We start from the raw sequence: 228,925 nt of genomic DNA on the forward strand, positions 1-228,925 counted from the left end.
GTAGCCAACGTTCACGCACCACAGGCCGGCCATGCCATCGAGGATCTTGTTGCCCTCGCTGTCCCAGAGGTACACGCCTTCGGCCTTGGTGATGATGCGAGCGCCCTTCTCGTTCAGCTGCTTGTAGTCGGTGAACGGAGCCAGGTGGTGTTCGCGGCTGAGCGCCTGCCAATGCTGGGTCTTGGCGCTGGTCTGGATAGTCATCTTGGTAAAAACCTCTCTCTAAGTAACACAGGGCCCGGACGGGGTTCCGGGCCCCACGCCGATCAGACGGAAAGCAGGAGGAACTCGCGCTCCCAGGAGCTGATCACCCGCTTGAAGTTCTCGTGCTCGGCGCGCTTGACCGCGACGTAACCACGAATGAACTTGTCGCCCAGGTAACTCTCCAGGGTCTTGCTGCCTTCCATACGCTCCAGCGCTGCCTCGATAGTCAGCGGCAGACGCAGGTTACGCCGTTCGTAGCCACGGCCCTTGACCTGGGCACTGGGTTTGAGGCCTTCGACCATGCCGATGTAGCCACACAGCAGGCTGGCAGCCAGGGCCAGGTAGGGGTTGGCATCCGCGCCGGCCAGGCGGTTCTCCACACGACGGTTCTCCGGATTGGAGTCCGGCACGCGCAGGCCGACGGTACGGTTCTCTTCACCCCATTCCACGTTCACCGGCGCCGAGGTGTCGGGCAGGAAGCGGCGGAACGAGTTGACGTTCGGGGCGAACAGCGGCAAAGCCTCCGGAATGAACTTCTGCAGGCCGCCGATATGGTGCAGGAACAGTTCGCTCATGCTGCCGTCGGCATTGGAGAAGATGTTCTTGCCGGTCTTGATGTCGACGATGCTCTGGTGCAGGTGCATGGCACTGCCCGGCTCGCCGGTCATCGGCTTGGCCATGAAGGTCGCGGCCACGTTGTGCTTGAGGGCGGCCTCGCGCATGGTGCGCTTGAACACCACGATCTGGTCGGCCAGGTCGAGGGCATCGCCATGACGGAAGTTGATCTCCATCTGCGCGGTGCCTTCCTCATGGATCAGCGTGTCCAGATCCAGGCCCTGCAGTTCGCACCAGTCGTACATATCTTCGAACAGCGGATCGAATTCGTTCGCCGCGTCGATGGAGAAGGACTGACGGCCGGTTTCCTGGCGGCCGGAGCGGCCCACCGGAGCCTGCAGCGGATAGTCAGGGTCGTCGCTGCGCTTGGTCAGGTAGAACTCCATCTCCGGCGCGACGATCGGCTTCCAGCCCTTGTCGGCATAAAGCTTGAGCACGCGCTTGAGCACGTTGCGCGGCGACAGCTCGATGGGGTTGCCCATCTTGTCGTAGGTGTCGTGGATCACCATCGCGGTTGGCTCGATGGCCCACGGGACGAGGAACACGGCATTCTCGTCCGGGCGGCAGACCATATCGATGTCGGCCGGGTCCAGCAGGTCGTAATAGATGTCGTCCTCGACGTAATCACCGGTCACGGTCTGCAGGAGAACACTCTCCGGCAGGCGCATGCCTTTCTCATTGAGGAATTTGGCAGTCGGCGCGATCTTGCCCCGGGCAATCCCGGTCAGGTCGGCGATCATGCATTCCACTTCGGTGATCTTGCGTTCCTTCAGCCAGCTGCTGAGCTGGTCTAACTTGGTAGTCATAAAGACCTCAGGGGTTGAGAGCCCGGCACCAACGCCAGGCTCAACGGCTCCCCGCCCTCTTGCCGCAGGCTTTGCCGAATGCCTGGAAGATAGCGAGATAGTTGGGGTTCGTTTCGACCTGCCACTCCGGGTGCCACTGCACACCGACGGCAAAGGCCGCACCTTCGACGGAGAAGGCTTCAACCAATCCGTCAGGCGCCAGAGCTTCTACGCGAAGGCCGGGCGCCAGACGTTCAACGCCCTGGCCGTGAATGGAGTTGACCTGGAACTGCGAGGGTAGCCCGATGCCGGCGAATACGCCGCCCGGCTGCACGCTCACCGCGTGCCGCAGTCCATACTGAACCTCGAGCGGCTGGTCGGCCGGCTCGCGGTGATCCATGAGGCCCTCGACCTCGTGCACCTTCTGGTGCAGCGAACCGCCGAAGGCCACGTTCATTTCCTGGAATCCGCGGCAGATGCCCAGTACCGGAATCCCGGCTGCGACGGCACGGCGAATCAGCGGCAGCGTGGTGCTGTCGCGTGCGGGATCATGAAGAGTGCCGGCTTCGCTTGCGGAGCCACTATAATGATGAGGCTCGACGTTCGACGACGAGCCAGTGAACAGCAGGCCGTCGAGTGCGGCCAGCATGGCTTCCTGGTCGATGGCATCGCCCAGGGAGGGAATGATCACCGGAATGCCCGAGGCCCCGGAGATCACAGCTCTGAGGTATTTGTCGCCAGTGACGTGGTAGGGTTTCGAACCGATCTGCTTGATGCAGGCGGACACGCCGATTAACGGCAGGCGAGACATGGGGCACCCGTGTTTGTATGTGTTATGGGCTTGAGGCCGAGCTTAGCCTTGTTCATTTTTTTACACAATAGGAATGTAAAAAATCAAACACGCCCTACTGAACAGCCCGCCAACCAAGGCTTTCCGCTCGCATGAAGCGACCTGAAACGCCCCAAAACCGGCCCATTGCGAATGCAGTGCCCCTTTTTGGTGCGACATTGACAACCTTTGCCAATTCGGATTGACTCACACCTCAGCCTTCGAATGATTGAAATTTTTAACAATAAAGGTGTTGCATCATGTCGGTACCCCAGAGTGCCGTTTCGCTTGAAGAAGCGAGTGAGTTCCTGAAGGAACACCCCGAGGTCCAGTTCGTCGACCTCCTAATCGCAGATATGAACGGTGTGGTTCGCGGTAAGCGCATCGAACGCACCAGCCTGCCCAAAGTCTATGAGAAGGGCATCAACCTCCCCGCCTCTCTCTTCGCTCTCGACATTACCGGCTCCACTGTAGAAAGCACCGGCCTCGGCCTGGACATTGGCGACGCGGACCGCGTCTGCTTCCCTATCCCCAACACCCTGTCCATGGAACCCTGGCAGAAGCGCCCCACCGCGCAGCTGCTGATGACCATGCACGAGATGGAAGAACGCGTGCCGTTCTTCGCCGACCCGCGTGAAGTGCTGCGCCAGGTGGTGCAGAAGTTCACCGACATTGGCCTGACCATCGTTGCGGCCTTCGAGCTCGAGTTCTACCTGATCGACCAGGAGAACGTGAACGGCCGTCCGCAGCCGCCGCGTTCGCCGATCTCCGGCAAGCGTCCGCAATCGGTCCAGGTCTACTCCATCGACGACCTCGACGAGTACGCCGACTGCCTGCAGGACATCATCGACGGCGCCCGCGCCCAGGGCATCCCGGCCGACGCCATCGTCAAGGAAAGCGCCCCGGCACAGTTCGAAGTCAACCTGCACCACGTTGACGACGCCCTGAAGGCCTGCGACTACGCAGTCCTGCTCAAGCGCCTGATCAAGAACGTCGCGTACGACCACGAGATGGACTCGACCTTCATGGCCAAGCCCTACCCGGGCCAGGCTGGCAACGGTCTGCACGTGCACGTCTCGCTGCTCGACAAGGACGGCAAGAACATCTTCACCAGCGAGGATCCCGAGCAGAACGCCGCGTTGCGCCACGCGATCGGCGGTGTGCTCGAGACCCTGCCGGCGTCGATGGCGTTCCTCTGCCCGAACGTCAACTCGTACCGCCGCTTCGGTTCGGCCTTCTTCGTGCCGAACGCACCGAGCTGGGGCCTGGACAACCGTACCGTTGCCCTGCGCGTTCCGACCGGCGCGGCGGAAGCAGTTCGCCTGGAGCACCGTGTCGCCGGCGCCGACGCCAACCCGTATCTGCTGCTGTCCGCCGTACTGGCCGGCATCCACCATGGCCTGACCAACCAGGTCGACCCCGGTGCGCCGATCGAAGGCAACGCCTACGAGCAGCTGGAGCAGAGCCTGCCGAACAACCTGCGCGATGCACTGCGCGAGCTGGACGACAGCGATGTAATGAACAAGTACATCAGCCCCGAGTACATCGACATCTTCGTCGCATGCAAGGAGCACGAGATGCAGGAGTTCGAGTATTCGATCTCCGACCTCGAGTACAACTGGTATCTGCATACCGTATAAGTGGTAAATGAAACGCCGGCCTCGTGCCGGCGTTTCTTTGTGCCTCTGGCACATCCCGGAGACAGCGACATCGCAACGGCGAGGAGGGGCGCCGCGGCGACCCATGTCCGCATCTCCTTTCTGCTCGCGATGCCTCTATCCGCCCGCCCGGGCGCCCATCGCTTTCGTCGTGCTTTGCTGTTGCGCCATCAGCGGCCCCGGCCGCACCCGCTGACATGTGGTCATATCAGGGAGATTGCCAATGCCACGCCTGTACGCCTTGATGCTGTTGCTGCTGTGCCCGTTGTCCGGATGGGCCGACCAGGTCATCCGTGTCTACAACTGGAACGACTACATCGCCCCCGAAGTGCTCAAGGACTTCGAAAAGGACACGGGCGTGCGCGTCGAGTACCACACCTACAGCACCGACGAAGAACTCCTCAAGGCCCTGGACCAGGGCGAGCACATCGACGTCGCGGTGCCCTCCCACAACGACCTGCCGGCACTGATCCGCAAGAAGCTGATCCAGCCGCTGGACTTCGCCAAACTCCCCAACCGCAGTCACCTGGACAGCCAATTGCTGAGCAAACTGGCCGCGGTCGACCTGAACAACCAGCACGCCGTGCCCTACCTGTGGGGCGCGGTGGGCCTGGCGATCAACGAGCCGGCGGCCGAGAAGGCCTACGGCGGCAAACTGCCGGACAGCTGGAGCCTGCTGTTCGACCCGCAGCAGAGCCAGCGCCTGAAAAGTTGCGGCATGAGCATGCTGGACGCACCGGATGAAGCCTTCTCGGTGCTGATGAACTACCAGGGCCGCAACTTCGCCCGCAGCGCACCGTCGCAGATCCGCCGCGCCGGCGAGGTACTCACCCAGCTGCGCCCGAACCTGCGTTACATCGACAGCGAGCGCTACATCCAGGACCTCAACAGCGGCAAGCTGTGCGTCGCCATGGCCTGGGTCGGCGATGCACTGAACGCCGCCAATGCCGGCCAGCCAGTGCGCTTCGTGGTCCCGCAGGAAGGCTCGGTGCTGTTCATCGACAACCTGGTGATCCCTACCTCCGCCGAGCAGCCGGACCTCGCACACAAGTTCATCGACTACCTGATGCAGCCCAAGGTCGCCGCGCAGATCACTGCAGCCACCCTGTACCCCAACGGCAACAAGGACTCCGCGCAGTTCCTCGACGCCGCCCTGCGCGACCAGCCCGGCCTCTACCCCGACCAGGAAACCAAGCGCCGCCTGTTCGCCCTGGAAACCGCACCGGAGAAGACCGCGCCGGTCATCACCGAAGTCTGGGGCAAACTCCGCGCCGGCGGCAGCTGACTTGCCGAGCACCCCGGAGCTGGCGTCCAATAACCGCCCAGCTCCGGAGGTCGACATGCCCGCTCCCACCCGCAAGCCCCGCGCCAGTAGCCAGGCGCGCATCGCCGTGATCCTCGACGCCGCCCGTGCGCAGCTGGCCGAGGGCGGTGCGGCGAGCCTGTCGATCTACGCGGTGGCCGAGCGCGCACAGATTCCGCCCTCCTCCGTCTACCACTTCTTTCCCAGCGTGCCGACCCTGCTCCAGGGACTGACCAGCGACGTCCATGCCGCCTTCCGCGCCTGCCTCGAACAACCCGTGGACCACGCCGCCCTACGCGACTGGCGCGATCTCGCACGACTGGTCGAGCAGCGCACGCTCGCTGTGTATGCGGGCGACGCCGCCGCGCGCCAACTGATCCTCGCCAGCCACGGCCTCGCCGAAGTCACCCAGGCCGACAGCCAGCACGACGTGCAGCTGGGCCAGGCCATGCGCGAGCTGTTCGAGCGTCACTTCGAGCTGCCGCCGCTGCCGCAGGACCTTGAAGTGTTCAGCCTGGCCATCGAACTGGGCGACCGCGTCTACGCCCTCTCCGTGCAGCGCCACGGGCAGATCACCGAACGCCTGGCCGAAGAAGGCATGCGGGTGATCGACGCCTATCTCTCGCTGTACCTGCCGCCCTGCCTGCCGAAACGGCCAGCACCCCAGCAATAATCGATTTTTATCCGATATATATCCGGATATTCGGTCGAAATATTTCTCATACGCCCTTCATAAACCGATTTTTATCGGCTATAAATTCTCTCATCCGGGGAGAAGACCGACGCGGCGCCACGACTGCAGACTTATACTGGCCGCTCGCGACACAAGGCGGCGACGCCCTCCCGAATGACACAACCCACTGCGTAGGATGGGTGGAGCGCAGCGATACCCATCGATAAGTATCAGCATCGCGCCCATCCGTCGAAGCCCTCACCAAGGATCGCCCCATGACCACTCTGACCAGCACTCCCCGCGCCGATGGCTTCCGCATGCCGGCGGAATGGGAACCCCACACCCAGACCTGGATGGTCTGGCCCGAGCGTCCGGACAACTGGCGCCTGGGCGGCAAGCCCGCGCAGGCGGCGTTCAGCGCCGTGGCGCGCGCCATCGCCCGCTTCGAACCGGTGACCATCGGTGTGTCCGCCGGGCAGTACGAAAACGCCCGCGCCCAGCTGGCCGATGCGAGCAACATCCGCGTGGTGGAAATCAGCAACGACGACGCCTGGGTGCGCGACACCGGCCCGACCTTCGTCACCAATAACAGCGGTGAAGTGCGCGGCGTGGACTGGACCTTCAATGCCTGGGGCGGCCTGGAAGGCGGCCTGTACTTCCCCTGGCACCGCGATGACCAGGTGGCGAGCAAGATCCTCGGCACCGAGCGTTGCGATGGCTACCGTACCGAGGGCTTCGTGCTCGAAGGTGGCTCCATCCACGTGGATGGTGAAGGCACCGTGATCACCACCGAGGAGTGCCTGCTCAACCACAACCGCAACCCGCACCTGTCGCGCGAGGAGATTGAAGCCAACCTGCGCGATCACCTGGCAATCGACACCGTTATCTGGCTGCCGGATGGCCTGTTCAACGACGAGACCGACGGCCACGTGGACAACTTCTGCTGCTACGTGCGTCCGGGCGAAGTCCTGCTGGCCTGGACCGATGACGTCAACGACCCGAACTACGCGCGCTGCCAGGCCGCCATGCGCGTGCTGGAAACCGCCCGCGACGCCAAGGGCCGCCAACTGACCGTGCACAAGATCGTCATCCCCGGCCCGATCCACGCCACCGAAGCCGAGTGCGAACACATCGACCTGGTGATCGGCACCCAGCCGCGCGATCCGTCGATCCGCCTGGCCGGCTCCTACGTCAACTTCCTGATCGTCAACGGCGGCATCATCGCCCCGCGCTTCGACGATCCGGCGGATGCCGAGGCCGAGGCCACCTTGAAGCGCATCTTCCCCGAGCACGAAGTGGTGATGGTGCCGGGCCGCGAGATCCTCCTGGGTGGCGGCAACATCCACTGCATCACCCAGCAGCAGCCGGCGCCGCAGAAGCGCTGATTCGCTGAAGGAAGAAGAAAGGCCGTCGCTCCCAGCGGAGCGACGGCCTTTTTCATTGCATGGAAAAACCTGTAGGAGCTGGCCGCGCCCGCGATCCGCGAGCAGGGCTCACGGAGACAGAAGCTCGCGGATGCACGGACTTTGTGCGCGAATCGCGGGCATGGTCCTCTCCTACAGCATCACGCGCACTTACAGCAGCGGAATGCTGTAACTGACGATCAGGCGGTTCTCGTCCTGATCGCGCTGGCTGGCGGAGCCAGGGGTGCTGGCCGCCGGCAGGCCACTGCGCAGGGACGCGTTCTTCCAGGCGAAGCCCAGGCCCTTCAGACCACCGTCCGGTACCACGTAACCCAGGCTGATGTCCCGCTCCCACTCGCTCTGGTTGCCGTAGGCCGTATCAATATTGTCGCCACGCAGGTAAAGGGTCTGGAAGCTCAGGCCCGGCACACCGAGCGCAGCGAAGTCATAGGCATAGCGTGCCTGCCAGGTGCGCTCGCCGGCATGCTGGAACTTGCCGATCTGCACGTCGGTGGTGAGGTAGGTGGACGCGCCGTCGCCATCATTGATGAATGGGAAATCGCTGTCGCCGGACAGCATCTGGTGCCCTGCGCTGAAACTGTGGCCCTTGATGGCGTAGGTGAAAAGACCGCTGACGACCTGGTTGTCCACCTTGCCCTTGGTGATGCCGTTACCGTAGTAGCCGGTGGAGTAGTAGGCGGGGTCATTGCCGTTCTTGCCGTCGCTGCTGCTGTGGAAGTAGCGCAGGTCACTCTTGAGCACGCCCTCACCGAGTTCCCAGTTGTGCTGCAGGCCGAGGAAGTTCTGTTTGTAGAAGTCCTTCAGGTTGCCGTAGTAGTACTGCAGGACGGTGTCCTTGCCGACCTTGTAATCACCCCCGGCGTAGTAGAACTTGTTGGTGAACTCACCGGTTTGTGCGTTGTTGGCGCCGGCGATCGACAGCCCCTGGTCGGAGTTGCTGGAGTTGCGGCCCTTCATGTGTTCGAGCTGGCCGCCGACGAGTGTCAGATCCTTGAACTCGCTGGACGTGACCTGACCACCACTGAAGGTCTGCGGCAGCAGGCGGCCATCGTTGTAGGTCACCACCGGCAGCTTGGGTTGCAGGGTGCCGTAGCGCAGTTCGGTGGCCGACACCTTGGCCTTGCCGGTCAGCCCCAGGCTGGAGAAGTCGTCCACCGCCCGGCCGTCGCTGTCCGTGGGGAACACGGTTCCGCCGAACGCCTTGCCTTGCGGGTTGTAGTGCTTGCCCTTACCACTATCGAGCTTGACGCCAAGCAGGCCGAGGGCGTCGACACCGAACCCGACAGTACCGTCGGTGTAGCCGGAGTTGTAGTTGAGCATGAAGCCCTGCCCCCACTCTTCCTGCTTGCTCGGCGGGGCGCCGCCGTTGCGATTGTCGGTGTTGATATAGAAGTTGCGCAGGCCGAGGTTGGCCTTGCTGTCCTCGATGAAACCCTCGGCGCAAACGGATTGCGCCAGACCGGCAGCGGCGATGGCGACAGCCAGGCTCGAATGCTTGAGCGTTCGGTAGTTCATTGCAGTTCCCCATGACATGTTCGTGCAGTGCGCCATCGGCAGGCAGCCAGCGAAATTCGCGGTGCAATGGATGACGGCATTCCTGATCACGACGGAAGTGGGGAGGAGTGGCAGTCGACGCAGGCAAAGGGCCGTGTGGCGGTCTGCGCTGGATCGTCGGTCCGCCGATGGCCGGCGGTACTCGATCATCGAGGCGCATTGCGGGCGGCATCCGCTTCGTCACCCGTCACCGGAAGGCGTGGTCCATGCCTTTCCCCGGTCCGCGCGAGCGGCGCCACGATAAGAGAAGGCCGGAGGACAAGAGGGAAATCCGCCGGCGATTGGACGCCTGTTGCGGGATATTTGACCCTGCTCACGCTCGGATTTTTCGAAAGGCACGAGCCGGCCCGGGAGTGAATAGGAAGTATCCGAGAATACGCGGCAGAACACCGATCAGATCGAGGAATTCCCCCGCGAAGACCGCCCCGGTATGCCTCGGACCTTCAAAAAAAGCCGCCGCCTCTTGCGAGGCCGGCGGCCCTTGTCAGCCCGCGAACGTTACAGCAGCGGGATGGTGTAGCTGACGATCAGACGGTTCTCGTCCTGGTCACGCTGGGTCGCCGTGCCCTTGCCTTCGACCGGCAGGCCGCTGCGCAGGGCCGCGTTCTTCCAGGTGAAGCCCAGGCCCTTGAAGGTGCCATCCGGGATTACGTAGGCCAGGGAAATGTCACGCTCCCATTCGCTCTTGTCGCCGTACTTGGTGTCGATATTGTCGCCATGCAGGTACAGGGTCTGGAAGGTCAGGCCCGGCAGGCCGGCCTGGGCGAAGTCATAGCCATAGCGGAGCTGCCAAGTGCGCTCACCGGCGCGCAGGAACTTGCCGATCTGCACGTCGGTGATCAGGTAGGCGGTGGCGCCGTCACCGTTGTTGATGAACGGGAAGTCGCTGTCGCCGCTGAGTTGCTGGTAGCCGGCAGCGAAGCTGTGACCGCTCAAGGTATAGGTGAACAGGCCGCTCCAGGCGCGGTTATCGACCTCGCCCTTGGTGACGCCGTTACCGTAGTAGCCGTTGGTGTAGTAGTTCTTGTCGTGGCCATTCTTGCCATCGTCGCTGCTGTGGAAGTAGCGCAGGTCGGATTTCAGCACGCCCGGACCGATGGCCCAGTTGTGCTGCAGGCCAAGGAAGTGCTGTTTGTAGAAGTCCTCCAGGTTGCCGTAGTAGTACTGCAGCGTCAGGTCCTTGGTCAGTTTGTAGTCGGCGCCGCCGTAGTAGAACTTGTTGACGAACTCGCCGGTGCGGGAGTTGTTGGCGCCGGCGATGGACAGCCCTTCGTTGTTGCTGGAGCTACGGCTCTTCATGTGCTCGAGCTGGCCACCGATCAGGGTCAGGTCCTTGAACTCGTTGGAAGTGACCTGGCCGCCCTCGAAGGTCTGCGGCAGCAGGCGACCGTCGTTGTAGGTCACCACCGGCAGCTTCGGCAGCAGGGTGCCGTAGCGAAGTTCGGTGGCAGAAACCTTCGCCTTGCCCGTCAGCCCCAGGCTGGAAAAGTCATCCACCGCGCGGCCATCGCTGTCAGTGGGGAAGACAGTACCGGAAAAGTTCGAGCCGGTCGGGTTGTAATGTGTGCCCTTGCCGCTGTCGAGACGAACCCCGAGCAGACCCAGCGCGTCGGCGCCGAAGCCGACGGTGCCCTGGGTGAAGCCGGAGGTGTAGTTGAGCAGGAAGCCCTGGCCCCACTCTTCCTGCTTGCTCGGCGCCGCGGTGCCGTTGCGGTTGTCGGTGTTGATGTAGAAGTTGCGCAGGGTGAGGCTGGCCTTGCTGTCCTCGACGAACCCGCCGGCAATGGCCGACTGGGCCAGGCCCGCGGCAGCGATGGCGAGCGCCAGGCCCGATTGCGTGAGAGTGCGGCTTTTCATTGGAATTTCCCCATTTATTGATCTTGGAAAACAGGCCATTCAGCGCAACAACTGACTCCCCCGGAGCCCGACCGAACGGCAAGCAGAGGCCACGGCGCGTACGAACACGCGCGGCTGCGATATTGGGTAGTGATGCAACGCGCCCCTAGACAGGGGTGATGCGCCGGCAAGCAGGCGGGAAGGCAACAGCTGAAAGGGACGGCATGGGTCTGTTCTCGTGTCTTGTTGTCGTGGCGATGCGCGGGGCATGCGTCACTGGCTAGGCAATCCCCAGGCCAACCGGCCTTGCCTACCCGATCTCCCCGCCAAATCTGTCCTTCAGACTTGTCGGCGGATCTTTTCCTTCAGACCACTAAGCGGGAAACCGCCATGAACATCGTCCATTCTGGCGGGAAACCGCCACCCCAGCCGCACTTTCCAACCGTCCTCGCGACAGCGCTGGGGCAACGATAAAAGAAGCTTTATAAATCAAAAAAGAATTAATTATTACTATATGATTACTTTTCGGAATATAAGGTAGCACGCCGATACCGCTCAGGGCTGCACCACTGACGAGGTACCTCTGTTGGGCGAGTCGCATGAACAATGGGGTTTCCCGAGGAATTCTCCGCAGACTCAATGCGCGTCGATGACGCCCAATCCGGTACTGCCACACAGGCAGCGTCAGCCATTTCCCAAGAGCCTGCGGGATGCGGCGGAAGCCGCTCCATCTCATGGAATCGAACTCACCACGAAAGATAAAGTAGCGGCATATTTCCGACAGTACACTGCGTATTGCAGGCAATTACCTGCATGATCTTCTTGCGTACACATCACAGAACTTGATCCAGAAGTGCCGAACGGCGTGGATCAGAAAGGAGTTTCAACAGAATCAAAAGACGCGGGCCGGATGGGGTGCAACCCATCCAGCCCGCTAACCACAAGCAGCTAAACAGGAGCTGACCATGGCTGACGCCAATCATACGTCACACCCGTCCACACGTCCCGACGCCCAAGGCTTTACCCCGCTGGCGACACGTCATAACACAGCCATTTCCCGCGTGACGCGACGCTGTACCTGAAAACGGACGCGCCTGCCGAAGCGTTGTATGACGCAGCGGAAGATCGGCTGAGCGCGGTCATCGAGCTGCTGGCCGTGCTGGAGTTGGCCGAGCTGAACTGCTCGCCCTGCCTCAATCTCTTCAGGATCAGCCGTGCGCTGTTGCTGCTGGCGTCCGATGCGCAGTCGTTGTATCAGGCGGACCATGAGCAGAGGCTCAGGCGCTGACAGCGTGAACTGAATCCCCACGGAAATCCCCACACCCTGCCAAGGGGCACCTTGGCAGGGTGTTTTCATTCAAGGAGGTGTAATGCTGCGCAGGGGATGGCAAAGGTTTTGGCACTGGCTGCTCAGGCTCTTTCGGCGCCGCATTCGGGTCAAGCCTTCCGGCTGGCAACGCACCCGGCACGGCGGGGTGATACGGCGGGCACGCAAACCCGCCTGGGTCATCGATGAATTGGTGCGTTTGAAAGCGCTAATGCCTAAGGCGGGATGTCGGCAGCTAACCGATACCTTCAATCGCCTGCATGCCCGACGCCGGCAGATGACGGTGAGTAAATCTTTCGTGGCTTACACCCTGTGTCGCGAGCAGTACGCGATTGAGTGCAGGCGCCGTGCATTGCGCAGGCGCGAACCCTACTCGCCTGAACGGAACGCGGTGTGGGCACTGGACATGACCGGCAAGCAGGATGTCCACGGGGAACAACATGCGATCTTCGGCCTGATCGATCACGGCACGCGGCGGCTACTGCGTTTGGAAAACCTGACCAACAAGAACGCCTGGACATTGCTGGGCCATCTGTTTCTGGCCATTGGGCGTTACGGCAGACCAGCGGCGATTCGCACGGACAACGAGCGTGTGTTTACCGGCAAGGTCTTCAGCGGCGTAGTTCGGCTGGCGGGTATTCGGTATCAACGCACGGACAGGGGCTGTCCCTGGCAGAACGGCAGGATCGAACGGCTGTTTGGCACCCTGAAGGCCAAGCTCGATCAGTGGCGCGTGCTGGACGGCGGGCAATTGCAGGCGGCCTTGCAAACCTTCCACTTCTGGTACAACGCGGTGCGCCCACATCAGAAACTGAACGGGCGAACACCGTTGGAAGTCTGGAACGGGGTCGATCCTTACCGGCGAGCTCTAAAACGGGTGGAATGGTTTGAAGCCTGGGACGGATTGCTTTCGGGGTTTTACCTGAGCGGATAGCTGCCAACGCGGTTTGCCTTGGGAAAAGCCACCCGTCCACGGAGCAGGCGAATCCGGCTGGTCGGGCGCTGAAAAATTCAGGAAAGCGAGGGCTTTACACAGAGAAAGTCAGTCGAAAAACCGACAGGCGGAAGGTGGCGAAGCGGGATTTCGGTAGTCCGTCTACGAAAAATCACCCCGCCAGCAGGCGGGGAAGGTGGTTTGGACGCTTGGACGGGACACCCCTTTTCCGCTTATTGCCTTCCAGGCCCCTTTGTTCAGAAACTACATTTTTCGAATATCAGATAGTAATTCTTGAAATTCTTTTTCTGTCATTTCAAATTCCGGCCCCTCTTCCATTGCCATCAGCGACAACAACGCCACGTCTAGATCACTCGTGAGAGAAAATCCAGTGTCTTGATAAATTTCAAATGCCTCTTTTGATATTTTGAAAATATCAAATCCTTCAGACACCACTCTTTCAAGCCTGTCGGCTACTACGTTACCCAAACTCATTACTGCCCCCAACTCTTTAATTCCGCGCCAGTTGGGGGATAGTGCTGAGCATCAACAGGCTGTCCATTAATACTCTTGGGATGGACACGAATTACCGCCCCTGTATTGTCATAGCTTTCCATCCACTGCCTCGTGCTTCCAGTTTTAGGATCAAATTCCGTGACAAAAGATGCACCCCGAGTATTTCCCTCTGTTCTAGCTGGAACCTCTTGCGTGTAATACCGAACACGACCATCAGGCAACGCTTTAGTAACAGCTGCTGTTTCCTGAGCTTTTTGTAATCCTGACAACTTCGCTCTCAACGCAGCTTGTGCATTTGCGTTTGTGGCTTCATTAGCAACAATCTTTTCTGTTGTCGCAGTCCCTTTTGTAGCTTCCGGCAGTTTAGCCTCAACCTTCCCAGCAATCTCCTCGCCGAACGTCCGGATTTTATCGGCAATGCTGGCTGAGCTGGCTTTTTCTCCACCGCCAAATCCAATCAATCCGGCGGGATTGAAGCTAAACGGGTTAAAGCTTTGTTGATCCAGGTATTGGCCGAGCTGTACCAAGGCTGTGGAATCACCACGCCATGCCGCCTGCCCAACCTGCTCAGCAACCCGAGGCCCTGCACTGGACCATTCGTTGATGTTGTTGCGCATGAATTCGTCGGTGATGCCGCTGGTGTCGCTTTCCCACAGCGTTTTCAAGGCGCGAGAACCGGCATCCAGTTCATCCCGGATTGCCGCACAATCCGTCGTACAGGCGGCGAGCCGCTCGCTATTGGCTGCATCACGGCGCCGGAACTCGTCACGCACCTGATCACAATTGCCTTTGGCTTTACAGTCTCCCAGTGCCTGCTCTAGGTCCTTCACATCCTGGTGATTGAGGAAGTTGTACTGCGTCGAGTTCTTCGCCGCCCAGGCCCCGGTTTCGAGCTGGCTGGAGCTGGCATTACTGTCCTGCGCCACCGCACCGATCAGGCCCACCAGTTGCGAACTCATGGTCAGCAGGGCTTCGCGGTTTTCCGGCGAGTAGCCGCTGACCAGTTTGTCCAGGTCCGCAACCAAGGCTTCGTTGAGCCCGGCACCCGCTGCGCCGGCGGCGAAGCTGTCGCCACGCGCCTCTGCGGCGAGTCCGCCCATCAGGGCGTGCATCACCACCATCTGCGCATCGCCGGCATTCAGGCCGTTCGCCTTGCCAAAGTCGCCAATGGCGTTGAAGCCAGCGGCGGCGAAGGTGTTGTAGACGCTGTCCTTGAGCGCATCGCCGAAACTCCCGCCTTCGCCCATGGCCTTGTTCAGCGCAGTGGCGGTGACGTTCTGCAATGCCTGATTCGCGGCGAAACCACCAATGCCGTTAGCCGTGCTCAAGGGCGAGACAATTTTGTCGGTCGGTACTTGGGTCTTGGTGCCGGTCAAGTCATCGAAGTAGCCTTGGGTCAGGCCGCCAACGAGGCTGGCGATGGCGACCTGCTTGAGGGTGTCGCTGTTGAAGGTCTTACTCAGATCGCCTTGGTTGTTGATCAGGTTGACCGCGGTGCTGCTGGCGAGACTGCCCGCCGCACCGACGCCGGCGCCCATGGCAAAGGTGCCACCCGCTACTCCCGCGCCACTGAGCGCTCCCGCTGCCGCCATGCCGCCAATCGCCGCCGCCGCAATGGCCACGGCCAGTTGTGTAGCCGGACCCATGCCGGATTGGCTGTAGCTGTAGGAATCGTGGAATTCCTTCACCGCCCGCCAATCCACATCGCCCCTTTGCTCGGCGTCCTTGAGCCAAGCGAGGTTGGGATCAGCCTTGACCATCGCATCAATGGCTTCACCCACTGACTTCTGATCGATCTGCTTGTAGTCGATCTTCAGCCCGTCCACCGCCTTGATGGCGAGGTTGCCCTGGGCGATCAGTTCGCTCTGGCGGATGGTTTCATCCGTGTGGCCCTTGCCTTTGGATGACTGCCAAGCCAGGTCACTACTGGACTTGTCGTGCGCCTCTTGATGGGTGTCGGTTACCGCTTCAAAGGTCACTTCACCGCCGCTGACGATGGCGATGTCGTTGCCGCTCTCCAGCTTGGCGGCCTGGTATTTCTGGTCGCCGCCGCTGAGCAAGGTGATGTCGCCGCCGGCGCTGATTTCGCTGCTCACCGCTTTGACGTCGGTGACTTCGTCGTGGCGGGTCTGCTTGCTGCCCCAGGCGCCTTTGTCCTTCTTGTCGTAGAGGCTGTAGTCGCTGTCGTTGGCGGCAAGGATTGCGATCTTGTCGCCGGCCACCAGATAGGCCTCGTTGCCGGCGCTGACCTTGCTGCTGATGAGGGTGAGGTCGTTGCCGGCGGCGATCAGTACGTCGCGGCCGGCGCTCAGTTCGGTGCCACGCTGGGTGACGTGGTCTTCCTGGGTGGTGACCTTCTTGCTCTTGTCGTAGCTGTGCTGCTCGTCGGCGGCGGAGGCCAGGGTGACGTCGCGGCCGGCGCTTATGCCGGCGTCGCGGCCGACGTCGATGCGGCTGCCGACGACGCTGATGTCGCGGCCGGCGTCGAGGGTGAAGTCACGGCCAACGCTGATTTCGCTGCCCAGCTGGGTGGTGCTCTGGTTGTAGTTGCGGCCGCGCGTGGTGCCGTTTTCTAGCTCGACGCTGTGCAGGTTGATGTCGCGTCCGGCCTGCATCGTGAGGTCGCCGCCGCTGCTGATCGCGCCGCCGAGGTTGTTGATGTCGCGCCCGGCGCTGATGTCCAGTTTGCCGGCAGCTTCGATGCGCGCGGTGCTGTCGGCGAAGCTCTGGGTCCAGGTGCGGTTGCCGATGCCGCCTTCGTGCACGGTGACGCTGCGCTGGTTGATCACATCGCCGGTGAGGGCGCTGAGGCTGACATCGCGGCCCTTGATGATGCCGCCCTGGGTGTTGCTGAGGGTGTTCAGGGCGAGCAGGTCGAGGCGCCCGCTGGCTTCGATCAGGCCGCTGTTGTCGAGGTTGGCGGCGCTGGCGGCGAGGTCGCCGCTGGCGCGCAGGGTGCCCTGGTTGAGCAGGTTGCCGCCGCTGATCAGGCTGAGGTTCTGGCCCTGGATCAGCGCGCCGTTGGGCGCCAGGCGGTTGTTGGCCTGGGCCAGGTAGACCACCGGCACCAGGACCTTTTCGCCATTAACGATGGCTTCTTCGAGCCAGACGAGGTCGTGGGTCAGGGCGGCGACCTGTTCCGCCGTCAGGCCGACGCCCAGGCTCAGGTGCAGGCTGTCCTTGTAGGCGATGGCGTTGTCCATCAGGTACTTGAACAGGCCTTCGTCGCTGGTCAGGCCGTCGATGTAGCGCTGGCCGGTCCGGGCGATGACGGCGTCGCGGATCAGGCATTGTTCGTAGAGGCCGTCGCCGAGGCGCTTCTGGGAATGGTCCGGGTCGTAGCCGAGTTGGCCGAGCAGGTAGTCGGAGCCGAGGAAGCTCTTGAGGCTGGTGAGCTCGGGGTTGGTTTCGATGAGGTATTTGTGGCGGTTGTCCGGGCGTGCCGTGCTCGGTACGCCTTGCACCTGGGCAACGTTCAGGGAGGCGCTGGCCGCCGCGCCCTGGGCCGCGGCGGCGCCGTTCAGTTGTACGCTGTCGGTGCTGTCGACGGAGGTCGCGCTGCGTTGAACAGTACCGGTGGTGGTGGCGTCGCTGCGCTGCAGGTCGGCGGTCAGGCTGGTGGTGGCGTCGATGGTACGCTCGCGCTGGGACAGGCTGATGCTCTGGCCGGCGAAGCTGTAGTTACCGTCGCCGGTAACGGTCTGGGCGCTGCTCTGGGTGCCTTCCTGGCCACTCAGGCGGAACAGGCCGTTGCTGCCGGTGGGCAGGCTGAAGCCGGGGAGCGTGACAGGGTTGACCTGCTGCTGGGCGAGGTCGGGGGGCAGTTGGGCGTTGAGGGCGACGACGTTGGCGCTGTTGCCGGCAACCCCCGTATCACCCACGCGCGAGGCGCCGGACGATTGCGGGACGCCTTCGCGGATGACGCTGTTTTTCAGGTCCTGGGTGGCATTGATGGCGACATTGCCGCCGGCCTGGACCACGGCGCTGACGAATGAGCTGCCGGGGCTCTGGATGGTCAGTTCGTCGAAGAAGGTGGCGTTCTTGACCACCGCCGGCGCATCGACCAGGGCGCCCGGCTGGTAGTGCGGCATCTGGAAGTCCGCGAAGGGCGATGTGCCTGGAAAATCAAGACGAATAGAACCGAACTGGGCAAAGCGAGGGGCCTCTCGCCCGCCCTGCCTGATAGTTACCAGACTAAGGGACTCGTCCCAACCCCGGTTCCAGAAGTGAAGGTTCGGCCGTGTCATGTCGCCGGTAGGCGAGCGTAGACCGGCGTCATAATCCGGATCATTCGCGGCGTTGTACTCCATGACCTGGTCCCAGAAACTCACACCGCCCGAGAAGAGACCGCCGTATGCGTCCGAGCCATACGGAATCTCGAAGGAGCGCCGCACGGAGTGGTCGCCAATGGCGACACCGCTGTTGGTGAAGCTGTCCAGCATCATCGAGATGTTGCCGCTGGCGGCGATGGTCGATGCCTGGTTGAGCAGATTCTGGCCTTCGACTTTCAGATTGCCGCCTGCGCTGATGGCGGCCGAGGGAGAGCTTTCGCCCAGCTCACCTCGGTAGTTCTCGACCCAGACCATATGGCTGCTGGGTGTGCGCTCACCGGGCTGCGGGGCTACGGAGCAGTCATAACAACGCACTCCAATGGCGGCGGAAAGCAGCTCGCCGGCCGTCGTATTGAGCACGTCGGTGCGGTTCTCCGTCGTGCGAACCTTCAGGCTCATGTCGCCCAGGCTTTCCACGGTCGCCGAGATATTTTTCAGCGCGCCGGCCAGGGCTTCCGGGGTGGCCCCGGTGATATCCAGGTTGCCCAGGCTGTAGATGTCGGCATAGCGGTTGATCAGGCTGCCGCCCACGCGCAGGGTCATGTCGCCGCCGCTGAAGATCAGCGCGCCATTGCTCTGGCCGTCGTTGAGCAGGTCCCAGGTGTTGATGCGCAGTTTTCCGGCGCTGCCGAGGGTGCCGAGGTTGTTCAGGCTGCCGGTGTTGGCGGTGAGGTCACCCGCGGCGGTGATGCGGCCACGGTTGTTCAGGGTGCCGGCGCCGAGGGTGACGCCCTGGCCGCCGGTCACGCTGGCGCCCTGGCTGATGTCGAGCTGGTTGGCCGCGAGGTTGAGCGCGCCCAGGCTGGTGACGCGGCCGGCGCCGCCGTAGGTGCCGCTCAGCTGGATGTCGAGGCTGCCATCGCTGGCCAGCAGGCCGTCGTTGCTCCAGTGGCCGCCACGCCCGGTCAGGCCCTGGCTGGCGAGCAGCCGGCCGCTGGCGGTCTGGGTGAACTGGCCGATGTTGAGGGTGAGCCAGCCGGCCTGCAGGACGCTGCTGTTGCTCCAGCTGTCGGCAGTGATGTCGAGGTGGCCAGTGGTGACGAAGCTGCCGCCAGCTTCGGCGATCTGCCCGGCGTTGACCCCGAACTGGCCGCTGCCGACGTGCAGGAAGGCGCCGCCGTCGTTGGCGAGCCCGCCGAGGTTGAGGGCGAGGTCGGTGTTGGCGGTTTCCAGGCGGCCACCCCGATTGTCGAGGTAGCCCGCGTTCAGGGTGGTGCTGCCGCTCTGGCCCAGGGCGCGCAGGCGGCCGCCCTGGTTGTCGATGGCGCCGGCGGTGAGGCTGAGACTGCCGGCGCTTTCGATCAGGCCGTTCTGGTTGACCAGGCGGTTGCCCAGGCTGAAGTCGAGGGTGGTGGCGCCGATCTGGCCGCCCTGGTTGAGCAGGGTGTCGCCACCGAGGCTGAGCAGGTTGCCGGCATAGAGGCCGCCGCCCTGGTTGTCGAGGGTGGTGGTGGTGAGGCGGTTGTCACCGCCGACGGCGGAGAGGTGGCCGCCACGGTTGTCGATACCGCCGCGGGCGGTGATGTCGAGGCTGCGCGCCTGGGTGATGCCGGCGGCGTTGTTGAACGAGCCGGTGAGCACGCGCAGCAGCCCGGTGGCGCTATGGAGGATGCCGCCAGCGCTGTTGTCGAGGTTGGCGCTTTGCAACAGGAGCCCACCTGCGCGGCTCTGGATGCGGCCCTGCTGGCTGTTGTCGAGCAGTCCGGAGAGTTGCAACTGGGCGTCGCCCTGGCTGTTGAGCGTGCCGCCCTGGTTGCGCAGCTGGCCGGCCTGGAGGCTGATGGCGCCGCTGGCGCTGTGCAGCAGGCCGTCGGCACTGTTGTCGAGGGTGCCGGCGCCCAGGTTCAGGACCAGGTCCTGCTGGCTGGCGAGGGTGCCGCGCTGGCTGTTGTCCAGGGACCCGGCGTTCAGTTCCAGGCGTTGCTGGCTGGCCAGCTGGCCGCCTCGGTTGTCGAGGCTGGCTGCGCTCAGCAGCAGCTCGCCGGCGCTGGCCAGGCGGGCGTTGTTGGCGTTGATCAGAGCACCGCTCAGGGTGCCGCGCAGGGTGCCGCGCAGGGCGCCCTGGCTAAGCAGCAGGCCGCCGCTGTTGTCGAGGCTGCGAACGCTGAAGTCGAGGCTGCCGGCGCTGATCTGCCCGCCCTGGTTGAGGATGTCGGTCTGCGCCGGGCGCAGCGCCAGGTGCTGCTGGGCGTTGATCAGGCCGCCGGCGCTGTTGTTCAGGGTGCTGGCGATGGTCAGGTCGAGGTTGCCCTGGCCGGAGAGAATGCCGCCCTGGTTGTTCAGGCTGGCGGCGCGGATGTGCTGGTCGCCCAGGCTGACCAGGGCGCCTTCGCCGTGGTTGTCAAGGCGGCCGCTGAGGGTGACGTCGAGCTTGCCCAGCTTGCTGGAGAGGGTGCCGGAGCTGCTGTTGTCGAGGTCGGCGGCGTTGATGGCCAGCCCTTGCCAACCCGAGAGCAGGCCAAGGTTGGCGTTGCGCAGGCTGCCTGCGCTCAGTTGCAGTTGGCCGGCGCTGATGATGCGGCCGGCGTCACCGTTGTCGAGGCTGGCGCTATTGAGCTGGAAGCTGTGCTGGCTGGAAATCTCGCCGCCGCGGTTGTCGAGGTGGCGCAGGTTGTCGATGCGCAGCAGGCCGCCGACGCTGAGCACGGCGCCCTGGTTGTCGAAGTCGCCGCCGGCCAGGTCCAGGCTCAGGTCGCCGCCGGTGATCAGCCGGCCCTGCTGCTGGATCAGTTGCTGTACGCGCAGTTGCAGGGTGCCGCCAGCGGAGAGTTCGCCGCCCAGGCCATTGTCCAGGCGGCTGCCGCCCAGCTCCAGGCGGCCCAGGGTGGTGATCACGCCGGCGCGGTTGTCGATGGCCTGGGCCTGCAGGCGTTGGCCTTGCTGGCCGCTGAGGATGCCGTGGCGGTTATCCAGGTCGCCGGTGGTGGCGTGGAGCTGGCCCTGGGCGGTAATGCGGCCGTGCTGGTTGTCGGTGGTGCCGGTGACGAGGGTCAGGTCCTGCCCCCCGGAGAGGCTGCCGCCCTGGTTGTTCAGGCTGGTGCTGCCGACGCTGAGCGAGCCGCCCGCGGCCATGGCGCCGTCGGCGTGGTTGTCCAGCGCGCCGTTGATGTTCGCCTGGATCGCGCCCTGGCTGGCAACGGTGCCACCCAGGCTGTTGTTCAGGCCTGCGGCGTTCAGCTGGAGCTGGTTGCGCCCGAAGAGGACGCCGGCCTGGCTGTTGTCCACCGCGCCCTGGACCTGCAGGGTGAGCGCGTCGCTGGAGAGGATGCGGCCGCCCTGGTTGTTCAGGTCGGCCAGCGCGAGAAGGAAGCTCTGCTGGCTGGAGATCTCGCCGCCGGTGCTGTTGTTGAGTTGCGCGAGGTTGCGCAGCGACAGTGCTCCCGGGCTGGCGAGCAGGCCGCCGCCACTGTTGTCGAGGCTGCCGCCGGCGAAGTCGAGGTCGATGCCGGTGCTGCCGATCAGGCGTCCGGCGTCGTGCTGGTCCAGCGCCTTGACCTGCCCACTCACCCGGCCGGCCGCTTCGATGCGGCCCTGGCCGCTGTTGTCCACGCGGGTCTGGGTGAGCAGCAGGTCGGCGCCAGCGAGGATGCGCCCGGCCTGGCTGTTGAGCAGGGTTGCGCCGCGCAGGGTGAGGGCGCCCTTGGCGCTGATCACGCCGTTCTGGCGGTTGTCGAGGGTCTGCGCGTCGACGCTCAGCGTGGCGTCGGTCAGCAGCTTGCCGCCCTGGTTGTTCAGGGCGTTGCCGGTGACGCGCAGGGCGCCGCCGCTGGAGAGCACGCCGGCACGGTTGTCGACCTGGGCGGCGCCGAGGTTCAAGGTGCCTTCGCTAAGCAGTTGGCCGCCGGCCTGGTTGTCGAGGCTATCCGCCAGGTTCAGGTCGAGGTCGTGCAGGCTGCTCAACGTCCCGCGCTGGCTGTTGTCCAGGCTGCCGCCATTGAGGCTCAGGCCGCCCTGCCCCACCAGGCTGCCCGCGCGGTTGACCAGGCTGTCGCCACGCAGTGTCAGCCGGTCATCACTGGCGATCAGGCCGGCGCTGTTGTCGAGTTGGCCGACGTCGATGTTCACGCTGGCGCGACTGCTGATCTCGCCTCCCTGGTTGAACAGCTCGCTAGCCTGCACTTCGATGCCGTGCAGCGCGCCGACCCAGCCGCCCTGGCGATTGTCGAGGCGTTGCGCGGAGAGGTTCAAGGCTCCTTCGCTGAGCAGTTGGCCGCCCTGGCTGTTGTCCAGGCTGCGTCCGGTGACGCTCAAGCCGCCCTGCCCGACCAGGCTGCCCGCACGGTTGACCAGGCTGTCGCCGTGCACGTCGAGCAGGCCGTCGCTGGCGATACGGCCGGTGCTGTTGTCGACGCTGGCGGCACGCAGGCTCAACGCGCCGCGACTGGAGATTTCGCCGCTTTGGTTGAACAGCGCGGCGGCTTGCAGGTTGATGCCCTGCATGGCGCCGATCCAGCCACCCTGGTGGTTGTCGATCTGCTGGGCCAGCACCTGCAGGGACGCTTGGCTGAGCAACTCGCCGCCGCTCTGGGTCAGGCTGCCGAGCTGGGCGTTGAGATTGCCCTTGGCGGCGATTTGCCCGCCCGCTGCGTTGCTGACCGTGCGGGCGTTCAGGTGCAGGCTGGCGTCGCTCTGGATCGCCCCGGCATTGTTCAGGCTGTCGAGCGTGAGCTGTAGGTCCTGGCCTGCGCTGACCAGGCCCTGGTCGCGGTTGTCCAGGCTGCCGCCGGCGAGGTTCAACGTAGCGTCGCTGACGAGCTTGCCGCCACGGTTGTCCAGGGAATCGGCCTGGACGTCGAGCGGGCCACGGCTCGATACCCGCCCGCCGTTCTGGTTGCTCAGCTGGCCCGCGCGCAGGTGTTGCGCGCCCTCGCTGATCAGCTTGCCGGCCTGGCTGTTGTCCAGTGTGCCGCTGATGTTGGCAACCAGGGCGCCGCGGCTACTCAGGGTGCCGCCTTGGTTATTCAGGTTGCCCAGTTGCAGGTTCAGGCTCTGCTCGGCGCTGAACAGCCCCAGGCGGTTGTCCAGCGCGCCGCCACGGACCTGGATGAACGGCGCGCCGACCTGGCCGCCGATATTGCTCAGTTGCTGGCCGGAGAGGCTCAGGGCGTTGGCAGCCAGCACGCGGCCCTGGTTGTTGCTCAGGCTACCGGCGCCCAACGTGGTGTTGCTACCGCGCAGGCTGCCGCCCTGGTTGTCGAGGCTGCCGCTGGCATTCACGTCGAGGTTGCGGCTGGCGACCACGCTGCCGCTGTTGCGCAGGGTCTGGCTGTTGATCGCCACGTCGCCCTGGGTGTTGCGGCTGTTGTCCGAGTTGACCCCGGCTTCGACGATGCCGTTGTTGCTGACCTGGGCACCCTGCAATTGCACGCGGGAGCCCGCCGCCAGTTGGCCGCTGTTACTCAATTGTCCGTTGGCCGTCAGTTCGACCGCCCCCGCCGCATAGGCCGGGCCGTTGACGGCAATGTCCTGCGCCTTGGCACGCAGGCTGCCGACAGTGCTGGTCTGGGCCAGGCTCAGTTGGCCGTTGGCATCGAGCTGGATATCGCCGGCGCTGGCGGCCAGGTTGCCGGCCAGCTTCACCCCCACGCCCTGCTCGGTGCCCACCAGGCGGATGGCTCCCGCATACATGCCACCCAGCGCCGAACTGTCGATGGCCAGTTGCGGCTTGGCGCTGCCGTTGTCGGCCTTGGCGGTGGCGGCGAGGGTCTCGGCGTCCACCTGGTTGCGGCCGGTCACCACGGTCAGCTGGTTGGCGTACAGCTCGGCATTGAGTCTGGCGCTGCGGGTGATCAGCTCGAACTGGTCGAGGTTGCCGGCATTGAGGCCGGCGCCCTCGATGGCGATCTCGCCGCCGTCGACGTCATAACCCTGCAGGCGCCCGCCGTTGAGGACCGGCCTGCCGGTGGTGAGGGTGGCGCGCGGGGTGTTGATGAAACCGCAGCCGTTGCAAGTGATGCCGTGCGGGTTGGCGACGATTACATGGGCCGACTGGCCGGCGACCTCGGTGTAGCCGCGCAGCTGCGAGGGGTTGGCCCCGGTGACCTCGTTGAGGATCTTACTGGCGGCGCCGCTGCCCTTCAGATTCGGGTTGCCGATGATGATCCCGCCCAGCTGGGTGGACTGGGTCTTGCCGGTGGCGTTGTTGAGGATCAGGCCGTTCTGGCCGACGCTGTAGTCGGAGAATTTATTGTGAGAGAGACCCGCACCGTCGGGCGTGGCGATATTCACCACCGGCACGCCATTGCCCGCCACACCCAGCTGGGTATTGCCGCCCGCCGCCGCATCCACCGCCAGCTCGGCCGCTGCCGCGACGAGGGGGTTGAGGATCAGCAGGCCAGACAAGACGCTGGCAATCAGTTTGCAGGCGGGCTGGCGAATGTCCATTTTGCGCGTCTCGTCGCAGAAAACCGAAACGCGAACACTAACGGGCAGTCACAAAACAGCCGAGTCGGCTGCTTCCCGACTCTTTGTGTGATCCGTCCGTATTCAATCACCACAACAACACACGCTGATCTTCTGGCAGTACCTTCCAGCCTTAACTTTCCACCCTCGACATTCAGCATGCTCCGTAAGCTCGATCACGCCCTCCCTCGGTACGATCTATCCCGAGAAAATCTCCGACCCGAGAACCCAGCACTTACCACTTACCTGCAGCAACATATTGCGGAGGCAATGTCCAAGGACCCGACACCACCGGCCTGCTTTCACTGCAACAGTTCCAAGGTCATTCTCCGCTATCGCGGTAGCCCGCCAAGGGGCATTCCCTATTTCAATTGCCAACGCTGCGGCAAAGGGTTCAACCGGCGTACCGGCACTGCATTGCAGAGTTTTCTGCGTGCCGAAAAATTGAATGAATTTCTGCCCCTGCTTTCGCAGCAGCGCTCCATTGCCAGTGCAAGCCTGATACTCGATGTCTCTCCAGCCATGGTGCAGCGCTGGGTGAAGGTATTTCGTGTATGGCTGCTCAAGCTCGACAGCACCGGCCATTGGGAGGCGCAAGTCAAGCTGGGAATGCAGCCAGAGCTGCCCCCTCTCACTTGCCCTAAGTGCGGCAACGAGACGTTCTTTTTCCGTCATGGATTCGTCGATGGAAATCAGGATGGCAAGCGCATGTTCCGGTGCAAGCTATGTAACCGCTGCGTGGTGGAGCCCGATGAGCACTTTCGAAATCGACGCCAAGCTATCGCTGAAATCTCGAAGGCAGAAAAAAAGAAACCCGCCAGTGCTGCAACACTGGCGGGTTATGGGCATTGCTAGGGGATGCCCAAGAAAACGCAGATCGTCGGAGCTGGCACCTGCTCATCAAAAAGAGAGTGCACGTCCCTGTGCGTCCCGGTAGATGATCACGAGTCGCGCATCACGCCGTCCATGCGGCGGCTCCGATATCCAAGTACGAAATTTCTTCTCGTTGAATAGGTACGCTGCCGATCACTTGTGTCCCACGGTGGCACTGGTGCCGATGAAGGATGCCGACGGCAGCAGTTGGCTGATGAAGCGATTCCACCGGGTGATGTTGGCCGGGCCGATGAACACCACGTCCTGGGGCCGCATGGCAAAGTCGCGGGCCAGGGCGAAGGCCGTGGGTTTCTTCGCTTCCAGGTGGAAGACCTGTGCCGTGAGGGCATTCTGGGTACCATTGGCGCCCGGCTGCAGGTCGCCAGCGCGGATCACGTAGACGGCGTCGGCATCGGAGGTTTCCTGGCTGAGGCCGCCTGCGTTGCCCAGTACTTCCAGCAGACTCAGGCCGGTGGTGCGGTAGGTCACTACGGTCGGCTGATGCACTTCACCCACGATGTAGACTTTCTTGCGGTCGTTGTAGGGCAGGTGGATCTGGTCGCCGTTCTTCAGATAGACGCCGCTCAGGGAGGAGCCGCTGCGGTTCAGCGCATCGACGTCGATCAGGTACTCACGCCCGTCGCGCTTGAGCGTCAGCCCCGACAGGTCCGCCTCGCCGGCCACCACGCCGGCCTTGCTCACCGCCTGCACCAGTGTCGTTGGCGTGTTGTTCAGTTCGACCTGCCCGCCGTTCTGGAAGGCCCCGGACATCACGATGTGCTGGCTGGCGTAGCGCAGCACCGTCACGTCCACCTGCGGGTCAACGATGCCCTTCTTGGCCAGCCGGCGGGTCAATTCGCCGCGCAGCATGGTCGGTGTCCTGCCCGCCGCCGCCACGGTGCCGGCGTAGGGGAAGAACATATTGCCGTCAGCACCGACCACGCGACCGTTGGCTTCCATCTGCTGCGTCGAGCCGGGACTGGTCAGTTCCGGGTGGTCCCAGACGGTGACCAGCAGCACGTCCCCTGCGCCGATCACGTATTCACCCTGCTGCGGCTTGTAGTTGAGCAGCTCCGCCGGCAGTTGTTGATTGGCTCGTTCCATGTCCTGGCTTTGCAACACCTGCGGGGTAATGGGGACGAGGGTAATGCGCATGCCCTGGTCCCGCGCCGCTTTCTCGATATCGGAGTCCGTCATGTGCTGACCGGGGGAAAATACACAGCCTTGTAGTGCCAGACTGCCGACAACAAGACCGATCACGAACAGATTTTTCATGGCGATCATTCCTTGAAGCAGGGTGTTGGTAGGGGGACTGCCTCAGAACGCGTTGCGGTTGACGAACCCTTTGACAAGGGTCAGCGCAACGATCTTCAGGTCCCACCAGACGGACCAGTTCTCGATGTAGTCCAAGTCGAACTCGATGCGTTTCTGCATCTTTTCCAGGGTGTCGGTTTCGCCACGCCAGCCGTTGACCTGGGCCCAGCCGGTTATCCCCGGCTTGACCTTGTGTCTGAGCATGTAATGACTGACCTGACGGCGGTACTGCTCGTTGTGCGCGACCGCATGGGGCCGGGGGCCCACTACCGACATGTCGCCGCGCAGGACGTTGATGAACTGCGGCAGTTCATCCAGCGAGGTGCGTCGCAGGAACGCGCCCAGCCGGGTGACGCGACAGTCATTGCGCGAGGCCTGGATCACCTGCGCGCCGTCCTCCATGACGGTCATGCTCCGGAACTTCCACACGCGAATCGGCCGGCCATCCATCCCGTAGCGGGTCTGGCGGAATAGCACCGGGCCGTGTGAGGTGAGCTTCACCGCCACTGCGATCAGCAGCATCGGCACCGACACCAGCAGCAGGATCAGCGACGCGAGGACCACGTCCTCGATGCGCTTGAGCACCGCGTTGGGCCCGTCCATGGGGGTGTCGAAGATGCTGATGGTTTCCAGGCCGTTGATGCTCTCGCTGCGCGCGTGCAGCAGGTCGAACATGAACAGGTCGGGAATCAGGTACACCGACACCGTGGTGTCGGAGAGTTCGCGAATCAGTTCGTTGAGCAGCGGCTCACGGGTCAGCGGCAGGGTCAAGTAGACCTTGTCGATCTGGCCGCTGCGCGCCGCTTCGATCAGCGCCAGGCGCCCACCCTTGACCGGCACCCGCTCGTCGAGGGCCATCTGCTGCGGCCGGTCGTCGTAGAAGCCGACCAGACGCAGGCCCATCCACGGCGCGTCAAGGATGGTCGACGCCAGGTGCGCACCCACCTCCCCGGTACCGTAGATGGCCACGTTGCGGCTGTTGAAGCCATGCCGGCGCGCCAGGCGCAGGAAGATACGCAGCAGCAGGCGATAGACGCACATCACCAGCAACGCAGTGGCGAACCAGGCGAAGCGGCGCGCATCGATGACAATGTCGTGGCGCAGCGCCGCATCCAGCAGCAGCACGGCGAAGAACGTCAGCGACCAGTAACTGGTCACCAGCATCGACTCACGCAACATCGACTCGCCGCGCCAGGAGCCGTAGAGCCGGTTGAGCTCGCCCAGCCAGTGGAACAGCATCACGCAGAGCAGGACCGTCACCCAGACACGGGCATCCGGCAAACCGCTGCCATCGTTCAGGAGAATCGCCCCGGAAAGGACGATGACCAGCAGATCGAGCAAACGGTGAGCCAGCGCCAGCAGGGACTGGTTGGCCCGCAGTATTCCCTTGGTTCGAATGGACATGGCAAACCTCACCACACTCGGCGCTCATCCTGGCGCCCCTGCCGCAAACGGCAGACGAATCACGAACGCGCTGCCGCGGCCGACCGGCCAGACGGGCAGGAGGCAGTCTCAGCAACGGGCATCGCGCAGCAACTGCTGCAGGTAGCGGCCATAACCGGTCTTGCCCAGGCGCTCGGCCTGCAACTCGAGACCTTCACTGGAAAGCCAGCCCTGCTGGAAGGCGATTTCCTCCAGGCAGGCGACCTTCAGTCCCTGCCGCGCCTCGATGGTCTGGACGAAGTGGCCGGCCTCCATCAGCGACTCGTGAGTGCCGGTATCCAGCCAGGCGAAGCCACGCCCCAGCAGGCTCACGTGCAACTCGCCGCGTTCGAGGTAGAGGTTGTTGATATCGGTGATTTCCAGTTCGCCACGCGCCGAGGGGCGAATCTGCCGGGCCATCTCGACCACCTGGTGATCGTAGAAATACAGTCCCGTCACCGCATAGTTGGAGCGCGGCACCCGGGGCTTTTCCTCGATGGAGAGCACGTGGCCATCGGTAGCGAACTCCACCACCCCGAAGCGCCCGGGATCGGCCACCTGGTAGCCGAACACTGTGGCGCCGTGCTCGCGCGAGGCGGCCTCGCGCAGGGTTTCGGTGAAGCCCTGGCCGTAGAAGATGTTGTCGCCCAGCACCAGGCATACCGAGTCGTCGCCGATGAAGTCCTCGCCGATCAGGAAGGCCTGGGCCAGGCCATCCGGGGAGGGCTGCACGGCATAGTGCAGATGCACGCCGAACTGCTCGCCGTCACCGAGCAGTGCGCGGAAATTGGGCAGGTCGCCAGGGGTGCAGATCAGCAGGATCTCGTCGATGCCGGCGAGCATCAGTACCGACAGCGGGTAGTACACCATCGGCTTGTCGTAGATCGGCAGCAGTTGCTTGGACACCCCCAGGGTGATGGGATGCAAGCGGGTGCCGGAGCCTCCGGCGAGGACGATGCCTTTCATGGGATATGCCTCCTTGGCGAGGTAGCCGGGAACCGGGCTACTCGAGCGGTTTGAAGCGCGGCACGTAGGCCACGCGTTCGGCTAGAAAGGAGTCGATCAGGGTGGAGAGGCGCAGGGCGGAGAGGTCCCAGGAGTACCGCAGGACATTCTCCAGTCCGGCACTGCGCAGGCCGGCACGCAACTTCGCATCGCGCAGTACACGACGCATCGACATGGCCAGGGCCTGGGTATCCTCGGGGTCGAAATACAACGCCGAGGTGCCCAGCGCTTCGGGAATCGAGGCACTGCGTGCGGCGATCACCGGGCAACCGCAGGCCTGGGCCTCCAGAGGCGGTATGCCGAATCCTTCGTAAAGCGACGGGAAGACGAAGGCCACCGCGCCGCGGTATTCCTCGATCAACTGGCGGTCGTCGATCCGCCCCAGCCAGCGCACGCGCTCATGCTGCTCGTTGGACTCGAGCCGGTAGTCGACGAAGCTGCGACCGGCCGAGCCGACGATGTGCAGGTCGATGTCCAGATCGCGCAGGAGGTCGAATGCCGCGATCATCCGCGCAAAGTTCTTGTGCGCGGCCGGCGAGGACACCGCCAGCAGATAGGGTCGCCCACCCGTAGGCACGGGCCCCGGGCAGAACGCGGAGGAAACCGCGTTGGCGATCACGTGGATGCGTTCGCGGGGAAAGTGGTAGTACGAGGCGATCTCCTCGCGGGAGAACTCGCTGACGCTGACCAGTGCCAGTACCCGCCGCAACATCAGCGGCGTCAGCGTCCGGTACAGCGCGCGGAAGCGCCAGGAATAGCTCTCGGGATACCGCACATAGGCAATGTCATGGTGCGTGGCCAGTTGTCGGCCGTAGGCCAGTGGCGCGGTGTTGCACAGCGACACCAGCAGCGGCCGGCCATTGCGCGCCAGCCACAATGGCAGATCGACCTGCTCCCACAGGTGCCCGTTGTTGCGCCCGATGCGCTCGACATGCAGACGCCGGGCGACCTCCTCCCGCAGCAGCGGGCCGGGCGGCGCGACGAAGTGCACGTCGCCGCGCAAGCGCGACAACGACAGCGAGATCTGCTCGGCGAAGCGTTGCACACCGCTGATTTCCTGAGACAGGAAGCGCGCGTTGATGACGATCATGGAAGCCCTCTCGGCGAGTCGTCGCGCTGCACTCAGCGCAAGGACAGCTGGTAGCCCGGAGCGCTGCGCAACAGCGTCGGGGCGTTGTCGATTCGGATGTCGGCCTGACAGGGACCGCCGCCTGCGGGGCAGTCCCAGGGCACCTTCTCGCCCTGGCGGGAGCCCGCGTCATCGAAGTCCCGCAGGCGCCAGAGGGTGTCGGATCTGCCCGGCTGGTTGGTGATCTTCAGGGTCTGCTCGCGTCCCAGGGTCCAGGCCACCAGGACTTCATCGCCGGCCTTGGCGAAACGCAGCAGGTAGACGTTCGGGTCGGCGTTGGGTACGCGACCGACGAAGCGGTAGTAACCGATGATCCCGGCCACGCTGGCCATCGCGTGATAGGCCGGCTTGGGCTGGCCGTCGGCGGTGAGCAGGCCGAAGTTGTGCTCCATTTCGCGGCGGTCGATGCCGTCGTCCACCAGGTCGTACCACCAGGAACCCTTCACATTGGGCAGGCTGCGCAACAGCACGTAGGCACGCGCCAGGTACGCGGCCTGGCGCTCGAGGCTGAGCCCGCAGCCGCCGTCGTTGGATGGCCAGCTGAACTCGGTGAAGTACAACGGTACCGGCTTGCCAGCGGTCCGTTCGAACTGCTGATTGACGCCTTTGAACCATCCCAGCCAGTTCTCCGGTGTCGCCAGCTCACCCTCGCAGTACACCGAGGGGTGCAGCGACAGACCGTCCACCAGGTCCAGCAATCCGCCGGCCAGCAGACGGTCGGCGAAGCCCTGGCGGATGCCACGCAGCGTTACCGCGCCGGCGATGATCCTGGCTTGCGGGTCTTCCTCGCGTATCGCCTGGGCCGTGGCACGGATCAACGTCAGGTAGTCGTCACTGAAGCTCTTGTCGGTGGGGTTCTCCACGTCCCATTCGTTCCAGATTTCGTAGATCGCCACCTGGCCCTTGAAGCTGCGCACCACATAACGCACATAGCGCAGGTAAGCGGCTCGGGAAGCGTCATCGCGCGGTTTGGCGTTGCCGTGGAACTGGTTCTCCACCCCCAGGATCAGCAGGGTGCTGATGCCCAGGCTGCGGGTGCTGCGCAGCTGCGCGCGCCAGGTGTCGTAGATGGACAGCACATTGGCCTCGCGCTCGACACTGGACCAGAAGGCATCGTCGCGGAACGACTGGATGCTGGCCTGCTGCGCGAGGCGATTGATGCCATCGCGGTTGCCCGGGCGCATATTCTGGTGCGTGCTGACGCCGACGATGAACTCCGGCGCGCCCCGCTCCGTCACCGGTGCCTCATTGGCCAGCGCCCGGGGCGCCTGCCCTGCCCCGGCCAGCAGCAAGCCGACCAGCAGCAGGCCCAGCACCCGCCCATTGCCCTGCAGACGCCAGGCCTGTGGTGCCAGCGGCGTGGCCAGTTCTTCCGGCAGGCGCAATGCCCGGCCGATGGCCAGCCCCAGGAACAGGCTCGGCACCTGTGCCTCCAGCACGTCGCTGGTCCAGCCCATCAGCAGGATGCAGTAGGTAATGCCCAGCAGCGCACGCGCCTCGCGTCCCGACTGGAGTTGCAGGCGCATCAGCAGCGGAATCGCCAGTGCATAGAGCCCGACGCCGGCAACGCCGAACAGCAGCCAGAGGTAGAGCAGCGTGTTATCCGACACCGCCAGTTGGTCGATGCCGAACACCGGGAACTGCGCGAAGGCGCTGCCGGTCATGCCCAGCCCGGCGCCGGTGAAGGCCCAGTCGTTGACGACCATCACCTTGATCACGCCCGGCCAGGTATTGACCAGGCGATCCACCATCGAGCCCATCAGATTTTCGCTGCTGGAACTGGCCAGGTACGGCTCGACGTCCCCATACAGGCCATAGAGCGGCAACGCCAGCGCACCGAAGACCACCACCAGCGTGGCCAGCAGGAACAACACGCGGTACCGGGCAATGTTCATCACCAGCAGAACGATGACGAAGGCCACGGCGGAGGTCTTGTTGGTGGTCAGGACTATCCCCACCAGCGCGACCAGGTAGATCAGCCAGCGCACTGGCATCGCCAGGCGGAATGATCCCAGGTACAGGGCATAGATCGACAGCATGATCGCCAGCGCCGATGACATCCGCGAGAAGCCGGCGATGCGGTCCAACCCGTAGGCGCTCCAGGCGCGGTTGGCGCTGATCTGTACACCGCCCATGGCATAGGTGTAACCCTTCCACGGGACGTGGCCGGTCATGTCCAGCGCAATGCCCCCCAGCGAGGCGCCGAGACAGAAGAAGATGGCCCAGCCCAATACCTTGCGGTGCCTCTCCAGGTAGGGGACGCAGAGCAGGCCGAACAGCAGCGGCGCGTAGATGAATATGCTGAAGAACCCCGCCTGATTGGCCGCGCCATGCAGCTGGCCGAGCATCAGCGAGGCCGCCGCCAATATCAGCAGCAACCACAGGCCGCGATGCTGCGGGCGGGTGAGCAGCTCCCAGGCCACCGCGATCACGCAGCCTACCTTCGGTACGTAGATCAGCGCCGAGAGCCCGACCTGGTCGGAGTAGAAGCGCAGGGCCCCGTTGAAGGTCTCCACCAGCAGCACGGACACCACCACCCCCAGCGCCAGCAGCGAGCGGTCGAAGGTGATCCCGCGCGAGCGCTCAAAGCGTGGATACGGCGTTTGCAGGCCCATGGCGAACTCCACAGCTGAACAGGGTGTGGTGCAGTACGGTTTCGTACTCGTCGAGCATGCGCTCGACGCTGAGCATCGATGCCACGCTCTCCCGCGCGCGGGATGCCAGGCGCTGACGCAGCGGCGCATCCTCGCCGAGGCGGCGGATTGCCTCGCCCAGCGAATCGGGGTGCTCCGGCGCGCAGTGCAGGCCGTTGAGCCCGTCCCGGACGATCTCGACGAGACCGCCCCGAGTCGACACGATCACCGGCAGGTGGTGGGCGCAGGCCTCCAGCGCTACCAGGCCGAAGGACTCGGCGCCGATACTGGGCACCACGGCCACGTCGATTTCGGAGAAGAACTCGGAGGAGTTGCGATAGCCGACGAAGTGAACGTGCTGCGGGTCGGCGAGGGATTTCAGTGTGTTCACATAGGCCGCGTCACCGCGCCCGGCGATCAGCAGCGAGGCATCCAGCGACTGCTTCTGGAACTGCTCGATCAGCCACTCCACGCCCTTGTTCGGCGTCAGCGAGCCGATGAAGCCGAAACGCAGCGGACGGCGCTCCGTCACTTGCGCCGGCGCATCCTGCAAGGGCACGAACGGTGAGCTGTTGTAGACGACGTAGCGTTGGCTGTGGGCGAAGTAACCCGCGTCGACCAGGGCGGCAAGCTGGTAGCGGCTGACACCGACCACGGTGTCGACCTGGGCAGATGCCTGGGCATGGGAGTACCGCAGCAAAGCGCAGGAGCCGCATTGCCGCTGGCACTGCTGCCCCTTGTTGAAACGCATCCCGCGCGGGCAGGTGAGGTACTGGTCGTGCAGAACCTGCACGATGGGCAGCCCGGCGTCGTGGATCGCATCCCAGGCGGCGATCGACCAGCCCGCCAGGTTATGGCACACCACCAGGTCAGGCTGACTCTGCGCCAGCACCTGCGCCAGCACATCGCGCATGCCCCGGTTGTAGCGGTCCAGCGCATGCCAGGCGAGCCGCCGCAAGGTGCCGGGACGTTGACCCGCGAACGGCCAGTAGAGGTTGCGCAGACCGGCGCGCAGCACCGGCACGCCATTGTGCGAATCACGGCGCAGGCCGGCGTCGGGCCCCGTGCTCAGGACCTCCACCTCATGGCCGCGCCGCTGCAGGCCCTCGACCATGGACTGCAGCATCACCTCCACGCCACCCACGGTGTGCGGGGCATAGAGGGAATTGACGAAGAGGAGCTTCATAGCGGATAGCTCCGGCTCATGCCCAGCGCGCCGGACTCGCCGTCACGAATGGCGCGCAGCAGCAGCTGCAGGCGGCCCTCGCGGCCGTGCCGATGGGCGAAGAAGTGCAACAGGCGCAGGAAGACCCAGCGGTTGAAGCGGTACATCAGCGGCGAGGTGACCCATAGGTTCTTGTCGAACCAGGCTTGGTTGCGCGCGGCGTAGTAGGCGCGCAGGTCGGAGCTGCCGAGCAGGTAGGTTTCGTAGATGTTGGAGGTGCGCTGCTTGAGGTTCCAGGAGCGCTCCAGGTCGTCCAGCCCGGCGCCGGGTACCAGGTAGAGGTGGCCGCCGCTGGCGTTGATGCGGAAGGTGTACTCGGTGTCGTCGGCATACAGCACCAGCTCGCGGCGCGGCAGGCCGATGCGCTCGATCAGCCGGCGGTGCGCGAGCAGCCCGCCGTAGTAGGCGAAGGGCAGCTCCAGCAGCGGCTCCACCGGACGCGGGTGCGGCCTGCCCCAGGGGGTGCGGCGCCAGAGTTTGTAGGGCAGTTGGCGAACATGGAAGCCGAAGTAGCTGGAGCGCGGCGGCGCGATGAAGCGTCTCGGAACACCGGCGACGACATCCGCCTGGTGCTCCGGGCGAAAGCCCAGCACAGCGGTCTTGTCCGCCCCATGGCGTTGCATGCAGTCGAGCAGGCGTTGCTTGAGCAAGGGGAAGGCGCCCGGCGTCGGCGCGTTGTCGTCGTCCATCAACCAGATGTATTCACAGCTCGTCTTCAGCGCGGCCTCAATGCCCACGCAATAGCCGTTGGCCGAGCCGGTATTGCTGCTGAGTTCAATGACCTGGACGCGGTTGGGCCAGAGCTTGAACAGCTGGTCCAGTTCGGCCACCGAGGCATTGCTGACAACGATCGCGCGAGCGATGTCGGGCTCGCGGAAAGCCCTGGCGAGCAGCTCCTCCAGAAACTCCAGGCGGTCGCCATAAGTCAGCGTCACCAGTACGGTCGATCCACTCATGATGGTGCGTCTCCCTCGTCGATCAGCGGGCACTCAGGCCCGCCATCTTTCCCTCGCCGGCCGCCGAAAGCTGGCTCATGGGTACCCGCACACGCTGTTCGCGTTGCAGCAGGTTGAGCAGGATCAGCGCCCGCTCGGCACCGTCGTCGCAGAGGAATATCGCTTCCACCTCGCAGTCCCCGGCGCAGTGCAGCCGCACCACCTGGCCCTGCTCGAAACGGCTGGCCGAAGGCATGGGCATCGCCCGAGAACGCTGGCGGATGTCCTCCACCAGCTCATCGGCCACCGCCAATGGCTGCGGGCCGAAGCTGACGATGCGCGCCACGCCACGGGTCGAGCGGATCGGGAACCAGTTGTCGTGCTGCTGATCCAGGTGGATGAACAGGTAACCAGGGAACAGCGGTTGCGGCCGCGGCCCCTGCCCGACCACCGGCCGGTAGCAGGTGAAGCCCTGGCGCGAGAGGTTTTCCTCGGCGCGCAGTTCCTGGTGCGGTTTGGTCTGGATCAGGTACCAGCGATGAAGGGGGTCAGCGTTACTCATGATGCGTATGCCTCGACGCCGGGGCCGGCGATGAGTGGGGACGGGGCCGGCCGTTCCTTGGAACGGCGCCCCGAAGGCAGTGGTCGTTACCTGGCGGGTCGAGCCCCGGCCCGTCATGAGCGGCGGGCCAGGCAGGAAAACGCCAGACGCGGGTGACTGAGTGCGTCCTCAGTCGCGGTTGTCGTAGCGGTAGGCGTAGGCACCGTAGTCGTAGGCGGCGGTCGAGGCCTTGCGCCGGACACCATTGAGGATCGCGCCCTGCAGATGGATGCCGTTCTGGCCAAGGCGACGGCGGGCGGTGTCGATCTCGCTGGCCGGGCTCTGGCCGAAGCGGGTTACCAGCAGGTTGATGCCACACAGCCGACCGACCAGCGACGCGTCGGTCACCGCCAGCACCGGCGGGGTGTCGATGATGACCAGGTCGTACATTGCCGAGGCATCGCGCAGCAGCTGGGCGAAGTTTTCGTTCATCAGCAGTTCCGAAGGATTCGGCGCAGCGAAGCCACAGGAGATGAAGTCCAGGTCCGGCACCTCGGTCGGCAGGATCACCTCGCTCAGCGGACGCCGGGAGCTCAGCGCATCGGACAGACCATGCCGCGGAGTCAGGCCGAAGACGCGATGCAGGTAGCCCTTGCGCATGTCAGCGTCGATCAGCAGGGTGCGCAGGCCGGTCTGGGCGATGATCGCCGCCAGGTTGCTGGAGACGAACGACTTGCCGGCGCCAGGTGCGGGGCTGGTGAGCATCACCACGTTGTTGCGCGCTTCGAGCAGGGCGAAATGCAGGTTGGTACGCAGGCTGCGCAGCGACTCGTTGGCCAGGTCGCCCGGATTGGCGGCGGCCAGCAGCTTGGGTGCATGGGCGGTGATATCGCCCTTGCGCTCCCTTTCCAGGCGCTCCTGTTGCCTTGAATACGGCACCGCCGCGAGCACCGAGAGACCGAGCTGTTCGATCGCCTCGGGATTCTCCACGCCCCGGTAGAAGGCCTGGCGCAGGAACAGAATGCCCATGGCAACGCAGAAACCGAGCAGGGTGGAGAGCAGCACGATGACTTTGCGCATCGGCTTGGCCGGTTTCTCGACGTCGGACTGGGCGGTGTCGATCACCCGTACGTTGCCGATGGTGCCGGCGCGCAGGATGTCCTGCTCCTGGGCCTTGTCCAGCACGGTTACGTAGGTCTGCTGGGTTACCCGCATGTCACGGGAGAGACGCAGCAGTTCCTGCTGGGTGGCCGGCAGGTTCTGGATGCGCCCCTGCAAGGCCTGCTTGCGAGCCTCCAGGCTGCTCACCTGCTTGAGCAGCGCCTGGTAGGTCGGGTGGCTGGGGGCGTACAGGCGGTCGTACTCAGCGCGCTTGAGCTTGAGGTCGGACAGCTGGTTGTCGATGCCCACCACCTGGTCCAGTACGCCACGGGTCTCGACGCTGATGTCGGCGGACTTGGCGCTGGTCTGGTAGGCGTTGTAGGCGGCTTCGGCGCGTTCCAGCTCCATGCGCACCATCGGCAGTTGCGAACGCAGGAACTCCAGGCGCTGGGAAGCTTCGGCGGAACTGCGCTCGACGTTCTGCATCACGTAGAAATGGCTGATCTTGTCGAGGATGAGGTCGGCCTGTCCCGCGTTGGGGTCTTCCAGGGTCATGTAGATGATCCCGGAATCCTTGCCAGCCTCGACCACCTTGAGCGCCTTCTGATAGGCGAGGATGGTGGTCAGCAGGCGGTCACGGGTGAGAATGAATTCGGTGCCCGGGTGCGCCTCCAACTGGTCCACTTCGAGGGTGAAGCCCTTGTCGACGACCGTCTTGTTCACCTCGCCGCGCAGCAGTTGCTCACCATCGGCATTGAGCACGACGTAGGCGCCGCCCCCCTCGGCTACCAGGGTCAGCTTCTCGCCGAGATATTCCTCGGGCACTTCCAGCTGGTACACCTTGATGTGCTCGCCACCCCAGGCGTAAGCACCCATGCCGAACAGAGGCGCCGCCAGCGGTTCCGTCGGAGTCGGCTTGAAGCGCCGCGCCAGGTAATCACCTATCAGCGGCATATGCCGAGGCTTGGCGGTGATGTTGAGCTTGAGCAACTCCACAGCCTTGCCGAGCACCGCGCGGGATTTCAACAACTCGATTTCGGTGGCGGCCAGGGAAACCGAGTCGGGGCGGTTGATCACCTCCGGCGTGCCGTTGAGGCCGTTCTTCTTCTGCTCGACTTGGATCATCGCGCCCGCCACGTAGATTGGCGTGGCGAGCAGCGCATAGATCAGGCCCAGGGTCGCGAACAACCCGGTGACGACGATGATCATTCGCTTGTGGTCGAACAGCAGGCGCAGCAGCCCGGCCACATCGATACGGGTGTCCTGGACATTCTCCAGGGACGAGTTGGGCATGATACTCATGGACATCCATCCTCCGGTAACGTGACACGACTCAGCGAGCGTGAATCGGGTTCAGTCGCTTGAGCAGGTTCAGTCCGTGGTTGCCGAGCAGCAGCAGGAACGCCTCAATCTTGCGCGGCACCGGAATCGCGGCCATGGACAGGCGGCAGACCTGGACCAGGAAATACTCGTGGAGCGCCTGGTCGCCAATGCGCTGGTAGTAGCGCGAGAGGCAGTAGTACGTGTGCAGCGTCATCCGCTGCTGCACGCGATCGGCCTGCATGGAATAGATTCCGCCCTCGTGCTGGCGGTAGGCGGCCGGGGCGATCTGTCCGAGATACTTGCCCTTGCCATAGGCCCCCAGCAGCGACCACCAGCACAAGTCGCCCATGCGGATGGTGCGCAGCTCCTCGGGCATCTCGCCCAGGACGTTGCGGAAACAGGCGGTCAGGGTCGGAATCGCGCGCGCCTGTTGCAGCTCGCGGCGGCTGGCGTCACGGCGGAGCCGGCCGGTGAGCTGCCGCGGCTTGACCACCCCGTCCCCGTCGAAGACATAGGCGTCGTGGTAGGTGATCACGTAGTCCGGGTTGCCTTCGAGGAACTCGACCTGGATCTGCAGCTTGTGCGGATCGGTCCAGAAGTCATCGCCCTCGCAGTAGGCGATATAGCGGCCACGCGCCTTGCGAAAGACCAACATGCCCTGGGACACGCCCTTGGAGTACTGGTTTTCCTTGTGGAAGATCGGCTTGATGATGTGCGGGTAGCGCGCGGCGTAGTCAGCGATCAGCTCGGTGGTGCCGTCGGTGGAGGCATCGTCGTTGACCAACACCTCGAAGCGGAAGTCGGTGATCTGCTCAAGGAAACTGTCCAGCGTACGGCCGATGTAGTCCACCTGGTTGTAGGCCAGGCAGACGATGCTCAGCAACGGCTCGGGGGCTGCCGGCCAGTTGGAGAGAATCTGCAGCTCGGAGCGGATGTCCATGGCTAGACACTCGGTTTCTGGGACGGTTTGAACAGACGCAGCAACGCCGGAGCGGAGCCGACGCCAACCAGGGTCAGGGTGATCAGCCCGCAGCTGGCCAATGCCAGCAACAACGACAGGCGCTCGCCGGAACGAGCCAGCAAGGCATAGACAGGCTCGCTGAGCAGCAGCCCGGCGCCGCTCAGCGCGGCGATCTGCAGGGTGTCGCGCAGCCACGGCCAGTGCAGGTCATTGCCAAAGCGCCGGTGCACGATGGGCGGCAGGATCAGGAACAACGCCACGCGCAGGCCGAACCAGCACAGCGCCACACCGAGCACGCCGTACAGGTAGGCGCTGCCCGCCACCAACGGAATGCTCACCAGCGCCGTTATCACCGTGTACCAGACGTGCAACTGCAACTGGCCGTGGGCGTACTGCAGGTAGAACTGGAAACTGCTCACCGCCATCATGCCGGCGCCGAGCACATACCAGACCAGCACCGGCTGGCACCATCTGGCGGCCACGGCATCGCCGCTCCAGGCCAGGATCAGGTCATGACCATGAGCGGCGATCACCGCGACCATCGGGAGCAGCAGCACACAGACGAAACGGTTCGCCTTCAGATAGAGCTGCTGCATGTCTTCGTGACGCCCCTCGGCGATCAGCATGGTCATCCGCGGCAGCAGCGACTGCGCCAACGGATTGACCAGGCTGAGGATGCCGCCGCTGATCAGCGCCACCAGTGAGAAATAGCCGTAGTCCCGCAACGGCATCAGGCTCGACAGCAATACCTTGTCGAGCTGGGTAACGATGATCCACAGTCCGGAGGTGAAGCTCATGCTCAGGGCGAAGGGAATCACCGGCCGCAGCGTGTCCCAGCAGAACCGCGTGAGCAGCCGCACCTCCATCCAGAGGTAGGACTTGGCGCCGAGCATCAGGGTTTCGAACAGCGACACCGCCACCTGGAACTCGAAGAACACCAGCGGGTCCTGGCTGACCTTGGCCACCAGCAGCAGGCCGCCGAAGTAGCGCAGGGTGGTGACGAAGACGTTGATGCCGTTGATCCAGCCATGCAGCTCCAGCCCCTGCAGCGCACTGCGGTACAGCGTGCCGTACAGGCGTAGGGCAACCAGCAGCCCCATGAGGCTGATGCACTGCGCCACCAGCACCGGGCTCAAAGCGTGGACATTCAGCCAGCGCCCGGCGATCCAGGTGCTGCCGGCATACACCGTCAGCGAGCCGAGCAGGGTCAGCGGCAGCAGGATCAGCTCGAAGGAGCGCAGCAGGCTCGCTTGGCCATAGGTCTCGCCCTGGGCCCCGCGAATGTGGGCGACCTGCCGCACCAGGGCCGGCGAGAGGCCGACGTCCAGCAGCAGCAGCCAGGTTTGCAGGACCGCGAAGAAGCCGATCAGGCCGTAGGCCTCGGCGCCCAGATGGCCGAGGTAGAACGGCTGGATCAGGATGCCGATGACGATCGCGTAAGCCTGCCCCGCATAGTTCAGCAGGGTATTGCGGATCATCGACAGCGAGCGTTTAGCCGACATGTCCGACTCCTCACACCGCCACGGCCATCCGGCCGCCTTCCATCTGCAACACCTCTATCACTGCCTGCTGCACGTCCTGCGGCAGCCCCGGGTACAACGGCAGGCAGAGAATGCGCTGGCTCAGCTCGCGCGAGATGGCTTGCGGCTGTTGCGGCGCGAGGTAGTCGAGGGTATCCAGCGAGGGGTAGAAATAACGCCGTGGGTTGACCCCGATGGCATTCAGCCCGCTGCGTACACGCAACACCTGCTCCTCGTCGCGCAGACCTACCGGGTAGTAGCTGTTGTTCTGCCGGCCGCCAGGCTGGACGACCTGCAGATCGTAGTAGTCGCCAAGGGCGGCGGTGTAACGGGCGGCGATCTCCTCGCGCTGGGAGAGAATGCTGTCGATGTCGTCGAGCAGGCACAGTCCCATGGCGGCGGAGAATTCGTTGATCTTGGCGTTGATTCCGGGGCCGACGATCTTGTCCACCCCGGCAATGCCGAAGTTGCACAACAGTCGGATCTGCCGGGCCAGTTCGTCATCTGAGGTGACGATGGCGCCACCCTCGATGGTGTGGAACAGCTTGGTGGCGTGGAAGCTCATGGTGCTCAGGTCACCCCAGGCCAGCACCGAACGGTCGCGGTACCGGGAAGCGAAGGCATGGGCGCCGTCGTAGATGACCTTCAGCCGATTGCGCTGGGCCACCGCCTGAATCTCCTCCACCGCACAGGGATTGCCGAACACATGGGTGGCGACGATGGCCGTGGTGTCTGGCGCCAGGCTCGCCTCGATCAGCTGCGGATCAAGGTTCCAGGTCTTCGCATCGATATCGGCGAAACGCGGCCGGATGTGTTCCCACTCCAGGGTGCTGCTGGTGGCAACGAAGCTGAACGGCGTGGTCACCGCACTCCCGGTCACCCCCAGCGCACGGTAGGCCACCTGCAGGGCAATGGTGCCGTTGCAGGTGAGGATCACATTGCGCACACCCAGGAAGTCCTGCAGCCGCTCCTCCAGTTCGATGGAGAAGGGGCCATGGTTGGTCAGCCAACCCGTGGCGTAGATCTGCTCCACGTAGCGCTTGAACTTGCCCAGGTCGCCCAGATACGTCTTGGTCACATTGATCACAGTCGCATCCCTCTGATGAACGAAAAATTCATTGCGGACGGCTGACGCGCCGCTCAGCCCAATGCGGACAGCACGAAGGGCGTACCGTCGAGCGGGGCGTCCAGTGCCTGCTCACGCGACTGCTGTGTTTGGCCTGCCAGGTGCTCCTGCAGAGCCTCGATGACGCGGCCGCTGGCATCGTGGTGGAACTGCCAGACGCCGTAGATGCGGCTGTCGAAAGAGCGCTCGCTGCCGAGCATCGGGTTGGCCGCCAACCCCGAGCCGAGGCCGAAGCTGTACAGGCCCGGGATCGGCTGGCCGTTGAAGTCGCGCAGGCAGCCGGCGGCGTCGGAGTCCAGTCCTCCCTTGCTCTCGCGCACCTGCAACGGCTCGCCATTGGCGTGGCGCATCGCCGGCAGGCATGGCTGGTAGCCAATGGCCTGGACCATCACACCCGGTTCGCTGCAGCACTGCTCCAGGCGCTCGCGGGTAGCCGGTGAACGGTCCGCCAGGCGCAACAGCTCGACCTTTACCCGGGTACCGCTGACATGGCCGTTGGCGAGCACATCAGTACCCACCTGGTGGGCACGGTAGCGCAGCCCACCAGAGCGGTTGACCCGTCCGGACACCGGGCACACATCCATCCCCTCATCCACCCGGTAGCCGGCGGCAAGCGCCTCCTCGACGCTCTCGAAGAACAGGCGGATCGGCGCACGGTGCATCAGGGTCAGCCGTTCAAGGCCGAGACAGTCGAGGGCGCAGGCCAGGTTATCGAGCACCGAAAACGCGCTGTGGGAACCACCGACCACGGTGAATTGGCTGTCCGAGGTCACACGGTCGCCGAACAGCTCCACCAGTTCGGCGGGGCTCAGGCTGAGCAGCGCGTCGGAGGAATAAACGATGGGACCGTCGTGGGCCAGGTGCAGGTCCTGCTCGGCAAGACTCCAGTGCAGGTATTCGCGGTTCTGCCGGCCGCCCAGGTTGAGCACCAGGCCACCCGCGTCCACCTGCCAGGAACAGGAGCCGCTGCGCAGGGCCAGTTGGAAGCTGCCGTCGCCTTGGGCGGTGATTTTCTCGATGCGGGTACCCAGTGCGACCTCGACGCCCAGGTGCTGGGTGACGTAGCGCATGAACAGTGTCGAGGCGTGCGCCAGCAATTCGCCGACCTGGGTCAGCATCGGCGCGCCATGGGGGTCGTCACGCAGCCGGCGGAAGGCCGCCGAATGCTCCAGCGGCGCGAAGATCGGCAGCAGCGCTGGATCGCGCAGGCAATCAAGGAACACGTCGCCCACGGAGTTTGCGGTGATGTGGTAGTCCCCCAGCCGGCCACGGCCGACCGCCAATGCGGCGTCCACGACCAGCAGGCCGGAACGCGCCAGGCTGGCAAGCGCACCGGTCTTGTAGGCATTGAATAGAAAACCCATGCCCGCCGGGCCGGCACCACCGACCACACAGGCGTAGTTGGAACGAAAGGATTGATCAGTCATCAGCCTGACTCCCTAGCGAGCTCGGGGCGCGCGGGCCGCGCGGCTCTCGTCGTGATACCGGCAGGAACGTCCGGCAAGAGGCGCGCGTTCGCGCCGAATTTCCGTCGCATACAGCGGGGGCTCGGTCAGAGCGGGGACGGGATGCGTGAGCGGCACATCACTACCGAGTGCCGGAGAAAGAACTTCGGAAACAGGCCGAAGCTGTACTTTCTGCAATAACGTAAATAGCGATTGGTGCTTATGAAGTTTCACTGGAAGTTCATCGACAGCAAAACTTTTAAGAACGGGATAAATACGACTGGCGATATGACCGAATGTCGTATAAAACTTATTCCGGGACTTAATAATATTGACGTTCAACTTTCTGGCACACCTGCCGGAAGCGCGTTTCTGCGCACTACCGTGGGGATTCCCGGATGCTTCGAGCACCGCTGAACTTCCGCCTGTCACCCTGTTTGCATCAGTCATCTACAGAGACTCCGTTCACGGAGATCGCTGCACATCGGGCTTGGGGCAAAAGCGAAGACAAAGCTACCGCCCGAGTTCGAATGACCCGATGCAATCAACAATGATCAACTGCTTGTCCCTGTAGTGGCCGGTATTTTTCGCCGGGCAAAGCTACCGCCCCTCGGCCAACTCCGAAAACCTGGAAAACGACAGCAAAAAAATATTTCGCTCCCGTTGTGGCGAACGCAACGGAAGGATTCTTGCTGAGGACAGGAGGTGAGTGGGAAGACAGGGGGAGGATCAGGTCTTCCGTGACACGCTGCTCGTGTGACAATTCCCCTGGTGTCTCATCCAGACACCACACGATATTGCCATGTGATTAGTAATAGTGGCGGGGTCGGAGGTATGTCAATCAAGGAAGTCCCGAACCGCCAATAATCCGACAAAAGGCAAACGAATATTTGTAAGTTACTGATTAATAAGCCGCCAATTTAATGGCATTATCAAACTGGCAAATGGCTTATTCTCCACCGTGTAACAATGGTATTAGTCGAAAAGTAGTATTCCCGCCACCCCGGTGCAGGTGCAGGTGTTTCATCCTTGAACTATGCGGTCCTTGCCAGTGCGCTTGGCCTGATACAAGGCCGCATCGGCGCGACTGTAGAGCGCCGAGAGGTTCTGGTCGTCCGGTTGCAACAGGGTCAATCCCTGGCTGATGGTCACGCTGAAGTACTGCTCGCCCTCATTGAACCGCAGGCGCTGAACTTCCCGCTGCAGGCGCTCGCCGATCTGCCGCGCCATCGTATCGTTACATCCGGGCAACAGCACGGCGAACTCCTCGCCGCCAATGCGGCCGAACAGGTCGCCCCGGCGTAAAGCGCCCGCTCCGCTCTGGGCAATTCGTTGCAGCACCAGGTCGCCGACCTGGTGGCCGTAACCGTCGTTGATCTTCTTGAAGTCGTCGACGTCCAGCAGCAGGAACGCCAGCGACGTGGAGGTCGCCTTGCAGTCGCGGAACGCCTGTTCGGCACTGTCGAAGAAGTAGCGGCGATTGCTGCTCTGGGTCAGCACATCCGTGGTGGCCAGGCGGTGCAGCTCAGTCTCCAGGTGCTTCTTGTCGGTGATGTCGTCGGCGATACCGACGATCATCAGCGGCAGGCCGGCATCGCTGTGCTGGCTGACGAAACACTTGTCGCTCAGCCAGCGCACCTCGCCATCGGCACGCAGGATGCGGTACTCACGGTGCTCGATGGCGCCCCGCTCAAGTACTTCCTGCAGGCTGCTCTGGGCATACTCCAGGTCATCGGGATAGATGCAGTTGCGCCATTCACCATAGTCCGCCAGCAGCAGGGCGGCGGAGCGGCCGAAGATGCGCTCGTAGGCGGGGCTGACATAGACCATCCGCTGGGCCTGCCAGTCGAAGGCCCAGAGGACTGAGTTGACGCTGGCCAGCAGCGCGCTGAACAGCTGCTCGCGTTCCTTGAGCCGCTGCACCTCGGCACGGCTGTGCAGCAGCGCCAGTAATGCTTCATCCTGATCCACAGGCATCTTGTTCGCTTCATCCATGTATCGGCGCCTCCCGTTCATCGACCGGGGCTATGACCGCAAACTACGCCAAGCGGTTGCAAAATAAACGAAAAGCCCGCCGAACGGCGGGCTTTTCTGCAACGGGGTTCACATCGTCCTAAAACGATGGCGTCCGTTATACGGCGGGGCGCAGCGAGTAGGTCTTGAGCTGCTCGGCGAACTCTTTCAGCGACTGGATGCCACTGGCCTCCGCCTCCTGCACCCATTGCTTGATCGCGGCGAGCATGTCATGGCCATTGGCGCTGGTCTTGACCCAGATCTGCTGCAGGGCCAGGCGTTTCTCGTAGATCACCTGCAGGGACTGGCTCTGCGCGAGCAGGTCCTGGATGCGCGCGTGGTGGCGTTCTTCCAGCAGGCTGGTTTCACGGGACAGCAGGCGCTTGGCGCGGCGGAACAGGTGGCGAACCGACTCGTCGGCCTTGGCCAGCTCCTGTTTCACCAGCGGGCCGATCACCAGCTTGCGGTACTGGGCCATGATCTGGAAGCGGTTGTTGAGGATGGCCATGGCGGTGTCCATGTCCAGGCTACCCTTGCCTTCCACGCGGTGGGCGATGGGCGCCACGCGGGCGACCTTGGCCAGGCGCAGGAAGCTGAACACCTTGATCCAGGCCCAGCCCAGGTCGAACTCCCACTTCTTCACCGACAGCTTGGCCGAGTTGGGGTAGGTGTGGTGGTTGTTGTGCAGCTCTTCACCGCCGATCAGGATGCCCCAGGGCACCAGGTTGGTCGCGGCGTCGCGGCACTCGAAGTTGCGATAGCCAATGGCATGGCCCAGACCGTTGATCACGCCGGCGGCCCACACGGGAATCCACATCATCTGCACGGCCCAGACGGTCATGCCGAGCGCGCCGAACAGGGCCAGGTCGATGATCGCCATCAGCACTACGCCGCCGATGGGGTAGCGCGAGTAGACGTTGCGCTCGAGCCAGTCGTCCGGGCAGTTCTTGCCGTAGATGCGCAGGGTGTCTTCGTTCTTCGCTTCTTCGCGATAGAGCTCGGCGCCACGCCGCAGAACGGTACCCAGCCCCTTGTACACCGGGCTGTGCGGGTCGTCGGCGGTTTCGCACTTGGCGTGATGCTTGCGGTGGATGGCGGTCCACTCGCGGGTGTTCATGGCCGTGGTCATCCACAACCAGAAACGGAAGAAGTGTTGCAGCGCAGGGTGCAGCTCGAGGGCGCGGTGCGCCGAGTAGCGGTGCAGATAAACGGTGACGCTGACGATGGTGATATGCGTCAGGACCAGGGTGACCGCCACCAGCTGCCATGGCGACAGATCAAGAAATCCGTTGTACCACATGGTCGATAATGAACCTCGGAAGTGGTGTGAAAGAGCGACTTTGCCAGACAAAGCCAGCTCGCATTATCACTGAGCGGGTCCGGAAAACCATCCGGTCTTTTAGATAAGAACGAGCGCCTGCGGGCATCCTTTATACTGCACAGCCAATATCTTCACCTCGCCACCGCATGGACCCTCGACTTAACGCCCTTCGCATCAGCCTGCTGTACCTGGTGCTCGCCTCTCTCTGGATGCTGCTGGGTGACCATTGGTTACAAATGGTCTTCACCGAGCCGGCCCAGCTCCTGCGTTGGACGACCGCCAGGACCCTGGCGCTCCTGGGAGGCAGTGCGCTGCTGCTGTTCCTGCTGCTGCACTGGCAGTTCCGCCGGCACCATGTGACCGTCAACGCCCTGGCGGACCACGGGGAACGCCTGAGTCGCGCCCTGAACGCGGTCGAGGACGGCGTCTGGGACTGGGACCTGCGCACCCACCGTGTCTATTACTCTCCGGGCTATGCCAACCTGATCGGCCTGCCCTGCGAGCACCTGAGCGACGACTTCCTGCTCTGGGAGAACCGCCTGCACCCCGAGGACCGCAACGCCATCCTCGCCGCCTGCAAGGACCACATCGACGGCCTGAACGATCAGCTCGACTGCGTCTACCGCATCCTCCACAGCGACGGCGGCTACCGTTGGATCCACGCCCGCGGCCGCGTCGAGCGGGACGCCAGCGGCGAAGCGCTGCGCATGACCGGCGTCAGCCGCGACATCACCCGCCAGCGCAGCAACGAGGACCACCTGCGCCAGGCCGCGGCGGTGTTCGAGGCGACCCAGGAAGGCCTGCTGGTCACCGACAGCCGCGGCATCATCGTGCACACCAACCCGTCGTTCTCGCGCATCACCGGCTACCAGGCCGATGACGTACTTGGCGGCCAGCCGTCGATCCTCAAGTCCGGCCGGCAGGACACCGCCTTCTATCGCCGCATGTGGGAGACACTGCTGCGCGACGGCGTGTGGAGCGGCGAAATCTGGAACCGCCGCAAGAGCGGCGAGGTGTACCCGCAATGGCAGCACATCCGCGCCGTGCGCAATGACCAAGACCAACTGACCCACTACGTGGCGGTGTTCTCCGACCTCAGCAGCCTCAAACGCTCGCAGCACGAGCTGGACTTCCTCGCCCACCACGACCCGCTCACCGGCCTGCCCAATCGCCTGCTGCTGCGCGAGCGCATCGAGCAGGCGCTGGCCCGCGCTGAACGCGAACAGGGCGGCGGCGCCCTGCTGGTGATCGACCTGGATCACTTCAAGCACATCAACGACAGTCTCGGGCACAGTACCGGCGACCTGCTGATCAAGGCCGTCGCCGAACGCCTGCAGGACTGCCTCGACGAGCGCTGCGCCCTGGCGCGCCTCGGCGGCGACGAGTTCGCGGTGATCCTCGAAAGCCGCCAGCAGCAACATGCCAGCAGCCTGGCCCAGCGCCTGCTGGAAGCGATGAACGCAGCGTTCGAGGTTGATGAGCAGACCATCTACATGTCCGTCAGCCTCGGCGTGAGCCTGTTCCCCGAGGACGCCAGCAACGTCGACCACCTGATGCAGCATGCCGACGCCGCGCTGTTCCAGGCCAAGGCCAGCGGTCGCAGCCTGTATGCCTTCTACACCCCGGAGCTGACCGCCCGCGCGCGCTCCCACGTGCAGGTGGAAGCGGCACTGCGCCACGCGCTGGATCACGACGAGTTGCGCATCTACTTCCAGCCGGTGCACGACCTGGCCAGCGGGCGCATGGTCGGCGTCGAGTCGCTGGTGCGCTGGCAGCATCCGCAGCGTGGCCTGGTGCCACCCAGCGAGTTCATTCCGGTGGCCGAGGAATCCGGGCTGATCACCGCCCTCGACACCTGGATGCTCGACCAGGCCTGTCGCCAGATGCGCGCCTGGCTCGATGCCGGTATCTCCCTGGACTTCATCGCGGTGAACGTCTCCAGTCGCCTGTTCAGCCGTGGCGGCCTGGAGGAACGCGTCGCCCTGGCACTGGAGCAGAGTGACCTTGCGCCGCATCACCTGGAGCTGGAGATCACCGAGAGCGCGGTGATGCAGAACTTCGACCAGGCCCTGGAGCTGCTCTGCCAACTGCGCCTGCTCGGCGTGCAACTGGCCATCGACGACTTCGGCACCGGCTATTCCTCGCTGATGCGCTTGAAACGCATGCCGGTGCACAAGCTGAAGATCGACCAGGGTTTCGTCGCCGGCCTGCCCGACGACGCCGAGGACGCCGCGATCGCCTGCGCAGTGGTCGCCCTGGGCCAGAGCATGGGCCTGCAGGTAGTCGCCGAAGGCATCGAGTGCCCGGACCAGGCCGCCTTCCTCCTCACCCACGCCTGCGACTTCGGCCAGGGCTACTGGTACGGCAAGCCGCAGCCTGCCCAATCCCTCCTGGCGAATCTGCCGCGAAACCCCACCTGATCGCTTCTAAAACTTTCTGATATATAAAAATTCTTAAACAGTATTTTTAAGAATAATCGGCTCCTGCCTAAGATGCGCTCACACCGGACGCGCCGCCCGCTGAAACGGCCGGCGGTCAACCCATTAGGAGCAGATACCCATGAGCGCAACCCTCCGTAGCCTGGATGGCCAGGAAGAAGCCAACATTCTGCGCGAAGTGCAGAGCGCCCTGCGTGGCCTGCGTTTCGGCGCCGTCGAGATCACCGTGCACAACGGCCAGGTCGTGCAGATCGAGCGCAAGGAAAAATTCCGCCTGCAGCAGAGCCCCGGCAAGCAAGCCTGAGCTCGGCGCGTCTCTTCACAGGTGACATGACTGGACAACCGGAGCGTCGCGATGACCGCCCTTCCCCACCGGTACTGCAGCAGCCAGCCGCGAATGCGCGGCTGATATAGCCCCCCGAAAGACCCTGCCAAACAAACACTAAGAACTGCATATTTTTCAGGAGCTGCACATGTCCATCCGCCGTTTCGCCCTGGCCGCACTGGCCAGCGCCTTGATCGCAGGCCCCGTATCCGCCGCGACCCAACTGCTCAACGTTTCCTACGACCCGACCCGCGAGCTGTACCAGGCCTACAACGCCGCCTTCATCAAGCACTGGAAGGCCCAGGGCGGTGACGACCTGACCGTGCAGCAATCCCATGGTGGCTCGGGCAAGCAGGCCCGCGCCGTGATCGACGGCCTGAAGGCCGACGTGGTGACCCTGGCCCTGGCCGGCGACATCGATGAGCTGAACAAGATCGGCAAACTGCTGCCCGCCGACTGGCAGGCCCGCCTGCCCGACAACAGCACCCCGTACACCTCGACCATCGTGTTCCTGGTACGCAAGGGCAACCCCAAGGGCATCAAGGACTGGGCCGACCTGACCAAGCAGGGCGTGGAAGTCATCACGCCGAACCCGAAGACCTCCGGCGGCGCCCGCTGGAACTTCCTGGCAGCCTGGGCCTGGGCGAAGAAGGAATACGGTAGCGACGAGAAAGCCCAGGAATACGTGAAGAACCTGTACAAGCACGTACCGGTTCTGGACACTGGCGCCCGCGGTTCGACCATCACCTTCGTCAACAACAACATTGGCGACGTGCTGCTGGCCTGGGAGAACGAAGCCTTCCTGGCCAAGAAGGAACAGGGCGGCGAGAACTTCGAGATCGTCGTGCCGTCCATCTCCGTCCTCGCCGAGCCGCCGGTGGCCGTGGTCGACAAGACCGTCGACAAGAAAGGCACGCGCAAGGTCGCCGAGGAATACCTGAAGTACCTGTACAGCGAAGAAGGCCAGCGCATCGCCGCACAGAACTTCTACCGCCCGCGTGATGCCAAGGTCGCTGCCGAGTTCGCCAACCAGTTCCCGAAACTCAACCTGGTGACCATCGACAAGGACTTCGGCGGCTGGAAGGTCGCGCAGCCCAAGTTCTTCAACGACGGCGGCATCTTCGACAAGATCTACCAGGCGCAGTAATGCGCCACCCGCCCGGCCTCGCGCCGGGCGACCCGATCCGCGCGGGCCGGTGCACAGCCCGCGCGGAACGAAAACCTCTGCCCCATGGCGGGGGCTCAACGCGTTAGAGAGAAAGGACAGAAAATGTCACGACGCATCTCCCCGGTCATACCCGGCTTCGGGCTGACTCTGGGCTACACCCTGGTGTATCTCAGCCTGTTGGTGCTGATTCCGCTGGGGGCCATGTTCCTCAAGACAACCCACCTCTCCTGGGATCAGTTCTGGGCCATCATCACCGCGCCGCGGGTCATCGCCGCGCTCAAGCTGAGCTTCGGCACCGCGCTGATCGCCGCCCTGATCAACGGCGTGATCGGCACCCTGCTGGCCTGGGTGCTGGTGCGCTACCGCTTCCCGGGACGCAAGATCATCGACGCGATGATCGACCTGCCCTTCGCCCTGCCCACCGCCGTGGCCGGTATCGCGCTCACCGCGCTGTACGCGCCCAACGGCATGGTCGGCCGCTTCGCCACCGAGCTGGGCTTCAAGATCGCCTACACCCCGCTGGGCATCACCCTGGCGCTGACCTTCGTGGTCCTGCCGTTCGTGGTCCGCACGGTGCAGCCGGTACTGGCGGACATCCCGCGTGAAGTCGAAGAAGCCGCCGCCTGCCTGGGCGCCAAGCCGCTGCAGGTGTTCCGCCACGTGCTGCTGCCGGCGCTGCTGCCGGCCTGGTTGACCGGTTTCGCCCTGGCCTTCGCCCGCGGCGTCGGCGAGTACGGCTCGGTGATCTTCATCGCCGGCAACATGCCGATGAAGACCGAGATCCTGCCGCTGCTGATCATGGTCAAGCTGGACCAGTACGACTACACCGGCGCCACCGCCATCGGCGTGCTGATGCTGGTCGTCGCCTTCGTCCTGCTGCTGCTGATCAACCTGCTGCAGCGCCGCATCGAAACGCCTTGAGGAGCGCGCCATGAGTACCGCAAGCCTTTCCGCCGCGGCCGCTGCCAACGCTGCTCGCCGGGGTAATGTCTGGGGCCGCCGCGCCCTGATCGCGCTGGCCTGGCTGGCCTTCGCCGTGTTCCTGCTGCTGCCGCTGTTCGTGGTCCTGAGCGAGGCGCTGAAACAGGGCTTCGGCACCTTCTTCGAGGCCATCCTGGAACCCGATGCGCTGGCCGCCCTGAAGCTGACGCTGATTGCCGTGGGCATCTCGGTGCCACTGAACCTGGTGTTCGGCGTCGCCGCCGCCTGGTGCGTGACCAAGTTCGAGTTCCCCGGCAAGAGCATCCTGGTCACGATGATCGACCTGCCGTTCTCGGTCTCCCCGGTGATCGCCGGCCTGATCTACGTGCTGCTGTTCGGCGCCCAGGGCTACTTCGGGCAGTGGCTGTCGGACCACGACATCCAGATCGTCTTCGCCGTACCCGGCATCGTCCTGGCCACCCTCTTCGTCACCTTCCCCTTCGTCGCCCGCGAACTGATCCCGCTGATGCAGGAACAGGGCACGCAGGAAGAGGAAGCCGCGCGCCTGCTCGGCGCCAACGGCTGGCAGATGTTCTGGCACGTGACCCTGCCGAACATCAAATGGGGCCTGATCTACGGCGTGGTGCTGTGCACCGCTCGGGCCATGGGCGAGTTCGGCGCGGTGTCGGTGGTCTCCGGGCACATCCGCGGCGTCACCAACACCCTGCCGCTGCACGTCGAAATCCTCTACAACGAATACAACCACGTCGCCGCTTTCAGCGTCGCCACCCTGCTGCTGCTGATGGCCCTGGTCATCCTGCTGCTCAAGCAGTGGAGCGAGTCGCGCCTGTCCCGTACGAAAGTCAAAGCTGACGAAGAGTGAGAGCCACGCCATGAGCATCGAGATCCGTAACGTCAGCAAGAACTTCCACGCCTTCAAGGCGCTGAACGAGATCAACCTCGACATCCACAGCGGCGAGCTGGTCGCCCTGCTCGGCCCGTCCGGCTGCGGCAAGACCACCCTGCTGCGCATCATCGCCGGCCTGGAAACCCCGGACGTCGGCAACATCGTGTTCCACGGTGAAGACGTCTCGAAGCACGACGTGCGCGATCGCAACGTCGGCTTCGTGTTCCAGCACTACGCGCTGTTCCGCCACATGACGGTGTTCGACAACGTCGCCTTCGGCCTGCGCATGAAGCCGAAGAAGGAACGACCGAGCGAAGCTCGCATCGCCGAGAAGGTCCACGAACTGCTCAACATGGTGCAGCTCGACTGGCTGTCGGACCGCTACCCGGAGCAGCTCTCCGGCGGCCAGCGCCAGCGTATCGCCCTGGCCCGCGCGCTGGCGGTGGAGCCCAAGATCCTGTTGCTCGACGAACCCTTCGGCGCCCTCGACGCCAAGGTGCGTAAAGAGCTGCGCCGCTGGCTGGCGCGCCTGCACGAGGAGATCAACCTGACTTCCGTGTTCGTTACCCACGACCAGGAAGAAGCGATGGAAGTCGCCGACCGTATCGTGGTGATGAACAAGGGCGTGATCGAGCAGATCGGCTCGCCGGGCGAGGTCTACGAGAACCCGGCCAGCGACTTCGTCTACCACTTCCTCGGCGACTCCAACCGCCTGCACATCGGTGGTGACGAGCACGTGCTGTTCCGTCCGCATGAGGTTTCGCTGTCGCGCTCCGAAGTGGCCGAGCACCGCGCCGCCGAAGTCCGCGACATCCGCCCGCTGGGCGCGATCACCCGGGTGACCCTCAAGGTCGACGGCCAGGACGAGCTGATCGAGGCCGAAGTAGTGAAGGACCACGACAGCCTGACCGGCCTCGCCCGTGGCGAGACGCTGTACTTCAAGCCGAAGGCATTCCAACCGGTGGCGAATATCTGAACCGCTGCCCCTGCGGGGGACAATGGCGTTTTTCGTAGGAGCGAGCTTGCTCGCGAACCAGGCCCCGCAGCGGGGTTTGTTCGCGAGCAAGCTCGCTCCTACACGGGTCTATCCTGCGACTTCTCGTCGAGATGGCGGATCAGGAAATCCCGGCTCGATTCGATGATCGCCTTCTGCGACTTCTCGCTGGCAACCATCCGCGCCAGCATCAACGCCCCCACGCACTGCGCCAATAGCGCCCAGGCATCCTCCGGCGAACCCAGCGCCTCGGCCCAGGCCTGTTGCAGCTCCACCAGCGCTTTCTCGGCTCCCTGCCGTACGGATACATCCGCACGGGCGATCTCCGCGCCAAGCGCCGGAATGGCGCAGCCGGCAGCCGCGTCCTGCACGTGGGTGACGTTCAGGTAGCGCTTCAGCCCACGCTCCAGGCGCGCGCGGTCCAGCACCTTGCCCTTCGCCGCCAGCCGCTCGACGCTCTGCTGCAATTCACGCTCGACGATGGCGGCAAACAGCTCGTCCTTCGACCCGAAGTGGTTGTAGAACGCCCCGCCGGACAACCCCACCGCCTTCATCAACCCATCGACGCCAGTCGTGGCGAAGCCACCCTGCTTGGCAAGGGCGCCGCTGCTGTCGAGCAGGCGCTGGCGGGTTTCTTCCTTGTGGGTGGCTGAGTAGCGCATTGGGCGCCTCCGGGAAGCGGGTTGACGGTCCACCGAAGAATAGCATAACGTTCGTTTACCTAACGACCGTTTACCAAAGAGGAAAACGAGGATGTCGCAGAACAAGAAAGTCGTACTGGTGATCGGCGCCGGCGACGCCACCGGCGGCGCCATCGCCCGCCGCTTCGCCCGCGAAGGCTTTGTGGCGTGCGTCACCCGGCGCTCGGCCGACAAGCTGCAGCCGCTGGTGGACGCGATCCGCGCCGAAGGCGGCGAGGCCCACGGCTTCGCCTCTGACGCCCGCAAGGAAGAAGCGGTGATCGAGCTGGTGGAAACCATCGAGCGCGACATCGGCCCCATCGAAGCCTTCGTCTTCAACATCGGCGCCAACGTGCCCTGCAGCATCCTCGAAGAGACTGCGCGCAAGTACTTCAAGATCTGGGAAATGGCCTGTTTCTCCGGCTTCCTCACCGGCCGCGAAGTAGCCAAGCGCATGGTCAAGCGGCAGCGCGGCACGATCCTCTTCACCGGCGCCACCGCCGGCCTGCGCGGCGCCTCGGGCTTCGCCGCCTTCGCCGGGGCCAAGCACGGCATCCGTGCCCTGGCGCAGAGCATGGCCCGCGAACTGGGACCGATGGGCCTGCACGTCGCCCATGTGGTGGTGGACGGCGCCATCGACACCGAATTCATCCGCGAGACCTTCCCCGAGCGCTACGCGCTGAAGGATCAGGACGGCATCCTCGACCCCGAGCACATCGCCGACAGCTACTGGTATCTGCACAGCCAGCCGCGCGATGCCTGGACCTTCGAACTCGACCTGCGCCCGTGGATCGAGCGCTGGTGATCACTCCATAACGACAACAAGAAGAGAGCCACTCATGAGCAAGAGCGTCGAGTTCTACTTCGATTTCGGCAGCCCGACTTCCTACCTGGCCTATACCCAGTTGCCGGCGATCTGTGCCGAGTCCGGCGCCGAGCTGGTCTATCGCCCGGTGCTGCTGGGCGGTGTATTCCAGGCCACCGGCAACGCATCCCCAATCGCCATTCCAGCCAAGGGCCGCTACACCCTGATCGACATGGCGCGCTTCGCCCGCCGCTACGGCGTGCCGCTGAAGATGAACCCGCATTTCCCGATCAACACCCTGACCCTGATGCGCGCCGCCACCGGCGTGCAGATGCGCCAGCCGGAGCGCTTCGAGTCGCTGCTGGCCTGCGTGTTCAAGGGCATGTGGGTGGACGCGCTGAACCTGGGTGACCCGGCCGTGCTCGGCCCGTTGCTGGTCGAGGCGGGGTTCGATCCGCAAGCGCTGTTGGCGCTGACCGCCGACCAGGAGGTGAAGGACGCACTGAAAGCCAACACCGATGTGGCGATCAAGCGCGGCATGTTCGGTGCACCGACCATGTTCGTCGGTAACGAGATGTTCTTCGGCCAGGACCGCCTCGACTTCGTTCGCGAAGCCTTGGCCTAAGTCGGTTCGCGCAGGAGCCGGGCTTCCCCATCCCGCAGAGCCGCCGACGAGCACCAACGTAGGATGGCGTGGAGCGCAGCGATACCCATCGATTCCAAGCACCGACCGCATGGGTATCGCTGCGCTCCACCCATCCTACAGAAGCACCGTAGGGTGGAGCATTCACAGGGCCAGAACAGCCGACCGGCGCAGCCCGAAGAACTCCAGCTCGGCCAGCAGCAGGACCACCACCGCCTGCCCGATGACGAAGGCGTAGCCCAAAGTGGTCGGCTGCACGTATCCGGTCACCAGCAGGGCGGCGCTCTCGACCACCCATAGCGCATTCAGGGCGATCACCACCCAGACGCCAGTCCGCGAGAGCATCGCCTGGTTGCTCATCCAGTAGAGCACCAGCGCCAGTGGCAGGAGCACGATGCCGGCCACCATCAGCAGGATGAAGGGCAGACCGAACAGCTCGCCCAGCGGTTGCGCTGCCAGGGCCATCAGCAGGCCCATGGCGCCACCGGCGATGGCATCGACTTTCAGGGTGAGACGAAGCAGCGGGGACGGTTGCAGCAGAGCCATGGCGAAGTCTCCTTCAACGATCGCCACCGGTTGGCGGCGTGTGGCTGCAGAATCCGCCCCCGCCGGACGCCAGTCGATTACCTGCCAGGTAATGGCCGGGCCGCTTACCTGGGTCTATCGTTCGATCCCATGAACAGCCCAGCCCACAACAATCCGACACAGCCTGTCGGCGCCCTGCTCCGCCAATGGCGCCAGCGCCGCCGACTCAGCCAGCTCGACCTCGCTTGCGACGCAGAGATTTCCACGCGCCACCTGAGCTTCGTCGAAACCGGACGCGCCCTGCCCAGCCGCGAGATGCTCCTGCATCTGGCCGAACAGCTGGACATCCCCCTGCGCGAACGCAACCGCCTGCTCAGCGCCGCCGGCTACGCCCCGGTGTATTCGGAGAAGGGCCTGGACGACCCGGCGCTGACCGTGGCGAGGCAGGCCATCGACCAGCTGCTCAAGGCCCACGAGCCGAACCCGGCAATGGTGGTGGACCGGCACTGGAACCTGCTGGCGTCCAATCGCACGGTGGATATCTTCCTGATCGGCGTCGACCCGGAGCTGCTGCAGCCGCCGATCAACGTGCTGCGCATGAGCCTGCACCCCAAGGGGCTGGCACCGCGCATCCTCAACCTGGGGCCGTGGAAGGCCCATGTGGTGGAGCGCCTTCAGCGCGACTACGAAGCCAGCGGCGACCCAGCGCTGGCAGCATTGCGCGACGAGGTGGCGGCCTATCCGGCACCGCCCTACGACGAGGCGGCCAATGGCGACATGGTGCTGATCCCGGTACAGCTGCAGACGGAGCTGGGCGTATGCAGCCTGATCGGCACCATCACGGTGTTCGGCACGCCGGTGGACGTGACACTGTCGGAGCTGGCCCTGGAAACCTTCTTCCCGGCCGACCCCGACAGCGCCCGAATCCTGCGCCAGCTCAGCGGCGCGGAGTGAGCGTCAGGCGGTCGCCTTCTTCTCGCGGATGCAGGTGGGGCCAGCGCGCTCTTCCACGGCGTGGCGCACTTCGTCGCGCAGGCCGAGCAGGAAGGCCGCTTCGGCGGCGACGAACAGCGGACCGACGATCAGCCCGGTGAGGTCATCGACGAACGCCGGCTTGCGGCCTTCGTACCAGTGGCCGACGAACTGGATGACCCAGCCCACCACGAACAGGCCGATGCCCCAGGTGAGCCAGGACGCGGTGGTGCCGGCGGCCAGCGCCGCGCCGATCCACAGCGACAGCGCCAGCAGCACGGTCATCAGCAGGCCGAAACGCAGGTCCAGACGCAGGTAGAACACCACAGAGGCCAGCGCCAGCAACGTGGCGGGCGCCAGGGTCAGGCCGAGCAACTCGACGCCGGGGCGCGACAGCAGGGTGGCAATGGACAGCACGATCATCGGGATCCCGATGAAGTGGCTGACGATGTTCCGCCGGTCACGGTGGTAGGCGGCATATTGGGCAAGGTAGTCGACCAGACTTTTCATTGTTGTTCTCCCGCAAGGTACTGGCATGATGGCGTTGCGCGCTTTCCCACTCTGTCAGTTAGCCGACAAAGCCCATGACCGACGCCAAACCCTACCTGCCCCGCCTCGAACAAGGCCGCTGGTTCCAGGCCCTGCCCGAAGGCCTGCGCCACGCCTTGTGTGACGCCGCCGTAGTGCGCCGCCTACCCGCCGGGCAGCGCCTGTTCGCTCGTGGCGACGCGCCCTGCGGCCTGTATTGCGTAGTGGAAGGCGCGATGCGCGTCAGCGTCGTCGGCGAGACCGGCAAGGAAGCGCTGCTGGCGCTGGTGGAAGCGCCCAACTGGTTCGGCGAGATCTGCCTGTTCGACGGCCAGCCGCGCACCCACGACGCCTACGCCGAGGGCGCCACCGTGCTCCTGCAGGTGCCCCTGGCGCCGCTGCAGGCGCTGCTGGCGCAACACCCGGAATACTGGCGCGACTTCGCCCTGCTGATGAGCCACAAGCTGCGCATCACCTTCGCCGTGCTGGAGGAGCTGTCGCTGCTGCCGGCCGCACCGCGCCTGGCCCGGCGCCTGCTGATGATCGCCGAGGGCTACGGCGAGTCGGCCACCGCCAAGCGCGCACTGCATCTGCCGCAGGAGCAGCTCGCGGCGATGCTCTCGCTGTCGCGGCAGACCACCAACCAGATCCTCAAGGACCTCGAGGCCCAGGGCATCCTGCGCCTGAGCTACGGCGGCATCGAGATCCTCGACCGCGAGCGCCTGCGCCACGCGGCACATGCCTAAGCGCGCAAGCTGACGAATCCTCCTTTTGGATGGTTGCAGCGGCGCCGTTCGGCGCTAGCCTTGGAGTTGCTGCGACCCAGTCGCCCAAAGCCAGCCCCCGGCGCCTGGCGCGGCACACAATAACAACAAGGAAACGCCCGCCATGCTCCGAAAGCTCGATGTGCTTCGCGGTATTTTGCTGTGCTGTTTCGGACTCCTCGCCCTCTCCGCCCAGGCCAACCTGCCCAGTGAAGAACTGCAGCTGCAGACCTTGCAGGTCTACACCTGCCGCTCGATCAACAGCCTGCTGTTGCTGCGCGGCGAAGGCTTCCAGGAGGGCCACGCCGCCCAACTGGAGAAAGACCTGGCCACGCTGGATCAGGCGATCAGGACCTACCCCAAGGCCGATGAGGCGCTGAAAAAGGCCCATACGGACTTCGTTACGCAAATACGCAATGGCGTTTCCTACGGCCCCAAGGAAGAGGACCTGCCCTGGCGCTACAACCAGGACCTCAGCCGCGCCCTGCGCGACCTGCTGGGCCAGATCGAACGCTTCGTCCCGGCCAGCGCCGACATCAATCAGCTGCCGCTGTGGGAGCTGCCCGTGCGGGTCGAATTCCTCGCCACCCAGTACCTGGGCCGTGCCTACCTGAGCGGACTGGAACTGGCGCGCGAGCAGCCCCAGGTCTATCTGGGGCAGGACGAGAGCGTGCTGGTGCCGATGCTCTCGCAGCGCATCGCACAACTGCCGGACACCGACGCGACCAAGAAGCTGCGCACCCGCTGGGAGTACCTGAGCAAGGCGCTGCAGGACATGAACAGCAAGAGCAGCACCGTGGTCAGCGCCTCGGGCCGGCCCTGGGCGCCGATCATCGTCGAACGCAACGCGCGGGCGGTATCCGGCCAACTGATACAGCTCAGCCAGCAGTAGCGCTTCAGGCGGGTATCGGCTCAGCCTCGCTCACCGGCTGTACCACAGGCACCACCGCCTGCACCGGGCGCTCCAGTTCGTCCCGATCGAGCAATGCTGCGCGCCCCACCAGCCGTTCATCCGGGGCGCGGGCGATCTTCGGGTTCTTGTCCGGGTAATCCAGGCTGTGCAGGAAGTGGCGCAGGCAGTTGAGCCTCGCGCGCTTCTTGTCGTCGGACTTGATCACCACCCAGGGCGCATCGGCGGTATCGGTGTGGAAGAACATCGCTTCCTTGGCCTGGGTGTAGTCGTCCCACCTGTCCAGCGACTGGATATCGATGGACGACAGCTTCCAGTGCTTGAGCGGATCATCGCGGCGCGAGACGAAGCGCCGCAGCTGCTCCTCGCGGCTGACCGAGAACCAGTACTTGAAGATGTGGATGCCGTTGCGCACCAGCATGCGCTCCAGCTCCGGCGTCTGCTGCATGAACTCCAGGTACTGGCGTGGCGAGCAGAAGCCCATCACCCGCTCGACGCCGGCGCGGTTGTACCAGGAGCGGTCGAAGAAGACGATCTCGCCGGCCGTGGGCAGGTGCTGGATGTAGCGCTGGAAGTACCACTGGCCACGCTCGGCGTCGCTGGGTTTCTCCAGCGCGATGACCCGCGCGCCGCGCGGGTTGAGGTGCTCCATGAAGCGTTTGATGGTGCCGCCCTTGCCGGCAGCGTCGCGACCCTCGAAGAGCACGACGATGCGCTGGCCGGTTTCCTTCACCCAGCTCTGCACCTTCAGCAGCTCGATCTGCAGTTCGGCCTTCTGCGCCTCGTATTCCTTGCGTTGCAGGCGCTTGCGGTAGGGATAGGCCTGCGGCAGGTCGGCGGACGAGGAGTCCTCGTTGCTGCCGCGCGGCGCCATGGCCACGCTCAGCGCGACCGGGCCATGGCTCTGGGCGATGATCTGCTCGCCGCCCTCGGTGGGTGCTGTGTCGGCAATGACGGAAAGAAGCTTGGGATCGGGCTGGGGCATGGTCTCCTCCTGTGAGACGTAACGGCTGCAAGGGATAACCTCCACTTTGCGGACCGCGACAACTGCCCCTCTTGACCGGCATCAATTCCCCTGTCGAGGTACGGCCAGGGAAATTTCCGGATATTCCCGAGCCGTCCTACAGCCAGCCTTTGAACTTGAACCAGTAGTAGGGAATGATCGCCGAGACCACCATCGCCACCAGCGCCATCGGGTAGCCGGCCATCCAGGCCAGCTCCGGCATGTGCTGGAAGTTCATGCCGTAGACCGTGCCGACCAGGGTCGGCGGCAGGAACAATACGGCGGCGATGGAAAACACCTTGATGATGCTGTTCTGCTCGATGTTGATCAGGCCCAGGGTGGCGTCCAGCAGGAAGGTGATCTCCCCGGCCATCTTCGACTGGTACTCGCTCAGCGAGCGCACGTCGCGCTCCACCGACTTCATGCCCAGCTTCACCTCTTCGCTGATCCAGCCGTTGCTGCCCTGGCGGAAGTACGACAGCGGCCGACTGATGCTCAGGAGACTCTCATTGAGCTTGGACAGCAGCGAGTTGCCCCGCCCCAGTTGCTTGACGATCCCCTGCAGGTCGGCCTTGCCGCCCTTGGCCTGACCTTCCTGAAAGATGCCGTTGGACAGCGAATCGAGCTGCTGCTGGACCGTTTCCAGCACGTCGGCGATGCGGTCCACCACGCTGTCCATCAGGGTCACGAACAGCTGATCGCTCCTGCCCTCGCAGCCGCCGCGCTGGGTGCGCGTCTCGAAGGTGCGGAAGGCCAACAGGTCGGTGTAGCGCACCGTCACCAACCAGTTCGGGGTCAGCACGCAGGTGACCTCCGAGGTGCTCGGCTTGTGCTCGCGAATGCCGCCGACGACGGTGGTGGTCATGTACAGCGCGCCGTTGCTCTCGTAGAAGCGCGAGGAATCCTCGATCTCGGCCATTTCCTCGCGGGTCGGCACGTCCACCGCAATGATCGACTCCAGCAACTGTTCCTCCTCGGCGGTGGGCCGGAACAGGTCGATCCACAGGGTGTCCTTGGGCATGCCATGGCATTCGCTGCCGTTGTGGCGCACCAGGCGGTCGCCGACGAGGGTGTAATAGGTGATCATGTCGCCCGACAATCCATCCACAGCCTGAAGTTGCCCCGCAGGTTGGCCAACTTCGGGCCTCTTCACAAGCCCACCGGAGTGCAATGTGATGACCGACCAAGACGATGGCGAAGAGTCCTTCGCCGAAGACACCCTGATCCAGGCCATCGAGAACCAGATCGAGAGCGAGAGCCCACCCGCCGCCCGCGCGGTGTTCAACAAGCTCACCCTGGTCGGCTACGAGCGCGAGGATGCGCTGCACCTGATGGCCCTGGTACTCGCCCACGAAATCGAGGCCATGCTGGCCGAAGACCGCGCATTCAACGGCGAGTGGTACGAGCAGGCCTTGCGCGCACTGCCGACCCTGCCCGGCGAGGATGAGTGACGGCGCTTGCGGAACAGCCCGGACTTGAGACTACACTGGGGTCTCACTGACCATTGGGAGTTGGGTGTATGGCCTTCACGAAAGATATGGTTGCGGAACTGGACCTGCTGGCGCTCTTCGATCTGGAGAACAGCCAGGCGGGATTGAAAGTCCACCATGACGCCTCGCGGGACACCGTCGCTGCCGCCGAGCGCCTGCACGCCAAAGGGCTGATCGACAAACCCGACGGCGGTTATCTGACCAGCCTCGGGATCGACGCCGCCGAACACGCCCAGGTCCTGCTCGGCATCCTGCGCAGCTGACCTCAAGACTCGCCTCGAACGGGCGATAACCTGGCAAATTTTCGGGCGCCGCACCACCTGATGCGGCGCCACTGGCCAGGCAGCAGTACGCCATGACGCTCACCCCCGAGATTCGCCCGGACATCGACGACGGTATCGACCGCAAGGTATTGGCGCAGCTGCGCCAGCGCTTCCTGACGGTCAATGCCGGCCGCCTGCGGCGCGCCACCGAGGCGCTGTCCACGCGCCAGCAACTGGTGCTGAAGCTGCTGCCGCTACTGCTGGACGTGAACCATCCGCTGCTGCCCGGCTATGTGTCGGCGGCCACGCCAGCGGGCCTGTCCGGCTTCGTCCCGGACGACGAGCTCCTCGCCGAGGCCCAGCGCCTGACCCGCTCCTTCAGCTACAAGACGCGTCGCGGCAACCCGCCCTTGCCGATCCACGGCCTGTTCCTGATGGGCAGCCTGGGCACCGTCGCCCAGGCCGAACAGAGCGACCTGGACCTGTGGGTCTGCCACGCTTCCGATCTTTCCCCGCAGGAGCTCTCCGAACTGCGCCGCAAGTGCGACCTGCTGGAGCAATGGGCCGCGACCCAGGGCGCCGAGGTGCACTGCTTCTTCATCGAACCGCAGCGCTTCACCCAGGGCGCGCGCGAGGCCCGCCTGACCTCCGACGACTGCGGCACCAGCCAGCACTACCTGCTGCTCGACGAGTTCTATCGCACCGCCATCTGGCTCGGCGGGCGCACGCCGCTGTGGTGGCTGGTGCCGGTCTACGAAGAAGGCCGCTACGCCGAATATTGCGAGACGCTGCTGAGCAAGCGTTTCATCCGCGCCGACGATGTCCTCGACCTCGGCCACCTGGCGCGCATTCCACCCGGCGAATTCATCGGCGCGGGCATGTGGCAACTGTTCAAGGGTATCGAGTCACCCTACAAGTCGGTGCTCAAGCTCCTGCTCACCGAGGTCTACGCCAGCGAGCACCCCAGCGTTGCCTGTCTGAGCCTGCGCTACAAACAGGCGATCTACGCCGGGCGGCTCGACGAGGAAGAGCTCGACCCCTACGTGATGCTCTACCGCCGCCTGGAGGAATACCTGGCGGCACGCGGCGAGCGGGAGCGCCTGGAACTGGTCCGCCGCTGCCTGTACCTCAAGGTCGGCAAGAAGCTCAGCCGCCCGCCGCGCCAGGGCCGCAAGAGCTGGCAGCGCAAGCTGATGGAGCGTCTTTCCGCTGAGTGGAACTGGGACAGCCGCACCTTCGGGCTGCTCGACAGCCGCAGCCAGTGGAAGGTCCGCCAGGTGCTGCTGGAACGCCGCGCGCTGGTCAACGAACTGACCCATAGCTACCGCTTCCTCTCGCAGTTCGCCCGCCTGCAGCAGGCCGCCAGCGGCATCAATCCGCGCGACCTGAACGTGCTCGGCCGGCGCCTGTATGCCGCCTTCGAGCGCAAGGCCGGCAAGGTCGAGTTCATCAATCCGGGTATTGCCCCGGATGTCGCCGAAGACACCCTCACCCTCGCCCAGCTGCCCGCCGAAGCCGGCAAGCCGCCGTTCTGGGCGTTGTTCGGCGGTAGCCTGTCGCGGCAGGAAATGGCCGACTTCGCCCCGCTGCGCCGGTCCCGCGACCTGATGGAACTGCTGGCCTGGAGTCACCGCAACGGCGTGATCGACGCCACCACGCGGCTCTCCCTGCAACCGGGCGCCAGCGACCTCAACGAATTCGAATTGCAGAACCTGCTGGGCTGCCTGCAACAAGCCTTCCCGCTGCCCCTTGCCGACGTGCCGGAAAGCGCCCTGCTGCGCAGCAGCGTGCCGGCGCAGACACTGATCCTGGTGAACGTCGGCCTCGACCCATTGCGCCAGCACAGCCAGATGAACGTGCATATGACCACCGAGCGCACCGACTCGCTCGGTTACTCCGGCGTGCGCGACAACCTGGTGCTGACCCTCGACCAGATCACCCTGAACAGCTGGAACGAGCTGGTGGTCAACCGCTTCGCCGGGCCCCACGCGTTGCTCGACTGCCTGCGCGACTTCCTCAACAGCCTGCCCACCGATGCCCCGCCACCGCGTCTGTTGGTCCGCTGCTTCTGTCGCAACCGCGCAGTGGCCATCGCCCAGCGCGTGGAGGACCTGATCCGCGACGCCCACGGACAGCTCGCCAGTGGACGCGGCGGACGCTACCTGCTGCAGGTGCAGCAGCACTTCCACCTGCTGCAACTGACCCCCGGCGATGTCAGCCATCGGGCGGTGGAGGGTTTGCCGGCACTGATCGAACACCTGGGCGACACCCAGCAGGACAACGGTTTCCTGCAACTGGACCGGCATGCCCTGGAGGGCGAAGACCTGGCGCTGATCCTGCCGCTGGGCCGCGCCAACTGCGTGCAGGTGTTCTATCGCCTGGACGAGGGCAATGCCGAAATCAGCGTCCTCGACGAACGCAACGCGCTCTGGCGCCGCCGCCAGGCCTACGACAGCGAGGAAAGCCTGCTGCTGCCGCTGCAACGCTTCCTGCAATCGGTGCAGTACCGGCGCAATGCGCTGCTGCCGCTGCTGGAGGAAGGCCAGGGCGCGGTGGGCGCGGAGATTCTGTTCTATGAGGTACTGCCCAACGGCCACCAGCGCGCCCAGCGGATCGAACGGCGCAGCGCGCCGCAGGCGCTGGAAGCACTGCCCTACTACAACGTGCAGGCGATCATCGAGCCCGGCGACGGGCAACGCGCCCGCACCACGCTGTACTGCAACCACCGCGAATTCTCCGAACTGGAGTACGGCGACGGGCTGTTCCAGGCAGTGGCCAGGCACATCCTCGGCCAGCGCAGCGGCCAGGAGCGGTATCCCTGCTACATCACCGACCTCGACCTGTCGGCGATGCAGGAAGGCGGCGAACTACAGACGGTGCATTTCCTGCGTTACAAGCAGAGCCTGGAGCAGGCTCTGAACCGGGCGCTGGCCGAGGCCTGAAGGGCCGCGGCGCGAAGCGCCCAGTGGTGGGTCTGCGGAGAACCGAAGGATCAGCGATCGAAGTCGCCGGCAGCCTCGGGCTGGTATTCCACTTCCAGCAGGGTCAGCTTCAGGGTCTTGCCACTGGGTGCCGGCCAATCGATGCTCTGGCCGGTGGTCAGGCCCAGTAGCGCAGTGCCCACCGGAGCCAGGATCGACACCTTGCCATCACCGCCGACGTCGGCCGGGTAGACCAGCGTCAGGTGATATTCCTTGCCACTGCCTTCCTCGCGGCAGCGCACGGTGGAATTCATCGTGACCACGCCCGGCGGTACCTCGTCGTGGCCAACGACCGTGGCACGGGCCAGCTCGGCCTCCAGCGCCTCGGCAGCGGGGCCGTACTCATCCAGGCTGTCGAGCAGGCGCTCCAGACGTTGCAGGTCGAGTCGAGTAACGGTGATGGGTGTCGTGGTCATGATGGTTGGCAGTCTCCTTACAGGAGAGCCCCGGACGCTCGCGCGTTCGGGGCCCTGGTTCATTCTGGCGGCGAACGCCATCGGGTATCGAAAGCGTTCCGGAATTCGAAAAATGAAAAACCCCGCCCTAAGGCGGGGTTTTTCTGGACACTAACACAGCGCAGAAAATAAGCAATACCAACCAGTCACCACTCGGGTGAGCGGTTGTTTCGGCGCTTTTCGCAGTCCGCCAGGATCGCCCGGCGCCGCTCGCCGTCCGCTCCGTTCCACTCCAGGATTTCGCCCAGGGTGCGGCCACAGCCGAGGCAGACGTCCGCGTCGTCCAGGCAACAGCGCCGGCAGCAGGGCGAGGCAACGCTCGCCTGCGGCTCAGATGCCGGGGAAGTCGACATCCTCGCCCGCCTGCTCCAGGGTCGCGCGGTTGAGCAGCGCCCCCAGCGGCTCGCGGGTGCTGGCGCTGATCCACAGCGAGCCGGATTCGTCGTAGTCGAAGTGGAAGCCGCCGGAGCGCGCCGCCACCCACAGCTGGCGCAGGGCCGGCTGGCGGCTGAGGATCAGCTGGGTGCCGTTCTCGAAGCGCACGGTCAGTACGCCGCTGGAGTTTTCCAGGTCCACGTCCAGGTCGCTGTCGTCGAAGGCGTCCTCCACCGTTGCCTGTACGGCATCCACCAGGTCATGGAAGCGGGCTTCGCTCAAAGTGCTCATGCATCGTCCTCGGGATCGGTCAAAGGCGTCAGTTTACGCCGGTATTCGCCCAGACTCTGCCCCGTCCAGCGCCGGAATGCGCGGGCGAGCGAACCGGCCTCGCTGAAACCCAGCAGATAGGCGATGTCGGCGCTGTCCAGCGCCGGGTCGCGCAGGTAGTGCAGCACCAGTTGCTGGCGGGTTTCATCCAGCAGTTGGCTGAAGGAGAGGCCGATGTCGCGCAGCCGGCGCTGCAAGGTGCGCGGGCTCAGGGCAAGGGCCTGAGACAGACGCTCCAGGTCCGCGCCCTGTTCCGGCAACTGGCGCGCCAGCTCCAGGCGGGCGCGATCAAGCACGTTGTCTCCCTTGTTGATTTCCGCGAGCAGGCGCTCGGCGTAGGCGTCCAGGGTGCGCCGTACCTCGGCGTCGGCCTGGCCCAGCGGCAGGTTCAGCAGGCGCCTGGGGAAGACCAGGGCATTGTCCGGCTGGTCGAACAGCACCGGGCAGCGGAAGATGCGCTCATGCTCGCGGGTATCCGCCGGCGCAGGGTGGCTGAAACGCACCTCGAACGGCGCCTCGTCCACGCCACTGACCCAGTGACCGAAGCTGACCCAGCCGGCCAGCGTCTCTTCGCTCATCTGGCGCTGCTGTTGCGGCAGCAGCGGCTCCCAGCTGTGCTTCACCAACGCCTCGCAACCCGCGCGCGGCGGCTCGTCGGCCAGCTCCACGCGGCCCAGGTTACCCACCAGCGCGGCATAGCGCGCCTGGCGATGCAGGGCGTCGGCAAGGGTCGCGCAACTCATGATCAGGTAACCCAGCACGCCGTAGTAACCGGGGCGTACCGCCTCGCCCAGGTGCAGGCCGAGATTGCCGTCACCGCTCAGCCGCACGCCGGCGCCCACCAGCTCCAGGTAGGCACTGGCGGCGATGCGCTGGTCGCGCTGGCTGAGGATCGACGGTTCCAGGCGCACCGTCGCCAGCAGTTGCGCCGGATCGACGCCCTGGCGCTGCAGATGCTCCACGAGGCCCTTCAGGTAGGCCACCGACACCGAACTGGGCAGGGGATCGCGATAGTCCATCGAGCATTCCGTTTTTTTGTCGGCATCCTACCGGGAAGGCCCGCCGGGCGGGAGCCCGCTTGAATAGGCAAGCCGGCGGGGGGTCGGTATACTCCGGTCCAATTGACGCTTTATTACAAGGATTCCGCCATGAAGCGACTGATGCTTCCCTTCGTCGCGCTGGCCGTACTGACCGCCGCGCTGGCCGGCTGTGGCCAGAAAGGCCCGCTGTACCTGCCGGACGACCAGAAGGCCAAGAGCGAACACAGCAAGGACCGCTACGGTCTCTGAGGGCGCTTCCCATGGACGCCTTCAACGTCCGCGACGGGCAGCCGATCGCGGAGGCCGTGTCGTATTCGGCGATCGCCGCGCGTATCGGCACGCCGACCTGTGCAATGGGCGACTTCTTCGCCCGGCTGCACAGCCCCGCCCCGGAAGAAGGTGACCTGCTGGCCGTTCGTTCGGCCGGCGCCTATGGTTTCGTGATGAGTTCCAACTACAACACCCGGGGCCGCGCCGCCGAGGTGCTGGTGGATGGCTCGGCCGCGCACGAAGTGCGTCGCCGCGAGACGATACAAGAGCTATTCGCCGGCGAAAGCCTGCTGCCGGACTGAGGCCGAGACGACGATGCTTCTGCGCTTTACCAAGATGCATGGGCTGGGTAATGACTTCATGGTCCTGGACCTGGTCAGCCAGCACGCCCATGTGCAACCACGCCACGTGAAACAGTGGGGCGACCGCAATTTCGGGGTCGGTTTCGATCAACTGCTGATCGTCGAGCCGCCGAGCACACCGGAGGCGGATTTCCGCTACCGCATCTTCAACTGCGACGGTACCGAGGTTGAACAGTGCGGCAACGGCGCGCGCTGCTTCGCCCGCTTCGTGGTCGACAAACGCCTGACGGTGAAGAAGACCATTCGCGTGGAAACCAAGGGCGGGATGATCGAACTGACCCTGACCAACGATGGCCAGGTCACGGTCAACATGGGCGCACCGCGCCTGACGCCCGAACAGGTGCCGTTCCAGGCCGACGCCGAGGCGCTGAGCTACCCCGTCGAAGTGGACGGCCAGCGCTTCGAGCTCGCCGCGATCTCCATGGGCAACCCGCACGGCGTGCTGCGCGTGGATGACGTGGACAGCGCCCCGGTACGCACCCTGGGACCGAAACTGGAAGTCCACGAAAGCTTCCCGCAGAAGGCCAACATCGGCTTCCTGCAGGTGGTGAACCCGAACCAGGCGCGCCTGCGCGTCTGGGAGCGCGGCGTCGGCGAGACGCTGGCCTGCGGCACCGGCGCCTGCGCGGCGGCGGTCGCCGGCATCCGTCAGGGCTGGCTGCAATCGCCGGTACAGATCGAGCTTCCCGGCGGACGGTTGTCCATCGAGTGGGCAGGACCGGGTCAGCCCGTTATGATGACCGGGCCCGCGGTGCGGGTCTTCGAAGGCCAGGTACGTCTATAACCGGGACGCTTATGACCACCGATACCCAGGAACCGACCGTTACGCTCGAAGCCGACCAGGTTGCCGACTATCTCCGTCGGCACCCGGAGTTCTTCGTCGACCATGACGAGCTGATCCCGGAGATGCGCATCCCGCACCAGCCGGGCGATGCCGTGTCGCTGGTGGAGCGCCAGGTGCGTCTGCTGCGCGAGCGCAACATCGAGATGCGCCATCGACTGTCGCAGCTGATGGACGTGGCCCGCGAAAACGACCGGCTGTTCGACAAGACCCGCCGGCTGGTGCTCGACCTGCTCGACGCCACCAGCCTGGAAGACATCGTCAGCACCGTGGAAGACAGCCTGCGTCACGAATTCCAGGTGCCCTTCGTCAGCCTGATCCTGTTCAGCGACAACAACCTGCCGGTGGGCCGCTCGGTGAGCAGTGCCGAGGCGCACCAGGCGATTGGCGGCCTGCTGTCGGGCGGCAAGACCGTTTGCGGCGTACTGCGTCCCCACGAGCTGGCCTTCCTGTTCTGCGAAGACGAACGCGAGCAGGTCGGCTCCGCCGCCGTGGTGCCGCTGACCTTCCAGGGCCTGCACGGCGTACTGGCGATCGGCAGCCCCGATCCGCAGCACTACAAGAGCTCCCTGGGCACCCTGTTCCTCGGCTATGTCGCCGAAGTCCTCGCGCGGACCCTGCCGCGTTTCTCCACGCCGCTGCGGTCGGTCAGATAAGAGCGGCGGCACACCTCACGCTGTAAGCTGCAAGAGCATGCATGCTGTACTTGGAGCTGACGCTTGAAGCTTGAAGCCGACATCGACGCCTACATGGAACACCTGCGCAGCGAACGCCAGGTGTCCGTCCACACGCTCGATGGCTACCGCCGCGACCTCGCACGCCTGGCCACACTCTGCGAGAAAGCCTCGATCACCGACTGGCCGGCGCTGCAGGTGCGCGAGCTGCGCCTGTTCGTCGCCCGCCTGCACCAGCAGGGCCTGGCCAGCCGCAGCCTGGCACGCTTGCTCTCGGCTACCCGCGGGCTGTTCCAGTACCTGATCCGCGAGGGCCGCTGCCGGCACAACCCGGCCGACGGTCTCTCCGCACCCAAGGGCGCGCGCAAGCTGCCGCGCACCCTCGACACCGACCGCACCGCGCAGCTGCTCGACGGCGGCGTAGAGGACGACTTCATCGCCCGCCGCGACCAGGCCGTGCTGGAGCTGTTCTATTCCTCCGGCCTGCGCCTGTCCGAACTGGTCGGCCTCGACCTGGAATGGCTCGACCTCAAGGAAGGTCTCGTGCGCGTGCACGGCAAGGGCAACAAGGTCCGCGAGCTGCCGGTGGGTCGCGCGGCGCGGCAGGCCATCGCGGCCTGGCTGCCCCTGCGCGCGCTGGCCTCGCCGCAGGACAACGCGGTATTCATCGGCCGCAGCGGCAAGCGCCTGACGCCGCGCGCCATTCAACTGCGGGTGCGCGAGGCCGGCGTGCGCGAGCTCGGCCAGCACCTGCACCCGCACATGCTGCGACACTCCTTCGCCAGCCACATGCTGGAGTCGTCGCAGGACCTGCGTGCCGTACAGGAACTGCTCGGCCACGCCGACATCGCCACCACGCAGATCTACACCCACCTGGATTTCCAACACCTCGCCTCGGTCTATGACCAGGCGCACCCGCGGGCGCGCCGCAAGCACGACGGCGAGCCGGGAGCTGAAGAATGAGTATCCGTCTGGTCACCTTCGACCTCGATGACACGCTGTGGGACGTCACCCCGGTGATGAACAGCGCGGAAGCCACCCTGCGCGAATGGCTGGCGGTGAACGCCGCACGGCTCGGCCCGGTGCCCATCGAGCACCTGTGGGCGATCCGCTCGCGGCTGATGGAACAGGACCCGATGCTCAAGCACCGCCTGAGCGAACTGCGTCGGCGCATCCTGCTCCACGCGCTGCTCGACGCCGGATATCCACAGGTCGAGGCGCGCGAGCTGGCCGAAGCCGGTTTCCAGGCCTTTCTCCACGCGCGGCACCAGGTGGCGCTGTTCCCCGAGGTACACCCGACGCTGGAACGGCTGGCCAATCGGTTCATCCTGGGCGTGCTCACCAATGGCAATGCCGATGTTCGCCGGCTGGGGCTGGCCGATTACTTCCAGTTTGCGCTGTGCGCGGAAGAGCTGGGCGTCGGCAAGCCCGATCCGCATCCGTTCCAGGAAGCGCTCAAGCGCGGCGGCGTAACGGCGGAGCACGCGGTTCACATTGGCGACCATCCCAGCGACGACATTGCCGGGGCTCGGCGCGCGGGGATGAAGGCGATCTGGTTCAATCCGGCGCGCAAGGTGTGGGACGGCGAGGAAGCGCCCAGCGCGATCATTCACAACCTGGCGGAGCTGCCGGCGGTGTTGGCAAAACTCTGAGGCTTCAGCTTTTGTAGGAGCGCGCCATGCGCGCGAATCGCGGGCATGGCCCGCTCCTACAGGGGACACCCGCACGAGCCGGCACATCCCGTAGGGTGTGACGCGCGAACACCAATAGACGCTGAAATCGCGCAAACAGACATGAAAAAGCCCCGCCATTCCCTCTCGGGAGTGGCGGGGCTTTTTCATGTCACGTCAGATATCAGATAGGGCGGCTGCCGTATTTGCTATCCGGCTTCTTGGGCGGATCGGCGACCACGTTGGGTTCGATCTCCTGCACCTTGCCACCGCGAGTGAGGAAGTCCTCCATCGCCTTGGCCAGGGCATCGCGCTCCTTCTGCTTGGCTTCGACCGAGGGCAGTTCCTCTTCCTCTACCGAGGCCTTGGCTTTCTTGCCACCGCCCTTGGAAGAAGGGGCTTCATCCCCATCGCCGCTGTCTGCTTCGGTATCGCCATCGTCAGCCGCGGCGAGTTCCTCGCCATCGTCCTCGTCGGCGCCGTCCAGCTCGTCCTGTTCCAGTTCTTCGTCGCTCATTATTCAACCTCTGTGGTGCTGCAAAGCACGTTAGTTATAGCCCAGCTGCGCGCTTTGACGAACGCAGCTGGAAAAAATTCACACAAGCTCGCCCTGCCAGGTCGCCACTATCCTGCGCGGGCCCCCGTGGTCACGGTGCTCGCCGAGATAGATACCCTGCCAGGTGCCCATTGCCAAGTGGCCATCCTGTATCGGCAGGGTCAGCTGGCAGCCCAGCAGGCTGGCCTTGAAGTGCGCCGGCAAATCGTCAGGGCCTTCGTAATCATGTTCGTAACCGCCCTCGCCCTGCGGCACCAGGCGATTGAAGAATCGCTCGAAGTCGCGGCGCACCGAGGGATCGGCATTTTCGTTCACCGTCAGCGATGCCGAGGTGTGCTGCAAAAGCAGGTGCAGCAGACCGACGCGGCACTGCGCGAGTTCCGGCAACGCGGCCAGAACTTCCTCGGTGACCAGGTGGAAACCTCGCGAACGAGGGCGCAGGGTGATGGATTTCTGCTGCCACATGGCGGGCCCTCCTCCGTCGGGAACGGTGATGCGCGCGCATTCTAGCGTGATGCTCAAAAAAACAAAGGGCGCCCGTAGGCGCCCTTCGTCGAACTTGCGCGAACCCTTACAGGTTGTAGCCGCGCTCGTTGTGCAGGGAGAGGTCCAGACCCATGGTTTCCTCTTCCTCGGTGACGCGCAGGCCCATCACCAGGTCCAGCACCTTGAGGATCACGAAGCTGACGATCGCGGTGTAGCCAATGGTGAAGGCCACGCCCTTGAACTGGATGAACAGTTGGGCGCCGATGTTGGTGACGGTGCCGAAGCCGCCCAGGGCCGGCGCTGCGAACACACCGGTGAGCAGGGCGCCGACGATACCGCCGACCGCGTGTACACCAAAGGCGTCCAGCGAGTCGTCGTAGCCGACCGCGCGCTTGAGGCTGGTGGCGGCGAAGAAACAGATCACGCCGGCGGCCAGGCCGATCACGATGGCGCCCATCGGGCCGCAGGTGCCGGCGGCCGGGGTGACGGCGACCAGGCCGGCAACCACGCCGGAAGCGATGCCCAGGGCACTCGGCTTACCGTGGGTGATCCACTCGGCGAACATCCAGCCCAGGGCGGCGGCAGCGGTGGCGATCTGGGTGACCAGCATGGCCATGCCGGCGGTGCCGTTGGCGGCGGCGGCGGAGCCGGCGTTGAAGCCGAACCAGCCGACCCACAGCAGGGCGGCGCCGATCAGGGTGTAGCCCAGGTTGTGCGGCGCCATGGCGGCATTCGGGTAGCCCTTGCGCTTGCCCATCACCAGCGCGGCAACCAAGCCCGCCACACCGGCGTTGATGTGCACCACGGTGCCACCGGCAAAGTCCAGTACGCCCCAGTCCCACAGCAGGCCGCCGTCACCACTCCAGACCATGTGGGCGATCGGCGCGTAGACCAGGGTGAACCACAGCGCGGTGAAGATCAGCAGGGCGGAGAATTTCATGCGCTCGGCGAAGGCGCCGACGATCAGCGCCGGGGTGATGATCGCGAAGGTCATCTGGAACATCACGAACACGCTTTCGGGGAACAGCGCGGTGGCGGAGGTCAGGCCGTTGCTGGTCAGGCCGGCGAGGAACGCCTTGTCCAGGCCGCCGACGAAAGAAGCGAAGTTGGTCACGCCCTTTGCCATGCCCACGGTGTCGAAGGCCAGGCTGTAGCCATAGACGACCCAGAGGATGCTGACCAGCGCGGTGATCGCGAAGCACTGCATCATGATCGACAGCACGTTCTTGGCGCGCACCATGCCGCCGTAGAACAGCGCCAGGCCAGGGATGGTCATCAGCAGCACGAGCGCGCTGGAAATCAGCATCCAGGCGGTGTCACCGCTGTTCAGGACGGGGGCCGCGGCCTCATCGGCCAGGGCCAGTCCGGGCATTGCGAGAGGCAATAGGGCGCCTAGCCCTGCGTATCTGCGCAGAGTCATTGTGTTTCTCCTGGGGCGTGGGGTTCGGTGTGGGCTTGGCTTAGATCGCGTCGGTGCCGGTTTCGCCGGTACGGATACGAATGGCCTGTTCCAGATTTACGACAAAGATCTTGCCGTCACCGATCTTCCCGGTGTTGGCGGCCTTGGTGATGGCTTCGATAACACGATCCAGTTGGTCATCGGCGATGGCGACGTCGATCTTCACCTTAGGCAGGAAATCGACGACGTATTCCGCGCCACGGTACAGCTCGGTGTGGCCCTTCTGCCGGCCGAAGCCCTTGACTTCGGTCACAGTGATGCCCTGCACGCCGATCTCGGACAGCGACTCACGAACGTCGTCCAGCTTGAACGGCTTGATGATGGCTGTGACTAGCTTCATGTAACTCTCTCCCGTGTTTTGGTGGACCCGCCCCAGGAAGAACGAACCCGGAGACAAGTCTAAGCGCAGTGTCTGGCTTTTGTAATGCGCCGGCCGCCCTACCTCAGCACTCCGACTCTTATCCAGCCGCTTGATGCGTTGCGATCCACCGCTTCGCCTGCTGCACCGGAACTGCATCGGTGCACGCCATATCTGCCCCAAAGCATGAAGCTTGCCAGTTCCCGGAAATGCCCGAGACATCAGGCACTTGGTCCGAAATGCGGCTTTCTGGCGATTCGCCAGCGCCCTTGTGGCGCACCGAAAACATGCACGGTGAGCGGACACACTGCTCAAAAAGCGTGCAACCCCGCACGCCGCAGCCGCCACCGGCTGCGTGATAGACTGCGCTCTGATTCAATCCGGAACCCATGAACCATGCTGCCGCCCAAAGCCTTCCTCGATGCCATCAGCCAACAAGCCGGACGCCTGTTCGGCGGCGAATCGCCCTTGCCGAAGGCCGAGCTGGAAGCCCAGTTCAAGGTTCTGATGCAGAGCGCCTTCAGCAAGCTCGACCTGGTCAGCCGTGACGAGTTCGACAGCCAGATGGTGGTGCTCGCCCGCACCCGCGCACGCCTCGAGGCCCTGGAAGCCAAGGTCGCGGAAATGGAAGCCAGGCTCTCGCCGCCCGCCGACGCCGCCCCAGCCGAGTAAAACAGGCAGGGAAGCTCCACCGGCGGGGCGGCATGCGATCAAGGAGTGATCCATGTCCCTCGCCGTCGTCCACAGCCGTGCCCAGGTCGGTGTAGAAGCACCCGGTGTCACCGTCGAGGCGCATCTGGCCAACGGCCTGCCGTCGCTGACCCTGGTCGGCCTGCCCGAAGGCGCCGTGAAGGAGAGCAAGGACCGCGTCCGCAGCGCCCTGCTCAATGCCGGCTTCGACTTCCCCGCCCGTCGCATCACCCTGAATCTCGCCCCGGCCGACCTGCCGAAGGACGGCGGGCGCTTCGACCTGGCCATTGCCCTGGGCATCCTCGCCGCCAGCGGGCAACTCGCCGATGCCAGCGGCCTGGATGATCTGGAATGCCTGGGTGAACTGGCGCTGTCCGGCACCCTGCGCCCGGTGCCTGGCGTATTGCCCGCCGCACTGGCCGCCCGCGCCGCCGGGCGGGCGCTGGTGGTGCCGAAGGAGAATGCCGAGGAAGCCAGCCTCGCCAGCGGGCTGACCGTCTATGCGGTCGGCCATCTGCTGGAACTGGCCGCGCACTTCAGCGGCCAGGAGCGCCTGCGTCCCTACGAGGCGAACGGCCTGCTGCGCAGCACGCCGCCCTACCCCGATCTTGCCGAAGTGCAGGGCCAGACGGCTGCCAAGCGCGCCCTATTGGTGGCCGCCGCCGGGGCGCACAACCTCCTGCTCAGCGGCCCGCCCGGCACCGGCAAGACACTCCTGGCCAGCCGCCTGCCCGGCCTGATGCCGCCACTGGATGAAGACGAAGCCTTGCAGGTGGCGGCAATCCATTCCGTCGCCGGACGCGGCCCCTTGACCCACTGGCCGCAACGCCCCTTCCGCCAGCCGCACCATACGGCGTCGGCACCCGCGCTGGTCGGCGGCGGCAGTCGCCCACAGCCGGGTGAGATCACGCTGGCCCATGAAGGGGTGCTTTTCCTGGATGAGCTTCCGGAGTTCGATCGCAAGGTGCTTGAGGTGCTGAGAGAACCCTTGGAAGGTGGCGAAATTGTCATCTCCCGCGCCAACGGCCGCGTGCGCTTCCCGGCTCGCTTCCAGCTGGTGGCGGCGATGAACCCCTGCCCGTGCGGCTATCTCGGCGACCCCAGCGGCCGCTGCCGCTGCACGCCGGAACAGATCCAGCGCTATCGCGCCAAGCTCTCCGGGCCGCTACTGGACCGCATCGACCTGCACCTGACTGTCAGCCGCGAGAGCACCAGCCTCGCCCCCAGCGGCCCCAGCACCAGCAGTGCCGAGCTGGCCGTGCAGGTCGCCGCCGCGCGCCAGCGCCAGCTGGACCGACAGGGCTGCGCAAATGCTTTCCTCGACCTGAAGAAGATGCACCAACATTGTGCATTGAGCCCGGAAGACCAGGCATGGCTGGAAAAAGCCGGCGAGCGCCTGAACCTTTCGTTGCGCGCCCTGCACCGGATTCTCAAGGTGGCGCGCACCCTGGCCGACCTGCAGCAGGCGGAGAGCATCGCCCGCCCCCACCTGGCCGAAGCGCTGCAGTACCGGGCGGGGCACTAGCCGGGCAGGTCCTGCGCGACGGCGAGGAGGTTCAACTCGACCGTCGCATTCTTCGGCAACTGATAGACACCGACCGAAGTGCGCGTGTGCACGCCGGCCGCGCCCAGCACCTCATACAGCACGGCCGACGCGCCGTCGGCCACCTCGCTCTGTTGCGTGAAGTGCTCCGCCGACTGTACGAACACATTGAGCTGCAGGACCTTGCGCACGCGGTCCAGATCGCCCAGCGCCTGCCGCAACAGCGCCAGCGCCCGCATCACGCAGACCTTGGCGGCCAACTGGGCGTCGGCCAACGACACCTCGCTGCCCGCCCGACCGGTAACGACGATCTCATTGCCCACCCGTGGAATCTGCCCACTGAGGTGCACCTGATTTCCCTCGATGAGGAAAGGCACGTAGTTCCCACCGATCTTCATTTCACCGCTGAAGTCGTAGCCGAGTTCGCCGGCGATCCGTTCGAACACAGCAGCACGCGTCTCGCTCATAAGTACTCCCTGAATGGTCAGCTTCTGGTCAGCAGCGCCAGAACGGCCGCATCGCCTCCAGCCGCGCCTGCTCTCGGCTGACGCCGATATCGCGCAGTTGTTCGTCGGAGAGCTCCAGCAATTGCTTGCGGGTGCGCAGTCGGCGCCAGAACTGCTGCCAGCGGCTTTCCTGCGGGCCACTCGGAATCACACGGGGTTCGGGAAGGCCCAGCAGCTCCTGTTGATACAGGGTCAGGCGTACATCGCTCATGCCGGTCATGTCGTCGCTCCTCCTCTCTCGGGATCACCGGATGTGGGGATAGCCTGACGAATCGGCAAAAAGCATTACAGATTCAACACCCTTGAATTTTCTCCATACAGAGAGGCGCGAAAAGCCTCTGAATGGCGTATTTTTGTTCGATCTGTACTGCTTATTACCAGCCACGTGCAGCTCGGGAGATCTGTCATGAAGCGCTATGCGCAGCTCGCCACCACCCTTGGCGAACGCATCGAGCAGGGGCTGTACCGCCCCGGCGACCGTCTGCCCTCGGTGCGCGCGCTGAGCGAGGAGCACGGCGTCAGCATCAGCACGGTGCAGCAGGCCTACCGCGTGCTGGAAGACTCGGGACTGGTGGAACCCCGGCCGAAGTCCGGCTATTTCGTGCCCGAACGCCGTCATCTGCCGGCGCTGCCGGCGATGACCCGTCCGGCGCAACGGCCAGTGGATGTTTCGCAGTGGGACCAGGTGCTGGAGCAGGTGCGACGCGCGCCGGGCAACGATTTCGTCCAGCTCGGGCGCGGCACGCCGGACGTCACCAGCCCCTCGCTCAAGCCACTGCAACGCGCGATGGTCCACGCCGCCCGGCGCACCGATATGCACAGCCTCGGCTACGAAGGCATCCAGGGCTCGCTGGATCTGCGCGAACAGATCGCCCGGCTGATGCTCGACTCCGGCTGCCAGGTACCGCCCAGCGAGATCGTCGTCACCACCGGTTGCCAGGAAGCGCTGGCGATCACCCTGCGCGCCATCTGCCAGCCGGGGGACATCGTGGCCATCGACTCGCCGAGCTTCCACGGCGCCATGCAGGCGCTCAAGGCCTATGGGCTCAAGGCGCTGGAAATCCCCACCGACCCGATCAACGGCGTCAGCCTGGAAGCACTGGAGCTGGCCATGGAGCAGTGGCCGGTGAAGCTGATCCTGCTCACCCCCAACTGCAACAACCCGCTGGGCTACATCATGCCCGACGCCCGCAAGCGCGCCCTGTTGTGCCTGGCGGCGCGCTATGACGTGCCGATCCTCGAAGATGACGTCTACGGCGAGCTGGCCTATGCCTTCCCACGACCGCGCAGCATCAAGTCCTTCGATGCCGATGACCGCGTGCTGCTGGCCAGTTCCTTCTCCAAGACCGTGGCGCCCGGCCTGCGCACCGGCTGGGTGGTACCGGGGCGTTACCTGGACCGCATCCTGCACTTCAAGTACATCGCCAGCGGCACGTGCGCGCCGCAGCCGCAGATGGCCCTGGCCGAGTTCGTCGGCGGCGGCCACTACGAGCCGCACATTCGCCGCATGCGCGCGCAGTACCAACGCCACCGCGACCTGATGACCGAATGGATCGGCCGCTACTTCCCCGAAGGCACCCTGGCCAGCCGGCCGCGCGGCGGCTTCATGCTCTGGGTGGAGATGGACGAGCAGTTCGACAGCGTGCGGCTCAACCAGGAGCTGCGCCGCGACAGCGTACAGGTGGCGGCGGGCAACATCTTTTCCGCCTCGGGCAAGTACCGCAATTGCATCCGGATGAACTATTCCAGCCGCGACCTGGCGCGCATCGAGGACGCCGTGCGCAAGGTCGGCGCCTGCGCCACGCGCCTGACCGCAGAGCGCCGCGCGCAGGACGAGGAGCTGCTGCCAGCCTGACGGGAAACATTTATCCACAGCCTGGCGCTGCCGAGCGGCGTCGGGCTGCTGTACCTTCCATGGCTTCCGCAAGGCACTCTCGATTCAAGGCGACTCGTGTTGACCAGTCTCACCCTCGGCTCCCTGGCCATTCCCCTGCCTCATGTGCTGCTCTACCTCGGCTTCTTCGCCGCGCTCTTCGCCGGCTGGCTGGCCGGTCGCAAGCGCGGCGCCAATCCCGAAGGCGCGCTGTTCGGCATGTTCCTCGGCGGCCTGCTGGTGGCGCGGCTGGCCTTCGTCGCCCGCTATGCCGAGCAGTACGGGGCGACGCCGCTGAGCATCGTGGATATCCGCGATGGTGGCTTCCTCGCCCTGCCGGGCATCCTCGCGGCGCTGCTGATCGGCGGCCTGCTGGCCTGGCGCAAGGTGGCGCTGCGGCGGCCGCTGGCAGTGGCCGCGGTGGTCGGTGCCTGTGTCTGGGGAGGCAGCAGCGCGGTGGTCTCGGCGCTGGACCGCAGCCAGCAGATTCCCGCCCTGACCGTGATGGACCTGCACGGCCAGCCGATCGACCTGCGCGCGCTGGATGGCCGGCCACTGGTGGTCAATCTCTGGGCCAGCTGGTGCCCGCCGTGCCGGCGCGAGATGTCGGTGCTGGAGGCCGCCCAGCAGCAACGCAGCGATGTGCGCTTCCTGCTGGTCAACCAGGGTGAGTCCGCCGAGGCGGTGCAGCGTTTCCTCCGCGACCAGGGCCTGAGCGAAGCGGCGGTGCTGCTCGACAGTGGCAATCGCCTGGGCCAGGCCACCGGCTCCTATGGCATGCCCACCACACTGTTCTACGACGCCCAGGGCCGCCTGAAGCACAGCCAGATGGGCGAGCTTTCCGCCGCCAGCCTGGAATACGGCTTGGGGCGGATCAAGGACTGATCCAACCATTCCCGCAGGGCGGATAACGTTCGACGTTATCCGCCGTTCATCCGCGGTTTCAGGGCACTCCGAGGTCAGCCTCGGAACGGCCAATGGTTCAGGTGTATCGGCGTACAACCGCGAACGGTTGTACGCCCTACGTCCAGGTGAAGCCCCTGCCCGGGATCAGGTGTGGAGGCTGTCCTCCATCAGGCGCACGGCATCTCCCCAGCGCACCCACAGCTTGCCTTGCCAGTCCAGCACCGACAGCGACTGCCCCAGCAACTGCTCCATGCGCCGGCGCGGCAGGCGCAGGTCGTGGTTGGGTGAATCGCGCAGCACCGGCAGCACGTCGTGGGTCAGCCACTGGCGCAGGCTGCGGTTTTCCGGGTGATAGCAATAGATCAGCAGTAGTGCATAAAGGCCGCTTTCGCTGATCAGCAGCTCCGGGTCCTGCATACCGGCCAGACGTTCGTGGCGGCGCTGGTCGCTGTCGAGTTGGGCGATGATCTGGGGAGGGACCGGGCGACTGAGCAGCTTGCCCAGGTCGCGGGCGATGAACCACGCCTGCTGTTCGATCAGCAGCGCGCGCAGCCGGTGGTTGTGGCGGGTGAAGCCGGTGGGGATCAGGCCGTCGTCGGTCGGGGAAAGCGAGTTGTCCATGCTGTAGCTCCTTGTACGTTCAAGAAGCCGCCGCCCGAAACATCCGAAAGAGGGAGGCGGACCGTGCAAGGGTGGAAACCAGCGCAATGTTGTCACAAAGCCGGCCGGACCGAAGCCCGCCTCACACGGCCCGCCATAGACAGCAAAGCGAACCCGGCACCGAAGAGGTGCCGGACCGCCACTGCTTACAGCGACAACAACACTGCACGGGTTTCCACGCCCGGCCACGATGACGCTGTGGCAGGCGAAACGCTAAGCAGTGGCCTTGTAGGACCGCAATGCCGCGGGAGTGTAGGGGCGTTCCCAAGCTCTCCGCCGCCAAAACCTCGGACCTGTCGGACGACTTTCGGGAACTGAGAGGCTGTCGGGAAATTCGGGGGAAAGTCCTTTCGACGGTGCCGTTCTGAGGAATTGGGACCTGGGAATGTTCGCGAGCAAGGACTGGGCCAGTCCTACAGGATTCTGCCCGTCGCCTGTGGTGTGCTGGGGTCGTTCGTAGGATGGGTGGAGCGAAGCGATACCCATGCTGTCGGTGCACGGTATCGATGGGTTTCGCTCCGCTCTACGCCATCCTACGTACGCGGCCTAGTGTTACTGGATCTCTTCAGGCTTCACGATCACCCAGTTCGTAGGATGGGTGGAGCGAAGCGATACCCATGCTGTCGATGCACGGCATCGACGGGTTTCGCTCCGCTCTACGCCATCCTACGTACGCGGCCTAGTGTTACTGGATCTCTTCAGGCTTCACGATCACCCAGTTCTTGTCGGCGGTGACCGTCTGGCCCAGCTTGGCCTGGGTCTCGGCGTTCTTCTTGATCATGCCGTTGAGCTGGTCCATGTACTTGGGCTTGCGGTTGACCCACAGGTGGATGCCGTTCTCGGCAGTGCCGTTGAACAGCATGTAGCCGTCGCTGCTGGGGGTGTCACCGGCAACCAGGATCGGGCGCTTGAACTGGTCGATGTAGGTGAGGATGCCCGCCTGCTTGCCGGCCATCCAGATCGCCGGGGTCCACAGGTAGGGGGTGACTTCCATGTCCATGTTGGCCTTGGGATCGTACTTGCCGGCGGTGATCTGCTTGCGTGCGGTGGTCAGCTCGCCGCTCTTGCGATCCTTCAGCAGGGTGCTGACGCCGATGACGTTCTGCGGCTTCACGTTGTAGCCATACTTCGGATCGCTGGCGACCATGCGCACCAGTTCCTCGTGGGCGGCGGTCATCACGTAGACCTCGATGCCGTTCTCCATCAGCTTGTTGTACAGCTCGGCCTGGCCGGTGTAGACCTTCGGCGGGTTGATCTCGATGGTCTTGACCTCATCGCCTTCGTAGTAGGTGCTGGGCACCGGCTTGCCGTAGGCCATCAGCTCGTCGACGTAGCCCTTGAGTTCGTTGAGTGTGAAGCCGGAGAACACCTGGGCGACCCAGGGGTAGCAGACCATGTCGTCCACTTCGCAGAGCCGGTAGTAGTAGCTGTTGAGGCTCTCCTTGTGGCCGTTCACGTCCTTGAACGGAATCAGCTTGAGCGAGGGGTCGAGCTTCTCGCGGGTCAGCACGCCCTTCATTTCCAGGAAGGGCAGCAGCGACTCTTCCAGGTCGTAGCGGTAGCTGGTGTTGTCCATGTCGAAGACCGCGAAGGCGCCCTTGTTGGCGTTGGCGGCGATCAGGGCGTCGAGCTGTTTCGCGGCCGGTTCCGGCCAGTGCTTGAGCTCAGTGGCGGCATTAGCGGTGGCGGCAACGGCGGTGCTGGCGAGAAGCAGGCTGGCGAGCAGAGTACGCATGGGCTTCATGGGGTTCCCCCGAGGTGGTCTTTTTGGGTTGGAAAAAGCCCGCTGCGGGCCTCTCCCTGGACTAGTCCACCAAAGACCCTAGCAAAGCTCTATTTCAACTCGACTACTGAAGCCGACGTGGAACATCGTGTCCGCGCCAGGACTTGTCTGCCTGCGGCAGCGCTAATCGAGCAGCTCGACCGGCGGCAGCTGCATGGCCTGCACCTCGGCCAGCAGGAAGTCGCGCAGCCGGCGCAGGCGCTCCTGCTGCCGGCGCGCCCGCGGCCAGACCAGGTAGTAGCTCTCGCCGCTGGCCACCGCGCTCGGCCAGGGCAACGCCAGCCGGCCCTGGTTGGCGTCTTCGGCGACCATCACCAGGTCGCCGATGGACACGCCATAGCCCCGCGTCGCAGCGACGATGCCTAGTTCCAGGGTGTCGAAGACCTGGCCGCCCTTGAGCGAAACCTGCTCACTCAGGCCCATGCGTTGCAGCCAGCGGCGCCAGTCGCGGCGATCGAGCGTGGGGTGCAGCAACTCGGCGCCGGCCAGGCGCTCGGCGTCCCAGGGGCCGTCATCGAGCAGCGCCGGCGAGCCCACCGGAATCAGCCATTCGGGGAACAGCAGGGTGCCCTCCCAATCCGGCGGGAAGTGCCCGGTACTGAGCAATACCGCGCAGTCGAAGGGTTCATTGAGGAAATCCACCTGGTCCACGTCCATCCAGGCACTGGTCAGTTGCACCTCGATGTCGGTGTTGCACATGCGGAAGTTGCTCAACCGCGACAGCAGCCAGCGCATGGTCATGGTCGAGGGCGCCTTCAGGCGCAGCACGCCCTCCTCCGCCCGCAGGCTGGAACAGGCGCGCTCAAGCGAATCGAAACCGTCGCGCAGGCCGGGCAGCAGCAGGCGCGCCGGCTCTGTCAGCTCCAGTTGCCGGCCGCGACGCTGGAACAGGCGGCAGGCAAAGTGTTCCTCCAGGGTCTTGATGTGCCGGCTAACCGCGCTCTGGGTGATCGCCAGCTCTTCCGCCGCGCGGGTGAAGGACGCATGCCGGGCGGCGGCCTCGAAGGCGCGCAGGGCATAGAGGGGCGGCAACTGGCGGTTCATGGCGGGCTCCGAGGGCACTAATGCATGAGTATGACTCATGAATGCCATCGTTTTTTTCCTTTTGTGCCCGCCCGCACGGACGCCAGAGAATGAGGCACTTTCCATTCGGAAGGCCCCACTGCGGGCCGCCGCTGACTGAGCCTGACTCATGAAACGCCTGTACCGCGACGAACTCTCCGCCATCTTGCGCCTTGCCGGCCCGCTGATCGCCGCCCAGTTGGCCTACGTGGCCATGGTGTTCACCGACACCGTGATGATGGGCAAGCTCGGCCGCGAGGCGCTGGCCAGCGGCGGCCTTGGCGCATCCAGTTACGCGCTGATCTCGACCTTCTGCGTGGGCGTGGTGGCCGCGACCGGCAACCTGGTCGCGATCCGTCACGGGGCACGGGACACCGCTGGAGTAGTCCAGGCGACCCAAGCCGGCCTGTGGATCGGCCTGGCGCTCTCCCTGCTGGCCGGGCTGCTGCTGTGGAACCTCGGGCCGATCCTGCTGACCTTCGGCCAGGCGCCGGAAACCGTCGCGGGCACCATGAGCTTCCTGCGCAGCATCGTCTTCGCCCTGCCCGGCTACATGGTGTTCATGGTGCTGCGCGGCTTCACCAGCGCCATCGAGCGCACCGGCCCGGTGATGGCGATCAGCGTGCTCGGCGCGCTGGCCAACTTCGCCCTGAACTACGCCTTTATCGAGGGCCTGTTCGGCCTGCCGCGCCTGGGGCTGGCGGGGATCGGCATCGTCACCGCCGTGGTGATGAACGCCCTGCCGCTGATCCTTGCGCTCTATCTGCGCTGGCACCCGGCCTACAGCGCCTATCCGTTGCTGCGCGGGCTGATCCGCCCGGATGTGCGGGTAATCGGCGAATCCTTACGCCTGGGGCTGTCCATCGGCGGCACCTACGCGGTCGAGTCGGGGATGTTCACCGTGGCCACGCTGTGCATGGGCACCATCGGCAGCACCGCGCTGGCCGCGCACCAGATCGCCATCCAGTCGGTGTACGTGGCCTTCATGGTGCCGGTGGGAATCTCCTATGCGGTGACCTTCCGCATCGGCCAGCACTACGGCGCCGGGCGGCTGGTCGAGGCGCGCCGTGCCGGACGGCTGGGGATCGGCTTCGGTGCCGCCTGCATGTTCGCCTTCGCCGCGCTGTTCTGGCTGGCGCCGGACATCGTCATCGGTCTATTCCTCGACCATGACGACCCGGCCAACCAGGAGGTGGTGCAGCTGGCCGTCAGTCTGCTGGCGATTGCCGCCTGGTTCGAGCTGTTCGACGGCACCCAGAGCATCGCCATGGGCGCGATCCGCGGCTTGAAGGATGCGCGGACCACCTTCCTGGTCGGGCTGGCCGGCTACTGGGTGGTCGGGGTGCCGATGGCGTTGCTGCTGGCCTTCCCGGTCGGTTGGGGGCCCAGCGGTGTGTGGTGGGGGCTGGCATCGGGGCTGGCCTGCGCGGCGATCGGCCTGTGCCTGGCGTTCGAAGCCAAGACTGCCCGGCTGCTACGTCCGCAGGCCGCGGGCGCGGCCCTCGCACCGGTCAGCTGTTGATCGGATCCTGCAGGCGCAGCGCGCGGGTGCCGCCGAACACCAGGAAGCGCGCCAGCTCCGCCAGCGGCAGTGGCCGGCTGATCCCGTAGCCCTGGACCTGGTCGCAGCCGAACTGGGTCAGCTGATTCTGCTGCTCAAGGGTCTCGACGCCCTCGGCCACCACCTCGAGGTTGAGGTTGTGCGCCAGGTTGATCATCGCCCGCACCAGTTGCAGGCTTTCCGGGCTCTCGTGCATGTCGCCGACAAAGCTCTTGTCGATCTTCAGCAGAGTAATTGGCAGGCTGCTGAGGTGCACGAAGGACGAGAAGCCGGTGCCGAAGTCATCCAGCGAGAAGCGCACGCCCAGCCGGCCGAGGACCTGCATGGTCTGCAGCACCTTGTCGCTGCGACGCATCACGGCGGTTTCGGTGAGCTCGAATTCCAGCCAGCGGGCATCCACGCCGCGCAGGCGGATCAGCCGCTCCAGGGTTGGCAGCAGCTGGCCGTCCTGAAACTGGCGGAACGACAGGTTGATCGCCATGTGCAGCGGCGGCAGGCCGCGCCCACGCAGCCACTGCATGTCGCGCAGGGCCCGGGAAATCACCCAGTAGCCGAGCGGCACGATCAGCCCGCTTTCCTCCGCCAGCGGGACGAAGTCCCCCGGGGTCAGCAGGCCGCGTTCGGGATGGCGCCAGCGCACCAGCGCTTCCAGGCCGACGATGCGGCCATCCTTGAGGTCCAGGCGCGGCTGGTAGTGCAGTTCCAGCTCGTCGCGACGCAAGGCGCGGCGCAGTTCGCTCTCCAGATCGGCGAGGCTGCGCGCGCCACGGTTGATACGCTCGTCGAACACATGGAAGGTGCAGCCCTGACGGGCCTTGGCCTGCTGCATGGCGATGTGCGCATGCCACATCAGCGGGTCGGCGCCGTCACCGGCGTGGGCATGGGCCATGCCCAGGCTGCAACCCAGCAGCAGGCTTTCCCCCTCCACCCGGTAGGGCTCGCCAAGGGCCTCGATGATGCGTTCGGCGACCCATTCCACCCGCGCCGGATCGTGACGGGTATCCAGCAGCAGGGCGAATTCGTCACTGCCCAGGCGGGCGATGAGGTCGCCGTTGTCCAATTGGGCCTTGAGGCGGTCGACCACCTGCAGGATCAGCCGGTCGCCGGACTGGTGGCCAAGGGCGTCGTTGACGTGGCGGAAGTTGTCCAGGTCCAGATGCCCCAGCGCCAGGCCATGGCCGGCGCATTCGCTCAGGCGGGCGGCGAGCAGGGTCTGGAAACCCTGGCGGTTGGCGATGCCGGTGAGCGGGTCCTGCTCGGCCAGGCTCTGCAGGGTGTGCTGCAGCGAGGAGCGTTCGCGCACGTAGCGCAGGCAACGGCGCAGTACTTCGGCATTGAGGCTGTCCGCGACCAGCCAGTCGGCGACGCCCACCGGCTCCTGCCTGGGCTCGCGCTCGAGCAGCAGGACCATCGGCAGGTGGCACTGATGGGAAGATGGCAGCTTGTCGGGCGTGGCCAGGACCAGGCCGACCTGGCCTTCGTCGAACAGGCTGCTGGCGGCCTGCCAGGACGGCGCAGTAATCAGGGAATAGCCCTGTCCCAACGCGGCCAGATGTCCGCGAAGTAACTGGGCCCACTGCGGCGCTTCCGCCAGCAGGAGCAGGCGCGCTGGTTCAACCGACGCTGCCACGCGACCCCCGTGTCCATGCGATGGAAGAAACCTGGCGCCGTCCCTGTGCCCGTCCTTCCGGTTTTGAAGCCTTCGTCGCATCCGGCTCCCCGGACACCAACGACACTTCAGAGAAACTCTTAAGAGTTTTCTTCAAGTATTGCTCACACAAGCCTAATACATGTACGGATTTATCCAAAACCAGGAAGTACGATCTCGTCACAGATCGTCGCTTTTCCGAGCGGCACCCCGACGCCCGGCACGGCCTGCTAGAATACGCGCCCGCATCGCTTCAGACCCCGCCCTTCATGTCCCGACTCAATCCCCGGCAGCAAGAGGCCGTGAACTACGTCGGCGGCCCGCTCCTGGTGCTGGCCGGCGCCGGCTCCGGCAAGACCAGCGTGATCACCCGCAAGATCGCGTACCTCGTCCAGCAGTGCGGCATCCGCGCCCAGTACATCGTCGCCGTGACCTTCACCAACAAGGCCGCCCGCGAGATGAAGGAGCGCGTCAGCACCCTGCTGCGCCCTGGCGAAGGCAAGGGCCTGACGGTCTCCACCTTCCACAACCTGGGGTTGAACATCATCCGCAAGGAACACGCGGCCCTGGGCTACAAGCCCGGCTTCTCGATCTTCGACGAGAGCGATGTGAAGGCGCTGATGACCGACATCATGCAGAAGGAATATTCCGGCGATGACGGTCTGGACGAGATCAAGGGCCTGATCGGCAGCTGGAAGAACGACCTGATCCTTCCGGAAGAGGCGCTGGAAAAGGCGCGCAACCCCAAGGAACAGACCGCTGCGATGGTCTATCTGCACTACCAGCGCACGCTCAAGGCGTACAACGCGGTGGACTTCGACGACCTCATCCTGCAGCCGGTGAAGCTGTTCCAGGAGCACCCGGAGATCCTCGACAAGTGGCGCAACCGCGTGCGCTACATGCTGGTGGACGAATACCAGGACACCAACGCCAGCCAGTACCTGCTGGTGAAGATGCTGGTGCAGCAGCGCGCGCACTTCACCGTGGTGGGCGACGACGACCAGTCGATCTACGCCTGGCGCGGCGCGCGCCCGGAAAACCTGATGCAGCTGAAGGAAGACTTCCCCTCGCTGAAGGTGGTGATGCTGGAGCAGAACTACCGCTCCACCAGCCGCATCCTCAAATGCGCCAACATCCTCATCGCCAATAACCCCCACGTGTTCGAGAAGCAGCTGTGGAGCGAGATGGGCGAAGGCGACCCGATCCGGGTGATCCGCTGCCGCAACGAGGAGTCCGAGGCCGAACGGGTGGCGATGGAAATCCTCACCATCCACCTGAAAACGCAGCGGCCCTACAGCGAATTCGCCATCCTGTACCGGGGCAACTATCAGGCGAAGCTGATCGAGCTGAAGCTTCAGCACCACCAGATTCCCTATCACCTGTCAGGTGGCACCAGCTTCTTCGGACGCCAGGAGGTGAAGGATCTGATGTCCTACTTCCGCCTGCTGGTGAACCCAGACGATGACAACGCCTTCCTCCGGGTGATCAACGTGCCGCGCCGGGAAATCGGCTCCACCACCCTGGAGAAGCTCGGCAACTACGCCACCGAGCGCGGCTGTTCGATGTTCAACGCCTCCGGCGAGCTCGGCCTGTCCGAACACCTGGACGCCCGCTACGTCGAGCGCCTGCAACGCTTCAAGCGCTTCATCGACAAGGTCCGCGAGCAGTGCGCCGGCAACGACCCGATCGGCGCGCTGCGCAGCATGGTGATGGACATCGACTACGAGAACTGGCTGCGACAGAACGCGTCCAGCGACAAGGTCGCCGATTTCCGCATGGGCAACGTCTGGTTCCTCATCGAGGCGCTGAAGAACACCCTGGAGCGCGACGAAGAAGGCGACATGACCATCGAGCAGGCCATCGCCAAGCTGGTGCTGCGCGACATGCTGGAGCGCCAGCAGGAAGAGGAAGAAGGCGCCGACGGTGTGCAGATGATGACCCTGCACGCCTCCAAGGGCCTGGAATTCCCCTACGTGTTCATTCTCGGCGTTGAAGAGGAAATCCTCCCGCACCGCTCCAGCATCGAGGCCGACACCATCGAGGAAGAGCGCCGCCTGGCCTACGTGGGCATCACGCGCGCCAAGAAGAACCTGGCCATGACCTTCGCCGCCAAGCGCAAGCAGTACGGCGAGATCATCGACTGCTCGCCCAGCCGCTTCCTTGACGAGCTGCCGCCTGAAGACCTGGTCTGGGAAGGCCAGGAGGACGCGCCACAGGAGGTCAAGGTGGCCAAGGGCAACTCCGCCCTGGCGGACATCCGGGCGATGCTCAAGCGCTGATCCGACACAACCTGTAGGAGCACGCCATGCGTGCGATCGCGGGCATGGCCCGCTCCTACAGATTGATAGCGGCCTCCGCCCATCGAAAAACTGTCCGCTTGATCAGCAATTGCATTGGTCGGAACGTCGCGCACAAGGCCACTGGCGTTGTAGAATTACGCGCTTCATCAGCGGCAGCCGCTCCGGAAGCACCCCCGTGAACACTCTCAAAGACAAAATTCGCAGCGAAGGCATCGTTCTTTCCGAACAGGTCCTGAAGGTAGACGCCTTCCTCAACCACCAGATCGACCCGGCGCTGATGAAGTTGATCGGCCACGAGTTCGCCGAACGCTTCAAGAACCAGGGCATCACCAAGATCGTCACCATCGAGGCCTCGGGCATCGCCCCGGCGGTCATGGCCGGCCTTGAGCTAGGCATCCCGGTGATCTTCGCCCGCAAGTTCCAGTCGCTGACGCTGAAGAATGACCTGCTGATCTCCAAGGTCTTCTCCTTCACCAAGCAGACCGAAAGCACCATCGCCATCTCCGCGAAGCACCTGACCGCCGCCGATCACGTGCTGGTTGTGGATGACTTCCTCGCCAACGGCCACGCCGCCAAGGCACTGATCGACCTGATCCAGCAGGCGGGCGCCAGCGTCGCCGGCCTGGGTATCGTCATCGAGAAGTCCTTCCAGGAAGGTCGCGCCCTGCTGGAAAGCGAAGGCTATCGCGTGGAATCCCTGGCGCGGGTCAAGTCCCTGGCCAGCGGCAAGGTCGAGTTCCTCGACGACTGATCGCTCCACGTTCGAAAAAGGCGGGCACCGCAAGGGCCCGCCTTTTTTCATGCCCGCTCATCAGGCCACCGGGTAAATCGCGGGCATGAAAAAGCCGCCCGGAGGCGGCTTTTTCGGCACAGGTCGGCGATTACAGGCCGGACATGTGGCGAATCGCGGCTTTCAGCTCGTCATCCGAGCAGTCGGCGCAGGTGCCCTTCGGCGGCATGGCGTTGATGCCGGAGATGGCCTTGGCCAGCAGGCCGTCAAGACCGCCCTGCTCTTTCGCACGCTTGCCCCAGTCGGCCTTGTCGCCCACTTTCGGCGAGCCCAGCAGGCCGGTGCCGTGGCAGTTGGTGCAGACCTTGCCGACGATCTCTTCGCCCGAACGCGGAGCACCGCCGCCACCGGCCGAAGCCACGGCGCCAACGCCTGCGCACTCCTGACCCTGTACGCAGACTTTCCCCACTGGTTCGAGACGCTTGGCAATGGCGTCATCGTTGGTCGCGGCCTGAGCGCTTACTGCCCACAGGGCCAGCACGGCAGCTTGAGCTACCAGCATTTTTTTAATCAGGTTCACCCTTTCACCCTCATCGTGGCTTATCACGCCCGGTCGCGGTGCAGTCACAGTCTCGGGCCGCGCGAGCGGGCGCAAGTATAACGGCAAAGCCCGCAAGCTCGAAACAATTGCACCGCCTTGCCGGGTCTTGCGGCATTAGGTCGCAGCTGGTCTGGCCGGTCCTACCGGCTGTTCAAAAATTTGCCGGTGTGGTGGCGCTGATCAGCCGCGCCGGGGCATCAAACGGATTGCGGAAGCGGTGGGGCTTGGTGCTGTCGAAATAGTAGCTGTCGCCACGTTCGAGCACGAAGGTCTCGTCACCGACGGTCAGCTCCAGACGGCCTTCGACCAGCACGCCGGTCTCTTCGCCTTCATGGGCATACATGTCGTCGCCGGTGTCGGAGCCTGGCGGATAGGTCTCGTCGAGCAGGGTGATGGCACGGCTGGGATAGTCCTTGCCAATCAGCTTCATGATGATCGAGCCGCTGGACAGGTCGCTGAGTTCGTCTGCCTTGTAGACCACCGGGGTATTGCTGTTCTGCTCCAGATCCAGGGAGAAGAACTCGACCAGGGACATCGGAATACCACCCAGCACTTTCTTCAGCGAGCTGATGGAGGGGCTGACGCTGTTCTTCTCGATCATCGAGATCGTGCTGTTGGTCACACCCGCCCGTTTGGCGAGTTCGCGCTGGGACAAACCTTTGAGCTTACGGATGGCTTGCAGACGAGCACCGACGTCCAAGGGCTGGGTCCTCCTTATTCTTGTGTTCAGGCAGGCTCTGAAAGGCAGAACCCGCCAACGGCTTGAGCCGAGCGGGTTCCAAGTGCCACGTATCATGGCAACACCGTTCAGTATTTACAACAGATCGACTGTCGATCCTGCGCAAACTTTACGGGCGGTATCCGTCACTCGCCGCTATAGACCCGCGGCACGCGCTTGAGGTTGCAGAACAGCTGATAAGGAATGCTGCCGCAGAGCGCGGCGAGCTGGCTGGCGGGAACGTTCGGGCCCCAGAGCTCGACGCGGCTGCCCAGGCCCGCGGTAGGCAGGTCGGTCAGATCGACGGTGAGCATGTCCATGGACACGCGGCCGATGATGCGGCTCGGCTTGCCGTCGATGAATACCGGAGTGCCGTCTGGTGCATGACGCGGATAGCCATCGGCGTAACCCATGGCGACCACGCCGACGCGCACCGGGCGGTCGGCGATGAAGCGCGCGCCGTAGCCCAGCGGCTCGCCGGCCGGCAGTTCGCGGATGCTGATGACCTTGGATTCCAGGGTCATCACCGGGCGAAGCTGGTCGGCCAGCGGGTGCGCCTGTTCGAACGGGGTGGCGCCATAGAGCATGATGCCCGGACGCACCCAGTCGCTGGGCACGCTCGGCCAGCCGAGGATGCCGGGGGAGTTGCGCAGGCTGACTTCATGGCCCTGGCCTGCGGCTTCGCGCACCGCCTGGAAGGCGGTGACTTGTTCGTCGGTACGTGCGCAATCCAGCTCGTCGGCACGGGCGAAGTGGCTTATCAGCACGACCTTGGCCACGTGCGGCAGCGCCTTCAGGCGCGTCAGGGCGGCGGCATAGTCCTGCGGGAAGAAGCCGACACGGTGCATGCCCGAGTCCATCTTCAGCCAGAGAGTCAGCGGCTTGGCCGGACGGGCGCGCTCGATGGCTTCCAGCTGCCACGCCGAATGCACCACGCACCACAGGTCATGCGCCTCGATCAGCTCCAGCTCGCTGGCTTCGAAGAAGCCTTCCAGCAGCAGGATCGGTGCGCGAATACCGGCTTCGCGCAGCTCCAGCGCTTCCTCGATGCAGGCCACGGCGAAACCGTCGGCCTCGCCTTCCAGTGCGCGGGCGCAGACCACGGCGCCATGGCCGTAGGCATCGGCCTTGACCACCGCCAGCGCTCGGGCGCCGCTGACTTCACGGGCCAGACGGTAGTTGTGGCGCAGGGCGGCAAGATCGATCAGGGCACGGGCGGGACGCATGGCGAGACTCTCTTTTTAAGTTGCAACGAGGCGCAATAAAACGGGCAAAAAAAACCCGGCGCCATGGCCGGGCCACGCAAAGAACAATCAGGGCAGTGCGGCGACGATCGAGATCTCGACGAGGATCTCCGGGTAGCACAGCGCCGCCTGGACGGTGGCGCGCGCCGGGGCGCAGGCCTGCGGGACCCACTGGTCCCAGACGCCATTCATGCCGACGAAGTCGGCGGCGACGTCCTTCAGGTAGATGGTTGCCGAGAGGATCCGCGACTTGTCGGTGCCGGCCTCATCGAGCAAGCGCTCGATGCTGGCCAGGACATCGCGTGTCTGCTGTTCGACGCCAGCGGAGAGATCGTCTGCCACCTGGCCGGCGAGGTACACCGTGCCGTTGTGGGTGACGATCTGGCTCATCCGCTGATTAGTGTGCTGGCGCAGGATGGCCATTTTGAGCCTCCGAGGCATTGCCGTAGCGGGAAATGTCCAGACCTTCGGTGCTGATCTGCGGGCTCTTCTTCGCCATCAGGTCGGCGAGGTAGCGGCCCGAGCCGCACGCCATGGTCCAGCCGAGGGTGCCGTGACCGGTGTTGAGGAACAGGTTGCGGTAGCGGGTGGCGCCGACGATCGGGGTGCCATCCGGGGTCGCCGGGCGCAGACCGGTCCAGAACTCGGCCTTGCTGACGTCACCGCCTTCCGGATACAGGTCGGTGGTGATCATTTCCAGGGTGGCGCGGCGACGCGGGTTCAGCGAGAGGTCGAAGCCGGCGATTTCCGCCATGCCGCCAACGCGGATGCGCTGGTCGAAACGCGTAATCGCGACCTTGTAGGTTTCGTCGAGGATGGTCGAGGTCGGCGCCATGTCCGGGTTGGTGATCGGCACGGTCAGCGAGTAACCCTTGAGCGGGTAGACCGGGGCGTTGATGCCCAGCGGCTTGAGCATCTGCGGCGAGTAGCTGCCCAGCGCCAGCACGTAGCGGTCGGCGGTGACCAGTTGGCCATCGACCCAGACACCATTGATGCGGTCGCCGGCGAAGTCCAGGCGCTGGATGTCCTGGCCGAAGCGGAATTCCACGCCCAGGGCCTTGGCCATCTCGGCCAGCTTGGTGGTGAACATCTGGCAGTCGCCGGTCTGGTCGTTCGGCAGGCGCAGGGCGCCAACCAGCTTGTCGGCCACCTTGGCCAGGGCCGGCTCGACGCGGGCGATGCCGGCGCGGTCGAGCACTTCATAGGGAACGCCAGTGCTTTCCAGGACCGAGATATCCTTGGCGGCGGCGTCAAGCTGTTCCTGGGTGCGGAACAGCTGGGTGGTGCCCAGGGAGCGGCCTTCGTAGGCGATACCGGTTTCGGCGCGCAGTTCGTCGAGGCAGTCGCGGCTGTACTCGGACAGACGCACCATGCGCTCCTTGTTCACCGCGTAGCTCTTGGCGTTGCAGTTGCGCAGCATCTGCCACATCCAGGCGTACTGGCTCGGGTCGCCGGTCAGCTTGATGGCCAGCGGCGCGTGGGTCTGCATCAGCCACTTCATGGCCTTGAGCGGGATGCCCGGCGCAGCCCAGGGCGAGGCATAGCCAGGGGATACCTGGCCGGCGTTGGCGAAACTGGTTTCCAGGGCCGGACCAGGCTGGCGGTCGACGACGACCACTTCGAAGCCGGCACGGGCGAGATAGTAAGCACTGGCGGTACCGATCACACCGCTGCCAAGCACCAGAACACGCATTCTTGCCTCCCACGCCGCGTCAGGAACGCGGACGTTTTTTATTCTGAACGTAGATGCGCGCAGTATAGGAAGACAGCGTCAGAGATATTCACTATTTAACTGTGTCTATTTGACGAAAAATCCTGGGCAAATGCCCTTTAACGGAGGGACATCCACCAGAATAAGGGCATTTTAGCCCTAGACCAAATGGTCGATGATCTGGCGAAAATTTCACCAGATCCAGAGGAAATAGCGAACAACGAGGAATCAACCAGAACTTCTCTCGCCAAGCCGGGCACCGACGAGATTTACCTGCTTCTGGCGAGTATCCCCCCGCTCCCCGTCGCGAGCGACGCAGAGCAGGGGAATTCCCTTGGGATGCCTACTTGCGCATCCACTGGCCATTGACCTGCACGTACTGCCCCGACGGCGTACGCTCGATGGCCTTCTTGCCGGCCAGGGTCTCTACATCTTTCAGCGTGGCGCCGCTCTGGCTGGCGACCTTCTGGTACTCGGCCCGGCGCGCGGCGTTGATCTGCGCGGCGATGTCGGCGGCCTGGCCACCGTTGCTGACGACGCCCAGATAGCCATCGGCCTGCTCGCCGACCAGGCCCTGGGACTTGGCGCCGCCCAAGGCGGACATGGCCTGTTCCAGGCTCATCGCCATGACCGGCAGGCTGAGGCAGAGGGCGACCAGCGCGGTGCCCAGTTTGCGGTGCAATCTCATGAAAAGGCTCCTTCTCAGAACAGTCCGCTGTTCTCGTTGATGATGCCGTCGAGCGCCTTGTCGACCTTGATATAGATCTCGTGCTCGATCTTCACGTTGAGGTTGATGTTGATCGGCTCCTTGGGCGCGGCCAGTTGCACGGTGGGCGTGCAGCCCTGGACGAGGCCTGCCAGGAGCAGGAAGGGAATTAAGGCGCGAGGGCGCATCGGGGTTCTCCTTGCGGTCATGGCGCGGCGGCCGGGTCATTGCGCAGGCGGTCCTGCACGCGCTTGCGGATGGTGTCGCTGACCCGGTCACTCAGTTGCAGGCTGGTGAGCAGCTTGGGCACGTTCTCCTCCAGGTTGACGTTGAGGTTGATCGGCCGGCCCTGCTCCAGTTCGGGGTTGCGCCCGCTCAGGCTCAGGGCGAGCAGCAGCTTGCCGGTGTCATCATAATCCACCGTGCTGGACAGCTTGTCGTAGCGAAAATCGTCGATAGCGGTCGCCAGCAACTGCATGGCCGGATTGCTCTGACCCAGCGAGCGGATCTTTTCCGAGCGGAACTGCAGCACGCCCGGCTCGCGTGCCGCGACCTGCCCGCCGTGAATATTCAATTTTCCCTTCTCCAGACGCAGTGGCAGCGTACCGTCGATGGTGCCGGTGCCGGTCAGACCTTCCGCCGGGTAGGCCTTGAGGATCGCCTCCAGCGAAAGGCCTTCGAGCCTGAGCATCTGACCCTGGCCCAGCGCGGAAAGATCCACCGCGCCCGCCGGCAACCAGGCGCGGCCATTGAACAGCGCCAGCTCCGCCTGCTGCCAATCGACACGGCCGGCCAGCGGGGCCGCCAGCGCAGCCTTGTAGTTGCCCTGCAGGCTCAGCGGGCCCAGTGTCAGGCCGGGGTTGAGCGAAGCCACCTTCAACTGCGGCAGTTGCAGCTCCAACTGTGAGCCGTTCAGGGCGAACTTCGCCTGCAGGTCGAGGCCGTGGACTTCGCTGCGGTCATAGACGCCTTCCAGCCCCTGTCCGCGAAGTTGCAAGTCGAGGCTCTGCGGCGCACTGCCCGGCGGAAGGCGCCAGCTCAGCTCCAGGCTCGCCCTGCCGTTGTTCAGGCTGAGCAGCGGCGGCCAGTCGGCCAGGGATGCCTCCAGCGGGTTGCCGGTGCGCAGGAAGAACTCCGGCAGGCGGGCGCCAAGACTCAGGCCTTTGCCGGTCGCGTTGCTCAGGTCGACGGTAGCGTTCAACCCACCACCATTCTGCAGCTGGCCCTTGAGTTGCTGCGCATCGAGACTGACGGACAGGTCACCCTTGGCGTTCCAGGCCAGCGGCTTGAGGTGCGCCTGGCGCAGCTCACCCACGGCCAGTTGCAGCGGCGCGACCAGCTGCAGGCTCAGCGGCGCGTCAGCCGGGTAAGCCAGGTTGAAAGCGCCCTTGCCGAGGATCGCGCTGAGCTTGCTGACCTTGAGCCCTTGCGGACCGTTCAGGGTGCCGACTTGCAGCTGCGGGCCGGCGGCGAAGGCCAGGGTCGTCAACTGATCTCCCACGCGCCCCTCGAAACCCAGGTCGACTCTGCCGCTGTCCACGCGCAGGCCGGCGAGCTCCAGATGAGGAATCCTGCCCTCCAGTCGCGCTTCGTCCAGCTGCAGCGTCAGCGGAGTCGCCTCCAGCAGCGCCACGCGCGAGCGCAGGCGCAGGTCGGCGGCGCCGACGGCGTGCAGGTCGGCCCGCACGCTGCCGGCTTCATCGTCCACGCCGGGCTCCAGGTGCAGCGTCAGGCGCGCCGGACGCAGCCCCACCGGCAGCGCCTGCAGCCAGTCGCCGTAGAGATCGGACAGGCGCAGGTCACCGCTGAGCACCGAGGGGCGCCAGCCTACGGCACTGCCATTGGCGACCAGCCGCAGGTCGCCCTGCAGGTTGCCCAGGCCAGGGAACGGCCATGGCTGGGTGAGTTGCAGGGCGAGATCGACGCTGCCCCGGCCATCGCGCAGCCCCGGCCAGTCCGGCCAGGCGGTATCGCCGGCCAGCGTGGTGTCCCAGCTCAGGCGCAGGCGTCCGGCCTCGGGAATCGGCAGCGGCAGGTTCGGCGTGGGCAGCCACACGCCGAACCAGTTGCGCACTGCCTCGATCGGCGGCACCGCAGGGCTGGCCAGGGTTCCGGCCAACTGGCGGCTGGCCGGTGCCCAGCTCGATTCGAGGGACAACAGCGGCTGGTTGTCCAAATAGCTGTCCAGTTGCAGGCGCCATTGTCCCTCGCCGGGCTGCAACAACCCGTTGAACGCCAGCTGCTGACCGCCCTGGCGCAGTTCGCCGCCCAATGCAGCGGCACCGCCCTGCAGTTGTTCCCAGTGCGCGCTGCCGTTCAGCGTGCAGCGTTGTTCGCGAGCACAGGGGAGTTCGAGGCTCAGCCGTTCAAGGGCCAGGCGGCCAGGCAGCAGCGCCAGCCAGCGCGCCAATTGTTCCGGCGTCGGCAATGCACCGTTGCTCCCGACCACGCCCGTATCCGGCCACTGCCGCACATCGATGGCATCGGCGGCAACCTCCGCCAACCGCCAGCGACCGCCCGCATGTTGCGGCCAGCCTACCCGCACGCGCTCAAGGCGAATCGCAAGCCGCCCGCCCTCCGGGGTCTGCCGCTGCAACGCAAGGTGTTCCAGCAGCAGCCCTGTGCGCGAAACACCCAGGCCCTGCCACTGCTCGATACTCACTCCGGCCCCCGCCAGCAACCGAGGCACACCCAGCCACACAGCACCCGCCGCCGACACCAGGGTCAGCAACAGCAGCAGAAGGACAGTGCGCAGGCGCGGTAGCGGCATGCCGGGCTCCAGGGAAAAACGTTTGCCTCCGCACCTTGCAGCGGCAGCATGGGTGTACAGGCTGGCCAACGCTCGGCGGAAGTTCAAGCGCTGCCAGTGATATTCCCTGCACAACCGACTATATTGCCGACATTCCCCCAAAGCCGACGCTTGCCGTCAGAGTCCGCCCCAATGAGAACCCAGCATCAAAGCCGCCGCGAACTGGACAAGATCGACCGCAATATCCTGCGCATCCTGCAGGAAGAAGGGCGCATCTCCTTCACCGAACTGGGCGAGCGGGTCGGCCTTTCCACTACGCCCTGCACCGAGCGGGTTCGGCGACTGGAGCGCGAAGGGATCATCATGGGCTACAACGCCCGCCTCAACCCGCAGTACCTCAAGGCCAGTCTGCTGGTGTTCGTCGAGATCAGTCTGGACTACAAGTCCGGCGACACCTTCGAGGACTTTCGCCGCTCAGTGCTCAAGCTGCCCCACGTGCTGGAGTGCCATCTCGTCTCGGGTCACTTCGACTACCTGGTGAAGGCACGTATCTCGGAAATGGCGTCCTACCGCAAGCTGCTGGGCGACATCCTGCTCAAGCTGCCGCACGTGCGCGAATCCAAGAGCTACATCGTCATGGAAGAAGTAAAAGAAAGCCTGACTCTGCCGATTCCGGATTGAATTCTGACTGATCGCCGCAATCTGCCGGTTTATTACACCTTTCGGGCGCTTTTTACCGCCGCGCCTATTGGCGGGGCGGGAAGTCGACGTTTATCCTGCGTAAAATTTTAACAACATAAAAATCAGGATATCGCACATGAACGCCCGCGTTCACCAGCCGGTGCACACCGACCATCACGCCCCTTCCTATTACGCCGCGAGCGTCAACCGACGCATCGAAGTGCCTCCCCTGGCTGGCGAGGAAAAGGCCGACGTGTGCATCATCGGCGGTGGCTTCTCCGGGCTGAACACCGCCATCGAACTGGCCGAGCGCGGCCTCTCGGTGGTGCTGCTGGAGGCTCACCGGATCGGCTGGGGCGCCAGTGGACGCAACGGCGGGCAACTGATCCGCGGCGTTGGCCATGGCGTCGAGCAGTTCGAGCCGGTGATCGGCACCGACGGTGTGCGCCAGCTCAAGCTGATGGGCCTGGAGGCGGTGGAGATCGTTCGTCGCCGCGTCGCGCAGTACGACATCGATTGCGACCTGACCTGGGGTTACTGCGACCTGGCCAACAAGCCTGCCGACGTCGAAGGCTTCCAGGAAGATTTCGACGAGCTGAAAAGCCTCGGCTACCGCCACGAGCTGCGCATGGTCCCAAAAGAGGAAATGCGCTCCATCGTCGGCTCCGACCAGTACGTCGGCGGCATGGTCGACATGGGCTCGGGCCACCTGCACCCGCTCAACCTCGCCCTGGGCGAAGCGGCCGCGGCGCAGAGCCTGGGCGTGCGCCTGTTCGAGAACTCCAAAGTAACCGCGATCGACTACGGCAGCGAAGTGCGCGTGCGCACCGCCGGTGGCAACGTCCGCGCCAAGACCCTGGTGATCGCCTGCAATGCCTACCAGAACGGCCTGAACCACTACCTCGACGGCAAGGTACTGCCAGCCGGCAGCTACGTGATCGCCACCGAGCCGCTCTCCGCCGAGCAGGCCCGCGCCCTGCTGCCGCAGAATATGGCCGTGTGCGACCAGCGCGTGGCCCTGGACTACTACCGCCTCTCGGCCGACAACCGCCTGCTGTTCGGCGGCGCCTGCCACTACTCCGGCCGTGACCCGGCGGACATCGCCGCCTACATGCGACCGAAGATGCTCAAGGTGTTCCCGCATCTGGCCAACATCCGCATCGACTACCAATGGGGCGGCATGATCGGCATCGGCGCCAACCGCCTGCCGCAGATCGGCCGCCTGCCCGACCAGCCCAACGTGTATTTCGCCCAGGCCTACGCCGGCCACGGGGTGAACGCCACGCACCTGGCCGGCAAGCTGCTCGCCGAAGCCATCGCCGGCCAGCACAGCAAGGGTTTCGAGCTGTTCGCCAAGGTGCCGCACATCACCTTCCCCGGCGGCAGGCTGCTGCGTTCGCCGCTTCTGGCCATGGGCATGGCCTGGTATCGATTCAAAGAGGCGCTTTCCAGCTGACCGCCTGCGCCGAGCAACAGCTAGAATCTCCGGCAGCCCGCCCCCGGCGGCCTGTCGGAGACCCGTTCTTGCTTTCACGCCTGTTGCTGCTGGCACTGCTGCTCCTTGGCGGTTGCGCCAGTGCGCCACCGCCCACACCGTCGCACACCCTCCCCGCGCAAGGGACTGCGCTGGACAGTCTCGTCCGCGAGCGCGCCGTCGCGCACCCGGGGCAATCCGGCTTCTACCTGCTGGCCTCCAGCATCGATGCCTTCCTCGCCCGTGCCGAGCTGATCCGCAAGGCCCAGCGCAGCCTCGACATCCAGTACTACATCGTCCACGACGGCCTCACCACCCGCGCGCTGATCCGCGAACTGCTGCACGCCGCCGACCGTGGCGTACGCGTGCGGGTGCTGATCGATGACACCAGCAGCGATGGCTGGGACTACGAACTGGGCACCCTCGCCGCCCACCCGAACATCCAGATCCGCCTGTTCAATCCGCTGCACCTGGGCCGCAGCACCGGCTTCACCCGCAACATGGGGCGCCTGCTCAACCTCTCCGAGCAGCACCGGCGCATGCACAACAAGCTGTGGCTGGCGGACGACAGCGTGGCCATCGTCGGCGGCCGCAACCTCGGTGATGAGTATTTCGACGCCAAGGCCGAGATGAACTTCAGCGACCTCGACCTGCTGGGCGTCGGGCCGGTCGCGCAGTCCCTCGGGTTGAGCTTCGACCAGTACTGGAACAGTGCCCTGAGCCGACCCATCGACGACTACCTGTGGGACAAGCCGAACACGGTCGAACTGGACCGTATGCGGCGCCGGCTCGACCGCTACCTGGAGCGCGCAAAGGTCAAACGCTCGGGCTATGTCGCGCGGCTCAACCGCAACAGTAACCGGCCGCACCTGGACAACTGGCTGGACGACCTGGTGTGGGCGCCGGCCCATGCCATCTGGGACGACCCGCTGAAAGTGCTGAACCAGGACGAGCCCAGGCCCGGACAGATGCTGAGCACCCAGCTCGCGCCGCTGTTTGACGGGGTCTCCCACGAGCTGATCCTGGTCTCGGCGTACTTCGTGCCCACCAGCGCCGGGCTGGACTACCTGACCCAACGGGCCGACCAGGGTGTCAGTGTGCGTCTGCTGACCAATTCGCTGGAAGCCACCGACGTGCCCGCCGTACACGCCGGCTACGCGCCGTACCGCATGGCCCTGCTGGAGCACGGGGTGAAGCTCTACGAGCTGCGCGCCGAACCGGACCAGCACATCGACGGTGCCCCCTGGATGGTACGCGGCTCCAGCAGCGCCAGCCTGCACAGCAAGGCGGCGGTGTTCGACCGCCAGCGGGTGTTCGTCGGCTCGCTGAATTTCGACCCGCGCTCGGTGCTGTGGAACACCGAGGTCGGGGTCATCGTCGACAGCCCCGAGCTGGCCGAGCAGGTGCGCAGCCTGGCGCTGGCCGGCATGTCACCGAACGTCAGCTACCAGGTGAAGATCGACCACAGCGGTCCCAATCCCCGGCTCGCCTGGGTCAACGAGCGCGACGGTCAGCGTCATATGCGGCACCACGAGCCGGGTAGCCTGTGGCGCCGCTTCAACGCCTGGCTCGCTGGCGCCATCGGGTTGGAGAAGATGCTCTAGGAGCGCTCCTGCGGCAGCTCGGCGTCGGTGTCCTGCATCGCCGGCGGCAGGCCCCGGTAGGAGACCAGCACGACGAAGCCCGCCGCGCCCAGCGCCATTACCATCGGCAGCGCGTGGCCGCTGATCCACTGGCTCGCGGCGCCCGTGGCCAGTGGGCCGATCAGGCAGCCGATCCCCCAGAGCTGGGCGATGTGGGCATTGGCACGAACCAGGGCATCGTCCCGGTAGCGCTCGCCGATGAGGATCAGCGACAGGGTGAACAGTCCACCCGCGCTGGCGCCGAACAGCACCAGCACCGGCCAGATCGCCGGACCGTCGAGCAGCAGCGGAATGCCCAGGCTGCTTGCCAGCAGCACCGAGCCGCAACCCTTGAACAGCGTCTGCCGGGAGATGCGGTCGGCCAGCCAGCCGATCGGCAACTGCAGCAGCGCATCGCCGATGACTACCGTGCTGACCATTGCCAGCGCCACCGCCTGGGTGAAGCCCTGCTGCACGCCGTAGACCGGCAGCAGGGTGAGGATCATCGCCTCGAAGCCGGCGAACAGCACCACTGCCCAGGCGATCGCCGGCAGCTGGGCGCAGAAGTCGAACAGCCCGCGCCCGGACGCGCTGTCCGGATCGACCTTGGGCGCGCCACCACGGCCAAGCAGGAGCAGCGAGCCGATGACCAGCAGGCCCACGCTGAACCAGAAACCACGGTCGTCGGCGGTGCCGATGAAGGTCAGCAGCACCGGGCCGGACAACTGGCTCAGCGCATAGCCGGTGCCATACAGGGCGACCAGGCGGCCGCGCCATTTCTCGATGGCCAGTTGGTTGATCCAACTTTCACCGAGGATGAACACCACGGTCAGCTGCACGCCGATCAGCAGGCGCAACAGCAACCACACCGGGTAACTCTGCAGCAGCGCCAGCAGGCCGACCGAGAAGGCCCCCGAGATCAGGCACAACCGCATCAGACGTGGCGTTCCTACGCGCGCCGCGAGCCGGCCGGCCAGCATCGCGCCCAGCAGCACGCCCGCCGCGGGCGTCGCCGCCATCACGCCGATGGCGAAGCTGCCGTACCCCCAGGACTCGAGGCGTAGCGACACCAGCGGCATGGTCAGGCCGAGGGCCAGGCCGATGCTGATGACCGACAGGCAGACGGCAGAATAAGCACCCCAACGCATTGTCTTTCTCCTGTTCCATCCGGAGCGCACGCCGGGCCTGCGAAGTTGCCCGATGCGCAATGCACAACGGCCGGGTTTCCCAAAGGGAAACCCGGCCGCAGGTTTGGCTCTTGTCAGAGCGACCCCCGAAGGGGCCGACCTGGCCAGGCCTGGATCGATAAGGTCGTTACGCAGGGGGCAAGCCCCTGCGAACCGTCCTTACAGCTTGATCCAGGTGGCCTTAAGCTCAGTGTACTTGTCGAACGCGTGCAGCGACTTGTCGCGGCCGTTACCGGACTGCTTGAAGCCACCGAACGGAGCGGTCATGTCGCCACCGTCGTACTGGTTCACCCACACGCTGCCGGCGCGCAGCGCCTTGGCGGTCAGGTGGGCCTTGGACAGGTCGCTGGTCCACACCGCAGCGGCCAGGCCGTACGGGGTGTCGTTGGCGATGCGTACGGCTTCCTCGGCATCGGTGAACTCGATGACCGACAGCACTGGGCCGAAGATCTCTTCACGGGCGATGCGCATGGCGTTGGTCACGCCGTCGAAGATGGTCGGCTCGACGTAGGTGCCACCGGTCTCTTCCAGGGTGCGCTTGCCGCCGGCCACCAGCTTGGCGCCGTCGTCGTGGCCAGCCTGGATGTAGCTCAGCACGTTGTTCATCTGGGTGGTGTCGACCAGCGCACCGACGTTGGTTTCCGGGTCCAGCGGGTTGCCCGGCTTCCAGGCCTTGATGGCTTCGACCACCAGCGGCACGAACTCGGCCTTGATCGACTTCTCCACCAGCAGGCGCGAACCGGCGGTGCAGACTTCGCCCTGGTTGAAGGCGATGGCGCCTGCAGCGGCTTCGGCAGCGGCTTTCAGGTCCGGCGCGTCAGCGAAGACGATGTTCGGGCTCTTGCCGCCGGCTTCCAGCCAGACGCGCTTCATGTTGGATTCGCCGGCGTAGATCATCAGTTGCTTGGCAATCTTGGTCGAACCGGTGAATACCAGGGTGTCGACGTCCATGTGCAGGGCCAGGGCCTTGCCCACGGTGTGACCGAAGCCCGGCAGGACGTTGAACACGCCTTTCGGGATACCGGCCTCGATGGCCAGTTGGGCGATGCGGATGCCGGTCAGCGGGGACTTCTCGGAGGGCTTGAGGATCACCGAGTTACCGGTGGTCAGCGCCGGGCCGAGCTTCCAGCAGGTCATCAGCAGGGGGAAGTTCCACGGCACGATGGCGGCAACGACGCCGACCGGCTCGCGGGTGACCAGGCCCAGTTCGTTGTGGGGAGTGGCGGCGACTTCGTCGTAGATCTTGTCGATCGCTTCACCGCTCCAGCGCAGGCTGTTGGCGGCGCTGGTCACGTCGATGCTCAGCGAGTCGCTGATCGGCTTACCCATGTCCAGGGTTTCCAGCAGGGCCAGCTCGTGGGCGTTCTCCAGCAGCAGTTCGGAGAAGCGGATCATCACTTTCTTGCGCTGGGCCGGGGCCAGGCGCGACCACACGCCGGACTCGAAGGTGGCACGGGCGACCTGCACGGCACGCTCGGCATCGGCGAGGTCGCAGCTGGCGACCTTGGCCAGGAAGCGGCCATCCACGGGGCTGATGCAATCGAAGGTGGCGCCGGATACGGCGTCGACGTATTCACCGTTGACGAAGGCGCGGCCTTCGACCTTCAGATCCTTGGCGCGAGCTTCCCAATCGGCGCGAGTGAGGGTACCCATGACAACGTGTCCTCTTATTAATGTACTTATCTAAGGTCCAGGCGCCCGGTGCGGGCGCGCTGTCAAATATTCCGCAAGGTGGAGCAAATGCATGCTGTCCGCCACCCTAAACTGGAGGCCGGCAATTTTCAATATTTTTTACACTAGACGGCAAAACAGCCTTGTCACGTTCGTTTTATTAAACATAGACTCCCCTCTGATCGGTGCCTGAAGCTCCCGCAGAGCCGGCGCCGGACGAAATATCCAACGGCGCCCAGCGTGCAGGCGCCCTCTCTCGCCAACAACAGACAAGAATCGAGACCGTCATGAAAGTCGATCAGATCGTCGATTTCGCCCAGGCCACCACCGCTCCGGAACACTACCGCCCCGCCCCGGAACGCATCATCAAGGGTGACCCGGCGCAGAATGTGCGCAACCACTACGCCAGCCCCTGCGGCCAGTTCAACGTCGGTATCTGGGAAGGCGAGCCGGGCCACTGGAATGTCAGCTACACCGAGCACGAATACTGCGAGATCCTCCAGGGCGTGTCGGTGATCCGCGACGCCGACGGCGGCGCCAAGACCGTGCGCGTGGGCGATCGATTCGTGATCCCGGCCGGCTTCAGTGGCACCTGGGAGGTGCTGGAGCCCTGCCGCAAGGTCTATGTGATCTTCGAGCAGAAGGCCTGATCGGCCCGATGTGAAAAAGCCCGCCAATCGGCGGGCTTTTTGTTTCCGCAGCTGCGCGGGGCAAACGGCGGGCAAGAAAAAACCCGCCACGAGGGGCGGGTTTCTTCACAAGGGCGAAGATCAATTACTTGATCTTGGCTTCCTTGTAGATCACGTGCTTGCGAACAACCGGATCGTATTTCTTGATCTCGATTTTCTCAGGCTTGGTACGCTTGTTCTTGTCGGTGGTGTAGAAGTGGCCGGTACCGGCGCTGGACACCAAACGGATCAGTTCGCGCATGACTGCAGCTCCTTAGAATTTTTCGCCGCGGGTGCGCAGGTCGTTCAGAACGGCCTCGATACCACGCTTGTCGATGATACGCATGCCTTTGGCGGAAACGCGCAGACGCACGAAGCGCTTCTCGGATTCAACCCAGAAACGGTGGTGCTGCAGGTTCGGCAGGAAACGGCGACGGGTTTTGTTGTGTGCGTGGGAAATGTTGTTCCCGGTAACCGGACCCTTACCGGTCACTTGGCAAACTCTCGACATGGCTCAGCCCTCTGTAAACCACATGCCAAACCCGGCATGGGTTGGCTGCTTAACTCAATTGGATTCTCAGTTTCACCGGGGTCTTAACTGCCGCTTCGCCGCGATCGGGTCGCAGGATCAGAGCAGGGCCCCAGAAAAGAGCGCAGCTTTATATCAGAAAGTCACTTCCAGCTGCAAGGGAAAGCATGACTCGAAAAACCCGACGCCAGCCCCCGCGGGCCGCGGCACCAATGCCGTTCGTCGCCTGTCATCGTTGTGACAGCCGGCGGCTTGGTCTAGGGTAGCTCCTTCGAGGCTGCCAACAGCCTTGCATGACCCGCCCAGCCTCGCGGATGGGCATCTTGCCAGCTCACACGGAGTTCGTCATGCGTCTCGCCCTTCTCGCCCTCCTTCTTTCCCCTGCCCTCGCCAGCGCCGCCTCGCTGAGCGTGTGCACCGAAGCCAGCCCCGAAGGCTTCGACGTGGTCCAGTACAACTCGCTGACCACCACCAACGCCTCGGCCGATGTGCTGATGAACCGCCTGGTGGACTTCGACGCCAGCCGTGGCGAACTGGTCCCGAGCCTCGCCGAGCGCTGGACGGTCTCTGCCGACGGCCTGACCTACGACTTCCAGCTGCGCGATACGGTGAAGTTCCACCACACCGACTACTTCAAGCCCAGCCGCGCACTCGACGCCGACGACGTGGTGTTCAGCTTCCAGCGCATGCTCGACCCCGCGCAGCCCTGGCACAAGGTGGCGCAGAGCGGCTTCCCCCACGCCCAGTCGATGCAGCTGCCAAGCCTGGTCAAAGCCGTGGAGAAGGTCGACGCCCACCATGTGCGCTTCACCCTGAACCACCCGGACGCCACCTTCCTGCCGATGCTGAGCATGGGCTTCGCCTCTATTTACTCCGCCGAGTACGCCGACCAGCTGATGAAGGCCGGCACCCCGGAGAAGCTCAACGCCCAGCCGATCGGCACCGGCCCCTTCGTCTTCAAGCGCTTCCAGAAGGACGCCGTGGTGCGCTACGCCGCCAACGCCGAGTACTTCGGCGGCAAGCCGGCTGTGGAGAACCTGGTGTTCGCCATCACCCCGGACGCCGCCGTGCGCATCCAGAAGCTCAAGCAGGGCGAATGCCAGATCGCCCTGTCGCCCAAGCCGGTGGACGTGGAAGCCGCCGCGAAGAATGCCGACCTTAGGATCGAGCAGACCCCGGCCTTCATGACCGCTTTCGTCGGCATCAACAGCCAGCACGCACCGCTGGACAACCCCAAGGTGCGCCAGGCGATCAACCTCGCCTTCGACAAGCGCAGCTACCTGCAGGCGGTCTTCGCCGGCAGCGCGACCGAAGCCGACGGCGTCTACCCGCCGAACACCTGGAGCTATGCCAAAGACATCCCCGGCTATCCGCACGACCTGGACAAGGCCCGCGCGCTGCTGGCCGAGGCCGGGCTGAAGGACGGCTTCAAGACCACCATCTGGACCCGCCCGTCCGGCAGCCTGCTCAACCCCAACCCCAGCACCGGTGCGCAGCTGCTGCAGTCGGACCTGGCCAAGGTCGGCATCCAGGCGGAAATCCGCGTGATCGAATGGGGCGAGCTGATCCGCCGCGCCAAGGCCGGCGAGCATGACCTGCTGTTCATGGGCTGGGCCGGCGACAACGGCGACCCGGACAACTTCCTCACCCCGCAATTCTCCTGCGCCAGCGTCAAGTCCGGGCTCAACTTCGCCCGCTACTGCGACGAGAAGCTCGACGGCCTGATCAGCCAGGGCAAGGCGGTAGCCGACCAGGCCAAACGCAGCGAGCTGTACCACCAGGCGCAGCAGATCATTCACGACCAGGCGCTGTGGCTGCCGCTGGCCCACCCGACGGCTTCGGCGATCACCCGCAAGGACGTGAAGGGCTATGTGGTGAGCCCGTTCGGCCGCCAGGACTATTCCAAAATCACCTTCTGACCCCAGACCGGGTACGACGGCTACAGCCAGCCGTACTCGGCCATCGACAGCGGCTCGCCATCGCCGACGATGAAGTGGTCGAGCACGCGCACGTCGATCAGCGCCAGCGCATCGATGATGCGCCGGGTCAGCAGGCGGTCGGACTGGCTCGGCTCGGCGATCCCCGAGGGATGGTTGTGGGTGAGGATCAGCGCCGCGGCATTGTGCGCCAGCGCGCGCTTCACGATCTGCCGAGGATAGACGCTGGCGCTGTCGATGGAGCCGTGGAACAGCACCTCGAAGCTCAGCACCCGGTGTCGGTTGTCCATGAACAGGCAGGCGAACACCTCGTGGGGCTCGTGGCGCAGCCGCGCCTTGAGGAAATCGCGCACCGCCTGCGGGCTTTCCAGCGCTGAGTCGCGGCTCAGCTGCTCGGCGAGGTGGCGCCGGGCGATCTCCAGTACCGCCTGCAGTTGCACGTACTTGGCGACGCCCAGCCCCAGGTGGCTGCAGAAGGAATCCAGATCGGCTTCCAGTAACGCACGCAGGCTGCCGAACTCGCCCAGCAGCCGTCGCGCCAGATCGACGGCACTGCAACCGACCACGCCGGTACGCAGGAAGATGGCCAACAGTTCGGCGTCGCTCAGGCTCGCCGCCCCTCGTTCGAGGAGTTTCTCCCGCGGGCGCTCCGCCGCGGGCCAATCACGAATACTCACAGGACCTCCCAGTCACGCCAGCCCGCTGTTCCCCTGCGGGCGCTGTGATATCTTACCCTCCTCGCTTCGCGCAGCCGGGGGCCTGGGGAGGCGTTGCCGGCTTCAGCGCGCGTCATCCATTTCCGTAAATCAAGGCTGACCTATGCAGCGGCTCTATCGTAAACGCATCGTCCTGGGCGTCGGCGGCGGTATCGCAGCCTACAAGAGCGCCGAACTGGTTCGCCGCCTGCGCGACCAGGGTGCCGAGGTGCGTGTCGTGATGACCCAGGGCGGCCGCGAGTTCATCACCCCGCTCACTCTTCAGGCGCTGTCCGGCCATCCGGTGCACCTGGACCTGCTCGACCCCGCCGCCGAAGCGGCCATGGGCCACATCGAGCTGGCCCGCTGGGCCGACCTGGTGCTAATCGCCCCGGCCACCGCCGACCTGATGGCACGCCTGGCCCAAGGCATCGCCAACGACCTGCTGACCACCCTGGTGCTCGCCACCGATGCGCAGATCGCCCTCGCCCCGGCCATGAACCAGGCCATGTGGCGCGACCCGGCCACCCAGGTCAACGCCGAACTGCTGCGCTCGCGCGGCCTGCACCTGTTCGGCCCCGCCGCCGGCAGCCAGGCCTGCGGCGATGTCGGCCCCGGCCGCATGCTGGAAGCCGAGGAGCTGGCGCAACTGGCCGCAGACTGCTTCGAATTCAAGGACCTGACCGGCCAGCACGTGCTGATCACCGCCGGGCCCACCCAGGAAAATATCGACCCGGTGCGCTACATCACCAACCACAGCTCCGGCAAGATGGGCTTCGCCCTGGCCGAAGCCGCGGCCGAGGCCGGCGCGCGCGTCACCCTGGTGACCGGCCCGGTGCACCTGCCGACCCCGGACCGGGTCAACCGCGTCGACGTGGTCAGCGCCCGCGACATGCTCGCCGCCTGCGAAGCCGCGATGCCAGCGGATATCCTGATCGCCGCCGCTGCCGTGGCCGACTACCGCCCGGAAGTGGTCGCCTCGCAGAAGCTCAAGAAAGACCCCACCAAGGGCGACGGACTGCTGTTGCAGCTGGTGCGCAACCCGGACATCCTCGCCACCCTCGCGCAGCGCAGCGACCGCCCCTTCAGCGTCGGCTTCGCCGCCGAGACCGAGAACCTGCTCGAGTACGCCTCGCGCAAGCTCAAGGACAAGAATCTCGACCTGATCGTGGCCAATGACGTGGCGAACCCGTCGATCGGCTTCAACAGTGAAGAGAACGCCATCACGGTCATCGACCGCGAGCTGCACGAAACTGCGTTCGCCCAGACCAGCAAGGGCAAGATCGCCCGCCAGCTGATCGCCTTCATCGCTGACCGCACCAGACAACACTGAGAACTTAATGCACTCTCTGCAAGCCAAGATCCTCGACTCCCGCCTGGGCAGTGAATTCCCGCTGCCGCAGTACGCCACCCCGGGTTCCGCCGGCCTCGACCTGCGCGCCATGCTCAAGGAGGACCTGCTCCTCGAACCGGGCCAGACCGTGCTGATCCCCACTGGCCTGTCGATCTATGTCGCCGACCCGGGTCTTGCCGCGCTGATCCTGCCGCGCTCGGGCCTGGGCCATAAGCACGGCATCGTGCTGGGCAACCTGGTCGGCCTGATCGACTCGGATTACCAGGGCGAGCTGATGGTGTCCTGCTGGAACCGTGGCCAGACCGCATTCAACATCGCAGTCGGCGAACGCATCGCCCAGCTGGTGCTGGTGCCGGTGGTCCAGGCGCATTTCGAGCTGGTCGAGACCTTCGACGAAACCCAGCGCGGCGCCGGTGGTTTCGGACATTCGGGCAGCCACTGATCGCTCACTTCAGGATGAATCGCCGAGGAGACGTTGCATGAAACTTTTCCAACGCACCGCCAAGGACGCAGGTGACCTGTCGGAGCTCGTTCCGGCAGGCAAGGCCAGCAAGCGCGTGCCTTCCGCCACGAAGATCGACCTGAAGCCCCTGGTGCCCGCGATTGCCGTGGCCGCTGCCGGTGTCGCCGCCGCAGGCGCCCTGCTCTGGCTGAGCCTGTTCGGCAGCGCCGAGCAGGTCCACCGCGAGCAATTGGCCAGCGCCTGGTCGGAAAACCAGGCCGGCGCCCTGCGCCAGTCACTCAATCAGCTGTCCGCCGACAATCGCACCATCGCTGGCGATCCGGAACTGCTGCCGACCCTGCAGAGCAACGACCCCGGCCGTATCGCCGCCCTGGAGAAAGCCCTCGCACAGTGGCACCTGGACGGCCTGGTGGATGTGCACCTGAACGCCAATGGCCAGGCCATGCAGGATGCGCAGCGTCCCGGCCCGCTCAACTACGCGGCGCTGGATATGCTGCACCGTGTCGAAAGTGGCCAGGTCGTCGCACCGGAGGCGTACAAGGTCGGCCAGCGCTGGCTGGTGTACAGCGCCACCGCACTGCGCGCCGCGGACAACTCGATCCAGGGCAGCCTGCTGCTGGTGGTCGATCTCAAGCGTCTGCTCAATGGCCTGCCGACGATGCCCGCCGATGTCGGGCAACTGCAGCTCGCCCAGCAGTTCGGCACCTCACCCGCCCAGGTGCTGCTGCAATCTGGCCAGGCGACCAACGCCACGGCGCAGCCGCTCAATAGCGGTAACCCGAACTGGAAGCTCAGCTTTACTGCAGGCCCGGCCCTGGTTGCCCCGCTGTATTCCCCCACTCTGCTGGGCCTGGCCGCCCTGCTGGCCCTGGCCGGCTCGCTGCTCGGCGCCTACCTCGCGCAGAGCGGCCTGCAGCGCCGCGTCAACAAGGACGCCCAGACGCTCGGCCAGTTCGCTCAGGAACTCGCCGGCGGGCGCATTGCCAAAGCTCCTGAGCTGAGCCTGCCGAGCTTGCAGGCAGTGGCTCAGGCGCTGGCCCGCCAACCACGCCGCAAGGCCGAAACCCCCGGTGCCAGCAGCCCCGACGCTCCCGCCCAATCGGCCCCCGTGGCCGCCGAGGGACGCGCCCGGGCTGCCACCGAGACGCCATTGGTCGATCCGTTGTTCCAGAACAGCGACACTCTGGATATCGACATTCTTGATGAAGACCAGGACCTCCTGGGATTGGAGCAAACCCCCGCTATGAGCACGCCTAAAGCCCCGCAACTGCCCGCCAGCATCTTCCGCGCCTACGATATTCGCGGCGTGGTCGGCGACACCCTGACCGTCGAGACCGCCTACTGGGTGGGTCGCGCCATCGGTTCCGAGAGCCTGGCGCGCGGCGAACCGAACGTCAGCGTCGGCCGTGATGGCCGCCTGTCCGGCCCAGAGCTGGTGCAGCACCTGATCCAGGGCCTGCTCGATTGCGGTTGCAACGTCACCGACATCGGCATGGTACCGACCCCGGTGCTGTACTACGCGGCCAACGTCCTGGAAGGCAAGTCGGGCGTGATGCTCACCGGCAGCCACAACCCGCCGGACTACAACGGCTTCAAGATCGTCGTCGCCGGCGAGACCCTGGCCAACGAACAGATCCAGGCCCTGCGCGAGCGCATCGAGAAGAACGACCTGGCCTCCGGCGTGGGCAGCGTGCAACAGATCGACATCCTGCCGCGCTACTTCCAGCAGATCCGCGACGACATCGCCGTGGCCAAACCGCTGAAAGTGGTGGTGGATTGCGGTAACGGCGTGGCCGGCGTGATCGCCCCGCAGCTGATCGAAGCCCTGGGTTGCACCGTCATCCCGCTGTACTGCGACGTCGACGGCACCTTCCCCAACCACCACCCGGACCCGGGCAAGCCGGAGAACCTGGAAGACCTGATCGCCAAGGTCAAGGAAACCGGCGCCGACATCGGCCTGGCCTTCGACGGCGACGGCGACCGCGTGGGCGTGGTGACCAACGAAGGCACCATCATCTACCCCGACCGCCTGCTGATGCTGTTCGCCAAGGACGTGGTTTCGCGTAACCCTGGCGCCGACATCATCTTCGACGTGAAATGCACCCGTCGCCTGATCTCCCTGATCAGCGGCTACGGCGGTCGTCCGGTGATGTGGAAGACCGGTCACTCGCTGATCAAGAAGAAGATGAAGGAAACCGGCGCCCTGCTCGCTGGCGAGATGAGCGGCCACATCTTCTTCAAGGAGCGCTGGTTCGGCTTCGACGACGGCATCTACAGCGCCGCGCGCCTGCTGGAAATCATCAGCCAGGACAAGCGCAATGCCGAGCTGGTGTTCGCCGCGTTCCCGATGGACATTTCCACCCCGGAAATCAACATCACCGTCACCGACGAGGGCAAGTTCGCCCTGATCGAGGCGCTGCAGGCCCGCGGACAGTGGGGTGAAGCCAACCTCACCACCCTCGACGGCGTGCGTGTGGATTACCCCAAAGGCTGGGGCCTGGTTCGCGCCTCCAACACCACTCCGGTGCTGGTGCTGCGATTCGAGGCGGACACCCAGGAAGAACTGGAACGCATCAAGGACGTGTTCCGCACCCAGCTGAAAGCGGTCGACCCCGCCCTCAGCCTGCCCTTCTGACCTTCAAGTAGCACTATGCCGGAGCCCACCATGACCCAGAGCCGCGATGACGCCGCCCAGGTTGCCCGCGTCCTTGCCGAAGCCCTGCCCTATATCCGCCGGTTCGTCGGCAAGACGCTGGTGATCAAGTACGGCGGCAACGCCATGGAAACGGACGAGCTGAAGAACAGCTTCGCCCGCGACGTGGTGCTGATGAAGGCCGTCGGCATCAACCCGGTCGTGGTTCATGGTGGCGGCCCGCAGATCGGCGACCTGCTCAAGCGCCTGTCGATCGAGAGCCACTTCATCGATGGCATGCGCGTCACCGACGCCCAGACCATGGACGTGGTGGAAATGGTCCTCGGCGGCCAGGTGAACAAGGACATCGTCAACCTGATCAACCGTCATGGCGGCAGCGCCATCGGCCTGACCGGCAAGGACGCCGAGCTGATCCGCGCGAAGAAGCTCACCGTCACCCGCCAGACCCCGGAGATGACCACTCCGGAGATCATCGACATCGGCCACGTGGGCGAAGTCACCGGGGTCAACGTCGACCTGCTCAACATGCTGGTGCAGGGCGACTTCATCCCGGTGATCGCGCCGATCGGCGTGGGTGCCAACGGCGAGTCCTACAACATCAACGCCGACCTCGTGGCCGGCAAGGTGGCCGAGGCGCTGAAGGCCGAGAAGCTGATGCTGCTCACCAACATCGCCGGCCTGATGGACAAGCAGGGCCAGGTCCTCACCGGCCTGACCACCGAGCAGGTCAATGAGCTGATCGCCGACGGCACCATCTACGGCGGCATGCTGCCGAAGATCCGTTGCGCCCTGGAGGCTGTCCAGGGCGGGGTGACCAGTGCGCACATCATCGATGGTCGCGTGCCCAACGCCGTGCTGCTGGAGATCTTCACCGACAGCGGCGTCGGCACCCTGATCACCAACCGCAAGCACCACTGATCAAGACACCCGCCAGGAGCAATCCTCGCGGGTGTATTTCCAAGGCCTGTTCAAGATCTCGCAGAAGACCAATCCGAACAGGCTCTCAAGGAGTTCCGCATGGCCGCGTCTCCCGTCGCCCGCAACGATTTCAGTTTCTTCCACGGCCTGCGCGTGCGCTGGTCGGAGGTCGATCCGCAAGGGATCGTCTTCAACGGCAATTACCTCACCTACACCGATGTCGCCACGACCGAGTATTACCGCCATCTGGGCGTGAGCTACCCGGCCGACCTGCTGCGCGGTGGCGGCGATCTGTTCGCGGTGAAAACCACCCTGGAGTACCTGGCGCCAGCGCACTTCGACGACTGGCTGGAGATGGGCGTGCGGGTGAGTCGCCTGGGTCGCAGCAGCCTGACGTTCCAGGTGGGTATCTGGTGCGACGAGCAATTGCTCACGCTGGGGGAGCTGATCTACGCCTATGCCGGCGAGGACCGCACCAGCCAGCCCCTTCCGGACTGGCTGCGCGGGAAGATCAACGAATTCGAACGGCGTACGCCGGAGCAGTGAACCACAAGGCTCAGTGGGAAGCGCCGAGCAATTGCGCCAGGCGCGCACGATCGGCCGCGAAGCTCGCAGCGGCCTGCTGACGCAGTTGCGCAAAGCGGTCGATGTCCTGGTCCAGGCGCTTCTCCTGATCGCGCAGGTCGGACAGCTGAGCCTCGAGATCGGCCGAGACCTGGCGACCCGCACGCTCCTGGTCGGCGGCCCGCGACTGTAAGGTGGCCTGCTGTGACTTGAGCGCCTGCAGGTTGCCCTTCGATACGCTGGCCATGGCGTCCAGTTCCGCCAGCTTGCGGTCACGCGCGAGCTCCACGTCACTCACGCTGGTGTACAGGCGCAACAACTGCGCGTCGGAGCTGGCGCGCGCGGCATCGGCCTTGTGCTGCTCGATCTCGGCGGCCGTTGGCGCCGGCGGCACCACGCGAATCACCCGCCCTTGCTCGTTGAGCACTTCGTAGCCTTTGCCGATGTACTCCGGCGGCACGCCCTGGCGGTCGATGACGACCCCGCCCTTGCTGTCGACGTAGCGGTACATCTCGACCGAGCCGGCGGCAGGATTACCTGGTTTTCCGGCAGCCAGCGCCTGGCCCGCAAGCATGGCCCCCAGAAGCCCCATCAATACCCTGTAGCGCAAAGCGTTCTGCTCGGCCATGCCCGACACCTTGTTGCGGTTAGATTCCGTACTGCGCGCGATACGCCTCGACGGCGCTCAGGTGCTGTTTCAGCTGTGCATCACCGGCAAGATATTCCAGTACTTGCTCCAGCGACACAATGCTGACGACCGGAATCGAAAAATCGCGCTCGACCTCCTGGATTGCCGACAGCTCGCCCTTGCCGCGTTCCTGGCGGTTCAGCGCGATCAGTACGCCAGCCGCCTGGGCGCCCTGTGCGTCGATGATCTGCATGACTTCGCGGATGGCGGTGCCGGCGGTGATCACGTCATCGATGATCAGCGCACGACCGGTCAGCGGAGCGCCGACCAGGGTGCCGCCCTCGCCATGATCCTTGGCTTCCTTGCGGTTGAAGCACCAAGGCAGGTCGCGGCCGTGTTGTTCGGCCAGCGCAATGGCGGTGGCGGCCGCCAGCGGAATGCCTTTGTAGGCGGGGCCAAACAGCACATCGAAGGAGATGCCGCTGTCGACCACCGCGCTGGCGTAGAAACGCCCCAACTGGGCCAGCGCCACACCCGTGTTGAACAGGCCGGCGTTGAAGAAATAGGGACTGGTGCGCCCGGACTTGAGGGTGAATTCGCCGAAGCGCAGTACGCCGCGCTCGATAGCGAAGCGGATGAAATCGCGTTGATATGCCTGCATAGGAGAGAACCAGCCGGTATGAATTTAGCTAAACCGTTTGAGCTCGGGTATCATACACACACGTGATTTTGGGGGCCATTTATGCGGATCATCAGTGTGAACGTGAATGGTATTCAGGCTGCAGCCGAGCGTGGATTGCTCAGTTGGCTGCAAGCCCAGAATGCCGACGTGATCTGCTTGCAGGATACCCGCGCCTCCGCTTTCGATCTGGATGACCCATCCTACCAACTGGATGGCTACTTCCTGTACGCCTGCGATGCCGAAGTGCCCAGTCAGGGTGGCGTCGCAATCTATAGCCGTCTGCAACCCAAGGCCGTCATAAGCGGGCTGGGTTTCGAGATGGCCGATCGTTACGGGCGCTACCTGCAAGCCGATTTCGATAAGGTGAGTATTGCCACTCTCCTGCTGCCTACCGGGCAGGAAGGGGACGAGAACCTGAACCACAAGTTCAAGTTCATGGACGATTTCGCCCAGTACCTGAACAAGCAGCGCCGCAAGCGCCGCGAATACATCTATTGCGGTTCGCTCTACGTCGCGCACCAGAAGCTGGATGTGAAGAACTGGCGCGAATGCCAGCAGATGCCCGGCTTCATGGCGCCGGAGCGTGGCTGGATGGATGAAGTGTTCGGCACCATGGGGTATGTCGACGCGCTGCGCGAGGTCAATCGCGAAGGCGACCAGTACAGCTGGTGGCCGGACAGCGAACAGGCTGATCTGCTCAATCTGGGCTGGCGTTTCGACTATCAGATCCTCACGCCGGGTCTACGCCGCTTCGTGCGCAGCGCCAAGCTGCCGCGCCAGCCGCGCTTCTCCCAGCATGCGCCGCTGATCGTGGACTACGACTGGGCACTGAGCATCTGACGCCCATCTCGTACCCTGCATTTGCTGCAGCCAGAAAAAAGCCGGCTTCGAGCCGGCTTTTTCATGTCCGCAGGACGGTCACTTGATCGGTCGCCAGGTGAAGGGATAGCGGTATTCCACCCCTTCATTGGCCTTGATCCCGGCAATGATGGTCAGCACCAGCGCACCGATGCTCACCAGGCCCAGCAGGAAGAAGCCGATCACCACCAGCATCAGCAGGCAGCTGATCACAATCGCCAGGCTCACGGTGATCTGGAAGTTCATCGCCTCCTTGCCCTGCCGGTCGACGAACGGGTCCGACTCGCGCTTGATCTGCCAGACGATCAGCGGCCCGATCAGGTTGCCAAAGGGGAAGACGAAGCACAGGAATGCGGCGAAATGGCAGAACATCGCCCATTGCCGGGCTTCGCGGCCCGGTTCGCTGTGTTGCATCGGCAGTTCGTCGCTCATCCTCTCCTCCTTGCACTTGAAGATCGGGCCGGCGCCGCTCATCTGCTCAGTCGGCCAGTGCGGCGCGCTGCAGTTCGAACAGTTCGCGCAGGCCCTGCTGCGCCAGCTCCAGCATGGCATTCAGCTCGGCCGGCTGGAAGGGTACGCCCTCGGCGGTGCCCTGGACTTCGATGAAGCCGCCGGCATCGGTCATGACCACGTTCAGGTCGGTCTCGGCGGCGGAGTCTTCCAGGTAGTCCAGGTCCAGCACCGGCTCGCCCTGGTACATGCCCACGGAAACCGCGGCAACCATCTGCTTGAGCGGGTTGCCCTTGAGCGCACCGCGCTTCTTCAGCACGGCCAGCGCGTCGATCAGCGCCACGGTGGCGCCGGTGATCGAGGCGGTGCGGGTGCCACCGTCGGCCTGGATCACATCGCAGTCGATGTACAGGGTGTTCTCGCCCAGCTTGGTCAGGTCCAGCGCGGCGCGCAGGGAACGGCCGATCAGGCGCTGGATTTCCAGGGTGCGGCCACCCTGCTTGCCGCGCGCGGCTTCACGCTGGTTTCGCTCACCGGTGGAGCGCGGCAGCATGCCGTACTCGGCGGTCAGCCAGCCCTGGCCCTGGCCCTTGAGGAAGCGCGGTACACCGGATTCGGCGCTGACGGTGCAGATCACCTTGGTATCGCCGAACTCGACCAGCACGGAGCCCTCGGCATGCTTGGTGTAATGGCGGGTGATACGGATCGGGCGCAGTTGGTCGGCGGCGCGGCCACTGGGACGGTTCATGCAGGCATCCTGTACAGAGTTGCTGGCGGGGGAATGACCGCCATTATAGAGGCCAGCGGACGGACGCAACCACCGCCGGAGTGCGGCTGCGCGCCGCGCTGGGGTACAATTGCCGGTTTCCGACGACCTGTCGGCCCATTTTCTTCGGACTGCGAGCGCCAGATTTCCAGTCACGAACAGCCAGCGAGGTAACCCCATGGTGCACAGCATGACCGCCTTCGCCCGCGTCGAGCGGGCCGGTACCCATGGGACCCTCAGCTGGGAGCTGCGCTCGGTCAACCACCGCTACCTCGAACCCAACCTGCGCCTGCCCGAGGCCTTCCGCGACCTCGAAGGCACGGTGCGCGAAGCCCTGCGCCAGGGCCTGTCGCGCGGCAAGGTCGAATGCACCCTGCGTTTCATCGAGGAAAACGCCAGCAAGACGCTGCAGGTGGACCGCGAACGCGCTGCACAACTGGTCGCCGCCGCCGAGACCGTGGCCGGCCTGATCCAGCAGCCCGCTCCGCTCGACCCGCTGGCCGTGCTGGCCTGGCCGGGCGTACTGGTAGCCGACGTCGCCGATCCGCAGGCACTCAATGCCGCCGCCATCGCCGCGTTCAACCAGGCCCTCGACGACCTCAAGGCCGGCCGCGCCCGTGAAGGCGCCGAGCTTTCGAAGATCATCGACGAACGCCTGGCTTCGATGCTGGAAGAAGTGACCAACCTGCGCCAGCGGGTGCCGGAAATGCTGGCCAACCAGCGGCAGAAGATCCTCGACCGCTTCACCGAGATGAAGGCCGAGCTCGACCCGCAGCGCCTGGAGCAGGAAATGGTCCTGCTGGCGCAGAAGAGCGACGTCGCCGAAGAACTCGACCGCCTCACCACCCACGTCACCGAAGTACGCCGCGTGCTCAAGGCCGGCGGCGCAGCCGGTCGCCGCCTGGACTTCCTGATGCAGGAACTCAACCGGGAGGCCAACACGCTAGGCTCGAAGGCATTCGACCCGCGCTCCACCCAGGCCGCGGTCAATCTCAAGGTCCTGATCGAGCAGATGCGCGAACAGGTCCAGAATATCGAGTAGACCGGGCACCTCCCGGCTACCAAACCGTCAACCGCAACTCCAGGAAAGCGCCATGTCCGGCACTCTGTACATCGTTTCCGCCCCGTCCGGCGCCGGCAAGACCAGCCTGGTCAAGGCACTGCTCGACGCCATGCCCGCCGTGCGCGTCTCCGTCTCCCACACCACCCGCGGCATGCGTCCGGGCGAAGTGGACGGGGTGAACTACCACTTCGTCGGCCACGACACCTTCAGGGCCATGCTCGAGCGCAACGAGTTCCTCGAACACGCGCAGGTCTTCGATAACCTCTACGGCACCTCCCAGCGCTGGGTGGAGAAGACCCTGAAGGAAGGTTTCGACCTGATCCTCGAGATCGACTGGCAGGGCGCGCAGCAGGTCCGCCGGCTGATGCCCCAGGCGCAGTCGATCTTCATCCTGCCGCCAAGCCAGGAAGCCCTGCGCCAGCGCCTGACCAACCGTGGCCAGGACACCGACGAGGTGATCGAGCGGCGCATGCAGGAAGCCGTCAGCGAGATGAGCCACTATGTCGAGTACGATCACCTGGTGATCAACGATGATTTCGCCCATGCGCTGGAAGACCTCAAGGCGATCTTCCGCGCCCGCCAGCTGCGCCAGGACGCCCAGCAACAGCGGCACACCGAACTCTTGCAACAATTGCTGGCCTGAATGGGAAGCTCGAAGGCTCTTCCATAAAGATTGGCGATTTTTTAGACTATTCAGTCCGCCCGGTATTTTCCGGGCATCCATTTTCGTAACGAGGAACACCATGGCCCGCGTCACCGTTGAAGACTGCCTGGACAACGTCGATAACCGTTTCGAGCTGGTCATGCTCGCCACCAAGCGCGCTCGCCAGCTGGCCACAGGCGGCAAAGAGCCGAAGGTAGCCTGGGAAAACGACAAGCCCACCGTCGTCGCTCTGCGCGAAATCGCCTCGGGCCTGGTGGACGCTGAAATCGTTCAGCAGGAGGACGTGGTTGAAGAAGAGCCGCTGTTCGCTGCATTTGAAGACGAGGCCAACAACGAGGCCCTGTAAGTCGATGTCGGGCCGACGAAAAGGCGCGCCGCGACACGCTGCTCGGCAGGGGGTGATCTCATGCCGGGCATAGATGCATTCGCCGACCGACTGTCGAGTTACCTAGGTCCGGACCAGGTCAACCTGGTTCGCCGCGCCTACTACTACGCCGAGCAGGCCCATGACGGGCAGCGCCGCCGCAGCGGCGAAGCCTACGTCACCCATCCGCTCGCCGTCGCCAACATCCTCGCCGACATGCACATGGACCATCAGAGCCTGATGGCGGCCATGCTGCACGACGTGATCGAGGACACCGGCATCGCCAAGGAAGCGCTCACCGCGCAGTTCGGCGAGACCGTCTCGGAACTCGTGGACGGGGTCAGCAAGCTGACCCAGATGAACTTCGAGTCCAAGGCCGAGGCGCAGGCCGAGAACTTCCAGAAGATGGCCATGGCCATGGCACGCGACATCCGCGTGATCCTGGTCAAGCTGGCCGACCGCCTGCACAACATGCGCACCCTGGAAGTGCTGTCGGGCGAGAAGCGCCGCCGCATCGCCAAGGAAACCCTGGAAATCTACGCGCCCATCGCCAACCGGCTGGGCATGCACAGCATGCGCGTGGAATTCGAGGACCTGGGCTTCAAGGCCATGCACCCGATGCGCTCCGAGCGCATCCGCCAGGCAGTGAAGAAGGCCCGTGGCAACCGCCGCGAAATCGTCGGCAAGATCCAGGAGTCGCTGGTCAACTGCCTCGCCCGCGAAGGCATGGAAGGCCAGGTCCTAGGCCGCGAGAAGCACCTGTTCAGCATCTACAAGAAGATGCGCGGCAAGCGCAAGGCGTTCAACGAGATCATGGACGTCTACGCCTTCCGCATCATCGTCGACAAGGTCGACACCTGCTACCGCGTGCTGGGCGCCGTACACAACCTGTACAAGCCGTTCCCCGGCCGCTTCAAGGATTACATCGCGATTCCCAAGGCCAACGGCTACCAGTCGTTGCACACCACGCTGTTCGGCATGCACGGCGTGCCCATCGAAATCCAGATCCGCACCCGCGAGATGGAAGAGATGGCCAACCACGGGATCGCCGCGCACTGGCTCTACAAGTCCAGCGAGGACGAGTCGCCCAAGGGCACCCATGCCCGCGCCCGCCAGTGGGTGAAGGGCATCCTCGAACTGCAGCAGCGCGCCGGCAACTCGCTGGAGTTCATCGAGAACGTGAAGATCGACCTGTTCCCGGACGAGGTCTACGTCTTCACGCCCAAGGGCCGCATCATGGAGCTGCCCAAGGGTTCCACAGCGGTCGACTTCGCCTACGCGGTGCACACCGACGTCGGCAACAGCTGCATCGCCTGCCGCATCAACCGCCGCCTGGCGCCGCTGTCCGAACCGCTGCAGAGCGGTGCGACGGTGGAGATCGTCACCGCGCCGGGCACCCGGCCGAACCCGGCCTGGCTCAACTTCGTGGTCACCGGCAAGGCACGCACGCACATCCGCCATGCGCTGAAACTGCAGCGCCGTTCCGAGTCGATCAGCCTCGGCGAGCGCCTGCTGAACAAGACCCTGGCCGGCTTCGACAGCCACCTGGAGAAGATCCCGCAGGAACGCATCCAGGGCGTGCTCAACGAGTACCGCATGGAAGTCTTCGAGGACCTGCTGGAAGAGATCGGCCTGGGCAACCGCATGGCCTACGTGGTCGCGCGCCGCCTGCTGTCCAGCGATGGCGAGAGCGCCGCGCCGAGCAGCGAAGGTCCGCTGGCGATCCGTGGTACCGAGGGTCTGGTGCTCAGCTACGCCAAGTGCTGTACGCCGATCCCGGGCGACCCGATCGTCGGCCACCTGTCCGCCGGCAAGGGCATGGTGGTGCACCTGGAAAGCTGCAAGAACATCAGTGAGATTCGTCACAACCCGGAAAAATGCATCCAGCTCAGCTGGGCCAAGGATGTCACCGGGGAATTCAACGTCGAACTGCGCGTCGAACTGGAGCACCAGCGCGGTCTGATCGCCCTGCTCGCCACCAGCGTCAACGCCGCCGACGGCAATATCGAGAAGATCAGCATGGACGAACGCGATGGTCGCATCAGCGTGGTCCAGCTGGTCGTCAGCGTGCACGACCGCGTGCACCTGGCCCGCGTCATCAAGAAGCTGCGCGCGCTCAAGGGCGTGATCCGCATCACCCGCATGCGCAGCTGATCCCACCCTAAGGAGTCGACATGACCAAGACCGTTATCCACACCGACAAAGCCCCGGCCGCCATCGGCACCTACTCCCAGGCGATCAAGGCTGGCAACACCGTGTATGTCTCCGGTCAGATCCCGCTGAACCCGCAGACCATGGAACTGGTCGAGGGCTTCGAAGAGCAGACCGTCCAGGTCTTCGAGAACCTGAAAGCCGTGATCGAAGCTTCCGGCGGCTACCTGCACGACGTTGCCAAGCTGAACATCTTCCTCACCGACCTGTCGCACTTCGCCAAGGTCAACGAGATCATGGGCAAGTACTTCACCCAGCCCTACCCGGCCCGCGCCGCCATCGGCGTTGCCGCGCTGCCGAAAGGCGCCCAGGTCGAGATGGACGCCATCGTCGTCCTGGAATAAGCCGTACCTCCCGAACGGGGCCTTCAAGGCCCCGTTCTCTTGTCTGCGAGGAGCAAACATGCGTCGCGCCCTGATCCTGAGCGCCCTGATCGGCCTGCTCACCGGCTGCGCCGGCACCCCGTCCGACCCTTCCGGTGTCTGGGTCAACCAGGCCGCCATCGACGCCGCCGGCAAGGGCGGCAAGCTGCGCGAGGCGCTGCTGGCCTACGGCCCGAACCTGGAATGGAAGCTGGACACCAAGACCAGCCAGGCCACCTTCAGCAACGGCTTCGAGCTGGGTGAAGGCAAGCTGACCACCGAAGATCCCAAGCACTACCGCGTCGACTTCTACGGCAGCAACCAGGAGAGCCTGGAGCTGGACGGCAAGGAGCTGGTGCAGGTAGGCAGCGACAACTGGCCCGAGCAGCGCTTCGTCCGTCCGAAGCAGCAGCCCGCCACCCAGAGCCCGGCTGGCAGCACCTTCCAGAACGCCCTGTACGACGCCTACCTCAAGGGCACCTGGGTGATCGAGGAAGGCCAGGGCAAAGGCAGCAAGGTGAAGTTCCTGCCCAACGGCGGCCTCGAAGGCATGCCTGGCGCCGACCGCTACGCGCTGTGCCTGGCCGGCGACTGCGCAGCCATGAGCGGCGACAACGACAGCATCTGGCTGCAACAGGGCCAGCAGGGCCGCGAGTACCTGTTCGAGCGCGACGGCGACAAGCTGGAGCTGTTCGAGGCAGTGAACCACGCCCAGTCCGACGAGATGCCGCAATACGCGCCGGGCAGCAAGGTCTGGACCCTGGAGCGCGACTGACCCGTGCGTGCGGGCTGTTTCAATGCAGCCCGCTCCACAGCAGCCAACCGCCGAGCGCCAGCAGCAGGCCGCCGCAGATCCGGTCCAGCGCCGTCACCCGTCGCTTCAGCCAGCCGCGCCAGCGCGGACGATCCAGCAGGCGCACCAGCAGCAGGTCCCACAGCAGCACCACCGCGCCCATCCACAACACGCAGACGCCCAGCGCCCAGCTCGGCAGATGGAACTGGCCGAGCACGCCGAACAGCCCGGTGTAGAAGATCGGCAACTTCGGGTTCAGGCTGCTGGCGAGAAAGCCCTCGCGCACCCCGCGCCAAAAGCCTCCCGCCCTGTGGCTGCCCAACTCCGTGGGAATCTCCAGTTCCCGCCGTGCCAGCAACGCCTGTGCGCCTAGCCAGACGAAATATGCACCGCCCAGCAGCTGCACCATGCGCAGTCCGTGGCTCGCCACATCCGGCAACAGACCCAGAACGAACAGCACCAGCAGCATGCTCGCCAGATTGGCCAGGGCGATGCCCGCCGCGCAGCCATCGGCGTGCCGGCGACCACGTAGCAGCGCAGCGCGAATCAGCAGGAAGAAGTCCGGCCCCGGTGACAGCAAGGCGGCGAAGTGGGTGCTGGCGACCAGCGCGAAGGCAGCGAACATGGCGATCTCCCGGAATCGGCGGATCGGCAGTCTGGAAGCGCCGGTGGCGGCAAGTCTTGGAAGAAACTCAGGTCCGCGTGGCGCGCAGGAAGCGGCCGGGGGTAACGCCGGTGAAGCGGCGGAAGGTGCCGGAGAAATGTGCCTGGTCGTAGAAGCCCAGCGCCAGTGCGACTTCCAGCGGCTTCTCCCCGGCCACCAACAGGCGCTTGGCCTCGCGGATACGGCGTTGCAGCAGATAGGTATGCGGCGGCACACCGTAGGCGTTGCGGAAGGCTTCGATCAGGTGACGCGGATGGCGCTGCAGCAGCACGGCAAGGTCTTCGAGGCTGACCGCCTCGCGGTAATGCGCTTCCAGATAGTCCCGCAGCTTCGCGGTGACGCCGCCGTCGCGCGCCGCCGAATCGTTCGGGCGCATACCACCGTGGCGGACGAACACCAGCCCCAGCAGCGCCAGCAATTCGCTCTCCAGCGCCAGCGCATCGTTGCGCTCGAACTCGGTGGCCACGCGCTTGAGCGCTTCCGCCACCCGGCCATCGTCATGCGGATTGAGCGCCTGGAAGCCGCGCGGCAGTTGCTTGCGGCCGAGCAACGGCAGCAGGCGCGACTCCTCGATATAGAGCATGCGATAGACCAGCCGCTCGGACTCGGCATTGCCGGTGTGCGGTTCCTCCGGATTCATCAGCGACAGGGTGCCGGCGGGCAGCACATGGTGCGCGCCACGGCACTGGTAGCCGCCGGCACCATGCAGGATGGCGCCGATGGCGAAGGCATCATGGCTGTGCCGACCAAACGGCTGGCCGGAGAAGTCCGCATGGAACAACTCCACCCCCGGCAACCAGGGGCGCGCCAGCAGCCGATTGGCGTCCATCTCAGTCCTGCTTTCCGGAGAGGATGGCCGCGTAGCCTTCGCGGAAGCTCGGGTAGCGCGGCTCCCAGCCCAGGGCACGGGCGCGGGCGTTGCTGCAGCGCTTGCTGCCTGCGCGGCGCACGCTCTGCTCGTCGGACCAGTGGGTGACGCCCAGTTGCTCGCGCAGCCAGGCAACCACGTCGTGCATCGCGGCAGGCTCGTCGTCGACGCCGAGATAGCACTCCTCCAGCGTCACGCCGTCGCGGTCAGCCTCGAGCAGCGCGGCGAGCAGGCCGGCGGCGTCTTCCGCATGGATACGGTTGGCGTACAGCGGCGGCTCGCTGGCCACGCGATAACCTTCGCGCACCTGCTTGAGCAGCCATTCACGGCCGGGACCGTAGATGCCGGTCAGGCGTACCACCGTGGCAGGGATGCCGCACTCAAGCGCCAGCCGCTCGGCTTCGAGCATCACGCTGCCGGAGTAGCTCTGCGCCTCGGCCGGGGAGTTCTCGTCGATCCACTCACCGTCGCGCTGGGCATACACGCCGCTGCTGGACACGAACAGCAGGCGCTTGGGCGCCTGCCCGCGCTGCTGCAGCCAGCCGAGCGTGTTGCGCAGGCCTTCGACGTAGGCGGCGCGATAACCCGCTTCGTCGTGCTGGGTCGCGGCGGCGCAGAACACCAGGTAATCCAGTCTGCCGACCGGCCAGGTGTCCGGGCATTCCAGCTGAGCCAGGTCGCCGGATACCGGCAGCACCTCGAAGGGCAGCGCGGCGATGTTGCGGCGCAGGCCGTGGACGCGCCAGTCGCGGGCGGCCAGTTGGCGTCCCAGACGGCTGCCGACATCGCCGCATCCGACGATCATCAGGCTCGGGAAGGTGCTCTTGCTCATGCGGGGCTCCGTGAATCGGGCCTGCGAGTTTAGCGCGGTTGGTTCGCGGCGGTGCAGCCGCTATGCTTGGGCCACCTCAACGGATTCAGTGCCATGACCCTCACCGAACTGCGCTACATCGTCACGCTTGCCCAGGAGCAACATTTCGGCCGCGCCGCCGAGCGCTGCCACGTCAGCCAGCCGACCCTCTCGGTCGGCGTGAAGAAGCTGGAAGACGAGCTCGGCGTGCTGATCTTCGAGCGCAGCAAGAGCGCGGTGCGCCTGACCCCGGTGGGCGAAGGCATAGTCGCGCAGGCGCAGAAGGTGCTGGAGCAGGCCCAGGGCATCCGTGAACTGGCCCAGGCCGGCAAGAACCAGCTGACCTCGCCGCTGAAGGTCGGCGCCATCTACACCATCGGCCCGTACCTGTTCCCGCACCTGATCCCGCAGCTGCACCGGGTCGCCCCGCAGATGCCGCTGTACATCGAGGAAAACTTCACCCACATCCTGCGCGACAAGCTCCGCACCGGCGAGCTGGACGCGATCATCATCGCCCTGCCGTTCCAGGAAGCCGACGTGCTGACCCTGCCGCTGTTCGACGAGCCGTTCTACGTGCTGATGCCCGCCGACCATGCGTGGACGGCCAAGCCGAGCATCGACGCCGAACTGCTCAACGACAAGAGCCTGCTGCTGCTCGGCGAGGGCCACTGCTTCCGCGACCAGGTCCTGGAAGCCTGCCCGACCACCCGCAAGGGCGACGAGAACAAGCACACCACGGTGGAATCCAGCTCGCTGGAAACCATCCGCCACATGGTCGCCTCCGGTCTTGGCGTGTCGGTGCTGCCCTTCTCCGCAGTCGACAGCCACCACTACGCGCCCGGCGTAATCGAAGTCCGCCCGTTCACCGCGCCGGTGCCCTTCCGTACCGTCGCCATTGCCTGGCGCGCCAGCTTCCCACGGCCGCGCGCCATCGAAGTGCTGGCCGACTCGATCCGCCTGTGCTCGGTCGCCAAGCCGACCGTCAAGGGTGAAGCCGAGCCGGCATGACCGATCTGTCGAACGTCCCGGTCACCGCGCTCAAGGGCGTGGGCGCCGCGCTGGAAGAGAAGCTGGCGAAAGTTGGCCTGGAGAACCTCCAGGACATCCTCTTCCACCTGCCGCTGCGCTACCAGGACCGCACCCGCATCACCCCCATCGGCGCCCTGCGTCCTGGGCAGGACGCGGTGGTCGAAGGCGTGGTCTCCGGCGCCGACGTGGTGATGGGCAAGCGCCGCAGTTTATTGGTGCGCCTGCAGGACGGCACCGGCACCCTGAGCCTGCGCTTCTACCACTTCAGCCAGGCGCAGAAGGAAGGCCTCAAGCGTGGCACGCACCTGCGCTGCTATGGCGAAGCGCGCCCCGGCGCCTCGGGCCTGGAGATCTACCACCCCGAATACCGTTCGCTCACCGACGCCGCCGCGGCACCGGTAGAGCAGACGCTCACACCGATCTACCCGACCACCGAAGGCCTCACCCAGCAGCGCCTGCGCCAGCTCAGCGAGCAGACACTACAGCGCCTGGGCCCGTCGAGCCTGCCGGACTGGCTGCCCGCCGAACTGGCCCGCGACTATCGCCTCGGCCCGCTGGACGAAGCCATCCGCTACCTGCACCGGCCACCGCCGGACGCCGACCTGGAAGAACTCGCCGAAGGCCGCCACTGGGCACAGCATCGCCTCGCCTTCGAGGAGCTACTGACCCACCAGCTGTCGCTGCAACGCCTGCGCGAAAGCGTGCGCTCCCAGGCCGCTCCGCAGCTGCCGCCGGCCAAGCGCCTGCCGGCGCTGTACCTGAAGAACCTCGGTTTCAAGCCGACCGGCGCGCAGCAGCGGGTCGGCGCGGAAATCGCCTACGACCTCGCCCAGCCAGAACCCATGCTGCGCCTGGTGCAGGGCGACGTGGGCGCCGGCAAGACCGTGGTCGCCGCCCTCGCCGCGTTACAGGCCCTGGAAGCCGGCTACCAGGTGGCGCTGATGGCGCCGACCGAAATTCTCGCCGAGCAGCACTTCCTCAACTTCAGCAAGTGGCTGCAGCCGCTGGGCATCGAAGTCGCCTGGCTGGCCGGCAAGCTCAAGGGCAAGGCCCGCGCCAGCGCACTGGAGCAGATCGCCTCCGGCGTGCCGATGATCGTCGGCACCCACGCGCTGTTCCAGGACGAGGTGAAGTTCAAGCGCCTGGCCCTGGTGATCATCGACGAGCAGCACCGTTTCGGCGTGCAGCAGCGCCTCGCCCTGCGCCAGAAAGGCGTCGACGGCCGCCTCTGCCCGCACCAGCTGATCATGACCGCCACGCCCATCCCGCGAACCCTGGCGATGAGCGCCTATGCCGACCTGGACACCTCGATCCTCGACGAGCTGCCCCCGGGCCGTACGCCGGTGAACACCGTGCTGGTGGCCGACAGCCGACGCATCGAGGTGATCGAGCGGGTCCGCGCCGCCTGCGAGGAAGGCCGCCAGGCCTACTGGGTCTGCACGCTGATCGAGGAGTCGGAAGAGCTCACCTGCCAGGCCGCCGAAACCACCTACGAAGAACTGTCCTCGGCACTGGGCGAGCTGCGCGTCGGCCTGATCCACGGTCGCATGAAGCCGGCGGACAAGGCCGTGGTGATGGAAGCCTTCAAGGAAGGCATGCTGCAACTGCTGGTGGCCACCACCGTGATCGAAGTGGGTGTGGACGTACCCAACGCCAGCCTGATGATCATCGAGAATCCCGAACGCCTGGGCCTGGCCCAGCTGCACCAGCTGCGCGGTCGCGTCGGCCGGGGCAGCGCGGCGAGCCACTGCGTACTGCTCTACCACCCGCCGCTGTCGCAAATCGGCCGCGAGCGCCTGGGGATCATGCGCGAGACCTGCGACGGCTTCGTCATCGCCGAGAAGGATCTGGAGCTGCGTGGCCCCGGTGAAATGCTCGGCACCCGCCAGACCGGCCTTTTGCAGTTCAAGGTCGCCGACCTGATGCGCGACGCCGACCTGCTGCCGGCCGTGCGGGACGCGGCCCAGGCGCTGCTGGCGCACTGGCCGCAAGCGGTCAGCCCTTTGCTGGGGCGCTGGCTGCGCCACGGTCAGCAATACGGACAAGTGTGACCTAGTTCACTCTCATCGGTCGGCTGACTGCGCGGTCACGCTGACTGGCTGGTTATACTCCGACCCAGCCGTTGATAACCGGATCACATTCATGAGCGACGCCGCACGCGCCACTTCCGCCTCATCGCAGGCCCCCGAGGTCATCCTGCAGCTGCTCGACAAGCTGGGAATCGCCTATCGCGAGGTCAGCGACGTCACCTCCCTGCCCAGCACCCGCCGCATCCAGGCTGGTCTGCTTGAGGACTCCGTCGGCACGCTGCTGGTGCTGTTCCCGCAGAGCCAGCTGCTTGACCTCAACCGCCTGGCGGAACTGACCGGCCGCAAGCTGGTGGCGGTCAAGCCCGAACGCATGGAGCGCATGCTCGGCAAACACCAGCTTGGCCGCCTGCCGGCGCTGCCGCCGCTGACCAGCTCCCCCTGCCTGTATGACGACCGTCTGCTGCAGGAGCCGCAACTGCTGATCGAGTCCGGCACCGCCGGCATCCTGCTGGAGATCGCCACCCCGGCCTTCCGCAGCCTGCTGGAGAAGGCCAGCGCCGCGCGCTTCGGCGTTCCGCTGGAGGCTATCCGGCCGAACCTCGACCGACCGCATGACGACCGCGCCGAAATCACCCAGGCCGTGCAGGCATTCACTGCCCGCCGCATCCAGCAGCGGCTCGAGGAAACCATCGAGATTCCGCCGCTGCCGGAAACCGCTCAGAAAATCATCAAGCTGCGCGTCGACCCCAACGCCACGGTGGACGACATCACCGGCGTGGTTGAAACCGACCCGGCGCTGGCAGCCCAGGTGGTCAGCTGGGCCGCCTCGCCTTACTACGCCGCGCCCGGAAAGATCCGCTCGGTGGAAGACGCCATCGTCCGCGTACTGGGCTTCGACCTGGTGATCAACCTGGCCCTGGGCCTGGCACTGGGCAAGACCCTGAGCCTGCCCAAGGACCAGCCGCAGCACGCCACGCCCTACTGGCACCAGGCGATCTACACCGCCGCGGTGATCGAGGGACTGACCCGCGCCATCCCGCGCACCGAGCGCCCCGAAGCCGGCCTGACCTACCTCGGCGGCCTGCTGCACAGCATCGGCTACCTGGTCCTGGCGCACATCTTCCCGCCGCATTTCTCGCTGATCTGCCGGCACCTGGAAGTGAACCCGCACGTCGAGCACAACCTGGTCGAGCAGCACCTGCTGGGCATAACCCGCGAACAGATCGGCGCCTGGCTGATGCGTACCTGGGACATGCCCGAGGAGATCTACACCGCGCTGCGCTTCCAGCACGACCCTCACTACGCTGGCGATTGCGCGACCTACGCCAACCTGGTCTGCCTGGCGACCCGCCTGCTGCGCAACAACGGCATCGGTGGCGGCCCGGGGACGAGCATTCCGCAGGACCTGCTGGAGCGCCTGAACATCAGCCGCGACAAGGCCGAAGAGGCGGTGCGCAAGGTGCTGGATGCCGAAGCCGCGCTGCGTGAACTGGCCAGCCAGTTCAACCCGGGGCACTGAAAGAGGGCTCGGCCTCGACCGTAGGATGGCGTGGAGCGCAGCGATACCCATCGATCCAGAGCACCGACAGCATGGGTATCGCTTAGGCTCCACCCATCCTACGAGAGCTCGCTCGGCACACCTCTTCCGACGCAAATGAAAAGGCCCCTGTCAGGGGCCTTTTTGCATTCGCAGGAAACTCAGGCGGCCTTCTTCTCGCTGGCCGGCGCGGCTTTCTTCTTCGGCTTGAGGTACTTCACCAGCCCCTGGAACCAGATCACCAGGCCCGGATTGCCCTGAATCTGGATGTCCTTGTTCTGGATGCCCTGCATGAACGCCAGCTGCGGGTTCTTCGAGGTCATGGTGGCGAAGCCGTAGGCGCCATCCTTGAAGCCGAGCGCGAAGGCCGGCTGCGGATGGGTGCCACGACGGGCACTGACGCGCAGGTCCTTGACGATGTAGTGGCGGGCGACCTTGCCATCAAGGGTATGCAGCTGGAACACCAGGTCCTTGCCTTCCAGTTGCTTCTGGAACGCCGGATTCTCCCGGCTGGCCTTGGCCATCATGCGCCCGAGCATCCATAGCAAAAGACGAAATTTCATGCACAAACCTCGATGTTCGAGACAAAAGTCTGCGCATTGTAGTCACTTCAAAAAGAGACTACATCCGATCTTTTGATGGGTTTATGTAACCGGAGGGGCGACCCGGAGCCGCTCTGGCTCCGGGTTCCTGGCGATCAGTTGACCGCGTCTTTGAGCGCCTTGCCCGGTTTGAAGGCAACGGTGTTGCTGGCTTTGATCTTTACCGGCTGGCCGGTTTGCGGATTCTTGCCGGTGCGGGCGCCACGGTGGCGCTGAATGAAGGTGCCAAAACCGACAAGGGTAACGCTGTCCTTGCGATTGAGCGCGCCAGTGATTTCATCCAGCAACGCGTTCAGCACCTTGCTGGCTTGTTCTTTGGTGAGGTCGGCCTTTTCGGCGATGGCGGCGGCCAGTTCTGGTTTACGCATAGGTGTAGATGCCTCTTTGACGGTTTGTTGTTGTTGTGTCCGTGCTGTCTTCCCAACAGCGCCCAAGGCACCGCAGGCTTGCCGTACAGGCTCTAGGCTGCGGCAGACGGGGGGAGAATGGCACGCCACACGCGGGCGCGCCAGTATCGTCTGACAATTTACGAGCACATTCCCACAGCAAAACCGTCACCCCTGAGGCCTTTTACGCCATCAGGGCTGGCAACTCCTTGTTAAGCGAAAGTTTTTCGCTGACAGCCGCCCCAGTGAGGGCGTATCCGAGCAAACGACCGGCGGTATCCCGGTACAGCACCTTGAGGTCCGCGCCAGAGCCCTCCACGAGCCATTCGCCCTCGCTGCCACGCGGCGGCGGCGACACCACCAGCGGGCACACCGGGGTCTTCACGGTCACCGGCATCGGGCCATAGACCACGGTGGTCGGCTTGCCCGCCAGGGTCTGCGCCAGCGCGCGGGCACAGGACATCAGCGGCATCACGTAAAGCAGGTTCAGGCCATCGACCTCGGCGCAGTCGCCCAGGGCGTAGATGTTGGCGTGGGAGGTACGCAGTTCGCGGTTGACCATCACGCCGCGATTGACGTCCAGGCCCGCGGCGGCGGCAAGGTCGATGCGCGGGCGCAGACCCACGGCGGATACCACCAGGTCGCAGGTGATCACGCTGCCGTCGGACAGGTGCGCCTCCAGGGCCTCGCCCGCGCGCACCAGGCGGTTCAGCACCGGGCCGAGATGGAAGCGTACGCCGAGGCTTTCCAGCCCCTGCTGCACCGCCTGGGCGGCAGCCGGGTGGAGCAGGCCGGGCATGACCTGCTCGCAGGGCGCCACCACGTCGAGCTGGTAGCCGCCACTGGAGAGGTCGTTGGCGAATTCGCAGCCGATCAGCCCGGCGCCCAACAGCAGCACGCGGCGCTTGCCGGCGGCCGCGCTGCGGAAGCGGGCGTAGTCCTCCAGATCGTTGATCGGGAAGATCAGGTCTTGGGCGTCGCCTTCCACCGGCACGCGAATGGTGTCCGCCCCCCAGGCCAGCACCAGGTCGCGGTAGCGGATTTCCTCTTCGCCGATCCAGAGGCGCCGGTGGCCCGGATCGATGCCGGTGACGCGGGTGTGAGTGAGGATGCGTGCCTTGAGCTGGTCAGCCATGGCGCCCGGCTCGGCCATGGCCAGGCCGTCTGCGTCCTTGTCCTTGGAGAAGCCGGTGGAGAGCATCGGCTTGGAGTAGGAGCGGCCGTCATCGGAGGTGATCAACAGCAACGGCGTCTCGCTGTCGAGCTTGCGCCACTCGCGCGCCAGGTTGTAGCCAGCCAGGCCAGTACCGATGATCACCAGCGGTGCGTTGTCACTCATTGCTCTCTCCACCTCGTAAAACGCCACTTCGTAAAGACGGCACGGCGGCCATCGGCCGTCGCACATTAGTTCTGACACCGAGAATCCATTCAGGACCTGGCGAGCCAGAGCAGAACAAGGCGGAAACGAGCGAGAGAGCGGAAAGTACGTCAGTACATGAGCATCTCGAGTTCGCTTCCAACGCCGTTATGCCGACGCGCAGCCAGGTCATGGATGGGTTCTCAGGAGATCGCGATCATCTCGAAGTCGATCTTGCCCGTACCGCAGTCGGGACACACCCAGTCCGCGGGGATGTCTTCCCAGCGTGTACCCGGCGGGATGCCCTCGTCCGGAAGCCCCAGCGCCTCGTCATAGATGAAGCCACAGATCACGCATTGCCATTTGCGCATAGGCCAAGCCCTCCTGCGATTGCCTGTGAAGCTAACGGATTTGGGCGCACCGGCCAACGGCGCATGCGCCACCGGGTATCGTCAGCAGGGTCAACCCGGCGTTTCCCAGTCTACGCCGTCAGATACGGCCTTGCCGGGGCCATAAACGCCAACGGCGGCCCGAAGGCCGCCGTTGCGGGTGAACCCGGTGGGATCAGCCGATCTCGATCATCTCGAAGTCCAGCTTGCCGACGCCGCAGTCCGGGCACAGCCAGTCTTCCGGCACATCTTCCCAGCGGGTTCCGGCGGCGATGCCTTCTCCCGGCCAACCCTTGGTCTCGTCATAGATCAGGCCACATACCACACACTGCCACTTCTTCATCGGCTCTCACCCTCGTGTTCTTGTCGCTAGGACGTCAGTGCATCCAATGTCGGGCTTTGTACTGGCGATAGGCCCGGCGCGCAAGTACCGACCGACCGGCCAAACCTTTGGTGGGGTATGGCGTAATGCACTCTTGCAGAGAACGCAATCGGCCGCGCAAAGCCGCCATGTTAAGCTGCCGCGTCCCTGGCCATCCGCAGTCATCACCGTGCCCGAAGCCGCCCTGATCCATCCGCCACGCTGGCTCTGTGCCGCCCAGTTGCACCCCGCGCCCTCCGCCCGGGTGCTGGACTGGCTGTTCGACGAGGGCTCGCTGACGCGCCGGCTGACCGCCCTGTCCGAAGGGGAATTCGCCGTGCAGCCGCTGGCCGAGGGCTGGCATCGGATGCGTACGGACGAATGCGCCGCGCTGGGCGTGGCCGACGGCAGCCTGGGCTGGGTCCGCGAGGTGTACCTGAAGGGCCACGGCCAACCCTGGGTGTTCGCCCGCAGCGTCGCGGCACGCCACGCGCTGGAAGGCTCGGGCTTCGACCTGCGCCTGCTCGGCAGCCGCTCCCTGGGCGAGTTGTTGTTCAGCGACCGCGCCTTCCACCGCGGCCCCATCGAAGTGTGCCGTTACCCGGCCGCCTGCCTGCCCGCCGAGGTGCGCACCGAGCGCCCGTGGGCACGCCGCTCGCTGTTCAGTCGTGACGGCCTTGGTGTGCTGGTTGCCGAAGTATTCCTGCCCACGCTCTGGCACCGGCTGGAAGAACAGTCCGTATAATCCCCGGATCGTTTCCGGAGGCCGCCATGTTCGTTGCCCTGATCAAACCGCTCGCCCGCCTGCATCCCCGCGCCTGGGACTTCATCCAGCTGACGCGCATGGACAAGCCGATCGGCATCTACCTGTTGCTGTGGCCCACCCTGTGGGCGCTGTGGATGGCCAGCGGCGGCGTACCGAGCGTGAAGAACCTGGTGATCTTCGTCCTCGGCACCACACTGATGCGCATGGCCGGCTGCGTGATCAACGACTTCGCCGACCGCAAGCTCGACGGCCACGTCGAGCGCACCAAGGCGCGCCCACTGGCCACCGGCAAGATCACCGTGCGTGAGGCCTGGATCACCTTCTTCGTGCTGCTGGGCGCAAGCTTCCTGCTGGTGCTGTGCACCAACGCGCCGACCATATGGTTGTCCTTCGGCGGCGCGGCGATCGCGGCGCTCTACCCCTTCATGAAGCGCTACACCTACTATCCGCAAGTGGTGCTGGGCGCGGCTTTCTCCTGGGGCATCCCGATGGCCTTCACCGCGGCCAGCGGCACGCTGCCGGCGGCGGCCTGGCTGCTGTTCTTCGCCAACGTGCTGTGGACCGTGGCCTACGACACCTACTACGCGATGACCGACCGCGAGGACGACCTGAAGATGGGCATGAAGTCCACTGCGATCCTCTTCGGCGACGCCGACCGGGCGATCAACCTGACGCTGCAGGGCCTGATGCTCCTGCTGCTGATCCTGGCCGGCAACAAGCTGGGCATGCACCTGTACTACTACCTCGGCCTGGCCGTGGCGGCGGGCTGCTTCGCCTGGCAATTCCACTCCACCCGGGACCGCGAGCCGATGAAGTGCTTCAAGGCGTTCCTGCACAACCATTGGGCGGGGCTGGCGATCTTCGTCGGTACGGTGCTGGATTACGCGCTGCGCTGATCACCGAGGGCGCCGCCCTCTCCCGGGGAGAAGGCGGCGCAACCCGATCTACTGCGTCTTGGCCACATGCCAGGCGCCGCCCATCTTCCCTTCGCCCGTCATGTCGCCCGGCTTCTTGTCCTGAACGAAGGTATACAGCGGCTTGCCGTAGTACGCCCATTGCATGCTGCCGTCGTCACGCTTGACCAGCGTCCAGTCCTCCATCGCCTTGGCGCCCGCCGCCGCCTTCAGTGGCGGCCAATACTCCGAACAACCACTGTTGCACATCGACTTGCCGCCGCTGTCCTGGTTGAAGGTGTACAGCGTCATGCCCTTGGCATCGACCAGCATGCCGTTCTTTTCCATCGCCGGTTCGGCCGCCAGTGCGGTCATCGCCGGAAGCGCCAGCCCAATGGCCAGGGCCGGGAAAAACCTCTTCATCGCCTGTCTCCTCTGGTGAGGTGGAACGGCGCGGGTGTTCTCGCAAGGGCCAGGTCGACTACGCACTCGCAACCGTCATCGCAGCATGCCGGCGCCGCAGCGCCAGCCGCACCGCCAACCGGGCCGGTGCACACTTGCCAGCCGCAATGGAAAATCGCGGCCGCAGATTCAGCATAGACGAGCGCTCTAGGACAAGGCTCGGCTAACATCCCCATGTCACATCCCTGAAATATTTCCGTTATCTAATGCGGCGCAATACGAAAATTCCTGAGGCACCAGCATGGTTGGCAAGACAATCCTCATCGTCGATGACGAAGCTCCGATCCGGGAAATGATCGCCGTGGCCCTGGAGATGGCCGGCTACGAATGCATCGAGGCCGACAGTGCCCAGCAGGCCCATGCGGTGATCGTCGACCGCAAGCCGGACCTGATCCTGCTTGACTGGATGCTGCCGGGAACCTCAGGCATCGAACTGGCCCGCCGTCTCAAGCGCGACGAGCTGACCTCCAGCATCCCGATCATCATGCTCACCGCCAAGGGCGAAGAGGACAACAAGATCCAGGGCCTGGAAGTCGGCGCCGACGACTACATCACCAAGCCGTTCTCCCCGCGTGAACTGGTGGCCCGCCTGAAGGCCGTGCTGCGCCGCACCGGTGCCGGCGACAGCGAGACGCCGATCGAAGTCGGCGGCCTGATGCTCGACCCGATCAGCCATCGCGTGACCATCGACGGCCGGCCGGCCGAAATGGGTCCGACCGAATACCGCCTGCTGCAGTTCTTCATGACCCATCAGGAGCGTGCCTACACCCGTGGCCAGCTGCTGGACCAGGTCTGGGGCGGCAACGTGTACGTGGAAGAGCGCACCGTCGACGTGCACATCCGCCGCCTGCGCAAGGCCTTGGGCGAGGTCTACGAAAATCTGGTTCAGACCGTGCGCGGCACCGGCTATCGTTTCTCGACCAAGAGTTGATCGGGCTGCTCTAGCCCGGCGGGTACAAGGAACGGAATTTCGTGACCCAGAACTGGCGTGGCGTGCTGATTCGCCATCTGCTGTTAGTCGCCGGCGGCGGCCTGCTGATCGGCCTGATCTCCGGCCAATGGGGATGGGCCCTGGCGGCCGCCCTGGCCGCTTACCTCGGCTGGACCCTCTGGCAGCTGCTGCGTCTGTACCAGTGGCTGAAGACCCACCAGAGCGATGAAGCCCCGCCCGACGGCTACGGCCTGTGGGGCGAGGTGTTCGACAGCATCTACCACCTGCAACGACGCAACCAGAAGGCGCGCGGCCGGCTGCAGGCGGTGATCGACCGCATGCAGGAATCCACCGCCGCCCTGCGCGACGGCATGATCCTGCTCGACCGCGACGGCAACCTGGAATGGTGGAACCAGTCCGCCGAACGCCTGCTCGGCCTCAAGAGCCCGCAGGACGGCGGCCAGCCGGTGACCAACCTGGTGCGTCATCCGCGCTTCAAGGAGTACTTCGCCCACGAGGACTACCGCGAACCGCTTGAGCTCACCTCGCCGATCAACGACAACCTGCGCCTGCAGTTCCACATCACCATCTACGGCGCCGGCGAGCACCTGATGCTGGTGCGCGACGTAACCCGCGTCCACCAGCTCGAACAGATGCGCAAGGACTTCGTCGCCAACGTTTCCCACGAGCTGCGCACCCCGCTGACGGTGATCGCCGGCTACCTGGAAACGCTGCTGGACAACGTCGAGGACGTCAATCCGCGCTGGATCCGCGCGCTGCAGCAGATGCAGCAGCAGGCCGGGCGCATGCAGAACCTGCTCAACGACCTGCTCCTGCTGGCCAAGCTGGAAGCCACGGACTATCCGGCCGACAATAAGCCGGTGGCGGTCGACCTGATGCTGCTGTCGATCCGCAACGACGGCCAGGCGCTCTCTGGCTCGCGCAACCACCGCATCAGCCTGGAAGCGGATTCGAAGGTGAAGCTCAAGGGCAGTGAGGCCGAGCTGCGCAGCGCCTTCTCCAACCTGGTGTTCAACGCCGTGAAGTACACCCCCGACGAAGGCGAGATCCGCATTCGCTGGTGGGGCGACGAGCAGGGCGCGCACCTGGCGGTACAGGACAGCGGCATCGGCATCGATCCCAAGCACCTGCCGCGCCTGACCGAACGCTTCTACCGCGTCGACTCCAGCCGCAACGCCAGTACCGGCGGCACCGGCCTGGGGCTGGCGATCGTCAAGCACGTGCTGTTGCGCCACCGCGGCACCCTGGACATCAGCAGCGTGCCGGGCAAGGGTAGCAGCTTCACCTGCCACTTCCCGCTGCAACAAGTCGAGCGCCGTTCCTGACGGCGCCCGAACACATGAGTTTGCAATCAGCGGGCTTGCCAGTGACGTCCGTGAACCGCATCCTTGTCCGTCCATTCCTAATCCAACAGAACCATGGACCCTTCCCCCAGTAGCAACTTCCTGACCTACTTCGCCGATTTCGGCCTGATTCTTTTCGCTCTCTTCCTCGTCGTGCTCAACGGTTTCTTCGTGGCCGCCGAGTTCGCCATGGTCAAGCTGCGCTCCACCCGCGTAGAGACCATCGCCAAGCAGCATGGCTGGCGAGGCACCATCCTGCGCAAGGTGCACAGCCAGCTCGACGCCTACCTGTCCGCCTGCCAGCTCGGCATCACCCTGGCCTCCCTGGGCCTGGGCTGGGTCGGCGAGCCGGCCTTCGCCGAGCTGCTCGAGCCGTTGCTGGCCGCAGTCGGCGTGCACTCCGACGAAGTCATCCGCGGCGTATCGTTCTTCACCGCATTCTTCATCATTTCCTACCTGCACATCGTGGTCGGCGAACTGGCGCCCAAGTCCTGGGCGATCCGCAAGCCCGAGCTGCTTTCGCTGTGGACGGCGGTGCCGCTGTACCTGTTCTACTGGCTGATGTACCCGGCGATCTGGCTGCTCAACGCCAGCGCCAACACCATCCTGAAGATCGCCGGCCAGGGTGAACCAGGGCCGCACCACGAACACCACTACAGCCGCGACGAGCTCAAGCTGATTCTGCACTCCAGCCGCGCCCACGACCCGAGCGACCAGGGCATGCGCGTGCTGGCCTCGGCGGTCGAACTGGGCGAGCTGGAAGTCGTGGACTGGGCCAACTCCCGCGAAGACCTGGTCTACCTGGAGCGCAACGCGCCGCTGGACGACATCCTGGCCACCATCCGCCGCCACAAGTACAGCCGCTACCCGGTGTACGACACTGGCAAGGGCGAGTTCATCGGCCTGCTGCACATCAAGGACCTGCTGCTGGCCCTGACCACGCTGGAGAGCCTGCCGGAGTCCTTCGACCTCGACGAGCTGACCCATCCGCTGGAGATGGTGACCAAGCACATGCCGCTGGCGCGCCTGCTGGAGCAGTTCCGCCAGGGCGGCTCGCACTTCGCCCTGGTCGAGGAAGCCGACCACAAGGTGATCGGCTACCTGACCATGGAAGACGTGCTGGAAGTGCTGGTCGGCGACATCCAGGACGAACACCGCAAGGCCGAGCGCGGCATCGTCGCTTACCAGCCCGGCAAGCTGCTGGTGCGCGGCGACACCCCGCTGTTCAAGCTGGAGCGCCTGCTGAGCATCGACCTCGATCACGTCGAGGCGGATACGCTCGCCGGCCTGGTCTATGACACGCTCAAGCGTGTGCCGGAAGAAGAGGAAGTGCTCGACACCGAAGGCCTGCGCATCATCGTGAAGAAGATGAAAGGCCCGAAGATCGTCCTCGCCAAGGTGGTGAAGCTGGACTGATCGTCCGCTCACGAAAAAGGCTGCCCTCGGGCAGCCTTTTTTATTCGTGGGCCATATCCTCGCCCTCCGTAGGAGCGCGCCATGCGCGCGATCGCGGGCATGGCCCGCTCCTACACAAGAAAGCTCAGTTTTCCTTCACCACCGCGAAGTTCGGCAAGGTATCCACCGGCTGAGAGAAGTCGTAGGGAATCGACACCAGGTCCAGGCCGACGTTGCGCTGCACCACGAAGTGCAGGTGCGGGCCGCTGCTGTTGCCGGTGTTGCCCGACTGCGCCAGCGGCGTGCCGGTACCGACGCGCTGGCCCTCGTGGACCAGCACCGAACCGCGCATCAGGTGCAGGTAGACCCCCATGGTGCCGTCGTCATGCAGGATGCGCACGAAGTTGCCGGACGGGTTCTTGCCGCGCCCATCCTGGCCATTCTCGATCTTCACCACCATACCGCCACGGGCCGCGACGATCGGCGTGCCCACGGGCATGGCGATGTCCATGGCGTAGCGGCCCTTGGGCGTGAAGTGGCTGTAGCGCCCATTGGCGCCCTGGGTCAGGCGGAACGGGCCCCCCACCCACGGCAGCGCATAGCGATAGGACAACGGCTGCAGACGCGGATCACCCAGCGCGTAACGCAGCTTGGGCTGGTACTGCATGGGCTTGCCGGGCTCGCGCGGGGTGAGCGTCGCCAGGCGGATGGCGCTGCGTGGCGGCAGTACCCAGCGGATAGGACGTTCCGGCACGCCAATGGCGTTCTGCGCGCCGGTCACGCTCAGCTCCACCTCCACTGGCGCGTAGAGATCGTTGCGCACCTGCAGTGTCTCGCCACCGGCGTGCTTCTTGGTCTCCAGCTTCACCTGCTGCTCCAGGTGCTCGACCATGCGGTCGCGGAAGACGAACACCGCCGCACCCGCCACGGCCTTGTCCGTGTAGGTGACCACGCCATTGGCGTCGGTGTACTTGTAGATGGTCACGGCCGAAGCCGTCCCCGATGCGGCCAGCAGACCGCACAGGAAGATACTGCGCCCTAGCATGTCGACTCTGGTTATAAGTATGGCGACAAGGGCAAGACTAGCAGCGCGGCCGCTACGGAGCGACCTGCCGACGGCCGGCGTGTGAAGCAGTGCCGCCCACCAGTCGGCAAGGAATCACGCGCCGGGCACGTAGTGCTTCTGGGTGCTGCCACGAGCGATCAGGCGCGACAGGTAGTCGAGCTTCTGCGGATCGCGGTCGACGAAACGGAAGGTGAGCTGCAGCCACTCGCTGTCGGGCTTGGGCTCCAGCGCCGCCACGGCATGCAGGTAGCCGTTCAGGCGCGCCACATCGCTGTCCTCTTCCAGGTCCAGCACGGCGCTTTCCAGCACCTGCGGCAGTGGCGTGCCGCGTTTCACTACCAGCAGCGCTTCCTTCAGGCTCAGTGCCTTGATCACGCAGGGCAGATTCGCGGCAGGCAGGCGCAACTGGCCCTGCTGTCCTTTCGCGGCGGGACGCGCGGCAGGCGCGACGGACTCCGTCGCCGGAGCGGGGACGGCGGCACGCGGCGTCGGGGCGGCAGCCGGGCGCACCACATCGGCCTTGCCGCCGGTAAGCGCGCTGAGCGAGTCATTGGGCATGGAGCCAACGAGGCTGCGCTGCGGCGCCTGGGCCGCCAGCGCTTCGAGCTTGCCGGCGCGGGACAGTGCCTTCTTCACCTTGCTCACCAACTGGTCGTTGGAGAAGGGCTTGCCGATGAAGTCGGAGACACCGGCCTGGATGGCCTGTACCACGTTGTCCTTATCGCCACGGCTGGTGACCATGATGAAGGGCGTGGTCTTCAGCGGCTCCTGCTCGCGGCACCAGGTGAGCAATTCGATACCCGATAGCTCGGGCATCTCCCAGTCGCAGAGGATCAGGTCCACACTCTGGCGCGCAAGGAACTGCTGCGCCTTGCGGCCGTTCACCGCCTCCTCGATCTGCAGGCCGGGAAAATGGTCCCGCAGCCCCTTCTTCACCAGATCTCGGATGAACGGGGCGTCATCCACGACCAGTACACTGACCTTGCCCATCGGCAACTCCTTCGAACAATAGGGCGAAGGATAGCCTTGCCGGGTGGCTACATGCCATCGAGACGAAACCGATCGGCCATAAAATGACGAACCCGGCGCTCGGCCGGGTTCGTCAGTGCGGTGGGCAACAGCCTTATTCGGGCTTGCTGCCGCTGCCGGTGCCCTGCACTTCTTCCTTCATGCGGGTCAGGCCCAGGTGGCGTACGTCGGTGCCGCGCACCAGGTAGATCACCAGTTCGGCAATGTTGCGCGCGTGGTCACCGATGCGCTCCAGCGAACGCAGGGCCCAGATGACGTTGAGCACGCGGGAGATGGCGCGCGGGTCTTCCATCATGTAGGTAACCAGTTCGCGCAGCGCGGTCTTGTACTCGCGGTCGACGGTCTTGTCGTACTGCGCGACCGACAGGGCGAGGTCGGCGTCGAAGCGGGCGAAGGCGTCCAGCGCCTCCTGCACCATCTTGCGCACCTGGCCACCGATGTGGCGCACCTCGACGTAGCCGCGCGGCGACTCGCCTTCCTCACACAGCTGGATGGCACGGCGGGCGATCTTCGAGGCTTCGTCACCGATGCGCTCGAGGTCGATCACCGACTTGGAGATGCTGATGATCAGGCGCAGGTCGGAGGCGGCCGGCTGGCGGCGGGCGAGGATGCGCAGGCATTCCTCGTCGATGTTGCGCTCCATCTGGTTGATCTGGTCGTCGATCTCGCGCACCTGCTGGGCCAGGCCCGAGTCGGCGTCGATCAGCGCGTTGACCGCATCGTTGACCTGCTTCTCCACCAGGCCGCCCATGGCCAGCAGATGGCTGCGCACATCTTCCAGCTCGGCGTTGAACTGCTGCGAGATGTGGTGGGTGAGGCTTTCTTTGTTGATCATGTTCGCTCCGCGAAAGCCGCTGGCTCCGGGCCGCTGGCTTCAATGTTCTCCGGAATGGTTCTACTGCGCACGCAAGGCCCGGAAACTAGCCGTAACGACCGGTGATGTAGTCTTCGGTCTGCTTCTTGGCCGGGTTGGTGAACAGGGTGTCGGTGTCGCCGAATTCGATCAGCTTGCCCATGTACATGAACGCCGTGTAGTCGGAGACGCGCGCGGCCTGCTGCATGTTGTGGGTCACGATGACGATGGTGAACTTGGACTTGAGCTCGTAGATCAGCTCTTCGATCTTCAGGGTGGAGATCGGGTCCAGTGCCGAGCAGGGTTCGTCGAGGAGCAGGACTTCCGGCTCCACGGCGATGGTGCGGGCGATGACGAGACGCTGCTGCTGACCGCCGGACAGGCCGAGGGCGGATTCGTGCAGGCGGTCCTTCACTTCGTCCCACAGGGCTGCGCCCTTGAGCGCCCATTCGACGGCTTCGTCGAGTACGCGCTTCTTGTTGATGCCTTGGATGCGCAGGCCGTACACCACGTTCTCGTAGATGCTCTTGGGGAACGGGTTGGGTTTCTGGAACACCATGCCGACGCGGCGGCGCAGTTCGGCTACGTCGACGTTCTTGGCGAAGATGTTGTGGCCGTCGAGCAGGATCTCGCCCTTCACGTTGCAGCCGTCAACCAGGTCGTTCATGCGGTTGAAGCAGCGCAGCAGGGTGGACTTGCCGCAACCCGACGGCCCGATGAAGGCGGTCACGCGCTGCTTCGGGATGTTCATGCTGACGTCGAAGAGCGCCTGCTTCTCGCCATAGAACAGGCTCAGGCCGGGTACTTCGAGGGCGACGGTCTCGCTCTCCAGGTTCATGCCCTGGCGATCGCCGCGGCCGAGCGCGCCGATGTCGATGCCGTGGGTTGCAGTTTCATGTTGCATCTTCAGTCTCCCTTGGAGGCTTGGCGGCGGGCTAGGCCCGCCGCCGGCAGAATCAGTTTTCCAGCGCCTTGTACTTTTCGCGCAGGCGGTTACGGATGGCGATGGCCGAGAAGTTCAGCAGGGCGATCACCATCACCAGCAGCAGCGCGGTGGCGTACACCAGCGGGCGCGCGGCCTCGACGTTCGGGCTCTGGAAGCCGACGTCATAGATGTGGAAGCCCAGGTGCATGATCTTCTGATCCAGATGCACGTACGGGTAGTTGCCGTCCACCGGCAGCGCCGGGGCCAGCTTCACCACGCCCACCAGCATCAGCGGCGCCACTTCACCGGCGGCACGGGCCACGGCGAGGATCAGGCCGGTCATCATGGCCGGGCTGGCCATCGGTAGGACCACTTTCCACAGGGTCTCGGCCTTGGTCGCGCCCAGTGCCAGGGAGCCTTCACGGGTAGCCCGCGGGATACGCGCCAGACCTTCCTCGGTGGCCACGATCACCACCGGCACCGCGAGAATCGCCAGGGTCAGCGAGGCCCAGAACAGGCCCGGCGTACCGAAGGTCGGTGCCGGCAATGCCTCGGGGAAGAACATCCGGTCGATCGAACCACCCAGCACGTAGACGAAGAAGCCCAGGCCGAACACGCCGTAGACGATCGCCGGAACGCCCGCGAGGTTGTTCACCGCGATGCGGATGATGCGGGTCAGCAGGCCCTGGCGAGCATACTCGCGCAGGTACACCGCCGCGATCACGCCGAACGGGGTGACGATCACGGCCATCACCAGGGTCATCATCACGGTGCCGAAAATGGCCGGGAAGATACCGCCCTCGGTGTTGGCTTCACGCGGGTCGTCGCTGAGGAATTCCCACAGCTTCTTGAAGTAGAAGCTCAGCTTGGCGCCGACACCCATCTGGTTAGGCTGGTAGGCGTGCACCAGCTTGCCCAGGGTGATTTCGGTTTCCTTGCCGGTGGCATCGCGCATGGCGATGCTGTCGCGGTTGAATTCCTGGTGCAGGGCGTTGAGCTGCTCTTCCAGCACCTGGTACTGGGCGTTCAGCTCGGCGCGGCCGGCGGCGATGTCGGCTTCGGCAGCGGCGTCCAGCTTGCCGTTGAGCTGCAGGCCGCGCTCTTTCAGGCGCAGGCGCTCAAGGCCGTGGTTGATGCCACCGATGTCCTTCTTCTCCAGCTGGTACAGCTTGGCGTAGAGCCCGTCGACGCGCTTCAGGCGGATCTGCAGCTCAGCCATGGCGGCCGGACCTTCGGCGACCACCTTGCCGCTTTCCTTGACGTTCAGCAGGTAGCCATAGAAGTTGCCCCACTCGCGGCGCTCCAGGGTCACCAGCTCGGCCGGATGACGCTTGTCACCCAGCCATTCGCCGATCACCCAGGAGAAGTCGCTGCCGTAGAGGTCACGGTTGCCCAGCTTGAGCAGCTCGCGGGTCATGAACTCCGGGCCATTGTCCGGCACCGGCAGGCCGGCGCCGCGCAGACGCTCGCGCGGTACCTGCTCGACCTGCACTTCTTCGCCGATCAGAGTCTTGGGTGCTTCACCGGGGACGGTGTAGGTCGCCTCGATCACGTCCGCCGGCCAGAAGTGGCCGAGACCGCGCACGGCGATCACGGCGAGCAGGCCGATGGTCATGATCACGGCGATGGACACCGCACCGGCGTTCATCCACACCCAGGGAGAACCGCTGGCAAACCACGCTTTGACGGATTCCTGTTTCTGTTTCACGGAACTAGCCTCGTCGGGCGTCGCTTAGAGCGACGCGTATTTCTTGCGCAGGCGCTGACGGATCAGCTCTGCCAGGGTGTTCATCACGAAGGTGAAGGAAAGCAATACCAGTGCCGAGAGGAACAGCACGCGGTAGTGGGTCCCGCCCACCTCCGACTCGGGCATTTCCACCGCGACGTTCGCCGCGAGGGTGCGCATGCCCTGGAAGATGTTCACGTCCATGACGGGGGTGTTGCCGGTGGCCATCAGCACGATCATGGTCTCGCCGACGGCGCGGCCCAGGCCGATCATCAGGGCGGAGAAGATGCCCGGGCTGGCGGTCAGGATCACTACGCGAGTCAGCGTCTGCCACGGCGTGGCGCCCAGGGCCAGAGAGCCGTAGGTCAGGCTCTTGGGCACGCTGAAGATGGCGTCTTCGGCAATGGAGAAGATGTTCGGGATCACCGCGAAGCCCATGGCCAGACCCACTACCAGGGCGTTGCGCTGGTCGTAGGTGATGCCCAGGTCGTGGCTGATCCACAGGCGCATGTCGCCGCCGAAGAACATGGTCTCCAGGTGCGGGCTCATCCACAGGGCGAAGGCGCCGGTAGCGAGAACCACCGGGATCAGGATCGCTGCTTCCCAGCCGGCCGGCAGGCTCAGGCGGATGCGCTCGGGCAGGCGACTCCAGATCAGGCCCGCGAGCAGGATGCCCAGAGGCGTGAGCAGCAGCAGGCTGAAGATGCCCGGCAGGTGACCTTCGACGTAGGGCGCCAGGAACAGGCCGGCGAAGAAGCCGAGGATCACGGTCGGCAGCGCCTCCATCAGCTCGATCACCGGCTTCACCTTGCGGCGCATGCCCGGAGCCATGAAGTAGGCGGTGTAGACGGCGGCGGCGATAGCCAGGGGAGCTGCAAGGATCATCGCGTAGAACGCGGCCTTCAGGGTACCGAAGGTCAGTGGCGACAGGCTCAGCTTGGGTTCGAAGTCAGTGGTCGCGGCGGTGGACTGCCAGACGTAACCCGGCTTGTCGTAGCTCTCGTACCAGACCTTGCCCCACAGCGCGCTCCAGGACACTTCCGGGTGCGGGTTGCTGACATTGAAGCGGCGCAGCTCGCCACCCTGCTCGATGATCAGGCGATTGGCGCGCGGCGACAGGGCCATCAGACCGGTCGATGGCGCGACGTTCTCCACCAGCAGGGTGCGATGCGCCGTGCTGTGGAAGATGCCGAGGTTGCCTTGCTTGTCGAGTGCCAGGAAACCTTTGCGGCGCTGCTCCGGAGCGATGTCGGTCACCGGCTGGTCGCCCAGCTTGAAATCGCGCACATGGGCCAGGCGCGGTTCGCCGTCTTCGCCACGGGCCATGAACCACTGGCCGATACCGCCCTTGGAGTCACCGATCATCAGCGAGATGCCACCCAGCAGCTGGCTGCTGGCAGTCACTTCGGCGCCGGCGTCATCCAGCAGCTTGTAGCGGCCGTTGAGCTGGTGAGTGCCGAGGTTGAACACGTCAGCCTGGGCGCGGCCATTGATCACATAGAGCCACTGCTTGCGCGGGTCCATGTAGATCGCCTTCACCGGGTCGGCGATCTGCGGCAGGTCGATGCGTTCCTCTTGCAGCGAAGTCTCGCCGGTCAGCATGTTTTCCTGACTGGTCAGGCTGAGCAGGAGCATCTGGCTGCCGGTAGAGGCGGCCAGCAGCAGGCCTTCATCACCCGAAACGACTGCTACGTGCTCCAGCGGACGCCCCTGGGTATCCAGGTTGATCGCCGCTTCGCCATAGGGATAGTCGATCTGCGGGGTGATGGTTTTCTTGTTGTCCGGGTAGGTGACCTTATAGGTGTGCTTGAACACCAGTGCCTGGCCATTGGACAGGCCCAGCGCCACGGTCGGATGGCCCGGCTGGTCTTCGGCGATGGAAGTCACGTTGCTGCCAGCGGGCAGCTTGAGCGCGACGCGGCCGACTTCGTCGCCGCTCTTGGTGCTGAAGAAGACCACTTCGCCATTGGCGGCGACGCGCATGCCCACCATGTTCTGCTCTTCGATGCTCAGCAGCAGCGGCGCTTGCGCCGTCCTCAGCCAGGCCGGAGCCAGGGGGTCGCGCGACTCCAGCGTGGCGCCGCGGAACAGCGGCAACACGACGTAGGCGAGGTAGAAGAAAATCAGGGTAATGGCAGCCAGGACGGCGAGACCGCCGACCAGCACGTACCAGCGGGTGAGTCGATCCTTGAGCGCACGCATGCGGCGCTTGCGCTGCAGCGCAGGCGTATTGAAATCGATCCGCTCGGGGAGAGAAGAAGTCATCGGGGAGTTGGCCAGGTCGTTCATGCAGTGACACCCTAGCGGCTCTGTGTGACAGAAAGATGACATGGAGGTGACGCGACAAAGCCCACCAGCAGAGCCATGCTGGTGGGCCCGGTCGGGATGGCGTCAGCCCATGCCGGGCGGCGCAGGCCGCCCGGTTGTCGAGCTGATTACAGACCCAGGTCCTTGATCGCTTTTTCGGCGACCTTCGACGGCAGCGGGATGTAGCCGTCTTTCACGACAACCTGCTGGCCGGTCTTGGAGAGCACCATCTTCAGGAACTGTGCTTCCAGCGGGTTCAGCGGCTTGTTCGGAGCCTTGTTGACATAGACGTACAGGAAGCGGGACAGCGGGTAGCTACCGTTCAGGGCGTTAGCTTCGTTGTCTTCGATGAACTCGCCGCCTTCCTTCTTGGCCAGGGCAACGGTCTTCACGCTAGCGGTCTTGTAGCCGATACCGGAGTAACCAACGCCGTTCAGGGACTGGCTGACCGACTGAACCACGGAAGCCGAACCCGGCTGCTCGTTCACGTTCGGCTTGTAGTCGCCTTTGCACAGGGCTTCTTCCTTGAAGTAGCCGTAGGTGCCGGATACGGAGTTACGACCGAACAGCTGAACGGGCTTGTTGGCCCAGTCGCCGGTCAGGCCCAGGTCACCCCAGGTCTTCACTTCCGCTTTGCCGCCGCACAGACGGGTGGAGGAGAAGATGGCGTCGACCTGTTGCATGGTCAGGCCTTTGATCGGGTTGTCCTTGTGCACGAAGATCGCCAGGGCATCCACGGCAACCGGAACAGCGGTCGGCTTGTAGCCGTACTTCTGCTCGAAGGCCTGCAGCTCGACGTCCTTCATCTTGCGGCTCATCGGGCCCAGGTTGGCGGTGCCTTCGGTCAGAGCCGGCGGCGCGGTGGAGGAACCGGCGGCCTGGATCTGCACGTTCACGTTCGGGTACAGGCGCTTGTACTCTTCGGCCCACATGGTCATCAGGTTGGCCAGGGTATCGGAGCCAACGCTCGACAGGTTGCCCGACACACCGCTGGCTTTTTGGTATTCCGGCAGGGCCGGATCAATTGCGGCTACCGCACTGGCGGTGCCTACGCCCGCGGCGACAAAGGTCAGGGCCGCCATCAAACGCTTGAGTTTCATGCCTTGCTCCTTGAGGAGAATGGGGTTGGATGGAACGGGGGCCAGTATCGTCAGGCCGCATGAAGACTCTATGACGCGAATGTGACAGTTGGATGAAATGCCATCAGTCAATCGCACGAGCGGTAGGGAATAGCTGAAAAGCTCGTCCCAGAGCCGCTGAAGGGCTCTGGAGGCTTCCGCAGGAGTGAGCCTGAGGGGGGCCAGCCCCACTCATCACACCGTCATAAACGATGCAATGGAGCCTGTAGCGTTCGCAGTGATCGCCATGGGATTAAGGGGAGCGCATTGCACCCCGTAGGAGCGGGCCATGCCCGCAATCGCTGCCGTAGCATGGCGCACATTGGACTCCGGCGAGCGCCGTGAGTACGCGCAACTTTCCCGCGCGCAAAAGCAAAACCCCCGGCCAGCGATGCTGACCAGGGGTCTTGGGATAGGAGCTTGACGATGACCTACTCTCACATGGGGAAACCCCACACTACCATCGGCGATGCGTCGTTTCACTGCTGAGTTCGGGATGGGATCAGGTGGTTCCAACGCTCTATGGTCGTCAAGCAATTCTTTAGGACGCCCGTGGCTTGCGCTCACGCTCATCCGAATTCGGGTATGTGACAGGTAATTTGCGGTTCACACGAACTTTCGGTTCGTTACGTCTTCACCGTACAACACGCAAATTGTTTGGGTGTTATATGGTCAAGCCTCACGGGCAATTAGTATCGGTTAGCTCAACGCCTCACAGCGCTTACACACCCGACCTATCAACGTCGTAGTCTTCGACGGCCCTTTAGGGGAATCAAGTTCCCAGTGAGATCTCATCTTGAGGCTAGTTTCCCGCTTAGATGCTTTCAGCGGTTATCTATTCCGAACATAGCTACCCGGCAATGCCACTGGCGTGACAACCGGAACACCAGAGGTTCGTCCACTCCGGTCCTCTCGTACTAGGAGCAGCCCCTCTCAAATCTCAAACGTCCACGGCAGATAGGGACCGAACTGTCTCACGACGTTCTAAACCCAGCTCGCGTACCACTTTAAATGGCGAACAGCCATACCCTTGGGACCGGCTTCAGCCCCAGGATGTGATGAGCCGACATCGAGGTGCCAAACACCGCCGTCGATATGAACTCTTGGGCGGTATCAGCCTGTTATCCCCGGAGTACCTTTTATCCGTTGAGCGATGGCCCTTCCATACAGAACCACCGGATCACTAAGACCTACTTTCGTACCTGCTCGACGTGTCTGTCTCGCAGTCAAGCGCGCTTTTGCCTTTATACTCTACGACCGATTTCCGACCGGTCTGAGCGCACCTTCGTACTCCTCCGTTACTCTTTAGGAGGAGACCGCCCCAGTCAAACTGCCCACCATACACTGTCCTCGATCCGGATAACGGACCAGAGTTAGAACCTCAAGCATGCCAGGGTGGTATTTCAAGGTTGGCTCCACGCAGACTGGCGTCCACGCTTCAAAGCCTCCCACCTATCCTACACAAGCAGGCTCAAAGTCCAGTGCAAAGCTACAGTAAAGGTTCACGGGGTCTTTCCGTCTAGCCGCGGATACACTGCATCTTCACAGCGATTTCAATTTCACTGAGTCTCGGGTGGAGACAGCGCCGCCATCGTTACGCCATTCGTGCAGGTCGGAACTTACCCGACAAGGAATTTCGCTACCTTAGGACCGTTATAGTTACGGCCGCCGTTTACCGGGGCTTCGATCAAGAGCTTCGCTTTCGCTAACCCCATCAATTAACCTTCCGGCACCGGGCAGGCGTCACACCCTATACGTCCACTTTCGTGTTTGCAGAGTGCTGTGTTTTTAATAAACAGTCGCAGCGGCCTGGTATCTTCGACCGACATGGGCTTACGCAGTAAATGCTTCACCCTCATCGGCGCACCTTCTCCCGAAGTTACGGTGCCATTTTGCCTAGTTCCTTCACCCGAGTTCTCTCAAGCGCCTTGGTATTCTCTACCCAACCACCTGTGTCGGTTTGGGGTACGGTTCCTAGTTACCTGAAGCTTAGAAGCTTTTCCTGGAAGCATGGCATCAACCACTTCATCGTCTAAAAGACGACTCGTCATCAGCTCTCGGCCTTGAACACCCGGATTTGCCTAAGTGTTCGGCCTACCACCTTAAACTTGGACAACCAACGCCAAGCTGGCCTAGCCTTCTCCGTCCCTCCATCGCAGTAACTAGAAGTACAGGAATATTAACCTGTTTCCCATCGACTACGCTCTTCAGCCTCGCCTTAGGGACCGACTAACCCTGCGTCGATTAACGTTGCGCAGGAACCCTTGGTCTTTCGGCGTGGGAGTTTTTCACTCCCATTGTCGTTACTCATGTCAGCATTCGCACTTCTGATACCTCCAGCAAGCTTCTCAACTCACCTTCACAGGCTTACAGAACGCTCCTCTACCGCGCATCTTGCGATGCACCCGTAGCTTCGGTGTATGGTTTGAGCCCCGTTACATCTTCCGCGCAGGCCGACTCGACTAGTGAGCTATTACGCTTTCTTTAAAGGGTGGCTGCTTCTAAGCCAACCTCCTAGCTGTCTAAGCCTTCCCACATCGTTTACCACTTAACCATAACTTTGGGACCTTAGCTGACGGTCTGGGTTGTTTCCCTTTTCACGACGGACGTTAGCACCCGCCGTGTGTCTCCCACGCTGACACTTCCAGGTATTCGGAGTTTGCATCGGTTTGGTAAGTCGGGATGACCCCCTAGCCGAAACAGTGCTCTACCCCCTGGAGTGATACGTGAGGCGCTACCTAAATAGCTTTCGAGGAGAACCAGCTATCTCCGAGCTTGATTAGCCTTTCACTCCGATCCACAAGTCATCCCCTACCTTTTCAACGGGAGTGGGTTCGGTCCTCCAGTCAGTGTTACCTAACCTTCAACCTGCTCATGGATAGATCGCCCGGTTTCGGGTCTATACCCAGCGACTAAAACGCCCTATTAAGACTCGCTTTCGCTACGCCTTCCCTATACGGTTAAGCTCGCCACTGAATATAAGTCGCTGACCCATTATACAAAAGGTACGCAGTCACCTAACAAAGTAGGCTCCCACTGCTTGTACGCATACGGTTTCAGGTTCTATTTCACTCCCCTCTCCGGGGTTCTTTTCGCCTTTCCCTCACGGTACTGGTTCACTATCGGTCAGTCAGTAGTATTTAGCCTTGGAGGATGGTCCCCCCATATTCAGACAAAGTTTCTCGTGCTCCGTCCTACTCGATTTCACTTCAAAGAACCTTTCACATACGGGGCTATCACCCACTATGGCCGCACTTTCCAGAGCGTTCTGTTAGATTCAAAGAAGCTTAAGGGCTAGTCCCCGTTCGCTCGCCACTACTAAGGGAATCTCGGTTGATTTCTTTTCCTCAGGGTACTTAGATGTTTCAGTTCCCCTGGTTCGCCTCTTGCACCTATGTATTCAGTACAAGATACCCGAGTTATCTCGGGTGGGTTTCCCCATTCAGAGATCTCCGGATCAAAGTCTGTTTGCCGACTCCCCGAAGCTTATCGCAGGCTACCACGTCTTTCATCGCCTCTGACTGCCAAGGCATCCACCGTATGCGCTTCTTCACTTGACCATATAACCCCAAGCAATCTGGTTATTGTCTCGAACGTGAAGACGACATTCGCCGAAAATTCGCGCTTGAACTCGCAAATTTTACCTTGACTTGAATAATCACCAGTGAAAGAGATTATTCAGTCTACTTCTATCACATACCCAAATTTTTAAAGAACAGTTCTGGCACAAAGACCAGACATCAATGTTCGTTCATCCTGAACATTCATGTCTGAGCTTTCGACGATTTTTAATGGTGGAGCCAAGGAGGATCGAACTCCTGACCTCCTGCGTGCAAAGCAGGCGCTCTCCCAGCTGAGCTATGGCCCCGTATCGGATCAGCAGCACACCACAACAATTGGTGGGTCTGGGCAGATTCGAACTGCCGACCTCACCCTTATCAGGGGTGCGCTCTAACCAACTGAGCTACAGACCCAATCGTTCGGGCTTAGCAGGCCGTCGACCTCACCCGCTCTCTACCTCAGAGCCGGGGGCGCGCTCAAACCAACCGAGCAGCAAACCTATCGTCTAACCAGTGAATCAAGCAATTCGTGTGGGAGCTTATGAAGAAGCTGCGATCTTCGATTAAGGAGGTGATCCAGCCGCAGGTTCCCCTACGGCTACCTTGTTACGACTTCACCCCAGTCATGAATCACTCCGTGGTAACCGTCCCCCTTGCGGTTAGACTAGCTACTTCTGGAGCAACCCACTCCCATGGTGTGACGGGCGGTGTGTACAAGGCCCGGGAACGTATTCACCGTGACATTCTGATTCACGATTACTAGCGATTCCGACTTCACGCAGTCGAGTTGCAGACTGCGATCCGGACTACGATCGGTTTTATGGGATTAGCTCCACCTCGCGGCTTGGCAACCCTCTGTACCGACCATTGTAGCACGTGTGTAGCCCTGGCCGTAAGGGCCATGATGACTTGACGTCATCCCCACCTTCCTCCGGTTTGTCACCGGCAGTCTCCTTAGAGTGCCCACCATAACGTGCTGGTAACTAAGGACAAGGGTTGCGCTCGTTACGGGACTTAACCCAACATCTCACGACACGAGCTGACGACAGCCATGCAGCACCTGTGTTCCGATTCCCGAAGGCACTCTCGCATCTCTGCAAGATTCCGGACATGTCAAGGCCAGGTAAGGTTCTTCGCGTTGCTTCGAATTAAACCACATGCTCCACCGCTTGTGCGGGCCCCCGTCAATTCATTTGAGTTTTAACCTTGCGGCCGTACTCCCCAGGCGGTCGACTTATCGCGTTAGCTGCGCCACTAAGATCTCAAGGATCCCAACGGCTAGTCGACATCGTTTACGGCGTGGACTACCAGGGTATCTAATCCTGTTTGCTCCCCACGCTTTCGCACCTCAGTGTCAGTATCAGTCCAGGTGGTCGCCTTCGCCACTGGTGTTCCTTCCTATATCTACGCATTTCACCGCTACACAGGAAATTCCACCACCCTCTACCGTACTCTAGTCAGGCAGTTATGGATGCAGTTCCCAGGTTGAGCCCGGGGATTTCACATCCATCTTACCAAACCACCTACGCGCGCTTTACGCCCAGTAATTCCGATTAACGCTTGCACCCTTCGTATTACCGCGGCTGCTGGCACGAAGTTAGCCGGTGCTTATTCTGTTGGTAACGTCAAAACAGCAAGGTATTAACTTACTGCCCTTCCTCCCAACTTAAAGTGCTTTACAATCCGAAGACCTTCTTCACACACGCGGCATGGCTGGATCAGGCTTTCGCCCATTGTCCAATATTCCCCACTGCTGCCTCCCGTAGGAGTCTGGACCGTGTCTCAGTTCCAGTGTGACTGATCATCCTCTCAGACCAGTTACGGATCGTCGCCTTGGTAGGCCTTTACCCCACCAACTAGCTAATCCGACCTAGGCTCATCTGATAGCGCAAGGCCCGAAGGTCCCCTGCTTTCTCCCGTAGGACGTATGCGGTATTAGCGTTCCTTTCGAAACGTTGTCCCCCACTACCAGGCAGATTCCTAGGCATTACTCACCCGTCCGCCGCTGAATCCGGGAGCAAGCTCCCATCATCCGCTCGACTTGCATGTGTTAGGCCTGCCGCCAGCGTTCAATCTGAGCCATGATCAAACTCTTCAGTTCAATACTGCTTGGGTTTTGAGAAAACCCTAAACTTGGCTCAGCAATCGCATGCTCTATTTAAAGAGCTAAAACTCTCGAATTCACGAGTGTTACTTGCGTTGCTGATAATCAGTCGATCATCAGTCTTACATCACAAGCACCCACACGAATTGCTTGATTCGACTTGTTAAAGAGCAGTTGGTTAAGGCTTTCATCTCAACCGAGGCGCGCATTCTACGCCAACCTCATCTTCCGTCAAGCTTTATTTTTCGAAAATTTCTTTTCTACTCAATCGCTTGGGCTTCCGAGAAGTCAAACCTCTCATCAGCGGGAGGCGCATTCTACAGCGATCAAACTCGCTGTCAAGCACCTCGGCAATCTTCCTTTCAGCTCGCTGCCGGAGCAGCCAATGAAGAGCGACAAGTGAACCACCCGCCTGATCACCACCCTCAACTCCGAATCTCTGTAAGTACTTGATTTTCAAGTTCTTTCAGCGCTTCGTCGCTGGGAGTGGTGCGCATTATAGGGACTTAAAAATCCCCGTCAACGGCTTCTTTTAACTTTCCGCAAAAAACTGTCCGATTGATCAATTTACCGCCACACCCTGCCCCACCAGGCGGCGCTCCTGGCGCAGCAGATAGGTCCCCACCAGGAAGCCAACCATGCACAGCGCCACGACGTAGTAAGCCGGCCCCAGCGGGTCTTCCTTCATAAGGAGCGCAACCACCATGGGGGTCAGGCCGCCGAAGATGGCGTAGGCCAGGTTGTAGGAGAAGGACAGGCCGGTGAAGCGCACGACCGCCGGGAAGGCGTTCACCATGACGTAAGGCACCGCGCCGATGACGCCTACGCATAGGCCGGTCACCGCATACAGCGGGAACAGCCAGTCCGGGTGCGCCTTGAGGCTGGTGTAGAAGGTCCAGGAGGCGACGCCCAGCAGTACGCTGCCATATATAAAGGTGCGGCCGGCGCCGATGCGGTCCGCCAGACCTCCAGCAAGAATGCAGCCAACGCTGAGGAAGACGATGGCCAGGCTATTGGCCTTCAGGGCAGTCGCCGCACCGAAACCATATACCGTCTGCAGCACCGACGGGGTCATCAGGATCACCACCACGATAGCGGCCGACAGTACCCAGGTCAGCAGCATGGACAGCACCACCGCCGGGCGATGCTCGCGCACCACCACGCCCAGTGGCACCTCCTCGGCCAGTTGCTTGCGCAGTTGCAGCTCAGCGAATACCGGGGTCTCGTGCAGCCAGCGGCGCAGGTAAACGGAGAACAGGCCGAAGATGCCACCGAGCAGGAACGGAATCCGCCAGGCATAGGCCCGCACTTCTTCGGCGCTGAAGACACTGTTGATCAGCGTCGCCACCAGCGAACCGATCAGGATGCCCGCGGTCAGACCCGAGGTGAGCGTGCCGCAGGCATAGCCCACATGACGCTGCGGAACGTGCTCGGCGACGAAGACCCAGGCACCCGGCACTTCACCGCCGATGGCAGCGCCCTGGATGACGCGCAGCAGCAACAGGGCCAGCGGCGCCCAGATGCCGATCTGCTCGTAGGTGGGCAGCAAACCCATGATCAGTGTGGGAACGGCCATCAGAAAGATGCTCAGGGTGAACATCTTCTTGCGACCCAGCAGGTCGCCGAAGTGAGCCATGACCACCCCGCCCAGCGGACGAGCAAGGTAACCGGCAGCGAACAGGCCGAAAGTCTGCAGCTGGCGAAGCCACTCGGGCATGTCGGCGGGGAAGAACAGCTTGCCGACCACGGTGGCGAAGAACACGAAGATGATGAAGTCGTAGAACTCCAGGGCGCCGCCCAGGGCAGACAGGGACAGGGTCTTGTAGTCGCTGCGGGTCAACGGACGTGACGCGGGCGCGGCAGGAGCGTTCACAGAAGGCATTGTGATTATTCTCGGCATGCAAGGCAGATGACGGCGGCGTTGGGCCACCGGTGCCGAACCATAGCAAATTGCGCTTTGACGACACAGGCATGCGCAGACCCGGCAAAGTCGAATCCCTACGGTCGTCGTCGCGGGCCTTGCTCTATATAATGCAGAAAGGCCGATCAAAAGCTGTCCCAAGGCCTTGCACCGGCAGGTGTCTTGGGAGAGTTTTTCCATAACCTCACCATGAGTACGCCGGGGGCAAGAGGCCCTGAACTATGATCGAGCTCGAACAAGATGATCCCATCCCGCAGGGTGACCTTGCCCTGCAGATTACCGCCCTGCCGCGCGAGACCAACGGCTTTGGCGACATCTTCGGTGGTTGGCTGGTGGCGCAGATGGATCTCGCCGGTACCGCCATGGCCAGCCGCATCGCTGGCGGCCGCGTCGCCACCGTAGCCATCGACCGCATGGCCTTCCTGGTCCCGGTCGCCGTTGGCGCTCAGCTCTCCTTCTATACGCAATCGCTGGAAGTCGGCCGCAGCTCGATCCGCATGCTGGTCGAAGTGTGGAGCGATGATCCGCTCTCCAGCGAGTGGCGCAAGGTCACCGAGGCCGTATTCGTGTTCGTCGCCATCGACGGCAGCGGTCGCACCCGCCCGGTTCCGCCACGTCGTGGCTGAAAACTGAAACGCCGGCTATCAAGCCGGCGTTTTCGTCTTTGCCTTTCGGAATCAGCGCATCGATTTACCGCGCACCGGAGCGCCGTTGGCCTTGTAGTAGTCGGCGGTACTACGGGGCAGGGCCTGACGGCCACGGACCTTATCGGCGATCTTCTCGGCCATCATGATGGTGGTGGCATTGAGGTTGCCGGTGATGATCAGCGGCATGATCGAGGCATCGACCACACGCAGCCCCTGCATGCCGTGCACACGGCCTTCGCCATCGACCACCGCCATGTCGTCCTCGCCCATCTTGCAGGAGCAGGAGGGGTGGAAGGCGGTCTCCGCATGCTCGCGCACAAACGCATCCAGCTCGGCATCGCTCTGCTTGTCCAGGCCCGGGCTGAGCTCGCGGCCACGGAAGGGGTCGAGCGCCGGCTGGTTCATGATCTCGCGGGTAAGGCGGATGCCATCGCGGAACTCCTGCCAGTCCTGTTCGCTGGACATGTAGTTGAACAGGATGCTCGGGTGCTTGCGCGGGTCGCGGGAGACCGCATTGATCCGACCACGGCTGGGAGAGCGCATGGAGCCGACGTGGGCCTGGAATCCATGCTCCTTCACCGCATTGCTGCCGTTGTAGTTAATCGCCACCGGCAGGAAGTGGTACTGGATGTTCGGCCACTCGAATTCCGGGCGGGTGCGGATGAAGCCGCCGGCTTCGAACTGGTTGCTCGCACCCAGGCCGCTGCCGAGGAACATCCACTCCGCGCCAATCTGCGGCTGGTTCCACCATTGCAGCGCCGGGTACAGGGAGACCGGCTGTTTGCAGGCGTACTGCAGGTACATCTCCAGGTGGTCCTGGAGGTTCTGGCCGACGCCGGGCAGGTCGTGCACCACGTCGATGCCCAGGTCACGCAGCAGCGACGCGGGACCAACGCCGGAGCGTTGCAGCAGTTGCGGCGAGGCGATGGCACCAGAGCACACCAGCACTTCGCGACGGGCACGCACTTCCTTCAGGGCGTTGTCGTTGCCATGCAGGTAAGTGGCACCGATGGCGCGCTTGCCGCTGAACAGGATGCGGTCGGTCAGTGCGTGGGTGACGATGGTCAGGTTCGGGCGCTCGCGGGCCTGATCCAGGTAGCCGCGCGCGGTGCTGGAACGACGGCCCTGCGGGGTGACGGTACGGTCCATCGGACCGAAGCCTTCCTGCTGGTAGCCGTTGAGGTCTTCAGTGCGCGGATAGCCCGCCTGCACACCTGCCTCGACCATGGCGTGGAACAGCGGGTTGTTACCGGCCTTGGGCGTGGTCACGCTCACCGGGCCATTGCCGCCGTGGAAGTCGTTCGGCCCGATGTCGCGGGTCTCGGCCTTGCGGAAGTACGGCAGGCAGTCGAGGTAGGTCCAGTCTTCCAGGCCCTTGTCCTGCGCCCAGCCGTCGAAGTCCATGGCATTGCCGCGGATGTAGCACATGCCATTGATCAGCGAGGAACCGCCCAAGCCCTTGCCGCGACCGCACTCCATGCGGCGGTTGTTCATGTACGGCTCGGGATCGGTCACATAGGCCCAGTTATAGCGACGCCCCTGCAGCGGGTAGGCCAGCGCGGCCGGCATCTGGGTGCGGAAGTCGGCGCGGTAGTCCGGGCCGCCGGCTTCGAGCAGCAGGACGCTGACGTCGGGGTCTTCGGTCAGACGGGTAGCCAGTACGTTACCGGCCGAGCCGGCGCCGATGATGATGTAGTCGAATTCCTGGGACATGCAGGCCTTCCTCTTTTTCAGGCACGACACCGCCCGCGACGCGTGTGCGTCGGTGTCTGCGGATTCGGGATGGCCGGTGGTCAGGGAGTGGGGCCTGCGACCGGCCGTTCAGGGCTCGCTCGCGGCGGTCAGAACACCGAGGCGTAGTCGCCCAGCTCTACCTGCACAGATTTGATGCGAGTGTAGTGAGCCAGGGTGGTCAGACCGTTCTCACGACCGACGCCCGATTGCTTGTACCCGCCAACCGGCATCTCGGCCGGCGACTCGCCCCAGGTGTTGATCCAGCAGATGCCGGCTTCCAGGCGATGGATCGCACGGTGCGCGCGGGCCAGGTCCTGGGTGACGACGCCGGCGGCCAGGCCGTACTCGGAGTCGTTGGCGCGGCGGATGACCTCGTCTTCGGTGTCGTAGACAAGGATGCTCATGACCGGCCCGAAGATTTCCTCGCGGACGATGGTCATGTCGTCAGTGCAGTCGGTGAACACGGTCGGCGCGACGTAGGCACCCTTGGCGAACTCGCCCTGGGTGACGCGCTCGCCACCGCACAGCAGGCGGGCCTTCTGCTCTTTGCCCGACTCGATGTAGGAGAGCACGCTCTCCATGTGGGCGAAGCTGGTCAGCGGGCCGAAGTTGGTGTTTTCGTCCTGCGGGCTGCCCAGGCGGATGCGCTTCACGCGCTCGACGACTTTCGCCTCGAAGCGAGCCTGCAGGTTGCGCGGGATGAACACGCGGGTGCCGTTGGTGCACACCTGGCCGGAGCTGAAGAAGTTGGCCATGACGGCGATGTCGGCGGCGCGATCGAGGTTGGCGTCCTCGAAGATGATCAGCGGCGACTTGCCGCCCAGCTCCATGGTGACTTCCTTGAGCGAGGAGCTCGACGCGCTGGCCATGACTTTCTTACCGGTGGAGGTGCCGCCGGTGAAGGAGATCTTCTCGATCAGCGGGTGCTCGGTCAGCCACTGGCCGACTTCGCGGCCGCTACCGGTGAGGACGTTGAACACGCCATCGGGCAGGCCGGCCTCGGTGTAGATTTCAGCGAGCTTTAGTACAGTCAGCGGGGTGACTTCGCTGGGCTTGAAGATCATCGCGTTGCCGGCGGCCAGGGCCGGAGCGGACTTCCACAGGGCGATCTGCACCGGATAGTTCCAGGCGCCGATGCCGGCGACCACGCCCAGTGGCTCGCGGCGGGTGTAGACGAAGCTGGTCTCGCGCAGCGGGATTTGCTCGCCTTCGATGGCCGGAACCAGACCGGCGTAGTACTCGAGCACGTCGGCGCCGGTGACGATGTCGACGTTGCGGGTCTCGGCCAGCGGCTTGCCGGTGTCGAGGGTTTCCAGTTCGGCCAGCTCATCGTTGCGCTGACGGAGGATTTCCACGGCGCGACGCAGGATGCGCGAGCGCTGCATGGCGGTCATCGCCGCCCATACTTTCTGCCCTTCCACCGCGCTCTGCACGGCACGCTCGACGTCGTCTTTCGAGGCGCGCTGGACCTGGGCGAGGACTTCACCATTGGCCGGATTGATGGTTTCGAAGGTGGTGCCGCTGGTGGCTTCCACGTAGCGACCGCCGATGTAGAGCTTCTGTTCTTCGAATCGAGCCATGGTGCAGGTGTCCTCTCTTATAGGTGTCAGTGCGCAAGGCCGGCGCGGCGGGGCTAGCCCGTCTGTTTCGCCAGTTGTTGGTCGAGGTAGTCGTACGCGATGGCCAGTGCCTGCTCGGTGTCGAAGGCATCGCCGGAGAGCGCGCCGCGCAGCCACAACCCATCGATCAGTGCCGCCAGCCCACGGGCGGCCGCGCGCGCTTCGGCGATTGGCAACACCCGGCGGAACTCGCAGCACAGGTTCGAATACAACCTGTGGTCGTTGACCCGCTGCAGGCGGCGCAACGACGGCTGGTGCATGCTGGTAGCCCAGAACGCCAGCCAGGTTTTCATCGCCGGCCCGTTGACCTGGCTCGCATCGAAGTTGCCTTCGATGATCGCGCGCAGGTGCGAGCGCGGCTCGTCATCCCGCAAAGCCCGGCGGCGTTCGCCGACGGCCTTGTTCAGCGCCAGCATCAGATGGCGCATGGTCGCTTCCAGGAGCCCGTTCTTGTCCTGGAAGTAGTGGCTGATGATGCCGTTGGATACCCCCGCCAGACGGGCGATCAGGGCGATGCTGGCGTCGCCCATGCCCACCTGGTCCACCGCCTCTAGCGTGGCGTGGATCAACTGGGAACGGCGAATCGGCTGCATACCGACCTTGGGCATTTCGTATCTCCTCTTCGCCTGGACGTACCTATGCCGTCCGGCGACTTGTTGGCCAGTCTATTTTGTTTTTATTGAACGTTCAATCAACTAAGAATAAGCTGCGCTCCGTGAACCACTCCGAGCCTTGTGTGCAAGCGGGCCCGAGCCGTTCATCGCCGCATCTCTTCCCAACCTTCAAGGATCGCAGAATCCAGGCGGGAAGTGTCGTGCGGCTGTGCTGTGTCTGTGGTTTGCGGCCCGTCGCCGTGCCTTAGTCGCACCCGTCGCCGGCCGCCATGCGTTCACTGTCATGGGGTCATCCTCCAAATGAGTACTGCTTCGCCAATAAAAACAAACGAGCAGGTACGTCTGAATCCGGTCGTCTTCTACGGTTCCACCGTGCTGATCCTGGTTCTGACCGCCGCCCTCATTCTCTTTCCCGACGGCGCCGGTGCGGTCCTCAACCGTACGCAAGCGTGGCTTTCGCACAGTTTCGGCTGGTATTACATGCTGGCCATCGGCAGTTATCTGTTCTTCGTCATCTGGGTTGCGTTCTCTCGCTATGGCCAGCTGAAGCTCGGCGCCGATCACGAGAAACCGGACTTCAGCTACGGCGCCTGGGCCGGCATGCTGTTCTCCTCCGGCATCGGCATCTCGCTGCTGTACTTCGCCGCCTCCGAGCCCATCGACCACCTCTACCATCCGCCGGAAGGCGTGGCCGGCACCCCGCAAGCGGCACGCCAGGCGCTGCAACTGACCTTCCTGCACTGGGGCGTGCACGGCTGGGCGATCTATGCGCTGGTCGGCCTGGCCGTCGGCTACTTCGCCTACCGTCACCGCCAGCCGCTGGCCCTGCGTTCGGCGCTGCTGCCGATCCTCGGTGAGCGCTGGGTGAAGGGCGGCGCCGGCCACGCGGTGGACTGCTTCGGCATCTTCGTTACCCTGCTGGGCCTGGTGACCAACCTGGGCATCGGCGCACTGCAGGTATCCTCGGGCATCGAATACCTGACCGGCATGGAGCACTCCAAGACCACTCTGCTGATCGTGCTGCTGGTGATGAGCCTGGTGGCCACGCTGGCCGCGGTGTCGGGCATCGAGAAAGGCATCCGCCGGCTGTCCAACCTGAACATCGTGCTGTTCAGCTCGCTGCTGCTGTTCGTGCTGGTCTGCGGCTCCACCCTGGAGCTGCTCAACGGCTTCGTGCAGAACCTAGGCGACTACCTCAACGGCCTGGTGCTCAAGACCTTCGATCTCTACGTCTACACCGGCGGCGGCGCTGGCAAGAACGAAGAATGGCTGGGCCTGTGGACCCTGTTCTACTGGGCCTGGTGGATTTCCTGGGCGCCCTTCGTCGGCATGTTCATCGCGCGTATTTCCCGTGGCCGGACCGTGCGCGAACTGGTCATGGGTGTGCTGCTGATCCCGCTCGGCTTCACCCTCGCCTGGCTCTCGGTGTTCGGCAACAGCGCGGTGGACCTGGTGATGAACCACGGCGCCGCCGACCTGGGCAAGGCCGCCCTGGAGCAGCCGTCGATGTCGATCTACCTGCTGCTGGAGCACTACCCCTTCGCCAAGATCGTGATCGGCATGTCGATCTTCGTCGGCTTCGTGCTCTTCCTCACCCCCGCCGACTCCGGCTCGGTGATGCTGGCCAACCTGTCGCGCCAGGGCGGCGACCTCGACGAAGACGCCCCGCACTGGCTGCGTATCCTCTGGTCGGTGGTGATCACCCTGGTGACCATCGGCCTGCTGTTCGCCGGCAACTTCACCGCCATGCAGACCGTCGTGGTGCTGGCCGGCCTGCCGTTCTCGGCGGTTCTGATCCTGCTCATGTTCGGCCTCTACAAGGCCATGAAGACGGATTACGAGGCGCTGCACGGCCACGCCACGCCGCCAGCCCTGGCGCCGGCAGTCTGATCTCCCCGGCGGTGTCGCCCGACGCCGCCTGCCTGCTCCGGCAGGCCTTTTCGCCCGGCCCCGCGCCGGGCTTTTCTTTTTCCGCCACGGCCTCCGGGCCGCCCAGGCACCTGCGCTGGCGAACGGCTATGGTGTCAGCGAAGCCTTTCGCGGAGACAGTCATGAGCTACCGCCCCTTCGGCCGGCCCTGCAGCGGGCTCGCCGTGCGCAAGAACCCGACCGTCAATGCCTGAGCGGGACTGGTGCCTGGTGCGCCTGGACGACAACGGCAACCGCTTCGTCATGCGCCGCCAACTGTCCCGCGCCGAGGCAGAAGCCCTGGCGCGAGACTACCAGGCGCGTGGGCACAAGCAGACCTATTGGGCGGAGCGGGAAGAGTCGCCGTCTTCCCGGCTATGAGCTGCGCTCACCCTTCGGGCCGCACTGAAGTGCGTTCAGCACAAGCGCTGTCCCGCATTCGAGCGAGTGACGGGGTGCGCGAGCAGCCTCGCTCCTACGTCCGCCATGCCTTGCGCAATACCTTCAGCGCTTCGGCAATCCGCGCCTCGGGCACCGCTGCGAAACCCAGCACCAACCCGGCGCGCTGATCTTCCGGTTCGGTGGACTCCGGCAGCCAGTAGTCGCTCAGCGCATTCACTTCCACGCCAACGGCCAACGCTCGCTGCACCAGCTCACGTTCGCGCTCGCGGCTGTCGACCCGCACGCACAGGTGCAGCCCCGCCTCTACTGTCGGCATTCGAGCGCAACCGGCGACATCCGGCCAGCCACGCAGCAGGGCATCGCGACGGCTGCGGGCGGCGCGGCGCATGCGGCGGACGTGACGCTGGAAGTGTCCTTCGGCGATGAAGTCCGCCATCACCCGCTGGGTACCGACTTCCGAGTGCCGCACATCCAGCGCGCGACGCCGGGCGAAGGCCTGTGCCAGCGCCGGCGGAACCACCAGATATCCCAAGCGCAGCGCGGGGAAGGCGATCTTGCAGAAAGTGCCAACGTAGAGCACCCGGTCGTGTCGATCCAGCGCCGCCAGCGGCATCAGCGGCGTACCGCTGTAACGGTACTCGCCATCGTAGTCGTCCTCGACGATCCAGCCGCCGGTGCGCTCGGCCCACTCCAGCAGCTCCAGGCGCCTTGCCAGGGACAAGGTCACCCCGGTCGGATACTGGTGAGAAGGCGTGACATACACCAGCCGGCAGTCCAGCAATTGCTCCAACTGCGCCGTACATAGCCCGTCGGCATCCACGGACACGCCGTGCAGACGCGCACCGGCCGTGGCGAAGGCGTGGCCGGCGGCGCGGTAGCCGGGGTTCTCGATGGCCGCACCGTCGCCCTCGGCGAGCAATACCTGGGCGCACAGCGCGATGCCTTGCTGGGCGCCGCTGGTGATGATGATCTGCTGGGCATCGCAATGCAGGCCACGGGTGCTGCGCAGGTAGGCGGCCACCAGTTCGCGCAGGCGCCGCTCGCCCGCCGGGTCGCCGTAACCCAGGCAGTCCAGCGGCGGATCTCGCCAGAAGCGCGCCTGCAGCCGTGCCCAGGTATCGAAGGGGAACAGGTCGAAGGCCGGCACCCCTACCCGGAAGGCACGCGGCGCACCGGTGGGCGGCAGCGGCAGATGGTGCTTCGCCAGGCGCTCCATGGAGGGTGCATCCGCGCCGCGCGCTTCGCCACGCACGGCGTCCACCGATGGCTGAACCCGCTCCGCGACATAGGTGCCATCACCGGTGCGCCCCTCGATGTAACCCTCGGCGTAGAGCTGTTCGTAGGCGCGCACCACGGTATTGCGTGAAATGCCCAATGACGCCGCCAGATCGCGGCTCGCCGGCAGGCGTGAACGCGCCGCCAGGCGACCATCGAGGATGCGCTCGCGCAATGCCTGGAACAGTTGCACGCCGAGCGGCCGCGCAGGATCGAGGCGGATGCCGGAAGGATTGAAAGGCAGCGGGACACTCATGCGGGCGGATTCCGGGAGGACGGCAATGGCTCCCTTGATTTCACCATGAATGGCTCTTTAGTAGAACCAATTCCCAACCTAGGCTGTAACCATTCCAACACGCACAAGGCCGTCACTATGACTTCCGCTGTCGAGATCCGCCCGATCACCGCTGCTGATCACGCCGCCTGGCTGCCGCTCTGGCAGGGCTACCAGCGCTTCTACAAGACCACCATCGATGAGGCCACCAGCGCCGTGACCTGGAAGCGCTTCCTCGACCCCGCCGAACCGATGCACGCCGCCCTAGCCTGGCAGGGCGGCGAGGCCATCGGCATGGTGCACTTCATCTACCACCGTTCCTGCTGGACCCAGGGCGACTACGTCTACCTGCAGGACCTGTTCGTTGCCGAAGGCCAGCGTGGCGGCGGCATCGGTACGGCGCTGATCGAGCACGTCTACGCCGACGCCCGCGCCAACGGTGCCGCGCGGGTGCACTGGCTGACCCACGAGAGCAACACCGACGCCATGTTCCTCTACGACCGGATCGCCGACCGCTCCGGTTTCGTCCAGTACCGCAAGATCATCTGACCCGGAGCGCCCCATGAACGACCAGCCCCTGCTGAACTGGCGCCCCGCCGCCAGCCCCGAAAAGCGCACCCTGCCCGGCCGCTACGTCAATCTGGTTCCGCTGGATGTCGCCGCCCATGGCGACGATCTGTGGGAAGCCCTGCAAGGCCCGGACTCCGATTCGCTGCTCTGGGACTACCTGCCCTATGGCCCCTTCCCCGAGCGCGCGCCGTTCGATACCTGGCTCACCGGCAACGCCACCAGCACTGATCCGATGTTCTTCGCCGTGATCGACCGCATCAGCGGCCGCGCGGTTGGCCTGCTCAGCTTCCTGCGGATCTTCCCCAAGGACGGCAGTATCGAGATCGGCCACATTGCCTACGGCCGGGTGATGCAGCGTTCGCCTGCCTCCACCGAAGCCGTCTACCTGCTGGCCAAGCTGGCCTTCGAACTGGGCTACCGGCGCCTGGAATGGAAGTGCAATGCGCTCAATGCCCGCTCCATGCGCGCTGCGCAACGCCTGGGCTTCACCTTCGAGGGCACCTTCCGCCAGGCAACCGTGGTGAAGGACCGCAACCGCGACACCGCCTGGTTCTCGATCATCGACAGTGAGTGGCCGCGCTGCCAGCAGGCCTTCGAGGCCTGGTTGGACACCGCCAATCACGACGGCGCAGGGCGGCAGCGCAAGCGTCTGGAGGACCTGCGCCAGAGCTGATCTTTTCATTCTTCGGGAACTGCCCGACGGGCGGAGGATCGGTGATACTGACTCTTTCCCATCGCAGCCCCGGAGACCACCATGAGCAGCGATATCCAGACCCCTCGCGTCGAGCAGGTGCAGGTCGACGAACTGCCCTGCTGGCGCATCCACACCGCCCATGGTGAAGCCCTGATCGCCCAGCAGGGTGCGCAACTGCTGAGCTACCAGCCCCACGAGCAACCGCCGCTGGTGTGGCTGAGCGATACCGCCGAGTTCCGCCATGGCCAGTCCCAGCGGGGCGGCGTGCCGGTGTGCTGGCCCTGGTTCGGCAACCTGGAACGCAACCCGGTGGCAGTTCGCACCGCGTATACCGGCAACAACGCCCCGGCCCACGGCCTGGTGCGCACCGTGGACTGGCAACTGGACGACATCGCCGACGAGCAGGGCGAGCTGGCCGTGCACTTCAGCATCGACGCCCACCATGGCCTTCCCGGCTGGCCGCATTCGGCGCGCCTGGAGCTGGTGATGCGCTTCGGCGAACGCCTGACCCTGGAAATGACCACCCACAACCTCGGCGACAAGCCGCTTCCGATCAGCCAGGCGCTGCACACCTACTTCGCGGTGAGCAACAGCCGCGAGATCAGCATCGACGGCCTGCAGGGCTGCCGTTACATCGAGACCCTGGAGAACTGGGAAGAGCGCCAGCAGCACGGTCTGGTGCGCATCGCCGGGGAAACCGACCGCATCTACCTGGATGTAGAGAAGCCCCTGGTGATCCGTGACCCGCTCTGGGAGCGCGGTATCCACATCCTTGCCAGCGGCTCGCGCTCGGCGGTGGTGTGGAACCCCTGGATCGACAAGGCCGCGCGCCTGTCGCAATTCGCCAACGATGCCTGGGAGAACATGCTCTGCATCGAGACCGCGCGAGTCTGGGACGACGTGATGAGCGTCGCGCCGGGACGAAGCGAGACGATGAAGGTGGAAATCTGGAGTGAACCGCTGAAGGACTGAGGCCTGCTCTTCGCAGGAGCGGACTCCGTCCGCGATCCGTCGGCAAGGCCGGCGCCAGATCAGGTTCGCGAGCAAGCTCGCTCCTACGAAAGGCGCACCGGCACCATTCCAATCGCGGACAGAGTCCGCTCCTACGTTGTTTCTGGGTCCCCGCGTTCGCGGGGATGACGTGTGTGAAGGACGGTGCATAACACCGTCACTCCCGCGAACGCGGGAGCCCAAAAGACCGTTGCTCCTGCAAAAGCCGGCTCTTACAGATCGCTCTCCTCCACCGGCCGCACTTTGGCGTCGTCGATGGCATAGGCCGCGTCGGCCATTTCATTGCTGACCTTCTCGATCTTCAGAGTGCCGGTAACCCAGATCGGGCTGTAGATATCGGCGATCTTGATGCCCTTGGGGTAGCGCACCAGGACGATCTGGTTCGGCGGCGGTGGCGGCACGTGGATGCAGGCCCCCGGATAGGGCACCAGGAAGAACTCGGTGACGCGGCCCTTGGCGTCGTTTTCCAGCGGCACCGGGTAGCCGCCCAGGCGCAATGCCTTGCCATTGAGCGCGGCGACCGTCTTGGTCGAGTACATCACCGGCGGCAGCTTCTTGTCGGCCTGCTTCAGGCCGCCCTTGTTGGTAAAGGTGCCGTTGGCCTCGGGGCCGTTGTGGGTGATTTCCGGCATGTCTTCCAGCGCCTTGCGGTCGCTCGGCGGCATCAGGGACAGCCAGTCGGTTTCGGGAAGGTCGGCGGCGGATGCCAGGGAAGTCAGCAGCATCAGGCTGCAGGCAAGCAATGTACGGCGCATCGTGGACTCGAAAGGCCCGGTCGGGCAAAAGCGGGGGTTGTTCCAGCGCCCTCTCCCATCGCGGGAGAGGGCTGGAAATCACCGTCAATTCTTCTTGATCAGACCGTAAATGACCAGCAGGACGATGGCGCCGATCACTGCGCCGATGAAACCCGCGGCCTGCCCCGCGGCGTAGATGCCCAGTACCTGACCGCCATAGGTGGCCAACAGCGAGCCGCCGATGCCGATCAGGATGGTCATGATCCAGCCCATGCTGTCGTCGCCCGGCTTGATGAAGCGTGCGACGAGTCCGACGATCAGGCCGATGACGATGGTTCCGATGAAGCCCATGACGATCTCCTTGTGGATTGAGCGCGGAGAATGCGCGCCGGTCATCAGACAGTGTAGGAAAGCCTGGCGTTCCGTGTTCAGCCGCGCGCCAGAGCGACTGCGAGTGTTTCGTGAGCGTTACGCCAGTATGGAAAACAGGCAGAAAAAAGCCGCGTCAGTGATTGACGCGGCTCTCTCTCAAGCACCTTGCCCGGCGGACCGTCAGGCCTTGGCGATCAGTGCCTCGACCTCGGCGATGCGCGCCTGCAGGGTCGGCAGATCGGCACTGCGCAGGGTGGCGTGGCCAACCTTGCGCCCGGCCTTGAAGGCCTTGCCGTAGTGGTGCAGGTGGCAGTCGGCGATGTTCAGCACGTCAGACACTGGCGGCACCTCGCCGATGAAATTGAGCATGGCGCTCTCGCCCACTTTCGCGGTCGAGCCCAGCGGCAGACCGGCGATGGCCCGTACGTGGTTCTCGAACTGGCTGCACTGCGCGCCCTCGATGGTCCAGTGACCGGAGTTGTGCACGCGCGGAGCGATCTCGTTGGCCTTCAGGCCACCGTCGACTTCGAAGAACTCGAACGCCATCACGCCAACGTATTCCAGCTTGTCCAGCACGCGACCGACGTAGTCTTCGGCCAGCGCCTGCAGCGGATGGTCCGTGCTGGCCACGGAGAGGCGCAGGATGCCGTTCTCGTGGGTGTTGTGCACCAGCGGGTAGAAGCGGGTTTCACCGTCGCGGGCACGCACCGCCACCAGCGAGACTTCGCCGGTGAAAGGCACGAAACCTTCGAGGATGCAGGGCACGCTGCCGAGTTCGGCGAAGGCGCCGATCACGTCCTCGGGCTTGCGCAGGACCTTCTGGCCCTTGCCGTCGTAGCCCAGGGTGCGGGTCTTCATCACGGCCGGCAGGCCGATGCTGGCCACCGCGGCCTCGAGGTCGGCCTGGGACTGCACGTCGGCGAAGGCCGGGGTCGGGATGCCCAGGTCCTTGAACATGGACTTCTCGAACCAGCGGTCGCGGGCGATGCGCAGCGACTGGGCATTCGGGTAGACCGGCACGAACTGCGAGAGGAAGGCCACGGTCTCGGCCGGCACGCTCTCGAACTCGAAGGTCACCAGGTCGACTTCATCGGCCAGCTGACGCAGGTGTTCCTGGTCGCTGTAATCGGCGCGGATATGTTCGCCCAGCGCTTGCGCGCAGGCGTCCGGCGCCGGATCGAGGAAGGCGAAGTTCATGCCCAGCGGAGTACCCGCCAGGGACAACATGCGGCCGAGCTGACCGCCACCGATGACACCGATTTTCATGGTTCGAGCCTGTGCTTGCTGACACTGTTCGGGGGCGCCGCGCAGGCGCCCTATTGCTCACGCGTCGCGCGGGTCCGGGTTGTCCAGGACCGTTTCGGTCTGGATGGCACGGAACTCTTTCAGCGCTTCGTGATACTTCGGGTACTTACCGCCCAGGATGCTGGCGGCCAGCAATGCTGCGTTGGTGGCGCCGGCCTTGCCGATGGCCAGGGTGGCGACCGGGACGCCAGCGGGCATCTGCACGATGGACAGCAGCGAATCGACGCCCGAGAGCATGGAGGACTGCACCGGCACACCGAGCACCGGCAGGTGGGTCTTGGCGGCGCACATGCCCGGCAGGTGGGCGGCACCGCCGGCACCGGCGATGATCACTTCGATGCCGCGGCCGTCGGCCTCTTCGGCGTACTGGAACAGCAGGTCCGGGGTGCGGTGGGCGGAAACCACCTTCACTTCGTACGGAATGCCGAGCTTGTCCAGCATGTCCGCGGTGTGGCTCAGGGTGCTCCAGTCGGATTTGGAACCCATGATCACGCCAACCAGTGCGCTCATCGTCGTGCCTCTCTCAAGTGCGCTCTTGTGCGCGTCAGAAACCAACAAGCCACGCTCGTCGGAGGCGTGGCTTGTACGTGGCCAAACCGGCGGGCAGTGCCGGCTTGAAGGCGGCGCAGTATACCGCAAAGGGCGCACCGGGGTGCACCTGCCGTGACCGTCTGTCCCGATTTCGTCATTTCCCCCTACCGACGTGCCTGACGACTTCGGAAAAGCTTGCTTCAGCTCAAGGTGGCCTAGGCTCAGAGGCTCAGACTCTTCTGACACCTTCCTGCCCGGATGGGGCAGGCCCCTCACCCTTCAAGGAGCGAGCGCAATGTCCATGACCCTGCCCACGACCATGAAAGCCGCCGTCGTCCACGCCTTTGGCGAGCCACTGCGGATCGAGGAAGTCAAAGTCCCGCTGCCCGGCCCCGGGCAGATCCTGGTGAAGATCGAGGCCTCCGGCGTCTGCCACACCGACCTGCACGCCGCCGAAGGCGACTGGCCGGTGAAGCCGAGCCTGCCTTTCATTCCCGGCCATGAAGGCGTCGGTTTCGTCGCAGCGGTCGGCCCCGGCGTCACCCGCGTCAAGGAAGGCGACCGCGTAGGCGTGCCCTGGCTGTATACCGCCTGCGGCTGCTGCGAACACTGCCTGACCGGCTGGGAAACCCTCTGCGAGCACCAGCAGAACACCGGCTACTCGGTGAACGGCGGCTACGCCGAATATGTGCTGGCAGACCCGAACTTTGTCGGCATCCTGCCGAAAAATGTCGGCTTCACCGAGATCGCACCGATCCTCTGCGCGGGCGTCACCGTCTACAAGGGCCTGAAGGAAACCCAGGCGCGCCCCGGCCAATGGGTGGCAATTTCCGGAATCGGCGGGCTCGGCCACGTGGCCGTGCAATACGCCAAGGCCATGGGTCTGCACGTGGTGGCGGTCGATGTGGACGACGCCAAGCTGGAACTGGCCAGGAGCCTCGGCGCCAAGCTGACCATCAACGCGAAGAAGGAAGATCCGGTACACGTGGTGCAGCGCGATATCGGCGGCGCCCACGGCGTGCTGGTGACGGCCGTCTCCAACAGCGCCTTCGGCCAGGGCATCGGCATGGCCCGCCGGGGCGGCACCGTCTCGCTGGTCGGCCTGCCGCCGGGCGACTTCCCCACGCCGATCTTCGACGTGGTGCTCAAGGGCCTCCACATCACCGGCTCCATCGTCGGCACCCGTGCAGACCTGCAGGAAGCCCTGGACTTCGCAGGTGAAGGCTTGGTGAAGGCCACCGTCAGCGCCGGCAAGCTGGATGACATCAATGCCATCCTCGACCGGATGCGCGCCGGGCAGATCGAAGGACGGATCGTCGTCGAGATGTAAGCCCATTGCGCGGGGCGGCTCCCGTCCCGCGCCTATCCTCCACCTGTAGAAGCGGGCCATGCCCGCGATCCGGCCGCAAGGCCAGCGTTTTGCGCCTTCGCGGGCATGGCCCGCTCCTACGAAAGCACTGCATGCCGAGGTCAGGAACGCAGGGCGAAACAGCGTCTCAGAGGTTCTCGTCGGTCCCCATGCCGCCTTCCAGCTTGCGCCACAGCAGGCGGATCTGCGCCTTGCGCACCAGGGCGCAACGGTACAGGCGGATTTCCTGCGGCACGATCCAGTGCGGGCCGCCGCACACCGCCAGCTCGCCGCGTGCCAGCTCCGCCTCCATGCTCAGGCGCGGCACCCAGGCCACGCCGATGCCCTGCAGGGCCATGCTCTTGAGGCTGTCGGCCATCGCCGTTTCATAAACAGTGGTGTAGCGCAGGTTGCGCTGGCGCAGCAGCAGGTTGACCCCGCGACCGAGGAATGCGCCGGCGCTATAGGCCAGCAATGGCACGCTCTGGCCGCTGTCCAGGTCGTACAGCGGCACGCCGGCGGAGTTCACCGCGCAGACCGGGAGCATCTCGGTGCGCCCCATGTGCAGCGAAGGGAAAACCTCGGGATCCATCTGCAACGCGGCATCCGGGTCATAGAACGCCAGCATCAGGTCGCAGCCGCCTTCACGCAGCAGGTGCACCGCCTCGCCAACGTTGGTCGCCACCAGGCGGCTGGCGATGTTCAGGCCCTCGGAGCGCAAGCGCGAGATCCACGCCGGGAAGAAGCCCAGCGCCAGGGAGTGGGCGGCGGCGAACTGCAGCACTTCGCCCTGCCCGCCTTCCAGGTGGTGCAGGTGGCGCACCACCTGGCCGAGCTGCTCGACCACGGCGCGCGCGGTGACCAGGAACAGCTGGCCGGCCTCGGTCAGCTCGATGGGCGTGCGCTGGCGGTTCACCAGCGTCAGGCCCAGGGCATCCTCCAGGCTGCGGATGCGCCGGCTGAAGGCCGGCTGGGTGACGAAGCGCTTCTCGGCGGCCTGGGAAAAGCTGCGGGTGGTGGCCAGGGTGCTGAAGTCTTCCAGCCATTTGGTTTCGAGGTTCACGTCATCTCCAGCGCGGCGCAGCGCTTGATCGATTGGTCAGGAGCCGGACGCGCGTAACACAGCCATACGCTTGCCGTCACCATTTCGTCACAGGGTACATTATGCCGTTTGTGCATGAGGCAGCTTTTAACAGCATTGGCCGACGATCGGCGAAATGCCTAGTCTACCGGGCATCGCGGCACTGGCCGTGTTTCTCTGAGACAATCCCCGTCATGTCCCCTGTTGCATCGTTCCGCATCGAGAAAGACCTCCTCGGCACCCTCGAAGTACCTTCTGACGCCTACTACGGCATTCAGACCCTGCGCGCTGTGAACAACTTCCGCCTCTCGGGCGTGCCGCTGTCGCACTACCCGAAGCTGGTAGTCGGCCTGGCGATGGTCAAGCAGGCGGCAGCCGATGCCAACCACCAGCTCGGCCACCTGTCGACCGAGAAACACGCCGCCATCAGCGAGGCCTGTGCCCGCCTGATCCGTGGCGATTTCCACGACCAGTTCGTGGTGGACATGATCCAGGGTGGCGCCGGCACCTCGACCAACATGAACGCGAACGAAGTCATCGCGAACATCGCGCTCGAAGCCATGGGCCACGCCAAGGGTGAGTACAAGTACCTGCATCCGAACAACGATGTGAACATGGCGCAGTCGACCAACGACGCCTACCCGACCGCCATCCGCCTGGGCCTGCTGCTCGGCCACGACACCCTGCTGGCCAGCCTCGACAGCCTGATCCAGGCCTTCGCCGCCAAGGGCGTCGAGTTCGCCAGCGTACTGAAGATGGGCCGTACCCAGCTGCAGGACGCTGTGCCGATGACCCTCGGCCAGGAATTCAAAGCCTTCGCCACCACCCTGGGCGAAGACCTCGACCGCCTGCGTCGCCTGGCGCCGGAACTGCTGACCGAAGTAAACCTCGGCGGCACCGCCATCGGCACCGGCATCAACGCTGACCCCGGCTACCAGAAGCTGGCCGTCGAGCGCCTGGCAGCCATCAGTGGCCAGCCGGTCGTCCCGGCCGCCGACCTGATCGAAGCCACCTCCGACATGGGCGCCTTCGTGCTGTTCTCCGGCATGCTCAAGCGTACCGCGGTCAAGCTGTCGAAGATCTGCAACGACCTGCGCCTGCTGTCCAGCGGCCCGCGCACCGGCATCAACGAGATCAACCTGCCGGCTCGCCAGCCGGGCAGCTCGATCATGCCGGGCAAGGTCAACCCGGTGATCCCGGAGGCCGTGAACATGTGCGCCTTCGAAATCATGGGCAACGACCTGGCGCTGACCATCGCTGCCGAAGGCGGCCAGCTGCAGCTGAACGTGATGGAACCGCTGATCGCCTACAAGGTTCTCGACTCGATCCGCCTGCTCCAGCGCGCCATGGACATGCTGCGCGAGCATTGCATCACCGGCATCACCGCCAACGTCGAGCGCTGCCACCAGTTGGTGGAGCACAGCATCGGCCTGGTGACCGCGCTGAACCCCTACATCGGCTACGAGAACGCCACCCGCATCGCCAAGATCGCGCTGGAAACCGGCCGTGGCGTCCTGGAACTGGTACGCGAGGAGAAGCTGCTGGACGAGGACACCCTGGCCGACATCCTGAAGCCGGAAAACATGATCGCCCCGCGCCTGATTCCGCTGCGCGCCTGATCATCCGCCCGGCGCGAGCCGGGCACGTCTCACCGGTTGAGGGGGAGCACTCCTTCCTCACCATTCAGGGATTGGTTACCCCCGATCCCTTCTTTTATACCCGGCGCCACGGGATTTTTACCCGCCGCGCCACGTCTCACCGGTTGAGGGGCCTCTTGGCCCACTCTCCATTCGAAGGGACACCGCTTACCCGGTGTCCCTTTTTTTTCGCCTGTGATACGGGCACGCCAAAAACATCGCGGACGGAGTCCGCTCCTACGCAGGTTCAGGTTTCGTAGGAGCAACTGTCTATTGGGCTCCCGCGTTCGCGGGAGTGACGGTGTTATGCGCAATCCCCCGCACACGTCATCCCCGCGAACGCGGGGACCCAGAAAACAACGAAGGAGCAGACTTCAGTCCGCAATTGACATGGTTTGCGAGAAGAGACGCTCGGGATCAATCCTGCCGCTGCAGGTGATCGAGAATCCGGCGGTTGAGGGCGGCGATACGCGTTTCGGCGTCCGCCTCGTCGCACTCCTCGTCCTGCTGCGCGCCGAGCTGGCGGGCGCAGAGGTTGAGTGCGGAGAGCACCATCAATTCATTGCTGGTGACGTAGGGGAATTTCTTCTTGCTGGCGGCGATTTCCGCCTGCAAAAGCGCGGCCGCGTCCTGCAGCCGGCGCTCTTCACCGGCCGGCGCTCGGACGCTGTATTCGCGTCCCAGAATGCGCAGGACGCGGACGCCGTCGCCACTCATGCCTGGGCGCGGCTGTCGCTGACGCGGCGGATCAGCGCCTGCAGGCGGGTGGCGGTCGCGTTGTGCTTCTCTTCCTGCTCCATGAGGGACAGTTGCAGGCTGTCGTTTTCCTCACGGGCCTTGAGCAGCTCTTCACGCACCTGGGCGTTGTCCTGCACCAGCACGTCGTTCTGCTGCAGCAATTCAGCAACCAGCTGTTCAAGTTGTTCGAGGGTGGAATCGAGCATGGGAGCCTCCGCAAAGCCTTTCAAAGGGTGCGGAGGATAAAGAAAGGGGCGCCGCGGGGCCAGCGAAACCGGCGATCTTCGGACAAGCCGTATGCTGTCAATTCAATAGCTTACGGTGTAATTCTCGAGCTATTTCAATGATTTCCCGCTTGACCTGCGATTTGGACCGGAAAATCGCAGACAAAGTCCGCACCTACGGAAAATTCCCACCCACGCACGGAGGCTTTTTTGCAGGAGCGAACTTGCTCGCGAAAGGGGCGCGCCAGTAGTGGGCGGTTCGCGAGCAAGCTCGCTCCTACGAAGAGCGGTTCGGCGCAGTCAGACGCGAATGACGCCTTCCTCGCGCAACAGCTTGAAGATCGCCTCGGCCCCCGCCTCGGGCGACAGGTCCTTGAGCACCTGGCCGGTGCCGCCGGAAGCCTTGGCGGTGGCGGCCTTCATCCGCTCGGCGCCGGTCTTGGCCTTGATCACTTTCAGGCGCTTGGGACGCGGGCGTGCCGGTTGCAGGTTGCCCTCGGCGAGCAGCGGGTCGTCCACCACCTCCACCTCGGAGGCTTCCAGGTAGCCACGACGAGCCGGACCGAAGGCGCTTTGCCGGGCAACCGGCGCAGCGTTGTCGACGCTGGCGACGAAGGGCAGGCGCACCTTCAGCCGGCGCCGTTGGCCACGGGGCAATGCCTGCAATACCTGGGCGCTGCCGTTCTCCACTTTTTCCACTTCCGCGAGCCCCACCACCAGCGGCCAGCCGAGGCGTTCGGCGAGCAGGAAGGGCAGCATGCCGGAGCCTTCGCCGGTTTCCGCCTGGGTGCCGGTCAGCACCAGCTGGGCGTCGCTGTCGGCCAGGTAGGCGGCCAAGGGCGGCAGGGCGTCAGCCCCATCGGGTTGTTCCAGCACCGCCAGCTCGTCCAGGCCCATGCCAAGGTAGCCGCGCAGTGCCTCTTCCTCGGCATTGCCGGCGTGCACCACGCGCAGGCGCTTGCCCGCCAGGCGCAGGCCGAGCTCCACCGCGCGGGCATCCTGCTCGGCACGGCGCGCACGGCCGGAGGCCGGGTGGGCGCCGATGGAGACCAGGGTGACGATGTTCAGGTCGTTCATGATCGATCTCACATACCGCGTTTATTGGGTTCCCGCGTTCGCGGGAATGACGTGGGCAAAGAACTGCAGGACGCACGAACCGTCATCCCCGCGCACGCGGGGACCCAGGGAAATAGACTCAGGCCGCATCACGCGCCGCTCCGTTGCGATGGGCCTCGGCCAGTTCGATCAGCGCCTTGAGGATCGCGGTGGAGTCGCCGATCACCGAAAGGTCAGCGCGTTTGATCATGTCGCAGCCCGGGTCCATGTTGATCGCCACCACCTTGTCGCAGGAACCGATGCCCTGCAGGTGCTGGATCGCCCCGGAGATGCCCACCGCGAGGTAGACCCGCGCGGTGACCCAGGTGCCGGTGGCGCCGACCTGACGGGCACGCGGCATGTGGCCGTCGTCCACCGCCACGCGGGAGGCGCCTTCGGTGGCGCCCAGGGCAACGGCGGCGGCGTGGAACAGGTCCCAGTCCTTGACGCCGTTGCCGCCGGAGAGGATGAACTCCGCCTCGGCCATGGGAATCTGCGCCGGGTCCACGGCCACCGGGCCCAGGTCCTCGATGCGCGGCAGGTTGCGGGCGACGTTGCTGTCCAGTTCGACGGCCCGCGCTTCGTGACGGGTCTCGCTGATCGGCTCGGCGCATTCGGCTGCGGCCAGGATCAGGCGCGGCAGGTCGCGGTGCAGGTCCTGCTGGCCGGCACCGGCGCGACCGACGCAACGCTCGCCCTCGGCCTGCCAGACGCGGGTCGCCGGGCGCTCCCCCAGGCTTGCCGCCAGGCGACGGCCAAGCTCGCCGCCACCGGTGCGACTGTCGGGCAGCAGCCAGTGACGCGGAGCAAACTGGCTGTTCGCCGAACGCAGCGCCAGCACCCGTTGTTCCGGGGCGTAGCCGTCGTATTCGTTGCCTTCGATTTGCAGCAGGCGGTCGACGCCGGCGGTCTCGAAGGCGGTTTCCTTGTGCTCGCCGAACACCACGGCCAGCACTGCGCCGTCGCTGCCGGCGAGCTTGCGGGCCAGGCCCAGCAGGTCGCGGTCGTGGCTGGAGAGACGGCCGCCGACCATGTCCGGCACCACGGCGATGAGGAAGGCCGGTTGCTCGATCATCACCAGCGGCAGCTGGACCACTTCCGGCGTGCTGCTGCGCTTGCCGCCGGTGCCTTGCTGGCCACCGGAACGATCGATGCGCTTGACGCCATTGGGCCCGATGAATCCGACCGCATGGGGATTCTTGCGGATTACTCCGTTGGGGCCCATCCAGCGGCTCTCGCCGCCCTGGGCGGACTGCATGGCCGCGTGCAGCGGATGCAGGCGGTTGCGGGCGATCCACTCGACGCGGGGATCGCGGCGGATGATGTCGCTCATGACTGGACCTCCAGCGCGAAGGTGCTCTTCGTAGGAGCGAGGGGGACGCCCTCGTTATTGCTCGTGAACGGGTCAGCACCGAAGTTGGGGCGGTTCGCGAGCAAGCTCGCTCCTACAGGCCCGTGCTGCGTATGAGTCTGGAGATTCATCAGTGCACCTCCGCCATTTCGTCACGCTTGGCCAGCGACGGCTTTTTTGCCGCCACCTCGGTGGCCTCGATGAGGACCTCGGCGACCAGTTCGGCAATGTCCTTGATCTCCGGGCGCGGGGCGACCACGCCTTCGAGCATCGCGGTGCATTGCGGGCAGCCCACGGCTACCAGCTCGGCGCCGGTTTCCTTGATGTCGACCATGCGCATGTCGGGAATCCGCTGCTTGCCGGGGATGTCGGTGATCGGCGCGCCGCCGCCACCGCCGCAGCAGCGCGAGCGGAAGCCGGAGCGTTCCATTTCCTTGACCTGGATGCCGATGGCCTTGAGCACGTTGCGCGGCGCTTCGTACTCGCCGTTGTAGCGGCCGAGGTAGCACGGGTCGTGGTAGGTGACGCTGTCGGCCTTGCTCTGGCCGAGGTTCAGCGAACCCTTCTGCACCAGCTCGTCGATGAAGGTGGTGTGGTGCAGTACCTGGTAATTGCCGCCCAGCGCGCCGTACTCGTTCTTCAGCACGTGGAAGCTGTGCGGGTCGCAGCTGACGATGCGTTTGAAGCGATACTTGGACAGGGTGGCGATGTTGCGCTTGGCCAGGGTCTGGAAGGTCGCCTCGTCACCCAGGCGGCGAGCCACGTCGCCGCTGTCGCGCTCTTCCAGGCCGAGCACGGCGAAGTCGACGTTGGCGGCCTTGAGGATCTTCACGAAGGCGCGCAGGGTGCGCTGGTTGCGCATGTCGAAGGCACCGTCGCCCACCCAGAACAGCACGTCGGCCTGCTGCTTGTCGGCCAGCAGCGGGAGGTTCAGGTCCGCCGCCCAGTTCAGCCGGCCGCCGGGGGCGAAGCCGCCGGGGTTGTCGGTGGCGATGAGGTTTTCCAGCACCTCGGCGCCCTTGTTCGGGGTCGCGCCCTTCTCCAGGGTGAGGTGGCGGCGCATGTCGACGATGGCATCGACGTGCTCGATCATCATCGGGCACTCCTCGACGCAGGCGCGGCAGGTGGTGCAGGACCAGAGGGTCTCGGCGTCCACCAGGGCCTTGCCGTCCAGCGCGACGATCGGCTGGTGCGGGCCGCCGCTGTGTTCGCCCAGCGGTTTGCCAGGGTACGGGCTGCCGGCGAAGTTGGCGTCGCTGCCACCGGCCAGGCCGATGACCATGTCCTGGATCAGCTTCTTCGGGTTCAGCGGCTGGCCGGCGGCGAAGGCCGGGCACATGGCCTCGCACTTGCCGCACTGCACACAGGCGTCGAAGCCGAGCAGCTGGTTCCAGGTGAAATCAGTGGGCTTCTCGACGCCCAGCGGCGCCATGGGGTCGGCCAGGTCCAGCGGCTTCAGGCCGGTGGAACGGCCGCCACCGAAGCGCTCGGCGCGGCGGTGCCAGGCCAGGTGCAGGGCACCGGCGAAGGCGTGCTTCATCGGGCCGCCCCAGGTCATGCCGAAGAACAGCTCGGACACGCCCCAGGCCACGCCAATGGCGAGGATCGCCGCGAGGAACCAGCCGCCGAAGCCTTCCGGCAGGATGCCGGCCACCGGCAGGGTGGCGATGAAGAAGCTCGCCGAGAACATCAGCAGGCTTTTCGGCAGACGCATCCACGGGCCTTTCGACAGCCGCGCCGGCGGGTCGAGACGACGCTTGGCGACGAACAGCGCGCCACAGAACATCAGCGCGGTGGCGGCCAGCAGGGCGAAGCCGAGGATACGGCTGTGCAGGCCGAAACCGTGCACCAGGATGGCCAGCAGCGCGGCGGCGACGAAGCCGCCGGCGGTGGCCACGTGGGTCTTGGACATGTACTTGTCGCGCTCGACCACGTGGTGCAGGTCCACCAGGTAGCGGCGCGGCATCTTCAGCAGGCCACCGATCCAGTCGACCTGGGCGGGCCGGCCACGGCGCCACATCGAGAAGCGCTTCACGGCGCCCAGCACGGCAAGGCCGAGGGCGCTGAAGAGCAGGATGGGGAGGATGATGTTGAGCATTTCTGGTCTCCCTACGGGACCGGATGAACGCGGAAAGGACTCGTAGGATGGGTGGAGCGCAGCGATACCCATGCTGTCTCCGGGATCGATGGGTTTCGCTTCGCTCTACCCATCCTACGTTTGCCTGGAAGCGTCAGAAGTCCTTGCACAGACGCAGTGCGTCATAGATTGCAGCGTGGGTATTGCGCTGGGCCACGCAGTCGCCGATGCGGAACAGCAGGTAGCCATCACCCGGCTCGGAGAGACACGGCTGCGGCTTGATCGCGAACAGCGCCTCGACGTCGATCTGCCCCTTGTTGCGCGAGCCCTGCTTGAGCGCGTAGTACAGGCTCTCGTCCGGACGTACGCCGTTTTCCACGACGATCTGGTCGACCACCCTCTCCTCTTTGGCGCCGGTGTATTCGTTCTCCAGCACCGCCACCAGCTTGTCGCCCTCGCGGTAGACCTTCTCCAGCATCAGGTCCCCGGTCATGATCACTTCCTTGGGGTACATGCTGCGGTAGTAGGTCGGGAAGGTGGTGCCACCGATGGCCACGCCCGGCTTGATGTCGTCGGTGACGATCTCGACCTGGGCACCCTTGTCGGCGAGGAAGTCGGCCACCGACATGCCGCTGAATTCGCAGATGGTGTCGTAGACCAGCACGTTCTTGCCCGGCGCCACCTTGCCGTCGAGCACGTCCCAGCTGCTGACCACCAGCCCTTCGGCGGCGCCCCAGTGTTCGTTCTGCTCGAGGAACGGATGGCCACCGTTGGCCAGCACCACCACGTCGGGGCGCAGGTCCATGATGGTGTCGGCATCCGCGCCGGTGCCCAGGCGCAGGTCGACGTTCAGCCGCGCCAGTTCCAGCTGGTACCAGCGGGTGATGCCGGCGATCTGGTCGCGCTGCGGAGCCTTCGAGGCGGTGGTGATCTGCCCGCCCAGCTGGTCCTTCTTCTCGAACAGGGTCACGTCGTGGCCACGCTCGGCGGCGACGCGCGCCGCCTCCATGCCGGCCGGGCCGCCACCGACGACGACGACCTTGCGCTTCACGCCGGTGGTCTTCTCGATGATGTGCGGCACGCCCATGTATTCACGGCTGGTGGCGGCGTTCTGGATGCACAGCACGTCCAGGCCCTGGTACTGGCGGTCGATGCAGTAGTTGGCACCGACGCACTGCTTGATCTGGTCGATCTGGCCCATCTTGATCTTGGCGATCAGGTGCGGGTCGGCGATGTGCGCGCGGGTCATGCCGACCATGTCCACGTAGCCGCCTTCGAGGATGCGGGTGGCCTGGTTCGGGTCCTTGATGTTCTGCGCGTGCAGCACCGGCACGTTGACCACTTCCTTGATGCCGGCGGCCAGGTGCAGGAACGGCTCCGGCGGGTAGGTCATGTTCGGGATGACGTTGGCCAGGGTGTTGTGGGTGTCGCAACCCGAGCCGACCACACCGATGAAGTCGATCATGCCGGTGTCGCTGTAGTACTTGGCGATCTGCTTCATGTCTTCATGGGTCAGACCGTCCGGATGGAACTCGTCGCCGCAGATGCGCATGCCGACGCAGAAGTCGTCGCCGACTTCCTTGCGCACGGCCTTGAGCACTTCCAGGCCGAACTTCATGCGGCCTTCGAAGGTGCCGCCCCACTCGTCGGTACGCTTGTTGACGCGCGGGCTCCAGAACTGGTCGATCATGTGCTGGTGCACGGCGGACAGCTCGACGCCGTCCAGGCCGCCGGCTTTCGCGCGACGGGCCGCTTGCGCGTAGTTGCCGATCACGCGCCAGATCTCTTCCGGCTCGATGGTCTTGCAGGTGGCGCGGTGCACGGGCTCGCGGATGCCCGACGGGGACATCAGGGTCGGCCAGTTGAAGCCGTCCCAGCGCGAGCGGCGGCCCATGTGGGTAATCTGGATCATGATCTTGGCCCCATGCTTGTGCATGGCGTCGGCCAGGTTCTGGAAGTGCGGGATGATGCGGTCGGTGGACAGGTTCACCGAGCTCCACCATTCCTGCGGGCTGTCGATGGCAACCACGGAGGAACCGCCGCAGATGGCCAGGCCGATGCCGCCCTTGGCCTTCTCCTCGTAGTACTTCACGTAGCGCTCGGTGGTCATCCCGCCGTCGGTGGCGTAGACCTCGGCGTGGGCGGTGGAGAGTACGCGGTTGCGGATGGTCAGCTTGCCGATCTGGATCGGCTGGAACATTGCCTCGAAAGCCATTGCGGCATCCTCACGAATTCAGCTTGTTCTGGCAGGAACTGGTCAGTGTCCGTCCTGCTTTTTTGTTCTCTGGATTCCCGCGTTCGCGGGAACGACGTTCCGGCGTCATCCCCGCGCAGGCGGGGACCCAGCCGTCCGCCATCACGCCTGAATGGGTTTCACCACAAACAGGCCGTCGTCATGACCTTCCTCGGCACCGCTGTAGACCTGCTCGGCGACGGTGCGCAGCTTGCTGCCGCGCGCCTGGAGGATCTGGTCCATGGCACCGGCGAACCAGCCGGTGAACATGTAGTCGACCTTGCGGTTGACCTTGCCGTACACGTACACGAAGGCGGAGTGCTTCAGGCGCACTTCGGCGGTGCCCTTGTCCAGGTCGATGCTCTCGATCTGGAACAGGCCCCAGCCACGCTGGGACAGGCGCTTCATGTAGTGCTCGAAGACGGCGACGCCTTCCAGACCATGACACTCGGCCTCTTTCTCGCACCAGTGCCAGGCGGACTTGTAGCCGGCCTTGTAGAGGATTTCGGCATAGCGCTCGGCGCCCAGCTCTTCCTCGATGCCCATGTGGTTGTTGACGAAGAAGTGCCGCGGCACGTAGAGCATCGGCAGGGCGTCGGTGGTCCAGACTCCGGTTTCACTGTCGACTTCGATGGGCAGTTCGGGGGCGTGTTTGGCCATGTGTGCAGACTCCAGAATTTGCTGTTCCGGCAGGGCATAGCCCTGCTTTCAGTTATGAGAAGTGCCGATGAATGCCCCTGGGGCCGTCGCGAGCACATCGAGAGCAAGGAGTCCCGCAGCGACAAGCGAGAGCAGTACGACTGTACGGCGAGCTTGTCGCGAGGACACGACGCGGCTATCGGTGTGCGCAGCAGGTCCCGGGGGTATTCATCACTCGCCCCAGACGTCGGCGAGAATCCGTACCCAGTTCTCGCCCATGACCTTGCGCACCACGCGCTCGGGCATGCCGCGCTTGAGCAGGGTCTCGGTGAGGTTGGGGAACTCGCCCACGGTGCGGATGCCCAGCGGGTTGACGATCTTGCCGAAGCTGGTCAGGCGGCGTGCGTAACCCTTGTCGTGGGTCAGCCACTCGAAGAAGTCCTGGCCGTGACCCTGGGTGAAGTCGGTGCCGATGCCGATGGCGTCCTCGCCGACGATGTTCATCACGTACTCGATGGCCTCGGCGTAGTCGTCGATGGTCGAGTCGATGCCCTTGGCGAGGAAGGGCGCGAACATGGTCACGCCGACGAAGCCGCCGTGGTCGGCGATGAACTTCAGCTCTTCGTCGGACTTGTTGCGCGGGTGCTCTTTCAGGCCCGACGGCAGGCAGTGGGAGTAGCAGACCGGCTTCTTCGATTCGAGGATGACTTCCTCGGAAGTCTTGGAGCCGACGTGGGACAGGTCGCACATGACGCCGACGCGGTTCATCTCCGCGACGATCTCGCGACCGAAGCCGGAGAGGCCGCCGTCGCGCTCGTAGCAGCCGGTGCCGACCAGGTTCTGGGTGTTGTAGCACATCTGCACGATGCCCACGCCGAGCTGCTTGAAGATCTCCACGTAGCCGACCTGGTCCTCGAACGCATGGGCGTTCTGGAAGCCGAAGAGGATGCCGGTCTTGCCCTGCTCCTTGGCCTTGCGGATGTCGGCGGTGGAGCGCACCGGGATCACCAGGTCGCTGTTCTCGCGGATCAGCTTGTTGCTCGCGGCGATGTTGTTCACCGTGGCCTGGAAGCCTTCCCACACCGAGACGGTGCAGTTGGCGGCGGTCAGGCCACCCTTGCGCATGTCTTCGAACAGCTCGCGGTTCCACTTGGCGATGATCAGGCCATCGATGACGATGCTGTCGGCGTGAATTTCGGCTGGGCTCATCTTGGTGTCTCTCTAGTCAGGCAAGGCTTGTCAGGCGTGGCGCGCCGGGACTTGTGCCGACGCTTTGAGGCAGGATATCCTCGGCACCGGAGGGGACCCGCTTCGAAAACGACCAGGGTCGTACCGAAAGCGTCAACCTGGCGACATGGGCGACAGCGTTTGCGTCGCGCAGGAGAAAGTGCGCCGCAAGAAAGCCCGGAAGCCGCGAATTACAGTGTGAGGGGGGATTCGAAGCCGACATGTCGGATGGGGTGGAGCGAAGCGATACCCATCGATTCACGATCAGGCCGCACTGATGGGTATCGCAAGTTCCACCCATCCTACGACGAGTTCACCGGCAACCCTGGAGGCAGCCAATTTCAGGCGGAACAAAAGCGCGGAATCGCGGATGAGGCCAATCAGCGCTTGCGCCAGCAGGCAAAGATATTCCACGCCACCAGGCCGGTGACGAAGGCGGAGCTGCTATAGAAGAGCATGGCGTCCACGTGGAATCCTCCGAAATGACGGCGCCCCCGCAAGGGGGCGCCGGATGGAACCGTTACTCGCCAGCGACCAGACGGGCGTGGGCGGACTGCTCGCCCAGGTTGTTGAGCATGCGCTCGCTGTACCAGTCGAGGAAGTTGATCACGCCGAACTCGTAGGTCTTGGAATACGGACCCGGCTGATAGGCGGTGGAGTTGATGCCACGCTGGTTCTCTTCAGCCAGACGGCGGTCCTGGTCGTTGGTGGCATCCCAGACTTCGCGCAGGCGTGCCACGTCGTAGTCCTCGCCTTCCACCGCATCCTTGTGCACCAGCCACTTGGTGGTGACCACGGATTCCTGCGCGCTGATCGGCCACACGGTGAAGACGATCATGTGGTCGCCCATGCAGTGGTTCCAGGCATGGGGCAGGTGCAGGATGCGCATGGAGCCCAGGTCCGGGTTCTTGATGCGGCCCATCAGTTTCTTGCTGCCCTGCTTGCCGTCCATGGTCATGGACACGGTGCCGTCGAGCAGCGGCATGCGCACGATGCGGTTGCGCAGGCCGAAGCTTTCGTGGGCGTAGGGGATCTTCTCCTCGTCCCAGGCCTTGGTGCAGGCGGCGACCTGGTCCTTGAACGCCTGGCTGGCGCGCGGGTCGGTGACGTCGTCCCACTCCAGCAGGGTCTTGAGCAGCTCCGGGTGCGAACCGTTGCAGTGGTAGCACTCGCGGTTGTTCTCGAGCACCAGCTTCCAGTTGGCCTTCTCGCGGAGGGTGGTCTGCACCGCGACCTTGGCATTCTCCATGTCGTACGGCTCCATGTAGTGCTCGAGTGTACGCAGGAAATCGTCGATGGCCGGCGGGTTCTCGGCCAGGGAGATGAAGATGTAGCCGCCGGCGGTCTTCACGTTCACCGGTTTCAGGCTGTAGTCCTTCATGTCGAAGTCGGCGCCCATCTCGGTGCCGGCGAACAGCAGACGGCCGTCCAGCTCGTAGGTCCACTGGTGGTACGGGCAGACCAGCTTGGCGACCTTGCCCTTGTCGCTGACGCACAGGCGCGAGCCACGGTGGCGGCAGACGTTGTGGAAGGCATGGATCTTACCCTCGGCGCCGCGCAGCACGATGATCGGGTTGTCGCCGATCTGCAGGGTGAGGAAATTGCCCTTGGCCGGGATCTCGCAGGTCATGCCGGCGATCAGCCACTCCTTGTGGAAGATCTCCTGCATGTCGATCTGGAACAGGCGCTCGTCGCTGTAGAAAGGTTGCGGCAGCGAGAAACTGTGGTCGCGGCTGTGCAGCATCTCGGCGGTGGCCTTGCGGGCCGGTTCCAGCGGATCGCCCAGACTCAGCTTGGTGGTGACGTCCATCGGTGGGTCCTCATGCCGCAGCCAGGGGCTGCCGGCGGAAATTAAGTGGCTGATACGGTGTGCCACGCAGGGCAGTGGCGACAGGTGTCAGGCGCGCCGAGAGCGCCTTTGCCCGTCGTCCTCATACAACTGCGAAAGGTTGCTCGGCTGAGGCTGAGTGTGGGGCCGCGCGCCGACATCACCCTTATCCATGGGCGACACGACCGCATCCGTTTCCGACGCGCAGGCCCGCACGCCAGGCGGCAGGTCGCGATAAGCATGCAAATGTCGCTGGCAGGTAAATGGGCGCACGGGCTCCTGTACACAATCGGCTCCATCAGGCATGCCGAAAGGCCCGTGCTTCAGCCGTCGCCCACTCGCGACCCGCACCGGCCCCGGCGCTGCCCCTACAAGGCCGACGACGGCCCGCGTGCGCGGAGAGACAGCATGTCGACGAACAACTTCCTCAATCCGGTGAATACCCAGACCTGGGCCAACGGCCGCCACCTGGTGCGCTGCGTCAAAGCCATCCAGGAAACCTGGGACGTACGCACCTTCTGCTTCGCGGCCGACCAGCCACTGATGTTTTTCTTCAAGCCGGGGCAGTTCGTCACCCTGGAGCTGGAGATCGACGGCCTGCCGATCATGCGCTCCTACACCATTTCCAGCTCGCCCTCGGTGCCCTACAGCTTCTCCATCACCATCAAGCGCGTGCCGGGCGGCAAGGTCTCCAACTGGCTGCACGACAACCTCAAGGAAGGCGACGTGCTGCCGGTGCACGGTCCGGTGGGCAACTTCAACGCCATCGACTTCCAGGCCGACAAGGTGCTCTACCTTTCCGGCGGCGTCGGCATCACCCCGGTGATGTCCATGGCGCGCTGGTTCTTCGACACCAACGGCAATGTCGACATGATCTTCGTGCACAGCGCGCGCACGCCCAAGGACATCATCTACCACCGCGAGCTCGACCACATGACCTCGCGGATCAACAACTTCAAGCTGCACCTGATCTGCGAGAAATACGAAATCGGCGAGACCTGGGCCGGCTACCGTGGCTACCTGAACAAGGCGATGCTGCAGCTGATGGCCCCGGACTTCCTCGAGCGCGAGATCTTCTGCTGCGGCCCGACGCCCTACATGCACGCGGTCAAGCGCCTGCTCGAAGCCGAGGGCTTCGACATGTCGCGCTACCACGAGGAAGCCTTCGGCCCGACCCCGCCGGAAGTCCGCGAGGAAGTGAAGGAGCTGGCCGCCGAAGCCGCCGAGGCGCCGGAAGTGCCCGCTGCCGACCTGCACCAGGTGGACTTCTGCGAAACCGGCAAGAGCATCCGCGTGGCGCCGGGCGAAACCGTCCACGCCGCCGCCGCCAAGCTCGGCCTGCACATTCCCAAGGCCTGCGGCATGGGCATCTGCGGCACCTGCAAGGTGATGAAGCGCTCCGGCGAAGTCGACATGGAGCACAACGGTGGTATCACCGACGAAGACGTGGCCGAAGGCTACATCCTGTCCTGCTGCAGCGTGCCCAAGGGCGACGTGGTGATCGAGTACTAAGCACGCGACGCAAACGCCAGGCGCTCCCAGTAGTGCCTGCGCGACCACTCCTCCGCCGGCAGCCAGCGCGCGCCGCTGGCCTGCAACGGCTCGGCGGGCGCTTTCAACAAGGCGTCCAGACCGAGCACGAAGCGTCCCGCCCGCGCATCAGCGCTGCCGCTGCGTACCTGCAGATCGGAATCGAAAGCCTCGAAGCACGGCCACTCGCCCAGGTCGTCGCGATAGCGGCGGAGCGTACGCTCGCGCACATCGAGCAACAGCAGACGCCACTGGTCCGCCTCCAGGCCGCGCTCCTCGAAGCGCCCGACATGCCGGGTCAAGGCCAGGTAGCGTCCATCGGCGGACCAGATCATCGGCGCAGCCAGGTTGGAGACACCAATGCCTGACGCGGTGAGCAGGTAGCCATCGCGGCTGAAGCACGCCCGCCCCTCCTCGTCCTGGTGAGCGACCTCGTCGTGGAAGCCGAAGCCCCAGGCCGCATCCTCCGAGACCGGTGCCGGCAGGACGAAGCCGTCGCCGCTCCATGGCCGTGGCGGCGCATCGAGCCGGCGCGCCCTGGATAGCCGCCGCCAGGCCTGGCCGTCGAACGCCACCCGCTCCTGCTCGTAGTAGAGCCGCCAGTCATCCCGATAACGGCCGAAGTCGTGCCACGCCTGCGGTTCGGGCAGGGCCTCGTCGAAACGCCGGAGCAGGCCGGAATCGCCTTCCCCCGGCCCACTCGGCGGCTGGTAGCGATTGCGCCCGAGCAGGCGCACCAGGTGCACCTTGCCATCGACGAAGCCTTGCAGATGAAGGTCGGACAGTGGTTCGTCAAGCCAGTCCAGGCGTCGCTCCCGGCAATCGAGGATGGCCAGGCGTTGTGGCAGGGTGGGCGCCTCGGCGAAGGCGACCAGGGCCAGGTAGCGGCCGCAATCGGAAACCCGGTGGTCGATCAGCCACTCGCCTTCCGGCTGCCAGTCGCCGATGCGGAGTGCGTAGGCGCCCCGCTCTCCCTCAGTGTCATCGCGCAGCCATTCCCAGGTCGCCCGCTGGCCGTCGCTCAGCGGCGCGCTCTGCAACAGGCAACCCGACCGCCCGCCGGGGCCTTCGAGAGGCAGCAGGATTTCCAGTTGCGGCATGCCGGATTCGATCCAGCAGGGCCGATCGTCCGCGGCATGCCCCGTGAGCAGGTGGAGCGTCGAGTAGCTGTGCGACCCCAGGGTGCCGTAGCGCTCGTAGGACAGGCAGGGCTGAGCGAGCGTCAGGCCGAAGCGGGCCCGGCCCCCCTCCAGCGCCAGCAGCTCGGGGCCACCGGCGTAGGGTTCACGAGACAGCGAACTCCAGGGTTCGCCCAACGGCTGCGCGCCCACATCGCGCCGCCACAACCAGTAGCGATAGCGCCCAAGCGGTTCGTCCGCCGCCTGGAAGACCAACGCCTCTCCGTCAGCCCGCCAGGCCATCGGCGGCTGGCGGCCGGGCAGGTAGAAGCCGCTGGCTTCACCGTCTATCCATAGCTCCGCCTGGCCGGCGTGCAGCGGTGCGAAGGGATCGTCCAGCGCCAACAAGCTCCTTGGCAGCCAGGGATGGCTTTCCAGGCGCGGGCCTCCCACCGGCGTCGGGAGCGCCTGCGGCTGCTGATCCGCGGCCCAGCGCTTCCATTCGTCCTGCGGCAGCCAGAGGTCGCCGATGGCCACGAAGGGCTCAGCCTCGGTCGCGGCCTTGAGGGCCTGAAGATCAAGGCGGCGTGGCGCATTCGAGGTCAAGGGGCTGTGACGGCCGATCACCTCGGTTTCGGTGACGCTGTCCAGCTCCCAGAAATCGCTCACCGAGCAGCGGTAGAGCAAGCGCTCCTGGCGGTCGAAGATCAGCAGTCCCCAGGCGCCGCGGCTCGGCATCGGCGATACGAAATGGCGACCGTCGCTGGAGAATCGCGCCGAGGGATTACCGCCAGGGATGAAATAGCCGTCGGGCATCAGGTAGTCGCAGATGACCGGGCCGCCCATGGCGATCTCGCCGCCATCGATCACCCGGATCGGCTCGCCCTCCGGCGTGCACTGCAGCTCCCCGCTACCCCAGGCGCTGGCACCGGGCGGAAGCGGAACGTCCAGCGGCTTGGGGCTCTGCCGCTCCAGGCGTAAGCCGCGCTCGACGCGGATCTGTACCAGCATGCAGACAATGACCAGCACTAGGCCGGCGCCCAGACCCAGCCAGAAACCCGGCAAGGCCCGGCTCAGCCCAATGCCGCCGCCCAGGATCCAGAAGAACAGCGCCTGTTGCAGGCGGAACGGCACCTTGCCCCGCCAGCGGTCCGCCCCCCACTCCGCTCCCAGCAGCAGGAGCCAGCCCAGCGCCATCAACGGCAGTGGCAAGAGGGCCCCAAGCGCGACCAGGACGCCGATCCAGGCGATCTCCGGCACCGCTCGCAGCAACAGCTGCCCCAGGGACTTATCCGTCGTCCGCTCGTCCATGAACTTTCCCGCTCCGTTGGCAAAGCCCAAGGGTAATCAACCCCCCGGCCAGTCACCAGCGCAGTCCTCCCGCGCGGTATCGCCGACGAAGAGGTGGCCGAAAGCTGTCTCTGCCCTGCAGCAGGGTGTCCACGGACAATGGAATGAGCGAATTCCGATCACAGCCTGACCCCATCCGGCCCACACGTTACCCACTGAGTTATCCACAGGACGCAAGCGCCGTGGCGCACGCCCGGAGACACGTCTGGCCGGCCCGAATGGCCGCCCCGATCCCGACTGCAACCCGCATGCCACTTGGCTTTGACAGTCCATTGAAGTCCCGTCGCGATGGGCGCGCGAAAGCGCAACCGGAGCGTATTTCGCGCCCCGGCCGCGACGAATATCCACATTCGCTTCAGTCTTCTTCCGGTACCGCCTTGTAGCCGCTGGACAGGCGCTGCTGCATCTCCTGCGGCACCGCGCTGTAATGGCTGGGCGAAAGGTCGTAGAGGCCCTGCCCGGCGGTGATCGACTTGAGCCGGTTGGCGTAGCCCTCCATCTCCGCCAGCGGCACCTGTCCACGGATCAGCGCGACATGGGTCGACAGCGACTCGGTGCCCATCACCTGCCCGCGCCGTCCCGTCAGGTCGGCGGTGATATCGCCCAGGCGGACATTCGGCGCGGTCACCTCGATGCTCACCACCGGCTCCAGGACGATCCCGCCGGCGTTGCGCAGCGCATCGAGCATCGCCTTGCGCCCGGCGGCCTGGAAGGCGATGTCCTTGGAATCCACCGAGTGGCTCTTGCCGTCGTAGACGGTGACCCTGACATCGGCCACCGGGAAGCCCGCCAGCGGGCCCGCCGCCAGCGCCGAACGCACGCCCTTCTCCACCGAGAGGATGAACTGGCCGGGGATCACCCCGCCCTTCACCGCATCGATGAACTCGAAGCCACCGCCACGCGGCAGCGGTTCCACCCGCAGGAACACCTCGCCGAACTGCCCGGCGCCGCCGGTCTGCTTCTTGTGCCGGCTGTGTCCCTCGGCCATGCGTGTCGCGGTTTCCCGGTACGGCACGCTGGGCGCGCGGGTCTGCACCTCCAGCTTGTACTGGCCGGCCATGCGTTCGAGCAGATAGCGCAGGTGCAGCTCGCCCATGCCGCGCAGCACGGTTTCCTGGGTGGAGGCGTTGTAATCCAGGCGCACGCAGGGGTCCTCGGCCTGCAGGCGCTGGAGAATCTCCGCCAGACGCTGCTCGTCGCCGCGGCGGCTGGCTTCGATTGCCAGGCCCTGCATCGGTGTGGGGAAATTCAGGGGCTTGAGGCGGATATGGTCCTCGTCGTGGGAATCGTGTAGCACCACGCCGTACTCCAGCTCATCGACCTTGCTCAGGGCGCCGAAGTCGCCGGGGATCAGGCGCCCCACCTCCTCATGCTTCCTGCCTTGCAGGCGCAGCAGGTGGCCGACCTTGAACGACTTGCGGCCGTCGCCGGCGAACAGCTGCATGTCCCGCTGGATCGTGCCCTGGTGCACACGGAACACCGCCAGGCGACCGACGAAGGGGTCGATCACCACCTTGAATACATGGGCCAGGACGTGGCCCTTGGGTTCCGGGGTGGAATGGAAATCCTCCACGTCACCGCTGTCGTCGGTGCGCACGAACAGCGGCGGGTTGCCCTCGGCGGGGTTGGGCGCCAGCCGCGCCAGCACATTCAGCAGCTCAGGAATCCCGGCACCGGTGCGCGCCGAGACGAAGCACAGCGGAATCAGGTGGCCCTCGCGCAGCGCCCGCTCGAACGGCGCGTGCAGCGCCTCGGGTGCCACCTCGCCCTCCTCCAGGTAGTGCGCCATCAGCGCCTCGTCGACTTCCACCACCTGGTCCACCAGCGCCTGGTGCGCCTCGGCCACGGAGGAAAAGTCGGCCTCGCCCTCGGGCTCGAAGAAGCAGTCCACCACCCGCGTGCCGCCCCCAGCGGGCAGGTTCAGCGGCAGGACTTCCTTGCCGAACGATTCGCGCAGGTTCGCCAGCAGGCCCGGCAGGTCAACTCGCTCGGCATCGATCTTGTTCACTACCAGCATCCGGCACAGGCCGCGCTCGCCGGCCCAGTCCATCATGCGTCGGGTGGTCAGCTCGACGCCGTTCTGCGCGTTCACCACCACCAGGGCCGTTTCCACCGCCGCCAGCGCGGGCAGCGCGTGACCGATGAAGTCGGGATAGCCGGGCGTGTCGATCAGGCGGACGTGCGCACCTTCGTGCTCGAAGTGCACCAGGGCGGCGGAGAGGGAGTGATGGTAATCGCGCTCCATGGGGTCGGAGTCGCAAGCCGTATCGCCGCGCTCGAGCGACCCCATGCTGGTGATCACGCCGCTGCCTTGCAGCAGTGCTTCGGCGAGCAGCGTCTTGCCGCTGTCGCCATGGCCGACCAGGGCGACCGTGCGGATCTGTTCCACGGAGTAACTGGACATGCTGATCTCCCGCCCCCAGGGTTCCTGCCTCGCAGTTCATGGATTATAGGCAGTCACCTCCGGCGCCCATGGACGAAAATTGACCAGTTCGGCGCAGCCCAGCAGCCATCGGCGCTGCAGCGATCCATCCACAACCCGCCCACACCTTCCCGGCAGAACGCTGCACAGCCAATGTGGAAAACAACCCGCGAAAATCGCCGAAAGCCAGAATCCATCGGACTTCCAGCGATTGATCAAAAAACGATCTGAGATGACGAGCCCGCGCCCGGCAAGGCATCCAGCGATCTGGGTACAGGTTGTCCACACCTTCTGCGAGATTCGCCCCACAGGCATTGTGGAAAGTTTTACGCAGACCCCGCCGCTGGGGAAAACCTGCTGTGGATCAGTCGCTTGCATCTACCGCTGATCATTATTCGATCAAGCCCGCGCAAGCCTCGCAGAACGGGGCGCCGGCACTGTTTTCCACAGGCGACTCACAAGAGGGTCAACATAAACCGGGGATAGCGGTGGAAACTTCGTGCACAGAATTACCGCTGGAATCGATACACAGACCCGCAAGTGGCTGAAAATGCTTGCCTGATCAAAAAACATCCAGCTTCGCAGAAGCCACGGTACATCGGCCTTGCAGACGCCCGCCAACAGATTTTCCACAGGTTGGACAAGCTTGCCTCCACAGCACCTGTGGAGATCTTCACAACCCCACCCTAACGCCATGGAAGCCACGGACCACGGGCCTTTCGAAAAAAAGCACGAGCATTTTCCGCGGTTCATGAAAGCGCAACTGAGCTGTCATTTTCCACCAGTTTATCCACAGCTTTATCACAAGGCTGCCCCCAGGTTTCCGGTGAAATTCTGAAACACTGCCGGCACGGCCTTCGGGAGGGCGCGGGGCTATGCTGGATTTCCCCAATTCAAGGAGCCAGCCCATGATCCTCACCACCACCCCCGCCATCGAAGGCAAGACCATCCAGGAATACCGAGGCATCGTGGTCGGCGAGGCGATCCTCGGCGCCAACGTGTTCCGTGACCTGTTCGCCGGCCTGCGCGACATCATCGGCGGCCGTGCCGGTGCGTATGAGAAAGAGCTGGGGCGGGCGCGGGAGATCGCCTTCGAGGAGCTGCAGGAGCGCGCGCAGGAGCTGGGCGCCAACGCGGTGGTCGGCATCGACCTGGATTACGAAGTGGTGGGACAGAACGGCAGCATGCTGATGGTCAGTGTGAGCGGGACGGCAGTGCGGGTGTAGGCGTAGTCCATAACGGAGTGAGGGGCTCTTGTAGGAGCGCACCCTGCGCGCGATCGCGGGCATGGCCCGCTCCTACAGTTGAACGCGGAGCCGGCCGGCGAGCGCTGGTCAAAATTTGAGCAAGCCGCTGCAATCCACGCCATCCGTGGCCTGCAGGCATTCATCCACAGGTTGGGGACAGGTTGCGCGAACAACCGTCCCCAGCGCCTGGGGACAACTCAGGCGGCGCCCATCACCTTGCGAATGTCCGCCGCCAGCGCCTCGACACGGGCGATGTCGGTGTCCCAGGAGCACATGAAGCGCGCGCCGCCGGCGCCGATGAAGGTATAGAAGCGCCAGCCGTGCTGACGCAGGGCTTCCAGCGCCGGCTCGGACATCTGCAGGAACACCCCGTTGGCCTCCACCGGGAACATCAGGCTGACGCCCGGCACATCCGCCACGCGCTCGGCGAGCAGGCGCGCGCACTGGTTGGCGTGGTTGGCGTAGTGCAGCCAGGCGCCGTCCTGCAGCACGCCTACCCAGGGCGCGGCGAGGAAGCGCATCTTCGAGGCCAGCTGGCCGGCCTGCTTGCAGCGGTAATCGAAGCCTTCGGCCAGCTCACGGTTGAAGAACAGGATGGCCTCGCCCACCGCCATGCCGTTCTTGGTGCCGCCAAAGCACAGGACTTCGACGCCGGACTTCCAGGTCAGCTCCGCTGGGGTAGCGCCCAGAGAGGCGCAGGCGTTGGAGAAGCGTGCGCCATCCATGTGCAGGTGCAGCCCCAGCTCGCGGCAGGTGGCGCTGAGCGCCTGCAGCTCGTCGGGGCGGTAGACGGTGCCGACTTCGGTGGCCTGGGTAATGGTGACCACCCGCGCCTTGGGGTAGTGGATGTCCTGGCGCTTCAAGGCGATCTCGCGGATCGCCTCGGAGGTCAGCTTGCCCTCGGCGTCGGTACGCGCCAGCAGCAGCTTGGAGCCGTTGGAGAAGAACTCCGGCGCGCCGCACTCGTCAGTCTCGACGTGGGCGGTCTCGGCGCAGATCACGCTGTGGTAGCTCTGGCACAGCGACGCCAGGGCCAGGGAATTGGCCGCCGTGCCGTTGAAGGCGAAGAACACCTCGCAGTCGGTCTCGAACAGCTCCCGGAAGTAGTCGGAGGCGCGGGCGGTCCACTGGTCGTCGCCGTAGGCGCGCTCGTGGCCGCGGTTGGCCTCGGCCATGGCGGCCCAGGCTTCGGGGCAGATACCGGAATAGTTGTCGCTGGCGAACTGCTGGGTGTTGTCGGTCATGGGGCGGCCTCGAAAAACGTTGTACGTCTGGCAGCAGCGTAGCAACGGATGGTCGCTCGCCGCCGGAGGGAGCGCGGGGCCTCTCTATCCGAGAGGCCTTGCGGTGGATCAGGGCAGCTTGGTCAGCGCCATCTGTTCGGAGATGGGTACGAACAATTCGCGCAGGGCCTGGGCGGTGCCGCCGTTGGGCTTGTCCGGCGAGCTCATGTTGAGCACATAGCGCCCCTTGATCAGGCCGGTCAGGCTGGATTCGCCAGTCTTGTCGTCCGGCGCCGGCACGCTGATCGCCAGCGGGTCGCCCATGCGGGTGCTGTCGATCACCGGCAGGTACTGCTCGCCGCCGAACTGCGCGGCGGTGCCGTTCTGCAGTGCGGCCTGGCGCGCCTGGTTGAGCAGCGAGACGTTCTTGCTGGTGGTGTCGCGCAGCTTGGCCTGGGCGGCCAGGTAGCGCTTGGCGGCCTCGCCCTGCTGGTCGGCGCCCGGCGCCGGCATGCCAGTGTCGGTGAGGGTCACGACCAGGCGCTGGGTGCCGTCGGTCTTGCCATAGACGATGGTGGCGTCGTCATAGCCGCACTCGCGGGAGAGGTAGGGATAGCCGTAGATAGCCTTGGTCGGCGGCAGCGCCTTTTCCAGCACGTGGCCGGTGCAGCTGTCACCGGCCGGCGCGGCGGCGGCCGTGCTGGCGGCTTCGGGGGCCTGGGCCTTGGCGGGCTTGCTGTCGTCACCGCAGCCCTGCAGGGTCGCGGCGACCAGCAGGGCGGAAAGCAGAGTCAGGGAACGGTTCATGGCGTCCTCGCATTTCGGAGAGGCGCAGTTTAGTCCCTTGTCCTGACGGTTCCTATCGGCAGCTTCATTGCGAGGGTTTGCAGCGCCAGCGGCCCAGCTTCTCGTCATAGCCGGCGTCGATCACCGCCAGGCCATCCGCGCGCGATTCGAGGCAGAAGGTCTTCATGAAGGTGGCCCGTGCGCCGTCACCGGCGCTGTCGTGCCCACTGACGGTGACGCTGTACATGCCGGGCGTCAGCGGTCGCGCCGGCGCCTTTTCCTTGAAGCCGGCAATCGCCTGCCCGTAGGCGAAGCAGGTATCGCTGCGCAGCGGCGCGCCACGGGCAACGTCTACCCCGCCTGTCGCCCAATAGGATTCGTAGGGTTCGCGGGACACCTCGATGAAGTGCACCGCGACCTGCCGTTCATCGACCGCAAGCGTACGGTTGAAGAACAGGCCGGGCGACTTGAAGGCCACGTCGCCAAAGCACAGCGTCTCGCCGCGCATCCAGACCGTCGCCTCGCCGTCGAACAGCCGCGACATGCCCCACGCCGACACCTGGGGCAGCAGGGCAAGGCACAGCGACACAGGTAGAAGGAAGCGCTTCATCTCCAAAGCTCCGCAGGCGGCGCCGTCCTGGCGCGGGCATGTCGCATTCTGACCCGCTGCCTCGGGCAATTCCACGCGCCGGGTCGCTTCTGCGCCATCCGCGCCATGTCGCAAACGCACCTAGCCGTGGCGTACATAGGCATCTGGGTCCGCAGGGCCAGTCATACCATCGCAGTCAAGAGGGCCACTCGGCCCTGCACCAGCCATTGGCGCGCGTCCCGCGCCGCAGGGAGACCCAGCGATGTTCAGCAAGCACGACCAGATCCAGGGCTATGACGACGAACTGCTCGCGGCGATGGATGCCGAGGAGGCCCGCCAGGAGGACCACCTCGAGCTGATCGCCTCGGAGAACTACACCAGCAAGCGCGTCATGCAGGCCCAGGGCAGCGGGCTGACCAACAAGTACGCCGAAGGCTATCCGGGCAAGCGCTACTACGGTGGCTGCGAGCACGTCGATAAGGTCGAGCAGCTGGCCATCGACCGCGCCAAACAGCTGTTCGGCGCCGACTACGCCAACGTCCAGCCGCACTCCGGCTCCTCGGCCAACGCCGCCGTCTACCTGGCACTGCTCAATGCCGGCGACACCATCCTCGGCATGAGCCTGGCCCACGGCGGCCACCTGACCCACGGCGCCAAGGTCTCCTCCTCCGGCAAGCTGTACAACGCCGTGCAGTACGGCCTGAACACCGCCACCGGGCTGATCGACTACGACGAAGTCGAGCGCCTGGCCGTGGAGCACAAGCCGAAGATGATCGTCGCCGGCTTCTCCGCCTATTCGAAGACCCTCGACTTCCCGCGCTTCCGCGCCATCGCCGACAAGGTCGGGGCGCTGCTGTTCGTCGACATGGCCCACGTCGCCGGCCTGGTCGCCGCGGGCCTCTACCCGAACCCGCTGCCCTACGCCGACGTGGTCACCACCACCACCCACAAGACCCTGCGTGGTCCGCGTGGCGGCCTGATCCTGGCCAAGTCCAACGAAGAGATCGAGAAGAAGCTCAACTCCGCCGTCTTCCCCGGCGCCCAGGGCGGCCCGCTGATGCACGTGATCGCCGCCAAGGCGGTGTGCTTCAAGGAAGCGCTGGAACCCGGCTTCAAGGACTACCAGGCCCAGGTGATCCAGAACGCCAAGGCCATGGCCGAGGTATTCATCGGTCGCGGCTACGACGTGGTCTCCGGCGGCACCGACAACCACCTGATGCTGATCAGCCTGGTGAAGCAGGGCCTGACCGGCAAGGAAGCGGACGCCGCCCTCGGCCGCGTCGGCATCACCGTGAACAAGAACGCCGTGCCGAACGACCCGCAGAGCCCGTTCGTCACCTCCGGCATCCGCATCGGCACTCCGGCGGTCACCACCCGTGGCCTGCAGGAAAGCCAGTGCCGCGAGCTGGCCGGCTGGATCTGCGATGTGCTGGACCACCTGGGCGACGCCGACGTGGAGGCCAAGGTGGCCACCCAGGTCGCCGGCCTGTGCGCGGACTTCCCGGTCTACCGTTGAGTTTTCCCGTCTCCTCGCGGAGACGGCGCCCCAAGGGCAGGTGAGGGAAACATCGGTCCCGACCCCAGCGCCGCAACCCTCACCCTACCCCCTTCCCTCGGGAAGGGGAGCAAAAGATCAGGAGCATCGACATGCAACGCTATTCCGGCTTCGGCCTGCTCAAGCACTCCCTGAGCCACCACGAGAACTGGCAACGCATGTGGCGCACGCCCACGCCCAAGCCGGTCTACGACGTAGTCATCGTCGGCGGCGGCGGCCACGGCCTGGCCACGGCCTACTACCTGGCCAAGGAACACGGCATCACCAACGTCGCGGTGATCGAGAAGGGCTGGCTGGGCGGCGGCAACACCGCGCGCAACACCACCATCGTGCGTTCCAACTACCTGTGGGACGAGTCCGCGCTGCTCTATGAACACGCCATGAAGCTGTGGGAAGGCCTGTCCCAGGACCTGAACTACAACGTCATGTTCTCCCAGCGTGGCGTCTACAACCTCTGCCACACCCTGCAGGACATGCGTGACGGCGAACGCCGCGTCAGCGCCAACCGCCTGAACGGCGTGGACGGCGAACTGCTCAACGCGCAGCAGGTGGCCGAAGAGATTCCCTACCTGAACTGCACCAAGAGCGCCCGCTACCCGGTCATGGGCTCCACCGTGCAGCGTCGCGGCGGCGTGGCCCGTCACGATGCCGTGGCCTGGGGCTTCGCCCGTGCCGCCGACGCCCTGGGCGTGGACCTGATCCAGCAGACCGAAGTGATCGGCTTCCGCAAGCAGGATGGCGCGGTCATCGGCGTCGAGACCAACCGCGGCTTCATCGGCGCCAAGCGCGTCGGCGTGGTCACCGCCGGTAACTCCGGGCACATGGCCAAGCTCGCCGGCTTCCGCCTGCCGATCGAATCGCACCCGCTGCAGGCCCTGGTTTCCGAGCCGCTGAAACCCATCATCGACAGCGTGATCATGTCCAACGCCGTGCACGGCTACATCAGCCAGTCGGACAAGGGCGACCTGGTCATCGGCGCCGGCATCGACGGCTACAACGGCTACGGCCAGCGCGGCTCGTACCCGGTGATCGAGCACACCCTGCAGGCCATCGTCGAGATGTTCCCGGTGCTGTCCCGCGTACGCATGAACCGCCAGTGGGGCGGCATCGTCGACACCACCCCGGACGCCTGCCCGATCATCGGCAAGACCCCGGTGAAGAACCTGTTCTTCAACTGCGGCTGGGGCACCGGCGGCTTCAAGGCCACCCCCGGCTCGGGCAACGTCTTCGCCGCGACCCTGGCCAAGGGCGAGCCGCATCCGCTGGCCGCGCCCTTCTCCATCGAACGCTTCCACACCGGCGCGCTGATCGACGAACACGGCGCTGCCGCCGTAGCTCACTAAGAGGGCCTCACCATGCTTCATATCTTCTGCCCCCACTGCGGCGAGCTGCGTTCCGAAGAGGAATTCCACGCCAAGGGCCAGGCGCACATCCCGCGCCCGCTCGACCCCTCTGCCTGCACCGACGCGGAATGGGGCGAGTACATGTTCTTCCGCGACAACCCGCGCGGTATCCACCACGAGCTGTGGGTACACGCCGCCGGTTGCCGCCAGTACTTCAACGTCACCCGTCACACGGTGACCTACGAAATTCTCGAAACCTACAAGATCGGCGAAAAACCCGGCGTGACCGCCGCTGATTCCGAGAAGAAATCCGCTTCCCAGCCCGCCGTGGAGAAGGCCTAATGAGCCAGATCAATCGCCTTTCCCGTGGCGGTCGCATCGACCGCAGCAAGTCGCTGACCTTCACCTTCAACGGCGAGACCTACCAGGGCTTCGCCGGTGACACCCTGGCCGCCGCGCTGCTGGCCAACGGCGTCGACATCCTCGGTCGCAGCTTCAAGTACTCCCGCCCGCGCGGCATCGTCGCCGCCGGCGCCGAAGAGCCCAACGCCATCCTGCAGATCGGCTCGCGCGAAGCGACCCAGGTACCCAACGTCCGCGCTACCCAGCAGGCGCTGTACAACGGCCTGGTGGCCAGCGCCACCAACGGCTGGCCGAACGTGCAGAACGACCTGATGGGGATCTTCGGCAAGGTCGGCGGCAAGATGATGCCGCCCGGCTTCTACTACAAGACCTTCATGTACCCGCAGTCCATGTGGCTGACCTACGAGAAGTACATCCGCAAGGCCGCGGGCCTGGGTCGCGCGCCCACCGAAGTGGACCCGGACAGCTACGACTGGATGAACCACCACGCCGACGTACTGATCGTCGGCGCAGGCCCGGCAGGCCTCGCCGCTGCCCTGGCCGCCTCGCGCAGTGGCGCGCGGGTGATCCTCGCCGATGAACAGGAAGAGTTCGGCGGCAGCCTGCTCGACACCCGCGAAACCCTCGACGGCAAGCCGGCCGAGGAGTGGGTGGGCAAGGCCATCGCCGAGCTGGAAGGCAACCCGGACGTGATCCTGCTGCCGCGCTCCACCGTCAACGGCTACCACGACCACAACTTCCTCACCATCCACGAGCGCCGTACCGACCACCTGGGCGAGACCGCCCCGCTGGGCCAGGTGCGCATGCGCGTGCACCGCGTCCGCGCCAAGCGCGTGGTGCTGGCCGCCGGCGCCCACGAGCGTCCGCTGGTCTACGCGAACAACGACGTGCCGGGCAACATGCTGGCCGGCGCCGTCTCCACCTATGTGCGCCGCTACGGCGTGGCACCGGGCAAGAAGCTGGTGCTGTCCACCAACAACGACTACGCCTACCGCGTCGCCCTGGACTGGCAGGAAGCCGGCCTGCAGGTGGTCGCCATCGCCGATGCGCGCCCCAACCCGCAGGGCCAGTGGGTCGAGGAAGTGCGCAAGCGCGGCATGCGCGTCATCACCGGCAGCTCGGTGATCGAAGCCCGCGGCAACAAGCGAGTGACCGGTGCCAAGGTCGCCTCGATCGATACCTTCCGCATGAAGGTCAACGCCCCAGGCGAATGGCTGGACTGCGACCTGATCGCCAGCTCCGGCGGCTACAGCCCGGTGGTGCACCTGGCGTCCCACCTGGGCGGCAAGCCGGAATGGCGTGAAGACATCCTCGCCTTCGTTCCCGGCCTGGCCTTCCAGAAGCGCATCTGCGCCGGCGCGGTGAACGGCGTGTTCCGTCTCGCCGACGCCCTGGCCGACGGCTACCAGGCCGGCAGCCAGGCGGCTGTCGATGCCGGCTTCAAGGCGATGGAAGGCGACCTGCCGGCCGCTTCCGAGCGCGCCGAGGAAGCCACCCTCGCGCTGTTCCAGGTGCCCCACGAGAAGTCCACCTCCCGCGCACCCAAGCAGTTCGTCGATACCCAGAACGACGTCACCGCCGCCGCCATCGAGCTGGCCTGCCGCGAGGGCTTCGAGTCCATCGAGCACGTCAAGCGCTACACCGCGCTGGGCTTCGGCACCGACCAGGGCAAGCTCGGCAACATCAACGGCCTGGCCATCGCCGCCCGCGCCCAGGGCAAGAGCATCGCCGACACCGGCACCACCATGTTCCGCCCGAACTACACCCCGGTGACCTTCGGCGCCGTCGCCGGCCGTCACTGCGGCCACCTGTTCGAACCCGTGCGCTTCACTGCCCTGCACGCCTGGCACGTGAAGAACGGCGCCGAATTCGAGGACGTCGGCCAGTGGAAGCGCCCGTGGTACTTCCCCAAGCGTGGCGAAGACATGCACGCCGCCGTGGCCCGCGAGTGCCGCGCTGTGCGTGAGAGCGTCGGCCTGCTGGACGCATCGACCCTGGGCAAGATCGACATCCAGGGCCCGGACGCCCGCGAGTTCCTCAACCGCGTCTACACCAACGCCTGGACCAAGCTGGACGTGGGCAAGGCCCGCTACGGCCTGATGTGCAAGGAAGACGGGATGGTCTTCGACGACGGCGTGACCGCATGCCTGGCCGACAACCACTTCGTCATGACCACCACCACCGGCGGCGCCGCCCGCGTGATGGAATGGCTGGAGCTGTACCACCAGACCGAATGGCCGGAGCTGAAGGTGTACTTCACCTCGGTCACCGACCACTGGGCCACCCTGACCCTGTCCGGCCCCAACAGCCGCAAGCTGCTGGGCGAGATCACCGACATCGACCTGGACAAGGACGCCTTCCCCTTCATGACCTGGAAGGAAGGCAAGGTCGCCGGCGTACCGGCGCGGGTGTTCCGCATCTCCTTCACCGGTGAGCTCTCCTACGAGGTGAACATCCAGGCCAACTACGCCATGGGTGTACTGGAAGCCATGGTCGCCGCCGGCGCCAAGTACAACCTGACTCCGTACGGCACCGAGACCATGCACGTCCTGCGCGCCGAGAAGGGTTTCATCATCGTCGGCCAGGACACCGACGCCTCGGTGACCCCGGACGACCTGAACATGGGTTGGGCGGTGGGTCGCACCAAGCCGTTCTCCTGGATCGGCTGGCGCGGCATGAACCGCGCCGACTGCCAGCGCGAGGACCGCAAGCAGCTGGTCGGCCTCAAGCCCACCAACCCGATGGACGTGCTGCCCGAGGGTGCGCAGTTGGTGTTCAACACCCAGCAATCGATCCCGATGAACATGGTCGGTCACGTCACCTCCAGCTACATGAGCAGCAGCCTCGGCTACGGCTTCGCCCTGGCGGTGGTCAAGGGCGGTCTCAAGCGCATGGGCGAGAAGGTCTACGCCCCGCTGGCCGATGGCCGTGTGATCGAGGCGGAAATCTGCGGCTCGGTGTTCTACGACCCGAAAGGGGAACGGCAGAACGTGGATTGATCGGAGGGGCACGCCCCTCCCGCGCCCGCTCCGTGATCGGAGCGGGCTGACCGATTTCCCAGGCGCGCCGCGCCCCAAGGTGAACAGAACATGAGCAAAGCCAATCTCTACGAACAGCGCCCCGAAGCCGGCATCCAGGCCGAATCGCCCCTGCACCACGCCGAGCTGGACAAGCTCGCCAACCGCAAGGTGGCCAACGCCGGTGTGACCTTGCGCGAGAAGAAATTCCTCGGCCACCTGACCCTGCGCGGCGACGCCCACGACCCGGCCTTCGCCGCCGGCGTGAAAAAAGCCCTGGGCCTGGAGCTGCCGGTAGCCCTGACCCTGGTGGCCAAGGGCGACACCTCGCTGCAGTGGCTCGGCCCGGACGAGTGGCTGCTGATCGTCCCCGGTGGCCAGGAGTTCGCCGTCGAACAGAGCCTGCGCAAGGCCCTGGGCGAAGACCTGCACTACTCGGTGATCAACGTCAGCGGCGGCCAGACCCTGCTGGAGCTGGAAGGCGCCAAGGTCCGCGAAGTGCTGATGAAGTCCACCAGCTACGACGTGCACCCGAGCAATTTCCCGGTGGGCAAGGCGGTCGGCACCATCTTCGCCAAGTCCCAGCTGGTGATCCGCCACACCGGCGAGAACACCTGGGAGCTGGTGGTGCGCCGCAGCTTCTCCGACTACTTCTGGCTGTGGCTGCAGGACTCCTGCGCCGAGTACGGCCTGCAAGTCGCCGCATAAGTGGTACCCAGGCCCCCTCTCCCACCGGGAGAGGGGGCACTCTCCGATCGGAGCCAGACCATGAGCCGCACACCCGATACCTGGATTCTCACCGCCGACAGTCCGAGCCTGCTGGGCACGGTCGACGTGGTCACGCGCTACCTGTTCGAACAGCGCTGCTACGTCACCGAGCACCACTCGTTCGATGACCGCCTGGCGCAGCGCTTCTTCATCCGCATCGAGTTCCGTGCCGGCGACGGCTTCGACGAAACGGCCTTCCGCGCCGGCCTCGCCGACCGCGTCTCGCCCTTCCAGATGAACGTCGAGCTGACCCCGCCGGGCTACCGCAGCAAGGTGGTGATCATGGTCTCCAAGGCCGACCACTGCCTGAACGACCTGCTCTACCGCCAGCGCATCGGCCAGTTGCCGATGGACGTAATGGCGGTGGTCTCCAACCACCCGGACCTGGAACCGCTCGCCCGCTGGCATGGCATCCCCTACCACCACTTCCCCCTCGACCCGAACGACAAGGGCGCGCAGGAGGCGAAGGTCTGGCAGGTGATCGAACAATCCGGTGCCGAACTGGTGATCCTCGCCCGCTACATGCAGGTGCTCTCCCCCGAGCTGTGCCGGCGTCTGGATGGCTGGGCGATCAATATCCACCACTCGCTGCTGCCCGGCTTCAAGGGCGCCAAGCCTTACCACCAGGCCTACCAGAAGGGCGTGAAGCTGGTCGGCGCCACCGCCCACTACATCAACAACGACCTCGACGAGGGTCCGATCATCGCCCAGGGCGTCGAGCCGGTGGATCACTCCCACTACCCCGAGGACCTGATCGCCAAGGGCCGCGACGTGGAGTGCCTGACCCTGGCGAAAGCCGTGGGCTACCACATCGAGAAACGTGTCTTCCTGAATGCCAACCGGACAGTGGTGCTGTAACCGCGCCACTCCCGTAGGGCGCATAACGCCGCAGGCGTTATCCGCCATGCCAACCCGGACAGCGGATGGAGTTCATCCGCCCTACGGTCCCCCGCTTACAGGGGAGACGCTCTTTTCACTGGGTCCCCGCGAACGCGGGGACCCAGAAACCCGAGCAACACCGACGGACCGCCGGCTGCCAGCAATCCCGGCCCTGTCGCGCAACACACGACATCCCAGTGCAAAACCGTGTGGCCGTAGTGCCCGCATTTGTACCCACAAACACAATGAGGAATGCGTATGTCTGGCAATCGTGGTGTGGTTTATCTCGGCCCGGGCAAGGTCGAAGTACAGAACATCCCCTATCCGAAGATGCAGGACCCACAGGGCAAGCAGATCGATCACGGGGTGATCCTGCGCGTCGTCTCCACCAACATCTGCGGCTCCGACCAGCACATGGTGCGCGGTCGTACCACCGCACCTGTCGGCCTGGTGCTGGGCCACGAGATCACCGGTGAGGTGGTGGAGATCGGCCGCGGCGTCGAAACCATGAAGATCGGCGACCTGGTCTCGGTGCCGTTCAACGTCGCCTGCGGCCACTGCCGTACCTGCAAGGAGCAGCACACCGGCGTCTGCCTGACGGTCAACCCGTCTCGTGCCGGCGGTGCCTACGGCTACGTCGACATGGGCGGCTGGGTCGGTGGCCAGGCCGAATACGTGATGGTCCCCTACGCCGACTTCAACCTGCTGAAGCTGCCGAACCGCGAGCTGGCGATGGAGAAGATCCGCGACCTGACCTGCCTCTCCGACATCCTGCCCACCGGTTACCACGGCGCGGTCACCGCCGGCGTTGGTCCGGGCAGCACCGTCTACGTCGCCGGCGCAGGTCCGGTGGGTCTTGCCGCCGCCGCCTCGGCCCGCCTGCTGGGCGCCGCCGTGGTGATCGTCGGTGACGTCAACCCGACCCGCCTGGCCCATGCCAAGGCCCAGGGCTTCGAAATCGCCGACCTGTCCAAGGACACCCCGCTGCACGAGCAGATCGCCGATCTGCTGGGCGAGCCGGAAGTGGACTGCGCGGTCGACGCGGTGGGCTTCGAAGCCCGTGGCCATGGCCATTCCGGATCGCAGCACGAGGCTCCGGCCACCGTGCTCAACTCGCTGATGGGCGTGGTTCGCGTTGCCGGCAAGATCGGCATTCCGGGCCTGTACGTCACCGAAGATCCGGGTGCGGTGGATGACGCCGCCAAGCACGGCGCGCTGAGCATCCGCTTCGGCCTGGGCTGGGCCAAGTCGCACACCTTCCACACCGGCCAGACCCCGGTGATGAAGTATAACCGTGCACTGATGCAGGCCATCATGTGGGATCGCATCAAGATCGCCGACATCGTCGGGGTGGAAGTCATCACCCTGGACGACGCGCCGAAGGGCTATGGCGAGTTCGATGCCGGCGTGCCGAAGAAATTCGTCATCGACCCGCACAACATTTTCCGCGCCGCCTGACGGCGCAACAGCCCCCGGCCGCGGTCCCACTACCGCGGTCGTCTCTCCAAGGGAGCCGCAAGGCTCCCTCTTTTTTGCCCGGATGCTACACCGCCGAAGGCGGATGACGCTTGAGGCGTCATGCGCCCTACGAAGGCGTTCGACGTCAGCCCAGCAGCTTCTCCGCCATCCGCGCCAGGGCCTGGCGCTGGAAGGCGCGGAAGTCCGCGTCCGGCTGCTGGCCTTCGAGCATCGGCAGGAAGGGATCGACCACTTCGGTGCGCACGCCGGCCATTTCCTCGATCACCGCGTGGCCGCAGAACGGCACGTAGGCTTCCGCGTAACCACCCTCGTGCACCACCACCAGGCGGCCATCGCACAGGCGCTCGGCGGCGTCACGCACGGCGGCGGTCATGAAGCGGAAGGTCTCGCTGTGGGCGAGCATGCGCGCCAGCGGGTCCACGCCGTTGGCGTCGAAGCCGCTGGCAACCACGATCAGCTCGGGCTGGAAGCGCTCCAGCGCCGGCACGATGATGGTTTCCATGGCCACGCGATAGGCGTCATCGCCACTGCCCGGATAGAGCGGCACGTTGAGGTTGTAGCCCTTGCCCGCACCCTCACCGATATCGTCCACCGCGCCGGTACCGGTGGGGTAGCAGTCGGCCTGGTGGATCGACAGGGTCAGCACGTCATCGCGGCCGTAGAAGATCGCCTCGGTGCCGTTGCCGTGGTGCACGTCCCAGTCCAGCACCGCCACGCGCTTGATGCCGTGGCGCGCCTTGGCCGTCTCCACCGCCACGGCGATATTCGCCAGGTAGCAGAAGCCCATGCCGCGATCGGGCAGGCAGTGGTGACCCGGCGGACGGGACAGCGCGTAGGCGTTGTCCAGCTCGCCGCGCAGCACCGCGTCAACCGCGGCGATGGTCAGGCCCGCCGACTGCCGGGCGATGTCGTAGGTGCCATGGCTGACCATGGTTTCCTCGCCCATGTCGCCGTGACCGACTTCGCTGTAGGCCTTGAAGCGTTCCAGGTAGCTCGCCGGATGCACTCGCAGCAGGTCTTCCTCGCTGGCCATGGGCGCGCTGGAAAGCGTGAGCTGGGCGCTGAGGCCGGAGACGTCCATCAGGCTCTTCAGCCGGCGCTTGCTCTCGGGCGATTCGGCATGGCCGCCGCTCACTGGAGGTTGCAACCAGCCACCGACCGGGAGGATCAGCGCGTGCAGCCCGGTGGCGTGCCAGAAGCAGCGTTCGTCGAAGAAGAATCCGGTACGGCGGCTCATGCGCGGGCCACCTTCAGGCTTTGTTGACGCTTGCGGCTGAACAGCCAGTAGACCGGCGAGACCACGCCCAGGCCGACCACCCAGGAGATGTCCGCACCGTTCATGGCCTGGGCGGCCGGGCCGGTGTAGAGCGCGGTGGACATGAAGGGAATCTGCACCAGGATGCCGAAGATGTAGCAGTTCACCGCGGTCCAGTTGAAGGTGCCGTAGATGCCGCCGTCGCGGCGGAAGAACGACAGCACGTCGTACTCGCCGTGGGCCACCAGGTAGTAGTCGACCAGGTTGATCGCGCTCCAGGGCACCAGCACGTAGAGCAGCAGCAGGATGAAGTTGGTGTAGTTGGCCATGAAATTGTCCTGGCCGAGCAGGGCGATGGCCAGCGAGCCACCGAACAGCGCCAGGGCGATCACCGCGCGCCAGCCGGCTTTCGCGGTCCAGGCCGGGATCAGGGTCTGGCCGACGGTGATGGTCGAGAGCGTGCCGCAATACAGGTTCATCGAGTTGGTGGCGGCGATGCCGAAGGAGAACACCGCGACCATCACGGCGCTGAAGCCGCCGGTCATCTCGATCAGGCCCGCGATCACGTCGCCCTCACCGACCGCCAGGCCGACCAACACACCGAGCAGCATCGGCAGGATCGAACCCAGGCAGCAGCCCCAGTAGCTGGACCAGAAGGCCGTGCGCGAACCGGTGCCCTGCGGCATGTAGCGCGAGTAGTCGGAAACGTAGGGCGCATAGGCCAGCTGCCAGAGGGCGGCGATGGACAGCGCGCCGAGGAAGCCGGGGATGGTGGTCTGGTTACGCTGCAGCAGGTCCGCCGGCAGGCCGTGGACGAATAGCAGCCAGACGAAGCAGACCAGCAGCACCGCACCGGACAGCCAGCACATCAGCCGGGTGTAACCGTGGATCAGGCGGTAACCGAAGATGGTTGCGATGACGCTCAGAGCACCGACCGCGAGGATGCCCTCGTTGGTGCTGATCGCCGGGAAGCGCGCGCTCAGGGTCTGGCCGCCGAGCACCAGGTTGGAGGCGAAGAAGCCCAGGTACATGATCACCACCAGGGCGACCACCAGCAGCGAACCGAAGGAGCCGAACTGGCCGCGGGTCTGCACCATCTGCGGCACGCCCAGTTGCGGGCCCTGGGCCGAGTGCAGGGCCATGAAGATCCCGCCGACCAGGTGGCCGAGCACCAGCGCCAGCACGGCGCTGAAGAACGGCAGCTTGAACACGGTGACGGCCAGCGCACCGGTGACCACGGTGAGCAGCATGATGTTGCTGCCGAACCAGATGGTGAAAAGATCACGGGCACGGCCGTGACGTTCATGGGCGGCAATGGGCTGAATGGTGCTCAGCTCCAGAGTCGCCGACGAGTTTTGCGTCGTTGTCATTGGAGTTCTCACGCGGGTGATGCAGGGCAAGTGCCCGGCGCGGACGCCGGGCACGAGTCAGGACGGGATCAGTGCGCCGCCCAGGCGTTGAAGCGCTGTTCCAGTTCCTCGCCGTGGTCGACCCAGAATGCGGAATCGACGGCGCGGGCGCCTTCCAGGTTGGCCGGCGCGGTGGGCAGTGCGTTGCGCACGTCAGCCGGCAGCAGGTCCAGGGTGCCCTTGTTGACCGGGCCGTAGGGGATGTTGTCGGAGAAGACCTTCTGGGTCTGCGGCTGGCTGGCGAAGGCGATGAACTTCTCGGCCAGCGCCTTGTTCGGGGTGCCCTTCACCACGGCCCAGTATTCCGGGTCGTACAGGCTGCCCGGCCAGACGATGCCGAGCTTCACGCCCTCTTTCTGGGCGGCGGCGATACGGCCGTTGTAAGCGGCGCTCATCACCACGTCACCGGCGGTCAGCCACTGCGGCGGTTGCGCGCCGGCTTCCCACCACTGAATGTTGGACTTGAGCTGGTCGAGCTTGGCGAAGGCGCGGTCGACGCCTTCCTTAGTACCCAGCACCTTGTACAGGTCTTCCTGCTTCACGCCGTCGGCCAGCAAGGCGATTTCCAGGGTGTACTTGGCGCCCTTGCGCAGGCCGCGCTTGCCCGGATATTCGGTGGTGTTCCAGAAGTCGGCCCAGGTCTGCGGAGCCTTGGCGACCTTGGCGCTGTTGTAGGCCATCACCATCGACCAGACGTAGGTGGCCACGCCGCACTCGCTCAGGGTGCCGGGGACGAACTGCGCCTCGTCACCGATGGCCTTCGGATCGATGTGCTCGAACAGGCCCTCGTCGCAGCCGCGCAGCAGCTCGGGGCTTTCTACTTCAACCACATCCCATGTGACCTTGCCGACGTCAACCATGGCCTTCACCTTGGCCATCTCGCCGTTGTACTCGCCGGCGACGATCTTTCCGGCACCGCTGGCTTCGAAAGGTTTGAAATAGGCCTGTTCCTGGGCAGCCTTGGTGGCGCCGCCAAAAGAGATCACGGTCAGGCTTTGCGATTGCGCCTGGGCACTGCCGGCAATGGCAGTGGCGAGCAGGGCGCAGGACAGGGTTGCGTGTTTAAGCAAGGACGGATACATGGAACGAACTCCCACAGCCGATTGGCGTTGTTGTGTTGCTGGGCAGCAGCCGGCCAGAAGCCGGCCTTAAGGGGTTCCATCGCGCGGGCGTCGTTGCGCTCGCGGCGTTGTTGTTGGAATAGCTTTTTGCGGGCCCCGGCTTGCTCGCGAGCAAGCCGGGGCCCACGGGGCGCCTTAGAGCACGCCGATTTCCTGGGCAGTGCGGTCGACCGCGCGGCGGGTCTTCTCGACCAGCTCGTCGATCTCGGCACGGCCTGCGACCAGCGCCGGCGCCATGATCATGCGGCCGAGGGTGGAGCGAATGATCAGGCCCTCCTCGAAGCCGATGGTGCGGCAGCGCCAGGCGATGTCGTTTTCGTTGTCGAAGCGCTTGCGGGTGGCCTTGTCCTGGACGAACTGCAGCGCGGCGACGAAGCCGGCGCCCTGGATGTCGCCCACCAGCGGGTGGTTGCCGAAGACTTCGCGCAGGCACTGCTGCAGGTACGGACCGGTGTCGTTCTTCACCTGGTTGACCCAGCCCTCGTCACGCAGCGCGCGCAGGTTGGCCACGGCTACCGCCGCCGCCACCGGGTGGCCGGAGTAGGTCAGGCCGTGGGCGAACACGCCGCCCTCTTCCACCAGGGTCTGGGCAATGCGCTTGCTCAGCACCAGGCCGCCCATGGGGATGTAGCCGGAGGTCAGGCCCTTGGCGATGGACAGGGTGTCGGGCTGGAAGCCGAAGTGCTGGTGGGCGAACCACTCGCCGGTACGGCCGAAGCCGCCGATCACTTCGTCGGCGCACAGCAGCACGTCGTACTGACGGCAGATGCGCTGGATTTCCGGCCAGTAGCTTTCCGGCGGGAAGATCATGCCGCCGGCGCCCTGGAACGGCTCGGCGATGAAGCCGGCGACGTTTTCCGCGCCCAGTTCGAGGATCTTCTCTTCCAGCTGCAGCGCGCAGCGACGGCCGAACTCGGCCGGGGTCAGGTCACCGCCGGCAGCGAAGAAGTAGGGCTCGTCGATGTGCGCGATGTCCGGGATCAGGCCGCCCATCTCGTGCATGAACTTCATGCCGCCCAGGGCGGTGGCCGCCAGGGTGGAGCCGTGGTAGCCGTTCCAGCGGCCGATCATGATCTTCTTCTGCGGCTTGCCGGCAACCTGCCAGAAGCGGCGCACGGTACGGATCAGCACCTCGTTGGCCTCGGAGCCGGAGTTGGTGTAGATCGCGTGGCTGTAGTGGTCGGGCAGCAGGCTGAAGAGGGTCTCGGAGAGCTCGATCACCGCCGGGTGGGTGGTGTGGAAGAACATGTTGTAGTAGGGCAGTTCATCCAGCTGCGCGGTGGCGGCGGCGGTCAGGTCCTTGCGGCCGTAGCCCAGGTTGGTGCACCACAGGCCGGACATGCCGTCGAGGTAACGGTTGCCGTCGTTGTCCCACAGGTGCAGGCCTTCACCACGCACCATTACGCGCGGGCCTTCGGCGTTCAGCGCCTTCTGGTCGAGGAAGGCATGAATGTGGTGAGCCGCGTCCGCTTTCTGATAATCGCGGGTTTCACGTTGCGGTCTGATCTGGTCGGTCATCGACGTTCTCCAAGTTCCCGAGGCGTACGTCTGGCCATCGGGGATTGCAGGGGATCGAGGGCGACGGACTTACCTGGGCAGTCTCACCGGCCGTCTCGAGCGGTTCGGGTACGAAAACAGGGTAGAGCATCTCTCGCTTGATCCGCCGGACCACAACCCGCAACGGGTGTGCGGGTCGGGTCCGGGCCGGAATCAGCGCAGCTGGAACCAGGTGGTCTTCAGCTGGGTGTATTTGTCGAACGAGTGCAGCGACAGGTCGCGGCCAAAACCGGACTGCTTGCCACCGCCGAACGGAATCGCCGGGTCCAGGGCGTCCACGGTGTTCACCGACACGGTGCCGGCGTTCAGGCGGCGCGCCACGCGGTGGGCACGGTGCAGGTCGTCGCTCCACAGGGAGGCGGCCAGGCCGTAGATGCTGTCGTTGGCCATGCGCACGGCGTCGTCTTCGCTGTCGAACGGAATCACCGCCAGCACCGGGCCGAACACCTCGTCGCGGGCCAGGCTCTGCTCCGGGCGCACGCCGGTGAAGATGGTCGGCTCGATGAAGTTGTCGGAACCGTTGAAGCTCAGCTGGCGGCCACCGCAAGCGAGCGTGGCGCCGTCGCTGGCGGCCTGGTCGATGCAGCGCATGATGCCGGCGGTCTGCTTGCCGTCGACGATGGCGCCGGCACGGCTGGCCGGGTTCAGCGGGTCGCCCGGCGCCCAGTTGCGGGCCTTGGCGATCAGGCGCTCGACGAATTCGTCGTGGATCGAACGCTCCACCAGCAGGCGCGAGTTGGCCGAGCAGACTTCGCCCTGGTTGAAGAAGATGCCGAAGGCGGCTTTTTCAGCGGCCAGATCGAGGTCGCGGCAGTCGGCGAACACCAGGTTCGGGCTCTTGCCGCCGCACTCCAGCCAGACCTGCTTGAGGTTGGACTGGGCGGAATACTGCATGAAGTACTTGCCGACCTGGGTCGAGCCGGTGAACACCAGGGCGTCTACGTCCGGGTGCAGACCCAGCGCCTTGCCGGCGGCTTCGCCCAGGCCGGTGACCACGTTCAGCACGCCTTCGGGCAGGCCGGCTTCCAGCGCCAGCTCGGCCAGGCGCAGGGCGGAGAACGGCGACTGCTCGGCAGGCTTGAGCACCACGGAGTTGCCGGCGGCCAGGGCCGGCGCCAGCTTCCAGGCGGCCATGTCGAGGGGGAAGTTCCACGGCACCACGGCACCGATCACGCCCAGCGGGGTGCGGGTGATGGTGGCCAGGGCGTCCTGCGCGGTCGGCGCAACCTGGTCGTAGAGCTTGTCGAGGCTTTCGGCGTACCAGGAGAACACGCCAGCGGCGCCGGGCACGTCGATGTTCCAGGCATCCATGACCGGCTTGCCCATGTTCAGGGTGTCCAGCAGGGCCAGCTCGTCGCGATGAACCATCATCAGCTCGGCGAGCTTGAGCAGCACGGCCTTGCGCTCGCGCGGCGCCATGCGCGCCCAGGGACCGGTCTCGAAGGCCTGGCGGGCGACACGCACGGCGGCGTCGACTTCGGCCTCGCCGCAAGCGGCGACATTCGCCAGCAGACGGTTGGTCGCCGGGTCGACGGATGCGAAGGTGGCACCGTCACGAGCGGCCACGCGGCGGCCGCCGATCAGGGCGCTGTCGATGAAGGTCTGCCGGGCAGCGCGCTGCTGCCAGTCGTTGAGCTCGTACACCAAGGCACTCCTGCTTCAAGTCGCATCACGGGGCGACTTTGTTGTTCTGGATATGCAATCGATGGTCGCCCAAGCCCCGGCCTAGGAAAATTATTAAATTTGTCTTCGGGGTATATGAAAAAGCTGGGCAGCCCGCACCAGCCTGGTTCGAGGCGCACCGCTACGGGGCTCCCCGTCAGCGGGTGAGCGCGCTGTACAGCTCCGGGCGGCGGCCTGGCAGGTAGGGGAAGGTCTCCGTCAGATGGGTCCGCTGGTGCGGGTCCAGGTCCACCAGCAGCATGCTCTCACCCGAGCCGGCCACCGCCAGCCGCTGGCCGTCGGGCGCGGCGATGCAGGAGCCGCCGAGGAACTGCAGCCCCTCCTCCACCCCGCTACGGCTGCAGCAGGCGACGAACAGCTGATTCTCCAGCGCCCGCGCCGGGGCGATCACGCTCGACACCACGGCGTATTCCGGGGTCAGCGCGGTGGGAATCAGGACCAGTCCGGCGCCGTTCAGGGCATGGGTGCGCACCGCCTCGGGGTATTCCAGGTCTACGCCATTGAGCAGCCCGATGCGCCAGCCGGCGTACTCGAAGGGCAGCCCCAGGCGATCACCGGCGCTGAACAGCTCCGCTTCCATGGCGCCGAACAGGTGGGTCTTGCGGTAATGCGCGATGGGTTCGCCGCTCGGGCCGATCACCTGCACCGAGTTGTACGGCTTGCCGCCCTGGGGATGGCGCTCGGCGTAGCCATAGGCGATGGCGATGCCCAGGCGCCGCGCCACCAGCTCGCCGATGCAGCGCGCCGATGGGCCATCCGCCGCCTCGGCCAGCTCGGCCATGCGCTGCGGGACGTTGTAGCCGCCCAACCACAGCTCCGGGCACAGCAGTAGCTGCGCGCCGGCCGCCGCGGCGGCGTCGGCCTGGCGTTCCAGCTGTTCGAGATTGCCGGCGATGTCACCGGGAAGTCCGCAGGTCTGCCACAGGGCGATGCGCATGAGCTTTACTCCGAGCTGCGTGTAGGGGAATTGCGCGGTCGCCGGAGTATGCCCGTGCCCGGCGGGACGCAGCAGACGGTCAAGGCCATGAAAAATGTGGTCGCCAGCGAGGAAAATCTTCGCCATGGCCCATCCCCGCGGGCCGGCGCAACACGGTATCTTGTATAAAAAAGCATCAACGAGGCGTGCAGTGGCTTCCTATACCTTGCGGCAATTGAAGTATTTCGTGACCACCGTGGAATGCGGCAGCGTGGCCGAGGCGTCGCGCAAGCTGTACATCGCGCAGCCGTCCATCTCCACGGCGATCAAGGGCCTGGAGGAGAGCTTCGGCGTGCAGCTGTTCATCCGCCACCACGCCCAGGGCGTCTCCCTGACCCCCAGCGGCGCGCGCTTCTACCGCAAGGCGCAGGAGCTGCTGCGCATGGCCCATGAGTTCGAGCAGAACGCCCTGGCGGACAACGACGTGGTGGCCGGGCAGATCGACATCGGCTGCTTCGAGACCGTCGCCCCGCTCTACCTGCCGCGCCTGATCGCGGGCTTCCGTGAACGCTATCCGGGCGTGGAGATCCGCATCAGCGACGGTGAACAGCAGGAGCTGGTGCAGGGCCTGACCGCCGGCCGCTTCGACCTTGCGCTGCTCTACGACCACGACCTGGACGGCACCATCGCCACCGATCCACTGATGCAGGCCCAGCGCCCCTATGCGCTGCTGCCGGCAGACCATCGCTTCGCCCAGCAGGAGAAGGTATCCCTGCGCGACCTGGCGCTGGAGCCGATGATCCTGCTCGATGTGCAGCCAAGTCGTACCTATTTCGTGAGCATCTTCGAGGAACTGGGGCTGAACCCGCACATCGCCTTCAGCTCGCCATCGATCGAGATGGTGCGCGGCATGGTCGGCCAGGGCTTCGGCTTCTCGGTGCTGGTGACCCGCCCGCACTCGGAGTGCACCTACGACGGCAAGAAGGTAGTGATGGTGAACATCGCCGAGGACGTCAGCGCCTCCGGCCTGGTCGCCGCCTGGCTCAAGCGCGCCCAGCTGACCAAGCCGGCGCAGCTGTTCGTCGATTACGCACGGGAAGAGTTGAGCGGGCAGCACTGAGGCCGCTTTTCGCTTTTCGCTTTTCGCTTTTCGCTTTTCGTAGGAGCGAGCGTGCTCGCGAACCCGCCCAGCTGCGAGTCCTGTTCGCGAGCAAGCTCGCTCCTACAAGAGCCGCATGGCCACCGGTGCAATCCTGTAGGCAGGCTCCCAAGCCCAGGACCATCCCCTCCCATCACTCCCCGTGCCCCGCGCCGACCTCCGGGGTTACAATCTCGCCCCCTTTCGTTTTCGTTGTCCCGCCCCGCCCCATGCTCATCTGGAAAGAGCGCGCGCAGCGCCTGATCACCCTCGTCCTCGGCCTGCTGCAGCGCTACCCGCACATCGTCGCCCTGTTCGGCTTCTGCTCCGGGGTGTTCAGCTTCATCATGGTGGACCGTCACCGCGCCGGCTTCGCCCGGGTGATGGCCATCGTCATGCTGGTGAGCTGGGTCTGGCTGATGCTGGAAAACCTGCTCACCGACCGCTTCAAGCGCCGCTTCGGCTGGGAGGTGCCACCGGGGCTGCTGCGCTACGCGACCCAGCTGATCCACCAGGAGAGCCTGTTCTTCTGCCTGCCGTTCTTCTTCATCACCACCACCTGGAACAGCGGCCAGGCCCTGTTCACCGGCGCGCTGGCGCTCGCCGGGGTGATGGCGATCACCGACCCGATCTACTACAAGTGGCTGTCGGTGCGGCGCTGGACCTTCCTCGGCTACCACACCCTGACGCTGTTCGCGGTGCTGCTAACCGCGCTGCCGATCATCCTTCACCTGAGCACCCCGCAGAGCTACCAGGCGGCGCTGGGCATCGCCGTGCTGCTGTCCTTCCCGAGCCTGGCGGTGACCGTGAAGATCCACAAATGGTGGCGCTGGCTCGCCCTGGTCGGGCTGACCCTGTCGATCGGTGCGGTGGGCTGGTTCGCCCGCGCCTGGGTGCCGCCCTCGACCCTGTGGATGACCGAGATGGCGGTCACCGAAAGCTTCGACAACAGCCAGCGCACCCCCGGCGACAGCCTGGAGAAGGTGAGTCTCGCGCAGATCAGGAGCCAGGGCCTCTACGCCTACACCGCGATCAATGCGCCGCGCGGTCTCAACGAGCGCATCTACCACGCCTGGCGCAAGGACGGCCAGGAGGTCGACCGCATCGCCCTGGATATCAAGGGCGGCCGCGAGCTCGGCTACCGCGCCTGGACGCACAAGCAGAACTTCCCGTCCGATCCGGTCGGCGACTGGCAGGTTCAGGTGCTCACCGAAGCCGGCCAGGTGATCGGCACCCTGCGTTTCGAGGTCACACCCTGACCCATCGGTTCGCTTGACCCACCTCGGCGCTTTCCCCTAAAAGTTCCTCTCCCGAGAACAGAAAGCGCCGAGAGAGTCATGACCGATACCGCCCTGCACCCGTTCGACCGCGCCGTCGCCCTGCGCCCCGTGGAAGGCCAGCCCGGCCTCTACGAAGGTCACACCAGCCAGGACTACTGGAACATGGTCGGCCCCTTCGGTGGCATCACTGCGGCGATCCTCCTGCAGGGCGCACTACGCCATCCGCAACTGCTCGGCAGCCCGCTCTCGCTGACGGTCAACTACGCCAGCGCCGTGGTGGCCGGTGCCTTCCAGGTGCAGGCCACGCCGGTCCGCACCAACCGCTCCACCCAGCACTGGCTGCTGCAACTGCTGCAGGCCGACGAGAACGGCGAGCAGCAGATCACCACCACCGCCACCCTGGTCACCGCCCTGCGCCGCGAGACCTGGAGCCAGAGCGACCTGCCCATGCCGCAGGCTCCCGCAGCCGGCGAACTGGAGCGGATGACCATGCCGGGCAAAGCCGTGGCCTGGGTGCAGCAGTACGAGCTGCGCGCCGTCAGCGGCGCGCTTCCGACCCACTGGGACGGCCGTGGCGACCACAGCCGCAGCCAGCTCTGGCTGCGCGACGCCCAGGCCCGCCCGCTGGACTTCCTGTCCCTGGCGGCGATGAGCGACATCTTCTACCCGCGCATCTGGCTGCGCCGCGCCACCCCGGTGCCGGCGGGCACCGTGTCGATCACCACCTACTTCCACACCGACCTCGCGCAACTGGCGGAAGTCGGCACCGGCTACCTGCTCGGTGACGCCCGTGGCCAGGCCTTCAGCAATGGCTTCTTCGACCAGTCGGCGGAGCTGTGGAGCGAGGCGGGCGAGCTGCTGGCGACCAGCAACCAGATCGTTTACTACAAGGAATGACCCGCGTCGCTCCACGCAGGATGGCGCGGAACGGAGCGAATCTGTAGGAGCGCGCCATGCGCGCGATCGCGGGCATGGCCCGCTCCTACAAGGGAACCCCAGAACAAAAAGCCCGGCACATGGTCGGCCCTGTTTTAATCCATCTATTTTTACAGAAATCTCTAATCCCTTTTGCCACGTGGCTATAAATCAGATTCACAGAGGGTTATCGTCCAGACTCGTTTGATTTTGCTTGACTCTATCCAGCTCAAAGTGGGGGAATAAGTGGGGGTATAAATCACTCCGCTACATCCCCCACAGGAGCCAAGCAATGGGAAAGCTGAACGCAAAGCTGGTCGATAACCTCGACAAGCCCGGCACATACGAGGACGGCGATGGCCTACGCCTGGTGGTGCAAGCCTCGGGCCGCAAATCCTGGGTGCTGCGGTTTCAGCTCACAGGTCGGCGCAGGGAAATGGGGCTCGGTGGCTTTCCCCAGGTCAGCCTCAAAGATGCGCGCCTCAAGACCGCCACCTATCGCCGCCAGCTTCTTGATGGCATTGATCCTCTCGCAGCCAGAGATGCTGAGCGCGAGGCCCTGCAAACCGCCCAGAAGAGCAGCAAGGAAAAGAACGCCACTTTTGAGGAGGTTGCCAGGGAGTATTTCGAAGCTCACAGCCCAGGCTGGTCGGCCAGTTGGGCGCGAGGTTGGATTCGTAAGCTAGAAATCCATGTGTTCAGCCGCATCGGAAAAGTCCCGGTAGCGAAAGTCGGAACCGATGAAGTACTCGCCGTCCTTCGCCCTATTTGGGCCACGAAGAACCGCACTGCTGATGAGGTGCGCTCGCAAATAGAGCAGATCCTCGACGCTGCGAAAGCACGAGGCCGGCGTACGGGTGAAAACCCTGCTCGCTGGCGCGGCCATCTGGATAACCTGTTGAGCCGAGCCGACAAGAAAAAAGCCAGGAAGCAAACCAGCTTTGCCGCAATATCTTGGCAAGACGTTCCGAAGTTAATTCAGCAACTCCAAGCAATGAATACTCGTGACGCTCAAGCAATGCAGTTGTTAATCATGACTGGATCGCGCTCGCACATGGTCCGGCAAGCTCGGTGGGATGAGTTCGACTTTAAAGATCGTACCTGGTCCCTTTCCGCTGAACGAATGAAGGCCCGCGCTGCGTTTGTAATTCCGCTACCAGAACAGGTTATTGAGTTTCTGCGATCAATCCCGAAGGTTGATGAAAGTTCTTACTTATTTCCAGGTCAAGGCCGCTCCGGAGTAATGCACGCTGACGCCATGCGAAAGCTACTTCAAGAAGAGCTTCAATACGACGGCGTTACTTGTCACGGCTTCCGCTCTACCTTCCGCGACTGGGCTGGAGAGTGCACAAACTACCCACGAGAAATATGCGAACTAGCACTCGCACACGATGAGCGAGGGCAAACCGAGAGCGCCTACTCTCGATCCAATTTTCTGGAGAAACGTCGCGCTTTGATGACTGACTGGGCGGGCTATCTAGCCAGTGGTAAATAATGATATCTCGGAGGCGCTTAGCGCCTCCGCATATCAATTCATCAAGATTCAATTTCGCGTAGAATTCGAAGCCGCTCCGCAATGTAGAGCCCCTTTTCCTCCTCCATCATGAGAAGCACTTCGAGCACCTTGGAGCGCGACAGTTCATGCTTTTTGCAGAACTTATCTAGACGCCCTATTGCCTTTTTGCTCAGAGTGACATTTAGCTGATCCTTGCCTGTATCTGAACTCCTGCGAATATCCTGCCGCCATAACTTTCTGGCAGAGGCTATGCAGTGCTTTTTCTCAATATCGCTCATGTCGCACGCATCAAAAAACATCAGCATGCTTTGGTGATCTGTTGGCTCGTTACGCATGAATGTTCGAGTTAGCTGGTGCTTACGAAGCCAATCCCAGATATAGCCGCAGGCCTTTCTCTCGTCCCCTTCCTTGATCCAATCTAGCTGCTTGTCTTGTCGTAATTGCTCGTTCCACTCCCGGCGAAGCCCCTCTATAGAGAGGAATTTAGAAAATATATCCCAGCAATCAATCATCGCCAGGACGTGCTCCTTGCCAATAAAGCTCTGCGGAATCCCGAAGCTCGCATTATTCGAGTATTGAATTATTTTTCGCTCTATCCACTCGTGCTGCCTTTTGCAGTCGCCTATCCACTCTAGGTCACTATCCGGAAGCAGGAATTTTTTCTCTGCCTCAGCTATGTCGTAAGAGCTGATACCAGCTTGCTCAATGGTATCCGCCATCACATCTCGCATGGTCTTCCTGTCAATTACTGTCCAGTCATACCGGGCGACTCTAATGCTCGAAAGATAGAGCCAAAGCCAGTTATCCCAGCGGACGCTCCAAGGCCTATCTCCTATTAGTTTTGACAGCCTGTCTTCAACACAAAAAGAGGAGGAAGTATTCCGATTACTAACCATTAGGATATCCTAGAAAATGCCAGAAACCTCAGGAGGAAAGCTAGAGTCGATTGAGCGGCAAAAACGAGTAGATCACGACTGGGGTGAGAGGGCCTCTAGAAGCATTCGTGAATCCAGATTACTACGGGCACCCCAGAATCACTTGGCTTTGCTCTGCCGAAAGCATGCTTTAAGCCCTGTTCTCGGTCAAGCATCTGAAAGCTGGCGCCAGCCTCTAGCAGCCGCTCCCTGCTACCTCCCCATCGACCACAGGGCCCCATCTGCCTCTGCCTATAGAGGCAAGAGGCTGCCTATGCGGTAAAAATCTACTGCCCCTCCCAATCCTTTGGACAAACCAAAGGAATCGCTGCCATGAAACTTCTTCGCCAAAAGAAAGTACTTGAAATGACCGGTCTCAAGCGCTCGTCGCTGTATAACTACATCGCACTGGGCCTATTCCCCCGCCCTGTAGCACTCGGTCGTCGCGCAGTAGCCTGGGTGGAAAGCGAGATCATCGAATGGATCGAGTCTCGCATTAAGGAGCGTGATGAGCGGGCGGCTACTAGTCGCTACTAGCGGAGCCTGGACATACGACATAAAGGCCGCCCTAAGGCGGCCTGATATACCAGATGGAAAATGATATTTATCCGGAATAGACACTTGATACTTTTCCCAAGCATCCCCCCAGCCATTACTGGGAGTGTGCACGGCAATTCAGCCTGGACAGGCCAGCTTGAGTCTCGGTATTAGTATTATATCTTCCAGTCATCTCAAGCTAGACACTCACCTAACTCACTAATTCCTATCTAGATACTTATCTCACCTAAGCACTCATCTACATCTAGATATCCCTCTCATCCAGACACCTATCTCTATCTAGACAATTACCCCCTGTCTATACCCTTCAGATAATCCTCTATCTAACCTTACCCAGTAACACATACTCTCCAAGAGAGTACTCATTGCTCATGTGATGAGTATTGCTGATTGCATGTATTACGACTAACGAGTAGATGCATTCATCTAGAGATGACTCATCTCCAGTGGTGAGTAATTGGCTTCCCCTATCTAGTCAGCCACAGAAGCACTCTCTCACAGACTACAGTCCATTGCTGCTGGATGGTCATTGAATTCTGAGTGGCCAACATTAGTACTGAATCTGAGCATCAATCCGCACACTACGCAGTCCTTTGACTGCTCATCGTAAATAAGTACTGAGCCGCACAAGAGTATGCGAGCAGAGTCAGTGCTCGCCTTCACCATCTAAACAATCATTCCCATACACAGCATGCGCTACGCCGCACAGGTGCTGTATCGTCATCGAGCATCTAAATCATGCAATCCATTCGACTACCTAAAAGACACCCCCAGAACACTAACCTGCGCTTGCACTACGAGTCTCAATACAACGGCTTGCCTGTCATGCATCAGCATGCCCCATTGATTCGGGAATACCTGCAGGCGCTACAGCGTATTACTGAGCGATCATTGGCTGATCATCGTGAAGTATTTGCCGTACGGTTTGACCTGCGACTTCCTGATGTGGAGTTCACACCGTGGCACTGGATGACCAATGAAGTCGTCAGTCGCTTCGTTGAATACTTGGAAGACCGCATCCAGGCTGCTCGTAAGAAGGCCGCTATAGGCAATGCCAAGGCCCACAAGACAACAGTGCGCTGGATGTGGGTAAAGGAGTACGGCGATGAGAGCGGGCAGATGAAGCCGCATTACCACTGCCTATTACTGCTTAATCGAGATGCGTTTAATGCGCTGGGGAAGTTCGAGCTAGGCAGGGATAACCTTTACAGCCGCTTGGTGGGCGCTTGGGCGAGTGCTCTGGGTGTGGAGGGCTGGCAGGCCATGGGGCTGGTGCAGATCCCGGAGAATGCCTGCTACAGCATCACGGCAGAGGGCTACTCGGCGTATTTCTATCGCATGAGCTACCTCTGCAAGGCCAGGAGCAAGGTCTACGGCGATGGGCAGCATGCCTGCGGGTACAGCAGAGAGTAGTTGGCTTTCAAGGCCCGTGTTGGGCATTCGCTTCGCCCTCAACAAGAATGAGATCGAGGCTGCTCGTCATCGATGCACTGAAGGAGCTCAGCAAGACCGGCAGCCAGGTTCTGGGGAACTTGCGATAGGCAAAGGGTCTATAGATTCGACCTGCTCGCCTCGCTGGCATCGGGCGATGCGTCAGCGGCGGGGTGGGCAGGTCTCAGGACGCCTCTCACTGCTCAATCTTGTAACATCAGTACCTTTCTGCCCGACCGCGCGAAACTGCCTCGATGCCCCACTACCAGCCCGATCATGACTATTCGCTGCGCCGCATTGGCGAAGACGGTGTGCTGTACCCGATGGCAGCTTACTATCTGCGTGGTGTAGAGCTATTCCGCGCCGTGCAACTGCGGCTCAGCAATCCCCTCGAGCGTTTCGAGGGACCGCCAATAGGGATGGTGGAGCAGGGCGTTGGCTCCAGCATGCGTGTCTTCGCCGGGCAGACCGAGCTGGGCGACATCAACGTTGTGTCGGGTGTTTACACGAGCCGTATCGGACTGCGTTTCCAGTTGGAAGCAATCCAGCTCTAGTTCAGCATTCGGATCACTGGAGCATCGAGGCCCAATGTCTGCCCCTGTTGTCCTAAAGTCCGTCTGGCCCACTCCCATGACCCTGCCTTTACGATGACCATCCACCCCGATGGCAAAGAGCTAACGGCAGGTACGCCGCTGAGTCGCCGTACCTGGCACCTCAAGCCGCTGTACGACTTCATCATGGCGCGGGACGGGCACGGGCTGAGCAAGCAGCTGCGGGGCTTTCAGGAGGCTTGCCAGGACTCGGAGTCGAGTTCAGCCCCTTGGTAGGCGTCACCAGCTTGGATGGCGAAAGCACCTACCTGGACCCGGAGGGCACGGTGTGCCGACTGGTGGCACGCATACGGGAGCTGACGTGCAACCCCTGGTATCAGCGTAAGCGCCATGGCCGTGCAGTCGTCGGCTATCCGGCCAGGATGCTGGCGCGTTACGGACGGAAGGAGGATGCGGACCTACACCAGGTCCGCTGACGGTCGAGTGTGCATCGTCTTGAGGGAGGCTGCGCTATATGCCTAGTCGAGCCAATCGGGGCCGCCGACGCTGTAATTCTCCGGATGCACTCCGAACCAACGATCCTGAGCGGTACAGGCCAGGGCCTCGGCATAGTTAAGCCCGAACTCGGCGCTCGGTCCTGTCGATGCATTCATGGTCGGTGGCTTACGGTCAGGATTTCATCGGGGTCAGCGAACCCATGCCGTGAGGCGTCTTGATCGAGGTGCAGGTGCCGGCTGGGACGCTCTTCCAGTGCATACCGTCGTAGTCCTTCTTCGCACTGCCCGCACAGGTGGTGCCGGCCCCGGCCTTGCAGTCGTTCTTGCCGGCAAGGGCAACGCCGTAGCATTTCTCCATAGCCGCGCCGGAGCTGTTCATGTCGTCGGCTTGGGCTGCGCTGGCGAGAGTGGCGAGTGCGATGGCGGCGGTAGCGAGGGTAAGGCTTTTCATTGTGTGGTCTCCATTTCGATTGAGGGGCCGCCGAGTGTTTTGCGACGACTTGACGAGTAGTTCGCCGGCACAGGCGATGCGGTTACAGCGCCGCGAATTTTTTTGAGAATTCTTTGCCGCGCCCCTAACGTATTGCGCGGAGGCCTGTTCTCCTTCGGGCCGAGGGTTCGCTAGCAGGATGGGGTGAACCTGGAAAATTTTTCCCGTGGTGTAACCAGGACGGCCAATGCAACGAACCACCAGTCAGGAAGTGTTGATCGCGCGTGAAGCGCAATTGCAGGCTTTGCTGCTTCGCGGCATGCAGGGCGATTCGGCGACCTACCGCGAGTTTCTTGCTTTGCTCAGTACACACTTGCGCGCCTTCCTGTGGCGGCGCCTGAGCCAGCGTCCTGGCGAAGTCGAGGACCTGCTGCAGGAGGTCCTGCTTGCCGTGCACAACGCCCGTCATACCTACCGTGCCGAACAGCCGCTGACCGCTTGGGTGCAGGCTATCGCGCGCTACAAGCTGGCCGATCATTTCCGTTCCTTCGCCCGTCGCGAGGCGCTACACGATCCGCTGGGAGATGACGATGACGAGCTGTTCGCAGTCGAGGACGACGAACCGACGCAAGCCAGCCGAGATATCGGCAAGCTGCTGCAGCAGTTGCCCGACAAGCAACGTTTGCCGATCGTCCACGTCAAGCTGGAGGGCCTGTCGGTAGAGGAAGCCGCCAGCCGGACCGGGCTTTCCACTTCTGCCGTGAAGGTCGGTATCCACCGCGGATTGAAAGCTCTAGCGCGAATGATTCAAGGACAGTGAAACGATGAAGACCAATGAACTGATCAACCTGTTGGTGGCTGGCGAAAGCCCAGTGGACCGGCATGCGATGGGTAAGCGCTTTGCTGTGGCGTGGGTTGGCGGTGTTCTAGGCGCGCTATTGCTAATGGCCATGGTCTTCGGCGTGCGTCCGGACCTCGCCGAAGTCTCGCGCACCCCGCTGTTCTGGGCCAAAGTCGCTTTGCCAGGAAGCTTGATGACACTCTCTCTGTGGCTGAGCAGTCGCCTGGCGCGACCAGGCGTACGCGGCGGAGTGGCTTGGCTGTTATTGGGGCTGCCGGTGCTGCTAGTCTGGCTCGGCGGCGTGCTAGAGCTGGTCGCGGCACCCAATGGGGATCGTGCAGGGCTGATCCTGGGTCAGACCTGGCGCACCTGCCCGCTGAACATCGCGCTGCTTTCCGTGCCAACCTTCATTTCAGTGTTTTGGGCCCTGCGCGGCCTCGCGCCAACCCGCTTGCGTCTGGCCGGTGGTGCTGGCGGCCTGCTCGCCGGGGCAACAGCAACGTTGGCTTACTCCCTGCACTGCCCGGAAATGGGGATGTCGTTCTGGGGCGTCTGGTATGTGCTTGGTATTTTGATCCCGACACTGCTGGGCGCTGCAATGGGGCCGCGCTTGCTGCGCTGGTAACCGGGCTGACCGTGAATGCAAGATGTTTGCCATTGGGGAGGCCGTCCTTTGCCGGGGCGATAATGGCGAATGTCAGATGATGGGTGGCCGACCTGCTCGGCCTGCGCTACGCGGGTGCGACACTAGAAGACCGATCAGCAGATGGTCGAATGCCAGAATCACAGGCTCAGGGCTAAGCGCGAGTTTGAAGAGAAATGGGCTGCTGGGGAGATCGCTTCAGGAAACTGACAGAGGGATTGAGATTGAATCCGAATCTGCTTTTGGTAAGTTTTCCCGCCATGTGGCTCGGAGAGCGCGGCTGCATGGCAAAAGACCGTATCGATGGAGTGTGGCTTTTTGTATTCGCCTGTAAGTCTGCGCAATGCCCACCAAGAGTTGGCCTACCCGCCCCACCGCTGACGCATCGCCCGGTGCCAGCGAGGCGGATAAGCTGGCTCAGTATATCCCATCCCCCTGACAGGTTCCGTGCCTGCAGGCGCGCTAGCTAGTGGCCGTAGAGCGTTGCTGCGCAAGTCAGATGATGCAATACAGGCAGGTTCGTGGGGATTGAATGTGCTCGAAGGGAGAACTATGCGGGACAGCTTGCGGCGAAAAGTGATTGAGGTCTGCAGTAGAAAAATCGAGCAGAAGGGGCCCGATGTGGGGCTTTCGTTCTATGCCTTTTTTGCAAATAAAAACGAGGATCCCGAGCTTTTGATGGAGGCCGCCCATTGGTGGATCGCTGAGCATCAGCTTGACCATTTTGAGAAGGCTTCAAAGATCAAGTTGATGGTGGAACGGGGAGATTAGGCAGCATCCATCCCAGCGGCCGATATCCACGATTTCAGGGTGTGCCGGTCTAGCGGTAGCGTGCTGAATATTTGACTGTTTCGGCTGCTTTCAGCAGTTCGGCTGAAAGCCCTGTGCGCAAGGCCTGTTGCCGTGCGAGGTGTACCTGCCAGGTCTGCCGAGCGGTCTGAACGACAATCAATAGTCCAACGAGTACGGCCAGTGTGCTCAGGGGCCAGAGTAAGGTCGTGGAGATCGGTGCCCCAGGAAGCGCTTGCATGGCGAGCAAACCACCCAGCAGCACCATGAGAACGCTCAGTCCCGCGTGGAAAATACGCTGCAAAGCATCGCGGCAGGCCAGGTAATTAGCCACGGCCCAAAGCTGTTCCTCAGTGGGCTCGACGGAGTGCGGGTTGGCCATCGGTTCGCCTTGCATGGAGCCTCGTCAGGAGGGATCGGCCGGTGCGCTACGTCGTTGTTCGCTCCGGTAGATCAGCACCACCAGTCTGGCAGCTATGAATGGGGATAGGCCTACTTGATCTGCCATGTGGCAAAGTTCGGTCCAAGCCTTTTGCTGCCGATGCAGTTGTACTTCCGCAATCGCTGCCGCCAAGGGAATGCTGCGTTCGATGACATCAGCTAGGGCCGGTAAGAGAGCCAAGAAGGCATCGGTTGTTTCCTCAAGCGAATCTGTCTCGCGATCATCCACGATTGAGCCCCCGCCAACAGATTGAGCAATGCAGTTGCCGGGTATGAAGCGGCTGCAGGTGCGTAGTACGGCGGTGAACCAGTACTGAGCCTCCACAAGTCGCAGGATGCCCATCCGTTGCAACTCAGCGGTGTTATGCCGATGGCCTGATCATGAATGTGGCCGCGCGAAGGCGGGCCCCCATTGATCGGGGGGGAGATGACTGGCGAAGACCTGATTGTCCGGGAGGGGGCCCATCCGTTTCTGCTCCGAAACGGCCTTGGGCGTGCGAGCCCGTTCATTACTGCTAGCGCGGAACTGTGCGTGCGCCTTCTGATTTGCTGCTTTGCAGCCTGCTCGGCTCGGCCTTCTATCAATCCGCCCGGAAACTGCTTACGGGCAGATCAGAAAACCTTTGCGTGCATTGCGGAAGCGCCCGATACCGCAAGTATCTAGCACTTCTGTAGCGTGAGTTTGCAGTCCATTTCGCGCTGTGGGCTGTAGCTTGAGTGAACTCCACCCTCTTGCCTGTCCCCGTATCACCCTGCTCGGGCAAGAGGGTCTTTTTACTCACTCGCTTTGATTGAGATTTGTCTCAAATTGCAGTCGCAACGCCAGCAACAGACTGCACTAAGTCGGGAGTGACTCTGGGTGCTCACTGACTTCGCAGCGAATAGCGCCATGGATGCTCGTGTATTGAGGAGTCAGGGAGACCCACTCGCATGCTGAATCAGCTCCGCAAGTTTCTCGACCATGGTAGGTATCGCCTGCATGGAGAAGAGTGACGTCGCCACCTGAAGGTTGTAGCTAGGGGGTGCGGCTGGTCGGAATCATTACTGCAAGAATCTGATTGTCTTGTAGGGAATTTCCCAAATTGCCTTGTATTTGAATTTCTCTATTGAGGAACTCAAGCGAGTTCGCAATCATTAAATCTGAAAGTGACGCGACCTATTGGGGTGGCTGGCTCCTATCATTTTCAGACAAAACCTATAGAGCGCTCCGTCGGTAATGGGATATTTGTCGGATGAAAGAGGTTGCAATTTGAGATATCTCGCGCGCATCGGCTGTGGTTGAGTATCGATGGCGGTGCGTGCTTGCATTAACAAAGGAATTGTAAGGCAGGATCACGATGGCATCTGATAGTTTCCAGAATGAAGTGCCCAAGGCTCGGGTCAATATTAAACTTGACCTGCATACCGGCGGGGCGCAGAAGAAAGTCGAATTGCCGCTCAAGCTCATGGTCATGGGTGACTACAGCAACGGCAGCGAACAGCGCCCGCTGTCTGAGCGCAGCAAAGTCGATATCAACAAGAACAACTTCAACAGCGTCCTGGCCGAATTTCACCCGAGTGTGAAGCTGGCTGTAGCCAACACCCTGGCTGATGATGGCTCCGACGCCTCCGTCGAGCTGACCTTCCGCGACATGAAAGACTTCGAGCCCGAACAAGTGGCTCGGCAGATTCCTGAGCTGCGCGCCATGCTGGCCATGCGCAATCTGTTGCGCGACCTCAAGTCCAACCTGCTCGATAACGCCACCTTCCGCCGAGAGCTGGAGCGCATCCTCAAGGATGACGCCCTGAGCGACAAGCTGCGCGCCGAATTGGCCCAGTTGGCACCTCAAGACCGCTAATCAATTATCAAGGAGTGATTTATGTCTGCGTCTGCGGAAGGAATTGTTGCGCACGCTGGAAGTGCTAGCGTTGTGGCTCACGAAGGCCAAGGTATTTATGCCAGCCTGTTCGACAAGATCAATCTCAGCCCGGTATCGCAACTGTCGGATATCGAGGTGTACCAGAATAGCGACGCGCTCTCCGAAGCCTCCGCTGATGAGCGTGTGACGGCGGCGGTCAGTGTTTTTCTGGGCTTGTTGAAGCAGTCTTCGCAGAAAGTTGAGCGCCTCGATAAGACTTTGCTAGATGAGCACATTGCTTCCTTGGACGCGCAAATCAGCCGCCAGTTGGATGCGGTCATGCACCACGAAGATTTCCAGCGCGTCGAATCGACTTGGCGCGGGGTCAAGTCACTCATTGATCAGACTGATTTTCGTCGCAACGTGCGTATCGAGCTGCTGGACATCAGCAAGGATCACTTGGTGCAGGATTTCGAGGATGCACCAGAGATATCGCAGAGCGGCTTGTACATCCACACCTACACCCAGGAATACGACACCCCCGGTGGCGAGCCGATCGCAGCGGCTATTTCCAACTACGAGTTCGGTCGTGGACCGCAGGATATTGCCCTGCTGCGCAACATCTCCAAGGTCGCGGCAGCAGCGCACATGCCCTTCATTGGCTCCGTCGGCCCGGCCTTCTTCGGCAAGGAGTCGATGGAGGAAGTGGCGGCCATCAAGGACATCGGCAACTACTTCGATCGTGCCGAATACCTGAAGTGGAAGTCTTTCCGTGACAGCGATGACTCCCGCTACATCGGCCTGACCATGCCCCGTGTATTGGGTCGCCTGCCCTACGGTCCGGACACCATTCCGGTGCGCAGCTTCAATTATGTCGAGAGCGTGAAGGGCCCGGACCACGACAAGTACCTGTGGACCAACGCGACCTTCGCCTTCGCCGCCAACATGGTGAAGAGCTTCATCAACAATGGCTGGTGCGTGCAGATCCGCGGCCCGCAAGCTGGTGGTGCGGTGACCGACCTGCCGATCCATCTCTACGATCTGGGCACCGGCAACCAGGTGAAGATCCCCTCCGAGGTGATGATTCCGGAAACCCGCGAGTTCGAGTTCGCCAACCTGGGCTTCATCCCGCTGTCGTATTACAAAAACCGGGACTACGCCTGCTTTTTCAGTGCCAATAGCGCCCAGAAGCCCGCGCTCTACGAAACCGCCGATGCGACAGCCAACAGCCGCATCAACGCGCGCCTGCCGTACATCTTCCTGCTCTCGCGTATCGCCCATTACCTGAAGCTGATCCAACGCGAAAACATTGGTACCACCAAGGATCGCCGCGTCCTGGAGCTGGAGCTGAATAATTGGATTCGTGGGCTGGTGACCGAGATGACCGACCCCAGTGATGACCTGCAGGCCTCGCACCCGCTGCGTGATGCCAAGGTCACGGTGGAAGACATCGAAGACAACCCAGGCTTCTTCCGCGTGAAGCTCTATGCCGTTCCCCACTTCCAGGTGGAAGGCATGGACGTGAACCTGTCTCTGGTCTCGCAGATGCCCAAGGCCAAAGCCTAAGCATTCACACGGAAGTCAGTCATGAAGATCGACCGCCCCTTATGGGGGGCGGGGGCTTTGTTGTCCCCGCAGCAATTCCAGCAGCAGGCCCGGTGGGAAGCTTGGACCAACGAATGTCTAGCACGTATCGCGCGCGCCCACCCCTGGGGCGTGCAGGTCGCAGCGTTTGATCAGGATGCGCTCAGGCTCGGCAAACTCAAGGCCACGCACCTGCGTGTGCGGATGCCGGATGGCACGCTGATCGACAGTGATGCGTCCGACCGACTACCGCCAGCGCTGGAGCTTGGTCGCTTGGCTGAGGAGGGAGTTTCTGCCGTCACCCTACTGGTGGCGTTGCCGCTCGAACATGCCAATGGCGACAACTGTCTGCTTGATGAAGGCAAAGCCTCCAAACCTACGCGTTATCGCCGTGACTGGCGCGAAGTGCAGGACCTCTACGGCGATGAAACCCAATCCATTGCGGTGCTGGAGCATGTCCTGTCATTGCGCCTCGACAGCGACGAAAACGCAGAGTATCTGACTTGTCCGGTGGCGCGTGTAGTCCGCGACGTGCAGGGCATCTGGACGCTGGATTCGCGGTTCGTTCCGCCGCTGCTGAGCTTCGATGCTCAGCCTCAGTTGCTCAGTCAGCTGGACAACCTGATGACCCAACTGGCTGCCAAGCGCAGTCGCTTGATGGGCATGCGCCGCGAAAGCAACCAACGCATGGCCGACTTCGCCGTGGCGGATGTCTCGCTGTTCTGGCTGCTCAACGCCCTGAACAGCTACCAACCCGTATTGGCAGATCTGCTGGCCCACCCCGCAAGACATCCCGAGGTGGTGTACCTGGAACTGGTCAAGCTGGCGGGTAGCCTACTGACCTTCTCCCTGGAACACGATATCGGTGCCATACCGGGATACCGGCATGAGCAGTTGGAAGCCGTCTTTCCGCCGCTGTTCACGCTGATCTCCATCCTGCTCGAGGCCAGCCTGCCGTCCCGCGTCATTGCGCTGGATCTCGAACATCCCAACGCCCACCGTTGGCAGGTGGCCTTGCACGATGGCCGACTGCGCGATGCCGAAGGCGTTGATTTCTACCTGTCGGTGCGCTCCAGCCTTCCCGCCGCCCAAGTGCAAAGTCAGTTCCCGCGCCTGTGCAAGGTCGGTTCTCCGGACGATGTTGATCATCTGGTCAACGTCGCCCTCGACGGCGTCCCCCTGGTGCCGCTCGGCCATGTACCGGCTGCGGTTCCTGTCCGCCTGGGCAACCTGTACTTCGCCTTCGACCTGAGCCATCCCAAGGCGCGCGACATGCTGGCTTCCGGCACCTGTGCCCTCTACGCTCCCGGCACGCTCGGGGACGTTCAGTTGGATCTGTTCGCGGTGCTGCGCTCATGAGCAAGGTCTTTGGAAAGTCGCCGGTCGTGGATATCGATGCCCTGCTGCAGAACAGCTACCTGCTGGTCGTGGAGCTGCAACAAAAAGCCGTACCGAAAGATGGTGAAGAGCTGTGGAAGCATTGTGTGGTGCAGGTCGAGCAGTGCCGTAACAGCCTCATCGATGCCGGCGTCAGCCAACGTGCGGTCAACCAGATCTGCTACACGCAATGCGCCCTGCTCGATGAGACCGTGCTGCGTAATGCCTCGGAGCAGGCGCATGCGGTGTGGGCCGCAAAACCGCTGCAGGCGCACTTCTTCAGCCGCCACCAGGCCGGTGAGCAACTGTACGAGGACATGCGTGAGGCGCTGGCGGAGCCTGCTCCTGACCTGCGGGTGCTGACCTGTTACCACCGTGTGTTGATGCTGGGCTTTCTTGGACGCTACCGCTCTGCGAGCGCACCGGAGCGCGAGCAACTGCTCGCTGCCCTCAACGAGCATGTCGAACCTTTCGCTGCTGCGGGAGCGATGCCGGTGCTGGTAAGCGCCCCTGGCGGCAGCTGGCGTCGCTGGCTCAGCCGGCCCTGGCTACATCTGGCAACCGCTGCGGTACTGTTGGTCGGTCTTTGGTGGGTATTGCACCGAGTCCTTGGCGATACCGTCACGTCCCTGTTGTCGGGTCAGGTCTAGCGATGGCCACGTCGCTCAAAGGGACACGTGGCCTTTGGCTTTGGACAGGCCTGTTGGGTCTCGTGCTGGTACTGGCCATTCTGCCGCTGTCCCTGCGCGCACAAGTGCTGTGGGCACTCGCGGTGCTCAGCTTGGTTGCCCTCGGCTGGCTCCTCAACAGCAGAGCCGCTGCTCGCCAACGCCAATCGCTGGTGTTGGCCAGCGACTGTGCCCTGCCGGCGGACGGCTACCGCCAACCGGTGGTGGCAGTCTGTGGTGATGGAATGCACTCGCTGTTTGGCGCCGCGCCCGAGGATCAACTGGTACTGCGGGTCACTGAGCAGGGTTGCTACCTGCGTGTGCCGAGCCTGGACCGGCTGCCCACGATCATCGATGACGTGTTGGCCAATCGACCGCACTGGGCTGGCCAACTGGGCGTGTTCTACATCGTCAATCCTGCCGAGCAGACCGACAGTGCCCAACTGGCCGGCACCCTCCAGACGTTCCGGCATCAAGTCGCCCACATCCGCAGAAGTGGTGTGGCCTTGCCCATCCTGCTGGGC

199 protein-coding genes, 2 tRNA genes, 3 rRNA genes and 2 pseudogenes (2 of these 206 cut by a window edge) are annotated in these 228,925 nt (G+C 64.4%); 91 read left to right on the forward strand and 115 right to left on the reverse strand.

Annotation, left to right across the window (positions count from 1 at the left end; all coding sequences use genetic code 11):
* The 3 genes from GA645_RS26875 to GA645_RS26885 all read right to left on the reverse strand — a co-directional run.
* Positions 1 to 204 carry the 5' end (the start) of an aspartate aminotransferase family protein gene (locus tag GA645_RS26875; protein ID WP_152227159.1) on the reverse strand. The gene continues 1,161 nt to the left of window position 1, outside the view, so the window shows 204 of its 1,365 coding nt (coding positions 1–204); its start codon is at positions 202 to 204; its stop codon lies beyond the left edge, outside the window.
* Positions 205 to 266: 62 nt separating this feature from the next.
* Positions 267 to 1,625, reverse strand: coding sequence for a glutamine synthetase family protein (locus tag GA645_RS26880; protein ID WP_152227161.1), 1,359 nt, complete (start codon positions 1,623 to 1,625; stop codon positions 267 to 269).
* Between the two features lie 40 nt (positions 1,626 to 1,665).
* Positions 1,666 to 2,415: a gamma-glutamyl-gamma-aminobutyrate hydrolase family protein gene (locus tag GA645_RS26885; protein ID WP_152227163.1), complete on the reverse strand. Its 750-nt coding sequence runs from the start codon at positions 2,413 to 2,415 to the stop codon at positions 1,666 to 1,668.
* Positions 2,416 to 2,693: 278 nt separating this feature from the next.
* Here GA645_RS26885 and GA645_RS26890 point away from each other — a divergent pair, with 278 nt between their 5' ends.
* The 4 genes from GA645_RS26890 (at position 2,694) to aguA (ending at position 7,452) form a co-directional block, all read left to right on the forward strand.
* Complete coding sequence (locus GA645_RS26890; protein ID WP_152227165.1) at positions 2,694 to 4,073, forward strand: glutamine synthetase family protein; 1,380 nt, start codon at positions 2,694 to 2,696, stop codon at positions 4,071 to 4,073.
* Positions 4,074 to 4,314: 241 nt separating this feature from the next.
* Positions 4,315 to 5,376, forward strand: coding sequence for a polyamine ABC transporter substrate-binding protein (locus tag GA645_RS26895; protein WP_152227167.1), 1,062 nt, complete (start codon positions 4,315 to 4,317; stop codon positions 5,374 to 5,376).
* Between the two features lie 55 nt (positions 5,377 to 5,431).
* A complete protein-coding gene (locus GA645_RS26900) occupies positions 5,432 to 6,067 on the forward strand; it encodes a TetR/AcrR family transcriptional regulator (RefSeq protein WP_152227169.1) in 636 nt (211 codons plus the stop codon).
* A gap of 275 nt (positions 6,068 to 6,342) precedes the next feature.
* On the forward strand, positions 6,343 to 7,452 hold the full coding sequence (gene aguA / locus GA645_RS26905) for an agmatine deiminase (RefSeq protein ID WP_152227171.1): 1,110 nt from the start codon (positions 6,343 to 6,345) through the stop codon (positions 7,450 to 7,452).
* A gap of 189 nt (positions 7,453 to 7,641) precedes the next feature.
* On the opposite strand, the gene GA645_RS26910 is transcribed toward aguA, so the two are convergent.
* Positions 7,642 to 9,006: an OprD family porin gene (locus GA645_RS26910; protein ID WP_152227173.1), complete on the reverse strand. Its 1,365-nt coding sequence runs from the start codon at positions 9,004 to 9,006 to the stop codon at positions 7,642 to 7,644.
* Between the two features lie 537 nt (positions 9,007 to 9,543).
* Positions 9,544 to 10,902 carry an OprD family porin gene (locus GA645_RS26915; protein ID WP_152227175.1) on the reverse strand — a complete coding sequence of 453 codons (1,359 nt, stop codon included), beginning with the start codon at positions 10,900 to 10,902 and terminating at the stop codon, positions 9,544 to 9,546.
* A gap of 1,084 nt (positions 10,903 to 11,986) precedes the next feature.
* Between GA645_RS26915 and GA645_RS26920 the strand changes: the two genes are divergently transcribed.
* On the forward strand, positions 11,987 to 12,169 hold the full coding sequence (locus tag GA645_RS26920; RefSeq protein WP_178119597.1) for a hypothetical protein: 183 nt from the start codon (positions 11,987 to 11,989) through the stop codon (positions 12,167 to 12,169).
* Positions 12,170 to 12,251: 82 nt separating this feature from the next.
* Positions 12,252 to 13,142 (forward strand): integrase core domain-containing protein, encoded by an 891-nt coding sequence (locus GA645_RS26925; protein ID WP_152227177.1) that lies wholly within the window; start codon positions 12,252 to 12,254, stop codon positions 13,140 to 13,142.
* A 264-nt stretch (positions 13,143 to 13,406) separates the two neighbouring features.
* Here the strand turns inward: GA645_RS26925 and GA645_RS26930 are convergent, their stop codons facing one another.
* Together GA645_RS26930 and GA645_RS26935 are read right to left on the reverse strand one after the other, a co-directional pair.
* Positions 13,407 to 13,637, reverse strand: a complete 231-nt coding sequence (locus GA645_RS26930; RefSeq protein WP_152227179.1) for a hypothetical protein — start codon at positions 13,635 to 13,637, stop codon at positions 13,407 to 13,409.
* The gene (locus tag GA645_RS26935) at positions 13,637 to 24,373 is read right to left on the reverse strand and encodes a filamentous hemagglutinin N-terminal domain-containing protein (RefSeq protein WP_152227181.1); all 10,737 of its coding nucleotides are present in this window, start codon (positions 24,371 to 24,373) and stop codon (positions 13,637 to 13,639) included. The genes GA645_RS26930 and GA645_RS26935 overlap by 1 nt, the downstream gene beginning before the upstream one ends.
* Before the next feature lie 288 nt (positions 24,374 to 24,661).
* Between GA645_RS26935 and GA645_RS26940 the strand changes: the two genes are divergently transcribed.
* A complete protein-coding gene (locus GA645_RS26940) occupies positions 24,662 to 25,246 on the forward strand; it encodes a DUF746 domain-containing protein (protein ID WP_178119598.1) in 585 nt (194 codons plus the stop codon).
* A gap of 171 nt (positions 25,247 to 25,417) precedes the next feature.
* Here GA645_RS26940 and GA645_RS26945 read toward each other — a convergent pair whose 3' ends face one another.
* The 16 genes from GA645_RS26945 to desA all read right to left on the reverse strand — a co-directional run bounded on the left by GA645_RS26945 (position 25,418) and on the right by desA (position 46,257).
* Positions 25,418 to 26,539 carry a polysaccharide biosynthesis/export family protein gene (locus GA645_RS26945; protein ID WP_152227185.1) on the reverse strand — a complete coding sequence of 374 codons (1,122 nt, stop codon included), beginning with the start codon at positions 26,537 to 26,539 and terminating at the stop codon, positions 25,418 to 25,420.
* 42 nt (positions 26,540 to 26,581) lie between these two features.
* A complete protein-coding gene (locus tag GA645_RS26950) occupies positions 26,582 to 27,982 on the reverse strand; it encodes an undecaprenyl-phosphate glucose phosphotransferase (RefSeq protein ID WP_152227187.1) in 1,401 nt (466 codons plus the stop codon).
* 108 nt (positions 27,983 to 28,090) lie between these two features.
* Entirely contained in the window at positions 28,091 to 28,966 is an 876-nt protein-coding gene (gene rfbA / locus GA645_RS26955) for a glucose-1-phosphate thymidylyltransferase RfbA (protein ID WP_152227189.1), read from the reverse strand.
* A 37-nt stretch (positions 28,967 to 29,003) separates the two neighbouring features.
* Positions 29,004 to 30,095 (reverse strand): glycosyltransferase family 1 protein, encoded by a 1,092-nt coding sequence (locus GA645_RS26960; protein WP_152227191.1) that lies wholly within the window; start codon positions 30,093 to 30,095, stop codon positions 29,004 to 29,006.
* Between the two features lie 32 nt (positions 30,096 to 30,127).
* The gene (locus tag GA645_RS26965; RefSeq protein WP_152227193.1) at positions 30,128 to 32,749 is read right to left on the reverse strand and encodes a hypothetical protein; all 2,622 of its coding nucleotides are present in this window, start codon (positions 32,747 to 32,749) and stop codon (positions 30,128 to 30,130) included.
* Complete coding sequence (locus GA645_RS26970; RefSeq protein ID WP_152227195.1) at positions 32,718 to 33,953, reverse strand: glycosyltransferase family 4 protein; 1,236 nt, start codon at positions 33,951 to 33,953, stop codon at positions 32,718 to 32,720. The genes GA645_RS26965 and GA645_RS26970 overlap by 32 nt, the downstream gene beginning before the upstream one ends.
* Complete coding sequence (locus GA645_RS26975; RefSeq protein ID WP_152227197.1) at positions 33,950 to 34,948, reverse strand: glycosyltransferase; 999 nt, start codon at positions 34,946 to 34,948, stop codon at positions 33,950 to 33,952. The genes GA645_RS26970 and GA645_RS26975 overlap by 4 nt, the downstream gene beginning before the upstream one ends.
* Positions 34,949 to 34,970: 22 nt before the next feature.
* Positions 34,971 to 35,489, reverse strand: a complete 519-nt coding sequence (gene rfaH / locus GA645_RS26980) for a transcription/translation regulatory transformer protein RfaH (RefSeq protein WP_152227199.1) — start codon at positions 35,487 to 35,489, stop codon at positions 34,971 to 34,973.
* 168 nt (positions 35,490 to 35,657) lie between these two features.
* Entirely contained in the window at positions 35,658 to 37,871 is a 2,214-nt protein-coding gene (locus tag GA645_RS26985; RefSeq protein ID WP_152227201.1) for a polysaccharide biosynthesis tyrosine autokinase, read from the reverse strand.
* Between the two features lie 31 nt (positions 37,872 to 37,902).
* Positions 37,903 to 38,832 carry a glycosyltransferase gene (locus GA645_RS26990; protein ID WP_152227203.1) on the reverse strand — a complete coding sequence of 310 codons (930 nt, stop codon included), beginning with the start codon at positions 38,830 to 38,832 and terminating at the stop codon, positions 37,903 to 37,905.
* 2 nt (positions 38,833 to 38,834) lie between these two features.
* Positions 38,835 to 40,355 (reverse strand): lipopolysaccharide biosynthesis protein, encoded by a 1,521-nt coding sequence (locus GA645_RS26995; RefSeq protein ID WP_152227205.1) that lies wholly within the window; start codon positions 40,353 to 40,355, stop codon positions 38,835 to 38,837.
* Positions 40,356 to 40,365: 10 nt separating this feature from the next.
* Positions 40,366 to 41,460 (reverse strand): DegT/DnrJ/EryC1/StrS aminotransferase family protein, encoded by a 1,095-nt coding sequence (locus GA645_RS27000; RefSeq protein ID WP_152227207.1) that lies wholly within the window; start codon positions 41,458 to 41,460, stop codon positions 40,366 to 40,368.
* A gap of 53 nt (positions 41,461 to 41,513) precedes the next feature.
* Positions 41,514 to 42,926: a hypothetical protein gene (locus GA645_RS27005; protein WP_256676032.1), complete on the reverse strand. Its 1,413-nt coding sequence runs from the start codon at positions 42,924 to 42,926 to the stop codon at positions 41,514 to 41,516.
* A gap of 12 nt (positions 42,927 to 42,938) precedes the next feature.
* Positions 42,939 to 43,394, reverse strand: a complete 456-nt coding sequence (locus tag GA645_RS27010; protein ID WP_152227209.1) for a hypothetical protein — start codon at positions 43,392 to 43,394, stop codon at positions 42,939 to 42,941.
* 573 nt (positions 43,395 to 43,967) lie between these two features.
* Entirely contained in the window at positions 43,968 to 44,939 is a 972-nt protein-coding gene (locus GA645_RS27015) for a sensor domain-containing diguanylate cyclase (protein WP_152227211.1), read from the reverse strand.
* A gap of 136 nt (positions 44,940 to 45,075) precedes the next feature.
* A complete protein-coding gene (desA, locus tag GA645_RS27020; RefSeq protein ID WP_152227213.1) occupies positions 45,076 to 46,257 on the reverse strand; it encodes a delta-9 fatty acid desaturase DesA in 1,182 nt (393 codons plus the stop codon).
* 167 nt (positions 46,258 to 46,424) lie between these two features.
* Here desA and GA645_RS27025 point away from each other — a divergent pair, with 167 nt between their 5' ends.
* From GA645_RS27025 to GA645_RS27050, 6 genes are all read left to right on the forward strand, one after another.
* Positions 46,425 to 48,698, forward strand: coding sequence for a bifunctional diguanylate cyclase/phosphodiesterase (locus tag GA645_RS27025; protein WP_152227215.1), 2,274 nt, complete (start codon positions 46,425 to 46,427; stop codon positions 48,696 to 48,698).
* A gap of 139 nt (positions 48,699 to 48,837) precedes the next feature.
* Positions 48,838 to 49,020, forward strand: coding sequence for a sulfur starvation response protein OscA (gene oscA / locus GA645_RS27030; RefSeq protein ID WP_152227217.1), 183 nt, complete (start codon positions 48,838 to 48,840; stop codon positions 49,018 to 49,020).
* A gap of 169 nt (positions 49,021 to 49,189) precedes the next feature.
* Positions 49,190 to 50,188, forward strand: coding sequence for a sulfate ABC transporter substrate-binding protein (locus GA645_RS27035; RefSeq protein ID WP_152227219.1), 999 nt, complete (start codon positions 49,190 to 49,192; stop codon positions 50,186 to 50,188).
* Positions 50,189 to 50,311: 123 nt separating this feature from the next.
* Positions 50,312 to 51,130, forward strand: coding sequence for a sulfate ABC transporter permease subunit CysT (gene cysT / locus GA645_RS27040; protein ID WP_152227222.1), 819 nt, complete (start codon positions 50,312 to 50,314; stop codon positions 51,128 to 51,130).
* A 10-nt stretch (positions 51,131 to 51,140) separates the two neighbouring features.
* Positions 51,141 to 52,013 carry a sulfate ABC transporter permease subunit CysW gene (gene cysW / locus GA645_RS27045; RefSeq protein WP_152227223.1) on the forward strand — a complete coding sequence of 291 codons (873 nt, stop codon included), beginning with the start codon at positions 51,141 to 51,143 and terminating at the stop codon, positions 52,011 to 52,013.
* Between the two features lie 10 nt (positions 52,014 to 52,023).
* Positions 52,024 to 53,013 carry a sulfate/molybdate ABC transporter ATP-binding protein gene (locus GA645_RS27050; protein WP_152227225.1) on the forward strand — a complete coding sequence of 330 codons (990 nt, stop codon included), beginning with the start codon at positions 52,024 to 52,026 and terminating at the stop codon, positions 53,011 to 53,013.
* A gap of 98 nt (positions 53,014 to 53,111) precedes the next feature.
* Here the strand turns inward: GA645_RS27050 and GA645_RS27055 are convergent, their stop codons facing one another.
* Entirely contained in the window at positions 53,112 to 53,693 is a 582-nt protein-coding gene (locus GA645_RS27055; RefSeq protein ID WP_152227227.1) for a TetR/AcrR family transcriptional regulator, read from the reverse strand.
* Between the two features lie 91 nt (positions 53,694 to 53,784).
* Here GA645_RS27055 and GA645_RS27060 point away from each other — a divergent pair, with 91 nt between their 5' ends.
* Together GA645_RS27060 and GA645_RS27065 are read left to right on the forward strand one after the other, a co-directional pair.
* A complete protein-coding gene (locus tag GA645_RS27060; protein WP_152227229.1) occupies positions 53,785 to 54,516 on the forward strand; it encodes an SDR family oxidoreductase in 732 nt (243 codons plus the stop codon).
* Positions 54,517 to 54,550: 34 nt separating this feature from the next.
* Positions 54,551 to 55,141, forward strand: coding sequence for a 2-hydroxychromene-2-carboxylate isomerase (locus GA645_RS27065; RefSeq protein ID WP_152227232.1), 591 nt, complete (start codon positions 54,551 to 54,553; stop codon positions 55,139 to 55,141).
* A 162-nt stretch (positions 55,142 to 55,303) separates the two neighbouring features.
* On the opposite strand, the gene GA645_RS27070 is transcribed toward GA645_RS27065, so the two are convergent.
* A complete protein-coding gene (locus GA645_RS27070; protein ID WP_152227234.1) occupies positions 55,304 to 55,705 on the reverse strand; it encodes a hypothetical protein in 402 nt (133 codons plus the stop codon).
* A 129-nt stretch (positions 55,706 to 55,834) separates the two neighbouring features.
* Between GA645_RS27070 and GA645_RS27075 the strand changes: the two genes are divergently transcribed.
* Positions 55,835 to 56,638, forward strand: a complete 804-nt coding sequence (locus GA645_RS27075) for a helix-turn-helix domain-containing protein (protein WP_152227236.1) — start codon at positions 55,835 to 55,837, stop codon at positions 56,636 to 56,638.
* Between the two features lie 3 nt (positions 56,639 to 56,641).
* Here GA645_RS27075 and GA645_RS27080 read toward each other — a convergent pair whose 3' ends face one another.
* Entirely contained in the window at positions 56,642 to 57,166 is a 525-nt protein-coding gene (locus tag GA645_RS27080; RefSeq protein ID WP_152227238.1) for a DUF962 domain-containing protein, read from the reverse strand.
* A 74-nt stretch (positions 57,167 to 57,240) separates the two neighbouring features.
* On the opposite strand from GA645_RS27080, the gene GA645_RS27085 reads away from it, so the two are divergent.
* Positions 57,241 to 57,930 (forward strand): Crp/Fnr family transcriptional regulator, encoded by a 690-nt coding sequence (locus tag GA645_RS27085; protein ID WP_152227240.1) that lies wholly within the window; start codon positions 57,241 to 57,243, stop codon positions 57,928 to 57,930.
* Between the two features lie 142 nt (positions 57,931 to 58,072).
* Positions 58,073 to 58,840: a hypothetical protein gene (locus tag GA645_RS27090; protein WP_152227241.1), complete on the forward strand. Its 768-nt coding sequence runs from the start codon at positions 58,073 to 58,075 to the stop codon at positions 58,838 to 58,840.
* Positions 58,841 to 58,844: 4 nt separating this feature from the next.
* Here the strand turns inward: GA645_RS27090 and ppk2 are convergent, their stop codons facing one another.
* Both ppk2 and GA645_RS27100 read right to left on the reverse strand, forming a co-directional pair.
* On the reverse strand, positions 58,845 to 59,732 hold the full coding sequence (gene ppk2, locus GA645_RS27095; RefSeq protein WP_256676218.1) for a polyphosphate kinase 2: 888 nt from the start codon (positions 59,730 to 59,732) through the stop codon (positions 58,845 to 58,847).
* 247 nt (positions 59,733 to 59,979) lie between these two features.
* A complete protein-coding gene (locus GA645_RS27100; protein ID WP_152227245.1) occupies positions 59,980 to 60,948 on the reverse strand; it encodes a magnesium transporter CorA family protein in 969 nt (322 codons plus the stop codon).
* An 88-nt stretch (positions 60,949 to 61,036) separates the two neighbouring features.
* Here GA645_RS27100 and GA645_RS27105 point away from each other — a divergent pair, with 88 nt between their 5' ends.
* From GA645_RS27105 to GA645_RS27115, 3 genes are all read left to right on the forward strand, one after another.
* Positions 61,037 to 61,312, forward strand: a complete 276-nt coding sequence (locus GA645_RS27105) for a hypothetical protein (protein ID WP_152227247.1) — start codon at positions 61,037 to 61,039, stop codon at positions 61,310 to 61,312.
* 68 nt (positions 61,313 to 61,380) lie between these two features.
* A complete protein-coding gene (locus tag GA645_RS27110) occupies positions 61,381 to 61,614 on the forward strand; it encodes a TIGR02647 family protein (RefSeq protein ID WP_152227249.1) in 234 nt (77 codons plus the stop codon).
* Positions 61,615 to 61,706: 92 nt separating this feature from the next.
* Complete coding sequence (locus GA645_RS27115; RefSeq protein WP_152227251.1) at positions 61,707 to 64,556, forward strand: class I adenylate cyclase; 2,850 nt, start codon at positions 61,707 to 61,709, stop codon at positions 64,554 to 64,556.
* A gap of 50 nt (positions 64,557 to 64,606) precedes the next feature.
* On the opposite strand, the gene rnk is transcribed toward GA645_RS27115, so the two are convergent.
* From rnk to GA645_RS27135, 4 genes are all read right to left on the reverse strand, one after another.
* Positions 64,607 to 65,011, reverse strand: a complete 405-nt coding sequence (gene rnk / locus GA645_RS27120; protein ID WP_152227253.1) for a nucleoside diphosphate kinase regulator — start codon at positions 65,009 to 65,011, stop codon at positions 64,607 to 64,609.
* 185 nt (positions 65,012 to 65,196) lie between these two features.
* Positions 65,197 to 65,403 (reverse strand): DUF1289 domain-containing protein, encoded by a 207-nt coding sequence (locus tag GA645_RS27125; RefSeq protein ID WP_152227255.1) that lies wholly within the window; start codon positions 65,401 to 65,403, stop codon positions 65,197 to 65,199.
* On the reverse strand, positions 65,381 to 65,716 hold the full coding sequence (gene cyaY, locus GA645_RS27130; RefSeq protein WP_152227257.1) for an iron donor protein CyaY: 336 nt from the start codon (positions 65,714 to 65,716) through the stop codon (positions 65,381 to 65,383). Before cyaY ends, GA645_RS27125 begins: the two co-directional genes overlap by 23 nt.
* Entirely contained in the window at positions 65,713 to 66,774 is a 1,062-nt protein-coding gene (locus GA645_RS27135) for an AraC family transcriptional regulator (protein ID WP_152227259.1), read from the reverse strand. Before GA645_RS27135 ends, cyaY begins: the two co-directional genes overlap by 4 nt.
* 129 nt (positions 66,775 to 66,903) lie before the next feature.
* Here GA645_RS27135 and GA645_RS27140 point away from each other — a divergent pair, with 129 nt between their 5' ends.
* The 6 genes and pseudogenes from GA645_RS27140 to GA645_RS27165 all read left to right on the forward strand — a co-directional run bounded on the left by GA645_RS27140 (position 66,904) and on the right by GA645_RS27165 (position 70,594).
* Positions 66,904 to 67,044, forward strand: a complete 141-nt coding sequence (locus GA645_RS27140; protein WP_152227261.1) for a lipoprotein — start codon at positions 66,904 to 66,906, stop codon at positions 67,042 to 67,044.
* 92 nt (positions 67,045 to 67,136) lie between these two features.
* Positions 67,137 to 67,367, forward strand: a pseudogene (locus GA645_RS28880) (diaminopimelate decarboxylase); the annotation flags it as partial.
* 13 nt (positions 67,368 to 67,380) lie between these two features.
* On the forward strand, positions 67,381 to 68,211 hold the full coding sequence (gene dapF / locus GA645_RS27150; protein WP_152227265.1) for a diaminopimelate epimerase: 831 nt from the start codon (positions 67,381 to 67,383) through the stop codon (positions 68,209 to 68,211).
* An 11-nt stretch (positions 68,212 to 68,222) separates the two neighbouring features.
* Positions 68,223 to 68,924: a DUF484 family protein gene (locus GA645_RS27155; protein ID WP_152227267.1), complete on the forward strand. Its 702-nt coding sequence runs from the start codon at positions 68,223 to 68,225 to the stop codon at positions 68,922 to 68,924.
* A 93-nt stretch (positions 68,925 to 69,017) separates the two neighbouring features.
* Positions 69,018 to 69,905 (forward strand): tyrosine recombinase XerC, encoded by an 888-nt coding sequence (gene xerC, locus GA645_RS27160; RefSeq protein WP_152228337.1) that lies wholly within the window; start codon positions 69,018 to 69,020, stop codon positions 69,903 to 69,905.
* Positions 69,902 to 70,594: an HAD family hydrolase gene (locus tag GA645_RS27165; protein WP_152227269.1), complete on the forward strand. Its 693-nt coding sequence runs from the start codon at positions 69,902 to 69,904 to the stop codon at positions 70,592 to 70,594. The genes xerC and GA645_RS27165 overlap by 4 nt, the downstream gene beginning before the upstream one ends.
* 202 nt (positions 70,595 to 70,796) lie before the next feature.
* Here GA645_RS27165 and sutA read toward each other — a convergent pair whose 3' ends face one another.
* From sutA to glnK, 4 genes are all read right to left on the reverse strand, one after another.
* Positions 70,797 to 71,129, reverse strand: coding sequence for a transcriptional regulator SutA (gene sutA, locus GA645_RS27170; protein ID WP_152227271.1), 333 nt, complete (start codon positions 71,127 to 71,129; stop codon positions 70,797 to 70,799).
* Positions 71,130 to 71,207: 78 nt separating this feature from the next.
* Entirely contained in the window at positions 71,208 to 71,633 is a 426-nt protein-coding gene (locus GA645_RS27175) for a secondary thiamine-phosphate synthase enzyme YjbQ (RefSeq protein ID WP_152227273.1), read from the reverse strand.
* A 106-nt stretch (positions 71,634 to 71,739) separates the two neighbouring features.
* The gene (locus tag GA645_RS27180) at positions 71,740 to 73,074 is read right to left on the reverse strand and encodes an ammonium transporter (RefSeq protein ID WP_152227275.1); all 1,335 of its coding nucleotides are present in this window, start codon (positions 73,072 to 73,074) and stop codon (positions 71,740 to 71,742) included.
* A gap of 40 nt (positions 73,075 to 73,114) precedes the next feature.
* The gene (glnK, locus tag GA645_RS27185) at positions 73,115 to 73,453 is read right to left on the reverse strand and encodes a P-II family nitrogen regulator (RefSeq protein ID WP_003457590.1); all 339 of its coding nucleotides are present in this window, start codon (positions 73,451 to 73,453) and stop codon (positions 73,115 to 73,117) included.
* 414 nt (positions 73,454 to 73,867) lie between these two features.
* Between glnK and GA645_RS27190 the strand changes: the two genes are divergently transcribed.
* A complete protein-coding gene (locus tag GA645_RS27190; protein ID WP_152227277.1) occupies positions 73,868 to 74,143 on the forward strand; it encodes an accessory factor UbiK family protein in 276 nt (91 codons plus the stop codon).
* A gap of 52 nt (positions 74,144 to 74,195) precedes the next feature.
* On the forward strand, positions 74,196 to 75,686 hold the full coding sequence (locus tag GA645_RS27195) for a YifB family Mg chelatase-like AAA ATPase (protein ID WP_152227279.1): 1,491 nt from the start codon (positions 74,196 to 74,198) through the stop codon (positions 75,684 to 75,686).
* Here the strand turns inward: GA645_RS27195 and GA645_RS27200 are convergent.
* A complete protein-coding gene (locus tag GA645_RS27200; protein WP_152227281.1) occupies positions 75,683 to 76,171 on the reverse strand; it encodes a RidA family protein in 489 nt (162 codons plus the stop codon). The two genes, GA645_RS27195 and GA645_RS27200, sit on opposite strands and share 4 nt — an antisense overlap.
* A gap of 28 nt (positions 76,172 to 76,199) precedes the next feature.
* Positions 76,200 to 76,430 carry a DUF1127 domain-containing protein gene (locus tag GA645_RS27205; RefSeq protein WP_152227283.1) on the reverse strand — a complete coding sequence of 77 codons (231 nt, stop codon included), beginning with the start codon at positions 76,428 to 76,430 and terminating at the stop codon, positions 76,200 to 76,202.
* A gap of 186 nt (positions 76,431 to 76,616) precedes the next feature.
* Between GA645_RS27205 and GA645_RS27210 the strand changes: the two genes are divergently transcribed.
* Together GA645_RS27210 and GA645_RS27215 are read left to right on the forward strand one after the other, a co-directional pair.
* Positions 76,617 to 78,065 (forward strand): PLP-dependent aminotransferase family protein, encoded by a 1,449-nt coding sequence (locus GA645_RS27210; RefSeq protein ID WP_152227284.1) that lies wholly within the window; start codon positions 76,617 to 76,619, stop codon positions 78,063 to 78,065.
* Positions 78,066 to 78,164: 99 nt separating this feature from the next.
* Complete coding sequence (locus GA645_RS27215) at positions 78,165 to 78,968, forward strand: TlpA disulfide reductase family protein (RefSeq protein WP_152227286.1); 804 nt, start codon at positions 78,165 to 78,167, stop codon at positions 78,966 to 78,968.
* 165 nt (positions 78,969 to 79,133) lie between these two features.
* Here the strand turns inward: GA645_RS27215 and GA645_RS27220 are convergent, their stop codons facing one another.
* From GA645_RS27220 to GA645_RS27230, 3 genes are all read right to left on the reverse strand, one after another.
* Positions 79,134 to 79,610: a Bro-N domain-containing protein gene (locus GA645_RS27220; RefSeq protein ID WP_152227288.1), complete on the reverse strand. Its 477-nt coding sequence runs from the start codon at positions 79,608 to 79,610 to the stop codon at positions 79,134 to 79,136.
* A gap of 724 nt (positions 79,611 to 80,334) precedes the next feature.
* Positions 80,335 to 81,393 carry a haloacid dehalogenase-like hydrolase gene (locus GA645_RS27225; protein WP_152227290.1) on the reverse strand — a complete coding sequence of 353 codons (1,059 nt, stop codon included), beginning with the start codon at positions 81,391 to 81,393 and terminating at the stop codon, positions 80,335 to 80,337.
* A gap of 162 nt (positions 81,394 to 81,555) precedes the next feature.
* A complete protein-coding gene (locus GA645_RS27230; protein WP_152227292.1) occupies positions 81,556 to 82,476 on the reverse strand; it encodes a LysR substrate-binding domain-containing protein in 921 nt (306 codons plus the stop codon).
* Positions 82,477 to 82,624: 148 nt separating this feature from the next.
* Here GA645_RS27230 and GA645_RS27235 point away from each other — a divergent pair, with 148 nt between their 5' ends.
* Positions 82,625 to 84,016: a NorM family multidrug efflux MATE transporter gene (locus tag GA645_RS27235; RefSeq protein ID WP_152227294.1), complete on the forward strand. Its 1,392-nt coding sequence runs from the start codon at positions 82,625 to 82,627 to the stop codon at positions 84,014 to 84,016.
* Here the strand turns inward: GA645_RS27235 and GA645_RS27240 are convergent.
* Complete coding sequence (locus GA645_RS27240; RefSeq protein WP_152227296.1) at positions 84,006 to 85,685, reverse strand: bifunctional diguanylate cyclase/phosphodiesterase; 1,680 nt, start codon at positions 85,683 to 85,685, stop codon at positions 84,006 to 84,008. The two genes, GA645_RS27235 and GA645_RS27240, sit on opposite strands and share 11 nt — an antisense overlap.
* Before the next feature lie 287 nt (positions 85,686 to 85,972).
* Here GA645_RS27240 and rep point away from each other — a divergent pair, with 287 nt between their 5' ends.
* A complete protein-coding gene (rep, locus tag GA645_RS27245; protein ID WP_152227298.1) occupies positions 85,973 to 87,982 on the forward strand; it encodes a DNA helicase Rep in 2,010 nt (669 codons plus the stop codon).
* A gap of 196 nt (positions 87,983 to 88,178) precedes the next feature.
* Entirely contained in the window at positions 88,179 to 88,754 is a 576-nt protein-coding gene (locus tag GA645_RS27250) for a xanthine phosphoribosyltransferase (protein ID WP_152227300.1), read from the forward strand.
* A 130-nt stretch (positions 88,755 to 88,884) separates the two neighbouring features.
* On the opposite strand, the gene GA645_RS27255 is transcribed toward GA645_RS27250, so the two are convergent.
* The 8 genes from GA645_RS27255 to GA645_RS27290 all read right to left on the reverse strand — a co-directional run bounded on the left by GA645_RS27255 (position 88,885) and on the right by GA645_RS27290 (position 96,483).
* The gene (locus GA645_RS27255; RefSeq protein WP_306092909.1) at positions 88,885 to 89,313 is read right to left on the reverse strand and encodes a cytochrome c5 family protein; all 429 of its coding nucleotides are present in this window, start codon (positions 89,311 to 89,313) and stop codon (positions 88,885 to 88,887) included.
* A gap of 172 nt (positions 89,314 to 89,485) precedes the next feature.
* On the reverse strand, positions 89,486 to 90,034 hold the full coding sequence (locus GA645_RS27260; protein WP_152227304.1) for a cupin domain-containing protein: 549 nt from the start codon (positions 90,032 to 90,034) through the stop codon (positions 89,486 to 89,488).
* A 164-nt stretch (positions 90,035 to 90,198) separates the two neighbouring features.
* Entirely contained in the window at positions 90,199 to 91,278 is a 1,080-nt protein-coding gene (gene alr, locus GA645_RS27265; RefSeq protein ID WP_152227306.1) for an alanine racemase, read from the reverse strand.
* Positions 91,279 to 91,365: 87 nt separating this feature from the next.
* Entirely contained in the window at positions 91,366 to 91,719 is a 354-nt protein-coding gene (locus GA645_RS27270; RefSeq protein WP_152227308.1) for a RidA family protein, read from the reverse strand.
* Complete coding sequence (dadA, locus tag GA645_RS27275) at positions 91,694 to 92,989, reverse strand: D-amino acid dehydrogenase (protein WP_152227309.1); 1,296 nt, start codon at positions 92,987 to 92,989, stop codon at positions 91,694 to 91,696. Before dadA ends, GA645_RS27270 begins: the two co-directional genes overlap by 26 nt.
* Before the next feature lie 361 nt (positions 92,990 to 93,350).
* Positions 93,351 to 93,695 (reverse strand): YdbL family protein, encoded by a 345-nt coding sequence (locus tag GA645_RS27280; protein ID WP_152227311.1) that lies wholly within the window; start codon positions 93,693 to 93,695, stop codon positions 93,351 to 93,353.
* Positions 93,696 to 93,709: 14 nt separating this feature from the next.
* Entirely contained in the window at positions 93,710 to 93,901 is a 192-nt protein-coding gene (locus GA645_RS27285; protein WP_152227312.1) for a YnbE family lipoprotein, read from the reverse strand.
* 17 nt (positions 93,902 to 93,918) lie between these two features.
* Positions 93,919 to 96,483, reverse strand: a complete 2,565-nt coding sequence (locus GA645_RS27290) for a YdbH domain-containing protein (RefSeq protein ID WP_152227313.1) — start codon at positions 96,481 to 96,483, stop codon at positions 93,919 to 93,921.
* Between the two features lie 171 nt (positions 96,484 to 96,654).
* On the opposite strand from GA645_RS27290, the gene dadR reads away from it, so the two are divergent.
* From dadR to GA645_RS27305, 3 genes are all read left to right on the forward strand, one after another.
* Positions 96,655 to 97,143: a transcriptional regulator DadR gene (gene dadR, locus GA645_RS27295; RefSeq protein ID WP_015479539.1), complete on the forward strand. Its 489-nt coding sequence runs from the start codon at positions 96,655 to 96,657 to the stop codon at positions 97,141 to 97,143.
* A gap of 136 nt (positions 97,144 to 97,279) precedes the next feature.
* On the forward strand, positions 97,280 to 98,599 hold the full coding sequence (locus tag GA645_RS27300) for an FAD-binding oxidoreductase (protein ID WP_152227314.1): 1,320 nt from the start codon (positions 97,280 to 97,282) through the stop codon (positions 98,597 to 98,599).
* A 68-nt stretch (positions 98,600 to 98,667) separates the two neighbouring features.
* Positions 98,668 to 100,221, forward strand: coding sequence for a phospholipase D family protein (locus tag GA645_RS27305; protein ID WP_152227315.1), 1,554 nt, complete (start codon positions 98,668 to 98,670; stop codon positions 100,219 to 100,221).
* Here GA645_RS27305 and GA645_RS27310 read toward each other — a convergent pair.
* Positions 100,218 to 101,387 carry an MFS transporter gene (locus GA645_RS27310; RefSeq protein ID WP_152227316.1) on the reverse strand — a complete coding sequence of 390 codons (1,170 nt, stop codon included), beginning with the start codon at positions 101,385 to 101,387 and terminating at the stop codon, positions 100,218 to 100,220. The genes GA645_RS27305 and GA645_RS27310 overlap by 4 nt on opposite strands.
* A 198-nt stretch (positions 101,388 to 101,585) precedes the next feature.
* The gene (locus tag GA645_RS27315; RefSeq protein ID WP_152227318.1) at positions 101,586 to 103,079 is read right to left on the reverse strand and encodes an aldehyde dehydrogenase; all 1,494 of its coding nucleotides are present in this window, start codon (positions 103,077 to 103,079) and stop codon (positions 101,586 to 101,588) included.
* A 305-nt stretch (positions 103,080 to 103,384) separates the two neighbouring features.
* Between GA645_RS27315 and GA645_RS27320 the strand changes: the two genes are divergently transcribed.
* Positions 103,385 to 103,747 (forward strand): cupin domain-containing protein, encoded by a 363-nt coding sequence (locus GA645_RS27320; protein WP_152227320.1) that lies wholly within the window; start codon positions 103,385 to 103,387, stop codon positions 103,745 to 103,747.
* 124 nt (positions 103,748 to 103,871) lie between these two features.
* Here GA645_RS27320 and rpmG read toward each other — a convergent pair whose 3' ends face one another.
* Positions 103,872 to 104,027 carry a 50S ribosomal protein L33 gene (rpmG, locus tag GA645_RS27325; RefSeq protein WP_017520721.1) on the reverse strand — a complete coding sequence of 52 codons (156 nt, stop codon included), beginning with the start codon at positions 104,025 to 104,027 and terminating at the stop codon, positions 103,872 to 103,874.
* 12 nt (positions 104,028 to 104,039) lie between these two features.
* Positions 104,040 to 104,276, reverse strand: a complete 237-nt coding sequence (rpmB, locus tag GA645_RS27330) for a 50S ribosomal protein L28 (RefSeq protein WP_015479545.1) — start codon at positions 104,274 to 104,276, stop codon at positions 104,040 to 104,042.
* A gap of 365 nt (positions 104,277 to 104,641) precedes the next feature.
* Here rpmB and GA645_RS27335 point away from each other — a divergent pair, with 365 nt between their 5' ends.
* Positions 104,642 to 106,213: an ABC transporter substrate-binding protein gene (locus GA645_RS27335; protein ID WP_152227322.1), complete on the forward strand. Its 1,572-nt coding sequence runs from the start codon at positions 104,642 to 104,644 to the stop codon at positions 106,211 to 106,213.
* 20 nt (positions 106,214 to 106,233) lie between these two features.
* Here the strand turns inward: GA645_RS27335 and radC are convergent, their stop codons facing one another.
* Positions 106,234 to 106,908, reverse strand: a complete 675-nt coding sequence (gene radC / locus GA645_RS27340; RefSeq protein WP_152227324.1) for a DNA repair protein RadC — start codon at positions 106,906 to 106,908, stop codon at positions 106,234 to 106,236.
* Between the two features lie 142 nt (positions 106,909 to 107,050).
* On the opposite strand from radC, the gene coaBC reads away from it, so the two are divergent.
* From coaBC to GA645_RS27365, 5 genes are all read left to right on the forward strand, one after another.
* Entirely contained in the window at positions 107,051 to 108,259 is a 1,209-nt protein-coding gene (coaBC, locus tag GA645_RS27345) for a bifunctional phosphopantothenoylcysteine decarboxylase/phosphopantothenate--cysteine ligase CoaBC (protein ID WP_152227326.1), read from the forward strand.
* A gap of 7 nt (positions 108,260 to 108,266) precedes the next feature.
* Positions 108,267 to 108,722, forward strand: coding sequence for a dUTP diphosphatase (gene dut, locus GA645_RS27350; RefSeq protein ID WP_152227328.1), 456 nt, complete (start codon positions 108,267 to 108,269; stop codon positions 108,720 to 108,722).
* Between the two features lie 37 nt (positions 108,723 to 108,759).
* Complete coding sequence (locus GA645_RS29350) at positions 108,760 to 111,378, forward strand: phosphomannomutase/phosphoglucomutase (protein WP_152227330.1); 2,619 nt, start codon at positions 108,760 to 108,762, stop codon at positions 111,376 to 111,378.
* 30 nt (positions 111,379 to 111,408) lie between these two features.
* Entirely contained in the window at positions 111,409 to 112,314 is a 906-nt protein-coding gene (argB, locus tag GA645_RS27360; RefSeq protein WP_152227332.1) for an acetylglutamate kinase, read from the forward strand.
* A 99-nt stretch (positions 112,315 to 112,413) separates the two neighbouring features.
* Positions 112,414 to 112,860 (forward strand): thioesterase family protein, encoded by a 447-nt coding sequence (locus tag GA645_RS27365; RefSeq protein WP_152227334.1) that lies wholly within the window; start codon positions 112,414 to 112,416, stop codon positions 112,858 to 112,860.
* A gap of 10 nt (positions 112,861 to 112,870) precedes the next feature.
* On the opposite strand, the gene GA645_RS27370 is transcribed toward GA645_RS27365, so the two are convergent.
* Together GA645_RS27370 and pyrE are read right to left on the reverse strand one after the other, a co-directional pair.
* Positions 112,871 to 113,506, reverse strand: a complete 636-nt coding sequence (locus tag GA645_RS27370; protein ID WP_152227336.1) for a DUF4124 domain-containing protein — start codon at positions 113,504 to 113,506, stop codon at positions 112,871 to 112,873.
* Between the two features lie 19 nt (positions 113,507 to 113,525).
* Positions 113,526 to 114,167, reverse strand: coding sequence for an orotate phosphoribosyltransferase (pyrE, locus tag GA645_RS27375; RefSeq protein ID WP_152227338.1), 642 nt, complete (start codon positions 114,165 to 114,167; stop codon positions 113,526 to 113,528).
* A gap of 81 nt (positions 114,168 to 114,248) precedes the next feature.
* Here pyrE and GA645_RS27380 point away from each other — a divergent pair, with 81 nt between their 5' ends.
* Positions 114,249 to 115,028, forward strand: a complete 780-nt coding sequence (locus GA645_RS27380) for an exodeoxyribonuclease III (protein ID WP_152227340.1) — start codon at positions 114,249 to 114,251, stop codon at positions 115,026 to 115,028.
* 78 nt (positions 115,029 to 115,106) lie between these two features.
* On the opposite strand, the gene GA645_RS27385 is transcribed toward GA645_RS27380, so the two are convergent.
* On the reverse strand, positions 115,107 to 115,478 hold the full coding sequence (locus GA645_RS27385; protein WP_152227342.1) for a DUF4870 domain-containing protein: 372 nt from the start codon (positions 115,476 to 115,478) through the stop codon (positions 115,107 to 115,109).
* Between the two features lie 46 nt (positions 115,479 to 115,524).
* Positions 115,525 to 116,244, reverse strand: coding sequence for a ribonuclease PH (gene rph / locus GA645_RS27390; protein ID WP_152227344.1), 720 nt, complete (start codon positions 116,242 to 116,244; stop codon positions 115,525 to 115,527).
* Positions 116,245 to 116,440: 196 nt separating this feature from the next.
* Here rph and GA645_RS27395 point away from each other — a divergent pair, with 196 nt between their 5' ends.
* The 6 genes from GA645_RS27395 (at position 116,441) to GA645_RS27420 (ending at position 121,701) form a co-directional block, all read left to right on the forward strand.
* Positions 116,441 to 117,304 carry a YicC/YloC family endoribonuclease gene (locus GA645_RS27395; RefSeq protein ID WP_152227346.1) on the forward strand — a complete coding sequence of 288 codons (864 nt, stop codon included), beginning with the start codon at positions 116,441 to 116,443 and terminating at the stop codon, positions 117,302 to 117,304.
* Between the two features lie 52 nt (positions 117,305 to 117,356).
* Complete coding sequence (gene gmk, locus GA645_RS27400; RefSeq protein ID WP_152227348.1) at positions 117,357 to 117,968, forward strand: guanylate kinase; 612 nt, start codon at positions 117,357 to 117,359, stop codon at positions 117,966 to 117,968.
* A 100-nt stretch (positions 117,969 to 118,068) separates the two neighbouring features.
* Positions 118,069 to 118,335: a DNA-directed RNA polymerase subunit omega gene (gene rpoZ / locus GA645_RS27405; RefSeq protein WP_043256481.1), complete on the forward strand. Its 267-nt coding sequence runs from the start codon at positions 118,069 to 118,071 to the stop codon at positions 118,333 to 118,335.
* A gap of 60 nt (positions 118,336 to 118,395) precedes the next feature.
* Positions 118,396 to 120,507 carry a bifunctional GTP diphosphokinase/guanosine-3',5'-bis pyrophosphate 3'-pyrophosphohydrolase gene (spoT, locus tag GA645_RS27410; RefSeq protein ID WP_152227350.1) on the forward strand — a complete coding sequence of 704 codons (2,112 nt, stop codon included), beginning with the start codon at positions 118,396 to 118,398 and terminating at the stop codon, positions 120,505 to 120,507.
* Between the two features lie 20 nt (positions 120,508 to 120,527).
* Positions 120,528 to 120,908 carry a RidA family protein gene (locus GA645_RS27415; RefSeq protein ID WP_152227352.1) on the forward strand — a complete coding sequence of 127 codons (381 nt, stop codon included), beginning with the start codon at positions 120,528 to 120,530 and terminating at the stop codon, positions 120,906 to 120,908.
* Positions 120,909 to 120,966: 58 nt separating this feature from the next.
* Positions 120,967 to 121,701 (forward strand): hypothetical protein, encoded by a 735-nt coding sequence (locus GA645_RS27420; RefSeq protein WP_152227354.1) that lies wholly within the window; start codon positions 120,967 to 120,969, stop codon positions 121,699 to 121,701.
* 19 nt (positions 121,702 to 121,720) lie between these two features.
* Here the strand turns inward: GA645_RS27420 and GA645_RS27425 are convergent, their stop codons facing one another.
* The 3 genes from GA645_RS27425 to GA645_RS27435 all read right to left on the reverse strand — a co-directional run bounded on the left by GA645_RS27425 (position 121,721) and on the right by GA645_RS27435 (position 124,083).
* A complete protein-coding gene (locus GA645_RS27425) occupies positions 121,721 to 122,344 on the reverse strand; it encodes a LysE family translocator (protein WP_152227357.1) in 624 nt (207 codons plus the stop codon).
* Between the two features lie 67 nt (positions 122,345 to 122,411).
* Positions 122,412 to 123,212: an AraC family transcriptional regulator gene (locus GA645_RS27430; RefSeq protein WP_152227359.1), complete on the reverse strand. Its 801-nt coding sequence runs from the start codon at positions 123,210 to 123,212 to the stop codon at positions 122,412 to 122,414.
* 1 nt (position 123,213) lies between these two features.
* A complete protein-coding gene (locus tag GA645_RS27435) occupies positions 123,214 to 124,083 on the reverse strand; it encodes an NAD-dependent epimerase/dehydratase family protein (protein WP_152227361.1) in 870 nt (289 codons plus the stop codon).
* Positions 124,084 to 124,176: 93 nt separating this feature from the next.
* Here GA645_RS27435 and oxyR point away from each other — a divergent pair, with 93 nt between their 5' ends.
* The 3 genes from oxyR to GA645_RS27450 all read left to right on the forward strand — a co-directional run bounded on the left by oxyR (position 124,177) and on the right by GA645_RS27450 (position 128,679).
* Complete coding sequence (gene oxyR / locus GA645_RS27440; protein WP_015479567.1) at positions 124,177 to 125,109, forward strand: oxidative stress transcriptional regulator OxyR; 933 nt, start codon at positions 124,177 to 124,179, stop codon at positions 125,107 to 125,109.
* Complete coding sequence (gene recG, locus GA645_RS27445) at positions 125,106 to 127,181, forward strand: ATP-dependent DNA helicase RecG (RefSeq protein WP_152227363.1); 2,076 nt, start codon at positions 125,106 to 125,108, stop codon at positions 127,179 to 127,181. Before oxyR ends, recG begins: the two co-directional genes overlap by 4 nt.
* A gap of 91 nt (positions 127,182 to 127,272) precedes the next feature.
* A complete protein-coding gene (locus tag GA645_RS27450; RefSeq protein ID WP_152227365.1) occupies positions 127,273 to 128,679 on the forward strand; it encodes an aminoacyl-tRNA deacylase and HDOD domain-containing protein in 1,407 nt (468 codons plus the stop codon).
* Positions 128,680 to 128,858: 179 nt separating this feature from the next.
* Here the strand turns inward: GA645_RS27450 and GA645_RS27455 are convergent, their stop codons facing one another.
* The 5 genes from GA645_RS27455 to GA645_RS27480 form a co-directional block, all read right to left on the reverse strand.
* Complete coding sequence (locus GA645_RS27455; RefSeq protein WP_152227367.1) at positions 128,859 to 129,260, reverse strand: helicase; 402 nt, start codon at positions 129,258 to 129,260, stop codon at positions 128,859 to 128,861.
* Between the two features lie 134 nt (positions 129,261 to 129,394).
* Complete coding sequence (locus GA645_RS27460; protein ID WP_152227369.1) at positions 129,395 to 129,667, reverse strand: HU family DNA-binding protein; 273 nt, start codon at positions 129,665 to 129,667, stop codon at positions 129,395 to 129,397.
* A gap of 202 nt (positions 129,668 to 129,869) precedes the next feature.
* Positions 129,870 to 131,024 carry an NAD(P)/FAD-dependent oxidoreductase gene (locus GA645_RS27470; RefSeq protein ID WP_152227371.1) on the reverse strand — a complete coding sequence of 385 codons (1,155 nt, stop codon included), beginning with the start codon at positions 131,022 to 131,024 and terminating at the stop codon, positions 129,870 to 129,872.
* A gap of 221 nt (positions 131,025 to 131,245) precedes the next feature.
* On the reverse strand, positions 131,246 to 131,413 hold the full coding sequence (locus GA645_RS27475; RefSeq protein ID WP_152227373.1) for a rubredoxin: 168 nt from the start codon (positions 131,411 to 131,413) through the stop codon (positions 131,246 to 131,248).
* 193 nt (positions 131,414 to 131,606) lie between these two features.
* Positions 131,607 to 131,774, reverse strand: coding sequence for a rubredoxin (locus GA645_RS27480; RefSeq protein WP_152227374.1), 168 nt, complete (start codon positions 131,772 to 131,774; stop codon positions 131,607 to 131,609).
* Positions 131,775 to 131,982: 208 nt separating this feature from the next.
* Here GA645_RS27480 and GA645_RS27485 point away from each other — a divergent pair, with 208 nt between their 5' ends.
* Together GA645_RS27485 and ubiA are read left to right on the forward strand one after the other, a co-directional pair.
* Positions 131,983 to 132,537 carry a chorismate lyase gene (locus tag GA645_RS27485; protein WP_152227375.1) on the forward strand — a complete coding sequence of 185 codons (555 nt, stop codon included), beginning with the start codon at positions 131,983 to 131,985 and terminating at the stop codon, positions 132,535 to 132,537.
* A 26-nt stretch (positions 132,538 to 132,563) separates the two neighbouring features.
* Entirely contained in the window at positions 132,564 to 133,454 is an 891-nt protein-coding gene (gene ubiA, locus GA645_RS27490; protein WP_152227376.1) for a 4-hydroxybenzoate octaprenyltransferase, read from the forward strand.
* A 48-nt stretch (positions 133,455 to 133,502) separates the two neighbouring features.
* Here ubiA and GA645_RS27495 read toward each other — a convergent pair whose 3' ends face one another.
* Positions 133,503 to 133,874 (reverse strand): hypothetical protein, encoded by a 372-nt coding sequence (locus tag GA645_RS27495; protein WP_152227377.1) that lies wholly within the window; start codon positions 133,872 to 133,874, stop codon positions 133,503 to 133,505.
* Between the two features lie 280 nt (positions 133,875 to 134,154).
* On the opposite strand from GA645_RS27495, the gene phoB reads away from it, so the two are divergent.
* The 3 genes from phoB (at position 134,155) to GA645_RS27510 (ending at position 137,624) form a co-directional block, all read left to right on the forward strand.
* Positions 134,155 to 134,844 carry a phosphate regulon transcriptional regulator PhoB gene (gene phoB / locus GA645_RS27500; protein WP_152227379.1) on the forward strand — a complete coding sequence of 230 codons (690 nt, stop codon included), beginning with the start codon at positions 134,155 to 134,157 and terminating at the stop codon, positions 134,842 to 134,844.
* 41 nt (positions 134,845 to 134,885) lie between these two features.
* A complete protein-coding gene (gene phoR, locus GA645_RS27505; protein ID WP_152227381.1) occupies positions 134,886 to 136,190 on the forward strand; it encodes a phosphate regulon sensor histidine kinase PhoR in 1,305 nt (434 codons plus the stop codon).
* 93 nt (positions 136,191 to 136,283) lie between these two features.
* Positions 136,284 to 137,624, forward strand: a complete 1,341-nt coding sequence (locus GA645_RS27510; protein ID WP_152227383.1) for a hemolysin family protein — start codon at positions 136,284 to 136,286, stop codon at positions 137,622 to 137,624.
* A gap of 124 nt (positions 137,625 to 137,748) precedes the next feature.
* Here the strand turns inward: GA645_RS27510 and GA645_RS27515 are convergent, their stop codons facing one another.
* The 13 genes from GA645_RS27515 to GA645_RS27575 form a co-directional block, all read right to left on the reverse strand.
* Complete coding sequence (locus tag GA645_RS27515) at positions 137,749 to 138,648, reverse strand: peptidoglycan DD-metalloendopeptidase family protein (RefSeq protein ID WP_152227385.1); 900 nt, start codon at positions 138,646 to 138,648, stop codon at positions 137,749 to 137,751.
* 114 nt (positions 138,649 to 138,762) lie between these two features.
* Positions 138,763 to 139,659, reverse strand: coding sequence for a response regulator (locus GA645_RS27520; RefSeq protein WP_152227387.1), 897 nt, complete (start codon positions 139,657 to 139,659; stop codon positions 138,763 to 138,765).
* Positions 139,660 to 139,792: 133 nt separating this feature from the next.
* Positions 139,793 to 140,533: a phosphate signaling complex protein PhoU gene (phoU, locus tag GA645_RS27525; protein WP_152227389.1), complete on the reverse strand. Its 741-nt coding sequence runs from the start codon at positions 140,531 to 140,533 to the stop codon at positions 139,793 to 139,795.
* Between the two features lie 85 nt (positions 140,534 to 140,618).
* Entirely contained in the window at positions 140,619 to 141,455 is an 837-nt protein-coding gene (pstB, locus tag GA645_RS27530; RefSeq protein ID WP_015479583.1) for a phosphate ABC transporter ATP-binding protein PstB, read from the reverse strand.
* A 52-nt stretch (positions 141,456 to 141,507) separates the two neighbouring features.
* On the reverse strand, positions 141,508 to 143,184 hold the full coding sequence (gene pstA, locus GA645_RS27535) for a phosphate ABC transporter permease PstA (protein ID WP_152227391.1): 1,677 nt from the start codon (positions 143,182 to 143,184) through the stop codon (positions 141,508 to 141,510).
* A gap of 24 nt (positions 143,185 to 143,208) precedes the next feature.
* Positions 143,209 to 145,242: an ABC transporter permease subunit gene (locus GA645_RS27540; RefSeq protein WP_152228339.1), complete on the reverse strand. Its 2,034-nt coding sequence runs from the start codon at positions 145,240 to 145,242 to the stop codon at positions 143,209 to 143,211.
* Positions 145,243 to 145,637: 395 nt separating this feature from the next.
* Complete coding sequence (gene pstS, locus GA645_RS27545; RefSeq protein WP_152227393.1) at positions 145,638 to 146,609, reverse strand: phosphate ABC transporter substrate-binding protein PstS; 972 nt, start codon at positions 146,607 to 146,609, stop codon at positions 145,638 to 145,640.
* A gap of 436 nt (positions 146,610 to 147,045) precedes the next feature.
* Positions 147,046 to 147,161 (reverse strand): 5S ribosomal RNA (gene rrf, locus GA645_RS27550).
* Positions 147,162 to 147,295: 134 nt separating this feature from the next.
* Positions 147,296 to 150,187, reverse strand: a 23S ribosomal RNA gene (locus GA645_RS27555).
* 232 nt (positions 150,188 to 150,419) lie between these two features.
* Positions 150,420 to 150,495 (reverse strand) — tRNA-Ala (locus GA645_RS27560).
* Positions 150,496 to 150,524: 29 nt separating this feature from the next.
* Positions 150,525 to 150,601 (reverse strand) — tRNA-Ile (locus GA645_RS27565).
* Between the two features lie 150 nt (positions 150,602 to 150,751).
* Positions 150,752 to 152,288, reverse strand: a 16S ribosomal RNA gene (locus GA645_RS27570).
* Together the 16S, 23S and 5S rRNA genes with 2 tRNA genes alongside form the textbook arrangement of a ribosomal RNA operon.
* Before the next feature lie 565 nt (positions 152,289 to 152,853).
* Positions 152,854 to 154,173, reverse strand: a complete 1,320-nt coding sequence (locus tag GA645_RS27575; RefSeq protein ID WP_152227394.1) for an MFS transporter — start codon at positions 154,171 to 154,173, stop codon at positions 152,854 to 152,856.
* A 260-nt stretch (positions 154,174 to 154,433) separates the two neighbouring features.
* Between GA645_RS27575 and GA645_RS27580 the strand changes: the two genes are divergently transcribed.
* Complete coding sequence (locus GA645_RS27580; protein ID WP_152227396.1) at positions 154,434 to 154,838, forward strand: acyl-CoA thioesterase; 405 nt, start codon at positions 154,434 to 154,436, stop codon at positions 154,836 to 154,838.
* A 51-nt stretch (positions 154,839 to 154,889) separates the two neighbouring features.
* On the opposite strand, the gene betA is transcribed toward GA645_RS27580, so the two are convergent.
* The 3 genes from betA to betI form a co-directional block, all read right to left on the reverse strand.
* Positions 154,890 to 156,572 (reverse strand): choline dehydrogenase, encoded by a 1,683-nt coding sequence (betA, locus tag GA645_RS27585; RefSeq protein ID WP_152227398.1) that lies wholly within the window; start codon positions 156,570 to 156,572, stop codon positions 154,890 to 154,892.
* Between the two features lie 128 nt (positions 156,573 to 156,700).
* Entirely contained in the window at positions 156,701 to 158,173 is a 1,473-nt protein-coding gene (betB, locus tag GA645_RS27590) for a betaine-aldehyde dehydrogenase (protein WP_152227401.1), read from the reverse strand.
* A 53-nt stretch (positions 158,174 to 158,226) separates the two neighbouring features.
* Positions 158,227 to 158,820 (reverse strand): transcriptional regulator BetI, encoded by a 594-nt coding sequence (gene betI / locus GA645_RS27595; RefSeq protein ID WP_152227404.1) that lies wholly within the window; start codon positions 158,818 to 158,820, stop codon positions 158,227 to 158,229.
* 306 nt (positions 158,821 to 159,126) lie between these two features.
* Here betI and GA645_RS27600 point away from each other — a divergent pair, with 306 nt between their 5' ends.
* Complete coding sequence (locus GA645_RS27600) at positions 159,127 to 160,716, forward strand: BCCT family transporter (RefSeq protein ID WP_152227406.1); 1,590 nt, start codon at positions 159,127 to 159,129, stop codon at positions 160,714 to 160,716.
* Between the two features lie 225 nt (positions 160,717 to 160,941).
* A complete protein-coding gene (locus GA645_RS28885; RefSeq protein WP_178119599.1) occupies positions 160,942 to 161,115 on the forward strand; it encodes a hypothetical protein in 174 nt (57 codons plus the stop codon).
* Between the two features lie 94 nt (positions 161,116 to 161,209).
* Here the strand turns inward: GA645_RS28885 and GA645_RS27605 are convergent, their stop codons facing one another.
* A complete protein-coding gene (locus GA645_RS27605) occupies positions 161,210 to 162,667 on the reverse strand; it encodes a PLP-dependent aminotransferase family protein (RefSeq protein WP_152227407.1) in 1,458 nt (485 codons plus the stop codon).
* Between the two features lie 117 nt (positions 162,668 to 162,784).
* On the opposite strand from GA645_RS27605, the gene GA645_RS27610 reads away from it, so the two are divergent.
* From GA645_RS27610 to GA645_RS27620, 3 genes are all read left to right on the forward strand, one after another.
* The gene (locus GA645_RS27610) at positions 162,785 to 163,234 is read left to right on the forward strand and encodes a GNAT family N-acetyltransferase (RefSeq protein WP_152227408.1); all 450 of its coding nucleotides are present in this window, start codon (positions 162,785 to 162,787) and stop codon (positions 163,232 to 163,234) included.
* A 13-nt stretch (positions 163,235 to 163,247) separates the two neighbouring features.
* Positions 163,248 to 163,928, forward strand: a complete 681-nt coding sequence (locus tag GA645_RS27615) for a GNAT family N-acetyltransferase (protein ID WP_152227409.1) — start codon at positions 163,248 to 163,250, stop codon at positions 163,926 to 163,928.
* Positions 163,929 to 164,009: 81 nt separating this feature from the next.
* Entirely contained in the window at positions 164,010 to 164,921 is a 912-nt protein-coding gene (locus GA645_RS27620; protein WP_152227411.1) for a D-hexose-6-phosphate mutarotase, read from the forward strand.
* A gap of 251 nt (positions 164,922 to 165,172) precedes the next feature.
* Here GA645_RS27620 and GA645_RS27625 read toward each other — a convergent pair whose 3' ends face one another.
* From GA645_RS27625 to purE, 4 genes are all read right to left on the reverse strand, one after another.
* Entirely contained in the window at positions 165,173 to 165,715 is a 543-nt protein-coding gene (locus GA645_RS27625; protein ID WP_152227412.1) for a DUF3299 domain-containing protein, read from the reverse strand.
* 84 nt (positions 165,716 to 165,799) lie between these two features.
* A complete protein-coding gene (locus tag GA645_RS27630; protein WP_152227415.1) occupies positions 165,800 to 166,045 on the reverse strand; it encodes a GlsB/YeaQ/YmgE family stress response membrane protein in 246 nt (81 codons plus the stop codon).
* A gap of 201 nt (positions 166,046 to 166,246) precedes the next feature.
* Positions 166,247 to 167,332: a 5-(carboxyamino)imidazole ribonucleotide synthase gene (locus GA645_RS27635; RefSeq protein ID WP_152227417.1), complete on the reverse strand. Its 1,086-nt coding sequence runs from the start codon at positions 167,330 to 167,332 to the stop codon at positions 166,247 to 166,249.
* Positions 167,333 to 167,389: 57 nt separating this feature from the next.
* Positions 167,390 to 167,881, reverse strand: coding sequence for a 5-(carboxyamino)imidazole ribonucleotide mutase (gene purE / locus GA645_RS27640; protein ID WP_152227423.1), 492 nt, complete (start codon positions 167,879 to 167,881; stop codon positions 167,390 to 167,392).
* A gap of 322 nt (positions 167,882 to 168,203) precedes the next feature.
* Between purE and adhP the strand changes: the two genes are divergently transcribed.
* Complete coding sequence (gene adhP / locus GA645_RS27650; RefSeq protein ID WP_152228341.1) at positions 168,204 to 169,232, forward strand: alcohol dehydrogenase AdhP; 1,029 nt, start codon at positions 168,204 to 168,206, stop codon at positions 169,230 to 169,232.
* Positions 169,233 to 169,398: 166 nt separating this feature from the next.
* On the opposite strand, the gene GA645_RS27655 is transcribed toward adhP, so the two are convergent.
* Entirely contained in the window at positions 169,399 to 170,313 is a 915-nt protein-coding gene (locus GA645_RS27655; RefSeq protein WP_152227425.1) for a LysR substrate-binding domain-containing protein, read from the reverse strand.
* A 212-nt stretch (positions 170,314 to 170,525) separates the two neighbouring features.
* On the opposite strand from GA645_RS27655, the gene aspA reads away from it, so the two are divergent.
* A complete protein-coding gene (aspA, locus tag GA645_RS27660; RefSeq protein ID WP_152227427.1) occupies positions 170,526 to 171,950 on the forward strand; it encodes an aspartate ammonia-lyase in 1,425 nt (474 codons plus the stop codon).
* A gap of 435 nt (positions 171,951 to 172,385) precedes the next feature.
* Here aspA and GA645_RS27665 read toward each other — a convergent pair whose 3' ends face one another.
* The 9 genes from GA645_RS27665 to gbcA form a co-directional block, all read right to left on the reverse strand.
* A complete protein-coding gene (locus GA645_RS27665) occupies positions 172,386 to 172,685 on the reverse strand; it encodes a cell division protein ZapA (RefSeq protein ID WP_152227429.1) in 300 nt (99 codons plus the stop codon).
* Positions 172,682 to 172,912, reverse strand: coding sequence for a hypothetical protein (locus tag GA645_RS27670; protein WP_152227431.1), 231 nt, complete (start codon positions 172,910 to 172,912; stop codon positions 172,682 to 172,684). The genes GA645_RS27665 and GA645_RS27670 overlap by 4 nt, the downstream gene beginning before the upstream one ends.
* Before the next feature lie 318 nt (positions 172,913 to 173,230).
* Positions 173,231 to 174,007, reverse strand: coding sequence for an electron transfer flavoprotein subunit beta (locus tag GA645_RS27675; RefSeq protein WP_152227433.1), 777 nt, complete (start codon positions 174,005 to 174,007; stop codon positions 173,231 to 173,233).
* Between the two features lie 118 nt (positions 174,008 to 174,125).
* Positions 174,126 to 175,358, reverse strand: a complete 1,233-nt coding sequence (locus GA645_RS27680; protein ID WP_152227435.1) for an electron transfer flavoprotein subunit alpha/FixB family protein — start codon at positions 175,356 to 175,358, stop codon at positions 174,126 to 174,128.
* A 148-nt stretch (positions 175,359 to 175,506) separates the two neighbouring features.
* Positions 175,507 to 177,474, reverse strand: coding sequence for a dimethylglycine demethylation protein DgcB (dgcB, locus tag GA645_RS27685; RefSeq protein WP_152227437.1), 1,968 nt, complete (start codon positions 177,472 to 177,474; stop codon positions 175,507 to 175,509).
* Positions 177,475 to 177,607: 133 nt separating this feature from the next.
* The gene (dgcA, locus tag GA645_RS27690; protein ID WP_152227439.1) at positions 177,608 to 179,668 is read right to left on the reverse strand and encodes a dimethylglycine demethylation protein DgcA; all 2,061 of its coding nucleotides are present in this window, start codon (positions 179,666 to 179,668) and stop codon (positions 177,608 to 177,610) included.
* 141 nt (positions 179,669 to 179,809) lie between these two features.
* Positions 179,810 to 180,346: a 4-vinyl reductase gene (locus GA645_RS27695; RefSeq protein ID WP_152227441.1), complete on the reverse strand. Its 537-nt coding sequence runs from the start codon at positions 180,344 to 180,346 to the stop codon at positions 179,810 to 179,812.
* 210 nt (positions 180,347 to 180,556) lie between these two features.
* Complete coding sequence (locus GA645_RS27700; RefSeq protein ID WP_152227444.1) at positions 180,557 to 181,534, reverse strand: dipeptidase; 978 nt, start codon at positions 181,532 to 181,534, stop codon at positions 180,557 to 180,559.
* Between the two features lie 538 nt (positions 181,535 to 182,072).
* Complete coding sequence (gene gbcA / locus GA645_RS27705) at positions 182,073 to 183,362, reverse strand: glycine-betaine demethylase subunit GbcA (protein WP_152227446.1); 1,290 nt, start codon at positions 183,360 to 183,362, stop codon at positions 182,073 to 182,075.
* Positions 183,363 to 183,788: 426 nt separating this feature from the next.
* Between gbcA and gbcB the strand changes: the two genes are divergently transcribed.
* Complete coding sequence (gene gbcB / locus GA645_RS27715) at positions 183,789 to 184,892, forward strand: glycine-betaine demethylase subunit GbcB (protein ID WP_152227450.1); 1,104 nt, start codon at positions 183,789 to 183,791, stop codon at positions 184,890 to 184,892.
* Here the strand turns inward: gbcB and GA645_RS27720 are convergent.
* The gene (locus tag GA645_RS27720; RefSeq protein WP_152227452.1) at positions 184,889 to 187,339 is read right to left on the reverse strand and encodes a ferredoxin; all 2,451 of its coding nucleotides are present in this window, start codon (positions 187,337 to 187,339) and stop codon (positions 184,889 to 184,891) included. The genes gbcB and GA645_RS27720 overlap by 4 nt on opposite strands.
* A gap of 394 nt (positions 187,340 to 187,733) precedes the next feature.
* Complete coding sequence (gene fusA / locus GA645_RS27725; RefSeq protein WP_152227454.1) at positions 187,734 to 189,782, reverse strand: elongation factor G; 2,049 nt, start codon at positions 189,780 to 189,782, stop codon at positions 187,734 to 187,736.
* A 926-nt stretch (positions 189,783 to 190,708) separates the two neighbouring features.
* Between fusA and GA645_RS27730 the strand changes: the two genes are divergently transcribed.
* Positions 190,709 to 191,026 (forward strand): heavy metal-binding domain-containing protein, encoded by a 318-nt coding sequence (locus GA645_RS27730; RefSeq protein WP_152227457.1) that lies wholly within the window; start codon positions 190,709 to 190,711, stop codon positions 191,024 to 191,026.
* A 218-nt stretch (positions 191,027 to 191,244) separates the two neighbouring features.
* On the opposite strand, the gene GA645_RS27735 is transcribed toward GA645_RS27730, so the two are convergent.
* From GA645_RS27735 to GA645_RS27745, 3 genes are all read right to left on the reverse strand, one after another.
* On the reverse strand, positions 191,245 to 192,291 hold the full coding sequence (locus GA645_RS27735) for a low specificity L-threonine aldolase (protein ID WP_152227459.1): 1,047 nt from the start codon (positions 192,289 to 192,291) through the stop codon (positions 191,245 to 191,247).
* Between the two features lie 108 nt (positions 192,292 to 192,399).
* The gene (locus GA645_RS27740) at positions 192,400 to 193,077 is read right to left on the reverse strand and encodes a hypothetical protein (protein WP_152227460.1); all 678 of its coding nucleotides are present in this window, start codon (positions 193,075 to 193,077) and stop codon (positions 192,400 to 192,402) included.
* Between the two features lie 64 nt (positions 193,078 to 193,141).
* Complete coding sequence (locus GA645_RS27745) at positions 193,142 to 193,666, reverse strand: hypothetical protein (RefSeq protein ID WP_152227462.1); 525 nt, start codon at positions 193,664 to 193,666, stop codon at positions 193,142 to 193,144.
* Between the two features lie 241 nt (positions 193,667 to 193,907).
* Between GA645_RS27745 and glyA the strand changes: the two genes are divergently transcribed.
* The 7 genes from glyA to fdhA all read left to right on the forward strand — a co-directional run bounded on the left by glyA (position 193,908) and on the right by fdhA (position 203,028).
* On the forward strand, positions 193,908 to 195,161 hold the full coding sequence (gene glyA / locus GA645_RS27750) for a serine hydroxymethyltransferase (RefSeq protein WP_152227464.1): 1,254 nt from the start codon (positions 193,908 to 193,910) through the stop codon (positions 195,159 to 195,161).
* 131 nt (positions 195,162 to 195,292) lie between these two features.
* Complete coding sequence (locus GA645_RS27755) at positions 195,293 to 196,543, forward strand: sarcosine oxidase subunit beta (RefSeq protein ID WP_152227466.1); 1,251 nt, start codon at positions 195,293 to 195,295, stop codon at positions 196,541 to 196,543.
* Positions 196,544 to 196,555: 12 nt separating this feature from the next.
* Positions 196,556 to 196,885, forward strand: a complete 330-nt coding sequence (locus tag GA645_RS27760; RefSeq protein ID WP_152227467.1) for a sarcosine oxidase subunit delta — start codon at positions 196,556 to 196,558, stop codon at positions 196,883 to 196,885.
* Positions 196,885 to 199,905 carry a sarcosine oxidase subunit alpha gene (locus GA645_RS27765; RefSeq protein WP_152227469.1) on the forward strand — a complete coding sequence of 1,007 codons (3,021 nt, stop codon included), beginning with the start codon at positions 196,885 to 196,887 and terminating at the stop codon, positions 199,903 to 199,905. The genes GA645_RS27760 and GA645_RS27765 overlap by 1 nt, the downstream gene beginning before the upstream one ends.
* Positions 199,906 to 199,995: 90 nt before the next feature.
* A complete protein-coding gene (locus GA645_RS27770) occupies positions 199,996 to 200,631 on the forward strand; it encodes a sarcosine oxidase subunit gamma (protein WP_152227471.1) in 636 nt (211 codons plus the stop codon).
* 60 nt (positions 200,632 to 200,691) lie between these two features.
* Positions 200,692 to 201,549 (forward strand): formyltetrahydrofolate deformylase, encoded by an 858-nt coding sequence (locus GA645_RS27775; protein WP_152227473.1) that lies wholly within the window; start codon positions 200,692 to 200,694, stop codon positions 201,547 to 201,549.
* Positions 201,550 to 201,828: 279 nt separating this feature from the next.
* Complete coding sequence (gene fdhA, locus GA645_RS27780; protein ID WP_152227475.1) at positions 201,829 to 203,028, forward strand: formaldehyde dehydrogenase, glutathione-independent; 1,200 nt, start codon at positions 201,829 to 201,831, stop codon at positions 203,026 to 203,028.
* Positions 203,029 to 203,173: 145 nt separating this feature from the next.
* Here fdhA and GA645_RS27785 read toward each other — a convergent pair whose 3' ends face one another.
* The 7 genes and pseudogenes from GA645_RS27785 to GA645_RS27810 all read right to left on the reverse strand — a co-directional run bounded on the left by GA645_RS27785 (position 203,174) and on the right by GA645_RS27810 (position 211,137).
* The gene (locus GA645_RS27785; RefSeq protein ID WP_152227477.1) at positions 203,174 to 204,286 is read right to left on the reverse strand and encodes a class II histone deacetylase; all 1,113 of its coding nucleotides are present in this window, start codon (positions 204,284 to 204,286) and stop codon (positions 203,174 to 203,176) included.
* Positions 204,283 to 205,674: a cytosine permease gene (locus tag GA645_RS27790; protein ID WP_152227479.1), complete on the reverse strand. Its 1,392-nt coding sequence runs from the start codon at positions 205,672 to 205,674 to the stop codon at positions 204,283 to 204,285. Before GA645_RS27790 ends, GA645_RS27785 begins: the two co-directional genes overlap by 4 nt.
* A gap of 68 nt (positions 205,675 to 205,742) precedes the next feature.
* A complete protein-coding gene (locus GA645_RS27795) occupies positions 205,743 to 206,795 on the reverse strand; it encodes an ABC transporter substrate-binding protein (protein WP_152227481.1) in 1,053 nt (350 codons plus the stop codon).
* A gap of 174 nt (positions 206,796 to 206,969) precedes the next feature.
* Positions 206,970 to 208,352 (reverse strand): aspartate aminotransferase family protein, encoded by a 1,383-nt coding sequence (locus GA645_RS27800; RefSeq protein ID WP_152227483.1) that lies wholly within the window; start codon positions 208,350 to 208,352, stop codon positions 206,970 to 206,972.
* Positions 208,349 to 208,509 (reverse strand): annotated as a pseudogene (locus GA645_RS29355) (hypothetical protein); the annotation flags it as partial. The pseudogene GA645_RS29355 and the gene GA645_RS27800, both read right to left, overlap by 4 nt.
* 35 nt (positions 208,510 to 208,544) lie before the next feature.
* Positions 208,545 to 210,035: an aldehyde dehydrogenase gene (locus GA645_RS27805; protein WP_152227484.1), complete on the reverse strand. Its 1,491-nt coding sequence runs from the start codon at positions 210,033 to 210,035 to the stop codon at positions 208,545 to 208,547.
* A 175-nt stretch (positions 210,036 to 210,210) separates the two neighbouring features.
* Positions 210,211 to 211,137 (reverse strand): carbon-nitrogen hydrolase family protein, encoded by a 927-nt coding sequence (locus GA645_RS27810; RefSeq protein ID WP_152227486.1) that lies wholly within the window; start codon positions 211,135 to 211,137, stop codon positions 210,211 to 210,213.
* Between the two features lie 64 nt (positions 211,138 to 211,201).
* Between GA645_RS27810 and GA645_RS27815 the strand changes: the two genes are divergently transcribed.
* The 4 genes from GA645_RS27815 (at position 211,202) to GA645_RS27830 (ending at position 215,818) form a co-directional block, all read left to right on the forward strand.
* A complete protein-coding gene (locus tag GA645_RS27815; RefSeq protein WP_152227488.1) occupies positions 211,202 to 212,110 on the forward strand; it encodes a LysR family transcriptional regulator in 909 nt (302 codons plus the stop codon).
* A 248-nt stretch (positions 212,111 to 212,358) separates the two neighbouring features.
* Positions 212,359 to 213,387 (forward strand): DUF5924 family protein, encoded by a 1,029-nt coding sequence (locus tag GA645_RS27820; RefSeq protein ID WP_152227490.1) that lies wholly within the window; start codon positions 212,359 to 212,361, stop codon positions 213,385 to 213,387.
* Between the two features lie 78 nt (positions 213,388 to 213,465).
* Positions 213,466 to 214,305 carry an acyl-CoA thioesterase II gene (locus GA645_RS27825; RefSeq protein ID WP_152227492.1) on the forward strand — a complete coding sequence of 280 codons (840 nt, stop codon included), beginning with the start codon at positions 213,466 to 213,468 and terminating at the stop codon, positions 214,303 to 214,305.
* A 310-nt stretch (positions 214,306 to 214,615) separates the two neighbouring features.
* Entirely contained in the window at positions 214,616 to 215,818 is a 1,203-nt protein-coding gene (locus GA645_RS27830) for a site-specific integrase (RefSeq protein WP_152227494.1), read from the forward strand.
* A 41-nt stretch (positions 215,819 to 215,859) separates the two neighbouring features.
* On the opposite strand, the gene GA645_RS27835 is transcribed toward GA645_RS27830, so the two are convergent.
* Complete coding sequence (locus GA645_RS27835) at positions 215,860 to 216,570, reverse strand: hypothetical protein (protein ID WP_152227496.1); 711 nt, start codon at positions 216,568 to 216,570, stop codon at positions 215,860 to 215,862.
* Positions 216,571 to 217,086: 516 nt separating this feature from the next.
* Between GA645_RS27835 and GA645_RS27840 the strand changes: the two genes are divergently transcribed.
* From GA645_RS27840 to GA645_RS27850, 3 genes are all read left to right on the forward strand, one after another.
* Positions 217,087 to 217,290, forward strand: coding sequence for an AlpA family transcriptional regulator (locus GA645_RS27840; RefSeq protein ID WP_152227498.1), 204 nt, complete (start codon positions 217,087 to 217,089; stop codon positions 217,288 to 217,290).
* Between the two features lie 759 nt (positions 217,291 to 218,049).
* Positions 218,050 to 218,724: an inovirus Gp2 family protein gene (locus tag GA645_RS27845; protein WP_152227500.1), complete on the forward strand. Its 675-nt coding sequence runs from the start codon at positions 218,050 to 218,052 to the stop codon at positions 218,722 to 218,724.
* A gap of 272 nt (positions 218,725 to 218,996) precedes the next feature.
* Positions 218,997 to 219,296 (forward strand): hypothetical protein, encoded by a 300-nt coding sequence (locus GA645_RS27850; RefSeq protein ID WP_152227502.1) that lies wholly within the window; start codon positions 218,997 to 218,999, stop codon positions 219,294 to 219,296.
* 666 nt (positions 219,297 to 219,962) lie between these two features.
* On the opposite strand, the gene GA645_RS27855 is transcribed toward GA645_RS27850, so the two are convergent.
* The gene (locus GA645_RS27855) at positions 219,963 to 220,241 is read right to left on the reverse strand and encodes a DUF2282 domain-containing protein (protein WP_152227504.1); all 279 of its coding nucleotides are present in this window, start codon (positions 220,239 to 220,241) and stop codon (positions 219,963 to 219,965) included.
* A 226-nt stretch (positions 220,242 to 220,467) separates the two neighbouring features.
* On the opposite strand from GA645_RS27855, the gene GA645_RS27860 reads away from it, so the two are divergent.
* From GA645_RS27860 to GA645_RS27870, 3 genes are all read left to right on the forward strand, one after another.
* The gene (locus tag GA645_RS27860; RefSeq protein WP_152227506.1) at positions 220,468 to 221,040 is read left to right on the forward strand and encodes a sigma-70 family RNA polymerase sigma factor; all 573 of its coding nucleotides are present in this window, start codon (positions 220,468 to 220,470) and stop codon (positions 221,038 to 221,040) included.
* Between the two features lie 4 nt (positions 221,041 to 221,044).
* Positions 221,045 to 221,686 (forward strand): DUF1109 domain-containing protein, encoded by a 642-nt coding sequence (locus GA645_RS27865; RefSeq protein ID WP_152227508.1) that lies wholly within the window; start codon positions 221,045 to 221,047, stop codon positions 221,684 to 221,686.
* A gap of 570 nt (positions 221,687 to 222,256) precedes the next feature.
* Positions 222,257 to 222,475, forward strand: coding sequence for a DUF6500 family protein (locus GA645_RS27870; RefSeq protein ID WP_152227510.1), 219 nt, complete (start codon positions 222,257 to 222,259; stop codon positions 222,473 to 222,475).
* A gap of 49 nt (positions 222,476 to 222,524) precedes the next feature.
* Here the strand turns inward: GA645_RS27870 and GA645_RS27875 are convergent, their stop codons facing one another.
* Together GA645_RS27875 and GA645_RS27880 are read right to left on the reverse strand one after the other, a co-directional pair.
* On the reverse strand, positions 222,525 to 222,890 hold the full coding sequence (locus tag GA645_RS27875; RefSeq protein WP_152227512.1) for a hypothetical protein: 366 nt from the start codon (positions 222,888 to 222,890) through the stop codon (positions 222,525 to 222,527).
* A 9-nt stretch (positions 222,891 to 222,899) separates the two neighbouring features.
* Positions 222,900 to 223,277, reverse strand: a complete 378-nt coding sequence (locus tag GA645_RS27880; protein ID WP_152227514.1) for a hypothetical protein — start codon at positions 223,275 to 223,277, stop codon at positions 222,900 to 222,902.
* A 994-nt stretch (positions 223,278 to 224,271) separates the two neighbouring features.
* Between GA645_RS27880 and tssB the strand changes: the two genes are divergently transcribed.
* The 5 genes in view from tssB to GA645_RS27905 are tightly spaced (at most 21 nt apart) and all read left to right on the forward strand, a layout consistent with a single transcriptional unit that may run on beyond the window.
* Positions 224,272 to 224,772, forward strand: a complete 501-nt coding sequence (gene tssB / locus GA645_RS27885) for a type VI secretion system contractile sheath small subunit (protein WP_152227521.1) — start codon at positions 224,272 to 224,274, stop codon at positions 224,770 to 224,772.
* A 21-nt stretch (positions 224,773 to 224,793) separates the two neighbouring features.
* On the forward strand, positions 224,794 to 226,338 hold the full coding sequence (gene tssC / locus GA645_RS27890) for a type VI secretion system contractile sheath large subunit (protein ID WP_152227523.1): 1,545 nt from the start codon (positions 224,794 to 224,796) through the stop codon (positions 226,336 to 226,338).
* A gap of 21 nt (positions 226,339 to 226,359) precedes the next feature.
* Positions 226,360 to 227,715 (forward strand): type VI secretion system baseplate subunit TssK, encoded by a 1,356-nt coding sequence (gene tssK / locus GA645_RS27895; protein WP_152227526.1) that lies wholly within the window; start codon positions 226,360 to 226,362, stop codon positions 227,713 to 227,715.
* The gene (tssL, locus tag GA645_RS27900) at positions 227,712 to 228,383 is read left to right on the forward strand and encodes a type VI secretion system protein TssL, short form (RefSeq protein WP_152227528.1); all 672 of its coding nucleotides are present in this window, start codon (positions 227,712 to 227,714) and stop codon (positions 228,381 to 228,383) included. Before tssK ends, tssL begins: the two co-directional genes overlap by 4 nt.
* A 2-nt stretch (positions 228,384 to 228,385) precedes the next feature.
* Positions 228,386 to 228,925: the start of an OmpA family protein gene (locus tag GA645_RS27905; protein WP_152227530.1), read on the forward strand. The gene runs 1,209 nt beyond the window's last position; the window shows 540 of its 1,749 coding nt (coding positions 1–540); it begins with the start codon at positions 228,386 to 228,388; the stop codon falls past the right edge of the window.

This window comes from Pseudomonas sp. SCB32, assembly GCF_009189165.1.
GTDB lineage: Bacteria > Pseudomonadota > Gammaproteobacteria > Pseudomonadales > Pseudomonadaceae > Pseudomonas.

Bases quoted from the DNA above. Each gene is read 5' to 3' on its own strand.
- GA645_RS26880 (WP_152227161.1), bottom strand. From the start codon at position 1,625: ATGACTACCAAGTTAGACCAGCTCAGCAGCTGGCTGAAGGAACGCAAG.
- GA645_RS26885 (WP_152227163.1), bottom strand. From the start codon at position 2,415: ATGTCTCGCCTGCCGTTAATCGGCGTGTCCGCCTGCATCAAGCAGATC.
- GA645_RS26890 (WP_152227165.1), top strand. From the start codon at position 2,694: ATGTCGGTACCCCAGAGTGCCGTTTCGCTTGAAGAAGCGAGTGAGTTC.
- GA645_RS26895 (WP_152227167.1), top strand. From the start codon at position 4,315: ATGCCACGCCTGTACGCCTTGATGCTGTTGCTGCTGTGCCCGTTGTCC.
- GA645_RS26900 (WP_152227169.1), top strand. From the start codon at position 5,432: ATGCCCGCTCCCACCCGCAAGCCCCGCGCCAGTAGCCAGGCGCGCATC.
- aguA (WP_152227171.1), top strand. From the start codon at position 6,343: ATGACCACTCTGACCAGCACTCCCCGCGCCGATGGCTTCCGCATGCCG.
- GA645_RS26910 (WP_152227173.1), bottom strand. From the start codon at position 9,006: ATGAACTACCGAACGCTCAAGCATTCGAGCCTGGCTGTCGCCATCGCC.
- GA645_RS26915 (WP_152227175.1), bottom strand. From the start codon at position 10,902: ATGAAAAGCCGCACTCTCACGCAATCGGGCCTGGCGCTCGCCATCGCT.
- GA645_RS26925 (WP_152227177.1), top strand. From the start codon at position 12,252: ATGCTGCGCAGGGGATGGCAAAGGTTTTGGCACTGGCTGCTCAGGCTC.
- GA645_RS26930 (WP_152227179.1), bottom strand. From the start codon at position 13,637: ATGAGTTTGGGTAACGTAGTAGCCGACAGGCTTGAAAGAGTGGTGTCT.
- GA645_RS26935 (WP_152227181.1), bottom strand. From the start codon at position 24,373: ATGGACATTCGCCAGCCCGCCTGCAAACTGATTGCCAGCGTCTTGTCT.
- GA645_RS26940 (WP_178119598.1), top strand. From the start codon at position 24,662: ATGTCCAAGGACCCGACACCACCGGCCTGCTTTCACTGCAACAGTTCC.
- GA645_RS26945 (WP_152227185.1), bottom strand. From the start codon at position 26,539: ATGAAAAATCTGTTCGTGATCGGTCTTGTTGTCGGCAGTCTGGCACTA.
- GA645_RS26950 (WP_152227187.1), bottom strand. From the start codon at position 27,982: ATGTCCATTCGAACCAAGGGAATACTGCGGGCCAACCAGTCCCTGCTG.
- rfbA (WP_152227189.1), bottom strand. From the start codon at position 28,966: ATGAAAGGCATCGTCCTCGCCGGAGGCTCCGGCACCCGCTTGCATCCC.
- GA645_RS26960 (WP_152227191.1), bottom strand. From the start codon at position 30,095: ATGATCGTCATCAACGCGCGCTTCCTGTCTCAGGAAATCAGCGGTGTG.
- GA645_RS26965 (WP_152227193.1), bottom strand. From the start codon at position 32,749: ATGGGCCTGCAAACGCCGTATCCACGCTTTGAGCGCTCGCGCGGGATC.
- GA645_RS26970 (WP_152227195.1), bottom strand. From the start codon at position 33,953: ATGAAGCTCCTCTTCGTCAATTCCCTCTATGCCCCGCACACCGTGGGT.
- GA645_RS26975 (WP_152227197.1), bottom strand. From the start codon at position 34,948: ATGAGTGGATCGACCGTACTGGTGACGCTGACTTATGGCGACCGCCTG.
- rfaH (WP_152227199.1), bottom strand. From the start codon at position 35,489: ATGAGTAACGCTGACCCCCTTCATCGCTGGTACCTGATCCAGACCAAA.
- GA645_RS26985 (WP_152227201.1), bottom strand. From the start codon at position 37,871: ATGAGTATCATGCCCAACTCGTCCCTGGAGAATGTCCAGGACACCCGT.
- GA645_RS26990 (WP_152227203.1), bottom strand. From the start codon at position 38,832: ATGGACATCCGCTCCGAGCTGCAGATTCTCTCCAACTGGCCGGCAGCC.
- GA645_RS26995 (WP_152227205.1), bottom strand. From the start codon at position 40,355: ATGTCGGCTAAACGCTCGCTGTCGATGATCCGCAATACCCTGCTGAAC.
- GA645_RS27005 (WP_256676032.1), bottom strand. From the start codon at position 42,926: ATGACTGATCAATCCTTTCGTTCCAACTACGCCTGTGTGGTCGGTGGT.
- GA645_RS27010 (WP_152227209.1), bottom strand. From the start codon at position 43,394: ATGACTGATGCAAACAGGGTGACAGGCGGAAGTTCAGCGGTGCTCGAA.
- GA645_RS27015 (WP_152227211.1), bottom strand. From the start codon at position 44,939: ATGGATGAAGCGAACAAGATGCCTGTGGATCAGGATGAAGCATTACTG.
- desA (WP_152227213.1), bottom strand. From the start codon at position 46,257: ATGTGGTACAACGGATTTCTTGATCTGTCGCCATGGCAGCTGGTGGCG.
- GA645_RS27025 (WP_152227215.1), top strand. From the start codon at position 46,425: ATGGACCCTCGACTTAACGCCCTTCGCATCAGCCTGCTGTACCTGGTG.
- oscA (WP_152227217.1), top strand. From the start codon at position 48,838: ATGAGCGCAACCCTCCGTAGCCTGGATGGCCAGGAAGAAGCCAACATT.
- GA645_RS27035 (WP_152227219.1), top strand. From the start codon at position 49,190: ATGTCCATCCGCCGTTTCGCCCTGGCCGCACTGGCCAGCGCCTTGATC.
- cysT (WP_152227222.1), top strand. From the start codon at position 50,312: ATGTCACGACGCATCTCCCCGGTCATACCCGGCTTCGGGCTGACTCTG.
- cysW (WP_152227223.1), top strand. From the start codon at position 51,141: ATGAGTACCGCAAGCCTTTCCGCCGCGGCCGCTGCCAACGCTGCTCGC.
- GA645_RS27050 (WP_152227225.1), top strand. From the start codon at position 52,024: ATGAGCATCGAGATCCGTAACGTCAGCAAGAACTTCCACGCCTTCAAG.
- GA645_RS27055 (WP_152227227.1), bottom strand. From the start codon at position 53,693: ATGCGCTACTCAGCCACCCACAAGGAAGAAACCCGCCAGCGCCTGCTC.
- GA645_RS27060 (WP_152227229.1), top strand. From the start codon at position 53,785: ATGTCGCAGAACAAGAAAGTCGTACTGGTGATCGGCGCCGGCGACGCC.
- GA645_RS27065 (WP_152227232.1), top strand. From the start codon at position 54,551: ATGAGCAAGAGCGTCGAGTTCTACTTCGATTTCGGCAGCCCGACTTCC.
- GA645_RS27070 (WP_152227234.1), bottom strand. From the start codon at position 55,705: ATGGCTCTGCTGCAACCGTCCCCGCTGCTTCGTCTCACCCTGAAAGTC.
- GA645_RS27075 (WP_152227236.1), top strand. From the start codon at position 55,835: ATGAACAGCCCAGCCCACAACAATCCGACACAGCCTGTCGGCGCCCTG.
- GA645_RS27080 (WP_152227238.1), bottom strand. From the start codon at position 57,166: ATGAAAAGTCTGGTCGACTACCTTGCCCAATATGCCGCCTACCACCGT.
- GA645_RS27085 (WP_152227240.1), top strand. From the start codon at position 57,241: ATGACCGACGCCAAACCCTACCTGCCCCGCCTCGAACAAGGCCGCTGG.
- GA645_RS27090 (WP_152227241.1), top strand. From the start codon at position 58,073: ATGCTCCGAAAGCTCGATGTGCTTCGCGGTATTTTGCTGTGCTGTTTC.
- ppk2 (WP_256676218.1), bottom strand. From the start codon at position 59,732: ATGGCGCCGCGCGGCAGCAACGAGGACTCCTCGTCCGCCGACCTGCCG.
- GA645_RS27100 (WP_152227245.1), bottom strand. From the start codon at position 60,948: ATGATCACCTATTACACCCTCGTCGGCGACCGCCTGGTGCGCCACAAC.
- GA645_RS27105 (WP_152227247.1), top strand. From the start codon at position 61,037: ATGACCGACCAAGACGATGGCGAAGAGTCCTTCGCCGAAGACACCCTG.
- GA645_RS27110 (WP_152227249.1), top strand. From the start codon at position 61,381: ATGGCCTTCACGAAAGATATGGTTGCGGAACTGGACCTGCTGGCGCTC.
- GA645_RS27115 (WP_152227251.1), top strand. From the start codon at position 61,707: ATGACGCTCACCCCCGAGATTCGCCCGGACATCGACGACGGTATCGAC.
- rnk (WP_152227253.1), bottom strand. From the start codon at position 65,011: ATGACCACGACACCCATCACCGTTACTCGACTCGACCTGCAACGTCTG.
- GA645_RS27125 (WP_152227255.1), bottom strand. From the start codon at position 65,403: ATGTCGACTTCCCCGGCATCTGAGCCGCAGGCGAGCGTTGCCTCGCCC.
- cyaY (WP_152227257.1), bottom strand. From the start codon at position 65,716: ATGAGCACTTTGAGCGAAGCCCGCTTCCATGACCTGGTGGATGCCGTA.
- GA645_RS27135 (WP_152227259.1), bottom strand. From the start codon at position 66,774: ATGGACTATCGCGATCCCCTGCCCAGTTCGGTGTCGGTGGCCTACCTG.
- GA645_RS27140 (WP_152227261.1), top strand. From the start codon at position 66,904: ATGAAGCGACTGATGCTTCCCTTCGTCGCGCTGGCCGTACTGACCGCC.
- dapF (WP_152227265.1), top strand. From the start codon at position 67,381: ATGCTTCTGCGCTTTACCAAGATGCATGGGCTGGGTAATGACTTCATG.
- GA645_RS27155 (WP_152227267.1), top strand. From the start codon at position 68,223: ATGACCACCGATACCCAGGAACCGACCGTTACGCTCGAAGCCGACCAG.
- xerC (WP_152228337.1), top strand. From the start codon at position 69,018: ATGGAACACCTGCGCAGCGAACGCCAGGTGTCCGTCCACACGCTCGAT.
- GA645_RS27165 (WP_152227269.1), top strand. From the start codon at position 69,902: ATGAGTATCCGTCTGGTCACCTTCGACCTCGATGACACGCTGTGGGAC.
- sutA (WP_152227271.1), bottom strand. From the start codon at position 71,129: ATGAGCGACGAAGAACTGGAACAGGACGAGCTGGACGGCGCCGACGAG.
- GA645_RS27175 (WP_152227273.1), bottom strand. From the start codon at position 71,633: ATGTGGCAGCAGAAATCCATCACCCTGCGCCCTCGTTCGCGAGGTTTC.
- GA645_RS27180 (WP_152227275.1), bottom strand. From the start codon at position 73,074: ATGACTCTGCGCAGATACGCAGGGCTAGGCGCCCTATTGCCTCTCGCA.
- glnK (WP_003457590.1), bottom strand. From the start codon at position 73,453: ATGAAGCTAGTCACAGCCATCATCAAGCCGTTCAAGCTGGACGACGTT.
- GA645_RS27190 (WP_152227277.1), top strand. From the start codon at position 73,868: ATGCTGCCGCCCAAAGCCTTCCTCGATGCCATCAGCCAACAAGCCGGA.
- GA645_RS27195 (WP_152227279.1), top strand. From the start codon at position 74,196: ATGTCCCTCGCCGTCGTCCACAGCCGTGCCCAGGTCGGTGTAGAAGCA.
- GA645_RS27200 (WP_152227281.1), bottom strand. From the start codon at position 76,171: ATGAGCGAGACGCGTGCTGCTGTGTTCGAACGGATCGCCGGCGAACTC.
- GA645_RS27205 (WP_152227283.1), bottom strand. From the start codon at position 76,430: ATGACCGGCATGAGCGATGTACGCCTGACCCTGTATCAACAGGAGCTG.
- GA645_RS27210 (WP_152227284.1), top strand. From the start codon at position 76,617: ATGAAGCGCTATGCGCAGCTCGCCACCACCCTTGGCGAACGCATCGAG.
- GA645_RS27220 (WP_152227288.1), bottom strand. From the start codon at position 79,610: ATGGACAACTCGCTTTCCCCGACCGACGACGGCCTGATCCCCACCGGC.
- GA645_RS27225 (WP_152227290.1), bottom strand. From the start codon at position 81,393: ATGAAGCCCATGCGTACTCTGCTCGCCAGCCTGCTTCTCGCCAGCACC.
- GA645_RS27230 (WP_152227292.1), bottom strand. From the start codon at position 82,476: ATGAACCGCCAGTTGCCGCCCCTCTATGCCCTGCGCGCCTTCGAGGCC.
- GA645_RS27235 (WP_152227294.1), top strand. From the start codon at position 82,625: ATGAAACGCCTGTACCGCGACGAACTCTCCGCCATCTTGCGCCTTGCC.
- rep (WP_152227298.1), top strand. From the start codon at position 85,973: ATGTCCCGACTCAATCCCCGGCAGCAAGAGGCCGTGAACTACGTCGGC.
- alr (WP_152227306.1), bottom strand. From the start codon at position 91,278: ATGCGTCCCGCCCGTGCCCTGATCGATCTTGCCGCCCTGCGCCACAAC.
- GA645_RS27270 (WP_152227308.1), bottom strand. From the start codon at position 91,719: ATGGCCATCCTGCGCCAGCACACTAATCAGCGGATGAGCCAGATCGTC.
- dadA (WP_152227309.1), bottom strand. From the start codon at position 92,989: ATGCGTGTTCTGGTGCTTGGCAGCGGTGTGATCGGTACCGCCAGTGCT.
- GA645_RS27280 (WP_152227311.1), bottom strand. From the start codon at position 93,695: ATGAGATTGCACCGCAAACTGGGCACCGCGCTGGTCGCCCTCTGCCTC.
- GA645_RS27285 (WP_152227312.1), bottom strand. From the start codon at position 93,901: ATGCGCCCTCGCGCCTTAATTCCCTTCCTGCTCCTGGCAGGCCTCGTC.
- GA645_RS27290 (WP_152227313.1), bottom strand. From the start codon at position 96,483: ATGCCGCTACCGCGCCTGCGCACTGTCCTTCTGCTGCTGTTGCTGACC.
- dadR (WP_015479539.1), top strand. From the start codon at position 96,655: ATGAGAACCCAGCATCAAAGCCGCCGCGAACTGGACAAGATCGACCGC.
- GA645_RS27300 (WP_152227314.1), top strand. From the start codon at position 97,280: ATGAACGCCCGCGTTCACCAGCCGGTGCACACCGACCATCACGCCCCT.
- GA645_RS27310 (WP_152227316.1), bottom strand. From the start codon at position 101,387: ATGCGTTGGGGTGCTTATTCTGCCGTCTGCCTGTCGGTCATCAGCATC.
- GA645_RS27315 (WP_152227318.1), bottom strand. From the start codon at position 103,079: ATGGGTACCCTCACTCGCGCCGATTGGGAAGCTCGCGCCAAGGATCTG.
- GA645_RS27320 (WP_152227320.1), top strand. From the start codon at position 103,385: ATGAAAGTCGATCAGATCGTCGATTTCGCCCAGGCCACCACCGCTCCG.
- rpmG (WP_017520721.1), bottom strand. From the start codon at position 104,027: ATGCGCGAACTGATCCGTTTGGTGTCCAGCGCCGGTACCGGCCACTTC.
- rpmB (WP_015479545.1), bottom strand. From the start codon at position 104,276: ATGTCGAGAGTTTGCCAAGTGACCGGTAAGGGTCCGGTTACCGGGAAC.
- GA645_RS27335 (WP_152227322.1), top strand. From the start codon at position 104,642: ATGCGTCTCGCCCTTCTCGCCCTCCTTCTTTCCCCTGCCCTCGCCAGC.
- coaBC (WP_152227326.1), top strand. From the start codon at position 107,051: ATGCAGCGGCTCTATCGTAAACGCATCGTCCTGGGCGTCGGCGGCGGT.
- dut (WP_152227328.1), top strand. From the start codon at position 108,267: ATGCACTCTCTGCAAGCCAAGATCCTCGACTCCCGCCTGGGCAGTGAA.
- GA645_RS29350 (WP_152227330.1), top strand. From the start codon at position 108,760: ATGAAACTTTTCCAACGCACCGCCAAGGACGCAGGTGACCTGTCGGAG.
- argB (WP_152227332.1), top strand. From the start codon at position 111,409: ATGACCCAGAGCCGCGATGACGCCGCCCAGGTTGCCCGCGTCCTTGCC.
- GA645_RS27365 (WP_152227334.1), top strand. From the start codon at position 112,414: ATGGCCGCGTCTCCCGTCGCCCGCAACGATTTCAGTTTCTTCCACGGC.
- GA645_RS27370 (WP_152227336.1), bottom strand. From the start codon at position 113,506: ATGGCCGAGCAGAACGCTTTGCGCTACAGGGTATTGATGGGGCTTCTG.
- pyrE (WP_152227338.1), bottom strand. From the start codon at position 114,167: ATGCAGGCATATCAACGCGATTTCATCCGCTTCGCTATCGAGCGCGGC.
- GA645_RS27380 (WP_152227340.1), top strand. From the start codon at position 114,249: ATGCGGATCATCAGTGTGAACGTGAATGGTATTCAGGCTGCAGCCGAG.
- GA645_RS27385 (WP_152227342.1), bottom strand. From the start codon at position 115,478: ATGAGCGACGAACTGCCGATGCAACACAGCGAACCGGGCCGCGAAGCC.
- rph (WP_152227344.1), bottom strand. From the start codon at position 116,244: ATGAACCGTCCCAGTGGCCGCGCCGCCGACCAACTGCGCCCGATCCGT.
- GA645_RS27395 (WP_152227346.1), top strand. From the start codon at position 116,441: ATGGTGCACAGCATGACCGCCTTCGCCCGCGTCGAGCGGGCCGGTACC.
- gmk (WP_152227348.1), top strand. From the start codon at position 117,357: ATGTCCGGCACTCTGTACATCGTTTCCGCCCCGTCCGGCGCCGGCAAG.
- rpoZ (WP_043256481.1), top strand. From the start codon at position 118,069: ATGGCCCGCGTCACCGTTGAAGACTGCCTGGACAACGTCGATAACCGT.
- spoT (WP_152227350.1), top strand. From the start codon at position 118,396: ATGCCGGGCATAGATGCATTCGCCGACCGACTGTCGAGTTACCTAGGT.
- GA645_RS27415 (WP_152227352.1), top strand. From the start codon at position 120,528: ATGACCAAGACCGTTATCCACACCGACAAAGCCCCGGCCGCCATCGGC.
- GA645_RS27420 (WP_152227354.1), top strand. From the start codon at position 120,967: ATGCGTCGCGCCCTGATCCTGAGCGCCCTGATCGGCCTGCTCACCGGC.
- GA645_RS27425 (WP_152227357.1), bottom strand. From the start codon at position 122,344: ATGTTCGCTGCCTTCGCGCTGGTCGCCAGCACCCACTTCGCCGCCTTG.
- GA645_RS27430 (WP_152227359.1), bottom strand. From the start codon at position 123,212: ATGGACGCCAATCGGCTGCTGGCGCGCCCCTGGTTGCCGGGGGTGGAG.
- GA645_RS27435 (WP_152227361.1), bottom strand. From the start codon at position 124,083: ATGAGCAAGAGCACCTTCCCGAGCCTGATGATCGTCGGATGCGGCGAT.
- oxyR (WP_015479567.1), top strand. From the start codon at position 124,177: ATGACCCTCACCGAACTGCGCTACATCGTCACGCTTGCCCAGGAGCAA.
- recG (WP_152227363.1), top strand. From the start codon at position 125,106: ATGACCGATCTGTCGAACGTCCCGGTCACCGCGCTCAAGGGCGTGGGC.
- GA645_RS27450 (WP_152227365.1), top strand. From the start codon at position 127,273: ATGAGCGACGCCGCACGCGCCACTTCCGCCTCATCGCAGGCCCCCGAG.
- GA645_RS27455 (WP_152227367.1), bottom strand. From the start codon at position 129,260: ATGAAATTTCGTCTTTTGCTATGGATGCTCGGGCGCATGATGGCCAAG.
- GA645_RS27460 (WP_152227369.1), bottom strand. From the start codon at position 129,667: ATGCGTAAACCAGAACTGGCCGCCGCCATCGCCGAAAAGGCCGACCTC.
- GA645_RS27470 (WP_152227371.1), bottom strand. From the start codon at position 131,024: ATGAGTGACAACGCACCGCTGGTGATCATCGGTACTGGCCTGGCTGGC.
- GA645_RS27475 (WP_152227373.1), bottom strand. From the start codon at position 131,413: ATGCGCAAATGGCAATGCGTGATCTGTGGCTTCATCTATGACGAGGCG.
- GA645_RS27480 (WP_152227374.1), bottom strand. From the start codon at position 131,774: ATGAAGAAGTGGCAGTGTGTGGTATGTGGCCTGATCTATGACGAGACC.
- ubiA (WP_152227376.1), top strand. From the start codon at position 132,564: ATGTTCGTTGCCCTGATCAAACCGCTCGCCCGCCTGCATCCCCGCGCC.
- GA645_RS27495 (WP_152227377.1), bottom strand. From the start codon at position 133,874: ATGAAGAGGTTTTTCCCGGCCCTGGCCATTGGGCTGGCGCTTCCGGCG.
- phoB (WP_152227379.1), top strand. From the start codon at position 134,155: ATGGTTGGCAAGACAATCCTCATCGTCGATGACGAAGCTCCGATCCGG.
- GA645_RS27510 (WP_152227383.1), top strand. From the start codon at position 136,284: ATGGACCCTTCCCCCAGTAGCAACTTCCTGACCTACTTCGCCGATTTC.
- GA645_RS27515 (WP_152227385.1), bottom strand. From the start codon at position 138,648: ATGCTAGGGCGCAGTATCTTCCTGTGCGGTCTGCTGGCCGCATCGGGG.
- GA645_RS27520 (WP_152227387.1), bottom strand. From the start codon at position 139,659: ATGGGCAAGGTCAGTGTACTGGTCGTGGATGACGCCCCGTTCATCCGA.
- phoU (WP_152227389.1), bottom strand. From the start codon at position 140,533: ATGATCAACAAAGAAAGCCTCACCCACCACATCTCGCAGCAGTTCAAC.
- pstB (WP_015479583.1), bottom strand. From the start codon at position 141,455: ATGCAACATGAAACTGCAACCCACGGCATCGACATCGGCGCGCTCGGC.
- pstS (WP_152227393.1), bottom strand. From the start codon at position 146,609: ATGAAACTCAAGCGTTTGATGGCGGCCCTGACCTTTGTCGCCGCGGGC.
- GA645_RS27575 (WP_152227394.1), bottom strand. From the start codon at position 154,173: ATGCCTTCTGTGAACGCTCCTGCCGCGCCCGCGTCACGTCCGTTGACC.
- GA645_RS27580 (WP_152227396.1), top strand. From the start codon at position 154,434: ATGATCGAGCTCGAACAAGATGATCCCATCCCGCAGGGTGACCTTGCC.
- betA (WP_152227398.1), bottom strand. From the start codon at position 156,572: ATGTCCCAGGAATTCGACTACATCATCATCGGCGCCGGCTCGGCCGGT.
- betB (WP_152227401.1), bottom strand. From the start codon at position 158,173: ATGGCTCGATTCGAAGAACAGAAGCTCTACATCGGCGGTCGCTACGTG.
- betI (WP_152227404.1), bottom strand. From the start codon at position 158,820: ATGCCCAAGGTCGGTATGCAGCCGATTCGCCGTTCCCAGTTGATCCAC.
- GA645_RS27600 (WP_152227406.1), top strand. From the start codon at position 159,127: ATGAGTACTGCTTCGCCAATAAAAACAAACGAGCAGGTACGTCTGAAT.
- GA645_RS28885 (WP_178119599.1), top strand. From the start codon at position 160,942: ATGCCTGAGCGGGACTGGTGCCTGGTGCGCCTGGACGACAACGGCAAC.
- GA645_RS27605 (WP_152227407.1), bottom strand. From the start codon at position 162,667: ATGAGTGTCCCGCTGCCTTTCAATCCTTCCGGCATCCGCCTCGATCCT.
- GA645_RS27610 (WP_152227408.1), top strand. From the start codon at position 162,785: ATGACTTCCGCTGTCGAGATCCGCCCGATCACCGCTGCTGATCACGCC.
- GA645_RS27615 (WP_152227409.1), top strand. From the start codon at position 163,248: ATGAACGACCAGCCCCTGCTGAACTGGCGCCCCGCCGCCAGCCCCGAA.
- GA645_RS27620 (WP_152227411.1), top strand. From the start codon at position 164,010: ATGAGCAGCGATATCCAGACCCCTCGCGTCGAGCAGGTGCAGGTCGAC.
- GA645_RS27625 (WP_152227412.1), bottom strand. From the start codon at position 165,715: ATGCGCCGTACATTGCTTGCCTGCAGCCTGATGCTGCTGACTTCCCTG.
- GA645_RS27630 (WP_152227415.1), bottom strand. From the start codon at position 166,045: ATGGGCTTCATCGGAACCATCGTCATCGGCCTGATCGTCGGACTCGTC.
- GA645_RS27635 (WP_152227417.1), bottom strand. From the start codon at position 167,332: ATGAAAATCGGTGTCATCGGTGGCGGTCAGCTCGGCCGCATGTTGTCC.
- purE (WP_152227423.1), bottom strand. From the start codon at position 167,881: ATGAGCGCACTGGTTGGCGTGATCATGGGTTCCAAATCCGACTGGAGC.
- adhP (WP_152228341.1), top strand. From the start codon at position 168,204: ATGACCCTGCCCACGACCATGAAAGCCGCCGTCGTCCACGCCTTTGGC.
- aspA (WP_152227427.1), top strand. From the start codon at position 170,526: ATGTCCCCTGTTGCATCGTTCCGCATCGAGAAAGACCTCCTCGGCACC.
- GA645_RS27665 (WP_152227429.1), bottom strand. From the start codon at position 172,685: ATGAGTGGCGACGGCGTCCGCGTCCTGCGCATTCTGGGACGCGAATAC.
- GA645_RS27670 (WP_152227431.1), bottom strand. From the start codon at position 172,912: ATGCTCGATTCCACCCTCGAACAACTTGAACAGCTGGTTGCTGAATTG.
- GA645_RS27675 (WP_152227433.1), bottom strand. From the start codon at position 174,007: ATGAACGACCTGAACATCGTCACCCTGGTCTCCATCGGCGCCCACCCG.
- GA645_RS27680 (WP_152227435.1), bottom strand. From the start codon at position 175,358: ATGAGCGACATCATCCGCCGCGATCCCCGCGTCGAGTGGATCGCCCGC.
- dgcB (WP_152227437.1), bottom strand. From the start codon at position 177,474: ATGCTCAACATCATCCTCCCCATCCTGCTCTTCAGCGCCCTCGGCCTT.
- dgcA (WP_152227439.1), bottom strand. From the start codon at position 179,668: ATGGCTTTCGAGGCAATGTTCCAGCCGATCCAGATCGGCAAGCTGACC.
- GA645_RS27695 (WP_152227441.1), bottom strand. From the start codon at position 180,346: ATGGCCAAACACGCCCCCGAACTGCCCATCGAAGTCGACAGTGAAACC.
- GA645_RS27700 (WP_152227444.1), bottom strand. From the start codon at position 181,534: ATGAGCCCAGCCGAAATTCACGCCGACAGCATCGTCATCGATGGCCTG.
- gbcA (WP_152227446.1), bottom strand. From the start codon at position 183,362: ATGGACGTCACCACCAAGCTGAGTCTGGGCGATCCGCTGGAACCGGCC.
- gbcB (WP_152227450.1), top strand. From the start codon at position 183,789: ATGTCGACGAACAACTTCCTCAATCCGGTGAATACCCAGACCTGGGCC.
- GA645_RS27720 (WP_152227452.1), bottom strand. From the start codon at position 187,339: ATGGACGAGCGGACGACGGATAAGTCCCTGGGGCAGCTGTTGCTGCGA.
- fusA (WP_152227454.1), bottom strand. From the start codon at position 189,782: ATGTCCAGTTACTCCGTGGAACAGATCCGCACGGTCGCCCTGGTCGGC.
- GA645_RS27730 (WP_152227457.1), top strand. From the start codon at position 190,709: ATGATCCTCACCACCACCCCCGCCATCGAAGGCAAGACCATCCAGGAA.
- GA645_RS27735 (WP_152227459.1), bottom strand. From the start codon at position 192,291: ATGACCGACAACACCCAGCAGTTCGCCAGCGACAACTATTCCGGTATC.
- GA645_RS27740 (WP_152227460.1), bottom strand. From the start codon at position 193,077: ATGAACCGTTCCCTGACTCTGCTTTCCGCCCTGCTGGTCGCCGCGACC.
- GA645_RS27745 (WP_152227462.1), bottom strand. From the start codon at position 193,666: ATGAAGCGCTTCCTTCTACCTGTGTCGCTGTGCCTTGCCCTGCTGCCC.
- glyA (WP_152227464.1), top strand. From the start codon at position 193,908: ATGTTCAGCAAGCACGACCAGATCCAGGGCTATGACGACGAACTGCTC.
- GA645_RS27755 (WP_152227466.1), top strand. From the start codon at position 195,293: ATGCAACGCTATTCCGGCTTCGGCCTGCTCAAGCACTCCCTGAGCCAC.
- GA645_RS27760 (WP_152227467.1), top strand. From the start codon at position 196,556: ATGCTTCATATCTTCTGCCCCCACTGCGGCGAGCTGCGTTCCGAAGAG.
- GA645_RS27765 (WP_152227469.1), top strand. From the start codon at position 196,885: ATGAGCCAGATCAATCGCCTTTCCCGTGGCGGTCGCATCGACCGCAGC.
- GA645_RS27770 (WP_152227471.1), top strand. From the start codon at position 199,996: ATGAGCAAAGCCAATCTCTACGAACAGCGCCCCGAAGCCGGCATCCAG.
- GA645_RS27775 (WP_152227473.1), top strand. From the start codon at position 200,692: ATGAGCCGCACACCCGATACCTGGATTCTCACCGCCGACAGTCCGAGC.
- fdhA (WP_152227475.1), top strand. From the start codon at position 201,829: ATGTCTGGCAATCGTGGTGTGGTTTATCTCGGCCCGGGCAAGGTCGAA.
- GA645_RS27785 (WP_152227477.1), bottom strand. From the start codon at position 204,286: ATGAGCCGCCGTACCGGATTCTTCTTCGACGAACGCTGCTTCTGGCAC.
- GA645_RS27790 (WP_152227479.1), bottom strand. From the start codon at position 205,674: ATGACAACGACGCAAAACTCGTCGGCGACTCTGGAGCTGAGCACCATT.
- GA645_RS27795 (WP_152227481.1), bottom strand. From the start codon at position 206,795: ATGTATCCGTCCTTGCTTAAACACGCAACCCTGTCCTGCGCCCTGCTC.
- GA645_RS27800 (WP_152227483.1), bottom strand. From the start codon at position 208,352: ATGACCGACCAGATCAGACCGCAACGTGAAACCCGCGATTATCAGAAA.
- GA645_RS27810 (WP_152227486.1), bottom strand. From the start codon at position 211,137: ATGGCGAAGATTTTCCTCGCTGGCGACCACATTTTTCATGGCCTTGAC.
- GA645_RS27820 (WP_152227490.1), top strand. From the start codon at position 212,359: ATGCTCATCTGGAAAGAGCGCGCGCAGCGCCTGATCACCCTCGTCCTC.
- GA645_RS27825 (WP_152227492.1), top strand. From the start codon at position 213,466: ATGACCGATACCGCCCTGCACCCGTTCGACCGCGCCGTCGCCCTGCGC.
- GA645_RS27830 (WP_152227494.1), top strand. From the start codon at position 214,616: ATGGGAAAGCTGAACGCAAAGCTGGTCGATAACCTCGACAAGCCCGGC.
- GA645_RS27835 (WP_152227496.1), bottom strand. From the start codon at position 216,570: ATGCGAGATGTGATGGCGGATACCATTGAGCAAGCTGGTATCAGCTCT.
- GA645_RS27840 (WP_152227498.1), top strand. From the start codon at position 217,087: ATGAAACTTCTTCGCCAAAAGAAAGTACTTGAAATGACCGGTCTCAAG.
- GA645_RS27845 (WP_152227500.1), top strand. From the start codon at position 218,050: ATGCAATCCATTCGACTACCTAAAAGACACCCCCAGAACACTAACCTG.
- GA645_RS27850 (WP_152227502.1), top strand. From the start codon at position 218,997: ATGCCCCACTACCAGCCCGATCATGACTATTCGCTGCGCCGCATTGGC.
- GA645_RS27855 (WP_152227504.1), bottom strand. From the start codon at position 220,241: ATGAAAAGCCTTACCCTCGCTACCGCCGCCATCGCACTCGCCACTCTC.
- GA645_RS27860 (WP_152227506.1), top strand. From the start codon at position 220,468: ATGCAACGAACCACCAGTCAGGAAGTGTTGATCGCGCGTGAAGCGCAA.
- GA645_RS27865 (WP_152227508.1), top strand. From the start codon at position 221,045: ATGAAGACCAATGAACTGATCAACCTGTTGGTGGCTGGCGAAAGCCCA.
- GA645_RS27870 (WP_152227510.1), top strand. From the start codon at position 222,257: ATGCGGGACAGCTTGCGGCGAAAAGTGATTGAGGTCTGCAGTAGAAAA.
- GA645_RS27875 (WP_152227512.1), bottom strand. From the start codon at position 222,890: ATGCAAGGCGAACCGATGGCCAACCCGCACTCCGTCGAGCCCACTGAG.
- GA645_RS27880 (WP_152227514.1), bottom strand. From the start codon at position 223,277: ATGGGCATCCTGCGACTTGTGGAGGCTCAGTACTGGTTCACCGCCGTA.
- tssB (WP_152227521.1), top strand. From the start codon at position 224,272: ATGGCATCTGATAGTTTCCAGAATGAAGTGCCCAAGGCTCGGGTCAAT.
- tssC (WP_152227523.1), top strand. From the start codon at position 224,794: ATGTCTGCGTCTGCGGAAGGAATTGTTGCGCACGCTGGAAGTGCTAGC.
- tssK (WP_152227526.1), top strand. From the start codon at position 226,360: ATGAAGATCGACCGCCCCTTATGGGGGGCGGGGGCTTTGTTGTCCCCG.
- tssL (WP_152227528.1), top strand. From the start codon at position 227,712: ATGAGCAAGGTCTTTGGAAAGTCGCCGGTCGTGGATATCGATGCCCTG.